Origin of the sequence: Mesorhizobium sp. M5C.F.Ca.ET.164.01.1.1 (assembly GCF_004792125.1) — a bacterium.
Classification (GTDB): domain Bacteria; phylum Pseudomonadota; class Alphaproteobacteria; order Rhizobiales; family Rhizobiaceae; genus Mesorhizobium; species Mesorhizobium wenxiniae.
In genome coordinates, this window is sequence record NZ_SRTG01000001.1 from 2,392,952 (window position 1) to 2,623,637 (window position 230,686).

Below are 230,686 nucleotides of genomic sequence, written 5' to 3' on the forward strand. Positions count from 1 at the left end.
ACCGACCAGCCGCCATCGACCAGTATGTTGGCGCCGGTGATCAACGACGCTGCCGGCGAGGCGAGGAACACCACGGTTCCCGCGACATCGATAGGATCACCGATGCGGCCGAGCGGGATGTGGCCGAGCACATGGGAATGAAAGTCCGGATCGGCGAGCGAGGGCCGTGTTCCGTCGGTCCAGATGAAGGTCGGGGCGACGCTGTTGACGGTGATCTTGTGCTGCGCCCATTCGGCCGCGAGGCAGCGGGTGAGGTGGTTTATCGCCGCCTTGGACATGCAGTAGATCGCTTCGCCCTTCAGCGTCACCGTGCCGGCTTGCGAGCTGATGTTGATGATGCGCCCGGATTTTGCCGCGATCATCAGCCGTCCGACCGCCTGGGTGGTGAAGAAGGTCCCCTTGAGGTTGACGTTCACGGTGAGGTCAAAATCCGCTTCGGTCACGTTCTCCGCAAGGTTTTCCGGCCCAAGCCCGACATTGTTGACCAGCACGTCGATGCGACCGAAGGCGGCGTGGGCGTCTGCGACAGCTTTTCGCACCGTCGTCAGATCGGTGAGGTCCATCTGTACCGCCAGCGCGCGCCGGCCGATGCGCTCGATCTCGGCAGTGATATCCGCGCCGTCGGCAGCGCTGCGCACGCCAACGATCATGTCGGCGCCGGAGCCGGCGCAGGCGAGCGCGCAAGCGCGCCCGATGCCGCGCGACGCGCCGGTGACCAGCACCACCCTGTCAGCCAGATCGAATTTCGGCGTGAACTCGTTTGTCACCTCAACCTCCCCTGAAAATCCCGTCGGCACGCGCCGCCCCGACAGGAGGGTCTCTTCATCGCTAGATACCATCTGGGCGGAAGATTATCCGCTCGCAGTGCGAAAGCCAGCCACAAGAAATTGCCGACGGCGGCCGGTTTCGTTGGCAAAAGGTTACCATTCCCTGCTATTCCCCCTTCAAATCAAAAGCAGTGGACTTGCGCATGACCAATGTCGCCCTGACTGGGCTTGCCAGCGATCTCGCCAAGCGCGCCGCGGAAGGCCGTCCGGTGCGCATCGGCGTCATCGGCTCCGGCGAGATGGGCACCGACCTGGTGACGCAAGGCATGCTGATGCCGGGCATTTCGGTGTGCGCCGTTTCGACCCGCCGCCCCCACACGGCGCGTGATGCCGTCCGCATCGCCTATCGCGACGAGGCGATGGCACGGGAGGCCGATACGCCGTCGAAGGTCAGCGAGGCGATCGAGAGCGGAAAAATTGCCATCACCTCGAACGAGATGCTGGTCACCAATCCGCTGATCGACGTGGTCATCGACGCCACCGGCAAGCCCGGCGTCGCCGCCGATTTCGATCTGATGGCGATGGAGCACGGCAAGCATCTGGTGATGATGAATGTCGAGGCCGACGTCACCATCGGCTGCTATCTGAAGCAGCAGGCCGACCGGCTCGGCGTCGTCTATTCGGTCGGCGCCGGCGACGAGCCGTCGAGCTGCATGGAGCTGATCGAGTTCGCCTCCGCGCTCGGCTACACCATCGTCTCGGCCGGCAAGGGCAAGAACAACCCGCTCAACCATGACGCCGTCCCCGACGACTATCGCGCGGAAGCGTTGCGCCGCAACATGAACCCGCGCATGCTGGTCGAGTTCGTCGACGGCTCGAAAACCATGGTCGAGATGTGCGCCATCGCCAACGCCACCGGGCTGGTGCCCGACATTGCCGGCATGCACGGCCCCAAGGCCAATCGCGATGAATTGGCGAAGGTGCTCATCCCGCGCGCCGATGGCGGCATCCTGTCGAGGAAGGGCGTCGTCGACTACACCATCGGCAAGGGCGTGGCGCCCGGCGTCTTCGTCATCGTCGAGGCGACGCATCCGCGCATCATCGAGCGCATGGACGACCTGCATATCGGCCACGGCCCCTATTACAGCTTCTTCCGGCCGTATCATCTGACCTCGCTGGAAGTGCCGTTGACCGCCGCGCGCATCGCGCTCTATGGCAAGCCGGACATGGTGCCGCTGCCGAGGCCCGTCGCCGAGGTCTGCGCCGTGGCCAAGCGCGATCTCGCCGCCGGCGAGATTTTCGATGCCATCGGCGAGACCTGCTACCGCTCCTGGACCATGACTGTCGAAGAGGCTCGCGCCAACCGCGCCGTGCCGGTCGGCCTGCTCGAAAGCGGCAAGGTGCTGAGACCGGTCAGGAAGGGCGAGCTGCTGACATCAGACAATGCCGCACCCGACCCGACGACCAAGCTTTTCGCCTTGCGCCGGCTGCAGGACGAGATGCTGTACGGGGGCTGACAGGGTTCGATGTGTCGGCGAAGGCAATTGCCGACGCTGGCGCTGCCCCTCATTGTCCTGCCGGACATTTCTCCCCGTAAAACGGGGAGAAAGAAGCTGGCCGCAATGCCGGCACCATTGCCGCAACGTCTGCGATTGGCGAAACCGCCGATGAGAGCGTCTTTCTCCCCGTCACTATACGGGGAGAAATGTCCGGCAGGACAATGAGGGGCAGCGCTGCCCTTTCAGGCAAAGCCGCAGGGCTGGGTGGGGCGGTACTACGAGCCCCAGGCGGGCTTTGTCATCCGGATCAACTCGGTTTGCCGATTGATGTTTCGCCTGAGCGGGCCGCCGCCTACTTCCCCAACTCGATCGACCGCAACCGCGCTGCTTCCACCGCTTCGGTGAGCAGATGGATCAGCCGGTCCCCGCCCATCAGCACGGCAAGTGCGGCGGCCGTGGTGCCGTTGGGGCTGGTCACCTGCTGACGCAGCACGCCCGGCGCCTCGCCGCTTTCGGCGGCGAGCGAGGCGGCGCCATAGACCGTCTGCATGGCGAGCAGCCTGGCGGTCCTTGTTGGCAGGCCAGCCTTCTCGGCAGCCACAGTCAGCGCTTCGATGAAATGGAAGATATAGGCGGGGCCAGACCCTGACACCGCCGTCACCGCGTCCATCAGGCTTTCGTCGTCGATATCAGTCACTTCCCCGCTCGCCGAAAGCAGATCGGCAACGAAACGCTTAGTGTCGTTGGAAACCAGTCGGTTGGAAAACACCACCATCATGCCCTTGCCAATGGCCGCCGGGGTGTTGGGCATGCAGCGCACGATCGGCGCGCGATTGCCCAAAATGGCCTCGAACGTGGCCACCGGCGTTCCGGCGGCGATGCTGAGGAAGGCCGTGCGGCCATCATTGAAGCGCTTGTACGCGGCGGTCACGTCGCGGATCACTTGCGGCTTCACCGCAATGACCACGAGGGCCGGAACGGCATCTGCCGGAATGCCGCCGGCCTCCGCGGCAGCACTGCAGCCGAGCGCTTCGGCACGCTTGCGCAGATCGGCATTCGGCTCGACCACGAAGATCGCCGCCGGGGGGAGCTTGCCCGATTTCAGCCAGCCCGAGAGCATGGCGTAGCCCATATTGCCGCAACCGGCGAGAACAAGCCTGATCGTCATAGAAAACCTCCGCTAGAGCATCGGACGCAAAAGTGGCTACCGGCTTTGAGAAAACCCGATGCTCAAACAAAAAGATGGCTTCCCATAGACGCTCGCGACCAGGCGGGGAAGCCCTGTGAGAACGGAGGATCAGGACGGACCACGAACCGCCATCGGCCGCAGCGACACCTGCCTGAGGCCGAACATGCCGAACACGAAGAACAGCCAGACCGGATCGGCGCGATGGAAAAAGAAGCTTTCGAGGAAGGCGTTCAGCGCTGCGAACAGCACCACCATCATGAAGAAGTCGCCGAGATAGATGTTTTCCTTGCGCAAGGGGATGCGCAAGTAATCGCGCAGTGGCGCGATCAGGAATGTGTAGACCGCCACGCAGAGCGCCGGGATGCCCATCAGCACGGCGATGTCGAGATAGCCGTTGTGGCCGTGCACGATGGTTCTGATGTCCCAGGCCCGGTCGAAGGGCTGATCCTGATTCAACAGCAGCGGCGTGCCCCAGAAGCTCTCGAAGCCGTAGCCGGTCCATGGCCGCTTCGCCAGCATCTCGCCGGCGAACTCCCACAGCGTCGTGCGTCCGGTGTAGGTCAGGTCGGGAAAATAGAGTGCCGCCAGATGCTTCACCGGCGGCAGGAAGACGATGCCCAGCGTGCCGATCGCCGCGGCGATGATGGCCAGCGCGAACAGGATCGGCGTCCCGAGCCGCATGCCGATCAGGCTCGGCAGCACGACGATCAGGATCGAAAACGGCACCAATCCGGCCGTCGTCTTGGAACCGGTGTGCAGCATGAAGATCATCGCCGCGCAAAAGATCGACGCGCCCCAGAGCCGCTGTCCGCGCCGGTAGAGGTACAGCCCGGCGAAGCTGAAGCAGGCCATGACAGGACCGGCGATGTTCTTGTGGGTGAACACGCCGCGCCACAGGCCGGCATGTTCCGGCTCCAGCGAATCGGTGGTGTGCAGCGCCTCGTGCGGAAAGACGATGAGCCCGATATAGGACAGGCCGATGACGACGACGATGGTGAAGATGATGACTTTCGAGAAAGCCTCGGCGTCGCGCGGAAGCGCCAGGATCGTCGCCATCGTCAAGATGCCGATCAGCGTGAAGGAAGCGGCGCGCATGGCCGACGGCGGGTCGGTTGCCATCACCACCGACAGCACGAAGAAGCCCAGCATCAGCAGCCAGGACGGGCTGAGCAGCGAGCGCACCACGCGCGGGTCGGCGAAAGCCAGCAGCGAAAAGATCGAGATCGCGCCGAGCGAGCCGAAGCCGAGCTGGTTGACGATGTCGCCGCCGTCGCCGGTCATTTCGGCGCCGGCCGGCTGGAAGGGACGAAACGACACCAGGATGACGGTGAACAGCAGCGCCGCGATCGCGGTCGCGACGCCGTCGCGTGTGAAGGCCGCGCTGAGCGGCGCGCGTTCAGTTCTTCTCAGGCTGCCGGTATTGCTCATTGGCGTATCCGAATTCGGCAAGCACGCGGCCGACAGCTACATGGATTGGGTATAAGGCCGTCGCCAATGACCCTGTCCGCGCCAGCCTGGCCGCGCCGCGAAACGGCGACGCGGCAAGCAGCGCCAGGCTCTTCAAGAAAACCTTGGTGCCGGCGAACGGCGTGCCGGCCCGTTTCTTCTTCTCGACCAGTGTCGAGATGACACCGTTGCGCAGGCTGCGGGCACGGATCCAGTCGGCTTCGACGCGCCGGGCCGGGACGCTTTCCCGCACTGGCGCCTCGGCGCACCAGCCAAGCACAAAGCCTCTCTGTGCGGCCCGGCTCAGGAAATCGGAATCGCCGCCGCCCATGAAGTTGAATTTCAGGTCGAGGAAGGGCGGCCCCATGGCGGTGAGCACGTAACGCGCAACCAGCAGATTGCCGGAGGAATAGAGCGCGGGCACACGCCCGGTCTCCCGGTAGGGTGGCGCAAAGACCGGATGATCGGCCCATCTGGCATGGGCCGCGTCGGCAAACACAGGCCTTTGCGGGCCGCCAACGATGTCGGCACCGAGCGTCTCGGCCGTCTTGCACATGCGCTCGAGCCATTGCGGATCGGCGATCTCGTCATCGTCGATGACCAGCAAGTGCCTGAAATTTGGAAAATGCAGGATCGCCATCTGCCAGCCGGCATTATAGGCGCTGCAATTGCCGCGCTCATGTGCAATCATGACCATGCCTGATACCTCGCCGCGCTCGAACAGCGGCAGCGCCGCTTTGGCGCCGGCGCGCGCCTCGGCCTCGTTCTCAATGACGATGATTGCGAAGCGTCTGCAGGTGTCCTGGCCCTTGAGCGACGCCAGCGTCGCCAGCAGCTGCTCGGGCCGTTTGAAGGTCGGCAGCGTCACGATCGCCTCGACGGCCGTCGTGACAAGTCTCGGAGAGCGCCCCGCGATCGATACCGAATCGTCCGATGGCAATGGGATCATCCGTGTTCAGCCCGGGATGGTGAGTTTGGTTCTCGATAGCATCGCGACGATAACGTTTCGTTAATCACCTTTCGCGGACGAGCCTGCAAATCCGCAACGCCGGGCCACCAAATACCTTCACTTAATCAACGCTTCACCGCGCTTTGCTAGCTGGGTCAGCACTGGATAGGTGAGATGCATCTGCTGTTCGCCACATCGATCGTGCCCGACGGCGCTCTTGCCTCGGGTTATGAGATCGCCAATGCCGCGATCATCGCCGCGTTGCGGCGGGCCGGTGTGCGCGTCACAGTGATCGGCTTCACCTGGCCGGGCAAGCCTGCGAGCGATCCGCAAAACACCATCGTGCTCGGTGCCGTCGATGTGCGCACCGAAAGCGCGTCATCGCTGCAGAAGCTCGCTTGGGTTGCAAAGGCGATGCTCTCCGGCCTCACTTTCGCGTCGGTCAAGCTGCGCGTGGTCACCGACAGCGAGGTCCGCGCCGCCGTCGAACGCGCCGGCCCTTTCGACGGCTATGTCTTGAATTCCGTGCAGTTCGCCGGCGCCTTCGAAAGGCTGTTCGCCGACCGGCCGTCGATCTTCGTCGCCCACAATGTCGAGCATCGTTCGGCGCAGGAGAACGCCGCTGCCACGGGCGGCCTTTTCCAGCGCCTGTTGTTTCGCCGTGAGGCCAGGCTGCTCAAGGCCATGGAAGAACGACTCTGCAGCCGGGCACGCTTCGTCTTCACGCTGGCCGAGGAAGATCGCTCGGCACTCGGCGTCGCCTCCGATCACCGTTCGGCGGCGCTGCCGCTGGTGACTTGCGCCGAAGCGCCCGTGCAAAACGAACCGCGCCGTATCGATTGCGACGCGGCGCTGATCGGTACTTGGACCTGGCAGCCGAACCGCATCGGCCTCGACTGGTTCCTGAAAAAAGTGGTGCCGCATCTCAGGCCCGATTTCCGGGTCAGGATTGCCGGCGGCGTGCCATCGGGCCTCACGTCCGCGCATCCCGGCGTCGAGTTCGTCGGGCGCGTGCCGGACGCGCAGGCTTTCGTGCGGGGTGCCGCCGTCATCCCGCTGATCAGCACCTCCGGCAGCGGCGTGCAGCTCAAGACGGTCGAAACCTTCGAACTCGGCCTGCCTTCCGTCGCCACCAGCCATTCGTTGCGCGGCATCGACCATCGCCCGGTCAATTGCGTGGTGACCGATGATCCGGTCGCCTTCGCCGGCGCCCTGGAATCAGCAGTGGCCGATGTCAGGGACGTCGACGGCAGCGCTTTCCACCGCCGGCAGGTGAAGGCGCTCGATGCCGCAATCAGGCTCGGCCTGGAAAAGCTCGGGGCCGTCAGCCAGGAGGTGTTTGCATGAATATGCACACCGCCCGCGCCGCTTTCGGGGTCGACACTTTGAAATCGATCCTGGGCATCTCGGTCCTTGCCATCCGCTGGGATGACGCGGTCGCCCTGCTGACCCAGTTGATTGCAGAGCGGCGCTTCACCAAGGTCACCTTTCTCAACGCTCACAACGCCAATGTCGCCTATACGGACCCGGTCGTTGCCGAGGCGCTCGACGATTTTCTCATCCTGCCGGACGGTGTCGGCGTCGATCTGGCGGCGAAACTGCTTTACGGGGCGTCGTTTCCGGACAATCTCAACGGCACCGATTTCATCCCTGCCTTTCTGCAGGCGTCCAGCAGGCCGCTGACCGTGGGGCTGCTCGGCGCCACGCAGGTGAACGCCGAAGCGGCGTCGAAGAAGCTGGCGACGCTCGTGTTGCAGCACCGATTCGTGGTCATCCATGACGGTTATTTCTCCCCCGCCGAGGAGCCGGCGATTGTCGATCACATAGCCAGATTGCGACCGGACGTGCTGCTTGTCGCCATGGGCGTGCCGCGCCAGGAATTGTGGATCGCGCGCCACATCGATGCGCGCCACTGCACACTGCCGATCGCCGTCGGCGCGCTGCTCGACTTCATGAGCGGCACGGTGCCGCGGGCGCCGCTGTGGATGCGCCGGCTCAGGCTCGAATGGCTGTTTCGGCTGTGGATCGAACCGGGTCGCCTCTGGCGCCGCTATGTGGTCGGCAATCCCCTGTTCCTGTGGCGCGTCATCGGCCAGAAATTTTTGGGCCACCCCGCGCTTGCCAGGACTCGCCCTGGAGCAGGCCCCGGAGCAAGCCGTTGAACAGCCGGTTCGTGCCGAGCCCTGAGACCGATGTCCTTCGCCAGACGCCGACGGCCGCGATCGTGACGGCAAGCTATGCGCCGGATTTGGAGCGTTGCCGCCTGCTGTGCGACACCCTCGACCGCTACGTTTCCGGCGTGGCGCACCACTATATTCTTGTCGAGCATCGCGACGTGGTGCTGTTTCGCCAGCTGGAGAACAATCGCCGCACGATCGTTGACGAGCGGGACCTGTTGCCGCGCTGGCTGCATGCCTTCGACGATCCGCTCAGCCTGTTCCGCAGGCGCATCTGGCTCAGCCTGAAGACCATGCCGCTGCGCGGCTGGCATGTGCAGCAGCTTCGCCGCATCGCGATATCAGCGCACGCTGGGGAAGACGTGCTGATCTTCTGCGATTCCGACGTGGCCTTCCTCAAACCTTTCGACTGCAGCGCCTTCTGGTGCGATGGCAAGGTGCGGCTGTTCCGCCGCGACGGCGTGCTGTCCGGTGAAGGCCATGAGGAACATCGCATCTGGTCGCGCAATGCGGGCTTGGCGCTCGGCATCGAACCATCGGAGGTTTCGACCCATGATTACATTTCGACGCTGATTGCCTGGCGCCGCGAAACCGTGGCGGCGATGTGCGCCCGGATCGAGAAGATCCATGGCCGCAACTGGGTCGAAGTCGTCGGCGCGGCGCGCAAATTCTCCGAATGCATGATCTACGGCCGCTATGTCGACGACGTGCTCGACGGTGCCGGCCATTTTCACGGCCCGGAGGAGTTCTGCCGCGTCCATTGGACGGGCGAAGCGCTGTCGGATGACGAGTTCCGCCGCTTCGTCGCCGCCATGGCGCCGGAACAGGTGGCCATCGGCATGCAGTCCTTCATCGGCACGGATATCGGCCGCATTCGCCGTCTGATCGGGCTGGACTAGTCGTAGGGCAAAAGGTCGATCACTCTGAACGACCGGGTTCAATCCGGTTGCCGTTGTCGGCCATCAGCTCGATGAAGGGCTCGATTTGGCCCTAGGACGACCTTTGTCTTTCGCACGGCGAGTGGCCGCTTTGCGCCTCATATCGGCCGTGGAGGGCGCCTTTGCCACTGGCTGAAAGCAGATCTCGCCGCTGGGGAAGCTGTAGGTTTGCGCTGAAATGCTCGCCGATGGTTCCCGATCTCGAAGCGGCACGTGCCATTCTCGGCCCGAATATTTGAACCTTTGTTGATGTAGCTGACTGTTTCCCGAACGGCTGCTTATTGACAGCATCATCCCGGAAACCGACTGACTGCTGTCGGCGGACTGAAGCAACGCAGCATTTTCCACTTTGAGGCGGAGTAATTCTCAACTATGGTCCGCCAGGCTTTTGGCATGGGGGGGAATATTGCCGATGGTTTTATCACGCAGGGGTGTCGTGCTCGGCGGCCTGGCGCTGGTCGCGGTGGGTGCAACCAGCAATATTGCTCAAGCCGCGGCGGCAAAATCCTTTTTCGCCGGTACCGCCAGCGACAACAATTTTGTCTATCGCAAGACCAACTTCGCCAAGATCGACAAGAGATGGCATCGCCAGATCGTCAAGTATTTCAGCAGCGAGCCGGTCGGCACCGTCGTGGTCGACACCCGCCACCACTTCCTCTACGTCATCATGGAAAACAAGACCGCCATCCGCTACGGCGTCGGCGTCGGCAAGGACGGCTTCAAATGGTACGGCCGCGCGACGATCGACCGCCGCGCGCTGTGGCCGCAATGGGTCCCGCCCCCCGAAATGCGTAAGCGCAGGCCGGACCTACCGCACATGGTCGCAGGCGGCGCGTCCAACAATCCGCTCGGGCCGCGCGCGCTCTATCTGCACCGCAACGGCGCCGACACCGGCTACCGCCTGCATGGCACGCTGGAGCCATGGAGCATCGGCACCGACGCTTCCAGCGGCTGCATCCGCATGTTCCCGGAAGACGTCATCGACCTCTACCAGCGCTGCCCGATCGGCACCGCGGTGCAGGTCCTGCCGCACATCGCCGACCAGGCGCCCGCTTCCACCACTGTCGAATGATTGGCGCCTCATGAACCGCATGATTGAAAACACGCGCCGGCTGCTCGCCGCCGGCCTGCTTTTGCTGGCCGCATCCTGCTCGACCAGTAACACGCTGGCCCCTTCCACGCCCGACATCACCAACACCGAGGTTGCCGGCTTCCAGAACGTGCAGCCGGGCAGCGAGGAGGATTTTATCCTCAATGTCGGCCGCCGGACCTATTTCACCCAAGGTTCGGCCGCGCTCGATTCTGTCGCCAAGGCCACCCTCGACACCCAGATCGCCTGGTTAGCAAAGCATCCGCGCTGGCTGCTCAAGCTGCAGGGTTTTGCCGACGATCCCGGCGCAAGTGAAACGGCGCTGTCGCAGCAGCGCGCCGATGCGGTGATGGATTACCTCGCCGCCGGCGGCATAGACCGCAACCGCATGTGGGCCAAGGGCTACGGCAAGGACAGGCTCGTCCGCGACTGCCCCGACACCGCCTGCAGGTCGCAGAACCGTCGCGTTGTGTCTAATTTGCGCGATGAGAGGGACGAGCCGTAGGGGGCTGCTGTTCTGCTTGTGACCCGAAGCAGAGCTCACACGCGACGGCGGCATGGCTGCTTTGCGCCTGATATCGGCCGTTGACGTGACCGTTGCTACTGCCTGAAAGCAGACATTGTTGCAACCATTCTGGACGTCGCGGTTGCGGCATAACCGATGATTCCCGCCACCCCTCGATATCGGACGTTCGCGCGAGAACTGGAGCCGGAGTCTCAAGCAGTCAATACGTTGGGATTCAGTTCGCCGCGCCGACCCGCTTGCGCTTCCGGGTTTCCAGCAGCTTCGTCAGCCAGTCTGGATCCATCTCCGGCACCGAGGAGAGAAGCAGTTCGGTATACGGAGCATGCGGCGGCGTCAGGATTTCGGTCTTGAGCCCCTGCTCGACGACTTTGCCTTGGTGCATGACGACAATTTCGTCGGCGATTGCCCGCACCGTCGCGATGTCGTGCGTGATGAAAATGTAGCTGACTCCGAATTCTTGTTGCAGCCGCATAAGGAGCTTCAGGATCTCTTCCTGTACGATCTGGTCGAGGGCCGAGGTCACCTCGTCGCAGATGATGAGCTCCGGATTAGCAGCTAGGGCCCGGGCAATGCAGATGCGCTGCTTCTGACCGCCCGAAAGTTCGCCCGGCAGACGGTCGAGGAAGCTTTCGTCCATCTCGATCATGTGCATGAGTTCGCCAACGCGGCGGTCGCACGCCGCCCCTTTGAGGCCGAGATAGAACTCGAGTGGCCGGGAGATGACTTCCTCGACGGTCTGACGCGGATTGAGCGCGTTGTCAGGCATCTGGTAGATCATCTGAATGCGGCGCAGAATGTCTTTAGGCCTCTCCTTCAGTGTTTTTGGCAGACGTTGTCCCGCAAACGAGATCGAGCCCGAGACCGGCGGCAGCAGTCCGGTTATGACGCGGGCGAGCGTCGATTTACCGGAACCAGATTCACCGACGACCGCTACCGTCCGTCCGCGCGGCACCTTGATCGATACATCCTGCAGAATCTTGACTGCCCCGGCATAGGCGGCGGTGATGTTATCGATCGTGAGCAGATGGTCCGCGGCCGGCACTTCTGGTTTGGCTAGCTTTCGCACCGCCCAGAGCGTCCTCGTATAGTCTTCAGTCGGCGCCGCAAGCATCTGGCGTGTTTCGGCCTCCTCCACAGTACGGCCATGGCGCAGAACCATGATCCGGTCCGCCATCTGCGCGACGACGGCCAGATCATGCGTGACGTAGATCGCGGCAGTGTTGAACTCTTCGACAATCTTGCGGATCGAGGCGAGGACCTCGACCTGTGTGGTTACGTCAAGCGCCGTCGTCGGCTCGTCGAAGATGATGAGGTCGGGCCGGCAGGCCATCGCCATCGCCGTCATTGCCCGCTGCAACTGCCCTCCGGAGACTTGGTGAGGATAGCGGAAGCCGATGGTGTCCGGATCCGGCAGGTGAAGACGCCGGTAAAGCTCGATGGCATCCCGATTCGCTGCCTCGCGACTGGCGATCCCGTGAGCCACGACTGTTTCGACGGTCTGATCGAGGAGCCGATGCGCCGGGTTGAAGGAAGCGGCCGCGCTTTGTGCGACATAGGCGATGCGCGAGCCTCGGAGCCGCCGCCGTGCGGTTTCGCTCATGGCGAGGAGGTCGATCCCGTCGAACAGGATCGACCCTTGCGTGATTCGGCAACCTGGCTTGGCATATCCCATCGCGGCAAGCCCAATAGTGGACTTTCCGGCGCCGGACTCGCCTATGAGGCCGAGGACCTCACCGCGCCTTAGCGAGAGATTCACACCGCGAACGATCGGGTGCCAGCGCTCGTCGGAAAACCCTTCGACGTGAAGGTCGCGAATGCTGAGGAGTTTCGTCCCCTTTTCGCGTAGGCCAGAATCCTTACTTTTCATCGCGCAACCCGCTTGTCGCGTGCAGGAACCAGTCGACAACGAAATTCACAGAGACCGTGAGAAGGGCGATCGCGCCTGCCGGCAAGAGCGGAGTGATGTCGCCATAGGTGATGAGAGTGGCGTTTTCCCGCACCATCGAACCCCAGTCGGCTGTCGGCGGCTGGATGCCGACGCCGAGAAAGGAGAGCGCGGCGATAGTGAGGAAAACGAAACAGAAGCGCAGGCCGAATTCCGCGATCAGCGGCGGCAGCACGTTGGGCAGGATCTCCTTGGTCAGAATCCATCTCGGCCCTTCGCCACGCAGTTGCGCGGCTTCGACGTATTCCATGACGGCAACATTCAGCCCGACCGCACGCGCCAGCCGGAATACGCGGGTCGAATCGAGCAGGGCGATGATGAGGATCAGGCTGGTGATCGAGGAACCGAAAATGGACAGCAACATCAGCGCGAAGATGAGACTTGGGATCGACATCAGCACGTCTACCGCGCGCGACAGAATCTGGTCGAGCCACCCCCGGTACATCGCGGCCAGCAAACCGAGCGTGACGCCGACCGCGAAGGACAGAAGCGTAGTCGCGAAGGCGATGCCGATTGTATTGCGCGCGCCATAGATCAGCCGGGTGAGCACGTCGCGACCGAGTTGGTCAGTCCCGAGGATGAACTCCTGGCTCCAAGGCGCAAAAGCCTCGGTGAAAACCTGCGTTTCTCCGTATGGCGCTATCCAGGGCGCTAACAGCGCGACGAAGACATAGCCAAGGATGACCACGATGCCGAACCAGGCGCTGAATGGAGCCTTTTTGAGTGCGGTTTTTACCCGGGAGGCGCGCGTGCGCCTCTGTCTCGGAACCGCCACGACATGTTCGGTGCTGGTCATCGCGGGTGCAAAAGCCTCGGATTGGTGGCGATGGAAATGATGTCGGCGGTCAGGTTAAGCAGGATGTAGGTTGCCGCGAAGATCAAGGCGCAGGCTTGCACGACCGGAACATCCCTGGACTTCACCGCATCGACCATCAATTGGCCGATGCCGGGATAGACGAACACCACCTCGACGACGACCACGCCTACGATGAGATAAGCGAGGTTGAACGCAATTACCGTGACGATAGGCGCCCAGGCATTGGGCAGGGCGTGTCTGAGAACGATTGCCATCGGCGACATTCCCTTGAGCCGCGCCATGTCGATATAGGGGCTTGCCAGCATGTTGATAATCGCAGCGCGCGTCATACGCATCATATGGGCAACAATCACCAGCGTGAGGGTGATGGACGGCAGCGCCGCGCGCCAGACGTGCTCCCAGAACGGCGTTCGGTCGCTGATGTTCGCCAGTGTCGGAAATTTGGGAACCAGGTTCAGGACCCAGTTGATCGAAGCCGCAAGCCACTCGGGCAGGGATTGTGCGAATTCGGTTCCAATGAATGTGTCGCGCGAGATGATGAGATAGGCCAGCATATAGGCAACGAAGAATTCGGGGAATGAAATCGTCGTCAGCGTCACCGTGTTCACCACACGGTCGAACCAGCTGTTGCGGTAGAGAGCAGCGAGAATGCCGAGTCCCAGCGCGAGTGGAACCGCTATAAGGGCAGTCATCACGGCGAGGAACATCGTGTTGTAGAGCCGGGGCGCAATGATCTCGGCGACCGTGCGGCGGTAGCCGGTGCGGCTTGCGAACGAAGAGCCGAAATCCCCCTGCACGATCTGTCCGACCCAGGCGAAATAGCGCTCAACCGGCGGACGATCGATGCCGATCTCGCGCTGGAAGGCCGCGACCGTCTCGGGCGTCGCGGATTGCCCGAGCATCGCCCTGGCGAAATCGCCCGGAAGCATGGCAATCGCCGAAAAGATGATGATGGAGACGATGAACAGCGTGATCAGGCCGAGACCCAGGCGCTGCAGAACCGTCCTAACGACCGGGTTCATGGGCGGTGCCTTCGAGCGTTTCCCCTGAAAAGAGCGAACCGCCCGCGCCGCCGGCGGTTCGCCTGGCGAACGTCACGCGTTGGCTTCCCACCAGCGCTCGGCCATCTTCAGTCCGTCATTTTCCCAGTTCGGCGCCACCTCGCCATGCGCCAGTTTCTTGGACTTGGCGCTGACAAAATTGTTGAAGACCAGGACGATGGCGCCGCCGTCGTCATGCGTCAACTGCTGCATTTCGGCATACATCGCGGAGCGCTTGGCCTCGTCGGTCTCCGCGCGTGCCTGAAGCAGCAGTTCGTTGAAGCGGGGATTTTTCCAGAACGTCTCGTTCCAGCTGGAATCGGCCGAGTAGGCCTGCGTGAACATCCAGTCGGCCGTTGCACGACCGCTCCAATAGGAGGCGCACCACGGTTTTTTGAGCCAGATATTGTCCCAATAGGCGTCCTCGGCCTCGCGCACCACATTGACATCGATGCCGCATTGGGCCGCCGTCTCGCGGATCAGGGCGGCCGCGTCCACGGCGCCGGCGAAAGCAGCGTCGGCGACGGAAAGGTCGACCTTGAGATTTTCCATTCCCGCTTTTTTCAGATGGAAGCGCGCCTTTTCAGGATCGAACTTGTGCTGCGGCTCCGGATTGATGGCGAACTTGATAGCCGGTGCGATCGGGTTGTCATTCCCGACGGTTGCATGGCCAAGGAAGATCTTCTGCGCGATTTCCTCGCGGTCGATCGCCCATTTCAGGGCCATCCGCACATCGGGGTTGTCGAATGGGGCGACCGTCACGTTCATAGGCAGCGTGTAGTGGCCGTAGCCGGTGACCTCGAGGATATCGATATTCGGCTTGCGCTTCAGCATGCCGAGCGTTTTCAGGTCGGCGCGGCCGATATAATCAACCTCGCCGGTCGACAGCGCGGCCATACGCGCGGCGAGGTCCGTGATGGCGATAAACTCCACCTCGTCAAAATAGGGTTTGCCGTTCTTGAAGTAATTGGGATTGCGCTTGAGCTTCGCCGAGACGCCTGGCTGGAAGTTCTCAAGCACGAAGGCGCCGGTCCGGACACCCGATTCCCAGTCCGCCTTTCCGTCCTTGGCAGGCATGACGACAAGGTGATAGTCGCTCATGATGTAGGGAAAGTCTGCATTCCCGCTGTTTAGCGTGAAAACGATCGTTTCCGGGCCGTCTGCCTTGATGTTGGTCACCGATTCGAGCAGCGACTTCGCCGCCGATTTGGTGTCGGCTCCCATGTGATACTGCATAGAGGCGACCACGTCGTCCGCGGTGATGGTCTTGCCGTTGTGGAAGGTCGCACCTTTGCGCAGCTTGAAGACCCACGTCGTCGCGTCGTCCGAGGTCTCGAAGCTTTCGGCAAGGTCCGGCTGGATGCTGCCTTTCGCGTCGACCTCGGTCAGGCTGTTGGACATGGCACCCGAAAAGGCGGTTTGCGTGAAGGTATCGGGATAGCCGGCCGGATCGATCGAATCCGTCGTCGCGCCATGCGCCATGCCGAGCTTGGCGAAGCCGCCCTGCTTGGGTGCGGCCCGCGCCACGCTCACGAAGAGCATATTGGCGGCGGCGACCGTCAGGCCTGCCGCCAGCCCTAGATGGATGAAATCACGGCGCGAAACCTTGCCGCGCCCGATCAGGTCTTGCGCCAAGCGCAGTTTATATTCAGATTCCGACACTGCTTCCTCCCATTGCGGATTTCCCGCATTCTTGTTGTTGCCATTTACCGAGCAGATCTGGCGGATTCAGCCGATTTGCCTCCTTTCGATTTTTCCGCGGTTTGACGCAAATCCTACGCCGTTACATAGATTTCACCAGCTTCCACCGTGACAGGGAATGTTCGGGCACGCACGCCCGGATCGACCAGGGCGGCACCGGTCTTTATGTCGAATTCCCAGCCGTGCCAGGCGCAGCGCACGATTTCGTTCTCGCGGTGGTAGATGAATTGCGCTTGGTCGACCGGTGCCGTGGTTCCGCATTGCGGTCCCTCGCAAAGCGGAGCGCCGCGGTGCGGGCAAACGTTCAGCAAGGCATGGAATGAATCTCCGATACGGAAAACCCCGACTGAAAGGCTGCGGATCTTGGCGATGTATGGAGTTCCGGTCTCGATTTCGTCGACGCGGCAAATGTATGTCTTCTCAGCCATGGTTTGCTCCCGTCACGCGGCATTCGCCGCTTGCGTGCGGGGAATGCGTTTATAGACCTCGAGCGCATTCATTCCCATGATCTTGCTTTTCCAGGCGGGCGGGATGTGCAGCGTGTTGGCATCGTCATAATCCCAATGCGGGTAGTCGGAGGCAAACATCAGTGTGTTCTCCCCGTCCATTGCTTCGAGAGTGGACCAGAGATGCTGTATGTTCGCGGGCTGCTCCAGCGGCTGCGTGGAAAAGCGGATGTTGCGCCGGCAATACTCTGAGGGCAGCATCTTCAGCCACGGTGTTTCCTTGCGCAGCGCTTTGTAGTCTGCGTCCAGGCGCCACAATACCGACGGAACCCAGGCCACGCCGCACTCGATGATCACGAAATACAAATCCGGCCATTTCTCGAAAACGCCATGCGCGATCATGCTCGCCACATGCGACAAGGCCGACATGTGAAGAATAGCGTGCGTCTCCCAGAAAAAGGTAGTCGGAGCCGGCGCAACCGCGTTCCAGTTGATGCCGCCATGGCCGCCCAGGTGGATCGCGAATGGCAGCCCGACTTCGGCGCAAGCCTCGAAAATGGGATGATAGAACGGATCGCCGTAGGGTTTGACCGAGCCTTGGGAGGCCAGAACCTGTACCATACGGGGATGATTGCCGAGGCGGCGGATCTCGGCTGCTGCGAGCTTCGGATCCTGCGGCGCGATGATGATGGAACCCATAAAGCGACTGTCTTTGGGAAGCCACTCGGCGATCTGGTAGTCGTTATAGGCGCTGACCAGCGCACTGGCGTAATAGGGGTTTGCCAGCGTGGATGCCTCTATCGGCTCGTCGCCGGTGAGGATAGCGGCCCCGACATTATATTTGTCGAGGTGCTTTTCCTTCATGATGAGATAATTGTCGGCTTCGGTCTCTGGCCTGACATCCTTGCGGGAGAAGTCCTGCGGGTGGAACCACGGACGGTGCCCGTGCGGGAAGGCGCCTCTCGGACCGGTTTTCTCGCCTTCCACGAACATGTCTTTCCAGACGCCAGAAAGGTAGGGCTCGAGCACCGTCGCGCTCGACCAGTAATTGTGACAATCGCAATCGACTATGAACACCCTATCCAACTCCCTGGCGTAGCAGGCCGGCTAACCTAGCCGGCTCCTTCAACCGCAGCTTCCGCCTTGGGGATTATTTGATCAAGCTTGTAACTTGGGGTAATACGATCGGATTTTCCGATTGCGAGGTGACATGCAGCTGGATCACATCGAGACCTTTCTCGACATCATGGAGTCGCGAAATTTTAACCGCACTGCGGATCGTTTGGGCGTAACGCAGTCGACAGTCAGCACCCGCATCAAGAACCTGGAGCAGGCCATCGGTTCGGAGCTCTTCCTGCGAGGACGAGCCGGCGCCGAACCGACCGCGGCGGGGCGGCGTTTCGAAGCCTATGCGCGCGCCGTGCTGTCGACATGGTCACAGGCCCGCCATGACGTGCGGGCATTTAACCGGTTCGAAGGCACCTTGCGTGTCGCTGCCCAGGTCGGGATGACGCGCTCGATATTGCCAGGTTGGGTGGAGACGTTGTTCCAAGTGCTGCCAAAATCGTCAATTCACGTGGAATCCGACTATTCGCCGCAGATGATTTCCGATTTGAGCTTGGGAAATCTGGATATTGCTGTGGTCTACGCGCCCCGATACCTGCCTGAAATCTCCTACGATCCTCTTATGGTCGAAGAATACGTGATGGTATCTACGTCTGCCAGGATCCTGTCGGAGGTCAACCCGGATACGTATATCCGGCCAGGCTACACGGTCGCGCTTGAAAAAGCCCACGCCGTGGCGCTACCGGAATTGGCGATAGGCCGCCTTTCGATGGGCTCGGAAACGCTCGCCGAAGCGATGCTGCGGCGCATGGGTGGCACTTGCTATATGCGCAGTGACGACGCTCGGCGATATACCGCCGAGCGGCCGTCTTTTGTGGTCGAGGGTGCGCCCGCGCTTCAGCAGCCCGTTCACACCGCTATTTTGGCGCGCCGCAAGCACGAGCCGATCATCCGTAGAGGGATTCGCGCGCTCCATCTGGCCGTTATGTCCATGGAAAGTTAGATCGAAATACCCGATTGAAAAGAGGACATCTGCCGCTTTTTTTAAAGCATCCCGGCTGCCATCCTGGCCAAGTCAAGCAGAGTCAAATGATGAACGCGCACGCTTCCTTTTCGACCACCGATTTCGTTCCGGCGATGCGTCAACGGCAATGGGCGGAGGGCGCAAGACAGTTCGTGCGCTGCCGACGCGTCATCGATGACACGTCCGATGTCAGGACATTCGTGTTTTCGGCCGCTTCTGGCCACATGTTCAGCTTCAGTGCAGGCCAGTATTTAGTCCTGCACCTGACGATCGACGGCACCCGAGTAACAAGATCGTACTCGGTGTCGTCTCCGCCGACTCGACCGCTCGACCTGCAGATCACGGTGAAGCGGGTGAAGGGCGGGCTTGTTTCCAACTGGCTTCACGACAATCTCCGGCCGGGCCACGACATTGAAATCGAAGGGCCGGTCGGGCGTTTCAACTTCGACGATCTGCCATCCGAGAAGCCGCTTTTCCTTTCGGGCGGCAGCGGCATCACTCCCGTTATGTCGATGCTGCGGGCGCTAACCGACCGGGCATCTGGTCATGACATCCGTTTCATTCACTGCGCTCGGACGGCGAACGACATCGCTTTCCGCTCCGAGTTGGAGGCGCTCGCCGCGCGGTTCTCCAATGTCGATGTAAGCTTCATCTGCACTCAGGAAGGTTCGGCGTGGCAGGGCCCTAGGGGTCGGATCGACGGACCCATGCTCTTGCGGCTGGCCCCCGACCTTCGCCGGCGCACGTCTTACGTTTGCGGCCCCGAGCCGTTTATGCAGACGGTTCGGGCCTGTGTCGCGGAGATCGGCATCGCACCCTCGCAGTACCACGAGGAAAGTTTCGGCGGCGCGGTGGGCAATTCCATGCCTCCGCAATCGGCTGTCGCTGGCCAAACGCGCGTCCGCTTCGCCCGGTCTGGCGTGGAGCATCTTTGTGCGCCCGGAGAGACCCTGCTCGATGCGGCGCGCAATTGCGGGCTGTACATTCCCACCGCATGCCAGCAAGGCATTTGTGGTACCTGCCGGATGGTCAAGCTGTCGGGTGAAGTCGCGATGGACGACCTCGGAGGGCTCAGCCTTGAAGAAAAGGCTGCTGGTTACGTGCTGGCTTGCTGCAGCCGGCCGCAAGGCACCGTTTGCCTCGATCTCTGACCTCATTGCGAATTGATGGCCAAGCCCGGCGCTGCGGGCATGCCGGTGGCTCACATGATTGGATAAACGGCGCGCGCACTTATGAGTTGGTTCCGGCAACCTGCACTTGGCCGCTGGATCCTTTGAATGTCGGCTTTCGGGCGCATCGTGCGGCGGGAATGGTCGGATTGGGTCAGATCACGTCGGTACCCGCGGCGGCCTGAAGGGCCGCTTCTTATAATCCGAGCCTCAACGCCGCCCGCATTGCCGCTCTCCACCCGTCTCGGCGATCGGCGGCAGCCAGCCAGTTCTGGCCCTAGACTGGCTTCGCCGGTTGGCGTATCGCCGAATAGGTGAGCAGCGCCGAGGCGAGATAGAGCAGCAGGAAGACGACGTTGAGCGACAGCACCAGATCGGGCGTGTCCAGGATCGTGGTCAGCACATAGGTCAGCAGGACCGCCTTCAGCCCGGCAAGCAGGGCCAGGTTGATCGCCCGCACCAGTGTCTGGCCGCGCGCGAACAGAAGCTCGGCCTGGTATTCGACCAGGTTGCGTAAGGCGGGCACGCAGATCGCCAGCGCCACCAGAGGGGCGGCCTCCGCAACATTCCTGCCGAGCGCGTTGGGGAAGAAATGCAGCACGATGCCGAGTGCCGCCAGCGCCAGCGTCGAGACCAGGAACACGCCGCCTTCGATGCCGCTCTTGACCGCGAGGCGCGACAGAAGTTCCGGCGCCCGCATCATGCGCTGCACCAGCATCATCGAGAAGGTGCGGATCGGGATCGCCGTCAGGTCGACCAGCCGCATGATGATGGCATAGATGCCGGCGAGGTGCGGCCCGCCGATCGCCAGCACCAGCAGCTTGTCGAATTCCATCTGCAGGTAGAACAGCACCTCTGCGCCGGCCACGTAGACGGAATCGGCGAGCCGCCTCAGATAGAGCTCCAGCCGCAGCCGCAGCCTCTGGCGCGGATAGAAAAATCCGAAGGCGATGAGCAGCGAGGCGGCGTTGGCGCCGATATAATACCAGGACCAGACACCTATGGTCGGCTGCGCCGCGAACATGAACAGCACGGCGCCGAGCGCCCGCAGGGCCGTCGCCATGATCGTCAGCAGGGCGGCGCGGCCGAATTTGCCGAAACCGTTGTTGACGATCAGCGCCACCTCGACCGGCCGCCACAACAGCGCCTCGGCAAACACGATCGCCGCAAAGACCGACAGCGGCACGGTGCCGGCAAAGAAGATAAGGTAGACGCCGTACGAGGCGGCAGCCAGCAGCGGAAGCGAGATCACGCCGAGCAGCAGGAAGCCGGCAGTGAAGGTGCCGATCAGATTGGGGCGGATGGTGGCGGTTCGGTAAAGCGCCGAGATGAAGCCGAAGGCCAGGATGCGTGACAGCATCACGCCGGCCGCCGAAGCGGTGGCGAACATGCCGAACTCGGCGATGGACAGCGTGTTGGCCAGCGCGATGAAATAGGCGAGCGAAAACACCAGCCGCCCGCCCGCGCCGCTGATCGCCGAAAGATAGTCGCGAACCAGCCCCCGTCGCTCGGCCACGAAAGCGCCGATCCGGGCGAGGGGCCGCCTTTGCGGGATGTTGCCAGCCTGAGTCATGCGTGGAGACAGCATAGGCTGGAAAGTTTAACGCGCGGTTCTAGACATTTCCGTTGGCTCAAGAAGGGCACAACCGAAGAGGGAAACCTCGTCTTCAAGGCGGGGAAATTAACCTTTTGTTTCCTATGCTTGTTTAGCGTGGCTTAACGAATGGCTGACCGCGCGCGTCCAAGCCGCCAAGGGCAAGCTCCACGACAATGGTCGACAGGCAAAACCGTGAAGATTGGAAGCGCGAGCGGTCCTTGCTGGCGCTCGGCCAGGCGATGCGCGGCGAAGAAGAACCATCGCTGGTTTCGATCGGGGATCGGGCGGACCCGTCATGGCGCGAAGACGCCGCAACGCGCCATCGTCTCGCGCGCTCACGGCGCGAGGGGCGAGCGCATCCGGAATTTTCGGCAATCCCGGAGCCCTCTGCGATCCCGGAACGCCCGGTAACCCCGGAATTCTCGGCAAGCGATGAAACAAGCCAGTTTCAAGCCGATCATGCATCCGCTTCGACCGCCCGGATACCGCCTGAGACCGACGATGCCGTTGAAGCGGGCTATGCGGACGCCAGGCTGCGGGAGGAGCCGTTTGCTGCCGGTGCCTCCGAGGACCACCGTTCCGATGCCGATCCTCGACATGCCGCATTCGATCCGCGATACGCATTCGAACCTCGGTATCCCGCGTCCGATCCACGATATGCAACGTTCGAGCCTCAATACGCCGGCGACGAGCAGCGGTCTTCCCATGAGGACGACGGCGGATGGAAGCCGTTGATCGATCCGATGCAGGTGGTCCGCGGCGTTGCCCGGTCGAAGCTGCTGATTGTCGCCATGACGATCCTGGGCGCCACGCTTGGCGTCGCGATCGCGCTGTCGACGCCGAAGAAATACGAAGCCACCGCAGAGCTGATCGTCGACCCGCGCGACCTGAAGCTCACCGATCGCGACCTCACCCAATCGGTGGTTGCGTCCGACGCCACGCTGGCCATCGTCGAAAACCAGGTTCGCGTGCTCACCTCCGGTACTGTTCTCAACAAGGTCGTGGACAAGCTCAATCTCGTCAACGATCCGGAGTTCAACGGGCAAGGTTCCGACGGCCTGGGCGTGATGACGCTCATCCGATCGATCCTGTCGCGCAATGACGGGCCGGGTGCCGACGAGGGCCGCCGCCTTGCGCTGGCCGTCGCCAATCTGGCGGAGAGCCTTTCGGTCGAGCGCGGCGGCAAGACCTTCGTCATCTCCGTCAGCGCCACCACGCAAAATGGCGAGAAGTCGGCGCTCATCGCCAACACGATGACGGACGTTTTCCTGCAGACCTTCGGTCAGATCCAGTCCGATACCGCTGGCCGCGCGACCAACGAACTGACGGGCAGGCTCGACGAGCTGCGCAAGGGAGTGGAAGTGGCCGAGCGCAAGGTCGAGGATTTCAGGGCCGCGCACGATCTCGTCGACGCACAAGGCCATCTGATCAGCGACGACGAGATGCTCAAGCTCAACCAGCAGCTCGCCATCGCCCGCGCGCGCACGCTGGAGCTCAACGCCCGCGCTGCGTCGGCGCGCTCGATCGACGTGAATACGGTTCTGAGCGGCACCTTGCCGGAGGAGATCAACGCCAACACCATGAGCGAATTGCGCTCGCAATATGCGACGCTCAAGCAGGAGGCCGACCGCGCTGCTATCCGGTTCGGGCCGCGCCATCCCGAGCTCCAGGCGCTGAATGCCCAGCTTGCCGGCTCGCGCGAGCGTATCGCCGGGGAACTGCGCCGCATCGCCTCGTCGCTGCAGGTCGACCTGAGGCGCGCCGTGCAGCTCGAACAGGATCTGGCCTCCCGACTGGCGCAGTTGAAGGTCCGCAGCGGCGACGTCAACAGCGACCTGGTCACCCTGCGCGAACTGGAGCGCGAGGCCGCCGCCAAGCGCTCCGTCTATGAACAGTACCTTCTGCGCGCAAAGGAGACCGGCGAGCAGAAGGACATCAACACCGCCAACATCAATGTGATCTCCAAGGCGTTCGCCCCGCTTGAGCCGAACGGACCGTCGCGCGCCGTGACGGTGCTTGCCGGCCTGCTGGCAGGCCTCGCCTCTGGTGTCGGTCTGGGCGCCATGCGCGGCGCCCATGCGAGCCTGCGCGAAACCGCCAATTCGCGGCCGCGCCGCAGGGAACGCCGGTTTGAAGACCAGGCATACCAGGCGGCGCCACCGCGCGTTCCGCCAGTCGAGGCCACCAGGCGTTCAGGTCCGATCAGTGCGCTGCTGTCGGCGGTGAGCAAGATCGTGCCGCGCAAGGCGCGCAGGGAAGACTCTGCCACTACGCGGTCCAGTGGCTCACTGGCCAGTGGCGCATCGGCAGTCGCCGGAGGCGCAAAGCGGGATCCGGAAACCACCGGCTACAGGCAGCCGCAAGTCCAGCAAGGCGCCTATGCACCGCAGCAGGCGATGTACCCGGCCCCGCCTATGCAGGCGCATGCGCAACCGCCGATGGGCTATCCCTGGCAGATGCAGCCGCCGCCGGCCGGCTACCCCTATCCGCCGGCCATGACGCCCCATGCCGGGCCTTACCCGCAGCAGCAGCCGGTCTATCCCCGAGCCTCGTCGGACGAGGCAAATCAGGCCTCGGAAGCCGCTGAACAGCAAGCCTCCATCGAGGAGATCCGAGCCAGCCTGCGCGAATTCCGCGAAGCGGTTCGCGAACTCACCGAAAGCCGATCGCGGCGCTATTTCTGAGCGCCGAATAGAATAAAAGCCACCGGTTTCGAGTTAGCGGCATAAGACGGCGCTTTGACGGGATTGCCCGGTCGCGTTTTCGTGAAAATGCCGCCCGAAGTAGAACGATGTTGAGGGTGGTTCATGGCCGAGTTGATTGACGGAAAGAGCGTCGCCGAAGACGTGGTGCGGCGCGTCAAGGCCTTGACGATCGAACTGATGGAAAAGCGCGCGCACAAGCCCGGTCTTGCCGTGGTCATCGTCGGCGAGGATCCGGCGAGCCAGGTTTATGTCGCCTCCAAATCCCGCACCGCCAAGGAATGCGGCTTTCATTCGGTCCAGCACACGCTGCCGGCCGAGACCTCCGAACAGGAACTGCTTGATATCATCGGCGAACTCAACGCCGATCCGGCCGTCAACGGCATCCTGGTGCAGCTTCCCCTGCCTGGCCATGTCGATGCGGGCAAGGTCATCCAGGCAATAGCGCCGCAAAAGGATGTCGACGGCTTCCACTTCATCAATGTCGGCAAGCTCGGCACCGGCGAACTGGAGACGGCTTTCGTGCCTTGTACGCCGGCCGGCTCGATGCTGCTGATCGAGCGTGTGCGCGGCAAGGATCTTTCCGGGCTCAATGCGGTGGTCGTCGGCCGCTCCAACATTGTCGGCAAACCGATGGCCAATCTTCTCCTTGCCGCCAACTGCACTGTCACCATCGCGCATAGCCGCACGAAGGACTTGGCTGCACTGGCGCGCACCGCCGACATTCTCGTTGCCGCTGTCGGCAGACCCGAAATGGTCAGGGGTGACTGGGTCAAATCAGGCGCCACCGTCATCGACGTCGGCATCAACCGCATCGCGGCGCCCGAAAAGGGCGAAGGCAAGACCCGTCTCGTCGGTGACGTTGCCTATGCGGAAGCGGCGAAGACGGCCGGCGCCATTACGCCGGTGCCTGGCGGTGTCGGACCGATGACCATTGCCATGCTGATGGCCAACACGCTAGCTTCCGCCTATCTCGCGGCCGGATTGAAACGGCCGTCTTTCTGAACCTGGAAAGCCTCAGCTTTGCCGAACCTCACTGTTCCCCGAGCATTTTGCAGCCAAGTGGGACCACTTGGCGTTGCATAAATGCGGCTGAAATAAAGAGATAGAGCGGGATGCCCCACTCGACCCAAATGCATCCCGCTCTAGAGCGGCTGGTCACGAACGATCCCGTTCAAGGCGGCCGGCAGTTCGGGTTCCTGCTGGTCGACAAGTTTTCCATGTTCTCGCTGGCCGCCGCAATCGACACGTTCCGGTCGGCGAACCGGCTGCTCGGCCACGACTTCTATGGCTGGACGACGGTGTCGGCCGACGGCGATGCCGTCATGGCCTCCAACGGCCTGCCGCTCAAGATCGACTACGCTGTCGCCGATCTGCCGCCGGTCGATATCCTTTTCGTCTCGGTCGGGCTGACGACGGAGTTTCCCGGCAAGAGCAAGGTGCTGGCGGCGCTGCGCAGCTGGGGCCGGCGCGGCAACGCGCTCGGCGCACTGTCGGTCGGCTCCTATCTGCTCGCCGAGGCAGGCCAGCTCGAAGGCTATCGCTGCACCATCCACTGGGAAAACCGCGCCGGCTTCGTCGAGCGGTTTCCCGACATCAACTGCACCGGCAATGTCTTCGAGATCGACCGCAAACGCTACACCTGCGCCGGCGGCACCACCTCGATCGACCTGATGCTGGAGATCGTGCGCGGCGATTTCGGCTCGGGCCTCGCCAACGGCGTCGCCAACCAGTTCCAGCACGAGCGCATCCGCTCTGCCGGAGACCGCCAGCGCGTCGGTCCTGAGCGCGACCTGACCGGCAAATCGGAAAAGCTGCGCCGCATCGTCGAGCTGATGGCCGATCATCTCGACGAGCCGCTGTCGGCGGTGCAGCTCGCCAAGTCGGCCGGCCTGTCGGTGCGCCAGGTCGAGCGCCTGTTCCTGCGTCACCTCACGGTGACGCCCGGCCGCTATTACATGCGGCTCAGGCTCGAGCGGGCGCGCGAATTGCTGCGCCAGACCAACATGCCGATCCTCGACGTGGCGATCGCCACCGGCTTCACCTCACACTCCTATTTTGCCCAGAGCTATCGGCTGCAGTTCGGCCGGCCGCCTTCCGAAGAGCGTCGCACGACGTACTGAGTGGTTTGGCTCAAGGGTTGTGGCCAACCCTCCCACGCCCGGCGTCCGGGCTTGTATCCTGACGCGGCGTCAAATAGCTTCGCCCCCCTGACTGGCAGAGACTGCCTGGCAGAGACTGACTGGGGGAGATTTTCATGGCGGGACTTGCACGGAGCGTCGCTGCGGCGATCCTCCTGTTGGGGATGACGACGCTCGGCCTTGCTGCCGACCGAGTCATCCTCATTCTCGATGCTTCCGGTTCGATGTGGGCGCAGATCAACGGCAAGCCCAAGCTCGAAATCGCCCGCGAATCGCTGCGAACGGTGTTGCAATCGGTCCCCGCCGATAGGGAAATCGGCTTCATGGCCTATGGCCATCGCGAGAAGGGCAGTTGCGAGGATATCGAGCTCATTGTGCCGCCGCAGGCAGGCTCGGCAGCTGCTGTTTCCGCTGCCGCCGACAGCCTGAAATTCCTCGGCAAGACGCCGCTGACATCAGCCGTAACCCAAGCGGCCGAGGCGCTGAAATACACCGAGGACAAGGCCACTGTCATCCTGATCACCGACGGGCTCGAGACCTGCAAAGGTGACCCTTGCGCGCTCGGCAAGGAACTGAGGGCTGCCGGTGTCGACTTCACCGTAAACGTCGTCGGCTTCGGCCTGACCGCGGACGAGGGCAGGCAGGTCGCTTGCCTCGCCGACAACACCGGCGGCAAATACATCCAGGCGTCCGACGAGCAAGCCCTACAGGACGCGCTGGTCGAAACCATCGCCGCCGCACCCGCACCGGCGCTCGAACCAGCGCCTGCGCCGCAACCGGCCCCCGAGCCGGAAAAGCCGGAGTTCAACTTCATGCCGGCCGTGGTGCTCGCCGAGGGCGGCAATCCCGTCACCGACGGCAATTCCTGGGAGATCTACAAGGCAAGGTCCGACGGCACGCGCGGCGATTACGTCACCACCGAGTACGGCGCCTACAAGGGCAATCTGGAGCCGGGCGACTATATCGTCGTTGCGAGCTATGGCGAGGCCAGGACCGAACAGAAGGCCAAGGTCGAGGCGGGCCAGGTCTACAACCCCCTCTTCATCCTGAATGCCGGCACGCTCATCCTTCATCCCCGGCCAAGTGAGGGAGCGGATGTGGCCGATGGCGCGGCTGTCGTGATCGCCTATCCGGGCGTCGATATGCCCGCGACCTATTATGGCGACACGAAAGTCGTGTTGCCGGCCGGCGACCAGAAAGTGACGGTCACGATCGGGAAGGGCGAGGTTACCGAAACCATCCAGCTCGCTGCCGGCAGGGTCATCGACAAGGACATCATCGTCGGCGTCGGACATGTCGTCGCCAACGCCTACTATACGGCCGGCGGCGACAAGGCCGACGGTTCGGGCATCGGCTTCAAGGTGTTCAAGGCAAGGAAGAAGATCGACGGAACGAGGCAAGAAGTGACTCATGCCTATGGCCCCGACAGCAAGTTCGATCTGCCGCCCGACGACTATGTGTTGATTGCCGAGGTCGACCTTGCCGTCGTCGAGCAGCCGTTCAGCGTCAAGGTCGGCGAGTTTCAGGATGTGAAAGTCGCCTTGAACGCCGGCGTGCTGGCGGTCACCGCGCCAGGGGCTTCGAAGATCGAGATTTTCGATCCGAAGAAGGACATCAACGGCAACCGCAAATCGCTCGGTTACGCCTATGACGAGAAATATCAGGCGGCGCTGCCGGCCGGCGACTACGCGGTCGTCTCGGAGAAGTTGGACAACAGCTCAAAGGAAAGCACGGTGACCATCAAGGCCGGCGAGCGAGCCGAGCTGACGGTACAGTAGCGACGCAATTCGATGCCGATGTCGATTGCTCGCGACGGAAACGGCCTTGAAGGCGAAAGGTATCGAGGCGATCGACCGATCGTTGGATAAGCATACGCTCCACAATTGCCGAGCTTGGCCTTGGATTGCGGCCGGCGCTGTGGTCGTACAGATCGGACTGGCATTCGCATTTCTACCTCGCAGGCAGTGTCGACGCCGAACTAGTCGGCTGAACGTCCGAAATGGTGGAATGTGCCATTCGTCTCGTCGATCGGAACGAGTAGGCAACGCCAAAGAACGGCCATCCCCGTTATGTCTGTCGAATGACCGGAGTTGGCCGCAGGCGGATGGTCAGCTTTCAAGTTGGATCGGCTTGAAAGGAGACCAGCGCGTTCGATGTGGTAAAGTCAGCTTCGCGCCTCTTCTCCATCCAATGTCACTTTGTAAAATGCACGCTTTCATAAGGGGTCGCAATTCCGCATGTCAGGGTCGGCTCCAATCGGAGACCGCACGCCTCAACCATTCGTCGGGAAGGAATGTTGCTCGCCGATACGAGCTCATAGATATGGCTCGCTCCGAGTTGACGCCGGACAAGCGAACGCTCTCGGCGCTGAAGTTGCAAGGCTGCCCGGATAGTGTCAGGGCGCCTCGGAGATCCTTGCGTCCGAAACCAACCATTCAGCCACGGTCAGCCCGTGAGGCGCGCACGAAACAACGTGGAGCCGTCCGTCAGGCGCGATCTGGAGATATCCCGGAATCCAGCCTCGGTCATCCACGCGCGATACTGACCTTCAGTGTACGATTCGCCGTGGCGATAGAGGTTCAAGAAGGTGAGATTCAGAAAGACACCCTCAGGCGGGCCGAGGCGGTCGTCATCGACGACACCTGACCCCGCAATTGCGATCTCGCCTCCGGGCGTCAGGCAACGCGCCGCGTTCAGGATCGAACTGCGCGCCTGGTCCGGCGGAAGGACCTGGACGACGGCCTTCAGGATCGCCAGATCGTGCCGACCGATCGATGGCGCGACAGTTATGTCCCCCTCTTCGACAACCACGTCGTTGGCACCGTATTCTGACAGGATAGCTGGCGCGACCGCTGCGACCGTTGGGAGTTCCATCAGCGTCGCCGCAATCTGCGGCCGCTGCTCGCGAAGTCCGACGAGAATGGTCCCGGGGCCCCCGCCGATGTCGATCACCGAACCGATCGCCGAGAGGTCCATCTCTCGGGCCAGATGTCGGCCGAAAATCACCCCGCCCGGTGCGAGCATGCGGCTGAAGGCCGCCGCGGCCTCAGGCCCCGCTGCGGAAAAGTCGTGCAGCGCAGCCGGCCGGTCCTGTCGCAGCGACTCTGCGGTCAGCAGGTCGGCTCCCCAAAGTTCGCGCAGGAGCGCATGATCGCCGCCGCGATAGGTCGGCTTGGACGCGTCGAGGAAGGCCGACGCTTCGGCTCCGTTGCGAAATTGACCATCCTTGACTTCAAGGAGACCGATGCTGGCGAGTGCGTAGAGGAGCCGCGACAGACGATCGGGCTCGACTTTGAGCGCGGCCCCAAGGCTGTCAGCAGTCACCGCCCTGCCACCGATCCGGGTGAAGATGCCAAGGTCCAGCCCGGCGCGAAGCGCCAAGGCGGGGGGCACCGCTGCGATCAGGTTGTCGATCCGATCAGAGTCCACCATGTCACATCCCCTTCCGCGATACAGATGGAGCCCGGCTTGGCTGTAACAGATAGCTCCGCAGCGCCTCTGTATCACATGAGATGGTCTTGCGCTGTGGCTGTGCGGGGGCTGGCCCGTGCACCGTGGCCGCGCTGCGTGGCGCCAGGTGATCGGGTCCATCGCTGCCGCTCTGAATATTTAACAGTTCGAAACGTCCGCTTTCGGAGGTAGTCGACGGCCTCAGCAACGACCGAATTGGGGCGCCTTCCTGCCCGGCCGCTCTACGGCTCAAGCGGGGCCGAAAGCGGACTGGCAGCTTCTAGTGTGAGATGTCAGCGAGTGGAGGTTCAGCACGGGGACGCGTGTCGTGACTCGGTGCAGACCTTCGCCGACCCTTTCCTTGCCTAACAGAGGACGTCCGATCACGACGCATCCATGAATCTTCATGGTGGTCACTTCGCTGTGATCGCGTCTGGCGGGAGCCGACTAGGCCGCTAGCTACCGTGCGACAGAGCGGCAGCGCAACAGCACGATCATCGCGGCATGGCGATCGCCATGATAGATCCGGAGGTGAAGCATGACGGAACCGAGGCGCGGTCACGATTCGACCGGAGCGACAAGATCGGGCATCTCTCGTCGGACGTTTCTCAAGCACGGTGGGACTACAGCGGTCGGGGCGGCGTTGCTGGAAGCAGGGTCAGCGCGGGCAGCCGTCGACCGCTCCATGCAGGACAACGAAGTGCTTGGCCCCGGTCCGATCCCGATCGATCTCACGATTAACGGACAACGCGTCCCGGTGCAGGCGGAGCCGGCCACCACGCTGGTTGACATCCTTCGCAATCAGCTCGGCCTGACCGGCGCCAAGATCGGCTGTGACCGCGGCGCCTGTTCTGCCTGCACGGTCTGGCTCGACGGACAGCCCGCCAGCAGCTGCATGACGCTGGCGCTCGATGCCCGGGGCAGGAGCATCACCACGATCGAGGGACTTGCCGACGGCGACCGGCTGCATCCGGTGCAGCAGGCGTTCGTTGAGCACGACGCTCTTCAATGCGGCTTCTGCACGCCCGGCATGGTCATGAGCTGCGCGGCGCTCATAAATCGCAAGCCCGACGCCGGCCTCGATGACGTGAAGGCCGCTATCAGCGGCCATCTCTGCCGATGCGGCACCTACCCGAACATCTTTGCGGCGGTGCTCGACGTCGCCGACCAGAATCGGAGGAGGGGCACCTGATGGCCAGCGAAAATAAGCCAGCAGCCGACCAGACTGCGTTGCGTCCGCAATCCTTGCTCTACGGCATCGTCGGGCAGGAGATGGAGCAGGTGACGCGGCAGGTGCCGGCCGACGAGCCGCCGCAATTGCCGGTGAACGCCGAGCTGCGCTCCATCGGCAAGTCGATCCCGCGGCTCGATGCCAAACAGAAGGTAACGGGCGCAGCGAAATACACGTTCGACGTGCAGCTGCCGGGGATGCTCTACGCGCGGCAGGTCGTCTGCCCCTGGCCGCATGCCAGGGTGATTTCGATCGATACCTCCGCGGCAGAGCGTTACCCCGGCGTGCGCGCCGTGCATGTGCTGGAGAAGCTGCTGCAATCAGCACAGCCGCGCGATCCCGGAGCCGAGGCCGGCAACAAATACCCGACCGTCCGCTTCGCCGGCCAGACCGTTGCCGCCATTGCCGCCGAGACGCAGCGGATCGCCGACGAGGCCGCCAAGCTGGTCAAGGTCGAGTACGAGCGCTTGCCGCATGTGACCGACCTCGACGCGGCAATGGACGGCGAGGCTCCGCTCGTCTTTCCCGGGCCGGTCGAGCAACCGTCGACAGCCGGCGGCGGCGGCGCGCCGGAAGGCTTGCCGCAGAAGGGCAACATGCGAGGTCCCAATTTCGGCATGCCGGGCATGACGCCCACGGGCGATATCGACAAGGGGCTGGCGGAAGCGGACGTGACCGTCGAGGCCGAATACCGCACGCAGGTTCAGACGCACGTGCCGATGGAGACGCACGGTGTCGTCGCCGACTGGCGCGACGACGGGCTGACCATCTATGCCTCCACGCAACACACGCACAGCGTGCGCGATGAGGCGGCCGAATATTTCGATCTGCCCAAGAGCAAGATCCGGGTGATCAGCGACTTCACCGGCGGCGGGTTCGGCGCCAAATACGGCATCAACAATTTTGGTCTCGTCGCCATCCATCTGTCGCAAAAAGCCGGCGCGCCGGTGCGCCTGATGCTGGACCGTCGCGAAGAGCATATTTCGGCGGGCAATCGCCCGAACAGCCTGCAGAGGGTACGGATCGGAGCCAAGCAGGACGGCACCCTGACGGCAATTGACGTCATAAGCTGGGGCACCGGCGGCATCGCCGGAGGCGCCGGCATCGGCTTCTGCTACAATGCGCTCTATCCGTGCCCGAACATGCGCACCGAGCAGTATGACGTGTTCACCAATGCCGGTCCGTGCGCGGCTTTCCGGGCGCCTGGCCAAGTGCAGGGCATCTTCTCGCTTGAGCAGACTATGGACGAACTGGCCGATCGGCTGCAGCTCGATCCGCTGATCCTGCGCGAGCGCATCGACACGAAGCCCACCGACGACATGCTTGCCCGGGCGCATGAGCGCAGAATAGGGGCCGAGCGGTTCGGCTGGGGCCGACGGCGTCCGCCGAATTCCGACGCCGGGCCGGTGAAGCGCGGAATGGGAATGGCGCAGGCGCAGTGGGTGTATGTCGTCAGTCCGCCGACGACGGTGGAGGTGCGGGTCGCCGACGACGGGTCGGTCTCTGTCTACAACAGCACGCAGGACATCGGCACCGGCACGCGAACGGTGCTCGCCCAGGTCGTCGCCGAGGAGTTCGGCCTCAACGCCGAGGACATCGGCGTATATATCGGCGACACCCGCTTTCCGTGGGGGCCGCCATCCGGCGGCAGCCGCGTAACCGCCTCGGTGACCGCGCCTGCCCGTAATGCTGCCTATGCGGCGGCGCGCGAGATGGCCGCGCGCCTCGCACCGATCTTCGACAATGCCAGCCCCGACGACATATTCTTTGCCGACGGCAAGGTGGGTGTCCGCGGCAAGGAGGCAGCGGCAAGGCCGCTCAAGGAAGCAGCCAAGGAAGCCAAGTTCGGCGAAATCTCGAAACTCGCCAAGCGGCACGACGACTATGAGGGTTTTGCCATGTCCGGTGAGACCTCCATCAGCCGCCATATGCTGGGTGGCGTCCAGTTCGCCGAGGTGGCGGTCGACGTCGAGACCGGCGTGGTCAAGGTCGAGCGCGTCGTCGCCGCCAGCGATTGCGGCAGGCCGATCAATCCGAAGCTCGTCGAGAGCCAGGTGATCGGCGGTATCATCCAGGGCGTCAGCTTCGCAATCTACGAGGACCGCATCCTGGACGCGGCGAGCGGCCATCAGCTCAATGCCAACGTTGATCAATACAAGATGGTCGGATCACGCGAGACGCCGGAGATCGAGGTGCTGCTCATCGAGCAGATAGGGGCGCAGTCCTCGACCGATGCGCGAGGCATTGCGGAAGCCAGCAATGTCGCGACCAGCGCAGCGATCGCCAACGCATTCTACAACGCCACCGGGAAGCGGATCCGCACGTTGCCAATGAATCCGGCGAACGTGCTGGCGGCGCTGAGAGCCTGAAATCGGCCACAAGGAGTCGAGCATTGCCATGAACAGCTTCGAATGGACCGATGCCACCACCGTCGAGCAGGCAGCCGGGTTGCTTGCCGAAAGCACAGAGCAGCGTCCGGTCGTCGCAAAGGCAGGCGGGATCGACCTTCTGGACTTGATGAAGGAAGGGATTTTAGCGCCGGCGCGCCTCGTCAACCTGAAGACCATCCGCGGCCTCGACGAGATCGAAACGGAAAACGGGCTGGTGCTCGGCGCGCTGGTGACGCTCGACCGCATCGACAAGGATCCGCGCATCCGCTCGCGCTATGTGGCGCTGTCGGACGCTGCCGCCCATGCGGCGACGCCGCAGGTCCGCAACGCCGCGACCATCGGCGGCAATCTGCTGCAGCGGCCGCGCTGCTGGTATTTTCGGCACGATCATTTCCACGGCGAAGGCGCCGGTGAGATGGCGAGCGACGGCGTCGGGGAGAACCAGTACCACGCGATTTTCGACAATGGTGGAAATGCGATGGTGCACGCCTCCACGCCGGCGACGGCGCTGGTCGCCTACGACGCAAGCGTCGAACTTGCCGGCGGCGCCGACGGCCCGCGCGCGGTGAAGCTCGCGGACTTCCTCCTGCCGCCCGAAATGCGCCGCGCCCGTGACGCCGGCATCGAGGCCGGCGAGGTTTTGACGCGCGTGACCATCCCGCCGGCAAATGCCGGCGCGAAGGCCGCCTATCACAAGCAGACCGAGCGCGACAGCTACGACTGGCCGATCTGCGACGTAGCGGTCGTTCTGATGATGGATGGGCAGATGGTGCAAAGTGCCTCGATTGTCATGGGCTGGGTGGCGCCAACACCTCGCCGCGCGACCGAAAGCGAACGGCTTCTTGTCGGAAAACAGGTTACGAATGATTTGGCGCGGCAGGCAGCCCGCGCTGCCGTGGCGGATGCTACTCCGCTGTCGAAGAACGGCTATAAGGTGCCCGTCCTGGAGACCGTGGTCCGCCGCACGATTCTGGCGGCTGGGGCTGCTTGACCAGCAGGTCGCCTCAGATGAGCACGGCAACGTCGCAGCCCACGTACACGGCGCCCTTGGTCTGTCGGCGCCTGCGCTCGAAAGGCGCGCCCGGAATGGGGTATGAGAATGGCATGAGCTTCGACGCCGGCTATGTCTCGACCGCCAATTTCTGGTGCACGGCAACGGCAGGCACTGTCGGCCCTGACGACTCCTTCGTCCATCCGCATGTATGCGTTGCCAACCGGATCTGCTTTCTTAGTCCATCCGGGCAGGTCAAGGTTGGTGACTGAAACGGAAGGCAAGGCGAATGCCTGTCAGGCAACAGGTCATCTTTGTTCGAGAGCGGATATTGGGGATCAAGCTGGGTGGGTAATGGCGGATTGCATAGAAAAAGTTCGGCACATCCCGAAGCACATGTCGTCGGTAGAATTGCGCACCGCGACTCCAGCGTCGTCGCCGGCAATGTCTGGTTTTGGGCAGTGGCAATGGTACCCGGAATGACCAAGATGCGGCGCTAAGCGGCCATTCGCGGTGGGTCATGGGCGTGAATTCGGCCGGGGGCGAACGAGCTTCCGCTTGGGGGTCGGACTTTGCCGTTTCTGGAAGACGCAGAAGCGCTCGATCCCTGGGCTACGAATGACCGGTCACGAGAGCTAGGTCAATAATGGCTCAAAGGTAACATCGTGGCCAAAAGCCAAAATTGCGTGGCAATCGACAGCCGGTGTCAGACGGTCGCGAGCCGCTCCTTTCACTGCAGCGCCAACTCCGCCACGTTGTTTCCGAAGGCGCTGGCGCCATGATCGGCGCGGCCCACCATTTGCCGGAACCCAGCGAAAAGCTCGCGGCCGAAGCCGAATTCATTGGCGATAAGATCGTTGTCCGCCGCCCGTCGCAGCGCGAAATCGCCGGCCGGCACCAGCACTTCCAGCGTTCCGGCCTCGGCATCGAGCCTGATGATGTCGCCGTCATGGATCCTGGCGATCGGCCCGTCCTCGACCGCCTCCGGCGTCACATGGATCGCCGCCGGCACCTTCCCGCTCGCGCCCGACATGCGTCCGTCGGTGACCAGCGCCACATGCTGGCCACGATCCTGCAGGACGCCGAGCACGGTGGTCAGCTTGTGCAGCTCCGGCATGCCGTTGGCTTTCGGCCCCTGGAAGCGGATGACGGCAATGAAATCGCCGGTCAGCGAGCCGGCCTTGAATGCTTCGTTGAGCCCTTGCTGGCTGTCGAACACCTTGGCCGGCGCCTCGATGATGCGCCGCTCCGGTTTCACCGCCGATGTCTTGATGACGGCATGGCCGAGATTGCCTGAAAGCATTTTCAATCCGCCGGTCGGCTGGAACGCCTTCCTGAACGGCGCCAGCACCTTCTCGTCGCCGCTTTCGCGCGGCGAGGCCTCGCGCATCACGCCGCCATCGGCGCCGAGCTTGGCTTCGACCGCATAGGGCCTCAAGCCGTCGCCCCAAACCGTCTGGACATCCTCGTGCAGGATGCCTTCGTCGAGCAGTTCGCGGATCAGGAAGCCGAGCCCGCCGGCCGCATGGAAATGGTTCACGTCGGCAAGGCCGTTCGGATAGACCCGCGCCAGCAGCGGTACGGCTTCCGAAAGGTCCGAAATATCCTGCCAGGTAATGGCGATGCCGGCCGCGGCCGCCATGGCGATCAGATGGATGGTGTGATTGGTCGATCCGCCGGTGGCGTGCAGGCCGACGATGCCGTTGACGATCGAGCGCTCGTCGATCATCCGGCCGACCGGCGTGTAGGCGTTGCCGAGCGCGGTGATCGCCAGCGCCCGCTTCGTCGCCTCGCGGGTCAACGCGTCGCGCAACGGCGTGCCGGGGTTGACGAAGGAGGCGCCTGGCGTGTGCAGGCCCATGATCTCCATCAGCATCTGGTTGGAGTTCGCCGTGCCGTAGAAGGTGCAGGTTCCCGGCCCGTGATAGGATTTGGACTCGGCCTCGAGCAGTTCGGCCCTTCCTGCCTTGCCTTCGGCATAGAGCTGGCGGACCTTGGCCTTCTCGTCATTCGGCAGGCCCGTCGTCATCGGCCCGGCCGGGATGAACACCGCCGGCAGATGGCCGAAGGTCAGCGCCGCGATCACCAGCCCCGGCACGATCTTGTCGCAGACGCCGAGATAGACGGCCGCGTCGAACATGTTGTGCGACAGGCCGATCGCCGCGGCCATGGCGATCACGTCGCGCGAGAACAGCGACAGCTCCATGCCGGGCTGGCCCTGCGTGACGCCGTCGCACATCGCCGGCACGCCGCCGGCGACCTGGGCAATGCCGCCGGCCTCGCGCGCCGCGTCCTTGATCAGCGCCGGAAACGTCTCGAAAGGCTGATGCGCCGACAGCATGTCGTTATAGGAGGTGATGATGCCGAGGTTCGGCACCCGATCGCCGCCAAGCGCCACCTTTTCCGAAGGGCTGCAGACGGCAAAGCCATGGGCGAGGTTGCCGCAGGACAGCACGGCCCGGTTGGCGGTGCGGCTCGATGCCTCGGCGATACGGCCGAGATAGGCTTCGCGCCCCGGTCTGGAGCGTTGGCGGACGCGCTCGGTGATGGTTTCGATGTCGCGTCTCGCGGTCATGGCGTCGGTCCTTTCAGGCGAGGTCCCGCAAACACCGTCCGGCTGTCTGCCGGGGACCTCGGCAAGTTGAAATCAGGGTGCCCAGAAAACCTCTACGGGCCTCTCGGCTGTGTCGAGCACGGCACGAATGGGTTTTCGCGTTTCCGATCCCATCGCGCTCTCGAATGCCTTGCGCTTGTCTTCGCCTTCGATGTGCAGTGCGACGAAGCCGGCCCTGACGATCCGCGCCAGCGACAGCGTCAGGCGCGGTTCGCCGGCGCTTGCCGCGTGGACCGGGAACACGATCCTTTCCGAGGACGGGTCGAGCAGTTTTTCCAGATTGTCGGCGTCCGGAAAGAACGATGCGGTATGGCCATCGGTTCCCATGCCAAGCACGACCACATCGAGCGGCCAAGGCAGCGACCGCAACATCCTGCTGTCGGCCTCCCACGTATCCTCGATGCTTGCTGCCTCGTGGTAGAGCGGCACGAAACGTGCGGCTGCGGCCGCGTTTTGCAAAAGATTGGCGGCGACCAGCCCGGCGTTGGAGCGCGGCGACGAGGCCGGCACGCAACGCTCGTCGACCAGCGTCACAGTGACCTTGTTCCAGGCGATCGGGATATTCGAAAGCGATGCGAAAAATTTCGCCGGCGTCGTGCCGCCGGAAACGGCGAGCAGTGCCGTGCCGCGCTCTGCGATTGCATTGGTCAGGCGGCCTGCGACGTGGCCGGCAAGTGCTGCCGCCAGGTCCTGGCGTTCGGCAAACGCGTGCCAGCTGTAGGCGGTGCCGTTCAATTGCTCTCGTGCCATGTCCGCCCGTCGCGTTCGATCAGCGCAATTGAGGCCGAGGGACCCCATGTGCCGGCCGTATAGCCCTGCGCCTCTTGCCTTGCGCTTTCCCATGCGTCCTGGATCGGGTCGATCCATTTCCACGCCGCCTCGACCTCGTCGCGGCGCATGAACAGCGTCTGGTTGCCACGGATGACGTCCATGATCAGCCGCTCATAGGCATCGGGGGCGCGGCCGTCGAACGATTGCGCAAAGCTCATATCGAGCGGAATCTGGCGCAGCCGCATGCCGCCGGGCCCCGGATCCTTGATCATGATGAACTGCTTGACGCCTTCGTCGGGCTGCAGCCGGATGACCAGCTGGTTGGCGGAGATCGGCCCGGCGCTGTCGCCGAAGATCGAATGCGGAATCGGCCTGAATTCGATGACGATCTCCGAGACGCGGGTCGCCAGCCGCTTGCCTGTCCTGAGGTAGAACGGCACGCCCGCCCAGCGCCAGTTGCCGATTTCAGCCTTGAGCGCAACGAAAGTTTCGGTGTTGCTGTTCTTGCCGAGCTCCTCGACATAGCCTTTCACCGGCCCGCCGGCCGAGGCCCCGGCACGGTACTGGCCGCGCACCGTGTGCTTGGGGGCTTCGTTGCCGTTGATGCGTTTCAGCGCCCGCAGAACCTTCAGCTTTTCGTCGCGCACCGCATCGGCGTCCATCGATGACGGCGCCTCCATGGCGACGAGGCAGAGGAGCTGCAGCATGTGGTTCTGCACCATGTCGCGCAGAGCGCCGGCCTTGTCGTAATACGTGACGCGGTCTTCGAGGCCGACGGTCTCGGCCACGGTGATCTGCACATGATCGACATTGGCGGAATTCCACAGCGGCTCGTAGAGCGCGTTGGCAAAGCGCAACGCCATCAGGTTCTGCACCGTCTCCTTGCCGAGATAGTGGTCGATGCGGAAAATCTGGCTTTCATGGAAATCATCGCCGACCAGATCGTTGAGCTCGCGTGCCGAGGCGAGATCGCGCCCGATCGGCTTCTCCAGCACGATGCGCGAGTTCGGCGTGATCAAACCGTTCTCTTTCAGCTTGTGCGAGATGTCGCCGAACAGCGCCGGCGCCACCGCCAGATAGAAAGCGCGGATGCGTTCGCTGTCGCCGATCACCGTCTTCAATTTGTCGAAGCCCGTGCCATTGGTCGCGTCGGCCGAGACATAGGAAAGCCGAGCAAGAAACGTCTTCAGCTCCGTGGCATCGATATCGGCCGGTTTCACATGGTCGGAAATCGCCTGCCTGGCGAACGCCTGGAATTCCTCGTCGGTCATTTTCGAGCGCGACGTGCCGATGATGCGCGTCGGTTCGGAAAATTGATGGCCGCGCTGGCGATGATAGAGCGACGGCAAAAGCTTGCGTTCCGACAGATCGCCGGTGCCGCCGAAAATGATGAAGTCGAAAGGCTCGACGGGAATGATCTGGCTGGTCATGGTCTGTCCGCTTTAACGCCGGTCGCTGTGACGCGGTCGATATAATCTAATCGATTTAGATTTTCCAGTGCCACGACGTCACATCCCAAGGTCAATGAGTCTTTGCCGGTTGGCCTTGAGGTATGCCTTGACACTGGCGCAACCCGGCGGCTTGTCGGCGAGGTGTTCCGGGTGGCCTTCGCAGATGCAGCATAGAGCGGGATCGAAGCGAAAGCCAAAGGAGAAATCGAGCGTGTATACTGATCTTTCGGCGGCCATCGCCGGCGACTGCCCGAGCGATCGTCTTCAATCATGAGTGAGAAAGTCATGCGCCTGGAAAACAAAGTTGCCATCATTACCGGTGCCGCGTCAGGTTTCGGCGAGGGTATCGCCAAGCGCTTTGCCGAGGAGGGCGCCAAGGTCGTTGTCGCCGACCTCAACGCCAAGGGCGCCGAACGCGTCGCCAACGAGATCGGCCGGGCGGCGATCTGGACCCAGACGGACGTCTCGTTGCGTTCCGAGTTCGACGAGATGGTCGATGCCGCAAAGAGCGCCTTCGGCCGCATCGACATCATGGTCAACAATGCCGGCTACACCCATCGCAACGGCGATATGCTCGAGGTCGACGAGACGACCTTCGACCTGATCACGGCCGTCAATATGAAGGCGATCTACCACGCCGCTCTGGCGGTTGTGCCGGTCATGGATGGGCAAGGCGGCGGCATTATCCTGACCACGGCCTCGACGGCCGGCATCAGGCCGCGGCCCGGCCTCACCTGGTACAATGCGTCGAAGGGCTGGGCGATCACCGCGACCAAGTCCATGGCGGTGGAACTCGCGCCGAAGAACATCCGCGTCAACTGCCTCTGCCCGGTCGCCGGCGAGACCGGCATGCTGGAAAAATTCATGGGCGCCGACACACCCGAAATCCGCGAGAAATTCCGCGCGTCGATCCCGCTTGGCCGGCTTTCGACGCCGCTCGACATAGCCAACGCGGCGCTCTGGCTCGCTTCGGACGAGGCGGCTTTCATCACTGGCGTGGCGCTGGAAGTCGACGGTGGACGTTGCATCTGAGCCGTCCGGCCCTGGCGGTTTCAAGTTTGACTTGACGGTCATCGCCCTCGCTGGACGCGGCGGCCGACTGTATTACAGAAGCCATCCAAGCCGTGGTGCAACGTCGGGGGATCGCCTGACCAGCCCTAGGCGCCGGTCTTGACGAAGCTCTTGTAGATCCAGCCGCGTTTGCCGTTGTAGACGATCTGGCACCATTTCTTGCAGCCCATCACCTGAACCGAGGTCTTGGCGGGAATGGTGACGATGGCGGCCGCACTGTTCTTCGGACCGGTGCGCATGGTGACGCCCCTGAGGATGCGTCCGATATCTGCCGTGCTTGCTTGCTTGGCCTCGACTTTGGCCTGGGCGCCATCCGTCTGTGTCGCGGCCGGCAGCGGCTTCGGGGTGGGGATGGCGGCGGTTGGCGCACCGTCCGTCGCCGTCTTGGTGGGAGCAGCGACTTTGGCAATCAATGCTGCCACTTTGGTTTTCGCTGTCGGATCGGCGAATGCCGCCGCAGTGGACGGCTTGTCTGCCGTTTGTTCAGCCTTGCCTGCCATCTGGCCGGATGTGGATCCCGATCCTGTCCAGCGAGGATCATTGGGCGACAGCGCCGGTATCTCGGCCTTCGCCGCAACCATCGCCGGCGAAACCGCATCGGCCTTGCTCGCAGCCTGTTGCACCGCGGCGACCTTCGAGGCCGCGGCCGGCACGATCCTTGTTGTTTTTACTGGAATGCTTGAAACGATCTGCTCGGGACTCGCGACCGCTTGTCTCTCGTTGGCCGGCAATGCCAGCCATAGCGCCAGCGCGGCCACGCCAAGCAGCGCTGCTGTGCCAAACGCGGCGATTACCAGATGCAAGTTCGACCGGATTTGCTGCCAGAACCTGGGTCGCACGTCGTAGCCAAACTGCATCGCAAAGCGCCGTCGTTCCGGCGTGCCGAAACTGAAGGGCTCTCTCACTCTTGCAACCTCCATTTGCGGGCCGACGTTCTTACGACCTGTGCCGGGAAAACCGGCATTCGGTCGGCATCGGTCCCAAACCAACGCGGGCAGGCCCGCAAAGTCCCCGTTCAACTGCCCTGAGCAGGCATCCTTTGCCGGCGATTGTGGCATCACTGCGCCCTTGCCGGGCGGATTCTGCACCTTTGCGCTCGATTCTGCAACTTGGAAGGGATTTTGCAATCTATGGTTATATCCTGTCCCTCAAGGCATACCAGTTGAGCGCAAGAAAGAGCAGAGGCGCGCGGAAGCGTCGACCACCGGGAAAGGCCGGGATTTTGAGGTCCTCGATCAGCCTCAGCCGGTCCCGGTTGCCGGCAACGGTTTCGGCATAGAGCTTGCCGAAAAAGTTCGACAGCATGACGCCGTGACCGGAATAGCCGCCGACAGAGATCACATTGGCCATCACCTCGCGCACGAAAGGTTTTCTCGGCATCGTGATGCCGACATAGCCGCCCCAGCCGTGAGTGATCTCGACGGCCTTCAGCGCTGGGTAAAGCTCGGCGATCTGCCGGCGGATGTGGACATGGATGTCTTTCGGATCGTTGACGGCATAGATCTCGCGCCCGCCGAACAGCAGCCGCCCATCCGTCGATTTGCGGAAGTAGCGCACGACGAAGCGGGAATCATCGACCGCCTCACCGCCCGGCAGCACGTTTGTGTCAGCCGCCAGCGGCACCGTCGCGCCGATGAAGGAGCCGATCGGCATGATGTGCGCGGCACTGATCGGCTCGAGCGTGCCGCCATGGGCGTTGACGCCGATCAGACATTTCTCGGCTGATATCGTGCCTTTCGCCGTCGTAACCCTGACCTTGCCGCCAAGCGACGCGATGCCGGTCGCCGGCGTCTGCTCGAACAGCTGCGCGCCAGCCTGCGCCGCCACCTTTGCCGTGCCGATCACCAGCTTCAGCGGATGGATGTGCCCCGTGCCGGTGTCGCGGGTGCCGCCGAAATAACGCGTCGAGCCCAACCGCTCAGCCGTCTCCTTGGCGTCCATGAAGGCGATGTGCGGATAGCCGAAACGGTTCGCCATGATCTCGGCATGCGCCTTGTAATCGTCGACATAGCGCTGCTTATGCGCCACCGAGATCTGGCCGGGCATGTAGTCGATCTCGATCTTGTTGACGGCGGCGAATTCGAGGAGATGCGACTTGGCCTCTTCGGCGAGGTCGAACAGCGCCTTGGCGCGGGAAAAGCCGTATTCCGCTTCGAGCTCCTCGGCCCAGGCGCGCTGACCGGTGCCGAGCTGGCCGCCATTGCGGCCCGATGCGCCGTCGCCGAAACGATGCGCTTCGATCAGCACGACATTGCTGCCGGCCTTGGCAAGGTGCGCCGCCGCCGACAGGCCGGTGAAGCCGCCGCCGACGATGACGACGTCGCATGTCCGGTCGCCGTCGAGCGCCTTGTATTCGGGCCGTGGGCCGGCCGTGTCCTCGTACCAGGAGCGGCCGGGGGAGATTGGGGATTGGTAGGGCATGATGATCGACAGGGAGTAGGGAGTAGGGGAGTAGGGCAGTAGGGCAGTAGGGCAGTAGGGCAGTAGGGCAGTAGGGCAGTAGGGCAGTAGGGCAGTAGGGCAGTAGGGGCTATTCAGGTGACAATTTGCGGATCAGAAGGCGCAATAGCGTCCCCACGCTTTCGCTGCGGTTCATCAAAGGTTCGACCGCCTCGTGCGAGGCGATTCCGACACGGTGCGCAATCTCCAGTTCCTTGAGTGATCCTTGGGCGATCCTGAGAAATTGCTGATAGGAAGCTCGGCTCTCTCGGCCGTAACCCTCAGCGATGTTGGCAGGCACTGAGGTAGCTGCCCGACGCACCTGACCTGTCATTCCATAGATCTCGTCTTTCGGCCAAGCTCGTGTCACTTCATAGATTGATACTGCCAGGTCCATTGCCTGCTGCCAGACGATCAGATCCCTGTAGGACTCGATTTTCGCCATTACGTGCCGCTCCCTACTGCCCTACTGCCGTACTGCCCTACTAGACATTCAACAACAGATACTCCCGCTCCCACGGGCTGATCACTTCCATGAAGGTCTCGAATTCCGCCCGCTTGATCGCCGCATAGGTCGCGGCAAACGACTTGCCGAGCAGCGCGCAGAGTTCCTCGTCGGCTTCGAACAGGTCGACAGCCTCGAGCAGGCTCCGCGGCAGGTCGATCTCTGCCTCGTTGGCGGTGGTGAGAACCGGCGGTTCGGCCTTGATCTTGTTGGTCATGCCGATCAGCCCGCAGGCGAGCGATGCGGCCAGCGCCAGATAGGGATTGGCGTCGGAGGAAGGGATGCGGTTCTCGACTCGCCTGGCTGCCGGGTCGGATCGCGGGACGCGGAAGGCGGTGGTGCGGTTGTCGTAGCCCCATTTGTTGTTGACCGGCGCCGAAGCCGACTGCGTCAGCCGGCGGTAGGAATTGACATAGGGCGCAAACATCACCAGCGCGTTCGGCACATGTTTCTGCATGCCGCCGAGGAAATGGAAGAAGGCTTCGGTTTCCGAGCCGTCCTCGGCAGAAAAGACGTTCCTGCCGGTCTTCTTGTCGATGATCGACTGGTGGATATGCATGGCCGACCCGGGCTGCCCCTGGATCGGCTTGGCCATGAAGGTGGCATAGATCTCGTGCTTCAGCGCCGCCTCGCGGATGGTGCGCTTGAACATGAACACCTGATCGGCGAGTTCGATCGGATCGCCATGGCGCAGATTGATCTCGAGCTGGCCGGCGCCTTCCTCGTGGATCAGCGTATCGATCTCCAGGCCCTGGCTTTCGGAGAAATGGTAGATGTCGTCGATCAGCTCGTCGAACTCGTTGACGCCGGCGATCGAATAGCCGGCGCCACCGCCGATCGCCCGTCCCGAACGCCCGACCGGCGGCGTCAGCGGGTAGTCCGGATCGGGATTCTTGCGCACGAGGTAGAACTCGATCTCGGGCGCCACCACCGGCTTCAGCCCGCGCTTGTCGTAAGCGGCAAGCACACGCTTCAGCACGTTGCGCGGCGTGAACTCGACCGAGCGGCCGTCCTGGTGGACGAGGTCGCAGATGACCGCCGCCGTCGGGTCCTCCTCCCACGGCACCACCGTCAGCGTGGAAAGGTCCGGCATCAGCTTGAGGTCGCCGTCGTCTTCCGGATAATGGAAGCCGTTGCCGTCCTCCGGATAGCCGCCGGAGATCGTCGTCATGAACACCGCCGAAGGCAGCGCCAGCGAAGTGTTGGAGGTAAACTTCTTCGACGGCATCATCTTGCCGCGCGCAACACCGGCCTGGTCGGGCGTGATGCATTCGATATCCTCGATGCCGCGCCACTCCAGCCAGGCGCCGACTTCCTTCCAGTTTTTCACACCACGTTGATTTTTCAAGAAGGCAGGCGTGCGGATACGTCCTCCGCGGCTCGACGGACGGACTTCCTTTTTTGCAGGCGGCATCATTCACCAGATTGGGTTGCGGATTTGGGATTATAGCCGGGGCCGGCGAGGGAAGGGAAGGGGAGCGCGGTTGCGTTCGCCTGCGCAGTTGAAAACTGCTCTGGGCGGCTTAGGTTCGACGCAAGTTCAATGACCTCGGTTGAAGACGTCGAATGCAGAACAATCATGAATTGACCACGATCGGCTTCGATGCCGACGACACGCTCTGGCAGAACGAGCAGTTCTTCCGCATGACCGAAAAGCGCTTTGCCGCGCTGCTCGCCGATCATGCCGAGCAGGAGCACATCTCGGCAAGATTGCTGGAGGCCGAGAAGCGCAACCTCGCCGTCTACGGCTTCGGCATCAAGGGGTTTACCCTGTCGATGATCGAAACGGCAATCGAAATTACCGAGGGCCGCGCGCCGGCCTCGGTCATCGCCGAGATTCTTGCCGCGGGCCGCGAGATGCTTGGCCATCCGATCGAGGCGCTGCCTCATGCGCGCGAAACCGTGGAAAAGCTGGCAGATGCGTATCGCCTGGTGTTGATCACCAAGGGCGACCTCTTCGATCAGGAACGCAAGCTGGCGCAATCGGGCCTGGGTGACCTTTTCGATGCCGTCGAGATCGTCAGCGACAAGAGCCCGGCCACTTATATCAATATCTTCAGCCGCCACGGTGATGGCGCCGAAAGAAGCATGATGGTCGGCAATTCGCTCAAGTCGGACGTGGTGCCGGCGATCGAGGCCGGCAGTTGGGGTATCCACGTGCCGCATGAGCTGACCTGGGCGCTGGAACATGTCGAGCCGCCGGTCACCGCGCCTCGCTTCCGCCAGATAGCCGATCTCTCGGAATTGCCCCGGCTGATCGAAAGCATCGGGAAAGCCGGCTGATCGCGTGTTTCGGTGTCGGACCGAACGTGCGCTGCAGGCGCATCGACGCCGGACATCGGCGTGTCGCAGTCCTTGTCGTCCGCTCCGTCACAGGGCCGCGCTGTCGCCGACGCCAAATCGCGCGGCCGCACACAATCCACGACGATAAGCCGTTTTCTACTTGCAAATCAGTCGCAATTGCAGAATATGCGAAAAGCGCGCCGCAGTCGCACAATGGCGGCCCGCGGCGAGACATTAAGAATCGCGACAGGAGAAATTGATGTTCGAGAGATACGGACGACGGGCTGTCGTTGGCTTGATGGCTGCGGTTTTCGCTGCGGCGGTGGCTTCAAGCCCAGCGAAAGCCCAAGAAAAATTCAAGGCCGTGACGACCTTCACCGTCATCGCCGACATGGCGAAGAACGTGGCGGGCGATGCAGCAATCGTGGAATCGATCACCAAGCCTGGAGCGGAGATCCACAATTACGCGCCGACGCCGGGCGATATTCAGCGGGCGCAAGGTGCACAGCTAATTCTGTGGAACGGGCTCAACCTCGAACTCTGGTTCGAAAAGTTCTTCCAGAACCTCAGCGACGTGCCCGGCGCTATTGTCTCCGAGGGCGTCCAGCCGATGAGCATCGCCGAGGGACCCTATACGGGCAAACCGAACCCGCATGCCTGGATGTCGCCGACAAACGCGCTGATCTACGTCGACAACATCCGCGACGCCTTCGTCGCGCACGATCCGGCGCATGCCGAGACCTACAAGGCCAATGCCGAAGCCTACAAGGCAAAGATAGAGGCGGCCGTCGCGCCGATCCGCGATAAGCTTGCCTCGATCCCGCAGGACAGGCGCTGGCTGGTGTCGAGCGAAGGCGCTTTCTCCTACCTCGCACGCGATTTCGAGCTGAAGGAGCTTTATTTGTGGCCGATCAACGCTGACCAGCAAGGCACCCCGCAGCAGGTTCGCAAGGTGATCGACGCCGTCAGGGAAAACAAGATCGTCGCCGTCTTCAGCGAAAGCACCGTGTCGGACAAGCCGGCCCGGCAGGTCGCGCGCGAGACAGGGGTGCATTACGGCGGCGTACTCTACGTCGATTCTCTCAGCGAGGCGGACGGCCCGGTGCCGACCTATATCGACCTGCTGCGGGTGACATCGGATACGGTTCAGAAAGGCCTCGCCGCAGGGCTGTCGCAATGAACGAAGCCGTTCCGCCTCTTGCCCCCGCGTTTGAGGATGCGGGAGGCGGTCTCGCCGTCCGCGGCGCGACCGTCACCTACCGCAACGGCCACACGGCGCTGCGGGATGCGAGCTTTGAAATTCCGACAGGCACGATCACGGCACTTGTCGGTGTCAACGGCTCGGGCAAGTCGACGCTGTTCAAAGCCATCATGGGCTTCTTGCGGCTGGCAAAGGGAGAGATTCTTGTTCTCGGACAGCCGGCCGCGGCCGCGCTGAGGAAGAACGTCGTCGCCTATGTGCCGCAGGCCGAGGAGGTCGACTGGAACTTTCCAGTACTGGTCGAGGACGTCGTCATGATGGGTCGCTACGGCCATATGGGCATGATGCGCCTTCCGAAGGCGGCTGATCGCGAGGCGGTTACAGCCGCGCTTGCGCGTGTCGGCATGAGCGATTTCCGCAAGCGCCAGATCGGCGAGCTTTCGGGCGGGCAGAAAAAGCGCGTCTTTCTTGCTCGGGCGCTGGCGCAGGACGGGCGCGTCATCCTGCTCGACGAGCCCTTCACCGGCGTCGACGTCAGGACCGAGGACGCTATCATCGAACTGCTGCGCGCGCTCCGGCACGAAGGCCGAGTGATGCTGGTCTCGACGCATAATCTGGGTAGCGTGCCGGAGTTCTGCGACCGTGCCGTGCTGCTCCGGAATACGGTCCTTGCCTACGGGCCGACAGGCCAGACTTTCACGCAGGCGAACCTGGAAAAGGCTTTCGGCGGCGTCTTGCGTCATTTCGTGCTGGGCGGCGCCGGGCTGCATGAGGACGACGACAGGCGCCGCCTTGCCGTCATCACCGACGACGAACGGCCACTGGTCTTCTACGGAGAGAACGGAGCCATGCAGCACAAGATGCGGGAACCGGACGAATGAGTGTCCTGCTCGAGCCGTTCGGCTACGAATATATGCTCAATGCCATGTGGGTGTCCGCCTTGGTCGGCGGTGTCTGCGCCTTCCTGTCCTGCTATCTGATGCTAAAAGGCTGGTCGCTGATCGGTGACGCGCTCTCGCATTCGATCGTGCCGGGCGTCGCCGGCGCCTTTATGCTGGGCCTTCCCTTCTCGATCGGCGCCTTCTTCTCCGGCGGGCTAGCCGCTGCGGCGATGCTCTTCCTCAACCAGCGCACCAAGCTGAAGGAAGACGCCATCATCGGTCTGATCTTCTCCTCCTTCTTCGGCCTCGGCTTGTTCATGGTGTCGCTGTCACCGACCTCCGTGAATATTCAGACGATCGTGCTTGGCAACATCTTGGCCATCACCCCGGAAGACACGCTTCAGCTCGCCATCATAGGCTTCGTCTCGCTCGCCATCCTGCTGGTGAAATGGAAGGATCTGATGGTGGTTTTCTTCGACGAGAGCCATGCCCGCTCGATCGGCCTCAACCCGAGCGCGCTCAAGATCATGTTCTTCATGCTGCTATCGGCCTCCACGGTCGCCGCGCTTCAGACCGTCGGCGCCTTCCTCGTCATCTGCATGGTGGTGACCCCCGGCGCGACCGCCTATCTTCTGACGGACCGCTTTCCGCGCCTGCTCGTCATCGCGGTTGTCATCGGCGCGGCCACGAGTATCAGCGGCGCCTATGCCAGCTATTTCCTCGACGGCGCCACCGGCGGCATTATCGTCGTCCTGCAGACGCTGATCTTTCTCGCCGCCTTCTTCTTCGCCCCCAAGCATGGAATGCTGGCAGCCCGCCGCCGCGCGGCGCGGGTGTTGGAGGCCAGCCTATGAGCATCCTCGATACGCTGCTTGCCCCCTTCCAGTTCGGCTTCATGGTCAATGCCCTGATTGTTTCGGTTCTGGTCGCTGTGCCGACTGCGCTGCTCTCCTGCTTCCTCGTTCTCAAGGGCTGGTCACTGATGGGCGACGCTATCAGCCACGCCGTCTTTCCCGGCGTGGTCATCGCTTACATCGTTGGATTTCCCTATTCGGTCGGTGCCTTCGCCGCCGGGATGATCTGCGCTCTCGCCACCGGCTTCCTCAAGGACAACAGCCGCATCAAGCAGGACACGGTAATGGGCATCGTCTTCTCCGGCATGTTCGGCCTCGGCCTGGTGCTCTACGTAAAGATCCAGTCCGACGTGCATCTCGACCACATATTGTTCGGCGACGTGCTGGGCATCGGCCTGCGCGACATCGTCGAAACGGGGCTCATTGCTGCGATCACGGCCGGCATCATCGGGATCAAGTGGCGCGACTTCCTGCTGCACGCCTTCGACCCGGCTCAGGCTCGCGCGGTTGGTCTTCGGGTCAATCTGCTCCACTACGGCCTGCTTTGCCTGATCTCGCTCACCATCGTCGGCGCGCTGAAGGCGGTCGGCATCATCATGGCCATCGCCATGCTGATCGCGCCTGGCGCCATCGCCTTCCTGCTGACAAGGAAGTTCAGCGCCATGCTGATCCTGTCGGTGGCGATCGCGGGCGCCGCGTCGTTTCTTGGCGTCTATCTGTCCTTCTTCATCGACAGCGCACCGGCGCCGACCATCGTTCTCATGCTGTCCGCCGCCTTCGTCGCGGCCTTCGCCGTTACCACACTCAAAGTGGGCCGAATGGAGATTGGCGAGGAACGCTAGAAACGGGCGGTCATTCTCCGGATTGACGAGAGCGTCGCGTTTTCTGGATCGGCTTCACGTAGATCTCCAGTCTGTGGCTGATGATCGTGAATCCGTGCTGTCGAGCGATTTCCTCTTGGAGCCGCTCGATCTCCGACGACTGGAATTCGACGACGTCTCCCGTCTCAATATTGATGAGATGATCGTGATGCTCACGGGGGACGGTTTCGTATCTGGCGCGCCGATCGCCAAAGGTGTGCCGCTCCAGAATGCCCTTTTCGCGCAGAAGGCTGACGGTGCGATAGACAGTGGCGAGCGCGATCGTCGGCTCGATGGCGACAACACGGCGATGGAGTTCCACCACATCCGGATGGTCGCTGGATTCGGATAGAACGCGCATGATGACGCGGCGCGGACCGGTGATGCGCAGTCCGAGTTTCCTGCAAAGCGCGGCGATGGTCTGTTCTGAGGACATGTCATTATCCGCCGATATCGACAGCCATGTCGCGAAGTCGGAACATGCCTGCGGATTTGTTCGAAGGTGCTATCCCAGATGCGTCGCAATTGCAAAAGGAGACGTAGCGGGGCTCATTGTCAGGCGGTACCGAGCGCTCGCGTACTGACATAAATACCCAGATTCGATCGCAAGAAGCGAGGAAAGGCGTGTAAGCCGGATCGGACGTCGGCTAGCTGCGTGCGAGCCCGATCAAATGGTCGATCACTGGCTGCAGCCGTTCGGTCGTGATCGGTTTGACGACAACTGCATCGACGACGCTCGACAGGCCGAGGCTCTCCGGTGTGCCGTTCTTGGTCGAAAGCAGGATCACCGAGGGAAGCGACCTGCCCGAGGTGCGTCGCAGCGCGTCGATACCGGACATCAGCGCGTCGCAGTCCTTGTTGTCAGCTCCGCCATCGAGGACGACAGCTCCGGGAATGAGCGATCGCAATGTCGTTGCTGCCGCCTCGGGCGATTCCGAAGTCGGTTTGAGTCCGGATCGTTCGACGATTTTCGAAACCACCACCCTGTTGACCGGCGATTTCCCGACGACGAGCACGCGGGTGAAGTCCGTGAGCATCTCGGGGTCCACATTCCGGCTCACCAAAGTCAGAGGGTTTACAGCCTTGGTATCGCGATTCACGGGGCGCATGAGCGGGCGGGCACTCGTCTGGTTTCAATGCAGGGTTGAAACTTTAGAAACAATTGCAGTGAGCTCGCTGCCTATGTCAAGCTGAAATGCGGACATCCAGAATATCGCAAGAAACGTTAAAATTTAAAGCAAGGTCTGTTTTGGGCCCGTATGCAACTGGTCATGCAAACGCAGATCACCTGCGCAGACTGCGCAGGTGATGCCGTAACCACCGACCGGCTTTGGTCGGATTTCGGTCAGCCGAGGCTCCGCTGCGTGACGATAACCGGGATCAGCAGATCGCCCCAGTTGCCGTCGCCGCCATGGTGCCGTGCCGAGCGCACGAGCTCCACCGACACACCGGCCTCGACCGCCTTCATCACCGACTGGTTGAGCCTGTGCAGGTCATTCGCCAGCATGCGGATGGTCGCTTGCTGGTCGACGTTCATGGTGGTGGCCTGTTCTTCGGCCCGTTCCTTGACGCGGCTTATCGATGCCATTGGTCTTCTCCTTCAGCGTATTTTATACCCCCTTTGGGGGCGTTCCTCTATTCTGTTGCCTTGCTGCTATTCCGCCGCCGGTTTGAACTGGGCGTGCTCGGTCGATTCGTGCATGGCCGTAGTCGAAGACCGGCCACCGGTGATCGCCATCGACACGGCGTCGAAATAGCCGGTGCCGACTTCGCGCTGGTGCTTGGTCGCGGTGTAGCCGTGGGCTTCCGCCGCGAACTCCGCTTCCTGCAACTCGGAATAGGCCGCCATCTGCCGCGCCTTGTAGCCGCGGGCGAGTTCGAACATGCCGAAATTGAGCTGGTGAAAACCGGCTAGCGTGATGAACTGGAACTTGTAGCCCATGGCGCCGAGTTCCTTCTGGAACCTGGCGATCGTGGCATCGTCGAGGTTCTTCTTCCAGTTGAACGACGGCGAGCAATTATAGGCGAGAAGCTTGCCGGGATGGTCCCTGTGCACGCCCTCGGCGAACTTCTTGGCCTGCGCCAGATCGGGCTTGGAGGTTTCGCACCAGATCAGGTCGGCGTGGGGCGCGTAGGCGACAGCCCGCGCGATGCAAGGCTCGATGCCGTTCCTGACGTGGTAGAAGCCTTCCACCGTGCGGCCGGCGCCATAGTCGACGAACGGCTGGTCGCGCTCGTCGATGTCGGAGGTGAGCAGCTTTGCCGCTTCCGCGTCGGTGCGCGCGACGACCAGCGTCGGCGTGCCCATGACGTCGGCAGCAAGTCGCGCGGCGTTGAGGTTGCGGATGTGTGCGGCGGTCGGGATCAGCACCTTACCGCCGAGATGGCCGCATTTCTTCTCCGACGCCAACTGGTCCTCGTAATGGACGCCGGCGGCACCCGCCTCGATGAAGGCCTTCATGATCTCGAAGGCATTGAGCGGTCCGCCGAATCCGGCTTCCGCATCGGCGACGATCGGCGCGAACCAGGTGTCGACCGAAAGCCCTTTGCCTTCGGAGGTCTCGATCTGGTCGGCGCGCTGCAGGGTGCGGTTGATGCGCTTGACCAGTTCGGGCGCCGCATTGGCGGGATAAAGCGACTGGTCCGGATACATGGCGGACGCGGTATTTGCGTCGGCTGCGACCTGCCACCCGGACAGATAGATTGCCTTCAGGCCGGCCCGGACCTGCTGCATTGCCTGGTTGCCCGACATGGCGCCGAGCGCGTTGACGAAATCCTCCTCGTGGATGAGCTGCCAGAGCCGGTTGGCGCCCATTTCGGCGAGGCTCTGCCGGATCTGGACCGAACCGCGCAGCCGCTTCACGTCCTCTGGCGAGTAGGGCCGCTCGATACCGTCGAAGCGGCCTTCCGGCGCCGAGGGGACGAGGTTGTAAAAATCGGTCATTTGGTCACTCCGGGTAAATCGCTGCTGGGATGGAGGCGCCGCCTCATGGAGAATTCCGCGCCGCTTTGGTGTGACAGCATTTACATTTCAGCGCGAAACAGGCGAGGAAAACCAGAAGATCGGCAGGAAAATAAGAGAAAACCTGTGTTGTGTTTGACAGCTAGGCGCTGTAAATTTGTCACGATTGTAAAACGCCGGCATGCCATCGCCGTGCAGAAGTCATGTAACTTTCTGTCAAGGACAGTCGAGTGGCCGATCAGAAGATCTTCGCCGGGCCGCGTATCCGCCGCATCCGCAGCGCCAAGGGCCTGACGCAGACGGCGATGGCCGAAGGGCTCGGCATCTCGCCGTCCTATCTCAATCTCATCGAGCGCAACCAGAGGCCGCTGACGGTCCAGCTGATCCTGAGGCTGGCGTCTGTCTACAAGGTCGACCCGCATGAATTGCAGGGCGAGGCGAGAGGGTCGGTCGCCGCCTTGAAGGAGGTGTTTTCGGACCCGCTGCTGGTCGGCGAATTGCCTGGTGACCAGGAGCTGATCGAGCTTGCCGAGGCGGCGCCCAACGCTTCCGCCGCGGTGATAAAGCTGTTTCGCGCCTATCGCGAGCAGGCCGAGCGCCTTTCCGACCTCAACGAGCTTCTCGCGCGTGAGGGCAAAGCGACGGCACTCTCCGGCGCCCGCTTGCCGATCGACGAGGTGCACGAGATTTTCGAGCGCCGGCCGAACCATTTTGCCGCGCTCGAAGCGGAAGCCGAGGCATTCACGTCGGTGCTCGATCCCGGCGACGATCTGTTCAGTGCGCTGAAGGCCTGGCTGAAGCGCGAATACGGCATCGTCGTCAAGGTGCTGCCGGTCGCCACCATGCCGAACTGGCGCCGTCGCTACGACCGCCACTCGCAGCGTCTGTTTCTGTCCGAGCGCCTGTCGCCATTCGACCAATTGCGCGAGGTGGCGATGGAGGCCTGTCTGATCCGCATGACGGTCGCGGTGGCAGGCGAGATCCAGGTGCTGAAGCTGAGCTCGGATGAAGCCCGCCGGCTCGCCCGCTTCGAGCTTGGCCGCTACGCCGCCCACGCGCTGATGATGCCCTATCAATCTTTTCACGCGGCAGCACACCGCGCGCGTTACGACATCGACGTGCTGCGCTCGCGCTTCGGCGTCTCCTTCGAGCAGGCGGCGAACCGCCTGACCATGCTGCAGCGGCCGGGCACGCCGGGCGTGCCGTTCTTCATGCTCGAGGTCGATAATGCCGGCAACCGCTTCCGCAAAGCGGGCAGCCAGGGCTTCCCGCAAGGCCGCTTCGGCGGCGGTTGTCCGAAGCTTCCCGTGCATGCCGCCTTTACCCAGCCCGGCCAGATCTTCGTCGAGGCGGTGGAAATGCCCGACGGCGCCGAATTCCTCTGCGTCGCCCGCACGCTCGAAGGACCGCAAGGCTCGTTTTCGGAGCGCCCGCGCCGTACCGCACTTCTGCTGGGCTGCGACATCGGCTTTCGTGACGAGATCGTCTATGGCGCGGCACTGCCGGGGCCGGCTGCCGCAGCGACCGGAAAAGCCGGACAGGGCACCAATCCGGCCACGCCGATAGGCCCCGCCTGCCGGCTGTGCGAACGGATCGGCTGCCTGGCCCGCGCCGAGCCGCCGGTGACGCGCCCGCTTGGCCTCGACGAAATGGTGACCGGACTAAGCGCCTTCGATTTCCAGTGAGGCCGTGGCAGGCGACCTGCCGTCCTTGCCATAACCGTCGCCGTCCGCTGGATCACGCCTGGCAATCGTCTTTGCGTTACGCCAATGAGGCACGTTCTTGTCGTCCGTTGCGCATCGTGCCGCCCCGAAATCGTCGACAGCCGTGCCCATGACCGACACCGCATCATCACCGATCGCCGTTTCGCCTGCCGTCTCGCCGCGTGAGGAGCGTATCGGCTTCCTGTTGATATTCCTGTCGGCGCTGATGTGGAGTTTCGGCGGCGCCATCGCCCGCTTCATCGACGCCGGCGACAGCTGGACGGTGGTGTTCTGGCGCTCGGTCTGGGCCGCCGCCTTCCTGATCTGCTTCATGGTCTGGCGCGACGGCTGGCACGGCACGGTGAGGTTGTTCCGCGGCATGGGCCTGCCCGGCCTTGCCGTGGCGTTCTGCTTCGCCACCGCATCGACCTCTTTCGTCGTGGCGCTGGCCTACACCACCGTCGCCAACATCCTTCTGATGCAGGCCGGCGTGCCGCTCCTGGCGGCGCTGTTTGCCTGGGTGCTGTTTCGCGAACGGGTCGCGGTGGCGACCTGGGTGGCGATTGCAGCCGTCATTGCCGGCGTTGGCATCATGGTATCGGAATCGCTCGATGGCGCCGTTTCGCCTATCGGCGACGGCTTGGCGTTGCTCATCGCCGTGATGTTCTCGATCGCCACCGTCATCACGCGGCGCTTTGCCCATGTGCGCATGACGCCGGCGACCTGCCTCGGCACGATGCTTGCCGGCGCATTCGCGGCGTCGCAGGCATCGCAATTCGGCGTCTCCAGCAGCGACATGGGCTTCCTCTTTGCATTCGGCGTGGTCAACCTGGGTCTCGGCCTTGCCTTTTTCGCCACCGGCGCCCGGCTTGTTCCGGCGGCGGTCGCAGCACTGCTCGGCACTTTCGAGCCGATCCTCGGCCCGATCTGGGTCTGGCTCATCCATTCCGAAGTGCCGTCGGGACGCACCATCCTTGGCGGCGCCGTCGTGGTCACGGCGCTGCTCGTCCATATCGGGCTCGAATTCAAGCGTCAGGCGCGGCCCGTGCGGCCGGGTGTCACCGGCATGCCGTCGCCTAATTGATGCAGCGCACGCGCCAAAGCGAGATGAGCCATTGACAATGGCGCAGCCGCGCGGGCAGGCTGCCAATACGGCAACAACAAGACAGGCTCATCTTGCCAAGTCTCCCCTCCGGGCCGACCGAGACCGGACAACATCGTCGTATCCCTGCCCGCGCCGTGGCGAGAGCCTTTGACGGCGCCGGAATGCCACCTGGATCACGACATCGGAACGGGGGGCTCGGCCGCTGCACATCGAAGCACCAAGGTGTCGGCGGTTCGCGCTTGTCGCTTGTCGGAAAGCCCAATAATCTGAAGCAAACGCCCAGCCGCGCAGCCCCGCGACGAGCTGGCGATGGAACACTCATCAAAGGAGAGACGCATGACCCGCAAAGCATTCTGGCTTTCGGCGACCTCGGCATTTCTGACGCTTTTCACCCTCGGCGCTCAAGCCCAGGACCGCGTCGTCAATGTCTATAACTGGTCGGATTACATCGACAGCTCGATCATCGAGGATTTCACCAAGGAAACCGGCATCAAGGTCACCTACGACACCTTCGATTCCAACGAGCTCCTGGAGACTAAACTGCTTGCCGGCGGCAGCGGCTACGATGTCGTCGTGCCGACCGCCAATTTCCTCGCACGCCAGATCCAGGCAGGTGTGTTCCAGAAGCTCGACAAGTCGAAGCTGCCCAACATTTCCAACATGTGGGACATCGTTTCGGAGCGCACAGCCAAGTACGATCCCGGCAACGAATATTCGATCAACTACATGTGGGGCACGGTCGGCCTCGGCTATAACGTCAAGAAAGTGCAGGAAGCGCTCGGCACCGACAAGATCGATAGCTGGGACGTGTTCTTCAACCCGGAAAAGCTGGCCAAGCTGAAGGATTGCGGCGTCTATGTCCTCGATTCCCCGAGCGACATCCTCCCGAACGCCTTCAAATTTCTAGGCATCGATCCCGAGACCACGTCGCCGGAGGATTTCGCCAAGGCGGAAGAACTGATGCTGAAGATCAGGCCTTACATCCGCAAGTTCCACTCGTCGGAATATATCAACGCGCTGGCCAATGGCGACATCTGCCTGGCGGTCGGCTGGTCGGGCGACGTGTTCCAGGCGCGCGACCGTGCGACGGAGGCCAACCGTGGCGTCGAGATCAGCTATTCCGTGCCGAAGGAAGGTGCCGAAATGTGGTTCGACCAGATGGCGATCCCCGCCGACGCGCCGCACGTCGCCGAGGCCCATGAATTCCTGAATTACATGATGAAGCCGGAAGTGATCGCCAAGTCGAGCAACTACGTCTTCTACGCCAACGGCAACAAGGCATCGCAGCAGTTCATCGACAAGGAGATACTCGAGGATCCGGCGATCTACCCGGACGAGGCGACGCTGGCGAAGCTGTTCACCATCGCCCCCTACGATTCCAAGACCCAGCGCGTCGTCACCCGCACCTGGACCAAGATCGTCACCGGGCAGTAGGCGACAATCAACGACCCCGGCAGGTGCTGCCGGGGTCAAGTCTTCCGGGGATAGAACGCAGGACGGAGTGGGATATGAAATCGCTGGGCAGCATCCGCAGGGATTTCGCGCCGTGGAACGATCCGAACGCCAAGCCATACATCCAGTTCGACAAGGTCACCAAGAAGTTTGGTGACTTCACCGCCGTCAACAATCTGTCGCTGACCATATTCGAGCGCGAGTTCTTTGCCCTGCTCGGAGCGTCGGGCTGTGGAAAATCGACGCTTTTGCGGATGCTCGCCGGCTTCGAGGAGCCGACCGCCGGCCGCATCCTGCTCGACGGCCAGGATCTGCGCGGCATCCCGCCATACCGGCGGCCGGTCAACATGATGTTCCAGTCCTACGCGCTGTTCCCGCATATGACGGTCGAGAACAACATCGCTTTCGGCCTCAAGCAGGACGGCATGCCGAAGCCTGAGATCGCGGCACGCGTTGGAGAGATGCTGAAGCTGGTCAAGCTCGAGCAGTTCGCCAAGCGCAAGCCGCACCAATTGTCCGGTGGCCAGCGCCAGCGCGTCGCGCTTGCCCGCTCGGTCGCCAAGCGGCCGAAGGTCCTGCTGCTCGACGAGCCGTTGGGTGCGCTGGACAAGAAGCTGCGCGAGGAAACACAATTCGAGCTGATGGACCTGCAGCAGTCACTCGGCCTTACCTTCGTCGTCGTCACCCACGACCAGGAAGAGGCGATGACCATGGCCGACCGTATCGCCATCATCGACAAGGGCGAGGTAATGCAAGTGGCGACGCCGGCGGAAGTCTACGAGGCGCCGGGCTCCCGTTTCGTCGCCGGCTTTGTCGGCAACGTCAACATGTTCGAAGGCAAGATTGCTTATGGCGAGGCCGGCGCGGCAAGCATCGACGCGGGCAACGGCATCACCATTCGGACGGAGAATGCCGGCGATGCGGCCACCGGCGCGGCCGTCGCCTTCGCCATCAGGCCGGAGAAGATCAAGGTGTCGTCGATGAGACCGGCCGGTGCCGTCAACGCCATCGAGGGCGAGGTCTATGATATCGCCTATCTCGGCGACATGACCGTCTATCACGTCAGACTGGATGACGGCCACGTGGTGCGGGCGAGCACGATGAACGCCGCTCGCGTCACCGAGGATCCGCTGAACTGGAACGACCGTGCCTGGGTGTCGTTCAGGCCGGACGCCGGCATCGTGCTGACGCGATAGGGGCAGTCATGTCGAATGCCGCTGTCGCCGCTGCAACAAGCTCTCGGGCCGCCGATGCGGGCAAATCCGCCCTGGCCAGACTGGGAGAGGCCGTCGTTGGCCGCCTTGTCGTCATCATCCCCTATCTGTGGCTGGTGTTCTTCTTCCTGATTCCGTTCGTCATCGTCTTCAAGATTTCGCTGTCGCAGACGGCGATCGCCATACCGCCCTACACGCCGGTACTCGGCTTGGGCGATGGGCTTTCCGGTTTTTTCGCTCAGCTGAAACAGCTCAGCATCGACAACTACGTGTGGCTGACGCAAGATGCGCTCTACGTCAACGCCTACGTGACGAGCGTCATCGTCGCCGCCATTTCGACGGTGCTGACATTGCTTGTCGGCTACCCGATCGCCTATGGCATGGCGCGCGCGCCGGCGATGCTGCGCCCGACTTTGCTGATGCTGGTGATCCTGCCGTTCTGGACCTCGTTCCTGATCCGCGTCTACGCCTGGATCGGCATCCTCAAGCCCGAGGGGCTGCTCAACCAGCTGCTGCTCGCCACCGGCGTCATCGGCCAGCCGCTGATCATCCTCAACACCTATACGGCAATCTTCATCGGCATCGTCTATTCCTATCTGCCGTTCATGGTGCTGCCGCTTTACTCCGCTCTCGAGAAAATGGATTATTCGCTGATCGAGGCGGCCAAGGATCTCGGTTGCCCGCCGATCAGCGCCTTCTGGAAGATCACCTTTCCGCTGTCGCTGCCCGGCGTCATCGCCGGTTGCCTTCTGGTGTTCATTCCGGCGGTCGGCGAGTTCGTCATTCCCGACCTGCTCGGCGGCTCGCAGACGCTGATGATCGGCAAGACGCTGTGGAACGAGTTCTTCGCCAATCGCGACTGGCCGGTGTCGTCGGCCGTCGCCGTCATCCTGCTGTTGCTGCTGATCGTGCCGATCATGCTCTTTCAGCGGGCTCAGGCCCGCGCCCAGGAGCAGGACAAATGAACGCGACCTGGAGCCGCTTCAACATCACTTCGATCGTGCTGGGCTTTGCCTTTCTTTACCTGCCGATCGTCCTGCTCGTCGTCTTCTCCTTCAACGAGTCGAAATTGGTCACCGTCTGGGGCGGCTTCTCGACCAAATGGTACGTCTCGCTGTTCCACAACCAGGGCCTCATGGACGCCACCTGGGTAACGGCCCGCGTCGCCGTCATCTCGGCGACCGTGGCGACCGTGCTCGGCACGCTGGCGGCCCTCGCCTTGACGCGCTACACGCGCTTCAAGGGCCGGATGCTGTTTTCCGGCATGGTCTTTGCGCCGTTGGTCATGCCGGAAGTCATCACCGGCCTGTCGCTGCTGCTGCTCTTCGTCGCCGTCGGTCTCGACCGCGGCTTTCTCACCGTCACGCTTGCCCACATCACCCTGACCATGTGCTTCGTCGCCGTCGTCGTGCAGTCGCGCCTGATGACGTTCGACCGCTCGCTGGAAGAGGCCGCGATGGATCTTGGCGCGCCGCCGGTGAAGACCTTCTTCCAGATCACGCTGCCGGTCATCATGCCGGCGGTCGTGTCTGGCTGGATGCTGGCGTTCACATTGTCGCTCGACGATCTGGTCATCGCCAGCTTCACCTCAGGGCCCGGCGCAACCACGCTGCCGATGAAGATCTACAGCCAGGTTCGTCTCGGTGTGACGCCGGAGATCAACGCCGCCTGCACCATCCTGATCGCGGTCGTGGCGGTCGGCGTCATCATCGCTTCGCTCGCCAACAAGCGGCGCGAGGTGCAGCGCCAGCGCGATGAGCAGGCCGCGCAGCGTGGGTGACGAAAGGGGGCGGCAATACCCTCGTTGCTACTCTCCGGAAACCCCGCGGCTTATCGGCGAAATGAACGGCGTGCTCCACGTTCCGCCGACGAAGAACGAAGACTGGTTGGGACCCTGGTTATTTGTCTGCGTGGCTGGCTGGTCCGCCTGAATGATGCCGCCGGACAGCGCCAGCCCGCGCCCGGCATAGGAGGCGATGCCGGAAAGCCAGATCTTGTACTTCGCCGAATTCGCTTCGGCCTTGTCGATTTTCGCCACACCGTTCGAAATGCTCGCCTTGAGTTCGGCCCCGTCGATCGGCAGCGTTCCGTCGGAGACATCGGCGAGCGCGAAGAACCCGCCCTGTTCGTTGTGTTTGAGAAACGCCGGCAAATTGAACCGGCTCAACGCGCCCTGGCCGAATTTCGCCGAAACCGAGCCGTCGGCGTTCTCGAAAATGGAATCCCAGGTTCTGCCCGGCCCCTTGAGGATGACCGAAACGGTTCCCGTGCCGATCGGCACCAGTCGCGTCATTCCGGCTGCGGTGCCAAAAGCCCCACCATCGATGTCGGAGGCGAGCAGCCTGATCTCGACCTGTGTGCCTCCCGGCTTGCGGTCGAAACGAAGACTGCTCTGGATGTTGCCGCCAAAGGCCGATGCATCGGAAATATCGAAGACGGCAAGACCGTTCTTGACCTGGGCGGCGGCGGCGACGTCGGCAAGCTGGATGGCGCCTGCGGTGGCCTGCGCTGCCGACAGTCTGAGATCGAGATCGATCCGGTCGGCCACGCTTATGTCGATTTCGCCTGGGCCGGCGCCGTCCGTAGGCGCCAGGGGTGTGAAGGCGGAGAGAAACGACCGCAAGTCGAGCGTCTCGAAGGCGAGCGTACCGGCGATCACCGGCCGCGCCTCGCCAAAGGAGAAGTCCAGCGCACCCATTCCCGGATTGTCGTCCAGGGCGATCTCGGTGTTTTCGAATTTAATGCGGCCGGAGGTCGCCGTGACCTTGCTGGAAACAGAAACCGAGCCGATTGCCGCGCCCGGCGCGATGCCGGCCCGCGACCATTCGAGCACGCGCCTGAGCGAGGGTGCGGCAAATTTCGCCTGGCCGTCGAAATAGGCGTTCTCGGACATGCTGGCCACGCCGTCGAAGGAAAAATTGGCAGGGGCCGCCTTGAAGGAAAGCGTCATCGGCGCCGCACCGCCCCCAAACAGCACCAGCGGGTTCGACGATGCGGCATCCACGGCGACGCTTTCGCCACGCCAGATTCCGGTCGCCGACAGCGTCGCATTGCTGTTCATTGCGGCCCAGTTCGCCTGTCCGCTCAGGCTGCTCAGTATCTCAGCGTCCTTACCATCGACGGAGGTCACCACGCGGCCGTTCCTGAACTCTACTGTGCCGAACGGATCAGCCGGCAGCTTGCTCAGGTCCGGCTTGGCTGGATTGGCGCTGACCACGGCGCGGGCGATGTCGATGGAACGCGTGATGCGCCCGCCTGAAGGCAGGGCGGGCAGGAAAAACCCATGTGCTGCGCGTTGAACCCTGATCGTCGGCCGGATCAGCCGCGCCGTCGAGAACACCACATCGCCGCGCAATGCCGCCATGGCCGAGAGATTGACCTCGACCCGTTCGGCCTCGATCACAGGCGGCGCGTCGCCCTCTGTCCATTGCGAAAGCGTCACGTCGGTCAGGATGGCCCGGAAATTCGGCCACACCTCGATCCGCGGGGCGCCGTCAATGGTGACCCTGAAACCGCTCCACGCACTCATTTCCCAGGCGATGCGGTCGCGCACGATGCGCGTCGAGGCGACGAGCGGCAGGGCGGCAACGGCCAGCGCAATGACGAGCACGGCAACGCCGATCGCCCATATTCCGCGCCGGATCAAAGGTGATGACATGTCGCCCGTATGCTTCCGTTCCGACCAAATCGCCCGACGGGTGTAACCCCAGTCGTCACTACGACTTAGGGCTGACGCATTTCAAGTCTTTATGGCCCGGCGATGGCATTTGCGCACATCCGCGTCGCTTGGCCGAACAAAATCTTGCTCTGCTGCGCCGCGATATGCATAAGCGATCCGTCGCCAAAATGCGCAACCTTTTGGGATAACGACATACATAAAAACAAAAGTCTAAGGCGCGTCGCGTGAACTCTTCAAACGTGACGTGCTTTAAGGAGGAACGATGATGGCTGGCGACGCACCGCTCTGGGCACCTGCGAAAGACCAGGTCGAGGCCGCGCCGATGACTGCCTTCATGCAGGCCGCCGCGGCCGGAACCGGCAAGGATTTCTCCTCCTACGCGGATCTACATCGTTGGTCGATCGACGATCGCGAGGCATTTTGGAGCCTGGTCTGGGAGTTTTGCGGGATCGTGGGCGACAAGGGCGCCAGTAGCGGCGAGCGCGTGCTTGTCGATGGCGAAAAAATGCCGGGCGCCGCGTTTTTTCCCGACGCGAAGCTGAACTTCGCCGAGAACCTGTTGAAGAAAACCGGGCTCGGTGATGCCATCGTCTTTCGCGGCGAGGACAAGGTCGAGCGCCGGCTTTCCTGGAACGAGCTGCATGCGCTGACCTCGCGGCTGCAGCAGCTTTTCCTGTCGCTTGGGGTGAAACAGGGCGACCGCATCGCCGCCATGATGCCCAACATGCCGGAAACCGTCGCGGCAATGCTGGCGACAGCCTCGATCGGCGCCGTCTGGTCGTCCTGCTCTCCCGATTTCGGCGAACAGGGCGTGCTGGACCGGTTCGGCCAGATCGAGCCTGTCGTCTTCATCGTGCCCGACGGTTACTGGTACAATGGCAAGGCGATCGAAGTCGCCGACAAGATCGCGGCCGTTGCGGCAAAGCTCGTCACCGTCCGCAAGATCCTGATCGTCGACTATCTCGGCACGTCGACCGATGTGGCGGCGACCATCGAGAAGGCGACTGCGCTGGACGAGGCGCTCTCATCCTTTGCCGCCAAGCCCGTCACCTTCGAACGGTTGCCGTTCGCGCATCCGCTCTACATCCTGTTTTCTTCCGGAACGACCGGCATTCCCAAATGCATCGTCCATTCGGCCGGCGGAACGCTGATCCAGCATGTCAAGGAAGAACGGCTCCACGCCGGCCTGCTCGACGGCGACCGCTTCTTTTATTTCACCACTTGCGGCTGGATGATGTGGAACTGGCTGATGTCCGGCCTGGCGTCGGGCGCAACCCTTCTGCTTTATGACGGGTCGCCCTTCTATCCCGACGGCAACGTGCTGTTCGACTTCGCCGACGCCGAGAAGATGACCTATTTCGGCACCTCGGCCAAATTCATCGATTCCGTGCGCAAGGCCGGCCTCAGACCGATCAAAACGCATGATCTTTCGAGCGTGCGCACGATCTCCTCCACCGGTTCGCCTCTGTCGCCCGAGGACTTCCGCTTCGTCTATGACGGCATCAAGAAGGACGTGCATCTCGCCTCGATTTCCGGCGGCACCGACATCGTCTCCTGCTTCGTGCTCGGCGTGCCGACCGAAAAGGTATGGACCGGAGAGATACAGGGGCCTGGCCTCGGCCTCGCCGTCGATGTCTGGGACGACGACGGCCACCCGCTCAGGCAGGAAAAGGGTGAGCTTGTCTGCACCAAGGCGTTTCCGGCGATGCCGATCGGCTTCTGGAACGATCCCGAAGGCAAGAAATACCACGCAGCCTATTTCGAGCGCTTCGACAATGTCTGGTGCCACGGGGACTTCGCCGAATGGACCGCTCATGGCGGCCTGATTATCCATGGCCGCTCCGACGCGACGCTCAACCCGGGCGGGGTGCGGATCGGCACGGCGGAGATCTACAACCAGGTCGAGCAGATGCCGGAAATCTTGGAAGCACTGTGCATCGGCCAGGATTTCGACAACGACGTGCGGGTTGTGCTGTTCGTGCGGCTGGCTGAGGGGATGCAACTCGGCGCGGAGCTGGAAAAACGCATCCGCGCGAAAATCCGCAGCGGCGCGAGCCCCCGCCACGTGCCGGCTAAAATCGTCGCCGTCGCCGACATTCCACGCACCAAATCGGGCAAGATCACCGAGCTGGCGGTGCGCGACGTGGTGCATGGCCGCGCTGTCAAGAACAAGGAGGCGCTGGCCAATCCCGAAGCGCTCGAGCTGTTCCGCGACCTGCCGGAACTGGCCGACTGAGCAAACAAGCCGGCGGTGCCATGCGACTTAATAGGCCCGGCCGAGCATGGTTAACGAAATATCTCGCTTGAATTTACCTAGAATTGATGAGTGGTACACATTGGTAAATTTTTCGCGGCGCCGGTAAGGTTTTGTTAAGGGCCGGCATCGATAGTCGTGCGTAACTTGAGGGAGAAATCCCGTTCCTCTAAATCCCCAGAGGATCTGAATTCGCTCAAGCCCCGTTGTAACAGCAATCCAATCATTCAAGGCGTCCTGGTGGACGCCTTTTCTTTTGGAGCATCGGACCCAAAAGTGGGCACCGGTTTGGGAAAATCCGATGCTCAAACAAAAGGATAGAGCGGCGACACGGACGACTGCAAGTCCGCCGCTCTAATCTGCGAGCACGCGGGTCGACGGGAAAGCGACTTCGACCAGCGTGCCCTCGCCGGGCGTCGAGTTGATGGTGAACCGGGCCCGGTTCGCCTCGACCATGGCCTTGGTCAGCGGCAGCCCGAGACCGGTGCCGTCGCCGCGCCCGCGCTTCAACGCGTTGATCTGCTTGAACGGCTTGAGCGCCTGCTCGATCTCGGACTGGCTCATGCCGATACCGGTGTCGCGCACGCGCATGACGACGTCGCCGGAGATCTCGTAAGCTGTCGATACGATCACCTGGCCGCCGGCCTGCGTGTAACGGATGGCATTCGACAGGATGTTCAGTGCGATCTGGCGCACGCTGCGCAGATCAGCCACCACCTCCGGCAGCCGAGAGGCGAAGCTGGAGCGGATGATGACACGTTCGCGGTTGGCTTGCGGCTGCATCATTGCCACCGTCTCGGACAGCGTGTCGTTAAGCGACACCGCCTCATAGGCCATCTCCTGCTGGCCGGCCTCGATTTTCGAAATGTCGAGCAGATCGTTGACCAGGTCGAGCACATGATTACCCGACCGGTTGATGTCGCGCAGATAGTCGCGGTAACGGTCATTGGCGACCGGCCCGAATTTCTCGTCGACCATCAGCTCGGAAAACCCGATGATGGCATTGAGCGGCGTGCGGATCTCGTGGCTGATGCGGGCGAGGAAGTCGGTCTTTTGCGAGGAGGCGCGCTCGGCCACGGCGCGCGCCTGGGTCAGATCCTCTTCGGCCCGCTTCCATTGGGTGATGTCGCGCACCACCGCGCAGAAGCCGCTATCGTTGGGCAGGCTGCCGATGGTCATGAACAGCGGAATGAAGCGCCCCTGCGCCTCGCGTCCAATCACCTCGCGGCCGTCGTTGAGCACGCTCGCCACGCCGGGCTCGGACAATCCGTCGAGATAGTCTCGCGCGGCGCGCTGGCTTTCGATCGCGAACAGCGAGACGAAGGGCTTGCCGTTCACCTCGTCGCTGTCGAAACCGAACAGCGCTTCGGCCGGGCGGCTGATCGAGCGGATCGTTCCGTCTCGGCTGATCAGCACGACGCCGTCGGTCGCGGTGTCGATGATGGTGCGCATCTCGGCGATGCGTGCCTTGAGCTCGGAAGTGTCCGGCTGCGTCTGGTCCTCGGCGGCGGCATGCGGAATGGCTGCTGCCTCGTCGTCGCCGGAACGGCGCACGACCAGCATCAGCGCCTTGCCGCCACGCCACGGAACCGAACGCAGAATGGCCTCGATCGGGAACTCCTGACCGTCATGCGTCTTCAACCGGAGCGCGTGATCGGTTCCGTCGGAGGCGCTGTCGTCGTAAGGATCGGCAAACAGCGCGCCGAGGCCACCGGCATCCTCCAGATCGTCGAGCGTGTCATAGCCGGTCAGGCTGAGGAATTCCTCATTCGCATAGTGGAGATCGTCGCCGGAATGGATGAGCAGGGGCACCGGCAGTTTGCCGAGGATCGAAGTGTCCGGAGCCTTGCTGCCATCTACGGTCGAAAAAGCCGATGGCACGAAACCTTCGAGCTTGAGCGGCGGCACCTGCAGGCGTGGCCGCTCGATCGGCGCTGGCACCACGTCGCCAACATCGCCGATGTGATCGGTTGACGAACGGGTTTCGACGTCATCGGACGGCGCCCAATCCTCGCTGTCTTCTGCGTCACGGAAATCGGCAGCCGTCATGCTGTCGTCGTCTTCGGCGGCGGTCGATCGACTGCCCGTGTCGGTGGGCTCGACTACCTCTTGCGCCGCCTTGTCCGGCTCCGAAACCGGCGCACCATCGCTATTGTCGGCGACATAGTCCCGGTCGGCGTAGTCGAGCAGCGAGCCTGAGATGCCGGACACGGTTGCTTCCGGCTGCTCGCCGTCGAGCCTCGCGACATCCTTCTCGTCTTCGACATCGGTTTCGGACGGTTCTGCCGCAGCCGGTTCCGCCGACATTGCAGCATCGGGCTGTTCGGTCGGGGGATTGTCCTTCTTGAGCCGCTCGCCGATCTCACGGAATGCACTGCGTTCCAGCGTCGACAGGCCTTTGTCGTTGGCCGGCTGCCTGTGCTCAGCCAACCGGATCACCTTGTCGGCAAAGCGCCGCTCCGGCTTCGGCACGATGGTCAGCGCCGGCACCTCGCCCTGGAACGGGTCGGTTTCGTCAGGCGTTTCGGCTACTTCCGGCTCGACGGCTGCGGGAGCCTCGGCATTAGGGACAAGCGCCATACCGATCGCTTCCGGATCGACCACTGCATCGCCGGTGCGGGCAACGCCGAAGCCGCGAAAACCTTCGAAGGCACGGCTGCGGCCGTAGACAGGCAGCGCCGCCAGGTCGACGGGAATCTTGAAATCGGTGCCGGCAACCGGCCACAGCACCGAGCGGCCGGACCAGGTGTCGCGTCGGTCGAGCAGGTCGGCGATCTCGCCGGACGCATCGAGGTCGAAGGTGGCCGCGACGTCCCTGAAACGCCGGCCGATCACATCGGCGGCAGGCTTGCCGACGAGTTCTGCGAATTCCGGCGACAGCGCACTGAACCTGCCTTCGGCGTCGGTGCGCCAGACGAAACGCAGGGGCGGCGCCGCGCGGTCGATCGGGGAGATGGCACGCTCAGTCGGGGAGGCGGCCCTGATGGCATCCTGTGCGGACCTTTCCGCCGAAGCATCCGCCTCGACATGTCCGGACGCATCCGGTCCCGGATTTTGCGCCTCATCCTCGCTGGCGCTGAAATACCAATGGTCATGCTGTGGAGGCATTCCGCCGGCCGCTTCCGGACCCTGCTCGGTCGAATCGGGCGCGGTTGAATCAGGTCTGGTCGAATCAGGTCTGGTTGAAGCTGGCCCGGTCGAATCGGGAAGGTCGTGCTCCGCCGACACCGAAGTGTCTTCGCCGGCTGCCGGGACTGTCTGTGCTGCCGTATCCAACTTCGCGACTGTTGCGGGCGCTTTGTCCTGTTCTGCTTTTGGCGGGACTGCGGCATCGGCCGCCGCCGCACCGATTTCTCCTCCCGCGCTGCGCTCGCCAGCAGAGCCTGCTTCGGAGTCAAGCCGGTTCTCGTCGATCACCACCAGCAGGTGCCGCTCGTCCGTCAGCCGGGCGAGGCCGGCCGGATAGGAAGTGGTGCCGCCTGGAACGAGGCGTTTGACGATGCGGTCGTTCTCGTTCGCCACATCGGTCACAAGCGCTGCCAGCGTTTCGGGCAAGATGCCGAGCGCCGAAAAACCGTCGGAAGCGGCCTCGATGTTGCCCTTGGCATCGACGAAGGCGATGAAATGACCGTCTTCGGTAAAGCCGCTGATGGCCTGAGCGGCGATCTCAGCGCTGCGCGAGCCAGTCTGTGCCGCCGGCACCGCCAGCATGATCGCTTTTTCGCCGTCAGGCATTGTCACCGCGCTGGCCAGAAAGCCAACCGCGCGGCTGGTCAGTCCGGTTGCCAGCCGCACCGTGATGGCGCGGTCGCGGCCGATCTGTGGAAAACCGCTTGTCGCCATGATCTGGCGCCTGGCGATCAGCGGCAAGCCTGTCGAGGCGCCGATGATGGCCTCGATGTCGGTGTAGCCGAACACCGCTGCCCCTGGTCCGTTGGCCCAGATCACCTGTTCGAGGTCTGCCGACAGAAGGGCGATCGCGTCGCCGGCGGCAAAGCGCTGGCGGACCGCGTCGAGCACGGCGACGTCGAGGAAGGAGTAGTTTTCGGACGGCATGCGCTTTGGGAACCCTCACAGAGCGGCAGTTTGCGGTTAACGCTTTGTTAATAAAAGCCGACGGCGCGAAGGTCCACAAGCCATAGCGTGCAACCGCCGGAATCTCTGGGCTCGTGGTTAACGTTGGGAGCGAAATTGTATGGTGCGCTGCAACAAAGATATTGCAATGCACAAAATTTGCCTTTATATTGCCATCATACATGAACGAGACGGCTTTCTGTCGAAGCCGCTGCCGCTGCAAAGGATGGAATATGTCCAGGACCAAGACCGCTGAAAATGTCGAATTCCCTAGCTTCGACGCTTCCAAAGCCACCGACCAGATCCGCGCTTTCGCCGAAAAGGGCGTCGAGCAGTCGAAAGAGGCCTATGCCAAGCTGAAGACCGGCGCCGAAGAGACCCAGAAGGCTCTGGAGTCGACCTTTGAGACCGCCAAGACCGTTTCCAACGACCTGTCGCTCAAGACCATCGCCGCTCTGCGCGCCAATACCGAAGCCGGCTTTTCGCATTTCGAAGCGCTGATCGGCGCCAAGTCGCTGTCGGAGGTCGTTGAACTGCAGACCGCGTTCCTGCGTAAGCGCGTCGAGATGACGGTCGAGCAGGCAAAGGATTTCCAGTCCGTCGCCTCCAAGGCGGCCGAGGACGTCTCCAAGCCGATCAAGACCGCCTTCGAGAAGGCGATGAGCGAAATCAAGGCCGCCTAATATTTGCGCATATTTCGAAGATGCAACAAAAGGTCGCATTTCTTCGAACAGGATTATGTGAGATATAGTGGTCATGCGAATACCCGGCGGGTGGAACCTCCTCCCTCTGCTCTCCGGGGTGACCAGCCAGCACCTCCTCCCGCTGGCTCGTAACAGGAAAAGGCCGGCACCTCCTCCCGCCGGCCTTTTTCTTTGCCCGGCGAAATACGATGTCGATGCCGGAGCACTCTTTGCCGACAGCGCTGCGCGTCCTCTTGGACGCGCAAAGCACGCTGTAGAACTTTGGATTTTGCGCATGATCCTTTCCGAAAATCGATTCTGATTTTCGGGGCCATGCGCGGCCAAAAGCCTTGAATTAAACTCCGATAGCCCGTATTGACGCATCGCCGAACGACAGAGCGGGTTCCGGAGAATGAACGTTCCACCCGCTCCCGCTCAGGCAAACGTGCCGTTGTAGCTCAGATGGTTAGAGCGCCGGATTGTGGATCCGGAGGTCGCTGGTTCGATCCCAGCCAACGGTACCACTACTGTCCTCAATAAATTCAACCTGCTGGCGGATGGGGTAGGGGCCGCCACGCCTCGACGGAGCCATCGTCGGAAAATGGCTGACCCATTGCAGGGCATTCTACACAGCGGAATTACCGCCACGTACTTCGTTTGCATGTTTCGATTCCATTAGCTTGAGCGCATGGATTCGCCAGCCAGGCGACGACTCCCCAGTGCTCGCTGGTCAGGCCCAGCGGCCTCTAGCTGCCAGTCCCCCCACGCAACCAAGCCGCTGGGCCGTCCCGCCGGAGCGAAGTGCGTTGTCTCGCACATTAGCAACCTTCGGAACTGCCGGGCGCTATGCCGCGTTAATCTTCTGAATCGGAAGATAACTGTGCACAAAAAAGACTATAGAACGAACAGAGCCGATTATGCGATTGCCGCGAAGCATGGCGGAGCAACCGCTAATGGCGATGAGTTGCCGGCGAGAACAAAGAAATCGCTGTTGGTAAGGGATCGGCGATCCGCCAAATTGGCCGCTAATCCGTCGAAAAGCGCGCTAGACCCGAACCCGAAAACGCGCGGTTAGCGCGTCCGGCGCTGGCCTTCGTTCCAAACAAAAAGCCCGCCGCGCACTTCGGCACGGCGGGCGTCTGTCCGAAGAGTTCGTGTCAGTCGTAGACCTTCACAATCTTGCGGGTGGATGGGTCGACCAGGACGGTTCGGCCATCTACGACGACGTAGCGGTATTGAACGTCCGGCACCTCGTAAAGCTCGACTGTATCGGGCAGAGCTGTGCCGATGTTGAGCTCCACGCCGAGAAGGCTGATGGATGCCATCGGTTTCTTTTTCACGTATTCCCGAATCACAGTATCCTGCTCGGGTTGAATGATGACGTCCTGAGCGGCGGCGGCGCTGACGCCAACAAGAAGAAGGATGCCTGCCGCGGCCGAGGAAAGTTGCTTTCTCATATTACCTCCAAGCAAACTCCGCTGTGGCGCTTCATTGCTGCCGCGACGGATTGCTTAGCTTGAACGGTGTGGAGCAATTCTTGTTCCACTGGCAGTGCGCGAATCCGCTTACACAAACGCGCGCCCGCTCAAGGCAGCAAGCCATCCTGACAGGTATTTCGGGAACGATTGTCGAGACAGGGCGGGCAGGCACCGGGGTAACATAATGGCAAAAAAAGCCAATCAACGGCTGCACTCGGATTGTGGATCCGGAGGTACGCGGCCGCTCTGCCTATGTGTCAGCCGCTATCGTCGCCTGCAACCATTGTGTGATGGCATCGAAAGCGATCGGTTTGGTCGTGTCGACGTCAAACAGCGGTCCGCGCCGCAGCGGCTCGGCGCGCTTGGCCAGTTCTATCAGTTCGGGGATGTAGGCCGCTCCCGGATGGCCGGCGGGACGCTGGTCGAGCCGTGCGCGATAGCGCTCGGCAAGAACCTCGCCGGGAGCATGACACCAGATTTCGGCGGTCTGCTCGACGCCGGCCCTTCGCAGGTGATCCTCGAGCACCTGGCGCGGCTGGAAGCCGAACCAGGCGTCGACGACAAATATGGTGCCCGCCGGAGCCTCGCCGACGACCGACCAGATGGCTTGGTAACTGGCGCGGCCGAGCGTCCGGTTGAATTCGCGATCACCGCCGCCGAGCACTTCGAGGAACGGGTTCTTGATGGTATCGAGCGCGAGCAACGGCCAACCCATGCGCTCGGCGATACCGCACGAGACCGTGCTTTTGCCGCTGGCGGGGATGCCGTTGACGAGCACGGCGCGCCGGCTGGGCACGGCGCGCCTGGCGGGCACGGCACGCCGGCCGGGGTTGAGCCGGGCAGATGGCAAGGACACGGGCGCGACTGCCTTCGTCGCGAGCGCTTGCAGACCGGCGCCGATGACGCCTGCGTCGTCGCCCAGTTGCGCCGGTTCCACCGGGCATTGGTACCACGGAGCCAAGGCGGGAGCCCTGGCAAGCGCCCGGTGGGCCGCCAGGCCAAGTCCGCCGCCGAGCAGCACCAGGTCGGGGGCGAACATGGCGACGGTCGTATCGATTGCCGCACGCAGCGGCCCGGCCCAGGCTTCCAGTATGCCGCGCGCCAGCGCGTCGCCGCCCGCATCGCGGGCAAAAAGCTGATCGACCGAAACATCCCGTCCGAGGCCTGCCCGCGCGATGTGACGGCCAAGCGCCGTGCCTGAGCTGGCGGTTTCAACGCAGCCGCGCCGGCCGCACACGCACGCTTCGCCTGACATGTCGACGGTGATGTGGCCGAGCTGCCCCGCCGTCCCCTTGCCGCGGACCATCCGCCGGTCGTGGACCACGGCACCGCCAATGCCGGTCCCGATCGTGAACATGACGATGCTTTCATGGCCTCTGGCGGCGCCGAGAGCCATCTCCGCGATCAGTGCCATGTTGCAGTCATTGTCAATCACCACGGGCTTGTCCGCCAGGCTTTCCAGTCGTTGCGCCAGGGAGACAGAGGCGAGGTTGACATAGCCTCCGGACAAGACTGCGCCAAGCTGCGCATCGACGCGTCCGGGGACGCCGATGCCGATGGCCGCAACTTCGGGAGCATCGAGCCGGCGCACCATTTCGCCAATCCGGGACAGCACAAGCTCCGGGTCCGGCGCGCTTTTCTCGGAAATGCGGTCGAGGATTTCGCCCGTGCCGGAAATACGGGCGGCGCGCAGATTGGTGCCGCCGATATCGATTCCTATGGCCATCGAACTGGAGCCTGTTCCATTTCGACTAAACCGAAATAGGGCTCTATCTTGCTGTTTGACCATGATCTTCTCCGAAAACCGGTCCCCACTTTTCGGGATCATGGCTGGAGGCATGACGTCCTGTGCGTGCCTGGTGTGAACGCCGGATAGCTACAGCGCCGCGCATCCCGGTGCACAAAGGACGCTGTAGTATTTTGGTTTGTGCATGATCCATTCCGAAATCGATTACGATTTTTGTTTTCGCTGACCTTCGGTTCGGGGTCGTGCGCTAAGCGGCTTTCTGCCTGTAGTTTCCGATCACCGCCTGAAGCTCGCGCAATCTCGACACTGAGATGGTCTTAAGCCTTTCCCGCTGAATGTCACGGTCAAGCGAGATGCAATCCTTCCACAGCGACCGGCCGGCGATGACGCCTGACGCGCCGTTCCTCATCGCGATCTCGACCTGGCCCAGGAAGGTTGCATGGTTGACGCCGGCGGAGAGGACCGCCCATGGCACCTCGCCAGCCATGCTGCTGATCCTGGCACAGGCTTCCGGCGTTCCGGGATAAGGAAGCTTGAGCACCTTCGCCCCGCATTCCAGCGAAATCCGGGTGCCCTCTTCGACAAGCCAGGGGATCTTGGCTGTATAGTCTTCAAGGCTTTCCCCTTCGACCTGATAGGTCAGGAACTCGACGACGAGCAGGAGGTCCTCTTGCGCGAAGTCGGCGATGCATTGGCGCAGAATGGCGACATTGTGCTCATTCGCCTCAGGCCTGTCAGCCCTGAGATAGATCATGATCTTGCCGCCGGTGCCGCCGAGCTCCCGGACGCGGCGCGCGCCGATGCCGGGAACGAGGCGCGACAGGCGGTAGCCGGCGGGCGAGACGTCGAAGCCCGAGGCATCGAGGCCGATGAGCAGAGCCGTATCGCGGTTCAGCACCCCTTCATCGACCACCCGCGGCACTGCGCAGAGCGGGTCGAGCAGCACGCAGGATGCTTGGCTGGCGAGGTATCGCGTGATGTCCGACTTGGTGTCGCCGAGCATGTCGTTGGTGATCTTGGCCTGTTCTGCAGGGTCCACCGCAAGCAAGGTCCGCATGCCACCGCGCTGGTCACAGGCGATGGCCATGATGGCCCCGTCTTGGCCGCATATCTGCTGGTAGCCGCGCAACTCTGCGGTCGTCATCTTTGTCATGGTCTTCTGTCCGATGTTGGCGCCCATTCAGCAGGGCGCAGATCCGTGGAACAAGAAAGGTTTAGTTTTTACCTGCCCGTCGGCAGGAGGTTTGCCGCTTTGATGCACTATCGAACCGAGAAATTTGGCCTTAGCCCGCAATTCATCGTGGAAACGAGCCCACGTTGCGAGTCAGCCGATTTTGCGCGATAACTCCATCGTTGTTGGGTCTGTAACACATTGCTGAAAGGAATTGCAACTGCCTGTCCCTCCCGCACAAGATGCAGCCGCATCGCGGACGATGCTGCATACGGTCGCCAAACTGCACTACGAGGCTGAGATGTCGCAGGTCGATATCGCGCGGCGGCTTGGTGTCTCAACCGCGACCATATCGCGCCTCCTGCAGCGGGCGAGAGCAGAGGGCATCGTGAGGATCGAGGTTCTCGACCTTGCAACCCCCGAAGGCATCACCACGCAACTGATCGAGGGACTCGGACTTCGCGACGCGGCGGTCATCGAAACCCCGGCAGCCGGTGCGCTGACGGCCCTCGCTGCGCCGCTCGGCGCCTTGATCAAGCAAGCGGAGTTGACGGCCGGCTCGGTGGTCGCCATTGGCTGGGGGCGAGCCATTCGCGAGGTGATCCAGGCAGGCCTGCCGCGCATTCCCGGCGTTCTGACCGTCGCTGCCACCGGCGGCATGCAGCAGCAGGCGCCGCATTTTCAGATCAACGAGTTTGTGCGGCTCGCCGCCGAAGAGTTCGGCGGGACGCCGCATTTCATCCATGCGCCCTATCTGCCGTCCTCCGAATTGCGTGGGGTCTTCCTCGGCGATGCGACCATCCGCGACAGCGTCGCGCTTTGGGACCGGACCGACGTTGCGATCGTCGGTATCGGCCTGCCCCATGCCATCAATCCGCCTGAGGCGAGCGCGGCCACGCTGAGCGAACAGGCCCTGTTTCATGCGGCTGGAGACGTCATTCGCCATTATTTCGACGCCGAAGGTAACCTTATCCCGTGGGAAGGGGAGAGCCGAATGATCGCGATGTCGCCGGCCCAGCTTCGAGCCGTCCCCCTGGTGATCGGCGTTGCCGCCTCGCCGGAGAAAGCGACGGCCATCATCGGTGCCGTCCGCGCCAGGCTTATCAACGCTCTGGTAACGGACACGAAGACGGCCCAGGCCATCCTCGAGGCCCTCTTGCCCCGATAGTTGCGGGCACGCCGATGCGTGACCTCGGCACACCTGATCGATCCAAACTGATTGACACCAAACGCGGCTCGCGAGCCCGCCGCCGCGAAATGATCAGTTGTGTCCCCAAAGAGTTGGGGCAATAGTCTACGTGAGGGCCCGGCGGGGCAGACAGATGGTGACCGGTTCGAAAGCGTTTCGATACCGGAAATACCCAGTTGCAATTTATTTCAGCAAAGTGTTACAACCTTGCGGCTAGGCACGCATGCGCGTCGAGCGGCGCTGTTCCCTGCATCTTGCGGAGGCTAGGAACGGGACTGCGCATCAGGCTGGTCGGTTTCGACTGGCTGATCTAATTTGGGGGCGCTCGGGAGGAAAGCTGCCCATAACAGCAAGCAGGCGAAACCCGCCTCTCGCCGCCAGCACTTCACATAGCCGGAACGAATTGACAGCCATTCCAATGTCGATCGCAACGGCAAATCTGCCCACACATGAGGAGGATGTTAATGAAGAAGATTGTTGCCGCCCTGGCGGCTCTCGCCATCTGCGCAACGGCGCTGATCACGCCCGCTTTGGCGCAGGACAAGAAGTTCACCGTTGCGCTCGTTCCGGGTCTCACCACCGACGGCTTCTACATCACCATGCGCAAGGGAGCCCAGGCGGCAGCCGATGCCCTTGGTGTGACCCTGGTTTTCCAGGGCGCCCCGGATTTCAATCCGGTAACGCAAGTCCCCGTGCTTGACGCGGTCATCGCCAAGAAGCCCGACGCGATCCTGATCGCGCCGACCGACAAGGTGCAATTGGTCGAGCCGCTGCGCAAGGCCAATGATGCCGGCATTCCGGTGATCACTGTGGACACTTTCATTGGCAGCGGCGTCTACCAGACCGGCGCCGGCGAGGCGGATTTCCCACTGTCCTATATTGCCTCAGACAACATTCTGGGCGGCGAGATCGCCGCGCGGGCATTGGCCAAGGCCATAGGCGACAAGGGCAAGGTTTACGTTTCGAACGTCAAACCTGGCATTTCGACCACCGACCAGCGTGAAGAGGGTTTCAAGAAGGAGATGGCGGCCAACCATCCCGGCATCACCGTGCTCGAGACCCAGTTCAACGACAACGACGCCAACAAGGCCGCCTCGCAGCTGCAGGCTGTGTTCGCGCGCAATCCCGATCTCGTTGGCGTGTTCGGTGCAAATCTGTTCTCGGCGCTCGGCGCGGCGAATGGCGTCCAGCAGGCCGGGCAGACCGGCACAGTCAAGGTCGTGGCGTTCGACGCGCCGACCAGCATTGTCGACAATATCAATACTGGCCTTGTCGACGTAGCGATTGCTCAGCATCCCGCGGAGATCGGCTATTTCGGCGTCGTGTCGGCCTATGCCCATCTGACCGGTCAGTCGATCCCGGTTGCGATCGGCACCGGCTTTACGATCATGGACAAGGCCAACATCGCCGACCCCAACATCTCGAAGTACCTCTATTCCGAATAAGTCCAGCAGGTCTCCTTCCGGCCTGCCGGAAGGAGACCTGCGCCGGGTCCATTTGACCCTGTTTGACAGAGGCCGCGCTGCGGATCGGAACCATTCATGACTTCAACATCACCAACCGAAACGCATGTCGCTCCTCAGGCGGATCACGGTGACCCGGCCAGGAGCTGGCTCGCACGCATCGCCGAGGGACGCGCCTGGCTGTTCCTCGCCGGCCTGATCATCTGTTTCGAGGTTTGGTCGAGGCTCTCCTTCGGCGCGACCTTCGTGCTCAACCCGTTCAACGTACAGTCCATTGCGATATTTGCCGTGGCGCCGTTGCTGCTGGCGACCGGGCAGACCTTCGTCATCATTTCGGGAGGCATCGACCTCTCGCTGGGCTTCATCATGGGTCTCGCGGCCGTCGTCGCGGCCCACGCCACGAATATGGCTGGCGACGCCATGCCGGTGCCTCTGGCCATGATGTTGGGCATTCTGGCGGCCGTGCTTGTCGCCGGCGTGCCTGGCCTAATCAACGGCTTGCTGATCTCGCGCCTCAGAATTCCACCCTTCATCGGGACGCTTGGCATGTTCGGCGTGGCGCGCGGCGCTGCGTTCCTGCTGGCCGGCGGCACGACAGTGCCGGTCCAGAATTCCTGGTTCGCGCTGCTTGGCAACGGCAGGCTCTACGGTGTCCCCTATCTCGTCATCATCGCCGCCGTCTTCGTCGTCGTGATGCACTACATCCTGAGTCAGACCCGGTTCGGCCAGCACAACTACGCTATCGGCGCCAATGTGCAGGCGGCGCGTCGCGCCGGCATCGACATCAGGGGCCACATCCTACGCCTCTACGTGCTTTCGGCGATGTGCGCCGGCCTCGGGGGCGCGCTCTATGCAGCGCGCTTTACCGCGGGCGCCGCCCAGGCCGGCGAACCCTTGCTGCTCGACAGCGTCGCAGCCGTGGTGATCGGCGGCGCCAGCCTGTTCGGTGGCTCCGGCACCATCTTCGGGACGGTCGCCGGCGCCCTGGTGATCGCGGTCATTCAATACGGGCTGGTTTTCGTCAATGTCGAGCCGTTCTGGCAGTTCATCGCCGTCGGCCTCGTCATCATTATCTCCGTCCTTATCGACCAGGCGCAGCGCCGGTTCAGTGGAGCTCGCCAGGATGAATAGTTCCGAACAAACCACCCCCCTTCTCGAAGTCCGACACCTTTCCAAGCATTTCGGTGCGGTGCAGGCGCTGAACGATTTCTCCATGGCCGTGCGGCCGGGCGAAGTGGTGGCACTGGCGGGCGACAACGGCGCCGGCAAGACGACGCTGATCAAGGCGATATCGGGCGTCTTTCAGCCGACCGGCGGTGAAATTCTGCTGAGAGGGCAGCCGGTGACGTTCGCGACGCCGCAGGAGGCGCGCGAAAAAGGAATCGAGACCATTTACCAGGATCTCGCTCTCGCCGACAATTTGTCCATCGGCGCCAATATCTTCCTCGGCCGGGAACCCATGCGCAAGGCCTTCGGTTTCTTGCCGGTGCTCGACCGCAAGGCCATGGCCGTCGCCGCCAAGCAGACCATGGGACGGCTGGATTTCCATGTCAGCCGGCTCGACGCCCCGGTCAGCAATTTCTCCGGCGGTCAACGCCAGGCCGTCGCCATCGGCCGGGCCGTCTATTGGGACGCGCAGATCCTGATCATGGACGAACCGACCGCAGCTCTTGGCGTCCCGGAGCAGCGCAAGGTCATTTCGCTCATCCACCAACTCAAGGCGCAAGGGCGGGGCGTGATCTTCATCTCGCACAATCTGCAGGATATTTTCGCCGTTTCCGACCGCATCGTCGTGCTGCGCCGCGGCGTTCAGGCTGGCGAGCGCAAGATCTCGGAAACCAACCATGACGAAGTCGTCAAGCTCATGGTTGGCGGATAAGCCGAACTTTTCGATTATTGAAACAGCTCACTTGCCGAGGGACTCAGCTTCCTGGGCCGCCAGCAGGCAACTCTTTGGCGAGAAGCGACCCGCGGCAAGATCGCCGGCATAGGCTATCGCGCCTAGCTGCTCAGCACCTCGATGCGCTCGGTCGATTCCCGGTGAAGTATGCTCGCCCCGATGATGATGATACGCCATACAGATGCGCTCGGCGGAGCGGAAACAAGCAGGATGGCGAGCAGAGTCGACATTGCCTGAGGATGTCACTATATAGCGGCGGCTTTGGCCGCGTGCCCTAGGGGTGCGCAGCGAATGGCACCGCAAACGTGCCACGTATTGTGACACCAATTGTCATACAAATTGACTGGAATTCCGGAAAAAAGCAAGTAGAAACAATGGTGCGATCCGGGACATGATCCCAGCCAACGGTGCCAGTCTCCTCAAGAAAATAGAATCTCCTCAAGAATTAGAATGTGCTCCTTGAACCTTCGATTCACGTCAGCTCTGTGGAGCTTGGGCAAGATCGGCTTGCCGGACGACGACGACTCGGTTGGAATGGGACCGTGCATCTTTTCGGGGATACCGGCGTTTATGATTACCAACCGGCGCAGCCGCCAGGGAACAGCAGCATGAGCGAACACGCGATCGAGTTCTTGCAAGGGTGGATCGGCGAAAAGGTCCACTGCCAGCCCTCGCTGGACAGGATCGAGGAGCAGGCCGAGACCCTCGCCAGGGAATGCGCCGCCAAAGCGGCTGAAGCCGGCATACCGCTGGAGGATATCCAGGAAGAGGTCGGCGACATTCAGGAGCTTATAGCGTCGAAGCTGGAAGAGGCGGCTGAGGCCGACCAGGACGAAAAGAATTCGGACAAGCCTGCCGAGTGACATGCCGACCCGGCGAAAGCTATTTACCAGGCTCAACCATTTCCACGACTTGTGCGACGCATGACACGCCACAGTCCTACTTCCCCTGACTCGCCCCGAATTTGCCCTTGAGCCATGCCTTCGGCAGCGCCGGCACGAAATTGCCGTCGCGCCCGGTCATGTCGTCATTGGCGACCAGCGCATTGAGGATCGCTTCCTCCACACTTTCGATCACGGCGTCGAAGAACGGATCGATGTCGGTATCCGGGATAAAATCGGCGCTGGCGATGCGGCCTGACGGCGCCAGCGCCGCCTCGCGGTTGGCGGTCGAGAAGGCCAGGAAAATGTCGCCCGAGCTGTGATAGCCGAACCCGCCGGTTATGGCGACGCCGAGCGGCACCCGGCGCGCCAGCCGCTTCATCTGATGCGGCAGCAGCGGCGCATCGGTGGCGACGACCCCGATGATCGAACCTTTCTCGGCCCGCGGCGTGCTCTCGCGGATCGCCGGTTCTACGAGATCGGGCCCGGCACGCAGGCCGCGAATGGTGAAATTGCTCCGCTTGCCGAAATTCGCCTGCACCAACGCGCCGACCGTGTAGCGCCCGCCGTGCCATTCGACGAGGCGCGATGCCGTGCCGGAGCCCGCCTTGAAACCGAAGGCGATCATGCCGGTGCCGCCGCCGACGCTGCCTTCCTCGATCGATCCGCTGGTCGCGCCATCGAGCGCCGCGGCAACATGTTCGAACCTGAGATGGTGGCCGTTGATGTCGTTCAGGAAACCGTCATAGGTTTCGGCCGCCACCGGCAGGCCCCAGCCGCTGTCGAGCGCGGCCGGCAGCACGCGCTGCATCCAGCGCAGCGTTGCGTCGCGTGAAACGCCGCAGGAATGCGTGTTGGTGATGGTGATCGGGAAATTGAACGCACCTGTCTCCTCGATGATGTGCGAGCCGGTCAATTCGCCATTGCCGTTCTGGCTGAAGATGCCGGCAAAGACCGGCGTGGCGAGATCGGCGCGCGGTCTCGGCAGGATAGCGGTCACGCCGGTGCGCACCGGTCCCTTGCCGACCACCAGCGCACCTTCGCCCGAAATCAGCGTCGAATAACCGACCGCAACGCCAGCCACATCGGTGATGGCGTTGAACGGCCCGGGCGTCCCGTCAAAACTTATGCCGAAGGCTCGCGCCCGCAGCCTGCCGGAAGGCGTCGTCTGGTGATGATTGTCGGTCATGCGGGCTCAGAAATCATAGGTACTCAGAAACCATTGCACTCAGAACAGGGAGCCTTGATTGCCAGGCTCCTTGGCTTTGGCGGCCGGCTTAGCAGTTGTTTTCGGCCGTGCGGCACCGCTGGTCGCAACCGCATCGGCAGTCCCGTCGGCAAACTCTAGCGAAAGTGCCATACCCGGCACCACTTCCGCAGCTTGCTTGATCACCGCGCCGTCGGCGTCTTTCACCAAGGCGAAGCCCCGCGCCAGCACCGCCTTGTGCGATAGCGTCGCCAGCAGCCGGTCGGCCTGGGTCAGTTTCCCGCGCAGGCGGTCGAGCCGTACGGAAATCACCCGGTCCTGTCGCCGCGACAGCGCCGCCAGCGCATCTGCCTGCAATTTCTGCCGTCTTGCGATCGGCGCCGGCGACAGCCGCGCCGCGGTTCGCGAAAACTGCGTTCGCCGCTCGCGCACGATGGCGAAGAACGCCGCTTGCGCGCGGGCGAGGTCGCGGCCGGCCAGCGTGCGGGCCTCGTTCATGCGTCGCGACAGGGTAGCCGGCGTAAGCCGCTGTGCCTGAAGCCGTGCTCGCTTGCGTTGGACGCTGACGGACAGCGCCCGGCCAAGCCGGCTCGTCGCCTCGTCGAAACGCCGGCGCGGCAGCGCCAGCAACTGGTCGGGCGAGGGCAGCGCCCTGGCGGCGGCACGGACCGCCTGGCGCTTGCGCTCGAAATTGCGCGATGCCGCGGTCTTGAGCCGCGCACCAAGGCCGGCAAGCGTCGCTTCGAGGTCGACTTTGACCGGCACGGCGATCTCAGCGGCACCCGTCGGTGTCGGCGCCCGCACATCCGCCGCCAGGTCGATCAGCGTCCAGTCCGTTTCATGGCCGACAGCGGAGATCACCGGAATGCGCGAGGCGGCGACGGCGCGGGCCAGCCCCTCGTCATTGAACCCCCAAAGGTCCTCCAGGCTGCCGCCGCCGCGCGCCACGATCAACAGGTCGGGGTGCGGAATAATGCCATCCTGCGTCAGTGCGTTGAAGCCCTTGACGGCGGCTGTCACTTCGGCGCCTGCCGTCTCGCCCTGCACCCGCACCGGCCAGACAAGCACGTGCAGCGGAAACCGGTCCTTGATCCGGTGGATGATGTCACGAATGACGGAGCCTGTCGGCGAGGTGACGACGCCGATGACGCGCGGCATGAATGGCAGCAAGCGCTTGCGGCCGGCATCGAACAGGCCTTCGGCCTGCAGCCGGCGCTTGCGCTCGTCCAGCAGCGCCATCAGCGCCCCGGCGCCGGCCGGCTCCAGATTGTCAATGACGATCTGGTAGTTGGACTTTCCAGGATAGGTGGTGAGCCGGCCGGTGGCGATCACCTCCATGCCCTCTTCGGGGCGGAACTTCAGCCGGTTCATTGTGGTCTTCCAGACCACGGCGTCGAGCCGTGCACGGTCGTCCTTCAGGCAGAAATAGGCATGGCCGGAGGAGTGCGGCCCGCGATAGCCTGATATTTCGCCACGCACCCGCACATTGCCGAAGACGTCCTCGACCGTGCGCTTCAGCGCGCCGGAAATCTCGCTCACCGTGTATTCAGTGGCGTTGGTGCGTGATTCGGATGCTGCGTCGCTCATTGGCCGATTGGGGGGCGGTTGTGCGTCCGCGTCAAGACGTGCTCGGTGCCGACCCAAATTGCGGGGTCTTTCACCAGCCCGGCAAGATCTGGTTCGGCTTGGTCCGCTTTATCTTCGAAAAAGCGAGTGCTGCGAAGTCGAAGCTCCCCGTCTCTTCGCCGAGCGGCACGGAAATATTATCGAGGCTTTCCGAAATGTGGCGGGCCAGCGCGTCGACGATCTCCGGCCGCGACGTCTGGCCGCGCATGATGCCGATGCGGCAATCGGGCAGCGCGCCGAACCCGTCGGCGTCGCCCAGAACCCGCATGCCGGGCCGCAGCGCACATTCCGGCAGCACCGAGATGGCCAGGCCGGAAAGCACCGCGGCGGTGATGACGGTTGCCGAGAAGCTGGTGAACAGGATGCGGTAGTCGCGGTTCTGCCGGTCGAGCACGTCGACGGCAGCCCGCCGCCAGATGCAGTTCGGGCGGCCGAAAGCCATCGGCAATGTGTCCTGCTCATGTGTCGCGTGGTTGGCCGAAGTGACCCACAGCAGCGGTTCGCGCCGCACCACTTCCGACTGGCCGTGCGCGTCATTATGCGTCACCAGCGCCAGATCGAGATTGCCGCGCTTGATATGCTCGACCAGCCCCGGCGTCGGCTCGCAGATGACGGTCAGCTCGACACGTGGATTGGAACGGGCGAAGCGGGCCATGATCTCGGGCAGGAAGCGATCGGCATAGTCGTCCGGCGTGCCGATGCGGATCGTGCCTTCGAGCCGCCGGTCGTCGAAGGCGGCCAGCGTTTCCCGATTGAGGAACAGCAGCCGTCTTGCGTAGGAGAGCAGCCTGTCGCCGTCCTCGGTCAGCCTGTTGGTACGCCCGTCCTTTTCGAACAGCGGTTTGCCGATCCGCTCCTCCAGCCGGCGCATCTGCATGGACACCGCCGACTGAGTCCGATGCACCTCTTCTGCCGCGCGGGTAAAGCTGCCGGTGTCGACAATCGTGACGAAGGTCTGCAACTGATCGAGATCGAGTGGCGCTTTCATCGGTCCAATCCATCACTGCTGTTGATGCTAAAGATTAGAAACATTCGTTGGATTAATCAATCGAACGATGGCAAATTTACGATTGTCCACATCAAGGCAATGCATGTCGCCTAAGAGTGGTGACCGGTTTTAGGACGACGACATGCATCTTGTAAGTGAATCGGGACCGGAACGGCCGCTGTTGCCAGCGCCGATCACCTGTCTTCGTCCGTTCGAATGAAGGAGACTGACATGGCTACGTTTGACTTCGCCACCGAGACCTCGCGCATCACGTCGCGTCCGGCTATTGCGACGCGCGTGGTCAACACCATCTCCAACGTCTATCGCGCCTGGAAAAACCGCCGCGCCTTCTATCGCCTTGGCGAGATGTCGGACGCCGAACTCGCCGACATCGGCTTGACGCGCGCCGATCTCCACGTCGCCATCGAGGTGCCGTTCGGCCGCGATCCAACCGAGAGGCTTCGCATCATCGCGGCCGATCGCACAGACACGATAGAGGATATTGCCCGCAAGGTGGCCTGATCGCGTTGTTGCGTGCCCTTTCGCGTGCTTTGCGCGTCTAAAGGGCGCACGGCGCCAGGATTTTGCAGGCTCCCACTCCCTGCCGGTTCCCCCCGCCGGCCCGCCTGCACACTGCCCGGTTCGCACAAGGACCGGGCATTTTCTTTGGTCAACGCTGAAGATCAGATCTCGGCAGCCTCGTCGGGTTACCGCCGATCCATTCCCCGCTTGAACTGGTCGAAGATCGATTCAACGCCCTTCTGGTAATCGTCGCGCTGCTGCGCGCCCGTCTCGAACATCTTGCCGAACAAATCGTCGAACGGATTCCTTGGCCTGCCGCTCGGATTGGCCTGCGGCTGTGGTGCCGGGCGCTGCTGCGGCGCCTGCCGTGGCTGCGGCTGAGACTGCTGCGGCTGTTGCGCCCCGCCGCCGAACATATCCTGCAGCACCTTGCCGAGCGGATTGTCACCATAGGGGTTCTGCGTTTGTTGGGGTTGCGGCTGCTGCGCGCCGCCGCCGAACATGTCCTGCAGCACCTTGCCGAGAGGGTTGTCCATCGGGCCGGGCGCCTGGCGCTGCTGTGGCGCTTGCGCGCCGCCGGCCTGCCGCATCATCTGCTCGATAATCTCGCCGAGCGGATTGCTGCCGCCGCCGAATCCGCCTGCTGCCTGCATCTGATTTGTGGTCTGCTTGAACAGTCCGCCCATCATCATCGAAGCCACGGCCGGCAGCATCTGCTGCAAAACCTGCTGGCTGACACCGCTCGCCTGCGCAGCCTGGCTGGCAACGGCGCGGGACAGCTCTTTCGAGCCGAACAGATGGCCAAGAATGCCGTTGCCTTCATCGACGCCCTGCGGCGAGAAAGCCCGGCTTGCGTCCTCGAAATATTTGGCGTGCTGGCCACTGGCCATTGCCGTCATGAATGCGCCGAGCCCGTAAGGATCGGACGTGTTGCGCTTGAGCCCCTGTGAAAAGGCCGGCAGCAGCGCCTCGACCGCCGATAGCGTCTGCTGCTGCGAAAGCCCGAACTGTTGGGCCAGGGCCTGCATGCCGTTGCCGTTCTGAGCCTGCGCCAGAATGTCGAACAAGGAAGGCATTGGTTTTCTCCTCCGGGAAAATCCTCGCAGGAAAGCCTACCGCATTGGCCCGAAAATCGGAATCGATTTCGGAAGGCATGATGCGTAGCTTAAAGTGAGTTAGAGCGTGCTTTGCGCGTCCAATAGGGCGCGCGGCCTTCAATTCGTCGGCCAAGCGGATAGCAAGCGGCTAATACGCATATTCCATGAACACCGGCTCGATCGAGCCGCCCCAGCGCGTATGATAGGCGGACAGCAGCTCTTCGGCGCTTGTCGTGCCGCGTGCGACGACTTCGTCCAGCGTGCTGAGGAACGACGTTTCGTCGTAGCCGTCGCGGTTCTTGCGGCCGCGGTTCTTCAGCCCCATGCGCGAGATGACGAGCACGTCGCGCGCGATCTCGCGCAGTGTCGTGTTGCGGAACGGCGCCGAAATGCCCTGTTCCGGCACGGCGTTGCGCATCGCCAGCACCTCTTCATAGCTCCAGCTCGAGGTCAGCGCCTCGGCCGCGTCGAGCGCCGCCGCGTCATAGAGCAGCCCGACCCAGAAGGCCGGCAGCGCGCAGATGCGCCGCCACGGTCCGCCATCGGCGCCGCGCATTTCAAGGAAACGCTTCAATCGCACGTCAGGGAACAGCGTCGACAGATGGTTCGCCCAATCGCCCATCGTCGGCAGCCCGTCGGGTATCTCGTTGCGGGCCGCGCCTGCCATGAACTGGCGGAAGGTGACGTGTGTCATGTCGTGGTACTGGCCGTCGCGGATGACGAAATACATCGGCACGTCGAGCGCCCATTCGACATAGTCGGCGAAGCCGAAATCGGGCGAGAAGCAGAATTCGAGCAGGCCCGAGCGCTGGTTGTCGGTGTCGCGCCAGATATCGCCGCGCCAGCTCTGAAATCCGTTAGAGCGCCCCTCGGTGAACGGCGAGTTGGCGAACAGCGCCGTCGACAGCGGCTGCAGCTTCAGCGACACCTGCATCTTGCGGCGCATGTCGGCCTCGCTCTCGAAGTCGAGATTCACCTGGATGGTGCAGGTGCGGTACATCATGTCGAGGCCCTTGGTGCCGACCTTGGGCATGTAGCGCGTCATGATCTCGTAGCGCGATTTCGGCATTTTCGGCGTCTCGGCCAGCGACCATTTCGGGCTGCCGCCGAGGCCGAGGAAGCGGATGCCCATCGGCTCGGCGATCTCGCGCACCTGCGCCAGATGCGCATTGCCTTCGCGGCAGGTCTGGTGGATCGTCTCCAGCGGCGCGCCGGACAGTTCGAACTGGCCGCCGGGCTCCAGCGAGATCGCGCCCTGGCCGGTCGGTTCGACCAGGCCGATGATGCGACCGGCATCCATGATCGGATCCCAGCCGAGTTTTTCCTGCATGCCTTCGAGAATGGCGCGGATACCGTGCTCGCCGCCATAGGGCACCGGCGCGTTGCCGTCGACATAGAACGGGAATTTCTCGTGTTCGGTGCCGATGCGCCATTTGTCGCGCGGCTTGTTGCCTTCAGCCAGATGCGCGACAAGCTCGTCGACGCCTTCGATCGGCCGGAAATCGGTTGTGTCGCGCGCCATCACAAGTCCTCTGTAGCGGTCGGACGACCGCCGGCGCTAGATGGACGAAATGTCAGTAGGCGATCAAGCGAAAAATCCTGAGCCACAGGGTAACTGGAATTGATTGACGCTGCTTCTTTCCTTCTCCCCTTGTGGGAGAAGCTGGATTGGCGCGCAGCGCCGAGACGGATGAGGGGTGCTCCAGCTTGGCATCGCCGCGTTCGGTCCAGTACTCCTCATCCGACCGAGCTTCGCTCGGCCACCTTCTCCCACAAGGGGAGAAGGGAAGTGCCTCACCAGTCCCCGATTGTTGCCTGCATCACCGCCAGTGCCGCCACCGCAGCCGTATCGGCGCGCAGGATGCGCGGACCGAGCGGAATGGCGGTTACGAAAGGCAGCACCCTCAGCATCCTTCGTTCCTCGTCGGAAAACCCGCCCTCGGGCCCGACCAGCAGCCCGAACTTCTTCTCCCGCACCGCTTGCAGCGCGGGCAGGGGATTGTTGGTCGAGGCATCCTCGTCGCAGAAGATCAACCGCCGCTCCTTGTCCCAGCCGGCCAGCAGGCGCTCGAACTTTTCCGCTTCGCGCACCTCCGGAACCGCCAGGATGCCGCATTGTTCGGCGGCCTCGACGACATTGGCGCGCAGGCGTTCGATGCCGGGCTTCGCCACTTGCGTGTGCTGTGTGATGACAGGCTGCAGGACGCCGGCGCCCATCTCGGCCGCCTTCTGCACCAGATAATCGAGCCGACCCTGCTTCAATGGCGCAAAGCAGTAGATGAGATTGGGCAGCGGCGGCTGCGGCCGCTGCAAGGCCAGCACCTTCAGCCGCACCGCTTTTTTGGATTTCGCGGCGATTGCCGCCGACCATTCGCCGTCGCGGCCGTTGAACAACAGGATTTCGGCGCCTTCGCCGAGCCGCAGCACATGCATCAGGTAATGGCCCTGCTGCGGGCTCGCCTCGAACTCGATACCCGGTCCGAGGTCGTTCGGCACGAACAGCCGCTGCATCTTGTAATTGGCGCGCATCGCCGAGGAATGGGCGAGCCAAACCTTGGCGTCAAGCCTCAGCGCTCGCGTGCCACACCGGTTCGTAGCCTTGCCGCAGCACGGAAACGGCGGTTGCCGGCGTGAGCAGGCGGATTGGACGGTCGGCAAAACCGCCGAACCTCACCGGATCGCCATAGCCTGCGAACGACCAGCGCAGTGGCTTGCCGCCGCGCATCGCATAGGCGTTGCCCCCTTCCGCAATCATGGCGCCGTCCGGCAACGCGGCAAGCTCTTCAGCGGATACGACCGGTGCCCGCCCACCTGCCGCCAGCCGCTCCTTATGCAGCCGCTTATCAACCTGCGGTGCGCGCGGCTCGGCAATGCCGTAGGCCACGCCGAAGCGCTGGACGAAGTCGCTCGCCCGCTCGCGCCGGCAGAAGAAGCAAGGCCGATGTCCGGCCGAGAGCGCGGTGACCTCGTCCAGGAAAAACAGCTCGGTCCAGCCGGTCTTGCCACCGTCCCTGTTTCGGCCCATCGGCTCGCGCCGTACATCGCGGAATTCACAGACGCAGATGATCCAGGCCTGCAGTGCCCAGCGCTTCTTCAGCAGCGTCTTCGTTTCGGGGTCATGGATGATACCGCGATTGCCCATCAACAGGCCGCGCTCCGGCACTGCACGGAGAACGCCGAACGGGTCTACGCGGTTCTGCAGTGGCATAGCTTTCTCCCCGAATACGCATCTTGGCCGGAATGACGGCGGCATGATATCGCTCGACGAATCATTTCATGCCAGCAGGTTTTCAATGCGGGTGCTGGTGGTCCAGAATTTCGACAGTGAGGGCCTTGGCCAGATCGGCGCAGCGCTTGTCGAGGCGGGCGCCGATATCGACCTGCGCCGGCCCTATTGTGGCGAGACGCTGCCGCAGGACAGCGATGCGCACGACGCCATGGTCGTGCTCGGCGGCGCCCAGAATGCGCTGGACGACGAGATTTGCCCGTATTTCCCTGAACTGCTCGACCTGACGCGCGATTTTGCGAACAAGGATCGCGCCGTGCTCGGTATCTGCCTTGGCAGCCAACTGGTCGCGCGCGCCTTAGGCGGCGAGAACCGGATCGGCGGCGCCTCGGAATTCGGCTGGCACAAGGTCTCGCTCACTCCGGCGGCGAAGGCCGATCCGGTGCTCGCAGCGCTGCCCGAAAATTTCCCCATCTTCGAATGGCACGACGACACTTTTGCCTTGCCTGAAGGTGCCGTGCGGCTCGCCGGCAACGAAGTCGCCGAGAACCAGGCGTTTCGCATCGGCCGCGCCGTCTATGGCTTTCAGTTCCATTTCGAGGCGGACCGGCCGATGGTCCGCGACTGGAGCTCATCCTTCGCATCGCTCATTGCCGAACGGCACCCGGACTGGAGCGATCGGCTCGACGACGAAATGGCCCATCACGGACCGGATGCCGATGCCGCCGGGCTGGCCATCGCCCGCGCCTGGGTGGCGACGATCTGACGGCTGTCGGTCCCTAAGTTGCATATTTGGCACGCCGGCAAATATCCGCTGTGGACAGCTTGTTTCGTCCTTGGCTTGTGGCCGCCCGCCACCCTAGAAGGCACGCGCTCTGCATCTTCCGTGCAACGCGATGAACCCTTTGTCTCGCTCGCGCGACACATCGCCGATACAGAACATGCCTAGAAGCGCGAAATCGTCGAAATTTTGAGACGTATTTCCGTTTCAACCCATTGGTAACCCGCCTCGTGCACAGATGCAGAGAGCTCAACAAGAGATGACATCCGTGAAAGCAGCGCTTCTGTCCTTTGTCATGTTGTCGGCCATAGTGTTGTGCGGCTTCGGCACTTATGCCGGCGACGCAGCCAACAACCACAACGCCGTCGACGGCTACGGCGTCACCGCCGCGCTTCGCTAAAACACAGACTTGAAGCGCGACGCGCTTTAGGCCCTCTCACCTGACACCACCAGGATACGCTTGTCGGCGCCGTCAACGACGAGCGCGCTGAGATTTCCCGTCTGGTAGGCGAGCGTGTCGATATTGACGCGGTTGACCATCACCTCCGCCTCCGGCACCGGCGTGTGGCCATGCACCACGATCTTCGGATGCAGGCCGGAATGATTGTGGAAGACATCGCGGATCCAGATCAGGTCCTGCGTGCTCTGACTTTCCAGCGCAATGCCTGGCCGGATGCCGGCATGGCAAAAGAAGAAGTCGCCAAAGGTCAGTGAAAACGCTAGCGACTGCAGGAAGTCGACATGGCTTTTCGGCACGGCCTCGACCAGCGCCGCATGGCCTTGCCGCAGTGCCGCCTCGGACCTGCCAAACCACGCACCGCCGCCTTCATTGAGCACCACGCCATAGGACTGCGCGGTCTGGATGCCGCCATAGCGCATGAAAAGCCCGTCCGCATCGGGTGCATCGAGGAAGTCGAGGAAGCCGATGTCGTGGTTGCCGGCGAGCATCAGGTGGCGCGGGTCGCGTTTTCGCACTTCGATCAGGAAATCGAGAACGCCCTTGGAGTTCGGGCCGCGGTCGACATAGTCGCCGAGATGGATGACACGCCAGTCGGCCGGCCGCGCCTCCCGGATCTCGGCCGCAATCCGGCGGTACATGGCGACGAGCAGGTCGAGCCGGCCATGCACGTCGCCGACCGCATAGATGCGCATGCCTCCCGGTCCGCGCGCGTCGAGAAAGTGGATGCCGGGGGCAATCAATGCGTCCATCTCCGTGATCATGCCATCACGGGAGTCTAACGCCGAAGCTGATCCTTGCCCATGTCGGTTACCAGACGCTTTCCGCACAGTGCCAGCGTTATGTCCATCTCCTTGCGGATGATTTCCAAGGCTTTGGTGACCCCATCCTTGCCGAGCGCGCCAAGGCCGTAAAGGAAAGGCCGGCCGATATAGGTGCCCTTGGCGCCAAGACACAGCGCCTTTAGCACGTCCTGGCCAGAGCGGATGCCGCCATCCATATGCACCTCGATCGTGTCACCGACAGCGTCGGCGATCTCTTCCAGCACCTCGATCGACGACGGCGCACCGTCGAGCTGGCGCCCGCCATGATTGGAGACGATGATCGCGTCGGCGCCGGTCTTGGCCGCCATCAGCGCGTCTTCCTTGTCGAGGATGCCTTTCAGGATCAGCTTGCCGCCCCAGCGTTCCTTGATCCAGGCGACGTCCTTCCACGACAGATGCGGATCGAATTGCTCCGTCGTCCACGACGACAGCGAGGTGAGGTCGCCGACGCCCTTGGCGTGGCCGACGATGTTGCGGAAGGTCCGGCGCTGGGTACCTGCCATGCCGATGCACCAGCCCGGCCTGGTCGCCATCTGCCAGATGTGTTTCGGCGTGAAGCGCGGCGGCGCCGACAGCCCGTTGCGGATATCCTTATGGCGCTGGCCGAGGATCTGCAGGTCGAGCGTCAGCATCAGCGCCGAGCATTTCGCCGCCTTCGCCCTGTCGATGAGATTGAGAACGAAATCCTTGTCGCGCAGCACATAGAGCTGGAACCAGAACGGCTTCCTGGTCACCGATGCGACATCCTCGATCGAGCAGATGCTCATCGTCGAAAGCGTGAACGGCACGCCGAATTCCTCCGCCGCCTGCGCCGCCAGCATCTCGCCATCGGGGTGCTGCATGCCGGTCATACCGGTCGGCGCCAGCGCCACCGGCATCGCCACCTTCTCGCCGATCATGGTCGATTCCAGCGAGCGGTTGCTCATGTCGACCAGCACGCGCTGGCGGAACTTGATCTTTTGGAAATCCTCCTCGTTGGCGCGGTAGGTGCTTTCGGTCCATCCACCTGAATCGGCATAGTCGAAGAACATCTTCGGCACGCGGCGGCGCGCCAGGTCCTTGAGATCGGCGATGGTGAGGATCATGCTCATGAGTTTTCCGCTGGTTGTTCGCTAATTCGTCGTTGTTGATTTTTCTTAGCCGGCGCTCATGAGCGTTTTCTTGCCGGCTCGCTGTCGCCGGCCTCTGAGCGCTGCATCAGCCTCAGCCGCGACACACGTTGCCAGTCGCCGCTGCGCTCGGCCTCGGCCATGGTGCGTTCGACATGGGTGATGTGGTCCATCGCCGCCTGCCGTGCGGCCGCCGGATCGCCGGCCTTGACCGCCGCGTAGATCGCCCGGTGCTGCGAAAGCAGCGCTTCGCGCGCGCCCGGCACGTTGAACACCAAGAGCCGGTTCTGGAAGACGCCCTCCGACAGCAGCCGGTAGCACGAGCGCAGCGTGTGCAGGAGGATGATGTTGTGCGCGCATTCGCAGATCGCGTGGTGGAACTCGACGTCGATTTCCGCCTCGTCGTCGAAGTTGCCGGTCCGGTGCGCCTCGTCCATGCGTGCCATGATGCGGTCGAGCAGCGCCAGGTCGTCCGATGTGGCGCGCCGCGCCGCATACTCGGCCGCCACCGCCTCGATCTCTCGGCGGTATTCCAGATAGTCGGTCGCCGCCTTGCGATGCATCGAGATCAGGTCCGTCACCGGCTTGGTGAACAGCTGGCCGATGACATCGGCGACATGGGTGCCGCCGCCGGGCCGCGTCGTCAAAAGTCCGCGTCCTTCCAGCGCCTTCAGCGCGTCGCGCAGGATCGGCCGCGACACCTCGAACCGGCGTGCCAGCTCGCGCTCGCCCGGCAACCTGTCGCCGGTGCGCAGAACGCCTTCGAGGATCAGGCTCTCGATCTGCTGCACCACCTCGTCGGCGGTGCGAGAATGCTCGATCCTGGAGAAAATATCGCTCAACGGGGATGGCCTGGGGATTGAACCGGTGTCGCGCAGGATAAAGCCAGTGTCGCCAACTGGTCAAATTATTTATCCAATTCGTCGGTTGGCCGGATCCAACGTCGTCGCGGCATATCGATTTCGGCTAACTTGTCATTTGCGTCCCCCGGCAATTGGCTCTAGAGGGACGCGATTGCACTAGGCCCGGGGGACCAGCCGTGGCAGATGACCCGTCCAATCTCAAATTTCAGCCGCGCGTCGAGGGCAGCGTCATGGGCTTTCCCGCGCATCAGGGACGGCCTGGCGCGCTCGGCGAAGTTCACGCCCGTCCGCATCCGCTGGTCGAGAAACCGCGCGTGCTGGTGCAGCTTTCCTTCATGACCGAAGCTGGGTCCGGCGTCGACCAGGCCGTGCTTTCCGAACTGTCGCGGCGGCTCGGCATCGCCGCGCCCGACCCTCATGCACGCCACCACGCGATGAAGTGGGGCAAGGGCTCGCTGCGCTGGGAACGGCACACGGAATTCTCCACCTATCTGTGGGAAGGACCGCTATCCGAGAGCGGCCAGCGCCAGGAAGATTCGCCTTTCGGCCACGGGTTTTCGCCGCCGGGAACGGTGATTTCCGGCATCAGGCTCGAAATCCGCAAATGGACGCAGGCGAGCGAAAAGCTGATCGCCAGCTTCGACCCGACCAGCCTGTCCTATTCGCTGGTCGAGCGCGGCAACGCCGCCATCGTCACCGATTTCCGCCAGGACGGTGACGGCATGACCCGCATGCTGGTGCTCGACCGCGGCCTGACGCCGGCACGCACCGGCGCGCTGGCGCAGCGGCTGATCGATATCGAAACCTACCGCACGCTGGCCATGCTTGGCCTGCCGCTGGCGCTGATGCAGTCCGGTCGCGCGCGCCGCATCGAAGACAGGCTGGCGCAGACCACACTGGAAATGAAAGTCGCCGAAACCCGCGACAGCCAGACGCTGCTTGCCGACCTGACCGAGCTTGCCGCCGAGCTGGAGGCCGATGCAGCCTCCAGCCTCTATCGCTTCGGCGCCAGCCGCGCCTATGACGGCATCGTCCGCGAACGGCTGGAGGCGCTGGAGGAGGAGGCGGTGCCCGGCTACGACACCTGGGGCGGGTTCCTGCAGCGTCGCGTCGCCCCCGCCATGCGCACCTGCCGTTCGGTCGAGGAGCGTCAGGCCAATCTTTCGACGAAGCTCACCCGCGCCACCACGCTGCTGCGCACCTGGGTCGACGTCGAAGTCGAGAAGCAGAACCGCGATCTGCTGGCGTCGATGAACAACCGCGCCCGCCTGCAACTGCGCCTGCAGCAGACGGTGGAAGGGCTCTCGGTCGCCGCCGTCTCCTACTACGTCGTCGGCCTCATCGGCTACGTCGCCAAGGGCGCCTCGATATTCGGCCATGCCTTCGCGCCCGAGCTCGTCACCGCCGCCTCGGTGCCGCTCGCCATCCTGCTGGTCTGGTGGGGCGTGCGCCGTGTGCGCCGCTTGCACTCCGAACCCGCCAAGCAAGCGGGCGAGTAGGACCGGGTCACCCTCCCGGTCCAAACAACCCACAAGGGGAGGATGAAATCTCAGCGGCGGATTGCCGCTGCGGAAGGCCGTCCCGGTGTCGGCGCTCGATTTCGGCCAAAGCAGGATTTGCAACAGGCGCCTGCCGCTGGTAAAAGATTTTTACCAGTCGATCGAAGGAGACTGTCGATGTCCGGCCTGCTGATGCCGAAGCCAGACGACGCCACTATGCGCCGGCGCGACGAGATCGTCGCCGATATGCGCATCATCGTGCCGGGCGAAGGCGTCGTCGACGCTGCCAATTCGATGCGTGCGTTCGAGAGCGACGGCCTCACCGCCTATCGGCAATTGCCGCTGGTCGTGGTGCTGCCCGAAACGGTGGCGCAAGTCTCGCGCGTGCTGAAATATTGCAATGACCGCAACATACGCGTCGTGCCGCGCGGTTCCGGCACATCTTTGTCCGGCGGGGCGCTGCCGCTCGAAGACGCCGTGCTGCTGGTCATGAGCCGCTTCAATCGCATTCTCGAGATCGATTTTCCCAACCGCATCGTCGTCGCCCAGCCGGGCGTCACCAATCTCGGCATCACCACCGCCGTCGAGCAGGAGGGCTTCTACTATGCCCCCGATCCATCCTCCCAGATCGCCTGCTCGATCGGCGGCAATGTCGCGGAGAATTCCGGCGGCGTGCATTGCTTGAAATACGGCCTCACCGCCAATAATGTGCTCGGTATCGAGATGGTGCTGATGAACGGCGAGGTGGTGCGGCTCGGCGGCAAGCATCTCGACGCGGAAGGCTATGACCTGCTCGGGGTGATGACCGGTTCCGAAGGGCTTCTCGGCGTCGTCACCGAGGTCACTGTGCGCATCCTGAAGAAGCCGGAGACGGCGCGCGCGCTGCTGATCGGCTTCCCGACCAGCGAGCAGGGTGGCCAATGCGTCGCCGACATCATCGGCGCCGGCATCATCCCGGGCGGCATGGAGATGATGGACCGCCCGGCGATCCACGCGGCCGAGGATTTCGTCCATGCCGGCTATCCCTTGGATGTCGAGGCGCTGCTGATCGTCGAGCTCGACGGGCCGGGCGTCGAGGTCGATCATTTGATCGGCCTTGTCGAAGCCATCGCCTATAGGAACGGCTCGACCACATGCCGCACCTCGCAGTCGGAGCAGGAGAGGCTGAGCTTCTGGGCCGGCCGCAAAGCTGCCTTTCCGGCGGTCGGCCGCATCTCGCCCGACTACTACTGCATGGACGGCACCATCCCGCGCAAGGAACTGCCGCGCGTGCTGCACGGGATGCGCGAACTGTCGGAGAAATACGGGCTCGGCGTCGCCAATGTCTTTCACGCCGGCGACGGCAACCTGCATCCGCTGATCCTATATGACGCCAATGTGCCGGGCGAGCTCGACAAGGCGGAAAGTTTCGGCGCCGACATCCTGCGGCTCTGCGTCAAAGTCGGCGGCGTGCTGACCGGCGAGCACGGGGTGGGGGTGGAGAAGCGCGACCTGATGCCGGAAATGTTCAACCAGATCGACCTCGACCAGCAGATGCGGGTCAAATGCGCTTTCGATCCCAGCCATCTGCTCAACCCAGGCAAGGTGTTTCCGCAGTTGCGCCGCTGCGCCGAGCTCGGACGCATGCACGTGCATCGCGGGCAGACAGCGTTTCCGGACATTCCGAGGTTTTAAGTGGAAGCGTTGGCGCTTGAACACCCGCCTCTGTCCTGCCGGACATCTCCCCCTCAAGGGGGGAGATTGGCAGCTTGCACGTCTCACCCTTCTTTCAACGTTCGAGATTGGCGAAGCCAGAGGCGACGTCCGATCTCCCCCCTTGAGGGGGAGATGTCCGGCAGGACAGAGGGGGGCGCGAAGGATCGCGGCGTATCGCCATGACCACCTTCACCCCCGCCACCGCAGCCGAAACCCTCGCCACCGTCCAATGGGCCGCCGCCGAAGACTCGCCGCTCGAAATCCTCGGCCATGGTTCCAAGCGCGGTATCGGCCGACCGCTGCAGACCGAGCATACGCTCGACCTGTCGAAGCTGTCCGGCGTGACGCTCTACGAGCCGGCCGAACTGGTGCTGTCGGCCAAAGCCGGCACGCCGCTCGCCGACATCGAAAGCCTGCTTGCCGAAAACGGCCAGCAGCTGGCCTTCGAGCCGCTGGATTACGGCCCGCTGCTCGGCGGTGAGTTAGGGCGAGGCACGATCGGCGGCGTGCTGGCCGCGAACCTTTGCGGCCCGCGCCGGCTGAAGGCGGGGGCGGCGCGCGACCATATTCTCGGCGTAGCGGCGGTTTCCGGTCGCGGCGAGGCCTTCAAGTCCGGCGGCCGCGTCGTCAAGAACGTCACCGGCTACGACCTGTCGAAACTCATGGCCAACAGCTGGGGCACGCTTGCCGTCCTCACCGATGTCACCTTCAAGGTGCTGCCATCAGCCGAGACCGAAGTCACGCTCGCTCTGCGCGGCCTGCTCGACGATCATGCCGCCGCCGCCATGGCGCTGGCGCTCGGCTCCAGCGCCGAAGTGTCGAGTGCTGCCCATCTTCCCGAACGCGTCGCCGCGCGGGTCGCCGGCGGCAGCCTCGGCAATGCCGCGGCGACATTGCTGCGCGTCGAGGGATTCGGGCCGTCGGTCGCCTACCGCATCGCCGCGCTGAAAGACCTGCTCGGAAATGCCGGCCCGCTCGAGGAGATTTCGGGCGATATCTCGCATTCCGTCTGGCGCGCCATCAGAGATTGCGCGCCGTTTGCCGACGGCCTGGAAAAGCCGGTGTGGCGCGTGTCGATGGCGCCGGCGCAAGGTCACCAGATGGTGCTGGCGCTGCGCATGCAGGCGGCGGCCGATGCGTTCTATGACTGGCAGGGCGGACTGATCTGGCTGCGCATGGAGCATGGCGATCCCGAGGCCGATCTTCTGCGCGGCCTGGTGAGACAGTATGGCGGCGGCCATGCGACGCTGGTGCGCGCCGCGCCTTCGCATCGCGCCGCTGTGCCGGTGTTTGAGCCGCAGGCGCCGCAACTGGCAGCGTTGTCGGCGCGGCTCAAAGCCGAATTCGATCCTAAGAATATCCTCAATCCCGGCCGTATGGCGCCGGCTGCAAGCTCTGCTACTCTTAGCACCGCAACCGAGGGAGCAGCATTATGAGCGACATCGATCCAGGCCCGACCGATTCAGGTAAACCCGCGCCGCGCCAGACCGACCGCTGGCTGGAGCCGGGTTCGACCAACGCGCTGGTCATCTACATCCTCTATCTCGCCAGCCTCGTCATCGGCGTCACCGGTATTGTCGGCATCGTGCTGGCCTATATCAACCGCGGCAAAGCAGGCGGCTTCGTCGAGAGCCACTATACATTCCTGATCCGCACCTTCTGGATCGGCCTGCTTTATGCGTTGATCTCGGTTGTGCTGATGATGGTGGCGATAGGCGTCGTGCTGATGTTCGCCGTCGCCGTCTGGTTCATTGCCCGCTGCATTCTCGGCCTGCAGGCGCTGCAGCGCGGCGAGCCGGTCAGAGACCCGGAAAGCTGGTTCTTGGGATTATAGGATTTTTGCGTGCAGACCAATTTTTCGCTTGCCCAGCTTGCCGATCCGCATGTCGCGGAATCGGAGAAGATCCTGCGCAAATGCGTGCATTGCGGCTTCTGCACGGCCACCTGCCCGACCTATGTGACGCTTGGCAATGAGCTGGATTCGCCGCGCGGGCGGATCTACCTGATCAAGGACATGCTGGAGAACGGTCGCCCCGCTGACAAGCAGATCGTCACCCATATCGACCGCTGCCTGTCCTGCCTCGCCTGCATGACCACCTGCCCGTCGGGCGTCAACTACATGCATCTGGTCGACCACGCCCGTGCCCATATCGAGGAAACCTACAAGCGCCCGCTGCTCGATCGGCTGACGCGCACCATGCTGGCCTTTGTGCTGCCTTATCCCTCGCGCTTTCGTGCCGCGCTCAGGCTGGCGAGGCTAGCGCAGCCATTCGCCGGTCTGTTCGAAAAGATCCCGGCGCTGAAACCGCTGGGCGCAATGCTCAAGCTTGCCCCGGCGTCGGTTCCTGCGGCCTCGCCAATGGCTTCGCCGGGCGTCCATGCCGGGCAGGGCGCAGCAAAAAACGGCCGCGTCGCCATTCTCACCGGCTGCGCACAATCCGTGCTCGATCCCGGCATCAACGACACGACGATCGCGCTGCTGACGCGGTTGGGCGTCGAGGTCGTGGTTCCCGAGGGTGAGGCCTGCTGCGGCGCGCTGGTGCATCACATGGGCCACGAGGAGGCAGCCCTTGCCTCGGCAAGGCGCAATGTCGACGCCTGGACGCGCGCCATCGAGCAGGGCGGCCTGGATGCCATCGTCATCACCGCGTCCGGCTGCGGCACCACCATCAAGGACTACGGCTTCATGCTGCGCCTCGACCCGGCGTATGCCGACAAGGCGGCGCGGGTGTCGGCGCTGGCCAGGGACATCACCGAATATCTGGTAAGCCTCGACCTGCCCGAGCCGGTGCGCAAGCCCGGTACCATCGTCGCCTATCACTCCGCCTGCTCGATGCAGCACGGCCAGAAGATCACCCGCCAGCCCAAGGAGCTTTTGGCCAAGGCCGGCTTCGTCGTGCGCGAGCCGCGCGAGGGGCATCTGTGCTGCGGCTCGGCCGGCACTTACAACATCCTGCAATCCGAGATTTCGGTTCAGCTGCGTGATCGCAAGGTCAGGAATATCGAAGCGACAGGTGCTGAAATCGTCGCCACCGGCAACATTGGCTGCATCACCCAGATTGCGTCAGCGGCGAAGCTGCCGGTGGTGCACACGGTAAAACTGCTCGACTGGGCCTATGGCGGACCGAGGCCGGAAGGCGTTCCGGACAACAGGGCAGTCGTGGCAGCGGAGTGACGGGACAGTTCTGAAGGCGAGCCCCCTCATCCGGCCGCGGAGCCTGTCCTCGGGCTTGCCGGAGGCAAGACCCGTGGGCGGCCACCTTCTCCCCGTTGGGGAGAAGAGACTGGTGCCGGCCTTGAAAGCCTCCTCTCCCCTCGGGGAGAGGTCAGCCGAGCGAAGCGGAGGCTGGGCGAGGGGGCCTGCCGCTACGTGCCTATTCCGCCGCGAGCTTGTCCACCACGCCGTAGGTCGCCTGATAGAGCGCGCGCTGGCGGTTGAGCGCTACCATCGTGTTGCGCAGCAGGATCGCCACAGTGATCGGCCCGACGCCGCCCGGCACCGGCGTGATCCAGGACGCGACATGCTTGACGCTCTCGGCGTCGACGTCGCCAACGATGCGGGTCTCGCCGTCCGGTCCTGTCTCGGCATTGATGCCGATGTCGATGACGGCTGCACCCGGCTTGACCATGTCGGCCTTGATCAGCCGCGGCTTGCCGACGGCGACGAACAGCGCATCGGCACGGCGCGCGTGCGCTGCCACCGAGCGCGTCATGTGATGGCAGACCGTCACCGTCGCGCCCTCGCTCATCAAGAGGAAGGCGATCGGCTTGCCGACGATCTCGGAGTGGCCGACGATGACGACCTCGAGCCCCTTCAGATCGAGGCCGGTCTCCTTGAGCAGTTCGACCGAAGCGGCCGCCGTGCACGGTGCAAGGTCGAGCTGGTTGTAGACGATGTTGCCGATCGAGGCCGGGTGCATGCCCTCGACGTCCTTGAGCGGATGCACCGCCGCCTGAAGCGTCTTGATCGGGATATGCACCGGCACCGGCCGCTGGATGATGATACCGGTGACGCGCGGATCGGCATTAAGGCCGTGGATCGCTGCTTCGAGTTCGCCGGCGGTGATGTCGGCGGCAAACCGTCTTTCCTCGAAACCGATACCGGCCAATGCCGCCTTGGCGCGCTGGTTGCGCACATAAACGTCGACCGCAGCGGTGTCGCCGACGGTGATCGATATCAGTTTGGGCGGAAAACCTTCTGCGGTGGCGATCGCTGCATCCTCGCGCACCGAGGCGATGATGCGTTGGGCGACCGGGCCGCCGCGGAGATAGCGGCTGTCATCGGACAGGGACATGTAGATTGGCCTTTGTCTGGGAACGTTGCAGCCGACATAGCAAAATAACGAGAAGAATGGCAGCGAGAATGCGAACCGCCATACCCCGGGCGCGACCTACCGGTCAAAGCTGACCCTGCCAGACATGATCCTGTCGCGTCCTAGAAACAGAAAGGGCAGCGCGGTTTGCCGCGCTGCCCTTTCTTGACTGGCCGCATCCCCACACGGCCCGTCCCCCGTATCCGACGATCCAGAGTCTTCTGGACAGAATCGGCAACAAAATCAACTGCAGATTACATCACCACAACCGTCGTGCCAACATCGACCCGCTCATAGAGGTCGACGACGTCCTCGTTGCGCATGCGAATGCAGCCCGACGACACGGCGCCGCCGATCGTCCAGGGCTGGTTGGTGCCGTGGATGCGGTAGAGCGTCGAGCCGAGATAGAGCGCGCGCGCGCCGAGCGGGTTCTCGACGCCGCCGGCGACATAGGTCGGCAGATAACGGCCGTTGGCGGCCTCGCGCGAGATCATCTGCGCCGGCGGTCGCCATTCGGGCCAGACCTTCTTCTGCGAGATCTTGTGCTTGCCGGCCCATTCGAATCCCGGCTTGCCGGTGCCGACGCCATAGCGCCGCGCCTTGCCGTTGTTCTCGACCAGATAGAGGAAATTCTCCCTCGTATCGATGACGATCGTGCCCGGCTTCTCCGGACCGTCATAGGCCACCTCCTGCGGCAGGTAGATCGGGTTGATCTGCGGCCGCGCGAGCAGGCGCTTCTTGGCCGGCGCCTGCATCGCCGCCGTGTGCAGCTGAGCCGGTTGCGCCTGCCGTTGAGAACGGCGCTGCGGCATTTGCATCTCTTGCCGGTTCTGGCGGACGATGCCCGGCGCGCGGCCGAGCTGCAGCACCCAGGGCGCCGAAAGGTCGGGGCTCACCATCACCGGCGGCCTGTCCGCATAGCGGTCATTGGCGCTGGAGGATGTAGCGGCAGCGGCCAGTACGGCCGCGGCGCCGAGCAGCGGGAACAAAAGTGTCTTCATCGGAACGCACCTTGATCATCGAACACGCCGGGGCCCAAAAGCGTCCCCGATTTCGCGGACATTGGGCGCGGAGCGGCAACCGAAACGTGAATCGGAATGTGTAAAATGCTCCATTGTCAGTAAACCTTTCGGTGTGGTTACCGGCCGGTTCAGGAATCTGGTAAAGCCGGAGTAAAAGGCAGCGCTGAGGCGCATTAACGAATGGAAATCCGCCATGGATGAGAAGACAGGCCTGCTCGCCGGCCCAGATGGTATCGCGCGCTGCTTCTGGCACGGCAATCTGCCGGATTATTTGCACTACCACGATCATGAATGGGGCCGGCCGGTCACCGACGACCGCAGGCTGTTCGAAAAAATCTGCCTCGAAGGCTTTCAGTCGGGCCTGTCCTGGCTGACCATATTGCGCAAGCGCGAGAATTTCCGCGAGGCGTTCGCCGGCTTCGATATCGACAAGATCGCCGCCTTCACCGACGAGGATGTCGAGAGCCTGCTCGGCAATGCCGGCATCATCCGCCACCGCGGCAAGATCGTCTCGACCATCAACAACGCCAAGCGCGCCCGTGAAATGGCCGACGAGGCCGGCTCGCTGGCTGCCTGGTTCTGGAAGTTCGAACCCGGCCCGGATCAGCGGCCCGAAATCGTCGATCTCGCCCATCTGCGCGCCAACCCGACCACGACAATCTCTGTGCGGATGTCAAAGGAGCTGAAAAAACGCGGCTGGAGCTTTGTCGGCCCGACCACCGTCTACGCCTTCATGCAGGCCATGGGGCTGGTCAACGACCATCTCGAGGGCTGTGTCTGCCGCGAGCAGGTCGAGGCGGAGCGCAAGGCGTTCAAGCGGCCGAAGTGAGCTTCTTTTTGCCTTCTCCCACAAAGGGGAGAAGGCAGGCCGCTCAAAAACTTAAGCGCCGCTGGCGCCGGCCAGAAAAAGCCCGGCGACGATGGCCGCAACCGTGGCAAGGGCTGGGTAGATCACCAGCAGGCCAGTCACCAGCGCATCGCGCATGGTCGGTCCTGTACGATCGCCCGCGGCAACCTCGAACGGTCCCGCCATTTGGGTTGCAGGCCTCGGTGCATGATGATCGGCCGGCCGCAGCCGGGGCCGCTCGCGGGCGCCGCTGTCGATGATGTCGAATTGCCGTGCCGTGGTCATGGCTCGAACCCCTTGTTTCGGCGCGCTTTATCGGCTGCGATTGTGTCGGCACGATGCCGCGCTCATGGCGGAATTGTTTCGTTTTGGCCCGGTGTGTTTCAGGAAAGGTGCAAACCCTTGCCGCTCCCGGCTGCATCGGTTAGGACACCCGCGCTGTGGAAATTCAGTAATTTTGCCGATCCACGGAACGCTAGGAAACACCGAGTACCCATACGATGGCCGACAAATCGGAAAAGATGAAAGCGCGGCTGCCGCGCGGGCTTGTCGACCGCGGCGCCGACGATATCCGCGCCGTCGAGAAGATGATGGCGACGATCCGCTCGGTCTATGAGCTTTACGGCTTCGAGCCGGTCGACCAGCCGATGATCGAATACACCGATGCGCTGGGCAAATTCCTGCCCGACCAGGACCGGCCGAACGAGGGCGTATTCTCCTTCCAGGACGATGATGACCAGTGGCTGTCGCTGCGCTACGATTTGACCGCGCCGATGGCCCGCTTCGTCGCCGAGAACTTTGAGCGTCTGCCGAAACCCTATCGCAGCTACCGCTCCGGCTGGGTGTTCCGCAACGAGAAGCCCGGCCCCGGCCGCTTCCGCCAGTTCATGCAGTTCGACGCCGACACGGTCGGCACGCCGGGTGTGGCGGCGGACGCCGAAATGGCGATGATGATGGCCGACGTGATGGAGGCGCTGGGCATCAAACGCGGCGACTACGTCATTAGGGTCAACAATCGCAAGGTGCTCGACGGCGTGCTCGAGGCGATCGGCCTCGGTGGCGACGAGAACGTCGGCCGCCGGCTGACGGTGCTGCGGGCGATCGACAAGCTGGACAAGCTTGGTCCGGAAGGCGTGCGGTTGCTGTTGGGACAGGGCCGCTGGGATGGGGGCAGGGAAGGCGAGGGAGATTTTACCAAGGGTGCGGGGCTGACCGGTCCTCAAATTGATAGGTTGGAAGCGACGGTGCTGTTCTTCGCTACCGGAGCTCGATTCACAAAGTCAAAAGGGATCGCTGCTGAGGACGATTTCATTTTGGACGGAAGGGAAGCGAACGATCCAGAGGCGCTGTGTCTCAGTAACAAACATCTCGTGCAGATGATCCGAAACCGTGGAGCCGACAATCAGACAGGTCAGGAGGCGGCGAATGAACTCGATACGCTGGCTTCAATTTTTCAATCTAGCGGTTATGGAACAAAACGAATTCTGATCGACCCTTCCGTCGTTCGTGGTCTCGAATATTATACCGGTCCGGTCTACGAAGCCGAGCTCCTGGCCGAGATCCCCAACGAAGAGGGAAAAATCGTGCGCTTCGGCTCGGTTGGCGGTGGCGGGCGTTATGACGGCCTCGTCTCGCGCTTTCGTGGCGAGCCGGTGCCGGCGACCGGCTTTTCCATCGGCGTCTCCAGGCTGATGACGGCGCTCAAAAACCTCGGCAAGCTCGACACGTCGGATGTCATCGCGCCGGTCGTCGTGCTCACCATGGACAAGGACACAGAAAGTCTCGGACGCTACCAGAAGATGGTGGCCGAGCTGCGTGCCGCCGGCATCCGCTCCGAAATGTATCTTGGCGGCGCCGGCATGAAGGCGCAGCTCAAATATGCCGACCGTCGCGGCAGCCCCGTCGCCATCATCCAGGGCGGCGACGAGCGCGCCAAGGGTGAGGTGCAGATCAAGGACCTGATCGAGGGCGCCCGCATGTCGGCGGAGATTGCGGACAACGCCGAATGGCGCGCCGCACGCCCGGCGCAGGTGACGGTGGCGGAAAGCGAGCTGGTCGCCGAGGTGAGGAAGATACTGGCGGCGCAGTCCGAGGAGCGAGCGCGTGGCAAGTAGGGCGCCGCTCCCTTCTCCCCTTGTGGGAGAAGTGGCCTCGCGAAGCGAGGTCGGATGAGGGGTGTTGGAAGAAACTCGACGCCGGTGCTCCGTCCAGCACCCCTCATCCGTCTCGGCGCTACGCGCCGATCCACCTTCTCCCACAGGGGGAGAAGGGAAGGGCGCCTGCCATGACCTCCCGCTACCCCGCCATCGCATCAGACATCGCCAAGCTCTTCGCCGCGCGCAACACCCATGCGGTGGAAGTCGCGGTGCTGCAGCCGGCCGACCCATTCCTCGACATGGCAGGAGAGGATCTGCGCCGCCGCATCTTTCTCACCGAAAGCGAGACCGGCCTCACACTTTGCTTGCGGCCCGAATTCACCATTCCGGTATGCCTTGATCACATCAGCTCGCAGGCCGGCACGCCGCGCCGTTATTCCTATCTCGGCGAGGTGTTTCGCCAGCGCCGCGAGGGCGGCAATGAATTCTTCCAGGCCGGCATCGAGGATCTCGGCGACCGCGACACGGCGCAAGCCGATGCCCGTTCGCTGGCCGATGCCCATGCGCTGCTTTCGCTGGTGCTGCCGGACCAGGCACTGGCGGTCACGCTCGGCGACCAGACCATATTCGAGGCGGTGCTCGCCGCGCTCGGCCTGCCGCGCGGCTGGCGCATGCGGCTGGCGCGGGCTTTCGGTTCGGCGGCGATGCTGGAGGCAGCGCTTGCCGACCTCGCCAACCCGCCACGCAACGGCCAGCTCGCCGGCCCGGTCGCCGCCCTTGTCCTCGATGGCGACCTGGAAGGGCTTTCGTCGCACATCGCCGGCGGCATGGAGCAGGCGGGTCTGTCCGCGTCGGCCGGGCGGTCGCCGGCCGACATTGCTAGGCGACTCATCGAAAAGGCCGAACTGCGCAGCGTGCGGCTGTCGAACGAGGCGTTTTCGGCGCTGAAGGATTTTCTGGCGATCGACGTGGCGCTTGACGGCGCCGCACTGGCGCTCGAAACCTTTGCGGCCGGCGCCGGTCTTTCGCTTGGCGCGGCGCTGGACAATTTTTCTGCACGCGCAAAATCGATCGAATCTCTTGGCCTGCCCGCGGCAAAAATCCGCTACGATGCCGCCTTCGGCCGTCCGCTCGACTACTACACCGGCCTGGTCTTCGAGATCGCGGCGGAAAACGGCGACCGGCCGCTGGCCGGCGGCGGCCGCTATGACCACTTGCTGACGCTGCTCGGCGCGAAAACGCCGATCCCCGGCGTCGGCTTTTCCGTTTGGCTCGACCGCATCGAAGCGTTGCGGGAGAAGGCGCAATGATCACGCTGGCGATCCCGTCGAAGGGCCGGCTCAAGGAGCAGGCGCTGGAGGTGCTGGCCAACGCCGGGCTTGCCGTCAGCCTGCCCGGCGACGAGCGTAAATACCGCGCCCGCATCGAAGGTGTGGAGAGCGTCGAGGTGGCGTTTCTGTCAGCGTCCGAAATATCAGGCGAGATCGGCCAGGGCTCGGTCGACCTCGGCATCACCGGCGAGGATCTGTTGCGCGAAAGCTTCGCCGATTGGGAGGCGCGTGCGGAGATCGTCGCCCGCCTCGGTTTCGGCAACGCCGATGTCGTGGTGGCGGTGCCCGACATATGGCTCGACGTCGATACGATGGCCGATCTCGACGATGTCGCCGCCGATTTCCGACAGCGCCACGGCAGGCGGCTCAGGATCGCCACAAAATACTGGCGGCTGACGCAGCAATTCTTTTCGCAAAAGCACGGCATCCAGGTTTATCGCATCGTCGAGAGCCTGGGCGCCACCGAAGGCGCGCCGGCGGCAGGATTGGCCGATGTCGTCGTCGACATCACCACGTCAGGCTCGACGCTGCGCGCCAATCATCTGAAGGTGCTCGCCGACGGTGTCATCCTGCGCTCGCAGGCCTGCCTTGTCGCGTCGCGGAAGCTGCGTACGGCGGCGGACGAAGCAATCTTGCGCGACATCGCGGCGAAGATGGCAGGCGCAATCCCTCCCCCTTGAGGGTGGGCAGCCGACGAAGGCGGATGGACGGGTTGGGTCGTTGTCGCGCGGCATGAACCGACCCTACCCGCCTCGCTTCGCTCCGAACTCTCCACTCAACGGGGAGGGATCGCCGCGCTCCAGTACCATCAACGGGATTTCCACCACCCCGGCAGGCTGATAGACTCGGCCCGCCTGCGGAGGAGACGGCGATGCCGATCAGTCTCGACGAGTTGAAGAATGCCACGAACCTGCGCGGCCGCCGCCCGCGCAATGGCGCCACGTTTGTCGCGCCGGTCGACGGCCGGGCGCATGTGTCGGGCGAGCGCACCGTTCCGCTGCTGCAGCAGACCATCCCGGCGCTGCTTTCGGACACCGTCAGCAAATACGGCACGCTCGATGCCGCCGTCTTCGTCGAACAGGACAAGCGCTTCACCTGGAGCGAACTTTCAGACACGGTGGATGCCCTGGCCGCAGGCTTCCTGGCGCTCGGCCTCGAAAAGGGCGACCGCGTCGGCATCTGGTCGCCGAACCGCTGGGAATGGCTGGTGACGCAATTCGCCACCGCGCGCATCGGCCTGATCCTGGTCAATATCAATCCGGCCTACCGGCTGACCGAGCTGGATTATGCGTTGAACAAGGTCGCTTGCCGAGCGCTCGTCACGGCCGCCAAATTCAAGACGTCCGACTATCTCGGCATGATCGAGACGCTCGCGCCGGAGATCGCGACTGCGACTCCCGGCAAACTTGAGGCGAAAAAATTGCCGGCGCTGAAGATCGTCATCCGCATGGGCGAGGAGAATTCGCCCGGCATGTTCAATTTCGCCGACGTGCTGGCGATGGCAGGACGCGACGAGCATGACAGCCTCGACCGGATCTCCGAGGGGCTGAAGCCCGGCGACGCCATCAATATCCAGTTCACCTCAGGCACGACAGGCGCGCCAAAGGGCGCGACGCTGACCCACAACAACATCGTCAACAACGGCAATTTCGTCACCTCGGCGATCAGGCTGACCGTTGACGACTGCTTGTGCATCCCGGTGCCGCTCTATCACTGCTTCGGCATGTCGATGGGCACGATCGGCTGCGTCACCAAGGGCGCAACCATGGTCTTCCCGGGCGAGGGCTTCGATGCCGGCGCCACGCTGAAGGCGGTGGCGGGCGAGCACTGCACCGGCCTCTACGGCGTGCCGACCATGTTCGTCGGCCTGCTCGACCATCCGGATTTTGAAACCTTCGATCTCACCAGCCTGCGCACCGGCATCATGGCCGGATCGCCGTGCCCGATCGAGGTGATGAAGAAGGTGGTGTCGCTGATGCACATGGCAGAGGTGACCATCGCCTATGGCATGACCGAGACCAGCCCGGTGTCGTTCCAGAGCAGCGTCGACGACCCGCTGGAAAAGCGCGTCTCGACGGTCGGCCGTGTCCATCCCCATGTCGAGGTCAAGGCGATCGATGCCGATGGCGCCACCGTTGCGGTCGGCGCGCCGGGCGAACTCTGCACACGCGGCTATTCGGTGATGAAGGGCTATTGGGACGACGAGGAAAAAACCCGCGAGGCGATCGATCCCGACGGCTGGATGCACACCGGCGACCTCGCCACCATCGACGCCGAGGGCTATTGCAACATCGTCGGCCGGGTCAAGGACATGGTCATTCGCGGCGGCGAGAACGTCTATCCGCGCGAGGTCGAGGAGTTCCTCTATCGCCATCCCAAGGTCAGGGAAGTGCAGGTGTTCGGCATTCCCGACCCGAAATATGGCGAGGAGCTTTGCGCGTGGATTGTGCTCAAGCCGGGCCAGATCGCCACCGAGCAGGAGATCAAGGCCTTTTGCGCCGGCCAGATCGCCCATTACAAGATCCCGCGCCACATCCGCTTTCGCACCGAACTGCCGATGACCGTGACCGGCAAGCCGCAGAAGTTTCTCATGCGCGAGGCGATGGTTGGCGAACTGGGGCTGGTGACGCCGAAGACCGCCTGAGGGGCGGACGCTCCCGGCGGAGCATCGTAGTCATGTTGTCGTCTGGTTAGGCGTCGCAATGTTGGTCCGCCTTGCGGACGCTCCGAACATTCCCGACGCATTTCAGGGGTGGGCCTTCGCTTATCGTCCGGAACCCGGGCCAAAGCGACAGCGACGTTGGGGTAGCTGCTCTTTGCGATCGCCCGTGCGAGACGGACTCTTCCGGGGTGGAGAAAAGCGGTTGGCTACCTATTTCGGAAGAGAGCGGATGGGGAGACAAGGCCGAAATCTCGGCCCCAAAGCGAAAGGAACCCGCAATGGCGAAGAATACGATTTGCCTCTGGTACGATAAGGACGCCGAGGCTGCCGCCCGCTTCTACTCCGAGATATTTCCTGACAGCGTGGTGAGTGCCGTGCACCGTGCACCCAGTGACTACCCGGCCGGCAAAGAGGGCGACGTGTTGACGGTCGAATTCACAGTTGCGGGCCTTCCTTGTATCGGCCTCAACGGGGGTCCCGAGTTCAAGCACAACGAAGCGTTCTCTTTCCAGATCGCCACCGATGATCAGGAGGAGACCGACCGCTATTGGAATGCCATCGTCGGCAACGGCGGCCAGGAGAGCGTGTGCGGCTGGTGCAAAGACAAATGGGGGATTTCCTGGCAAATCACGCCGCGCGTGCTGACTGACGCGATGGCGGCTGGCGGCGACGAGGCAAAGCGCGCGTTTGATGCCATGATGACCATGGTGAAAATCGACGTCGCCGCGATCGAGACGGCGCGGCGCGGTTGACGCTCCCATCGCGTCTTGCGGCCAAATTGTTGCCAGAGCGTGTCGCTCGCCACCCAAGTGCGGCCGTCCAGCCGCCAGCTTTGCGTTGCTGCGATCATCAGTCACTTGCGACTAAAAACGGTCTGATTTCCCGGTTCGAGTCTCAAGCGGGACCACTATCCTGCTACTGTAAGTCGCGTATGCTGCATCTTCGGTATGCCTTCGATGATTTGGCGAGCGCGAACCGTGCCACTCAAAACCCGACTGACCGAACGTTTTGCGATCACGCATCCCATCCTCCTCGCTCCTATGGGCGTGATGGCAGGCGGACGGCTTGCAGCAGCGGTGTCGCATGCCGGCGGGCTCGGTTTGATCGGCGGCGGCTATGGCGATGAAGCTTGGCTGGACAATGAATTTGCCGCCGCGGGCAGTGCGCGCGTCGGATGCGGCTTTATCACATGGTCGCTGGCAACCAGGCCGCATCTGCTCGACCGCGTGTTGGAGCGGCAGCCCGCGGCGCTCATGCTTTCATTCGGCTCGCCTGCACCCTTCGCCGCGCATATCAGAGAAGCGCGAGTGCCTATCATCTGCCAAGTCCAGTCGATGTTGCACGCCCGTGAGGCGCTCGACGTCGGCGCAGATGTAATTGTGGCGCAGGGCAAAGAAGCCGGCGGCCACAGCGGTCACCGCTCGACCTTCACGCTCGTTCCCGAGATTGCCGATCTTCTGGCGAAACAGGCGCCGCAGACGCTTCTCGTGGCGGCGGGTGGCGTTGGCGACGGTCGAGCGCTTGCCGCGGCATTGATGCTCGGCGCCGACGGCGTGCTTGTCGGCACGCGGTTCCTTGCGACTGCAGAGTCCGCTGCGCCGCGCGGATTCCAGGAGGCTATCATCGCCGCCGATGGCGATAAGACGATCAAGACCACAACCGTCGACATCGCCCGGAACTATCGTTGGCCGACAGACGAATTCGTCGCGCGCGTGCTGAGGACTCGATTTGTCGCCGCCTGGCATGGCCGCGAATGTCAGCTGGCTGAAGCGCCGACGCTGGCCATCCAGAGCAGCGACTATTGGGACGCTTTTTACGCTGGCGATGTTGAGAACACCGGAGTTTTGATGGGGGAAGTGGCCGGAGTGATCCGAAGCGTGGAGTCGGCTGGACGCGTGATCGAGGACATGGTTGGACAAGCCGAGCGTCTGCTCGCGGCCGGGCCGCGACGTATGGTCGATTGACTGCTCAGTTTCTCTTCTACCCTACCTGATTAATTGCACACCACCTCGGCCATTGCGCGGATGTTCTTGCCAGTTCGACGCATTCGTCGTGCCGCATCTTTCTTGCGCCGCCAGGCGAGGTAGATGGCGCGCTGCGGCATCGGTTCGTGGAGTGGGCAAGATCTCCAGATCGCGCAATGGCGCTGGCTGGCCCTGCCGCTATTCCCGGGATGAGCGTGACGCCGAGCCCGTGCGCCACCATCTGCAGCAGCGTCGGGGCGCGGACGATCAAAGCGACCTTCGCACTCTCGTGCGAAGCGCACGCCCGCCGCCAGCAGAAGCGCCGGTGATCACCGCTGACTCTTCCGCTTCAATCCGACGGCGTCAGGCTGGCAAGGCTAAACCGCCGGTCCTTCGAGCCCGCTTCTCTCGTGCGATTTCCACAGGTACCAGCCGAGGACGGTACCGAAGAAGAATGTGTGGGCAATGAACTGCACGACCGGGCTTGCTTGCAGGAACCAGGGGAATGCGATCGGCGCGATCACATAGAAATTGACGAGCCACAAGGCGAGGCCAAAGACGCTGCCGAGACCAATGAAGGCTGCTCGCCCTCGCAGCATTGCGGCAATCTCCCCGAACACGATCCCATAGGCGATGGCCAGGATCAAATGCACGATCACGCCAGCGATGCTGGCCGTCAAGAGCGGGTAGCCGGGATCGAGAGCTTCCGGTCCAAGCGCGATGGCGCCGATCATGCGCAGGGGCATGAAGAACGCTTCCGCCCCCATCATGAACGCACTCGCCGTCATTTCAAACGCCGCAAAGACGAGGCCTGCGACAATGCCCGCAACGGCCCCCTGCTGGAGACCCCATCGGATGTCGCGCGGCGTCACCGGCGTGTGGATGTAATCACGGTAAGCCATAACACTGCTCCTTGTTCTGGACGCAGACTCATCCGCAAATCAATGCCGGGCACGCGTCGGCGGTTCCGGGCGTCCGGTACGATTCACGAGGATTTGATTGAAGTTGATGTTTCTCAAGCCTAGCGGACGATTCGGCCCTTCGCCCGCATCGACGCTGCAGCCATGCAGCTTCCCCGCGACCGCCCCAATCCAGCTGTTACCTCGCGCGAGACCTCAGCTGGCTCCATAGATCGTAGCCCGCAAGGAGGACGCCGATGCCGACCGCAACGCCTAGATCGGGATGCGGGACGAACCGGATTACGACGCCGAAAAACCCCAGAAAGACAACAAACGCCAAGACGGCCAGGAAGCGGCTCAAATTCATCTATTGTCCTCCACTCGCCGCGGCATCCTCGTCTCAGCCTCCGTAGATCAGGTTGGGCAGCCCGTACACGATCTGCGGGAAGATGTAGATGATGACCATGCACAGGATAACGATCAGCATATAGGGCATCATTCCGCGGAAAATATCCGAAAGCTGAACATGCGGCGGCGAAATGCCCTTGAGGTAGTAGGCCGACATCGCCATGGGCGGCGACAGAAAGGCCGTCTGAAGGTTGACCGCGACGAGCACGCCGAAAAACAGCGGATCGATCTCGAAATGCGCCAACAGCGGCAGGAAGATCGGAACGAAGATCACGATAATCTCGGTCCATTCCAGCGGCCAGCCCAGGATGAAGATGATGATCTGGGCGACGATCAGAAACATCAACGGCGACATGTCGAGGCCGGTGACGAAATCGCTGATCAGTTGCTGGCCTCCCAGATAGGCAAAGACAGAGGCGAAGGTCGCGGAGCCGACGAACAGCCAGCACACCATCGCGGTCGTGCGCGCCGTCAAATAGACGGACTCCTTCAGGCGTTGCCACGTCAGGGCCCGGTAGGCGGCGGCCAGCACCACGCCGCCGAGCGCGCCAACGGCGGCAGCCTCGGAAGGCGTGGCGAGACCGAAGAGAATAGCGCCGAGCACCGCGAGGATCAGGACCGCCAGAGGGACGAAGGACGTCAGCAGCATCCAGCTGATTTGCAGGACCGAATAATGCCCTACCTCGTCTCGGGTCGGCTTCGGCGCCGCCTGCGGCTGCAGCATCGCCTTCGCCACCACATAGATCAGATAGAGGCCGGCAAGCAGCAGTCCTGGAAGCAGGGCTGCAGCATACATACGGACCACCGAAACTCCCGCCGTCGCGCCATAGACGATGAGCAGAATGGACGGCGGAATGAGGATGCCCAGGGTTCCGCCCGCGCAGATCACTCCCGAGGCATAGCTGACGTCGTACCGCGCCTTCAGCATGGCGGGAAACGCCAGCAGGCCCATGAGTGTCACGACCGCGCCGACAATGCCAGTAGCCGTTGCGAAAAGGGTACAGGTGATGAGGGCGGCGACCGCCATGGAGCCAGGAATGTGCCGGGTGGCGATATAGAGGGTGCCGAAAAGGCGCTCGATGATGTTGGCCCGCTCGACGATGTAGCCCATGAACAGGAACAGCGGGATAGCGGTCAGCACGTCGTTCGAGATCACTGAATAGGTCTGATTCACGAACAGATCGAAAATGCGGTTGTTGAAGAAGCCGCCGATCCAATGCTCCGTAAGCGTCCAGGCGTCGGCACCATCCTCAACCGCCCGTTCGTAGGCGCGCCACATGCGTCCCGGATTTAAATAAGCGTAGTAGCCAAAGGCGACCCCGAGCGCCATCAAAGTGAACGCAACCGGGAAGCCAAGGAAGATCGCCAGAAGCAGAATGAGCAGCATCGCGACGGCGACCTGAGGATCGCTCACCTGTCTTCTCCGTCGCGGTCGGGTTCATTGTCGGGGTGGAGGAATGGAAGGTCGACTGCTTCCGACCCGTGATGCAGAACATCGAGCGTCTTGGCTTCCATCAGCACCTTCTCGGTCTCTTCCACGTCTTCAGCCGCGCGCGGCCATGTTCCGGTTCGTAGACAGACGACGCAGCGGAACACCTGAGCAATCCCCTGCACGAAGAGCAGAATGCCTGCCGCCACGATGACGGTCTTGAACTGGAAGATCGGAATCCCGGCCGGACTGTTCGAGCTTACCTCGAGATAGCGGAAGCTGCGTGCGGCATACTTCCATCCGGCCAGAACCAACGCCGTCACGCCTGGGAAGAAGAAGATGAAGTACAGGACAAGTTCGACCGCCGCTTGCACGCGCGGCCTCCACAGACGGTAGACGAAATCGCCGCGCACATGCCCGTCTCGCGACAAGGTGTAGGCGCCGGCCATCATGAACATAGTGCCGTAGAGCATGTAGCTGAGGTCGAATGCCCACGCGGTCGGCGCGCTGAACAGGTATCGCACGACAACTTCATAGCTCACGCCGAGCGTCATGATAACGACGCTCCACGCGAACACCTTTCCAAACCAGGCCGAAAGTTCATCGGCGAATGCAATGTAACGGAGCATGTCTCGGGTTCCGTCAGATACAATCCGGCGATCCGCAAGACCGCCGGATTTGCCGAAGCGGAGGCGCGAATTAGAGCTTCAGCTTGCCGGGGAAGTAATGTTCGTATGCCAGTGTCAGGTCGGCTGAATTCATAAGCTCGTAGTAGACAACGCGTTCGACCCATTGGCGCTGGCTATCGAGCACCCGCTTCATGAACTCATCCGCCTCCAGCGTCGGGATGATCTTGTCCCAAGCCTGGAGTTGTGCGTCGAGAATCTCCTTGGAGGTGCGGTGCACGGTGACACCGTGCTCGGTCTGCAGTTTCTGCAGGTCGGCCGAATAGTTGTCGAGGGCGACTGCGGTGGTCGCGGTGCTGGCCGCCTCCACGCCATATTCGAGGATGGCCTTCAAATCGTCGTCGAGGTCGTCGAATACGTCCTTGTTGAACAGGAATTCGAACGACTCGCTCGCCTGATGGTAGGACGACAAAATGTAGTTCTTGGCGACGTCCTGCGAACCGAAGCGAAGGTCGGATGACGGATTGTTGAATTCGAAGGCGTCGATAACCCCGCGTTCCATTGCCGGCACGATTTCACCGCCGGGCAGCTGCGCCACGCTAAAGCCGAGGTTCTGCATGAGATCGGCGGCAAGACCCACCGTCCGGTACTTGAATCCCTGCAGTTCGGCGGTGGTGGTGACAGGCTTCTTGAACCAGCCGAACGGCTGCGCCGGCATTGGGAAGCCATAGAAGCCGACCACGTTGAGGCCCATGATGTCCTGCGTCAGCTCGCGGTAGAGATCCTTGCCGCCGCCCTGGTGGAACCAGGCGAGCATTGTGGTGGCGCTGCCGCCAAACACAGGGCCAGTTCCGAAAAGCGACGCGGCCTTGTGCTTGCCGTACCAGTAGACGGGGACGGTATGCGCCGCGTCGATGACGCCGTCATTGACGCCATCCAGCACCTGGAACGCGCCCACGACCGCACCCGCGGGCAGGAGCTCGAACTTCAGCCGGCCGCCCGACATCTTTTCGACGCGCTCTATGTATAGCCGCGCGAAATCCATCCAGATGTCCGACGCAGGCCAGGAGGTCTGCATCTTGATGGTCACCGGCGCCTGCGCCAGTACGGCCGGGGCCGAGAGCGTCGTCGCTGCAGCCGCACCGGCCGTGATGGCGGTGGACTTTTCCAGGAACCCGCGACGCGAGATTTTCTTGTCGGACATTTACTCCTCCCACTGTTGTAAACTCTTCTGCCACAACCAGAATATGCAAACTCGCCCTTCACGCAACCAATTTCGCTGCCGGTGACATCGGACCTCGGGCATCTGGTCCGGCACAAGCGCCACTGTGTTTCCGCATCCGACTTTTTAGTAGTCGGCGCGTATCCTCCATCTGGTTCCCATAACGAATGTAGGACTGCGGCGCAGGCTGCCAAGGCGGTCGTAACGATCCCCAGTGTTGGCCGTCCGCGAAAGGACCCTGTTTATGGAAGCATGGGCCCCTTGCTCGCAGCTTGGAAACGAGATTGAGGTCAATCGGACCCTCTGATCCTCCACCTCACGCCGCCAGCATTGCCTGATCCAGCCCGCGGATAATCTTGACCAGTTCGAGACATTCGTCGTGCCGGACCTTGTTGCGCCGCCAGGCGAGGCAGATCGTGCGCTGCGGCATCGGTTCCTGGAACGGCACGATCTTCAAATCGCGCATGGCGCTGGCCGGCCCTGCGGCCATTTCCGGGATGAGTGTGACGCCGAGCCCGTGCGCCACCATCTGCAGCAGCGTCGTCAGGCTGGTTGCGCCATAGCTCGCCATTGCCACCGGCCGCACGCTGCCGCAGACGGCAAGCGCCTGTTCGCGCAGGCAGTGGCCTTCCTCCAGCAGCATCAGCCTTTCCAAGGCCGGGCTTTCCGGCGGCACCGGCGGCGAGGCGAATGCGGGATCGCCGGCCGGCACGGCAAGGAAGAATCGGTCGGAGAAAAGCGGCTCGGTGATCAGCCAAGGCTGATCGAGGGGAACGGCCGCGACGAAGGCGTCGAGCTTTCCCAGGGCGGTGTCCTCGACCAGCGACGCAGTCACCGCTTCGCGCAATTCGAGCTGCAAGGCCGGAAAATGCCGTTTCAGCTCCGGCAGCACATGCGGCAGGAGATAGGGCGCCACCGTCGGGATGATGCCGAGCCGGAAGCGCCCTTCCATGGCGGGGCGGCCACGCCGGGCCGTGGTCTCGATCTCGCGGATATCGGCAAGAATGCGCTCGATGCGCGGCAGCATGGCCAGTGCCTCGTCGGTCATCCGAACCGATTTGCCGCCGCGCTCGAACAGCCGGCAATTCAGCCGCAGCTCCATCTCCGCGATCTGCGAGGACAGCGCCGGCTGACTGACGCCGGCCAGCTTCGCCGCGCGGCCGAAATGCAGCGTCTGTGCCAGCGCCTCGAAATACTGCATCTGCCGGACGGTGAGACCTATCATAAGGAAAGCCTATCGCAACAAACAGGAAAGGCAATTTGTTTTTATCGGCAATGCGGCCTAGTCTGGAACCATTCCAGAATGGCGTGGCTCAGACCTGCCCGGAAACCCTGCAAAATCGGAGAGAAAGATGGACGCGAAAAACGACGACAATAGCGCGGGCAAATGCCCCGTCGCGCATGGATCCGCCAGCAGGACCAACCGTGACTGGTGGCCGAACCAGCTTGACCTCGGCGTTCTCCACCAGCAGTCGAGCCTCTCGGACCCTATGGGCGAGGACTTCGACTACGCCAAGGAGTTCAACAGCCTCGATCTCGATGCGGTGATCGAGGACCTGCATCATGTGATGACGGATTCGCAGGACTGGTGGCCGGCCGATTTTGGCCATTACGGGCCGTTGTTCATCCGCATGGCCTGGCACAGCGCGGGCACTTATCGCATAGGCGACGGCCGCGGCGGCGCCGGCGCCGGCCAGCAGCGGTTCGCGCCGCTCAACAGCTGGCCGGACAACGCCAATCTCGACAAGGCACGGCGGCTCTTGTGGCCGGTCAAGCAGAAATACGGCAGGAAAATTTCCTGGGCCGACCTGTTGATCCTCACCGGCAATGTCGCGCTGGAATCGATGGGCTTCAAGACGTTCGGCTTTGCCGGCGGCCGCGCCGACGTCTGGGAGCCCGAGCAGGATGTGGACTGGGGTTCCGAGACCAAGTGGCTCGGCGACGAGCGTTATTCGGGCGACCGCGAGCTGCACGGCCAACTCGGCGCCGTGCAGATGGGCCTGATCTACGTCAATCCGGAAGGGCCGAACGGCAAGCCGGATCCACTGGCCTCGGCACGTGATATTCGCGAGACCTTCCGCCGCATGGCGATGAACGACGAAGAGACCGTGGCGCTGATCGCCGGCGGCCACACGTTCGGCAAGACCCATGGCGCCGGAGATGCCGCTCTGGTGGGGGCGGAGCCGGAAGGCGCCGGCATCGAGGCGCAGGGCCTCGGCTGGTCGAGCAAGCATGCCACCGGCATTGCCGGTGACGCCATCACCTCGGGGCTCGAGGTCACTTGGACCACGACGCCGACCAAGTGGAGCAACAACTTCTTCGATAATCTGTTCAACTACGAATGGGAACTGACGAAGAGCCCGGCCGGCGCCCATCAGTGGACGCCGAAGGGCGGCGCCGGCGCGGCCACGGTGCCGGACGCGCACAATCCGTCAAAGCGTCACGCGCCAGCCATGTTGACCACCGACCTCGCTTTGCGCTTCGATCCCGCCTACGAGAAGATCTCGCGGCGTTTCCACCAGAATCCGGATCAGTTCGCCGACGCCTTCGCCCGCGCCTGGTTCAAGCTGACCCACCGCGACATGGGCCCGATTGTCCGCTATCTCGGCCCGCTGGTGCCGAAGGAAGAGCTGATCTGGCAGGATCCTGTCCCGGCGGTCGACCACGAGCTGGTCGGCGAGCAGGATATTGCGTCGCTGAAGGCGAAGATCCGGGCGTCGGGCCTGTCGGTTTCCGAACTGGTTTCGACCGCCTGGGCGTCGGCCTCGACGTTCCGCGGCTCCGACAAGCGCGGCGGCGCCAACGGCGCACGCATCCGCCTTGCGCCGCAGAAGGACTGGGACGTCAACCAGCCGGCCGAACTGTCGAAGGTGCTTTCGAAGCTCGAAGGCATCCAGAACGAGTTCAATGCCGCGCAGACGGGTGACAAGAAGGTCTCGCTTGCCGACCTGATCGTGCTCGGCGGCGTCGCCGCGGTCGAGAAGGCCGCCAAGGACGGTGGCCAAGACGTCAAGGTGCCGTTCACGCCGGGTCGCATGGACGCCTCGCAGGAGCAGACGGACGTCCAGTCCTTCGCCGCGCTTGAGCCGACCGCTGATGGCTTCCGCAATTATGTCCGCGGCAAGCAGCCGATGTCGATCGAAGCACTGCTGGTCGACCGGGCGCAGTTGCTGACGCTGACGGCGCCGGAGATGACGGTGCTCGTCGGCGGCCTGCGGGTGCTCGGCGCCAACGCCGGCAAGGCGAAGCATGGAGTGTTCACCGACAGGCCGGGCACGCTGACCAACGACTTCTTCGTCAACCTGCTCAGCATGAACACGATCTGGGATCCGGCCGCAGGCTCCGAGGAGGTGTACGAAGCCCGCGACCGCAAGACCAGGGAGGTCAAATGGACCGGCACCCGTGCCGACCTGATCTTTGGCTCGCACGCGCAGCTGCGAGGACTTGCCGAAGTCTATGGGTCAGCGGATGCCGGACAGAAATTCGTCAGGGATTTCGTCGCGGCCTGGACCAAGGTGATGAACCTCGACCGCTTTGAGCTTGCCTGATCCCAGCGAAACGTTCTTTCCTCCCAAGAAAAAGGCGCGGGCGATGCCCGCGCCTTTTTTGATTGGCCAAGAGGGTGTCAGTCCTTCTCGAAGATGCGGGTCTTGGCGACCACGCCGGCAATGGCGCCGCCGATCAGCGGTGCGACGATGAACAGCCAGAGCTGGCCGATCGCGGCACTAGCCGAAAACAGCGCCGGGCCGATCGAGCGGGCCGGATTGAGCGACGTGCCGGTCACCGGAATGATGGCGAAATGCAGTCCCGCCAGCGTCAGGCCGATGACAAGGCCGGCAAAGGCCGTCGTGTGGCTGCCGCTGGTGACGCCGAGGATCACCGTGACGAAGGTGAAGGTTCCGATCAGCTCCCACAGGAACGCCGAGCTGACGGCCCATTTCGTCGTGTCCCAGCCATTGGCGCCGAAGCCGCCGGTATGGCCGCCGACCTGTCCGGAGACGATGATCCACAGCGCCAGCGACGCAATGATGGCGCCGATGATCTGTGCGATCCAATAGGGGATGACGTCCTTGGCCTGCATTCGGCCGGCAAGGAACACGCCGAGCGTCACCGCCGGGTTGAGATGCGCGCCCGAGATCGGGCCGATCGCATAGGCCGCCGCAATCAGGCCGATGCCGAATGCAAGACCGATGCCTTCCTGGCCGAGTGGCAGCGCGCCGCCGAAGCCGCCCGTTACCACCGAAGCCGTGCCGATGAACACCAGTAGAAATGTGCCTAGAACTTCCGCCAGATAAGTCTTCATTGCCCTCTCCTCGTAATTTCCCGCCGATCCGCTTGCAGTTCTTCGCGAATCACGCAGCGGAAGATTACCGCAACTTCAAAAGTTTGAAAGTACAAGCAACGCGTCGGTTGAAGTCTTGGATGCCGACAAAGTTGTTCGATCTGGCGCTCCGCCGCTTGTGTGCGCCTGTCGCGCGCTTTAGAGCGACGTGCGTCCACTTGGACGCACAAAGTACGCGTCTCAAGACTCTGAATCTTCGCATCGTGCTTACCGAAAATCGATTCCGATTTTCGGGCCGATGCGATAGAGCAGGACCCCGGAATTGATTTGCTGAGTAACGGAATAACAAGATGCGACTGGGCGGACGGCTGGCAGCGGCCATCGAAGTGCTGGAGGATATCGGCCGGCGGCACCGGCCGGTGGCCGATGCGCTGAAGGATTGGGGCCTGTCGCACCGCTTCGCCGGCGGCGGCGATCGCGCCGCGATCGGCAACATCGTCTACGACGCGCTGCGCCGGAAGCGCTCAGCCGGCTTTTTGCTGGGCGAAGATACGCCGCGCGCCATCGGTTTTGGCGCGCTGCTGCTTGAATGGAACCAGACGGCGCAGTCGCTGAACGAAGCGCTCGACGGCGACAAGTTTGCGCCGCCGCTGTTGAACGATGGTGAACTGAGGGCCGTCACCGAGCGCCGGCTCGACGCTGCGCCGTCGGCGGTACGGGCTGATATTCCGGATTGGTGCGAACCGCTTTTCGAGCAGGCCTTCGGCGCCAGCTGGGTCGACGAAGGTGCGGCGTTAGCGACCCGCCCACCGCTGGACCTCAGGGTCAACACGCTGCGAGCCGACCGCGGCAAGGTGCTCGCCGAGCTGGCCGAGACTGGCGCCGGGCCAGCACGGATCGCACCGCACGGCATCCGCATCCCGCCGATCGCGGGCGACGGCAGGCACCCGAACGTGCAGGCGGAATCGGCCTTCCAGAAAGGCTGGTTCGAGGTTCAGGACGAAGGGTCGCAGATCGCCGCCACGCTGACTGGCGCGGAGGCCGGGATGCAGGTCCTCGACTTTTGCGCCGGAGCCGGCGGCAAGACGCTGGCACTGTCGGCGGCGATGGACAATCGTGGCCAGGTGTTTGCCCATGATGCCGAAAAGGCGCGGTTGGCGCCGATCTTCGACCGCATCCGGCGCTCGGAAAACCGCAACGTGCAAATCGTCACTAAGCCGGCCGAGCTCAGCACCCTTTCGGGCCACATGGATATCGTCCTGGTCGACGCGCCCTGCACCGGCAGCGGCACATGGCGGCGCCGGCCCGATGCCAAATGGCGGCTGACGCAGAAGCAGCTCGATGCACGCAAGGGCGAGCAATCGGCGATCCTCGATGCGGCCAAAGCCTTCGTCAAACCCGGCGGGCTGCTGGTCTACATCACCTGCTCGGTGTTCGACGAGGAGAATGGCGAACAGGTCGCTGCCTTCCGAGATCGTAACCGCGGCTTTGTTCCTGTCGATCACCGCCAGCTCTGGGACAGCCGCTTTCCGGGCCACGAGGCGGCTGTGCGTATCGGCGCCGCTGGCGGCATTTCGCTGTCGCCGGCGCTGAGCGGTACCGATGGGTTTTATGTCTGTGCGCTGCGCAAGGACGGCTGAACCTTGCCGGCGGACCTGATTGCTGCGGTGCAGCAATAGCGATTGCCTGTCGCTCCTGCCTCTGCAATAAGCTTTTCTGACAGGAGCGTGACAAGCCCATGGCAGCAAAGATCGTACCCGCCCCCGACTATGAGGATCGCGTCAGGACGTCCTTCGCGCGCCAGAACGCCATGACGACCATTGGCGCCGAGCTGACGCTGGTGACGCCCGGCATCATCGAGATCGAGATGCCCTATTCGACGGCGCTGACCCAGCAGCATGGCTTCCTTCATGCCGGGGTCATTTCGACGGCGCTGGACTCGGCCTGCGGCTATGCGGCTTTCTCGCTGATGCCCGAGAATTCGGGCGTGCTCACTATTGAGTTCAAGGTCAATCTGCTGGCGCCGGGCCGGGGCGAACGCTTCCTGTTCCGCGGCTCGGTGACGAAGCCCGGCCGCACCATCATCGTCGCAGACGGCCAGGCCTATGCCTTCGCCGTCGACGGCGAGGCCAAGCTGATCGCCACCATGACCGGAACGATGATGACCGTGGTGGGTCGCGATGGCATTGAAGGCTGATCCGATGCGCAAGGCCGTCAGAATTGCGGGTAGGGACGTGCTCTTCGCGATGGCGGCGCAGGCCGAATACGGTCCGCATCTGCAGCGGCTGTTCACGCCTGTCATGACCGGCGTTGGACCGGTCGAGGCGGGCGTCAGGCTGGGCGCGGAACTGTCATGGCTGAAGTCTGAAAAGGCGCTGCCGGACCTCGTCGTGTCGCTCGGTTCGGCGGGCAGCCGGACACTGGAACAGACGGAAATCTACCAGGCCGTTTCGGTCGCCTACCGCGACATCGACGCCTCGCCATTGGGTTTCGAGAAGGGCGCGACGCCGTTTCTCGACCTGCCGGTGACCGTGCCGCTGCCGTTCAGAATTCCAGGCATTAGGGAGGCGACGCTGTCGACCGGCGCAGCCATCATTTCCGGCAGCGCTTATGATGCGATTGCCGAGGATATGGTCGACATGGAGACCTTCGCCTGCCTGCGAGCCTGCCAATTGTTCGGCGTGCCGCTCGTCGGCCTGCGCGGCATTTCCGACGGGGCTGCCGATCTCCGGCATGTCGGCGACTGGAAGGAGTATCTCCACATCATCGACGAGAAGCTGGCGGAAGCGGTCACGCGGCTGGAACAGGCGATCGGGTCCGGCGCGCTGCAATTTGGACCGTCGCATGAAGACGCGCAATCGGATTGAGGGAGGCACCTCGCAACCCATTGCGCCGACTCGTTTCTTTCTCTAAACGCTCGCCATGAAGATAGCCAATCATCCCGACACCGTCCTGATTGTCGATTTCGGCAGCCAGTTCACGCAGCTCATCGCCAGGCGCATCCGCGAGGCCGGCGTCTTTTCCGAGATCGTGCCGTTCCAGTCGGCCGAAGCGGCGTTCAAGCGCATCAGTCCGAAGGCGGTGATCCTGTCAGGCGGCCCGGCCTCGACCGGCGACATCGGCAGCCCGCGCGCGCCGCAGATCGTCTTCGACGCCGGCGTGCCGGTGCTCGGCATCTGCTATGGCCAGATGGCCATGTGCGTGCAGATGGGCGGCGTCGCCGAAAGCTCAGACCATCGCGAATTCGGCCGTGCCTTCGTCGAGATCCAGAAGGACAGCCCGCTGTTCGAGGGCCTGTGGGCGCCCGGCCAGCGCCACCAGGTGTGGATGAGCCATGGCGATCGCGTCATCTCCTTGCCCAAGGGATTTGAGGTGTTCGGAAAATCGGAAGGCTCGCCCTTCGCCATTTTCGGCAATGTCGAGCGCAAGATGTACGGCATCATGTTCCACCCCGAAGTGGTGCACACGCCGGACGGCGCCCGGCTGCTGCAAAACTTTGTCCACAAGATCGCCGGCATCGAGGGCGACTGGACGATGCGCGCCTATCGCGAGCACGCGGTCGAGACGATCCGCAAGCAGGTCGGCAAGGGCAAGGTCATCTGTGCGCTTTCGGGCGGCGTCGATTCCTCGGTCGCCGCACTGCTGATCCATGAGGCGGTCGGCGACCAGCTCACCTGCATCCTTGTCGACCACGGGCTGATGCGCAAGGACGAGGCATCAGGCGTGGTGGAGATGTTTCGCCAGCACTACAATCTGCCGCTCATCCTGGTCGACGCCTCCGACCGTTTTATCGGCGCGCTCGAGGGCGAGTCGGACCCGGAAAAGAAGCGCAAGACCATCGGCGGGCTGTTCATCGAGGTGTTCGAGGAAGAGGCCGAGAAACTTGGCGGCGCCGATTTCCTGGCGCAGGGCACGCTCTATCCCGACGTCATCGAAAGCGTTTCCTTCACCGGCGGCCCGTCGGTGACGATCAAGTCGCACCACAATGTCGGCGGCCTGCCCGAGCGCATGAATATGCAACTGGTCGAGCCGCTGCGCGAACTGTTCAAGGACGAGGTGAGGGCGCTCGGCAAGGAACTCGGCCTGCCCGACAGCTTCATCGGCCGGCATCCGTTTCCCGGCCCTGGTCTTGCCATCCGCTGCCCGGGCGGCATCAGCCGCGAAAAGCTGGAGATCCTGCGCGAGGCCGACGCCATCTATCTCGACGAGATCCGCAAGGCCGGCCTCTACGACGCCATCTGGCAGGCCTTCGCCGTGCTGCTGCCGGTGCAGACCGTTGGTGTGATGGGCGATGGCCGCACCTATGAATTCGTCTGCGCGCTACGCGCCGTCACCTCGGTCGACGGCATGACGGCGGATTTCTACCACTACGACATGGCGTTCCTCGGTGCCGCCGCCACCCGCATCATCAACGAAGTGCGCGGCATCAACCGCGTCGTCTACGACGTGACGAGCAAGCCGCCCGGCACGATCGAGTGGGAATAAAGCTCGGTCGTTCGCCAGCATTTGGTGGCTATCGGCGGCATACATTTAACTCGTTGAACTTTAACTGTTTTCCTCTCTTTTCCTATCGCTGACTATCGCCCACAAGCGGAATCATTTGGCGGTAGACGTGACGGCATCCCTTCCCTCATCATCCCCCCTTGAAGATAGTGCCGTCACGAACTTGCTTCCTAGTACGTTAGCTAATCTCTAGGTAAGCCGTTGAATTTTCGATGATACGGTCGGGCCTTGACGGTAAATTCGATGACGGTAAAATCTGGCGCTGGATATGTGGCCACGCACTTAGATTGTCCTCGCCATGCTCACTGACATTGCACTTAAGAAGCTGAAACCAAAAGACAAAATATACAAGGTCGCTGATCGTGACGGTATGTACGCCACGGTGTCCCCCGCAGGGCAGATCTCGTTCCGATACGACTACCGAATGAATGGTCGGCGAGAGACAGTCACGCTAGGCCGCTATGGTGAGGGTGGCCTCTCGCTAGCAGAGGCGCGCGACCGCTGCATTGCAGCTCGAAAAATGGTGGCAGCCGGACAATCGCCGGCGCATGAAAAGCAGCGTGAAAAGCGGCGCCTGTCTGCAATGGCCACCTTAGGCGATGCCGGCGGGGGGTGGTTTAAGGAGGCCAAGATGGCGGATAGCACGCGCTCAATGCGCAAAGCCATCTTCGATCGAGACATCTTGCCGATTTGGGACAAAAGGCTCCTCACAGAAATAACAGCTGACGACTTGCGGGCGCTCTGCGCAAAGGTGCGCGACCGCGGCGCGCCGGCAACAGCCATTCATGTCCGGGATATTGTTAAGCAGATCTATGGTCATGCCATTCTGCACGGCGAGAAGATTCCCAATCCAGCGGACGAGGTAGGACCGGCCTCGATTGCCACGTTCGAGGCAAAAGACCGAGCATTGTCCCCCGCAGAAATCCGAATCATGCTGAACGAGTTGGAAAGTGTTCCAACGTTGCCGACGATACGGCTCGGGCTAAAGCTGATCCTGCTCACGATGGTTCGGAAGGGTGAGCTGCTGGACGCGACGTGGGACGAGGTCGATTTTGAGAATGCTGTTTGGAGCATTCCCAAAGAGCGAATGAAACGGAAAAAGCCGCATAACGTTTACCTGTCCCGCCAATCCCTCGATATCCTGATTGCGCTCAAGACTTGCGCAGCGAACTCGCGATACGTGCTGCCATCTCGCTATGACGCCGACGAACCCATGTCGCGCGCCACCTTCAATCGGGTCACCATGGCCATTGTCGAACGCGCAAAAAAACAAGAATTGCCGCTTGCGCCCTTTACAGTGCACGACCTACGGCGGACCGGCTCGACACTCCTAAACGAGATCGGATTCAATCGCGACTGGATCGAAAAATGCCTTGCCCACGAAGACAGCCGTACCTCTCGCGGTGTTTATAACAAGGCTGAATATGAGCCGCAGCGTCGTCATATGCTGCAGGAATGGGCGGACATGGTTGAGGCATGGGCGGCGGGCAAGAAGCACACGCCCGTACTCCAGCCGGCTGCCGGGGCGGCGATCATCCTCGATCCGATTTGACAGGTCTCGTCTTCCGCGACCGCACATCTGGACCTGGGGCAATTTCGATCGCGCCGGCAGACGATGCGTTTCGCCTTGCCTGAACCCAGGCTTCGACCTCCGCCAGATCCCAAACAACACAGCGGGGGGTCAGATTGAAGCGTCGTGGGAACTCGCCACGCTGTTCCATCTCATAAATGGTCGTGTCCGATAAGGGGACGATTTCTCGCAATTGTGACCGGCGGACAGTTCGCACGACTTGTCGCGCCTGAATGTGCGGCAAAATGGGGAGGGACCGGTCTTCTGGTATGCTTTGGCAGCTTTCGGGTTGAATAGGCTTCTGCCATTTGACCATGTGTATGACCGGGAAGACTCCTTGGGAGCGAATGATCGCGCGTCTGCCCCAATTCCGATATAGCTCTCAATTACGACCACATCGTCGTCTTTGACCAGCAGGCGGACCTCATTAAAGGGGAGCATTCCCTAGCGGAACCTCGGCCTGGTTCTCAAGCATCTGATTTTGGGAACGTCGGAAATTTCCGGTCAGTGGGTTAGGGTCCGTCGGCACGCAGACATTTGAGTCTCGTGCTCCTCCGGCAAATGCTGGAGTGTTCGACCTAGAGAGCGTCTTTCGACTCCCGAGCCATCGCATCGAAAATATTTGTGTTTTTTCGTTCCCTGTTACTCAGTTTGTTACACAGCAACATAAGCTCCGTTTTTGACGCCCGAAAAAGGGCGGAGGGAAGCGGGTGGATGGCCGCTTTGCGCCGCATGCACGAACCCGCTTCGCGGGAGGGGCGCCTGATTCTGAGATGGCGCGGTACGCGCGCCCGACACCGCGGCGCCCGAGGACATCCGGCGCTTCCAGCTGTATCAGCACGCGAACGGCGTGGGCCCTGCGACGATCAACGGCGCGGTTTCGGCGCTGCGGTTCCTGTTCACGGTGACGCTGAAGCGGCGCGATCTGGCACGCGCGCTGGTGGTCACGCGATATCCGCGCAAGCTGCCCGATGTGCTGAGCGTCGAGGAAGCGGCGCGGCTGCTCGAGGCGGCGCCAGGCATCAAGTACAAGGCCGCGCTCGGTGTCGCCTATGGCGCGGGCCTGCGCGTGTCCGAGGTCGCGCACCTCAAGGTCTACGACATCGACTCGACACGCATGCTGATCCGCGTCGAGCAGGGCAAGGGACGCAGGGACCGCAACGCAATGCTCTCGCCGCAACTCTTGGAACTGCCGCGGCTGTGGTGGCGCGAAGGCAAGCGGCGCGGGGTGATGCTTCCACATGGGTGGCTGTTCCCGGGGCGTAGTTGCATCGCGCCGATCTCGTCGCGGCAACTGCATCGCGCGGTCCAGGAAGCAGCCGAAGTCGCCGGCATCCGCAAGCGCGTCAGCCCGCACACGCTGCGTCACAGCTTCGCCACCCACCTACTTGAGCAGGATGTCGACATCCGCGTCATCCAGGTGCTGCTCGGGCACAGCAAGCTTGAGACCACCGCGCTCTACACCAAGGTTTCGACCCGGACGATCCACGCGGTCGCAGGGCCGCTCGACCGGCTGATGGCGCTGATGGAAGGCAAGCCGCCTCCCGGCTGAACGGGTGCGCGCTGACCTGGAGGTCGCCAATATCTTCCGTGCTGCCGGCCCCGGATACCGGGTCGCCTACGCCCGGCATTTGAGCCTGCAGCAGCTCAAAGTCATGTCGGCGATCGAACACTGCCGCACCGCTGCATTGGGTGGCCATGTCGAAGCCTGTGAGGACTGCGGCCAATGGCGGATCGCCTATAACAGCTGCCGCAAACCGGCACTGTCCCAGGTGCCAGGGCGCGGCCGCGCGTACATGGCTCGCCGAGCGTGAAGCCGACCTGCTGCCGGTGGGATACTTCCACGTCGTGTTCACGCTGCCGGCCGAGGTCGCCGTCATCGCCTTCCACAACAAGGCGCTGGTCTATGACCTGCTATTCAAGGCGGCATCGGAGACGATGCTGACGATCGCGGCGGATCCCAAGCACCTCGGCGCGCGCATAGGCATCACCGCCGTGCTCCACACGTGGGGCTCGGCAATGACCCACCATCCCCATGTCCACATGATCGTGCCGGGCGGCGGCATCGCGCCGGACGGGTCACGCTGGGTATCGTCGCGGCCGGCCTTCCTTCTCCCAGTCAGAGTACTGGGCAAGCTGTTCCGCCGCCTGTTCCTGACCCGGCTGGTCGCGCTCCACGACGCCGGTCGGCTCGCCTTCTTCGGATCGGCGGCGCACCTGGCCGACCATCGGGCCTTCCTGCGTCATCTGAAGCCTGTTCGCAGCAAACGCTGGGCGGTCTATGCCAAGCCGCCCTTCGCCGGACCCCAAGCGGTGCTTGCCTACCTATCGCGCTACACTCACCGGGTCGCCATCTCGAACCGCCGCCTGATCGCCTTCGACGAGAAGGGAGTCACCTTCCGATACAAGGACTACCGCCGCGATGGTGTCGAGCGCCAGCGCGCCATGACGCTTACCGCCGACGAGTTCATCCGCCGCTTCCTGCTCCATGTCCTGCCGCGTGGGTTCCACCGCATCCGTCACTATGGGCTGCTTGCCGGCACCGCCCGCAAGGCCAGCCTCGCACTCGCGCGCGAACTGCTGAACGTCGCTCCGCCGCCCGAAGACGATGCTCCGGAAGGACCGGCTGACGTCCGCCCGCCTTGCCCTTGCTGCGGTGGACGCATGGTCGTCATCGAGAGGTTCGAACGGTGGTGCCAGCCTCGTGCGCCGCCTGCCTCACGAGCGCCGAACCGGGAGAACGCGCCATGACCCGGCATGACCAAGTTGCTCGTACGACCGCGCCACGCCGGCGCCGGTCAACGGGACGCTATGTGCACGTTGCCGTGAAGCCGGTCATCACGCGCATCAATCCCGCCGGAATCAACGCTCCAGGTTCTGCGACCTGGCCCGGAAGCTTCTTCCACGACCTCCCAGGCACGTCATATGCGGAAGTCCGCGACAGGCGCTGGCACATCCCGAGGCACAAATCCCCATAGGCAATCGTCTGCGGCCCGCGGGTTCCTGCATGAGAGACTTTCGTACGCCTGACGGCACCCGAAACCCTTCAGCATATCGGCCATAGAGACAAACTTTGCCTCGCCCGGAAGCAGACGTCGCGGGTGGCCATGCTGAAGGTCGCGGTCGCGCCCATTTCCAGTCATTCCCGACGGTCAGGTGAAGCGGGCTTTCGCTGGTCGCTCCTAAAGCGCGCCGGTCGTCTCCTTTCCGGCACGCAATCGGCAAAGTCGAACCACTAGGTGTCAACGCGTTGGGCGAAGATTATCAGGCGTTCCCTGACTCCTCCGGCCCAGGAAGAGTCGGTGATCTCCGAGGGAACGAAGGCAGCATTGCTCAGGCAAAACGCCGAGGAAAGAGTACCAGAGCGCAATGGGAAGGTCTTGGCCGCCAAAAATCGAGCCAGCGAGTGACCGCTCGCCCGAACAGATCAAAACAACCCCCGCCATCCATGATGGCACCTTATGTCGTTCGAAAATAGCCAGAGATGTTTATGGCAACGCGTCGAGCCTACAACGGCGGCGCGTTCCATCCGCAGACCGTCACGACGTCATTTCCAAGCCTGACTCGTGAGTTGGTCACCGCGATTTGGCCCAATTGACCCTGCCCAATCAAGACGAAGGCCTCGGGATAATTGCCATCAAAGTCTACCCTTGCAGTAGCCTTTCTAAACGACTATCCGGGCTCAATCGCTGTTCCTCCGTATTGAGGTTTGCTGATAGTTCACATACAAAATCAAGGAAATCTAAAGAGGAATGAAAAATGAAAAGAGCTTGGGTTATTGGATCGCCGTGCTGGATACCTGCAGTCACCCACGCTTTCGCCCAAGCCCCTTTGGCACCGGCACAGCTGACAAATAGCGACTTTATATCGTCGCTCGGAGCCTACCTGGGTTACGGGGTCATAGGGCTGGGTTTAGCGGTCGCGGTCCTGGCAGTAGTGGTGTTAATATCTGGCGCGGAAAGCGCACTAACAGCCGGAACACGTTTTATGCTGTTTGCGTTGACTTTAGTATTTACAGGAGTTTGCATAGAAGTAGTGAAGGTGCTGGCTGCAAATGCGGAGGCAGAAAGAAAGGAAGTGGCGCTTCGCATACTGCCGGATGAATTTATGAAAAGTTTTTTGGATGCGACAAAAAGAGAACTATTCCGCGACGCTCCGCAAACAAGGCATGACGACACCTTCCCCATGCGAAAGGATGAGAGTGTTGTCCAACATATAACCCTGCCACCGGGGGAATGTAGGTTCTATTTCGTTGTGACAAGGCCGCCCGGTATCGTCGCGGTGAATGTCGACAAGAAGTGGATACACGAGCGTCATGTAGGAAAAGGGTTCTATCAAACAGGCTTGATCTGTGCGCCAACAGACATCTCGTCAACCGACGCGCCAATTGAGGCGAAGCTTACCGTAATTGACAGTAAGGTGGACATGCTTTCCTTTATCGCCCCACCTCTCAAAGTCCAGCCATTTTCAAAAGCCGACCCGGTGTCGCCCTCAGAGAGGGAGCAGGACCTGAGCAAGGTCGTTTGTACCGGTGAACACGAGCCAAATTGCGCCGGGCCTCACGACTTATTTGTAGCATGTGGTTCACAATCCGACAAAGAAATAGCGGGAGAAGTCTGTCGCGCACTCGGCAAGGTGAACGCAAGCGCACTACGCACACACACCAAAGGGGGCAATCGGTGTGGGTACGCGATGATACAGGTAACGTGTAGCTGAAGGAAAGAACCAGTGATGTTTGCTGGGCGGATTGCGAAGATTGAAACGAAAAAAAAACCTGAACAACCGAAGCGAGGTAGCGGACGCCACAAAATATCAATACGGATGATACGAGGTTCTGCATCTGCACGATTTAGTATCTTTACGACTACAATTAGCTGTGCTTTTAATAATATACGGGTTCGTTTCCCATACGGAGGGGGTCATGGCAGTCGTAAAGCACTTCGCGGTTTTAGTAGTTCTTTTGCCGATATGCACGTCGGCACTGGCAGAACCAGTTCCGATTGAAGCCATGACCAACCCAAGTAAGCATGCTTGGGACTTGTTTCTAGCGCTCAACTACCCCGCAAAAAATCCAGCGGTCGAACGAGGCGTGCCCGATCCGCAGAAAGCTTTGGGCGACGATGGGCTAACGGTGTGGGAGACATGGAAGCATGGAGAGGAGGTGTTCCTTGCGAACGGAGCGCCGCCACCGAAGTGGGAGGATATGAGCCTCGACCCAAGCTTGGTTCCCAATGGGAAGAAGCTTTTTGAAATTCCGAAGACTCTAGTGCTGGAGGGGGTGCGTAGTGGCATGTCTCCAGACCAAGCAGTTCGCGCCGATCAAGTGTCCAAGGTTCTAAAGGTCGCGCCCGATGGTATTTTCCGCCGCGGCGGCGGCGAAACGCGGATGAATAGGTCCACCTTTGATTTCATTGTAGAAAAGGAACTTTACAACATCGAAGGACAGGAAGCGCTTTATGCGAAAATTGTCTCGCGCACCGAGCAAGCGGTCTCTTTTCCGGTCGATTCAATTGAAGTTAAGGCAATGTGGACGCCTCTCGAACCTTCCGACGACCGGTCGCACTTCCATTTGTCAGTCGGTGCAGATGCGAAAAGCTACAAACTCGTCGCTCTTCACATTATTACGAAGGATGTTCCGAACTGGTTCTGGACCTCGTTTCGACAGACTGACGGGCCTGAGCCAGAGATACCGAGCGTTGATACCTACGGACAGCCGGGATTACTGCAGGGTACGAAGTGGCAGTTCTATGAACTCAGCGGAACACAGACGGATTTTACGGACGGTATGGGAAGGCCCACGTATCTCTCAGATCCGCACGTCGAAGAGGGCTTCCAGAACTCCTCTTGCATTTCGTGCCACGCGCTCTCCACGATCGGGAGAAAAGGCCCGAAAGGTGCCGATGGATCCTCAGAGCCCGAAGCCAACCGCATAGCGTTTTTTAATGTGATGGGTAGTCCAACGGGAGCACCCGTGGGCGTTCCCAACCCAGGTTGGTTCTTCGAACCGGTGCGCTTCGGGCAAGATGTACAGGACCAGGATTACATACAACTTGACTTCTTGTTCTCCCCCGCATTTCGGGCGAACAGGAAGTCTCCATGATGCGGAGTCGTTATGTCGAATACCGTCACTGTAGAGATCCGAAATTTTGCATTCCACCCGGCAAGAGTAGAGATCAATCCGGGAGATAAAGTCATCTGGCGAAATCACGACCATATGGGACATTCGGCGCTACGCCAGAGGGAGCCACTCTTCGACACCGGAGTGCTTTTAAGTGGGGAATCCTCTCTGCCAATAACTTTCGACGCGGAAAGCGATAATGAGGGGTTTGAATATTTTTGTGAACCTCATCCCCAAATGAAGGGAACTGTCGTATCCAAAAGCGACAAGTAGCCACGACGCTTTTCCAGCATAGGTGGCCTCCTAAGCGCAGCCGCGCACATTCGAGCCCCGATGCTTGAAAAGCCAGCTGGACACCTCGATTTACCGCCCTTTCGGCCTGAACGAGTAGGCGATGACCGGAGCGGCTTTATGAGTGCTGCGTTCGAGGGGCAATTTACCGCTGTGGGGCCGATCAATTCGGCCGGTGGCTGCCGATTTCACCGCTTTCGCCTTCACGCAGGCACACTTCGGCCCTGGTGCCAGACATAGCGCGTGAGCTTGTAGGCCAGATTGGCCATGCCGATCTTCGTCCTGGCCCGCGCGATACCGATGGTCCGCACGAACAGGCCCATGCGGGCTTTCTGCTGTGCGAAGACGTGCTCGACGAAGGCGCGGATTTTTGAGCGCCGGCCATTGGCTCGTGCCATCGCCTCGCTCATCGGCCGGCCTTTCGGCTTCTTGTGATGAATGTCGGAGAAGTAGCCGTGCTTCTCCAGCCACGCCTCATTCTTCTTCGAGCGATAGGCCGTGTCAGCCCACACCGTCGAGCCGGTGTTGTTCTTGTCCAGCACGTTTCGAAGCTGCGCCCCGTCATAGGCCGAAGCGTTGGTGACGTTCCAGCCGCGAATGAAGCCGTGCCGGCGATCAATCGAGGCATGGTTCTTGTAGCCGAAGGCGGGAACGGCGATATCGCGCTGCTTCGTCTTTCCCTCCTCGTCGGCCTTGGCCTTTGAGAACTTCACCGTCCAGCGCGCATCCCGGTCCTTCTGACGCAATTTGCCTGGTCTGTTCTTCCATTCGTCCGGCACCTTGCCAGCCTTGATGTCGGCCTTCTCGGCGTCCGTGTTGCGCTGCTTGGGCGCCGCCACAATCGTGGCGTCGACGATCTGCCCGCCCATCGCCAGATAGCCGGCCTTGCTGAGGTGCTTGTCAAACCGGGCAAACAGGTTCTCCACTGCCCGGGCCTGCGTGAGGTGCTCCCGAAACAACCAGATCGTTTTGGCGTCGGGAACCCTGTCGCCGAGCCCCAGCCTGAGGAAGCGCATGAAGGAAAGCCGGTCCTGGATCTGAAACTCGGCCTGATCGTCCGAGAGACTGTAGAGCGCCTGCAGCACCATTATCTTGAACATCATCACCGCATCAAAGGGCGGCCGGCCGCTTTGGCGCCATCGGAACGCTTCAGCGCCTTGGCCAGCGGCTTGCAAAACACCTCCCAAGGCACCACCGCGTTCAGCTTCTCCAGTGGATCGCCGGCCTCGCTCAGCCGCACAAATCGCTCATCAATGTCCCAGAACCCCGCCTGTCCCCTCCAACGCCTCCGAGCAAATCACCAGGCGAAGTGAATCAAAATGCGTTCCCGATTGCGAGGTTTTTCGAGGTGTCCAGCTGGCTATTGCTATCGCAGATCAAGGTAGTATTCGGTGTTCCTTGAATCTCTGCTCGAAAGTCGTCCCATAACCCTTACCTGGAAAGAGTAATTCAGCCTTTTAGACAGTGTTGGCAGCAAGGCTTCGCATGGTAAAATTTCGTCCGATGTCAAACATCCCTTCCAGGACTATTTTGTCCACCGTTTCAACCTCTACACCCTGGGCTTTTAGGTCTTGGAGCGCTTGAACGAGCGGCGTTGACCACAGCTCGTCTGATACAAAACTGCCAAAACTCTCGTGGTCATCATAGGTTTCCAGCGGGTCATACATTGCGTGCGCAACGTCAGCCCGGCGACCGCCCCAACACTCGGCAATGCCGTCCCACGGAAACACCTTGCCGGGATCGGGATCAGCACCATTGGGAAGTTTAGCACGATAACTTACTGCCCAATAATCGCCAAATCCTTCTCCGATGGCACCTGAATCCCCACCGAACCATTCGGGATTAATGTGGTGATGAATCGCGTGGCCGAGCTCATGGAGAATGACGTCAGTATCCTCGTTGTCATCGACGCAACCATGTCCGAAGGCCAACACATCAGAGCCGGGCACGTAGTGAGAGTTATCAGCTCCGTTGGCCCCATCCGAATCGATCGCGATACCGCTCGGGAAAAGCTCGAGGTCTCCTTGATACCCCAGCTTTCTTAGATACTCGATGGAGGAGGAAATGAAATAGTAGGACATCACGTCGTTGAATGCATTGTCACCGCGGCGTGCAGTCCATTCCGACGTGGCCGTCGACGGAGGCATCGATCGCCCGCCTTCACCAGGCTCAAAATCTTCGATACGAACAGTTGAGCCGTTCAAGCTCAGAACGTTGCCGACCTGGCTGACGCCAGCCAGATTGACCTGCACATATGCGCCCTCGAATATTGCTCCATCAGCAGTATCTGACAGCGTGCTGTTGTTTAAAGTTGTGACCGGGTTTGGGTCGAACACCCAAGCTTTGCCAGAGACAACCTTGCCGCTTATCGTTTTTGACAAGCTTTTAGGAGAACCGGACCCCTTCAGGGCCCCCCTTAAATCCACTGCTGGCAACGTAGTTTCGCCGCCGTCTATCGGAAACGCGCGCTTGTTCTCTTGTGCGCGACGGTCAAATTTTTCGGCAATCCGGCCCGTTTCGGCATCAATATGGTATTCCCAATACCCAAACGGCTCCTGAACAGCTACCCGGACTATATACGTCAATGTCAGAACGTTGTCTTCGTTGAGGTAGGCTTTAGATACAGTTGGAGCCTCGATAATCCGGCCAGCGGGCTTCAAGTCGGCGCTAACGATGTCCAAGACGTCGGCCTCCGCTAGTTTGGCTGTGGTCGGTACCGATCCCGTCTTGCTGCTGGGCACTTCAATAAGATTCTTTGTTACCGACGTAACATCGCCGACCCGATCGATCGAAACGCCGATTTGGCTGTCAATGATGGGGAGACCATTGAGCCGCTGTTCGTATTCGACAACGGTGCCGCTTAGGCCAGTTCGAACACGCTTCAGAACCAAGTTCGCAGCATTGCCGTCCAAACCAAAAGCCGTTGAATTCTGACTAATGAAATCACGAGCGAGGGTCTTGAATTGATCGTCATTCTTCGGGACGCCCCCCGGAGAGTCATGTGGCATCACAAGATCTTGAAGCGACCGAATTATTACAGAACTGTCCGATAGCGGCTGTTGCGCATTACGCAAGTACAGCTCGGTGGGAAGCTTGGTGATCGGTGTGTCCGTCGTCTGGGATGATGCTGTTAATGTTGGTCCAAACATAGCGGCAACGAAAGCCGCCAAGCAAATTCGATTAGGCATGTCGCACTCCATAATTTCTTCAAGGCAGATAGTCTCAAGCCTCGGTGAGTTCACAAATTGAGATGACGGAGGCCGTCAGCAACTTTGCCACCGCAACCATCCGACCCTTATTGACGTTCTCTATGGTGTCTTTGCTTGTGTGATAGAACGCTTCGTCTCCACCCTTGTCGTAGAGCCCAACGCATGGAAAGCCCACAGCCTCAAATGGCATATAGTCGCTACTCCAGATATTTGTGTGCTCAACAGTAAGTTCCGTATAATCAGCAGCCATCTGTGCTACGCGCAGTGCAAAGCTTTTGGCTGAAGCGTCGTTGCGCGGATGAGCATTGCCTTGGTCAAATTCAACGACGATACTGAGAGGATTAGACGGCGAGGCAAATCCTATCATATCTAAGTTTATCACCAAATCGATTGGCCAATTCTCCTTAGCAGCCACTTCGGCGCATGCTTGAGAACCAATTAGCCCTTGCTCCTCACCGCAGAACGCAGCAAGCAAAACCCCGCGCTTTAAAGAAACACCACGCAGGATCGATGCCAATTCGAGAAGCATCGCGACGCCTGACCCGTTGTCGTCCGCGCCGGGTGCCGGTTGGTCAAATCGTTCCGGCAAATGAGCCCTACTATCATAGTGCGCGCACACCAATATAAAGCTCGGTTTTGCGGTGTCGGAATTGAACAATACGTTGTTAAGAACCGGTCCCTGCGGCATCTGAAACGGCTGCATTTTAACGGCGTCTTGGGAATCAGCGTATTCTCCAAATTTTCGGGCCAACCATGCAGAAGCCTGGCCGATCGAGGGGGCGAGGGAATGTCGCGTACCAAAATTCTGCAGTGTCTGGATGTTGCCCATCATTCTCGTGCTATCGATCCGAGCGAACATTTGCACAATGCGTTGGTCGAGCGTCTTGCTTTTGTTGAGTTGGCTCATATAGCGCCCTTTAGCGTCCTCACTCCTTTTGTGTTGCAGCGGATAAGGACGAATTTCTTTCGAAGAGGCAAGCGCTGGGAGTAACGCCGCCACAAAGGCAGGTGCGGACAGAAGGAGATCGCGCCTATTCATTGGAACCACAACTGGTATTACCATTAGAGGGGACGCACGTGTGACAATACCAAGGACCGGATCTATCTACAACAGAAGAACGTCAATGGCGGAGGTGGAGATCCATTTTACCCACCAAGAGCTGCTTAATTCGTCAGCTCGGATCGCGTGCTGCCCAAGTGGAGAAACTCGCAGAAGCGAGCTAACGAACCAAGAAAAACAGGGAAATTTCTTGCCGACCTGGCGATCCTGGCAATTGAATAATTGGATGTCGATTTGGCGGATCGGTCTCATCCATCGAATGAAATTTGGCAGCCAGATCACTGCCACTACAGCGCCACCGACGCTGTGAACGGCTCGTTTGAGCCCACAGCCGAAATTGCAACGGAAACACTGCCCGAGCCAACACAGCCACCGGCCGGTTAAGATGAAAACGGCAGGAGAGCTCGATGGCAGACGGACGAAGATTGGGAGACAGGACCGGGCCCGGGTGGCCGCTAACCAGGACAATGAGATCCGCGATCTTGCCAATAAATTTCGACATCTCCCCAGCGCAGGCAAGCCCAACCAGGGCTCTACCTTAGTCTGACCGCCGAAGCATTGAACAAGGCCGTGCCCGTCGACGAGCTCCGGACGAAGCGCGACGAGCTACAGACCAGCCTTCATGAGATCTTTCGCGGCGCGCCGTTCACAGATGGCAAGGCCTACAAGAAGGCTCAGGCCTCGTTGAAGGACAACGAGGAGCTTATGTTTTCCGACAAGGAGGTTGACGCCATGCTTCCCACCACGCTGCAGCGGTCCGAGCGGTCAGCTTAACCCCATCACAGCGGCATCAAGTCGGAAGCTGAATGGCAGCTATCGATGCCTCTGCTTCGATGGCGGAAGGTCGTTCTCCGGCCCCATTGTAGCCGTTTGGGGTACTTCGGTCGCCGCCAAAAACCTGCCGTTCGTTCAGTTCGCGCCGACGGAAAAGTCGGGGCCGAAAGCGACAAGTCTTAGGTTAGCTGACGCAGAGGGCGGACTTACGATCCGCATCGCGATGGTTGAACTGAAGCCATTCGGCGATGGCTTTGCCTGCATCGGGGTGGTCGTAAAGTGCATGCCGCAATGAATTTGAATGGTACGTCAATCTGGAAAGAGTAAGCGTTTTTGTCTCGCAGGCCGAGTCGGGGCTGGACTGCGCATCAAGATCTATCGCGAATGATCTCAAGGCCAACTCTCGCCCATAAACGGACTTGGCAAGCCCCAACGACGTAAAGAGCAGAACAACCAGTACTAACAATATGATCGACATCGGGAGATAGAAATACTCTTCAGATATTACAATTGCCCCGGCGAGCAAAAACTCCTGAGCGTACGCTTCCGAAAGCCCATTCTGCCAGCGGTTAGGACCGTAGTCTATTCCCAGGTGCTCAGTGACAATTTCTGTTGTCGTTGCATGGTAAATTGCATAGCCAAGAAACAGCATAAATGTTAGAAAGAGCAACAAAGAAAGCAGACCGGTTAGCGGTGATAGAACTCTAGAGAGTCTATTGGCAATCGAGCCTGCTGCTAGCGATAGTGCTGCTTCGTCATCAACTGCTCGCAGGACCAAGAGCCGGTCCTGGGGGATCCACCCATGCTGACTTGCATTTACAAGGCGGCTCGCTCGCTCAGAGCTATAAGTGAACCATCGAAGGACGAAACGTACCAACCAAAAAATCGTCCCCATTATTAGACCCATAAGCAACGCCCCTTTGACGAACTCTGAAGCGCCATCTGGCGAGACAACCATAAAGGCAAGCGCCCACGAAAGGGGAGTGTAGAAAAGCACAGCGCATAGCGCCGCTAAAGCGCCGTTTCTTACAATGGCCCGTTCTTGCCTATCAATATCCCGCGGAATCAGCGTCGTGAACGGCGTAGCAAGTGTTACCACTTCGGCAGCAGCACGATTCGGCAAATTGCGAAGCGCTATCGCCACGACGTTACCGCCATGACTGTGGCTTACCAAGACAACCCGTTCATTAGGCCAGTCCGCAAGTAGCTGCCTTAGTCTTTTGGCAAGAGCCAAGCCCGCCTCCTCACGCTCCAGTAAGGAGTTTGCACCCGACCAATGGAATGGCTCAAAGACCGGTTCGTGTGTATTCGCACCCATTGCCTGAAGTAAGTGAGTTCGAAAAGTGCTGCCTTCTTCGAACCATCTCGGCCTCGAAGTTCTTATAATACCGGGCAGCAGCCCTCGACCCCATGTGCCGTGAACTAATATGATTATCATATTTCACTCAGTTTTTGAAATCACTTTCCAATTTGGGCGTGAAAAGGAACAGTAACATTAGCACATGATAGAATATAAGTATAGACCTTTCCTCACCACACGCTCTGCTTGGGTTGCCTTGACACCCGCCGTGGCACTCAGATCCCGGGGGGCGGGAGCCATCCACATAGGGTAATCGCGGGAGCGAGTTGCCCTGGAAATAATCGTAGACTTGGAGGGTGGCTGTTCCCCGATAGGATGGAAATACGGGCTCACGACCTGACGCCGGGCCCAAGCATCGAATGGAGAACAGCCATGGAAGAATATATCGGTCTCGACGTGTAAGGTATCCTGGGAGCCGAAGCGGTCATCCGCGATGCGATGGGTGACCGCTTCAGTGTCAGATTTCAATCCGTTCAGCTAAGAGCAGCGCATCCTCGACATCGACGCCAAGATACCGAACAGTGTTCTCGATCTTGGAGTGGCCAAGCAGGATCTGGATGGCGCGGAGGTTTCCCGTCGCCTTATAGATCATGGATGCTTTCGTGCGACGAAGCGAGTGAGTGCCATACTCTTCGCGACGCAGGCCAATCGCGGTCACCCATTCGTCAACGAGCCGCGCGTACTGCCTCGTGCTCATGTGTTGGGCGTGATTGATCCGGCTCGGGAATGCGTAGTCTTCGACCGTGCCCCCGCGTCTTTCGAGCGAAGCCAGAAGGCTGGCTCTCACATCACCGGTTATCTCGAACTGAACTGGACGACCCGTCTTTTGCTGAACGACGATCGCGCGTGTTCGTATGTCCGGGCCCGCAACCAGATCACGAACCCTTATCTTGACCAGGTCGCAGCCTCGAAGCTTGCTGTCGATCGCAAGGTCAAACAGTGCACGGTCACGAATGCGTCGCTCACGATCGAGGAAGAAGCGAACAGCCCAAATCTGCTTCTGTGTGAGCGGCCGCTTGGTGCCGACCTTCTTTCCAGCGTTCCACGCGGCGCGCTCTCGGCGAGCATGATCAAAATGAGAATGGCCCATGTGAGTTCTCCCTGGCCTTGATTGGCCGAAGGAGAAACGGCGCGGGGCACTACTGCTCGCGGGCCGTGAACGGACCTTCGGCTCCAAACCGATTTGCGACGATAGCTGCCGTAAAACGGCGAGGATTACTGATGGGGATTGTGTATCCAACGCGTCGGCGGGCTGTTAAATTTCCGATCGTTTTCCGTCATCACGTGGTTGTTGTCTCATAGGCAGATGACAGCACAGGCCTAGATATCTATTTCATCTCAGATGACATCCACATCCTCCCCGCCGAACCTCGCTGCGACGACCACTGCCGCTCCCGCTTACGAACGCGGTTTTGAGCGGTGCGTTGTGACGTTTATCGACATCCTCGGCTACAGGCGTCTCCTCAAGACGCGCCATGCCGAGGATATCGCTAACGTCGTGAAGGCACTTAGGAACTTCACTGCGGGCGATAGCGACGGGGATGAGCAGCCGTCGCGCTCGGATGAAGATACGGCTCTACACGCAGGCATTTTCCGAATCAGTGTCGGACGCTGTCGTGCGCGTGCGGACAATCGACACGCAGTCACAGGATGGGCCGTGCGCCTATGAACTGATCGACCTCATGCATGCGATAGTCGAGTGCGTGAACCGTGGCATCTTACTCCGCGGAGGCATGACGATCGGACCCGTCTACATTGGTTCGAACGGCAAGGGGCCGATTTTCGGCGATGGGATGGTGCGCGCCTATGAGATCGAGGAAGAAGAGGCCGTTTACCCCCGGATAGTGATCGATGAGGAGGCACTAGCGGCATATCTCAGCGACGAAACGCTTTGGCGGGACGGCGCTTTCGACACCTATGAGGCGCGGATGGTGCGGCCCTTTATCGGAGTCGCTGACGATGGCTCCTACTTCGTCGATTACCTACGCTCCGCCGGTCCCGGCGAATTCGACTCGGGGCTAGCTGGGCATTTCGAGTTTTTGAAGCGACACCGCAAGCTGATCCTGGACAATCTTGCCACGGCGGACGCCAAAGCCAAGCGCAAGCTTGTCTGGCTGGCGAACTATCACGATCGGTTCGTCGAAAGAGTTGCGGAGCGGTTATGACATGGCGGATGCGTCGGGAGCATTCTACGCAGAACTCGCGGTGAGCCCTCGCGAGTTGTTCGACAGCTTGGTGATTGAGGGCAGTTGGACCGGGCTAGTTGATCGCCTCGTCGAAATCGGTGGCGGTGTTCAGGCCGCGGACTAGCTGACCTGGCTAGAACTCCGAGATCGGCTGCGCGCGGCCCGAGATGCCGAAGCCATAGGGCTTGGCGACAACCGCGGGGCCGGCTGCAGAACGGCAGCTTCTCGCGTCACCCAGCCGATACCGGACTGTCAGCAGTCGGCCCCGAAACAGTCATCCCGGATGCCAATCTGCGCGAAGCGGTCGCGCGGTGCAGGGTGGCGCAAGCAGGATGCGTCTCGCGCCGTGCTATACTGGCCAAGCGAACCTGCACTGCGCCGCAGTTAGGGAAATGCCTCTCCGCTGCGGAATGTCACGTTAAGAGGAAATACTGCGTTCTACTCATCAAGCAGAAAAATCTCATGGCAATGAAATCAGGTATTTAGCGGTTTGCGAAACGGCGTGGTGAACCGCCAAAAGCACTATTCTGAGTTAACGGTGACATCCCCCTTTTGGATACATCTCGCAGTCTCAAATGCGATATGACAACGGATTTGCTATCCGGTGGTTCCGATCTTGCTGACGGCGTTCGTCGATATGTTTACGAAGCGGTCAAGCAAGGTGAAGAACACGTCGATCGCAAAGCCAAAGACGAACGCAAGCGAGAACAGGCCGAAGCCGATGGTCTGAAACGCCTCGTTGTTGTTGAACGTTCCGTCCCAGAACCACGCTAGGACCATTCCGGCCAAAGCCCCTAGGGCCACACGGTAGATCATGCGCAGCAAGGGCGGGTTTGGTAAAAGCGGGTCCAGTATCCGTCGCATGAAGTACATCAGCGATCCGAGGGCGCCATACAGCGCTGGAAGCGCTAGGTATGAGTAAGTGGCGAGCCGCCCGGATATCTTGTTTTGTATGTCGAGGATATTTGGTATCGACTGCGAATAATAGCTCAGATTCATACGGCAATTCTGACGCATCAGGTCCATTGTCTTGATGCCGAGCCTGTCCTCGAAGAGATATGTGGACCTGCCGATGAACGCCAGTTTATCGGCAGGAAAGGTGGTGAGACCTGCTTTTTTCAGATCCCAGTCATTCGATTGTGCTGTCTCGATATGTCGAAGATCCTGGCAGAAATTCTGCACCGAACTGACATCGACCGAGGCATACTGCTTTTCATACTGTTGCGTGATCGCGGCACTTTGGATCTTGAGTTCCGTTTCGGATAGTGGTTTTCCGTCGGCGGTTGTGCATTCGATCCTTTTTAAAACACGCAATGAACAGACGGCAGCTTCTCTAAGGTTTACCCATAACCGTGCGCTGAAATTCCACAGCATTTGTGGAACCGCGAGCTGGGCGTCAGCAGCGAACAGGAAGGCATCGCTCTTCTCTTTGACCAGCCTCAACTCCTTATCAAGCGTAGTAAGATCGTGAGCGTACTGGAATGACGCATCCTGGGCGATGAGATCTCGTTGGATCTCCTCGGTTATGCCCACGCCGCCGCTTTCCTGCGCCGGGGCTGGCGCGGCCGCACTTACGTCTGGTGGCGTCGGTGTAGGCACAGTCCCGTTTGCGTTTGTTTGCGCATGATCTTTGCGAAGGATGTCTGCCGGCAATCGTTGCTGTGCGACTAGAAGTTGCCTTTCAAGCCTCCCGTATTGCAATCCCGGGCTCCTATCCCTGAGCAATGAGAGCTCACTGAAGAGATTTACGCCGTTTTTGTAGGTGAGCGTGAGATGCCCAACGGCAAACATCAGCAGTAACGCGACGACAACAAACCCAAAGTTCTTAGCTTTTTCGCGAAGTCGGTCTTGGTGCGGCCGCCATCCCGATTGAAGTGCGCAGACGGTTGCCAGCGGAATTTTTTCGCGGGTTGTGGCTATAGCGGCCTGCAGGTCACTCACTGCTGCATTCGTCAACTTCCGTTCCGGCTCCGGCAGGGCTTTCGCCGCCGCGACTTTCCTGAAGAATTCGCCATCAGCCAGCAAACCGGCGCGAACCGCATATTTTGATATTATTTCTGCTTCTTCGATCAGTTCATCAACGGCGGGTTTCGGTAGCGGGCCCTCCCTCCATTGTCCCCATGATGCAAAGCGATGCCAAAATCGTTGAGGCTGCGCCGCAGGTGGCGCGGGAGAAGCAATTGGTGGTACCGAAGGCGGTGGATCCGCGGACATGGTTCCCGATCCTTCCTAACCTAGAACGCCTGGAACGAAGCCGTACGGCCCCGGGCAGCCACATGGGGCACCAGGCGGTCCTGGAGGATTCGCCCAACACCAGAAAGAGGGGGTAAAGCATATTGCGCCGGGATAGTGTGGTGGCACTTGCGCCAGCGCCGCGCGCCCCAACAACATAATAGTGGTTGCACACAACAGCATAGCCAGCTTGAGTCTAAGCGGCATCGTCGCGCTCTAAGCAATGGTTGCAAATTAAATTAGCTCTGGAACATACAGCTACAAGCGACGCTTGAAAAGCGCTATTGTGCAAATAAGGAAAAGTGAAGCGTTTGAGGATATCCGCCTCCGTTAAGCAGTGTCTCTTGGCTCTTTATTGCCAGAATGCGGCTGTTTCGGCCCACTGGGCACTAAACGTGAGAATGTGTTCGCTCAGGCTTTCAAGTTAACTGGTCGACCGTGAACAATGAGCGGATTCTGGCGGCGATTGAAATCGGCCTGATCTGGAGCTCGGCGAGCAAAAGCCTAAAAAGCTGCCTGAGCCAGTTGAGCAGGAGCAAGAAGTTGTAGCCGGCCGCGGCCAGGATCGCGTTGTTGGCATCGCCCTGCTCGTGAGCGAGGTAGTTGCGGCCATCCGGCGTTCGGCCTTCATGTGGCCGACGACCGGTACGATCTCGGCGCGGCGTTTCTCTCGCGCTGCGCATCGTCCCAAACTGGAGCCTCGGCCCGACCATGCGAGCTACTCGCGCAGCGGATGGAGATGGGAGCCGACGAAATTCGGATTGAGGGGTCAAGGCAAAGCTCCCTCCAAGCGCTTGTGGCGTCTGGAGGAAGCTAAGGAGTAGAAACGGCGACGGCCAGCCAGGGAAGTACCGCCCCACTATTGTTGTGGAGCTGGCAAGGGGAAGCCGGGTGAGCATCTTCGCTGGAGCGACGCCCACGCTGGTTACAGCAGCGTTGAAGGCGCTCGGGTGATCCCGCCCGGCGCGCGGGTGTGGCTCTCGATGGGCCACACCGACATGAGGAAGGGTATGCGGGTCTTTGCTGGTGCAGCAGCACCTGGAGCGCGATCCCCACGGCGGCGATCTGTACGTTTTCCGCGGACCCTTAGATTCAAAAAATCTAGTTATGCTGTGCCAGCAGACAGAACTCCAAGGCTTGACATGCTGGGCACCAGCAGTACCGAAACGCCGCGAAAATTAATGAAACTTGAGAGTTTCAAGTTATCAGCTTCATGGTTCTCGCGCCGAATTGGAAATGAGGTGTCGGCCCCAGATTTTGATCTGTTGCCAAACAGGGCGTCTTGCATCAGTTCCGAGTATGGCTTTCGGTGGAAATGCTCGGCGAAGCCTGTGCGCTGCATCCAGCGAAGAACGGTGTAGAACTGCTCATTCACGCGAGCGCACAGAAATGTGCCGACAATACCGCGCTCTATGCCGTCGTCCGATATGCCCTCGAAGGGAGGGCCGTAGCTGAACCCGCGACGAATAAATTTTGGCGGGCCGTTGGGGAATCGGCTTCTGTTAGGAAATGTTAACTCGTCGTCGCGAGCGTTTACGATCCGAATATGTGCGGACAACGGGCAGCGAACCCCATTCGGATCATCAGCGAACCCAAAGTGGTCATCAAGGTCCGCGGTAGCCGGAGGCGCCGTTGGATGCCGCGCCAGCGGCGAGCCGTCCGGCCAGCGTCCCATCATCTTGGCCGCAAGCCAATCCCGGCGATGTTGTGGCGACACGATTCCGTCACTCGCCGCCGCATTATTGTCCAAGAACCGGTTAAAGGCCGCAACGTCCTGGTGGATCCAGGCCAAGCAGGCGAACGACCCGTCGCGGGCGAAGTCCTGCCAGGGCCCTGCACTCTGCGGCGAAACCTTGTAGCCGGGGCTGGGATATCCCATCACGAATTCCCGGAAGTTGGTGGTTCCCTGCACCTTCCCATCGTCCCAGTCCACCACGGGTGCCGTAACACCGTCGCGATAGCCGAAGTGAAGCACGCCACCGTCTGGACGCCGCCCGCTGAGCGCGCCGTTGCTGAAGGCGTTCAGCCTTAATTCTATGAGACCTGAAGTTTTTGCTGACTGGCGAAGATCAGACAGCGTCCTTGCCGCTTGGCCGTCATCATCGAATGCGGCATAGACCGCCATATGGATGGCGTCGCTCCCGAACCGGCCATCCCACCAAAGCTCCGGCGCGCTGGCGCCGATAAAGCCAAGCTGCTCCCGCACGGCCGGGTGATGTGGCGTCTGGTCAGTGAACCCGAAATCCAGCTCCAGCCGACCGGTCTCGGTATCAAGCGCTACGTGATCGGCCAGCAGCACGCGCAGTCCGAGCCAGGTAAAGCCGAAATTCAGCACTGGTCCAGCGAGCCTTAGCGGATCCTGAGCCCCGTGCGGCGTATGGGCGAGCCATCTTGCGACAAACCGCTGCGCGCGTCGTCCGTCCTCGATACCGAAAAGCAGCACTGCGTAGTGGGATTGGTGGTAGCGGTGGACGAGGAGGCCCTGCAGGTTTGATAGTCGGGGCTTCATCACGGACGTACACCGCTCAACATTCCAGCCTCCTTGCTCACTGGTTCGCGGCTTGACCCCTGACCAAAATTATCCGGCGTGAACGAGCGCGTCCTGCAGTGTTCGGACGGTTTTGTGGTCATAGGCAGAAAACAGCCATCCCGCGGGGCTGCCCGAGAAATCGAGCGCACCATCGGTCGCCATGCCCAGGCTGTGAACGTTATGCTTTTTTGCGTAGTCCCAGAACTTGTTAGTGTCGTTGACATCGGGCGCCTCTTCGGCGAGCGCAAAAATCGCGGCGAACACCGGGGTAAGCTTATCCCTAAAGAATTCGGTATATTCCTGATGATCGCCCTCGTATTCGGTGATCACCTGGATATACTTGTCATCGATAACTAGAACGCGAGCGAAGTGAACGATCCGGGATTCCTTGAGGGCCCTCTCAATTTCAGGCTGAACCGTATTTGCGAAGTTCTCCGCAAGTCCCCTCAACATGTCTTTCGAGGCGCGGTCCTGTTTCAACGGCAATGTGAGATTCAACGCATGCGTCATGCAAGCTCCTCCGGACTTCCTAGACCCCAGCTGACGATCATGCGCTTTACGGGATGATTTGGAAAGCCATACATTTGGCAATCTGAAGGTCAGATATCAGATTTATATGTCAGAGACATTTCTTCGCCGATTGCTGTCGATCTCATAGTATGATTATTTTTGCGATATCGAACAGCACGAGGTTTGGGGCGCGCGTTGTCGGCGTCACCTCGCAGTGTAGCCGCCTGACGTACGTTGGAGCTGTGAATGTCATTGAAGATTCTTGGATCCCCTAGTTAATACATGCCAGGCGGGACGACTTAGAGCTGCTTGAGACTGTGAGCTCGCCCTGATTGGACAGACCATCGACGCCGTTCGCGGGTATTTCGGCGTTGCAGATATAAACAGCCATAGCTCATGGCAAAGAACGAGGGCTGATCATGGCAAGGTCTCCATCCAAAAACAGAGCGGCAGTGCGCCGTCAGGGCGCCATCACGCCGCCCGAAACCGGGCACCCTCATCCTGATCCACTAACCACCGAGAAAGCGGAGGAGATGCTCGGCGGCGAACCCTCGCCATTGGACGCCGCGAACATCCCGGCCGATGCTGCGGCCAGCACGACGGAGACGCCCGGAGATTCGATCAAGATTGGCAATAGAACGTTCAGTGCCGCGCCGACGAAGCTCGGTGGTCGGACGCTCGACATTCTGCCTGACCTCCCGGACGTCCGCGACCGCATCTACCACCCGCGTCTGAGAGCGCTGAGCCCGAGCATCTATCCTCGCATTGCCTTCAAGGTGCGCGACCAGGGCGCTGCATCCAGCTGCACCGGCCATGCTCTGGCTCACGTGATAGACGGCCTGCTCCACCGGGAGAACCTGCTGACGACCCCGAAGCGGGTGAGTGCGCGCATGCTCTACGAAATGGCTAAGCGCAACGACGAATGGAATGGCACGACCTATTTTGGCTCAAGCGTCCGCGGCGCGGTCAAAGGTTTTTTTCGGAACGGCATCTGCAGTGAGGCGCTCGCCCCCGACGGCACCGAGGGCGAATGGACACTGACCTACGAGATGGCCAAAGAAGCGCGCGAAACCCGCCTCGGCGCATATTATCGCCTGCAGCCCGACCTTTCAGACTATCATGCCGCCCTTGAGGAGATAGGCGCGATCTATGCCTCCGCCCAAATACATACCAACTGGCAGAACCCGGGCGCTTGGCCGACGCAGGCTGGCGGTTCGTCAATAGAGCGCCAGATCAAGCCCGGCGGCGCCCCGGCGGGTGGCCACGCCTTCGTTATCGTCGGCTATGACGCGGAAGGGTTTTGGGTGCTGAATTCATGGGGGCCACAATGGGGCCGCAACGGCATGGCGCACTGGCTATACGAGGACTGGGCCGCCACAATGATGGACGGCTGGGTGTTACAGCTAGGTGTGCGCGCGCCCACGGCGTTCAGCGCCCTTCCGCGTGCGGTGCCGGCCGGTGCCACGACGCCGTACGTCGCCACCGGGCCAAACCGCGGTGACATCGTCGGGCACTTTATCAACATCGACGACGGCCGCTACATCACCAGCGGCCGCTACGCATCACCGAACGAACTTGAGATGAAAGAAACGGTCAAGCGGCTCGTGGATCCGAACTCCAACAAGGACCCCGGCGACGAAAATGGCAAGGGCTACGATCATCTCGTTATCTATGCGCATGGCGGCCTCAACACGCTCGACGACGAAGCGCACCGGATAGCCACCTGGAAGCGCAACGACATCTTCGCACGCAACAAAATTTATAACTTCCACCTAATGTGGGGTTCGGGCTTCGTCGACGAGGCTTTCGGGCGGCTTTCGCAAACCGAGACCGGGCGCGCGGGTGGCTTTCTCGGCGACCTGCTTTTTGAAACCATCGGCAAACCGTTCGGTAGCGCCGCGTGGCGCAACATGAAGCAGGATGCCAGCGCAGCGTTCACGCCGGACAGCGAGTATGACGGGGGCTTCCTCGGCCTTTCTCTGCTGCTGAAAGGCCTCGATAAGGCCGAGCGTCGCCCAAAGCTGCACCTCGTCGGGCACAGTGCAGGCGCGATCATGCTCGGCCAGTTCCTTGGCGCCTTGAAGCGTTTCAAACTGACGAACATGCAGCTAGGCAGTATCCATCTCATGGCACCCGCCTGCACAGTCGCTTTTTTTACAAAGTTTTACGGAAAGTACCTGACGGGTGACGGCGCGCTGCCGCTGGAGGACAAGATTTATCTCTATAACCTCAGCGGTCAGCTTGAACTGGAGGACAAGGTTGGCATCGGATCGCTGCCGGGCTACGGCCGGTCGCTGCTTTACCTAGTCTCACGTGCCTACGAGAATGAGGCGAATACCGCTCTAGCTGGAATGGAGCTATTTGCCAAGAAGATGCCCAAGTCGGAGCGGCTGTCCGTCAGCTATTCCAGAAGTGACGATACGAAATCGACAAGTCATGGCGGTTTCGACAATGACGCCTCAACGCTGACGACAATTATGTCGCGCGTGCTTGATGGTAAAGTCCCACGACCCCCCACGGCCAATGAACTGACGGGATACTGATCAGCACTCTTACGCTCAATCACCACTTTTGCCGGTTCAACAGCGGGCGCGAGCAGCCTGGAGGAATTGAAGGCGGGCTAGACGCTTGCTAGAAAGCGTGGGCAGGAGCTGTAGACCCGCGCCAGCAGGCGGAAGCGGTGACTGCGCCTCTCACTTGAGGCGTAGGATGATCAGGTCGCCATCTGCGCGATGATTGCCGCAGTACCAGCTTGTGCATGCGGGCCGGCGGGCTAAAAGTTAAGAGTGGTGCCTCCGACGCCTTATGGGATCGACGTAAGTCCCGTAGCGATTGTATCCACTTTGAACCCTGTACTAAACGAGCTTCTCTAACGGCGGGTCAACCGTCCAAGCTTCCATGGAGCGAATAACGATGTCGGCGCGTGCTCCAAGGCCATGGGTCGCCTCTATTTATAGAAATCGTGCGGCGCTAAGTCGTCTTTCCTGCCTGTTTACCAGATTTCCAATGTTATTTATACATCGAGCTTAAACACTTAGTATTGCTCCTGCGGAGCATGGCATGATTTGTTTGGCAAATGAGGACGGCGATTGATGTTGTTCAACTCGTCGCGCTATTCATAAGTGGTGGACGGCGCATGTTGGAAGAGAAAAGCTTCCGAAGAATAGCCTTGGTACACGATCCATCATTTGAATGTAACAGTAAGTAAGCTTTTTATAAATCCCGTTGATTGGATGTTCAGGTAGAGCGAAGTTCGATGTGAGGGAGGTCAGTCGGTTCGGGACTATGATGCCGAAGTGCTGAACTGGCCTCGTATGCAACTCGCCTGGCGCGCATTATGTTGCCTAACGGGCGATGATCCTCTGTCGCATGCCATGGGGAAAACGACAGGCGATCCACCTCCTCGCTTATTGCATGGGTGGGCGGATGATCCAGATCGCAATTTGGAATGCGGACTTTCGCAACTTTCACGAGTGGCGCGTCCCACGCGACAGAGGTGTCTTCGATCGGGGTGCGGGTATCGTCCACATAGAATTGGACCAGGAAGTCCAGCATAAGGTCCGCCCTGCGAAGTCTCTCGGCCAGTTCATCTCGAAGGAAGTTGGGTGTTAGGGGACAGCCTTCAGTCGGCTCAGTTCCCTCCGCGGGGCATACCGTGAATTTCACGGCGTAGGGCCCAAGCTTGATTGGCGCAGTGCTGGAGAACTGCTCTCTGGCCATGCTGCGTACCCGACTGAGGATAACCGTACTGATAAGGGCCCTTAGGATGCGGAGGGCTTCGCGAGCGCCCACCGCGCGAGCGAGCGTGACGAGCATGGTCAAGCGGTTCTGCGAAGCTCGGATGAAAGCCATAAACTGCTCGATGTTTCGGACGGTCGATGTGACCGAATGGCTCGTGGCAAGGAAGTCCTGAGTGATCGCATCCTCCTGACCCGGCAACAATTTCGGTCCGTGGACTCCAATCAGCTTAATGGCGACGCCTCGCGGCTCAGGGTGTTTGTCCGGCCGAGGCGCGGGCCCACCGTTTGAAAACCGCACCAGTGCCGGGAATACCCGGGGCTCGCTGAACACTCCGAAACGCGCATGGTCCGGTAGATCAGCCAGGACCTGAAACTCGGCCACAAACCCCGCGTGGAGCTTGGCATGAAAACCACGGCGGAGCGGTCCGCCCGTCTCCGCGGCCACTTCCCTCTGCGAGGCCATGATCTCACGTGCGAAGCCCTCGAACAACGTGTCCTCGGATGCCCCAACTACCTCCCTCCACGCTGTGCTGGGAGGCTGAGCGGCCGTCGGGACCGCAGCAAGGTCGGCGGTTTGTGCCATGGTCTACCAGCTCTCCAGAGGACCAATTCTGCGTAAGGTTAGGTCAGGCGCGTCACAACTACAACGGGCAAATCTGCCGCATCAAGTATAGAGAGCAATTTCCAATGCCGTTTTATCATACCTTCGATTGCGGCGGATTGCGAGCTTCTATGCTCACGCCAAGGAAGGGCTCGCGCAGCCGACGGGATTCGAGAAGCGCACTATGTTGCTCAATGGGGTAAGCGCTCATTTGGCCCCCCTCGCATTCTGATCTGCTCGGCCTGACCTGACCATGCGAGACGCCTCCGATATGGACGGGGTCTTGTGCATGGCAAGAGAAGACAAAATGGACGTCCAGTTGGACGTCCCAAGTAGAGGCTATAGCGGCCGGCTTGAAGTGATCGAAGGTCCGACAGGCCGGCGGCCGCGCACGAGCGTTTCGTTGATGAACTGACCGCGCAGATTTCGAGTCGACGTCCAACCGAATTCAGATGTGCCATCCGCTGACATTGTGCGGCCGAAAACCGTACTGCTCCGGCTGGCAGTCGGCAATATCTCTGCAACGGACACCTCTGTATTTAGCGGTATCTTCTTTAAGTCGCCGACGCCAGCTCCAGGAATAAGGACGTCACCGTCCTTCTTGCATATTCGATGAGATCGCCGGCATTGCGAATTCTTGCATCCGGATCCGACACGCGGAAAACCTTTCCACGGAAACTCTCAGAGCCTGAATCAAAAAGGATGTTTTGATATCAAGCTCTTGCGAGCCTGCGTGTGAGCAGGCGAATGTGGGCGACGTATATCCAGGCTTCTGCGAAGGCGATAGATTTCTCCCGGTCCTTGGCCAGCCTGCGGCATCGCCCCAGCCATGCGAATGTGCGCTCCACGACCCTGCGGCGCGGCAGGACCTCGAAGCCTTGGCTCCGTCCGTCCGCTTGACGATCTCCAGGGGGAACGTGCCGATCTTTTGCAGCGCGCCCTTGAGCTTCGGCCCGGCATAGCCGCCGTCGGCGAAGAGGTGTCGCAGCCACGGCCAGCGTTCGAGAATGGTCTTGAGGGCAGCCGGTGCGCCGTCCCGGTCCTGGAAATCGGCGGCGTGGACGACGAGACCGACCATCAGGCCGATGGTGTCGACAACGATGTGACGCTTGCGCCCGTTGATCTTCTTTCCCGCGTAGAAGCCACGAATTCCGCCGCTTTCCGTGGTCCTGACCGATTGGCTGTCGATCACGCCCGCCGTCGGGCTCGCTTCCCGACCCTCAGCCTCGCGCGCGGCCATGACGAGGCTGTTGCTGATGGTCGCAACAAGGCCCTCCTCCCGCCAGCGATAGAAGTACTTCTGCACCGTTGAAAAGGGTGGGAAGTCTTTCGGCAGCAATCGCCACGCGCCGCCCGACGAGGCGAGGTAAAGAAGTCCGTTCACGACCTCGCGCAGGTCCGTCTTGCGCGGCCGGCCGGTGCGGTTCGCCGACGGCATCATCGGCGCAATCAGCGCCCATTCCGCATCGGTCAGATCGCTTGCGTAGCGGCCGCAACGCCGCTCATAATGCGCACGGGTGATTTCAGTCCAGGCCATCGTGATCTCCATCGAATCTCGCAAATCCGACGGAATCACAACCTGCTGAAATCACTCAACTCTTTTTTGAGCGGACACTCAGCAAAAATCATGACCGTGACAATTCATACATTTCCCGCACACAATATTATGCTCTCTTAATCACTCAAACCCATCCTGATGCGATTGTTCAAGCAAGCAGGTTAATCCTTTTTGCCAAGTTGATACGCATCATCAAGAGCCCTGATAGTGTTATTTTATCTCGGCTGAGGCGAAAGGTGTCGCCAGTGAGGATGATTGGGGCTTCGTAATCAAAATGGGAAGCGACAGAACGTTCGATCTCAGCCACGTAGAGTCCCGCGAGTACAAGCTCATGCTTAGGGCTGATCGATTTCGCGGCGGCGCAGATCAGCGCAGGAATTCCGTCGAAGAATGTTGGCGGAGTCTTTCCCACTCCGCCAACATTGTCGATGTCCACACGAGCGGCTTACCGAAGCGTGGCCGCGCCAAAAAGCAGCGCCTCGTGCGCTTCTATGACACGGACGAGCACTCGCTCTATCGCCAAGCCGGATTCATCCTGCGGCACCGGCGACCGCTACGGTCGGATGGCAAGTGGAATGTCACGCTGAAATTTCGCAATAGCGATTGGGTGCGGGCGAGCGCGCAGGCTTTTGTATCAGACGGAGGGGCCAAGTTCGAGGAGGATGTGAAAGCGCGTCCCACTGAAAACGGCTTCCAGTTCGTCCCACTGTTCAGCCGTTCAGCTGACGCGGCGACTAACCGCCTGCCTACGACGCTCGGCGAAGCCCTCTCGCGCTACACAGACCTGCGAGAGCATGAATTGCCTGATGCGTCCGCCGACCTGAAGCTTGTCCGCGGCTTTGAGGCCCGTGAAGAGGTTTTCGAAGGAATGGAACTGCGGGTTTCCGGCAGGGTGGAAGCCGAATGCGCGTTAATCATTTGGTCCCGCTCGGGCGGCGATCCTGAGGAAACGGTCGCTACAGAGTTCAGTGCCCGGTACGAACTAAAACGAGAAAGCCGGTCGTCCAATGTCGCGACCCGAACCTGGAGCGCATTCACCGCGCTTTGCGCGAACCCAGACTGGGCTGAGCCGGGTGGTAAGACAAAAACATCTTTTGTGTACGACGAGGCCTGACGGGCTCGGGATTGTGTGTGAATGCGGATAATCGTGTGAAGGTGTCATTGAGGTACCCGTGTTGCCAAGCACTGCGACGTGACCACCGAAGAGAATCGTCGAGGCGGACCTTCACCGCATAGTCCTCGAACACGACGGACTGACCGATGCTTAAAACACGAAAGCGGGTGGCTTTCGGTACAGGGCACGTCCTCGCCGCCGCGCTGCACCACGACATTGCCGACAGGGCAAGAAAATCGGCGCGCGGACATCCGCCGTCATGGAACTGAGGTTTATCAAGGATCGCCAACGAGCAGGCATTGAGGCCGCCAAGGCCGAAGGCGTTTACAAGGGACGTGCCAAGACGTGGATGACGACGAGATCCGTCGCCGCATCGCCGCTGGCGCAAGCAAGGCCGGGGTCGCCCGTGACCTCAGGATATCCCGAATGACGGTTTATCACGCGCTTGATGCCATCCCGGACAAGACGGCACTACCGGAAAAGCCGCCATCCGCCACCATTGCCCTGCATCTGATTGTCGAGAATTTCAGCAAACGCGGGCGAGGCCGAAAGTCAGCCCGGGATCAGATTGAGGCGATGCTTGAGCGCGACTATGCCATGGTCAAGCTCGGCGATTGCGACTACCGGCTGACCGTGCCTTACGACACCGATCCGGACGGCGTTGGCCTCGACGAGGAAATCAATCATCTCCAGATGGGGATGTTCAATATAGCCGAGAGTTTCAGATGTTCCATCGAAACCGATATCCGTGAGATCGGTGGAAGACGCAGAGCCTGGTAGCAACGAACGTTCCCTGCCTGTTCTTCAACTTGGCCAAAATCGCAGCTTCGGGCCGACTGGGCCTGGTTAGAGGAGTAGATCCATGTTCGCCAACTGCCGGCTGGGTGCCGTACCATGTCAACGACGTCGCTGGTACCGAGACGTTTTACCGAGACGTGCTGGGCTTGGCGGTCCAGCGAATGGACGACGATGGCGGCGGCCGTCCATGGCTGACAGCTACGACGGTCAACGGCCTGGAATTGCTCTTCATCAAGCATGAGTCGCGGCCAGGCAACACGCCCATCGTCGTATTCGAGATCGCGGACGGCGGCCATCGACGACGTGGTCTCGGAGCTGGCGGGCAAGGGCGTCACGATCGTGACGCCGGTCAGTCATGCGCCGGGCGGCTGGTCGGCGGATATCCAGGACCCGGAGGGGCATGTCCTTTCGATGTACCAATCTGCGGACAAGCCGCGGAAACGGTCATCATCTGCGTTGGGAGCGCTCAGGGGTGTACCTCTATTACCTCGAGGGGATTGTTCAAACCGATAGCTCTAGCGCCCGCTTTAGGACGGAGTGAAAACGGTCAGCAACGCGGCTGAAGCCTTCGTCGGTCCCGTGGATTTCGTCCGCCCAGTCCGCCACCCGCGGCAGCGCGCCCCGGCAGTCAACAACGAATACCATCGTGCGGTCGCTGTCGCCGGCGATCGCCGCAAGGGTCGCGTAGAGCGCATCGATAAGGATGGTCAGCACCTCCCGCCGCAGCGTCTGGTCAGCGATGCCGCGCGCAGCCAAGGCGGAGCCGAGCCACTCGTCGCGCGCGGCCCAGCGCGGCCGGCGCGGGTCCAAGGCGCCGCCCTCGAGAAAGGGATGCGGGAACGGATAGTCGTAGCCGTGGATGATAATCGGCAGCCGCGCCATTCCCGCCTCGGCCCGGATCGTGCTGATCAGCTTGGTGTAGGCGTCGGCGAGATTGGCGAGCACGACGCGCAGTTTGTCGCGATCGATCAGCTCGCCCGCCCCGGCGCCTTGGCGGAATGGCCTGAGAATCCCGAGCAGCGAGGAGTTGCCGTTCTCGTCCTCGCCGATGACGTCGTTGCCTGCCGCGGAGAATAGGAACGCGCGCACCTCGTCCGGGAAACGCCTAAGCCCGTCGAGGTATTCCGGGCGCAAGTCGACCATGTTGCGGGCGGTGTCGCCGGCGGCGTCGAGGCTCCAGATCAGGTACGCACCGCCGAGATGGTCGACGACGTCAGTGATGAGGAACGGGAACTGAAACCAGGAGTCCCCCTCCGAGACGAGCACGGGCAGCGCCTCGCCGGCGAGGCGGCGCAGGTTGAACTGACGCTGCCTGCGCCAGCGGGCTAGGCCGTTGCCGATCCGGATCGCGCTGGCCGCGTCCATCTCGACTTCACTCACGACGACCGTCTCCGGGTTGGGCACCACGACCGGTCGAGCGGGTTGCCTTCGGGCGCAGCCATCAGGTACGGGCGCAGGTCGGCCTCGGGAATTGCCGGGTCATGCATCCGGCGCAGCAGCTCCTCGTAGGTGATCTTTTCGGGCATGAGCCTCACTCCTGTCGGTGCTATCACTTGGTTTAGGCGTCGAGCGCCGCGCTAACGACGCCAGTAAGGTTGAGCGCGGCGCGAATCACATCGGCCGGCCCGCGCACGGTGACGAACGGCACGTGCCGTCCCCCGCGCGGCGCGAGACCGAGGCGCTCAAGCTCCGCGCGCGTGCCTGCGGTATGGTGGGCGAGCGCCTCGGCGGCGTTCTCGCGCGCTGCGCTGCGCCGTTGGGTCGCCTCAATGGTGCCGCCGAGCGGGCTCCTCGCCGCACTCCACGGGGGCGCGTCGAGCTCGAGAATCGCGGCGACCGTCACCTCGGTGCAGGCATCGCCGGCGAGCAAGCTGCGCAGAGCCCCGTCCGCCTTTGCCAGCGGATTCGTCATGGCGCGTGCAGCCGCTGCGGCAGTTTGATCCGCCCGGTCGCCTGCAGCGGCTCCGCCAGGTTGAGTGCGTTGGTTGCTTCCATCAACTCGCCGATGAGCTGGGGCCGCGTGATGTCGGGCCACTTTTCGATCATCAGCGCGGCGATGCCGGAGACCACCGGCGTCGCCATCGAGGTGCCGGTGAGGCACTGATAGCCTCCGCGCGGATGACAGGACCAGATATCCACGCCCGGGGCCATGATGTCGGGCACCACCCTCGCCTGCACGCCCCACATTACGGTACCCATGCCGCCGCCGCCCCACACCTTGTCCGTACGGTCGGAGGCGGCGACGGAGAACACCTCGGGGTAGTTCCCGGGGCACCGACTCGTGTTCGGCCCCTCATTGCCGACGGCAACGACGAACAGCGTGTCCGTGCGCTGCGCAATCTGTGCGAGGTAACGCATCCGGTTCACCGTTTCGCGCTTGCCCGCCGACATATTGATGATCTGGATCTCGGGCCGCGTCTGCACGTGCTCCATCGCGAAAACAAAGTGGCTGAGCGAGCCGATCGTGTTAGGGATCATCGAGTAGCTGGCGAGCCGGGCACCCGGCGCGACGCCAACGTTTGTACCGGCGATGATCCCGCCGACGTGGGTGCCGTGCCCGGGCGTGATGAAATCGGTATCGGCCGGGGGGACCGAATTCGCGATCCACTGCTCCACGTCGAACACGATATTGTCGACGATCTTGCCCTGCAACTCGCGGTGCTCGGCGACACCCGTATCCATCACAGCAATCGTCGCCCCGGTGCCGGTGAGGCCGAACCGGGCCGCGCGCGCCTTGAGGAGCCCTATCGTCTCGAGATGCCAGTTGTCGAGGTCGGCGGCGTCGATTGCGATGTCCGCGGCTGCCGCGTCGCCGGCGAGCGCCTCGCCGTTGCCAGAGCGGACAGGCGAGATCAGGTCGAGCCGGAAGTCCTCGACCATCTCGGCGCCGGGCGCGGCCTCCTGGATTTTTTCAGCGTCTTCCGCGGTGCCCTCGAAGATGGTGACGCCCGTGATGGGGGTGTGCCGCTGCGGCGTCGCGATCACCTTGACGTTTGCGACCGCGCGTAGGCCGCGACCACTACTGAGGCGAGGATCGGCGTGCGCCCTGCGGAACGTCGTCAGGCTTTTGACCTTGGCGGCGCGGGCCTGCGGCGACAGGCTGAGATCGCCGCCCGCGAGCGCGTCGGGAACGTCGTCGTCCTTGGGAAGGAGAAGAAATCGCGCCATCGAAATGTCCTCAATCGAGTTCAGCGCGGGACCGGGTTAAGGCGGTTCCAGATCAACGCGGACACCGCCTCGAAGTCCTCGAACCGGGCCGGATCTCTGGCGGCGAGCAGAGCGCCCTCGGCAGCGCAAGCGGCGGCGTCGGCGCCAGCCGGTGGCAGTTCCGGATCGCCTGCCTCGTTGTCGGACGATGCCCGCACGGTGCTGGACGGGTCGGCGCCACGGGCGAGCAGAAAGCCGACCGCATCGGGCGCGCCGCCGAACGCAGCCGCGAGCAGCGGCGTGACGCCGGAGCGGTCGAAGGCGTCGATAGGCGCTCCCCGCTCGATGAGCGCTTCGAGCGCCGCCGTGTCGTTCCCGAGCGCCGCCGACGTCATCGCGCTGTGGTAGGCGGTGCCGTCATCGAGCGGGACGCCGGCCGCGGTAAGGGCCGTCGCGATCGCGTCAAGGCGGGCGAGCACCGCCTCTCGGCGCACGTCATCGAGCGCGGAGGCTGCCCCGATGCCGAGCGCGTATGCCGTCCACAGTGTTTCCCCGGTGACGCTCCTCACGTCGGCAAGGTTCACGCCCGAGGCGGCGACGTGGTCGATCGCACCGTCTTCCGGTTGGCCGAGCCGAGCCGCCGCCTCGATACCGGTCGCCAGCGCGTCGTAGAGGTCGGCCATGTCGGGCGCGGCGAGCGCGTCGCCGGCGAGCGTCGCCTGCGCTGCCGCGAGCTCGGCGCGAGCGTAGGCTTCTGCGTCGAGATCGTCGCCGGCGAGGACGTCACCGCTCGCCGGCGGAGGCTCTCCGATCACTTCTAAGGTGAGGCGCGGGATGGTCTGGTTGTTGGTCGTCGGGAAGCGGGATCCGAGCTCCCGCTTGAGCCCCTCGATCAGCCTGATCACGCGGGCGCGGCTGTGGACGTACTGAATGTCCGAGCGCGCGTCGGCGATGTCGTCCGCCGGGTTCATGCAGCCGACACTCCACAGCCAGCCGTTGCCGGGGTGGATCAGGATGCCCGCCCGATACCGGGTGTCGCCTACGCGCAGCGCCGGCATCGGCGGCCTGCGGACCTCGATGCTGCTGGTGAACCCGAAAGTCTTGAACGCGGTGATGCCGTCGATCTCGCGCGTGCCGGCGTGGGTCAACATCGGATAGATGCCAGCCTTGATGCGGGCGCCGCGCTGCCTGCCGGTCGCCGAGTTATCGCCGGGTCCGCGCGCTTCGCAGATCATGCCGGAGAGGCCTGCGACCGGCCTGCGGTCGTGGAAGACCCTGTAGGTGCTGACGGTGCGCTCCTTCATGCCCCGCCGTTTTTCGGCGCGGACGCGCTTGATCTGCAAGACGAGTCCTGTGAGTGTGGTGCTGCCATCGCCCCCGTGCGTGTCGTCGTCGTCGTTCTCGATGATCGGATCGCGGCCGCCGTCGTCTGAACCGATGCGGGCGAGGATGCCGGCGATCTTATCGGCATAGGTCGGGTCGTTCGGTCGCCACGTGCGGCCGAGAAAGGCGGCGAACCTGGCTCCGTCGTCGATGTTGTCGATCCAGCCCGCAAACGTCGGATCGTTGTCGAGCCGGCGCAGGAACGCCCGCACAAATGACGTCGGCGACAGAAAGCGGCAGAATTTTCCGCGCGTCGGATCGGTCGGATGCGGCACGGGCGCGGCGACCTCGGCGAGCATCTCCGTCCACGGAATGCCTGCGAAGTTGGCGTGCACGCGGGCAAGATCCGAACGGCCCCAGTCCGACTCCAGCCCACACTGTGCAACGACGACTGGGAATACCGGCGCAAGGCGCGGCGCGGCCTCGAGGGCGGCTGCGAGCTCCAGGAACTCGGCCGTCGCTCCTTCGTCCGCGATCCTTTCGCTAGACAACGCGCCCGTGATCAGCAGTGCCGGCCCGTCCTCCTCGCCTGGCTTTGTGAGGCCGCCGTCGGAGCGGACGACCCCGGCCGCGACGAGGCGTTGCTCGATGTTGATAACGCGGCTCGCGTAGCCGTCCCGCTGCGCCCAGGTACGGCCGATGAAGCGTATGAAGTCGTGCGGCGAGCGCATCGCCATCTCCTTCCAGCCGCGGTACGGCGAGCGCTCGAGAAATAGGAAGTAGCCGGTCACGAAGTCGCGGATGCCGGCGAACTTCAGATACGTGTCGACGCCGTCGTGGGCGCGGTACTCCACCTTCGTGGCCGGCGCCTCGCGCAGGATCCGGTCCACCTCCGAGATCCCCTTCATCCCTGCGAAGTTGAAGTGCTGCACCGCGAGTTGCGATCCTGCCCAACCCGACTCCTCGATCCACTGCGCCAGCGTGATGCCCTTCAGCCTCTCGACCACATCGGTGGCGAGCCCCTGCACCACCGGCGTCACGGAGCGATAGGTCGCGATCAGCTCGCGCAGGAGCGGGACGTCCGGAACGTCGCCCGCGACCGGCGGAGGGTCGCCGTCCTCCGCTCCCCCGCCGTCCGCCGGGATATTTACGTCGCGGCGCACGAAGGCGCCGAACGCCTCCAGGATAGCGCGGGCGAGCTCGGCCTTCTTTCGCACCGCGAGGCCCGCATCGGAGGCGTTGTCGCCGAAGAACGGCTCAATCAGCGCGGACGGATTCACCTTCGTCACGCTCTCGATGCCGCGATCGTAGCCGCGCGAGCCGCCGGGGATGAAGATGCCGCGATCCTCGCTGCGCCCCTGCCGGTCGAACGTCCTGACGATCGCCTTCTGCAGCGTCTCCGCCCAAGGGCGCGACTGCTCGGCGCCGTAGAGAACGAGCGACCCGCGTGCACGCCCGTCGGCGGCGTTGAAGTGGAGCTCGATAGTCGCCTCGGGGCCCCAACTGCGCACCGCCTCGTAGGCGCCTCTGATGCCGACGCCATCGCGGAAGAAGATCTCGCAGCGCACGCCGGCGGTCTCCGCGAGGGCTTTGATTTTCATCGCGAGGTCCGTGTTCCAGGCGTACTCGTTGTGCTCGGACACGCGAGTCGCCGGGCTGTCGGCAGGGAAAGGCGGCGACAGCGCCCGCGCGCCCTGCGCAACCGCAGTGTGGCCGACAACGATGGCAAGGCCGCGCGGCCCGGCGAGAGCGTCGCTCGGCGGGGGCGGCGCAATGGCGGCTTCGGGCCTGAGGACGTCGCGCAGGTCCTCGATCGCCTCGATAAGCGCTTCCCGACCCGCATGCGTTTCCGGCGAAGCGAGATCTGCGCTTTGCAACAGATGCGCGACATCAACGCTCAGGGCAGCGAGGCGCTCTCGCTCTAAGCGAAAATCAACAGACATGCGCCCATCACCAGTGTATTGAGAAGACCAATACTTTCACAATAAATGTTAAGATTGTCAACCGCGCCGCAACCGAGTGTCGTAAGCAGATGAGTTGTCCGGATTAGGTAGCACGTGAGTTGTCCGGTTTTATTACCAGCGGATGGAGGCTGGGGATGAAACGGACAGCATGGCTACAGGACCGGAGAATGCAGAAGTTGTAGGCGTTTTGCGCCGCTGGGAAGACGGCGATCTTTCGATGATGGAGGCAGGCGAGTTGCTGGGCATGTCGGAGCGGCAATTTCGCCGCTATCGCCACCGTTACGAAGAGGCTGGGGAAGCTGGGTTGCTCGACCGGCGTTTGGGCAAGATTTCGAAGCAACACCAACCGCAGCCAGTCAACACAAAGAAACTTCCTATTCCCGTGTGTACGGCACGCCCAGCATGGCCGGGGCGCTGGCCCGCGAGCGACGGATCATCAGCGCGACGATCGCTGCAACATAGGGCATCATCATCATATATTGGTAATGGCGATGCCGACGCCTTGGATTTGCAATTGCAGCGCGTCTAGGAAGGAAAACACTAGTGCCGCTACCAAAATCGGGTAGGGCCGCCACAGACCGGCGATGACGGTGATGATCGCAAGCCAGCCGCGTCCGTTCGTCATGTCAGGCACGAAACGCGCCGCCTGGCCGACAGAAAGAAACGCGCCGGCGAGGCCCGCCATCAGGCCACCGAAGACCACGGCAGCATACTGGACCGGGGCCATCCTCACCCCCTTTACGTCGAGGGCCTTAGGATTGTCGCCAGCGCAACGCACGATCAGCCCATAGCGCGTCCGGAACAGGAAGAGCCACACCGCCGGCACCAGGAGGAAGGCGATGTAGGTCAGCACCCGCTGGTCGAACAGGATGGGGCCGAGAACCGGGATATCGCTCAGGCCCGGTATCGGCACGTCGGCGAATAAGGGGATGGTCGGCGTCTGGCCGTGGCCAGCGAAAGCGGAACGCAGCCAATAGGTGGAAAGGCCGGCGCCGAGTAGGTTGACGGCAAGCCCGGTGACGATCTGTTCCACTTTCAACGTGATCACCAGCACGGCGAAGACGAGCGCCATCAGCGCGTCGGTGAAACCCGGCTGCAAGGACGCCCAGCCACAGCGAGCCGCTCTCATATGCGGCGAGATAGCCGGTGAGGGCGCCCATCAGCATCATGCCTTCGAGACCCATATTGTAAACGCCAGTGCGCTCGGCGACGAGTTCGCCAATTGCGGCGAGCAGGAGTGGGGTGGCGATGCGGATGGTGGCCGCCGCCACGCTGATCAGGATTGAGGCTTGAAAGAGAGCGTCAAGCACGGCCGACCCTCCGCAGGCGGAAATTGCACGCCGCCCAGCCGGCTAGGAAGAACAAAAGCAGGATCGCCTGGATGGCATAGATCAGCGCCGAGGGTACGCCGGTCTTGATCTGCATGAGCGTGGCGCCGTTGAGCAACGCACCGAACAGCACCGAGGCGACGACGACGCCAAGCGGATGCAACTGCCCCAGGATGGCGACGATGATGCCGCTGTAGCCGTAGCCTGCTATGACGCCCGCCTTCAGGCGGTAGTGCACGCCGTAGACTTCCGTGATGCCTGCGAGCCCCGCAAGCGCGCCGGAAACCAGAAGCACCACCAGGATCAGCCGTCGCGTATTGGTACCCTGTACGTCGAGCGCGCGCATGTTGGAGCCGGCAGCCTTGATCTCGTAGCCGAGCGGTGTGCGCCTCAACAGTATGTGAACCAAGGCAGCCGCTGCGATCGCCAGCAGGAAGCTGGCATGCAGTCGCAAACCGGAAAACAGCACGGGAATCACCGAGCCTGGATCGACCTTCGGCGTCTGCTCGAAGAAGGCGCCCGCCTCGCTCCACGTCCGCGCAGCAGCAGCAGCGAAATGACATAGACGATGATGTAGTTGAGCATAACGGTCGAAATCACCTCATCGACCGAGAAGCGGGTCTTGAGCACGCCCGCCAGGCCGGCATAGAGTGCGCCGCCGACAACGCCGCCGACTATGACCACAGGAATTTGGATGAAAGATGAAAAGCCAATGAGGTTGTGCTGCAGCCAGTAGGCGAACATGGCACCGGCAAAGATCTGGCCTTCGGCGCCGATGTTCCAAATGCGCGCGCGGAAGGCGACGCAGGCGGCAACGCCGGTGAAGATCAGAGGCGTGGCCTTGACCAGCGTTTCGCCGGCGGCGCGCGACGAGCCAAAGCTGCCCTTCAGGAGAGCCTCGAAGGCCGCCCGTGGACTGGCGCCTGCGGCGGCGAAAAGCAGGCTGCACACCAGAACCGCCGCTGCCGCTGCCGCGGCAAGCGCAACGACGCGCGCGGTCGGCCGCGTCTCCAGTCGGCGCTCGAGGCGCCATTCCACGAGGTTGAACTCGGTCATGCCGCCGCCTCGCTCTCGTGGCCCGCCATCAAGCTGCCGATTTCGTCATAGGTGGTTTTTTCCGTATCGAGCGCCGCAAGGATGCGGCCGCGAAACATCACGCATATGCGTCGACTTAGCGCGAACAGATCCTCTAGTTCCTCGCTCGCGAGCAGGATGGCGCAGCCTTCGTCGCGTTTGCGCTGGAGTTCGCAATGGACGAACTCGATGGCGCCGACGTCTAGCCCGCGCGTCGGCTGGTTGCACAGCAAAAGCCGGTTCGCATTGGCGAACTCGCGGGCGAGGATGACCTTCTGCGCGTTGCCGCCCGACAACTTACGGCAGGGTGCCGACGGGCCGGTTGCGGCAATGGAATGGGCGCCGATTGCCGTGCGCGCGTTGGCGTCGAGCGTCGATGAACGGCCCGTTGCACCAGCGCGCCTGCCATTGTTCGCTCAGCCCTTCAACGTCCTGATGCGCGTCATCGGATAACATGAAAGAACGTCGAATGTGTTACCGCTCACGGATCGAAACGCGGTCAATGCCGGCAGCGCCTACAAGATGGTGGACTAAGCCGGGCTCGCGATTGAGATCACGGGGCAGCTCAAGCCGTCCGACGCGATTACCTGTTTCGACCTATTGCAGACCTTCCCTAAAGGGGAGGTCAAGGGAAATTCATGACCCAAGAGCCACGTTCGACGGGCGACAGCTTTGCGCCCAATCCCGGACATAGGGATCAGCTTTGCTGCTTCCCGAAAGCGGAACACTCCGATGACAGCGGAGGTCGTGGTCGCGCCACATTTCTTAACATTCCGGGCGCTCCTCCGAAGCTGACCTTCGGCACAAGGGCTCGCGTTGACTGGAGCGGCCGCCTACACCGAAATATCCTAACGCCTTTGAAAGGCAGCGCAGTGGACGCACTAGTACGTCTTTCGAACTGCGCAGCGAGGGAGCCGTGTCGCGGCAACCATTGCCGGTGATGCGCAGAGGATATGACGAAGCGATCCATATCGGACGGCGGCCAGCTAAAGTCGGCGAAGCGCGATTCTGAAAGCGGCACGCGGTCCTCGATCAGATCGACGATCCGGTAAACCGGGTTCGATGCAAGTAACTTGCACACCGCCATCACAGTTGCCAGATTATATCGCTCTGCGGGAGGTGGCCAAGTGCTCACATTGGCGACCACAGCGACAACATGGCTGATCGATAAGGTTCTGATACCAATTGGGACGGAGATCGCCGTGAGCCGCGGCGAGAACTCCGAGCGGCGGGATTCGTTTCTTACCCGTTCTTGACTTCCGATTCATTTTCAGTTGCCGCTTTAGGCTTGGTGATCTTCTTAGCACCAGTCCTTCGCTTCACGGACGCGCTCTTTGTTTGCGCGCTTGCCTTTTTGGCGCCAGTAGTCTGCTTTGCGGACTCTGCCTTCTTGCCCTTAGGTGAAGCTCTAAAACGAACGTCCACAGTGACTATGCCATCGTGGCTGAAGCTGATGTTTTTCAGGCTGATACCCGATCTCGTGCCCGGGAATGAAGTGGACGCTACTCCCGTATCGGTCAATGATACCCTGTTCTCGCTGCCGGGAAACGGGTCGGCGGCATCGCCTTGGTTCCAATCGTCCGGGCTGTTCAGATCATTGCGTCCATCTGCTTGGATAAGCGAGAGGCCTGGCGCAACCGGGGCGAACTGCTCCTTGATTTCGTCCACTTGCCATACGAGCAAGCCTTCACCAGGTAGATCAAAGTCAAAGCCTACCCTCTTGCGACTCTCCAACAAGAGATACTGCGTTGGTTCAAACTTGGGACTAACGAGTTTATAGACATGTCCAGTCGTGGCCGTATAGGGTTTGATCTTCACGCTGCCGGACGAAGTGATGGTAGAGGCGCTGATCCAGCCATGCTGCAATTTGTGCAATGGGGCGGGGTGAGCTGGTCTAGCGCTGCTGCCGTTGTAGGAGCCTCCAGCCATGAGATCCCACACGCCTGAACCATCCCATTCCGCTCCGTCCTCGTCATAGTTCGGATCGTAAAAGTCCTGCCACTGGAAGGCGAGATGACCGAGCTCGTGAGCGCAAACTCCCACCTTGCAGTCGTGAGGGACGGTGAGATAGATGGTCGTCGAGAGATTCGGTGCCACTTCGACCGGGTTGCGGAGATTCCACTTGTGCGACCAGATCTCTCCGCCCTGTTGTGGCTTTAGCATAACTTCCGCCCCGCGCCCGGCGTGGATGATGAACAGCGCGGTCACGATCCCTCGCCCGAACTTATCCAGCGACTGAGCGAACTTCACGCCACCCGCAAGTGCTGCATTGACGGCATCCTCGGCAAGCCTGGGGGCGTTATGAGGATAGCTATTCCAATTGGTGCCCGATTCATTGTTGGTGTAGAAAGAATAAGGTTTCGGCATACGGATCCATCCGTCGACAGTCCCCACAACGTCGACTTTTCCGAGACTGACCTCCTTGAAGTAATCCCTCATGCTGCCGGTCGGGTAGATGCCCTGGGAGAACAGTAGGTCTTGATAATGGGACGGGGGCAAAACGCCAGGGCGATCGGAAAAGTCAACTAGAAGGGCCTTGACTTGAACCTCTCCAAGAACTGGTTGTGCAGGGATCGCCAGCATCTCCGGCCCACCAGGAGTAGGCACAAACTGAACCGCATCATCCATTCCGGCAACACCGATAGATGGGTCGATAAATCCGATGTCCACCAAGTATTGGCGGAACGAAAGCTTGCCCGATTTACCTGATCTTTGGTACTGCATAAAGGTGGCCGCCATCACATCAGGCGAGGGAGGAACCCGGCAGGGGAACATTCCATGCTTGCTGTTGCAACGGCATCGCCAGCCCGAAGCAGAAATGCGGAGTTTCATGGACGACGACTCCCTGACTTCGCACGTGATCGGCTCAAGGTGATGAACCGTATCTCGCTACATCGTACAGCAAAGCCTCTCGTCCGTCAGCGTCCAAACGAGAGCCATGGCCAGATCGAAATATTTAATCCGGCCGAAGCCAGATTTATCCAGATTTATTCAGCAAAGGCGGAATCGTTCGCAGCTATGGTTGAACTTGAGCATGACCTTCTCTGCAGGGAAATTCGAACAGCGAGAAGGCGTCGTCGCTCATAGCGGGTTGATCGGCTCGACCATTAAGAACTGTCGCTACGGTCCTTCGTGGAACTGACGGCGCGGCTCACCCGATGGAATTGCAGGTCGCCGTCGAGGTTCCGACGGAGCATGTCTTCGCCGTCAAGGCCAACCAGCCCACGCTGCGCACCGAGATCGAGCGCTACTTCGATGATGCCCCGCCGATTTGCCTCGACAGCTTCGTCGATCTCGACAAAGCCCATGGCCGCATTGAGGAACGCGCCATCACCGTCAGCCGCGAGGCCGGCTGGCTCGAAGGCCAAAGACGCTTCCCCGGTGAACTGCGCCTGCCAAATGCCACAACCATCGTAAGCGTCCGATCGCGCACTGGACTGAAGGACAAAAGGCAAAGCGCACGCACCCTACGAATTCGGGGTGAGGGTGTCCGTGGCTACGACGCTGAAGCGTTCAAAGTGCGGTCAGTTCGCCCTGCACGCCATGGCACTTCCCGGGAACCCCTACGACGGCACACGCTCAAAAAAATCATTCCTGCGATGGAAGACACTATCGGTGCCGAGATCGAGCGCATCCTCGCCGATGCCGGCTGCCGCGGCCACAACGCGCCGCAAAGCCACAAGTTCAGGGTCTTCACCGCCGGTCAGAAGCGACGCGTGACACCGGCCATCAAGCGCGAGATGCGGCGGCGATCGGCCGTCGAGCCGGTGATCGGCCACATCAAGAACGAACACAGAGTGGGCCGCAATTACCTCGCTCACACCCAAGGCGATGCGATCAATGCCATCCTGGCCGCAGCCGGCTACAACTTCTCCCTCCTGCTCGGTGGCTGAAGGCGTTTTTGTGGCTCTTGATCACCGCACTTCAGACCCCGCCGAAGCAGTTCGTCGCTTAGCCAATCAATTGTTCACGCTCGACAATAGAGCCCGCCGTGCCGGAAGGTGCGGCGGGCTGTTTGCGCTGGCAGTCAGCGCTGATCCCAAATAGGCGGCTTGCCGGCCCTGACCTAGTCTCCTGGGTACGCCGCGCGACCTCCATCGGTGACAGCCCAGAACGTAGATCCTCGACATCCCCTTGATGCTGCTTGCGCAGAGTTTCGACGTAACTCTCCTTCACATCAATCTTAAATCTGCTGCTCTCGCCCTTGGTGGCGAAGTCACCGGGCGTAACAGTATTCATTGCCCTGGCCCGGCCCATACCGGAGTGACCGGAGCCTCCAGGTGACATTCAAGCCGGACGGCAGTTTCATATGCCGTTCTTTTTCGGGTGACGACTGGAGAGAATGCCGCGACCATGTGAAGGCGCGCCTTGGCCCGTCCGACGACAGGCCCATTGCAGCATCTGAAGAACCCACCGTCGACGGTTCCGGCTTGGTGGACGAACAACGCCGCATCGACATTGCTGCTACCATCTGGGCCGAGACGGTACCGCTGCTTGGCACGCTTGGCGAACGCTATCTGGCGAGCCGTGGCCTTGCCTATTACGGCGAGGAAATCCGCTATCACGCTGGCCTCCGCATGATGGTCGCCATGATGACGGACGCCATCACGGGCGAACCGTGCGGTGTTCATCGTACCCTTTGCGCGCGTTGCGCATGCGGGCCCGCGCGAGGCAAAAAACTGAGTTAGCTATTGCGAAGCGGGGCGACCGGTACGACCGGCGATCAAATGCCCCCCGGGCATCAAGTCTTCGCAGCCTTTCATTCGGCTTACCGGTTCGCCCGCTTCGCGCGCATTTTTCCAATTGAAAATATGAGGGTCAGCCGTCCAGAGCCTTCCTGGCCACGATCTCCTCAAAGGCGGCGAAGCCGCTTCGTACTACCTTCGATTCAAAGTCGGTGTAGAAGGGAGCTATTAAACTAAGATTAGGACGCTTGCGGTTTCGAATATATGGTTCAAAGCGGCCATCGGCCTTTCTAGATCCTCTTTCGAACAATTCGCGGTATCTCCGCGGCGTTACACCGTGGAAATGCTCAAATTTGACGGACTCGTAAGCTTCGTATTTGCCACGGGACGCACCTTCTATTTGAATCGAATCCGAGTGCAAATCGCCTGCTAGGCTCTTCGGGTAAGGCTCCAAAAAGATCACCTTTTTGATGCCTGCTGACACAATGTGCTTGGCGCACATGTGGCACGGGAAAGTCGTGCAAAATAGTGTCGCATCAGCGACAGATAGCCCCAGCCTGGCCGCGTCAGAAATCGCTGACATTTCGGCATGGACTATCCGGCCATATTCGAGGGCATCCATAAATTGGGATTCCCTCACGGCTTCCTTGGCTGAGAATTCTTCAAAAGTAAGTGGAGAACCCGCCGCCGAGAAGATCTCAGCAAGGATTTCGCGTTTTCTGGAATCGTTTGAATCAACGGCGAGAGTGTATTCCCTTGCGTCGAAAGGCGGTTCATCGCACCAGTACGTGCCGCCCCGCGCCTTGGGCACTTCGTTTGAACCCATGCTTATGATTTCACCGGTGGGTCGAAATATGGCTGCTCCGACCTGGCGCGAAAGGTCGAGCGTTCTAAGCGCAGCGGCCTTCGCAGCAAACATTCCGTATTCGAGCTTCGTGGGAGAGAGTGCGTTGGACGAAAATAGTAGTTCCAGAAATCTATTGACCTGCCTGTCCGCTCCATCCTGTTCGACTGCATCGCTATTTACTATGAAGTCGGCATCGTGAAAGATTTTGGTCAGGCGCTGGCCATGAAGGTTCTTTTTCTCGTTTTCATCCCTCGAAACAAGCTCATGGGCCATGGTTCTTGATTCTGATTGGTCCGCAGTGCCGCGGTCATGGACTATTCTATGCGAAAGATAGTCTACCCTTGATTTCTTGCTAGAGTATACAGAAATTTGGAAGAACAGCCTCCCATATACAGACCGCAAAAGGTCTATTTCTTCCTTTCTCTTAAATTGATTAATGATATAGACACGGTTCTGGTATGATATCTGCTTGTTCTTTTTAAATTCCTGCTCTCTCGTTCTGGCTATTTTAAATACAGTGTACGCGGCGAGCACCGAGTCATCTTTGAACTCCTCTCTAATTCTGTTTCCAAAGTCTATATAGCTATTTATCCGCCTGTCTGTCGGTTTTTTATCAAGAGGCAGATCAATCGATAAAGATTTTTTTAGGACATCAAAATAGTCGGTTACTTTGATGTCGAATACCTCATAGCCTGACGCTGCGAAAAATCGCCCTATACTAGAAATTACACCCGCTGTATCCACCCCTACTGGAGAAACAACACCAATGAAGATTTCTGGGCATTCCAATTTTTCTAGTGCATTTTGCACGTTAACGGTCCCTTAAAATTCTGGTAGCATGATTCTGGAAACCGGAGGAACGACCATGCATGGCAAGCTTGGCGTGAAAATAAATAGCGTGACAGTGACATCACGATACGTCGATGGGCTGATAGAGCGCAGCGGAGCCTACTACTCTGCATGGCTGAAACAGGATGGTCGCACCGAGGCTGTCAATCTCCCCCCCAAGGCTTCTGCCCGGACAGTGGTTGTTTCTGCCGGAACCTACCCAGCTAAGGCAAAATAAAACGGAGGGCCGAAGCCCGCCGCCATTTCATTTGCCGTGCTTGGTCGGATCAACCAGCTTATAGGTTGATCCTTTTGACGGCGTCGGGGGCAGAGGCTCATTGCGAACCACTGTCCTTTCGGGTCCTTTGCCACCGCGGGGGCCAATGATCTCATATTGACCAGAGCGCGGAGCGAGTTGGCCAGGCCGAAGGGGAGGAGACTTAGCCATTAGTCGTTACTCCTGTGGCTTGCTAAGGAAGCCTCAGGGCGCTAGTTACCGACCTGCCAGGGAGCGGACTCGCGGTCTTGTTCGTCCACTCGGCGCCACATTTACCGCGAGTACGCATGAAGACAGAGGCAGACGGCACGAATCACCGTCTGCCTCTTTTCTAGGCAGAAGCTGTTTAGCAAGTAAACAGGGCGCGCTATTCTTCACACAGGAATTAGCATCCAAATAGGTCAGCTCTGCTGCCTCCTGTATTCTAATGGCCGTCCACCAGGCGCCTTTCTCCTTTCAAGCCCCCCACAACATGACCAAAACCACACAACGCGCCTCAGCGCTGCAAATCGATAGACACGCAGCGGCAGGCCAAAGGGTTTTGGCCGGGGTGGCAAAGCTATGTCCAAGCGAAAGCCAAAAGCTTGCCGGCGATCTCCAGTCGCCTCTCACCCCCGGCTGCCGGGCCTATCCGGCGCGGCCTGAGAGGCCAACCGGAGAGAATGAAATGAACGCTCATGCAACCGTCACGGAAAGATCGGCCGAAACCTGGCAGTTCAGGTTGGGGGAGTGGATCACCCACCGTGACCAAGACATGCCGCCGCTGTTCTGTAGTTGTGTGCGTCAAGTTCTGCAAAAAATGGCGTGGCATTCAGCGGTGACGTTGGCGTGTCCGCCGCGCAGCCCCCGTGTTTAGCGGAGCGGCGGACATGGCGGCCGCGTCTCAGGCGGCTAGTGCCCTCAGGTTCTCCTTCTTGTGCTCGCGCAGATGATCCATGTTGAGGTAGCGGGTCGCCTCGAGCCAGTTCTCGTGGATCTCCACCGCCAATGCCCGAACCAGCCGCAAACAGCTCTCTGCAGCGTCCTTTGCTTAGGCGCGGAACCATACGGAGCGATACGGGAAGATTTCTGATTTTAGCCCGCGAAAAAGACAATCAAATCAAACGTCTCAATACATCCTCCGGGCCCACCAAAATTATTTAATATCAATTACTTACATCTGCTTCTTTTCAAGCAGATGTAGATGGGAAAGGGTCAAAATCCAGTGCTTGGCCGCTGATGTCAGCTGACACCGAACAGCCCGCTGAGCCACGCCATCTGGTCGCGTTCCTGGTAGCCTTGCCCGCCTTCGTGGTTGTTGAATTCGTATTCTACCATGGTCTTTTCGCCCGCGTAGGCGTTGAATGCGCCATAAACTGTAGAGGGCGGGCAGACTTCGTCCATCAGGGCCACCGAAAACAGCGCCGCCGCCTTGGACTGCCGGGCGAAGTTGACGCAGTCGAAATAGTTGAGCGTTTCAAAGACTTTCGCCTTCTTTTCGCGATGCTGCGCCAGAAAACGAACGATTTCCAAATAGGGATCGCGCAGGGCAACCTGCACGGCGCGCGGAAAGTCGCACAGAAATGGCACGTCAGGCATTACGGCCTTGACGCGCGGATCGATGCCGCCAACCGCGAGCGAAATACCGCCGCCCTGGCTGTCGCCGCAAACCGCGATGCGTTCGGGATCGACGAAGTCCTGTCCTATCAGGGCATCGATCGCCCGCACACCGTCGGTGAACAGGCGCCGGTAATAGTAGTCATTCTTGTCAAATACGCCGCGGGTCATGAAGCCGGGAATGGACGAGGCTGAGCCGACCGGATCGGCGGTCTCACCGACGCTCCAGGTGCTTCCCTGCCCACGTATATCCATTCGGAAATAGGCAAACCCTGACGCCGCCCAATGCAGCTGCTCATGCGCCAAACCACGGCCGCCGCCATAGCCGATATACTGCACGACGAGGGGCAGCCGCGCCTTGCGGTGCGTCGGCAAGATTAGCCATCCTTTGATCGGATGACCGCCAAATCCCGGAAACGTGACGTCGAAGGACTGGATCGCCTTGAGCGTTGTCTGCGCCCGCACGATACTGACCTCGCCGCCGGCCTGGCGGCCCTCGGCGATGGTCGATGTCCAGAACTGGGCAAAGTCGCCCGGCATGGCGACACCGCTGACATAAGCGGCCAATTCGGGCTGGATCAAATCCAGGAACGGCATTGTTCCTCCAATGTTGAATCAGAAGCAAAGCCGGCGATCGACATGGATGGCTCCGCATTGGGATCCGCCCAGGGAATGGGTCTGCGTATCACCGGCCCACGAGGTCTCACCATGTCCCCTTCGCCATTCTTCTGTGCATTGCTATAGCGCGGCGGCAGATTTTCACCCCGAGGCACCGCTTGAAGGGGCGGTAGCCGCCCCATCCGTATCCCGTTCAGCTGCCCGTCTTGATCCGGGTCCAGAGGCGGGTGAGTACGCGCTGCTCCTGGTGCCCGTAGGGAGAAATCGTGAACAGCTTTTCGAGCGTTTCCTCGGTCGGATAGACGGAGGGGTTCTTGAACACCGCCTCGTCGAGGAATTTCTGGGAGGCCAGATTGCCGTTGGCCGTTTGCACATAGTTGGATGATTTGGCGATGACTTCCGGCTTCATCAGGTAATTGATGAACTCGTGCGCCTCCTCGACATTTTTGGCATCCGCCGGAATGGCAAGATTGTCGAACCACATATAGGTGCCTTCCTTCGGGATCAGATAGTTGATCTTGATCCCGTTCTTGGCCTCCTCGGCGCGGTTCTTCGCCTGCAGTATGTCGCCCGACCAGCCGATGGTGACGCAGATGTCGCCATTGGCGAGACCTTCGATATAAGCCGAGGAATTGAAAGTTCGGACATAGGGGCGGATCTTCGCGTAAACGTCGCCGCCAGCCTCGAGGTCTTCGGTTTTCTTGCTGTCGCCGTCCTTGCCGAGATAGTTCATGGCGATGGCGAGGGCTTCCTCGGGCGCATCGACGATATTGATGCCGCAGCTTTCCAGTTTCGCCGCATTTTCAGGCTTGAAGAGCACGTCCCAGCTGTCGATCGGCACATCGCCAAGCACTGCCTTCACCTTGTCGACATTATAGCCTATGCCGGTCGTGCCCCACATATAGTTGACGGCATGCTCGTTGCCGGGATCGCACTTCGCCAGCAGGTTCATGACTTCGGGCCACATGTTCTTGAGGTTCGGCAGCTTGGACTTGTCGAGCTTCTGGAACACGCCGGCTTGGACTTGGCGGGCCAGGAATGGTCCGGCGGGAACCACCACGTCATAGCCAGACCCGCCGGTAAGCAGCTTGGTCTCAAGAATTTCATTTGAATCGAAGACGTCGTAGACGACCTTGATACCGGTCTCCTTGGTGAAATCCTCGAGGATTGAAATCTCGATATAATCAGACCAGTTGTAGACGTTTAGGACCTTTGCCTGCGCCAACGAGACGCCTGCACAAAACAGGGCAGCCGCCATCGTGACAGCCAGTGCGAATAGCTGTTTCTTCATGAAGATTCTCCTGTTTGGTCCAGCCTGCTGTTCTTCCGGCAGGCCAGGTGTTCCACTCTCGAGAGATCCTTCCAGGTGAGTCCCTGGCAGGGTTCATTGGTGGCTTCTCAAGCTGCCGTCAAAAGCGCTGATGAAAGTGTCGACTTCGTCTCGCGACCAGATCAGTGGCGGGCGTAGCTTGAGGGTTTTAGGCGTCGCTTTCCCAATGAGGATGTTTCGGGCAAGCATGTGTTCAACAAGCCGGTCGGTTTGTGTCACAGCCGGTTCCTTTGTTAGACGATCCGTCACCAGTTCGACGCCGGTCATCATCCCACGTCCGCGTATGTCGCCGATGATGGCGTGCTGTTCAGCCAGATGCCCAAGCTCCTTCCGCAGATAATCTCCTGTGGCGGCGCTCCGCTTGATCAGGTCTTCTCGCTCAATGACATCCAGCACGGCCATGCCGGCCGCGCATGCGACGGTGTTGCCGCCAAAGGTGCTGAACAACAGCGGATAGGTGCCATTGAGGAACCGCTTCATGAGTTCAGAACTGAGGATAACAACGCCCAGAGGGTGGCCGTTTCCAACCGGCTTGCCCATTGTTATGAAGTCAATATTGTTGTCCTTGAGCCCATTCGCCCTGAACCCCCAAAAGGTTCCCATGCGGCCACAACCGGCCTGCACCTCGTCTGCAATGACGAAGGCGCCCGCCGAACGGACCTTTTCCGCGACGAGATTGAAATAGTTTTCTGGGGCCCGCAGCACTCCGCTTGAACATAAGGCGGTGTCGACCATGAACGCCGCCGGCCTGTGGCCTCTTTCGCGCAGGGCAGCTATCGCCCTGTCTGCGTCAGCAGCATATTTTGCTGCGGCTTGGGAATCGTTTGCGAAAGGGCCCCTGTACATGTCCGGGGCCATCAGAGTTTCAATCCAGTTGGGATGCTGATCAGCAGGAAGATGACGCCAGCTTTCATTTGAGAGCGCCGTCGTGAGGTCGGTGCAGCCATGGTAGGCCTGGTCGACGATCAAGCCGCCATCGTGCCGGCTGAGCGACATGGCTATCTGCATCGCCAAATCGTTGGCTTCGCTGCCTGAATTGACGAAGATGCAGGTGTCGAGGTGACCAGGCAGGTCGGCGGTCAGGCGCGCCGCGTATTCGATCGCCACGTCGCACATGTACCGCGTGTTGGTATTCAACGCGCTGGCCTGGCGGTAGATCGCCTTTACCACATGCGGATGGCAATGACCAATCTGAGGGACGTTGTTGTAAACATCCAGATAGGCGGTGCCGTCGGCGGCATACATCCAGGCTCCGCGAGCGCGCGCGATGTGCAGCGGCTCCTTGTAGAAATGCCATATCGATCCCAGGTGAGCTTCGCGCTCATGCCTGAGCACGTCATAGTCAGTTGCGAGAGGCTCGCCACCGCTGGTGGCGTCATACACCGGAAAGCGGCATGCCTGACGAAGCCTGCGGACCGCCTGTGCGCGGCCCTGACGGCTCAGCAACTCCATCATTCGAGGGTAGTGGCTGGCGTCTTCGATGTGGCGGATGCCGGATTCATCCGTAGCTTCTCTCGCTTCCACGATGACAGTGGCCATCGCGAGGCGCAGGAGCATCGCATCGAAAATGAGATCGATCTCATTTTCTTCGAGCGGGTACGTCGAATCGAAGCCTGACGTCACGTCGCAAAGGTAGGCAATCGGATCGTCATCGAATTTCGAGAATGTCTCGGAGGCCGTGACAATGTCGGCAACAATGGAATTGAAGCCCATATCGCCGAAATCGATGATTCCCACCGGCGAGGTACTATCTCTTGGATCGACAAGGATATTGCCGCCATGCGCGTCCTGATGCACGACTTGCCGGCGTGTCTTCAGCAACTGGGGAAGGGTAAAGCGCTCGGCGCGATCGAAAATCTCCTCGCACAATTGCCGAAGCCTGGCGTCGCCAATCTTTACTATCTGCGGGCGCAAGGTAAGGGCGCGTGAGATGTCCCAGAGGTGCACATTGCTGCCTGCGTATGGATGAAAAAAATCGCGTAGCGCGAAGGCAAGCCGTCCAACCATCGCCCCTATGTTGAACCGAGTCCGGGCGGAAAACGCTTCCTCGACTCGCTCCATTACTTCGCCCGAAAGGAACGTCAGCACACGGATCATATGCCGGGAGCCGTGCTCGTCCTCGATCCATTCGTAGGGGGCGTCCGCGAGGGAAGGAACGACGCGAGGCACCGGAAGGGCCGGATCGCGCTCGAAGATATGGTTCAGGGCTTTGACCTGCATGTCCACGACGCCTTCAGGCTCGCTTGCATTCGATATCTTGACGACGACGTCGCGACCATCGGTGCCCTCAATCCGCCAGGACAGATCGCGTTCGGAAGCCAGTTGCCTGTACGTCCCCTCAATCCCGTAACCGGTCGCGACCACGCGCCTTGTCGCTTCCAGCGAAAAATTGGGAAGGTTGCGAAGCAGCAGAGCGTCTGTGCTCATTTCATACCCTGGAACCAAGATCAAAACGCTCGACGCGGCGGCCAAGTCGCTGCTGCACATTTGGCGCCGCAGGCGGCATTGTTGCCCTGCGCATCGCCAGCCGTGCTAGAGGCTAGACCTCTGCCGGCGTCGCAAGAATATCATCCAGAGAACCGATACATTGATTTTTACAAATGTATCTGGTGTGCCTTGATGATCGTGTCGCGGACATAGGCGACGTTGGCAGCCTGTTCACCTGCGCGCGTGGCGACCTCGATGTCGGCGAAATAGGCCTCATCGGCTATGGGAAGTCGGCGCAGACGCCCCTGCTGTTCGAACAAGCTCGCAAAATGCATCGGCAGAACTCCGAGGTAGGCGCCTGACAGGACCATCAAAAGCTGCGCCTCAATATCAAACGTCACGCGGTTTGCGGCTGAGTTGTCAAAGCGGTGGCGCCGGATACCATACCAATAGCCTCTGAGTACCCAGGGATGGCCGTAGCATTCCGCACTCGTAATCGCCTCTTCCTTTCGGTGAAACAACGGATGCGTCGATCCGCAAAATACCGCATGTTCTTCACGGTATATGATCTGGTATTTCAAGCTTGCGACTTTGATGTCGGAACCACCTATTCCAATGTCTATGTCGCTTCCAGCCACCGCCTTTGTTATATCGTTGGGCCGCATGATCTTGAGATTTAACTCGATTTCCGGTGCGGTTTCGGAAAGCTCGGCAATCGCATCAGAAATCCGGAAACTCGGGTCGGTCGCCATGCAGTCGACGATACCGATGCCGACCTTTCCCGCCAAAACGCTTCTGAGGCACGAAAGCCGGGCCGAGTTGGCGTCCAGCATCCTGGTGATTTCCGTACTGATTTCGTAAACCCGGCGCCCCTCTTCTGTGAGCGAAAACCCGCGGCGCCCCCGTTCACACAACTTCACGCCAAGCCGTTGCTCAAGCGCGGTCAGATGGTTGGAGACCGTAGGTTGGCTAAGCGACAGTTCCATCTGTGCTGCAGATATGCCGCCATTGCGGACCACGCTTTCAAAGACACGAAACAGATGGAGATCGGACCCCGATATCTTCATGAATTCAGATTGCACCAAACGCACTGGATGGCAAATTCCTGGAGACGTCCGGGTGTAGCTGCTTACGGCATTTTCTGATCGCAGTCGCTGGGCGGGTTATTGACCTCGTGTCCAGACAATGATTGGATATGTGGATACAAAAATACTTTAGGGCCATATGCCAGCAGAATTTTCGACAGAGCCACGTATGTCCGCCACCGCAGAGGAGGAGGCGTACAGCCATGTTCAGCGGGCCCTCCGCCTCGGCCGCTACAAACCGGGCGACCGGCTCATTCCCGAGGAGATTGCGGCCGAAATCGGCATGAGCCGAATGCCGGTGCGGGAGGCCTTTCGGCGCCTGGCTTCCGACGGGCTGGTGGTTCTGCGCCCCAATCGGGGATGTGTCGTCGCCGGCCTAACCGTTGATGAGCTTTACGAGATTTTCGAGATACGTTCCGTTCTGGAAGGACTCGCGGTCAGGCTTGCGATGCCGCGGATCGACGAGGAGGAACTCGAAGAGCTCGAGCGCCTGCTCGATCGTATGGAACGCGCGGGCCAGAGCGGCAGCAGCGATTGGGTGGTCCGCCATCAGGAATTCCATGGCCGCATCTGTGCGCTCAGCCGGAGGCCCAAGCTCATACACCAGATTTCGGCGCTGCATGTGCTGATAGAGCCCTACATGCGCATCTGGTTCGATGATGCCGACAAGCCGCATTCTGCACGCGAGGAGCACGCCGCTGTGATCGCAGCATTGCGTTCGGGCGAACCTCACCATGCGGAACAGGTGATGCAGGAACATATTCTCGGCACGGCACCGATGCTGGCCGAGTTCGTGACTCCGAGCCGGTGATCGACGCCGGCCTGAGAGGAATGGCCCAAAACCGGCAACAAACCGGAACCGGCCACGGGAACAGCTGGATCAGCCTATGAAAGGGGAACGCACATGAAAATTCATCGCCTGGCCGCCGCCGCGGCCGTATTTGGCATGCTCAGCTTTGTCCAGACCACGTTCGCGCAGGATGCGCCAAAGGCCATAACCATCGCGAGCGAGGGTGCCTACGCTCCCTGGAACTTCACCACCGCCGACGGCAAGCTCGACGGTTTTGAGATCGAGCTCGCCAACGACCTGTGCGCCCGGATGAAGGTCGAGTGCACGATCATCGCCCAGGACTGGGAGGGCCTCATCCCTTCGCTGAAGGTGGGTAAGTTCGACGTGATCATGGCCGGCATGTTCATAACACCGAAGCGACTCGAGACCATTGACTTCACGCAGCCATATGCGGTCGATCCAGGCGGGTTCGCCGTCGCGAAGGACAGCGAGCTCGGCAAGCTCGGCCGTCTGGCGGAAAAATACAATCTGAACGACGAGGCGGCGTCGGCTGCAGCGATCGAGAAGCTGAAGCCACTTCTCAAGGGAAAGGTGGTCGGCGTCCAGGCCGCGACGACCATGCTCGAGTTCCTGAAAAAATACTTCGCCGACACAATCGAAATTCGCGAGTACAAGACGACCGAGCAGCATGACCTCGACCTGGCGGCCGGCCGGATCGATGCGCTGTTTGCACAGCAGACAGCCCTCGCCGCGACGCTCGCAAAGCCTGAATTCGCCGATTTCACAGTTGCCGGGCCAGGCTTCGTCGGCGGCCTGTTCGGCTTCGGAACCGGTGCGGGATTGCGCAAGGAAGACGCCAAGCTCAAGGAGATGCTGAACGCCGCGATCGACGGCGCAATCGCTGACGGCACCATCAAGCGCCTGTCGGAAAAATGGCTGAAGGCGGATGTGACGCCAGTCAAATAGGCGCGGGCGGAGCTGCCTGGCGGAACGGCGCGAGCCGTTTGCGCCGGGCAGCGCGCTGAAAGGCTCCGGTTCATATATGGACATCACGCATATTCTCGCACTGGCGGAGGGCGGCTGGGGGGCGGCCCTAGTCATCGCATCCGGTGTTACGCTATCGTTGTCGGTCCTCGGCTTTCTCCTCGGCGCCGTCTTCGGCGCGCTGGCGGCCGGTGGTCGGCTCTCCTCGCGCCGCATCCCGTCTTGGCTCGCGAACGCCTACGGCACGTTATTTCGGGGGGTGCCCGACCTCCTCACGATCTATCTGCTCTACTACGGTGGCAGCATTGCACTGACGCAGCTCGGCGAATTCTTCGGCAACGCCGGCTTTATCGGACTGCCGGCTTTTGCAACGGGTGTCCTGGCGCTCGGTATCATATCAGGTGCCTATCAGGCCGAGGTCTATCGCGGCGCCTACCAAGCCGTGGATAGCGGCCAGTTTGATGCGTCGAAGGCGCTTGGCCTGTCCCGATTTCAATCACTGCGCCTGGTCACCATGCCGCAATTGATGCGCCATGCTCTGCCCGGGCTCGGAAATGTCTGGCAGCTGGTGCTCAAGGATTCCGCACTGATTTCCGTGATCGGCCTCGTCGAGCTGATGCGACAAGCGCAGATCGGCGCCGGATCTACACGAGAACCCTTCATCTTCTACATAGCTGCGGGCTTGCTCTACTTCGTGATTGCGGCCATGACCGCCTCGGTCTTCCGCTACGGCGAGACTCGAGCATGGCGAGGCACAGTCCGCGCGTGATCGACTTCGCCTTCTTTCTCGAGATTGTTCCCACCCTTCTCTCCGGCTTGCCGCTGACTTTGCAGCTTGCGGGCTGGTCGATCAGCATCGGCTTCGTCGTGGCCCTGCTGCTCGCACTGGCGCAACAGGGAAACCACTGGATACTGGTCTGGCCGATTCGGTCCTTTGTCGCCGTCTTTCGCGGCACGCCCCTGCTCGTGCAGATTTTCCTCATCTATTACGGCCTCGGACAATTCCGTCCGTCGCTCCAGGCGGCCGGGCTCTGGTGGCTGTTCCGCGAGCCCTATTGGTGCGCGATCCTCGCGCTCAGCCTAAACACTGCGGCCTATGGCAGCGAGATCCTGCGCGGCGCGATACAGGGCGTGCCGCGCGGCCTTGTCGAGGCCGCCTCCGCCTTCGGCATGTCGCGGCTGCTGACGCTGCGCCTCGTCATCCTGCCCCTGGCCCTGCGCCAAGCGATCCCGAGCTACGGCAACGAAATCATCCTCATGATCAAGGGCACGTCGCTTGCATCGATCATCACGCTGCTGGAGGTCACCGGCATCGCGCAGGGGCTCATTTCCCAGACCTATCGCGCCGTCGAGGTCTTCGTCGCCGCCGGCGCGATCTATCTCACGCTCAATTTCACAATCATCTCGGCACTGAACGCGCTGGAAACCTGGCTCACACCTTACCGGGCGCGGGCGTGAGACCTGCGTTTGCGGTAATGACGAGGAGAACGAACGAAATGCGCAATTTCGAGAAGCCGACGCGATCCGTTGCCGTGTCGCGCCATGCGATGGCGGCGACCTCGCACCCTTCCGCTACCCTCACCGCGCTGCAGATCATGGATTTCGGCGGCAACGCCATGGATGCGGCCATTGCCGCCTGCGCGGTGCAGTGCGTCGTGGAGCCCGGTTCGACCGGCATCGGCGGCGACTGTTTTGCGCTCTACGCGCCCAACGGTTCCGACAAGGTCATCGCCTACAACGGGTCTGGCCGGACGCCGGCGGCCCTCACCGCCGACTGGTTCAATGAGCGAGGACTGACGGAGGTGCCCCGCCAGTCGCCCGCGGCGGTAACGATCCCCGGGGCAATCGACGCGTGGACACGCCTCCACGCCGATCACGGCCAACTCCCCTTTGCCGACGTGCTCGCGCCCGCGATCCGGCTTGCTGAAGAGGGTTACGCGATCACGCCGCGCGTTCATCGCGATTGGTCCATCGAAGAAAAACTGCTCGCCGCCGACGCGACGGCCGCGCGAATCTTCCTACCCGGCGGACGGGCTCCAGGGATCGGCGAGGTTCACCGTCAGCCGGAGCTGGCGGATACGCTAAGACGCATTGCCGCCGAGGGACGCGGCGCATTCTACGAGGGGCCTGTCGCCGAGGACATGGTGTCCTATCTGAATTCGCTCGGCGGACTCCACACGCTGGAAGACTTCACGAGTGCGCGCGGAGAATATGTCACACCGGTCACTACTGATTTTCGCGGCCACACGATCCATGAATGTCCACCGAACGGCCAGGGCATAATCGCTCTCCTGATCCTCAACATCCTGAGCCGCTTCGAAGCCAAGGGGGATCCGCAGTCGCCCGACCGGCTGCATGTCGAGATCGAAGCAACGCGCCTTGCCTATGCCGCCCGTGACGCCTGGATCGCCGACGCGGAAAAGGCCGACGTGCCTGTGGACGAACTGCTGTCGGAAGCGCTGGCCGACAGGCTTGCGGCAATGATCGACCTGAGAAAGGCACTGATCGATCTGCCCCCCTTCGAAATGCCGCTTCATCGCGACACCGTCTATATCTCGGTCGTCGACCGCGACCGCAATGCCGTGAGCTTCATCAACTCCATCTTCGACAGTTTCGGCACCGGGCTGGTCGCACCCCGCTCGGGCGTCATCCTGCACAATCGCGGCCAGAGTTTCTCGCTCAAGCCCGGCCATCCGAATCTGATCGGACCGTCGAAGCGCCCGCTTCACACGATCATTCCGGGCATGCTGACGCGCAACGGCAGGGTGGAAATGCCGTTCGGCGTCATGGGCGGCTACTATCAGGCGCTCGGCCATGCCCATCTGATCTCCAAGGTCCTCGACTACGGTATGGACCTGCAGGAGGCGATCGACCTGCCGCGCGTGATGCCGACCTCTAGCGGGACGAGAGTGGAGGCAGAGCACACAGTTCACGGCTTGACCAAAGCCGAGCTCGAACTGCGAGGCTTCACCTTCTGTCCAGCGGAAGATCCGATCGGCGGCGCTCAAGCGATTCGCATCGACTGGGAGAACGGCACTCTGACGGGCGCTTCGGAACCAAGGAAAGACGGCGTTGCGCTCGGAGTCTAAGGGTCTCCCGACCACCGCAAAGATGCAATTGCCTTAGGCTGCCAGGAGGGAAATCGAATGACGCGCAATCCTCGTGATCGATGTCCAGAAAGTCTATATCGATCCTGCCTCGCCCCTGCATTGCGTCGGGAATTCCGATCGCGTCGGCGGGGCACGCAGCCGGTGATCTCGTGGTTCATGTCCGCCACGTTCATCGTGCTGATGGCTCGGACGCTGGCCGTATGTTTGATTTCAGCGGCGAGCCAGGTGAACTCGGATTCGTCGCGGGCCCCGAGGAGGTCGAGGACGACCCGAGACTCAAGGTCCCAGCCGGCGCCCTGACGATTAGCAAACAGCGCTACTCCTGCTTCGCGGGCACCGGTCTGGAGCAGATGCTGCGGGAAATGTCGGTAAATCGTATCGTCGTGACCGGGTTCATGACCAATTTCTGCTGCGAGGCCGCGGCGAGGCATGGTCACGATCTCGTTTCTTCGTCGATTTCTTAGTCGATGCCACTGGATGCCCCGTGACCTGCCACTGAATTTTCATCCAGTCGCAATTAGAGCCTCGGCGGTTGGTGATACGCCGTAGGGCGCGGCCCGAGCAACCGGCGAAGACGCGGAGCCGCCAAATAGTGCAGCGTCTTCTTGCGGTGAGTGTCGCGGCGAAGGTCGCCGGCGTCCGATAGCCGAGCGACGAGTGCGGCCGCGTGCCGACAGGCCGATCGCGGCCTGCAGATGCGCGACCGCCTCGCGCCTGGCGGCGGGCCCTACCATTTTTTGAGAGCAGCTCGCGCAGCGCCGAGGAGCGTACCGGGCACAGCCGTCGCGGCGTAGGTTCATTCCCAAGCCCGACGGCCGACTACGCCCGCTCGGCCTGGCGGCGCTGGAGGACAAGATTGTCCAGCGCGCGGTGAGCGAGGTGCTGAACGCGATCTACGAGGAAGACTTCCTCGGGTTCTCGTACGGGTTCCGGCCGGAGCGCAGCCAGCATGATGTGCTGGACGCACTTGCGGTCGGGATCGAGCGGGCACGGGTGAACTGGGTGCTGGACGCCGACATCGCCGGGTTCTTCGATGCGGTCAGTCACGACTGGCTGATCCGCTTCGCCGAGCACCGCATCGGCGACCGGCGGGTGATCCGTCTGATCCGCAAATGGCTTAAGGCCGGGGTGATGGAGGATGGCGTGGAGACGCCGAGCGAGGCGGGCACACCGCAAGGCGCGGTGATTTCGCCGCTGCTGGCGAACATCTATCGCCCCTACGTCTTCGACCTGTGGGCACATCGGTGGCGACGCCGCCACGCCCGCGGTAAGGTCATCCTCGTGCGCTATGCCGACGACATCGTCGCCGGCTTCGAGCACAAGGCCGACGCCGAGCGGTTCCTGGCGGACCTGCACAAGAGGCTGGCGGGGTTTGCGCTGGCGCTGCATCCGGACAAGACGCGCCTGATCGAGTTCGGCCGCTTTGCGGCGACCAACCGCGAAAGGGCCGGCCTTGGCAAGCCGGAGACGTTCAATTTCCTGGGGTTCACGCATATCTGTGGCCGCTCGCGCAAGGGCCGCTTCCAGCTCCGGCGGAAGTCCCGGAGCGACCGGATGCAGGCCAAACTGCGTGCGCTCAAGGCAGAACTCACGCGGCGCCGGCACCAAGCGATCCCCGACCAGGGGCGATGGCTCAAAAGGGTCGTCATCGGCTGGTACAACTACCATGCCGTCCCGACCAACGGCCCCGCCCTCGGCGCCTTCCGCGACCGCGTGACCGAACTCTGGTTCCGGGCGTTGCGGCGACGCAGCCAGAAAGATCGGACCAAATGGGATCGCATCCGGCGGATCGCTGGCCAGTAGCTGCCGAAACCGCGCATCCTCCACCCATGGCCCAGCGCGCGCTTCGCCGTCACTCATCCAAGGTCCAAGGTGGGAGCCGGATGCCTTAATCGGGCCCGTCCGGTTCTGTGCGGGGGGCGCTCAGCAATGAACGTCCCTACCGCGATTGCACTATTTTTTTGCTGCTCACCGGCCGCCCGATTTCGACATCGGCGGCGCGGCAATGCAAGTCGAGCTGAGCAAAACTTGGCAAAATGTGCACTGTCACCGTAATTCCCTGTGTTCGGCTCCGGGAGCCACGCGGCCGACTACGGCGAGGCTGAGGCCGAGTATGAGCGGCTGATCGACGAGGACTTCGGCCCTCCATTTAGCCCGACGGGCGGCTGAAGCGGCGGTCCATGGAACGCTATGAGGCTGCAAACATTTATCCCCGAGATCCGCGCGTTCACCTCAGTCGGTTTCGAGACCTTCGCGAGCATAAAGGATCCAGGATCGATAAAGCTGATTGAGCCCAGGCGGCGAAGCCATTGATGGCTCGAGAGCAGTCCTTGCGCCTACGATTGGCGTTTTGCCGCCGCGCCAGTCCGCGAAAGGGCCAGCCATGGCGGCAAAGCAGCGCAGTAAAGCCCCGATCCCCAAATACCCGCTCTGGATCACTCTGCCCTATACGCTTTTTGTCGCCGTGCTCACGCCGGTATACTGGTTGCGATACGGCCCCGGCAATTTCCTGTGGTTCTCCGATATTGCGCTCTTTGCCGTGCTGATCGCGTTGTGGACCGGCAGCCGACTCCTCTATTCGATGATGGCAGTCGGCGTTCTGCCGCTCGAGTTCGCCTGGTTGGCGGACTTCGTGACCGGCGGCAAGCTGACCGGGCTCGCTGCCTACATGTTCGATCCAAGGGAGCCCGCATATGCGAGGGCGCTGTCCGGCTTTCATTTGTTCATGCCGGTCATCATTATTTTCATGCTGATCCGGCAAGGCTACGACCGCCGCGCGTTCAAAGCGCAGACCGCTCTCGCCTGGGTGGTACTGGCTGCAAGTTACTGGTTCACCCGGCCCGACGAGAACATCAACTGGGTGCACGGGTTTGGTCCGGAGCGGCAGAAGATCTTGCCGCCACGCATGTATCTCGGCCTGTACATGGTGCTCCTGCCCCTGGTCGCCTACTTGCCGGTCCATCTCGTATTGAAACGGCTGTTCCGGCCGTAGGCGGCCATGCGGAGACGACGGGCGAATTCCAATGCGCTGCGCGACCGGCCGAGGAGGTAGCGCCGATGCAAGCAGGCGAGGGAGCGCAGCGCCAGACACCAGATCTGCGGCCTTTCGGTTCGAGTTGGGGTAGCTCGGCGCCTCATCGGCTCGGCATCTTAGTCCAGCTATTTCGAGGCTGGAAAGACCCTTGGGGCGATGCGTGCGGCAAAAGGCGGTAACGACGTGCGAATGGAATGGTTGGCGCGACCGATCGAGCATGCCGCGACGGCAAGTAAACTGGTGCGAAACCAGCATCTGTGACTTCTGCTGAGCCGGAATTACGACCCGAGACGACTTAGGTGAGCTGCGGCGTGAACGACCGCTTTGCGCCGCGTGTCGGCCATAGAGGGTGCCCTGCCACTGCCCGAAAGCAGACATCACCGACGGCAAGGCTGTAGGTCCACGTTGCGCCATTTCAGGACATTCGTGGCGTTTCTCCAAACCTGCCGTTCGCGGTTCGGCAGGCTTATGTAGGAATGCGTTCGCTCTTCGTCCTTTGCCCGCCGCGACCAGTTCAATTTCGCGCAGCGAGCGTCCGCAAAGTCCAGCAAGGCAGTCAGTCATAGCATTGGCAGAAAATGACGGCTCCCCACCGATGCGGACGCCGGCTGAATTGGGTGGGGCTATTCAGCGTCTGTTCAGGTCGCGAATGAAACGATCGCCGTTACGAACCGCTTGTGGGGTACGCTGATGCTGAAAGGCCTTTTACTTGCTATTGCGGTTGCCTTGATCGCCTCGCCCGCGCACTATCCAATGGGCACACGGAGGCCTTATCCAGCTTGACCAAGCTGCAGTCGTGATGCTCTTGGCAAGCGGGAAAATCAAACGGGCTTGTTCAGTGAGTGCAGCAAAGTTCCCCTTAGCGCGTCTATCTGTGCGCGAAGATCACCGATGCAAAGCCGTGTATTACTGTGGTCCAGCTAGACCGACCCTCAGCGAATGCTTCTCGCGTCACACCGTCGACGGATCCGTTCTCAAGCTCAAGATTCGGCCTCTGGCCGTGTCGGCTTGACCATCTCGCCGAGGTCCGGCTCTCCACAGCGTGCCAAGATCGCTTGGCGTGCTGCGTCTCGAAGACGCAATGCCGATTCAAAATCGGTTCCTGAAGGCACGATGGGGGCGCCGATCTCGATTGTGACCGGCGTCCATCGGGGAAACCATTGGTCACCGCGCAGCATGGATCGCGTTCCACGGATGATGCCGGGCAATACCGGCAGGTCGGCGTCCACCGCAATCTTGAAAGCCCCAAGATAGAAGGCGGAGAGCCCTGGCCTGCGCGTGAACGTGCCCTCAGGGAAGAACACGAGAATGTGCCCCTGCCCGGCGATTTTGGTCAAGGCCTTAAGGTCGGAAAGGCTGCCGGTAACATCATAGCGCTCGACAAACAGTGTGCTTAACCGGCGCAGGAAGGGCCCGGCAAAGACCTGTCCCGCCAGCTCCTTCTTGGCCACGAAAGCTGGTTCCCTTGGCAGAACCGCAGCCAAGACCAAGGCGTCCATGTAGCTCGAATGGTTGAACGCGAGCACCGCGTTGCGGCGGGGAATGTGCTCGATGCCGCTCGCCGTGATGGTCACGCCGACGAGGGCGAGCGCAGCACGGGCGATCATCCTCACCGCGGCCCAGCGCCAGTCGAGTCGCGGAAGAAGCGTCACCGCCAGCCACGCCAACAGGAAGCTGCAGGCCACGACGATCCACCACCATCCGGCGTAGAGCACGTCGGCGAGAAGCCGGCGCAGCCGCTTCAGTTGCGGACCTGCTCCCGCAAGCGACAGCCGCAAGACTTGCCACCAGAGCGAGCGTTGCGGCGTTCCAATTGTCCCGCTCTCGTAAAGCTCCTTGGCCGCGCTGCGGCGAATTTTCCCGCTGGATGTCTTCGGCACGGCTCGCGGCGGCGCGAGGACCATATCGTCGGGAGGCGTCCCGGCGACATCCGTTGCAACCGCATGAGCGCGTTTTTGCAACTCCGCGCGGGCGGATTTGTCGGTCTCGCGCGTTTCCGCCACGACAACCACACGCTCCGTTCCGGTGGATTGATCGGTGGCGCCGAACACGACGACGCCTCCCTTGCGCACGCCGGGGATGCCCGCGACAGCCTCTTCGACCTCTTGCGGGTAGATGTGACGCCCGGCGCGGATGATGATGTCCTTTACCCGGCCGGTGATGTAGACATCGCCGCTCGCCACGTATGCCCTGTCTCCGCTGTCGAGCCAGCCATCGCGGAACAGCTCGCGCGTCTTGGCATCGTTTCGGAAATAGCCGGAGGTCGCCGATGGGCCGCGGAATTCGAGCCGGCCTTCCTGGCGGTCGCCAACTTCGCGGCCGGTCCTATCGACGATGCGGACTTCATGACCTGGCAGTGGATGTCCGCAAGCGACGATTTCAAGCGGTTTCGGATCGCCGGTGCCGGCGGGCGCGGCTGCGCCACGGCCGGTCAGCGCGGTACGATCCACGCGATCGATGATCGGCGGGCGGCCCGGCGGAGGAAAGGCCAGCCCCACCGTGTTCTCGGCCAGGCCGTAGACCGGCGCCATGGCTCCCGGCTTGAAGCCATGATGCTCAAATCTTTCAATGAACCGACGCAGCGTTTGGACGCTGACCGGCTCCGCCCCGTTTGCGACCATGCGGAGCGAGCTTAGATCAAGCCCTTCGAGATCGGCGTCGTCTATCTTGGCGAGACAGAACTCAAATCCGAAGTTCGGGGAAGCGGACAGGGTGGCGCGAAAACTGTGCATGGCCCAGAGCCAGCTCTCCGGGCGCACGAGAAAGCTCAATGGCGACATCGCATAAAGCGGAGCGCCAAAATGAAGGCACCCCAACCACGCGCCGATCAGCCCCATGTCGTGATAGAGCGGCAACCAGCTGATAAAGATGTCAGCCGAACTCGCCTCCATCACCGCGCCCATGGTCCGAATATTGGCAAGCAGATTGGCGTGGCTCAGCACGACGCCTTTCGGATCTCCAGTGCTGCCTGACGTATATTGTATCAGCGCGGTCGAGCGGTCGTCCGTGACCGGCGGCAGCGGCGTGGCTGCGGAATCGGTGCTGAGACTTGCGACGCTCTCGACGCTGTCCAGGGTTTCGACCTGTCCGCGTAGCAGCGCTGCAGGGCCCATTCCTTCCTGCATGGTGACGAGCATGCGGGCGCCGGCATTGCTCAAGATGCCGGCCTGGCGACGCAGATGGTCCTCGATCTGCGACAGCCGCATCGGCGGATAGATCGGCACCGGCACGGCTCCGGCGTAGAGAATGCCGAAGAATGCGGAGAAGAAATCGAGGCTCGTGGGCAGCATCAAAGCGACACGATCGCCCGGCTCGACATTGCGGCTGATCAATCCGGCCGCGACGGCGCGAGCCGATTGCGCCAGTTCCGCGTAAGTCATTGCCCCCAATGCCGTCGTGTCGTCCTGCAGGATAGTCAGGTGCAGGCGATCGGGATGCTGCGCTACGTGCCAGTCGAGAACCTCGACGAGCGTCCCGGCCTCGCTGGCAGCCGGAACGGGAGGAAGGTCGGAGGGCGCCTGTACGGTGCGGGCCGGGCCTGGTCGGGCGCCGGCATGTTCGAGAGCATTGACCAGATCGCCAATCGTGTCCGCCTCGCCGACTATTTGAGTAGGCAGTCGCACCCGGAACGCGCGCTCGATCCGCAGAATCAGCTCCGTCCGACCAAGGCTGTCGATACCGAGATCCCTTTCGATCCGGCTTGATGGCGAAATGTCGATCGCATTTGCACGTTGTGGCTGAAGCTCGTTCACGAACTCGCGCACAACGGCGATCAGGTCGCCCTCGCGTGATCTCCTGTCATCGGTAGTCGTGGCAACCATCTCCGTGCCCGTTTTCAAGCCATGCCAACGGCTTCAGGCAATTGGACGTTGATGCGATCAAGCGTACGGTCAGAGCAATCTGCGCATGGCATTGATGCGGATTGAAGCCGTTGGCGGCGGCAGCCATTGTGTTTTAACTATAGCGTTCCGGCGGCTCTGCAACGGCCGGGAGCTAGTAAACTAATCAGGTTCAGGCTGTTGCTCCGGCAACTCGCTCGGCGGAACGATGGGCGTCGTGCCTGTCTTAGGCGGGGGCCTTTCGATTTCTTTGGTCTTCGTGTGAAGGCAGTCTGACCACGCCGGTTGCACCGAATCCGTATCCGGAGTGAGGCACGTTCAGAACAATCTGCGGATACAGAGCAAGGCCGGTGTTCTCATGGGCGCCGGACGCAGCACTCATGACACGCCGGGAGGTTCGACCGGTGGTGGCAACACCCAACGATATTCTGATGCGGAGCGTGCAGGCGAGGGACGCCACCGGAACCCTATCGCGGTGCGCGGCATTCCATCTATGATGGAGGAACGGGAGGCGTTTTTTCATGAGCCTGCGTACTTTCCGCCGCGACACCATCACCAGGCCTATATTCAAGTGGGCCTCGCGCGCCACACCGCCAATCTCCGGGACCGAGCGGGACGCGATCGAGGCTGGCACAGTGTGGTGGGACGGCGAGCTCTTCACCGGCAATCCCGACTGGAACAAGCTTCTCGCCATGCCGCCCGCGAAACTGTCCGCGGAGGAGCAGGCCTTCATGGATGGGCCGGTGCGCGAACTCTGCGCCATGGTCGACGACTGGAAGGTCAACTGGGAGGACCGCGACCTGCCGCGTGAGGTCTGGGATTTCCTGCGCGAGAAGAAATTCTTCGGCATGATCATACCGAAGAAATATGGCGGCCTCGGCTTTTCCAATACCGCGCATTCGGAAGTCGTCCGCACCGTCTCCTCCTGCAGCGTGGTGGCGGGCGTGACGGTGATGGTGCCGAATTCGCTGGGTCCCGGCGAATTGCTGATGCATTTCGGCACCGACGAGCAACGGGATTACTGGTTGCCCAGGCTTGCCGACGGGCGCGAAATCCCCTGTTTCGCCCTGACTTCGCCGGATGCCGGCTCGGATGCGGCGGCGATGACCGACACCGGCATTGTCGAATATGGTGAGTGGGAGGGCGAGAAGATTCTGGGCATCAGGCTCAACTTCCATAAGCGCTACATCACGCTCGGACCGATCGCCACGGTCGTGGGCCTCGCGTTCAAGATGTACGACCCGGAAAATCGTCTGGGCCGTGGAGCGGAACTTGGCATCACGGTTGCGCTCCTACCGACTTCGACGCCGGGCGTGACCCATGGCGAGCGGCACATTCCGCAATTCACCCATTTCCAGAACGGTCCGCTCTACGGGAAGGACGTGTTTTTGCCGCTCGACCTGATCCTCGGCGGCGAGAAGCAGATCGGCGAAGGCTGGAAGATGCTGATGACCGCACTTGCCGCCGGCCGCGGCATTTCGCTGCCCTCCCAGTCGGCGGCCGCCGCCGCCATATGTGCGCGCGCCACGGGAGCCTATGCGCGGGTCAGGACCCAGTTCGATGTGCCGATCGGCATGTTCGAGGGCATCCGGAAGCCGCTCGCCGACCTCGCTGCGAATATCTACCTGATCGATGCCGCAAGGCGGCTCACCATCGCCGCCCTCGACGAGCGACACAGGCCATCGGTGATCTCGGCCATCATAAAATTCCACGCCACCGAACACATGCGCGAGTCCGTCGAGAAGGCGATGGACATTCACGGTGGCAAGTCGATCATCGACGGCCCGAGAAATTATCTTGGCAGCCAATACAGGTCGGCCCCGATCGGCATCACGGTCGAGGGCGCCAATATCCTCACGCGCAACCTGATGATCTTCGGGCAGGGCGCGGTCCGCTCGCATCCGTACATGCTGAAGGAGATGCTGGCGCTGGCCGACGAGGACGAGAAGAAGGGCCTGGACGCCTTCGACAAGGCAATCTGGCGCCATCTCGGTCATGCGTTCGCCACCGCCGGACGGGCCTTCGTGCGCGGCTGGTCGGGCGGGCGCATCGGGCCGGCCCCGGATGGCGCGGCGATGCCCGGCTACTGGAAACAGCTTTCGCGCCATGCCGCGGCCTTCGCACTGCTCGCCGATTTCGCGCTGCTGACGCTGGGCGGCGCGCTCAAGCGCAAGGAGATGATTTCGGCCAGGCTGGGCGACGTCCTGGCGGAACTCTATCTGCTCGGCGCGGTTCTGAAGCGCTTCGAGACGGAGGGGCGGCGGGAAGAAGACCGGCCGATCGTCGACTATGTGATGCGCCAGGGCCAGGGCCGCATGGCGGCCGCTTTTGCCGGCGTGCTCGACAATTTGCCGGCGCGCTGGGCGGCTTATCTTGTCAGGCTGCTCGCATTTCCCGTGGGCGTACCCGCTCCGATGCCGTCCGACGAACTGACGAACGCGGTGGCCGAAACGCTGATGAAGGATTCGCCGCAGCGCGACCGGCTGACGCTGGACATCTATCTGGGCGAAGGACACAAGGAGCACCCGCTGAAGGATCTCGAGCAGGCATTCAAGCTGGTCACCGCCGCGGCATCCATCGAGAAGAAGATGCGCGAGGAGCATGTGGACGATCCGCAGGTCGCCCGCGACAAGGGCATCATCAGCGCGGCGGAGTTCGAGCAGCTTGCCGAAGCCAAGGCGGCGGCGGATCGCGTGGTGGCCGTCGACGCTTTCCCCATGGAAGAGGTGTCGCCGATTGCAGCGCAGCACCGACGGAAAAAGGCGGCGCGCAACAAGCGCTCCACCCGCTCGGAGGCCGCCGAATAGAGGCAGGCGGCGGACGTCGAGATCGCTTTGGCATTAACGCAGTTGGCGCGCGCAGTGCCGGATCGCCCCGGACCAGGGCAAATTATTCAACGTGCCTGAGCGCCCAGAGAAGCAGTTTTGCATAAAATGTTTCGCGCAGGCTCGCGGGAGTTGAAAGCTGCATCCTTTCAAGCGCGGCGCGCTCCTCTCGGTCGGGCCGGCCTTCGGCCAGGGACGCAAGAGCCGCGCGCGCAAGCGATCGTCCGGACGCACTAATATCCTTCAGATGCCGCAGGGCCGGAATCAGACGCTGCTCCTCCTCGGTGAATTCCGTAGCGAATGGGAACCTGGTGCACCAGCCTTCCTTGCGCAACGGGAGAAGCGCTTCCGCTATCCGCTCCGGCGTATTTCGGCGAAAGGCCGGCGGAACGGCAAAATCCTTCTCGATCTTCCCGGCGGATTTCGCCGCGTCGAGCAGTTCGTCCTGAAAAGCCGAATCGGCGATTGCAAGCATGGCGGCAATGCAGTCGCGATCGGATTTTCCGCGCAAATCGGCAACGCCGTATTCGGTCACGACTATGTCGCGCAGGTGCCGCGGCAAGGTCGTGTGGCCGTAGGACCAGACGAGGCGCGATTCGCGGCGCCCGCGCGTCCGGCGCGCCGCATTGAGCGTGATGATGGAGTGCGCGCCTTCGAGCGCGAAAGCCTGGGCGACGAAATTGTACTGCCCGCCGACGCCGGAGACGACGCGGCCGTCGTCAAGCGCGTCGGAGACGGTTGCCCCCATGAGCGTGACCATCATCGCATTGTTGACGAAACGCGCATGCGCGCGATCGGCGCGCTTTCTTTCCTCCTCGCCGTAAAGCTCATTGACGAAGGAAATGCCGCGCATCTGGAAAAGCGCACGCTCCTCTTCGGGCAGGTCGCGAAGAAACGCGTAGAACTCATGGCTGCCGAGAAAGAAGCCGGAATGGAGGATGGCTCCATCGGAGACGCGGCGCTTTAGGATGCCTTCCCGGTAAAGATCCATGAAACCGTCGACGAACATCTCGCTGGCGGCGTAGAGGCCGGTCTCGAAGCTTCCCGTCTCCCGCCCTTCGGCCTGAGCGTGTGGCGACAGGCGATACAGCGTGCCGGCGAAAAGCTCGGGTTGCCGCTGCCGCAGGATCAGGCCGGCCGCCAGCGCATCGCCCAGCGAGCCGATCCCGATCTGCAGTGTTCCGCCGTCCTTCGCCAAACCTGCCGCATGGATGCCGATGGCGTGATCGGCTGCCGACACCGGTTCCCTCGGCACGACGAAGAGCGGCCGATCGCGGTCAGGTCCGTCGAGAATGAGATCGAATTCGCCGGCCGGCAGCACCGCCTCGCCGGGCATGAAGGGCAGTTGCGAGCTCACTTCGCCCACCAGCAGGACCGGCTCGCGCCTGGCCTTCAGTACCGGCAGGATATCGAGCGTGATGTCGGAATTGCAGGACAGGCTGTACTCGGCGTCCGCACCATCGCCACGCTTTGCGACAAGCTGAGCGACCACGTTGATGCCGCGGTCGAGCACGTAGCGGCCGGCATGCGTGTAATTGGCCGAGACATAGTTCTGCTGGGCATTCTCGACCGAGAGCCAGCGTCCCGCGACGAAGAAGAACTCGCTGACGCGGACATTTTCCGGCAGCGAGCCGTCGCGCAGCGCCTTGGCGAAGGCTAGACCCGGATAGCCCGAATATAGCCGTTCGTTCAGCGGCTCGATGAAGCGGCGTTCCATGTCGCTCGACCCGGAAGGCCTTTCCAGCGTCAGCGCGGTGAATATTTCGAGATCGATCGCCTTGTCGTCGACCGCCCGCTCGAATAGTGCATTAGCGACGAGATTGGCCTTCCCAAGTCCGAGCGGAAGCGCGAGCACGATGCGCCCGCCAAGGCGCTCGATGATACGGTCGGCGACGCTTTCGGCCTGTTGGTGCTGGTCCGGCTTGCCCGTCACGTTTCTCCGCTTATTGCGTCCCACCCGTTGTCGGGGGCAAATCGAGGCCCGTGCTGCTGTTCAAGCCGCTTCAGCGTTTCCGGAATGTCCGCCACACCGCGGCTGCGCGCATAATGCATCGGCCCGCCGCGGAAGGGCGCGAAGCCGGTGGCAAAGATCATCGCGCCGTCGAGCGTCTCTTCGTCCTCGACGATACCCTCGCGCAGGCAGCGCACGCAGGTGTTGAGCATGGGCAGAACGAGGCGGTCCGACATCTCCGGGCCGGGCGCCGGCGTGTCGGACGCCTTTTTCGGCTTGCCGTTGTCGTCATAGGCGTAAAGTCCCTTGCCGGCCTTTCGGCCGGTCTCGCCGCTTTCGATCTTCTTCTCCAGCCAAGCCGGAATCTCTGGGATAGGATCGTCGAGCTCATCCTTGAGCATCCGGACGACCTCCAGGCCGATGTCGAGCCCGACGCGATCGGCGAGTTCAATCGGTCCCATCGGCATGCCGAACTCCTCCGCCGCGCGGTCGATCGTCTCTTTGGACGTTCCCTCGTCGAGCATGGCGAAAGCCTCCGTCAGATACGGCGTCAGCGCCCGGTTGACGAGAAAGCCGGGCGCGCTCTTCACGGCGGCGGGCAACCGGTCTATCGCGCCGCAGAAGGCATGCGCCCTGTCGAGCGTCGCCTTACTCGCCTGGTCGTGAGCGACAACCTCGACAAGCTCCATTTTGGCAACCGGGTTGAAGAAATGCAGGCCGACCAGCCGATCGGGAGAAGCGAGGCCTTCGCGCAGCACCTCAAGCGGAATGCTCGATGTGTTTGTGGCGAGGATGGCGTCCTTCTTCATTTTCGGCGCGATCGCGTCAAACACCTTGCGTTTCACGTCCGCCTTCTCCACGACCGCCTCAATGACGAGATCCGCCTTGGCGCCGGAACCGTCGAAATCGGGCATCAGGCGGTCGAGCGCGTCGCGCCGTTCGATGCTTGAATGAAGCTTCTTGTCGTAGAATTCCGCGGCGCGGCCAATCGCCTTGGCGATGACGTTGCGGTCGAGGTCGGCAAGCGTGACACGCAGTCCCCGCGCCGCGCACCAGGCCGCGATATCGCCGCCCATCGTGCCCGCCCCGATGACATGGACGTGCCGGATGCCGCTTTCGCCCTTGGCGGCGCCCTTCAGCTTCTCGCGCAGGAAGAAGACACGGACGAGGTTTTGCGCGGTTTCGCTGGCGAGCAGTTCGGAAAATGACGTGATTTCGGCTCTTTGCATTGCGTTGGCGTCGCTACCGTGCCCCTCCCAGAGATCGATAAGGCGGTAGGGCGCAGGATAATGCTCCTTCGGCGCGTGTTTCTCCGCCTTGGTCCGCATCTGGCGGGCGGCGAGTTGGCGTGCCGGCGAGAGGGCGAATACACCTGATTTCCAGTTGCCGCGTTCTGTCTTCATCTTGCCGGCCACGGCCGCCCGCGCAGCGTTTTCGACATGGCGCTCTTCGACAACCGCGTCGACGAGACCGAGCGTCTTGGCTTTTTTTGCGTGCACGGTCTTTCCCGTCAGCATCATCGTCATCGCCTCGACGGGATCGATCAGCGCCGGCAGCCGGAACGTCCCGCCGAGCCCGGGGTGCAGGCCAAGCCTGATCTCGGGGAAACCCAACGTCGCGTCGCCGAGGGCGATGCGGTATTTGCAGGCGAGCGCGATTTCGAGCCCGCCGCCGAGGCAATGCCCGTGGATGATCGCCACGGTCGGTACCCTAAGCGCCGCCAGCCGGTCGACGATCTCATGCGCCCGCCTCATGCGCGTCTCGACCTCGCCCGCCTCGGACACGCCTTTGAAGTCGCGGATGTCAGCGCCGGCGATAAAGCCGCTCTTCTTGGCCGAGCGGATGACGAGGCCCTTGGCGCCCATTCCCTCGACGTCGCCAAATGCGGTGTCGAGTTCGGTGAGCACGGCTTCCGACAGCGTGTTGGTGCTTTCGTCGGCCCTGTCGAGCACAAGCCAGGCAATGTCGTCCGATCCCTTGCTCAGCCGCGAGTGCGTGAAAACCTTCGGAGCGTCCTGCGGTCCCAATTCCATGTTGCGGGGAGCGAGCGCCTTCCAGACGGAGGCCTTCGTGACCGGAATCATGCGACCTCCAGGAGCATCGCGCCGCCTTGTCCGCCGCCGATGCACTCGGTGGCTATGCCGCGCTTCAACCCGAGCCGGCGCATGGCATTGACAAGATGAAGCACGAGACGGTTTCCGCTCGTGCCGACGGGGTGGCCGAGGCTGATCGCCCCTCCGTCGACATTGAGCCGGTCGCGGTCGATGCGCCCGAAGACCCCGTCTAGGCCGAGCACGTCGCGGCAATATTCCTCATCCTCCCATGCGGCGAGACAGGCGAGCACCTGCGCGGCGAAGGCTTCGTTGAGTTCCCAGAGATCGATGTCCTCGCGCGAGAGTTCTCGCCGTTTCAGGATTTCAGTCGAACACAATGTCGGGGCAAGGCCCATGATCGAGGGATCGAGCGCCGACCATCCGCTGTCGATGATGCGGGCGAGCGGCGTGAGCTTGTGCCTTCTCATCGCCTCTTCAGATGCGAGCACGGTCCAGCATGCGCCGTCGGTGATCTGGGAGGAATTGCCGGCGGTGACATTGCCGTAGGGTTTTTCGAACACCGGGTCCAACTTCGCGAGCTTGTCCATCGACGTGTCCGGCCGCACGCCGTCGTCATGGTCATAGAGCTTGCCGTCGCGGGTGACCGCGGGGTTGACCTCGCCCTCGAGAAAGCCGTTATTCTGGGCGCGGGCCAGACTCTGATGGCTTTGCAGGGCGTAGGCGTCGGCAGCTTCGCGCGTGATGCCGAAGAGATGGCCTATCACCTCCGCCGTTTGGCCCATATTGAGTTCGGTAATCGGATCTGTGAGGCCGCGTTCGAGGCCGATCACGGGCTTCGTCATCTCCGGCCGTAAGCCCGCCAGCGCGGTCGCTTTTTCCCAAGGCGTCTTCGCCGATGCAAAGCCGCCGAACCACTCGACCGCTTGCTGGCGAAGCACCAGGGGTGCATGAGACAGCGCTTCGGCTCCGCCGGCGAGGATGAGATCGGCCTTGCCGGCTTCGATTATCCGGAAAGCGGTATCGATCGACTGCATGCCGGAGCCGCAGTTGATCTGGACCGTGAAGGCCGTCATCGCCGCGCCCATGCCGAGCCTGAGCGCCGCCACGCGCGCAGGGTTCATCTCGTCGGCGATGACATTGACGCAGCCGAGAATGACGGTGTCGAATTCGTCCGGAGAGAAAGGCTGGCGCGCGAACAGCGGCCGTCCGCACTGGACCGCCAGATCCACCGGCGTGAACGGTCCCGGCTTGTTGCGAGCCCGAAGGAAAGGCGTCCGTGCGCCATCGACCAGATAGACGGGACGGCCGGAACTCGCCTCGGTCCGACTGGCGTTTCTCGATCTGCCGGTGGTTGGTTTCCTGGCTGCAGTCGCCTTCGCCGCACGGGCCGGGCTCTTCGCCTTCGCAGCGGATTTCGGCGCCTGGGCCATCACGTTGCTCCCCATATTCATCGGCGGGATGTCGAGCTGAATTTTCTTTCTTGGAGAACAGCGATCATGCCTCCGCAGCACAAAATCCCCTAAAATGCCCAACGTTCAAAGCTGCCGATCGGTTCCGGTTGCATCTGCGGCTGGCGGATGGGCTTGCGGCCGAGCGGCTCGTGGAATTCACCGACAATCCGAAGCACCGGCGCTCGAAGCTCGTGCGGCTGACGCCCAAAGGTGACGCGCGTTACCGCGAGCTCAACGCCCGGCTTCTTTTGATCGCATCCACTATGGGCGTCGCTCTCAGCGAAGCGGATACCTGGCCTATCGGTGGTTTGCCGGCTTGGCCTTGAGGGTGATGTGCCGGACCACGCAACCTTCTCCAAGACCCGCCGCGGACGCTTCCGCGATGCCGATCTGCTGCGCGAATTGTTCGAGACCGTCGTGCGGCGCTGCATGGTGGAAGGCCTGGTCGGCGGTGAAGGTTTTGCGGTCGATGCCAGCATGACACTGATCGCCAACGAGAGATCGAGACGGCCAAGGAACTCAATCCCAAGGCAAGCGAGCCGTGGCCAAGTATCTCGCCACGCTGGACGATGCCGCCTTCGGTGCCGCACGCCAGTCGAGCCCCAAGTTTGCCTCGCCTGTTGATCCCGCCGCCCGCTGGACCGCCTCATGGGGTGAACTGGCAGTCTATGCCTATTGCACCGCAGCCTGCCAGCGCGAAGCTGAACGAATGCCGACTTTCGGGAAAGCGCACGGCCGCTAACGGGCGCGAAGCGGCCATCCATTGTGCGGAAGTAGAGGTCGGCTTCGGGTCAGAATTGCTGGTTTTTGGGAACGTCCGCTTCCGAGCCGCCAGATAGGTCCCGCAAAGTCTCGAACGGGTCACGAAGCGCCGCTTCCGATAGCGACGCTTCGCTGGGTCTATAGTTCGACCTGTTCAGAGATCGCCAATACGTCGTCCACTTCGATCCCGAGATAGCGGACGGTGCTCTCCAGCTTGGCGTGCCCGAGGAGAAGTTAACGGCACGGATGTTGCCCGTCTTCTTTTAAATCTGTGCAGCCTTCGTGCGTCTGATGGAGTGCGTTCCATATCGCTTCGGGTCAAACCCGATACTCAAAACCCATTTACCGACAATCCTTCCGTACTGTCTTGTCGACAAATGCGGCTTCGCTCGCACGCGACTCGGGAAAAGGTAATCTCTCTCAGTGAGGTGGCGACGGGCGATCCAAGCACCGACGGCAGCTCGATCTCGTGCGGCTTGAGAGGAGGCTTCTGACCAACGAAGTGGCCCTGTTCCAGCTAGGCATAGTTCTCTCCCATGCCGCCCTCCGCAGCCGCAGCACTTCCAGCGAGCCAATGGATTGTAACGCGTGATTGTCGATCACCTACAACCATTCAAGCCAAGTGGTTACTAGCGGGCGTTGCCACGCAAGCGGCGCACTCGCGCCAGTTCAAGACGTCCACTGCTATGCGCCGGAGTGTCCGCGTTGGTCCGCCACCCGACATTCCATGCGTAGCTGGCGCCGCCCAGGGGACGACGCCAGCAGGAGTCAGTTCTTGACCGTATCTTCCAGAAAGAAGCGGCCAAGTGGGTTCTGGTCGAAGTTCTGGATGTTTTTGCGCGAAACGTTGATGTAGGGGCTATAGTAGAGATCGATCCAGTGGACGTCCTCCTTGGCCATCTTCTGGATGTCGATATACATTTGTTCACGCTTGGCCGGGTCCATCTCGACGCGGGCGGCAGCCACCAGTTCCTTTACTGTCTCGTTGTTGTAGCGGGTCATGTAGTTCATGTTTGCGTCGTGCCCGACCACAAAGGTGGTCTTCTGATCCGGGTCCAGAATGTCGTTTGTCCAATAGTTGACGCCAACATCGTAGTCACCGGCCACCAGCATGTCCCACTCCTGGCTGGGGTCGACTTTCTGGATATTGACAGTGACGCCTGCGCTTGCGAGCTGCTGTTGCAACAGCACGGCGGTCTGTTCGACGATTTCGTCACCGGCGCGAACGACATAGTTCAGGGAAAGGTCCGAGGCGCCGGCCTCTGCCAACATCTGCTTGGCCTTTTCCGGATTGTAGGGCCGCTGCAGATTGTCCGCGTAGTGGTATAGCGCGCCCTTCGGGATGAAGGAGTTGGCGACCTCGCCGAGGCCGAAGGTCACGGTATCGACGACGGCTTGCTTGTCGATGGCCATGTCGAGCGCCTGCCGCACCTCCTTCTTGCCCAGCGCGCCCTTCTCGTGATTGATGAGCAGATGGTCCTCGCGGGTCGACGGATCGGCGTGGACGACGAGGTTCGGGTCCTTTTTCAGTTCCTCGACGCGCGAAAACGGCACAAAGATGGCGGCGTCGAGCTGGCCTGCCTGCACGTTGAGCATGCGCGTGTTGTCGTCGGGCACGGAAATCCACTCGACCCCGTCGAGCTGGACGCGGTCCGCCTCCCAAAAGTTGGGGTTCTTTTCGAGGATGACGCGGTCGCCGCGCCGCCATTCCTTGAGCGTGAACGCGCCCGAGGCGATCGGGTTTTCCGCATAGGCCTCGGCGCCGAGCGCCTCCATCCCGGCTTTAGAGAGAACGGAGGCGCCGGGCATGGCAAGCGTCGACAGGAACGGCGCCGACGGCGTCTTCAGCTTAACGACAAGGGTGCGGTCGTCCGTCGCTTCGGCCTTGTCGATCACCTTATAGGAGTCGCTCCACAGCGATCCGGGATCGTCGCGGATGCGCAGCAGACTGAAGGCCGCGTCCTGCGCCGTCAGCGGCGATCCGTCCGAGAATTTGGCGTCGCGGATCTTCAGCGTATAGGTCAGCCCGTCCTCCGACACCGTCCAGCTTTCGGCGAGCCCCGGCTCCAGTTTGGCGCCACCCTTGTCGACGCGGATGAGCACGTCGTAGACGTTCGAAAAGACCCAGAAATCGATGTTCTGTGCGGTCTTGATCGGATCGAACGTGGTGGAGTCCTCGCGCCGGCCGATGGTGAGCACGCCGGCCGCCTCGGCGAGGCCGGCGCCGAGCGACGCACTGGCCATGACGGTGACCAGACCGATCTTCATCCATTTCTTCAACATGAGTGTTCCCTTTCTTGTTTACCAGTTGAATGCTGTTGACGGTTGTGCCGAGGCGCGTTCGGGCACCGAAAGCCGCGACGCAGACGGCTCGGCGCGCAGCGGCTTGTCCGGGTCGATGTCCGGAATGGCGCGGATCAATGCGGCGGTGTAGGCATGCCGCGGCTGCGCGAAGACGGCGGCGCAGGGACCTTCCTCGACGATCTCGCCGCGATACATCACCACCACGCGCTCGCACAGATTGCGCACGAGAGCGAGATCGTGGGCGATAAAGAGCAGCGTCAGTGACATTTTGCGGGTAAGCGCTCGGAACAGGTCGATGATTTGAGCCTGGATGGTAACGTCGAGCGCGGCGACGCATTCGTCGGCGATGATCAAACGTGGTTCGACGGCGAGAGCGCGGGCGATGCCCGCGCGCTGGCACTGGCCGCCGCTCATGCTACGCGGCTTGCGGTCAACGAAATCGCGCCCGAGCCCGACAAGATCGAGCAGCACGCCGACGCGCGCGGCGCTGTTTGCCGATCTTCCATGCACCCGCAGCACCTCGGCGAGCATTTCGCCGATAGTGAGCCGCGGATTCAGCGCGTTGTAGGGATCTTGGAACACCATCGCCGCCTCGCTGCGCAGCTTGCGCAGGGCGGCGGCCCGGCTCTGCGCAAGATCGACGCCGTCGAAGGTGATGTGCCCGGAAGACGACGACGTCAGGCCAAGGATGGCGCGGGCGAGCGTGCTCTTGCCGCTGCCGGATTCGCCGACGATTCCGACGGTCTCGCCGGGCATGATCGTCAGGCTCACGCCGTTGATCGCCGAAACCGTGCGACGGCGCGCGAACAGGCCGCCGCCGCTGGCGAAGCGGACGTGGAGGTTGTTGATCTCCAGCAGCGGCCTTGACCCACCACCTTCAGGCGTCGGGGCTCGCGGCGCGGCGCCTGCGGCGGCGTGCTCGTCCGGCATCGACGGGTGGCTGCGAATCAGCGCCCGCGTATAGGGATGCCGCGGCGCCGAAAGCAGCGCGCGCTTCTCGCCCTGCTCGACCAGCCTGCCCTCGCGCATCACTGCGATGCGGTCGCAGGTCTGCGCGACGACGCCGAGGTCGTGGCTGATCAGGATGATGGAGAGGCCGCGGCGGTCGCGGATGTCGAGCAGAAGCCGCAGAATCTGCGCCTGGATGGTTACGTCGAGCGCGGTGGTCGGCTCGTCGGCGACGAGGATCTTCGGATTGCTCGACAGTGCCACGCCGATCATCGCCCGCTGGCGCATGCCGCCGGAGAATTCGTGCGGATAGCCGTCGTACTGGCGGCGGGGGTCGGGGAAGCCGACCTGCTCTAGGATGTCCACCGCCGCCGCGCGAACCTCGCGCGGGCCAAGACCCTGGTGGTAGCGGATGCCTTCGGCGATCTGCTCGCCGACACGCATGACCGGATCGAGATGGCTGGTCGGATTCTGGAAGATCATGCCGATGGCGCCGCCGCGCACCTTCAGCATGGTTGGTTCGTCGGCGGTAACCAGGTCGCGGCCCTCGAGGAAGACGGCGCCGCCGCTGATGCTGAGCTTTGGCGACGGCAGCAGGCGCACCAGCGCGCGGCAGAACAGACTTTTGCCCGAGCCGCTCTCGCCGACTAGGCCGAGGATCTCGCCGGCGGCAAGGTCGAGCGAGACACGGTCGAGAAGTGTCCGGCCGCCGGCGCCGTCATCGGCGGCGACGCTCAGATCCCGGGCGCTGAGCAGCGGCGCGCTCATCCATTCACGCTCATGAGATCGGCCAGTGCGTCGCCCATGAGGCTGAAGCCGAAGGCGAGCAGCACGATGGACAGGCCGGGAAACAAAGTGATCCACCAGGCGGTGGTGATGAAGGACTGGCCCTCGGCGACCATGATGCCCCATTCGGCAAGCGGCGGTTGCACGCCGAGTCCGAGATAGCTGATCGCCGCGCCGTTGAGCAGCACGAGCACGGCGTCGGACATAACGAAGACGAACGAGCCGGCAACGGCGTTCGGGAGCAGATGCCGGAACATGATGCGCATGCGTCCAAAGCCGAGGCTGGCGGCAGCGGCGGCATAGTCGCTGTTCTTGATCACCAGGATCTGCGCCCGGATCAGCCGCGCATAAGAGACCCAGCCGACCAGCGCCATGGCTATGTAGAAGCTGCCGAGGCCGGGTCCCAGGATGGCAATGATCGACAGCATCAGGACGAGGAAGGGAAAAGCAAGGACAACGTCGACGACACGCATGAACAGCACGTCGATGATGCCGCCGAAGAAGCCAGCGATGGTGCCGAGCGTCGTACCGATGATGAAGGGAAAGACGACGCCGATCACGGCGATCTGCAGGTCGATGCGTGCGCCCCAGATGACCCGGGAGAGAACATCGCGGCCGAAATTGTCGGTGCCGAACGGGTGGAGCAGCGACGGAGCCTGCAGGCGCACCGCGGCATCCTGGAAGATTGGGTCGGAGGGCGCGATCATCGGCGCGAACACCGCCAGCAGGACGAACAGGCCGAGCACGGCCGCACCCGCCGAGAGGGTCGCGCGGCCGCCGATCAGCCTGCGAAGGGAGAAAGGACGCGACAGCGTCGGCAACCTCATCACAGCGTCACCCTCGGATCGACCGTTACGGTGACGATGTCGGCGGCGAAGTTCACCAGGACCGTGGCGCAGGCAAACACCATCGCCACGCCCTGCACGACCATGTAGTCCCGCGAAAAGATCGCCCGTACCAGCAACTGCCCCATGCCCGGGAGCGCGAACACGCTCTCCACCACGACGGTACCGCCGATGAGCCAGCCGATGTTGACGGCCAGCAGATTGACCGTCGGCACCACCGAATTGGGCAGCACATGCCGCCAGAACACGATGCTCTCCGGCATGCCGCGCGCCCTCGCCGCCGTGGCCACGTCGGATTCCAAGGCCTGCACCATCGCCGCCCGCAGGCTGCGGGTCAGGACCGCCGAGAGCGACAGGGCGACCGTGAGGCTGGGCAGGGCGAGATGATAGAGCTTGTCGCCCAGGCTGTCGCCGTACCCCGACACGGGAAAGATGCCTAACCGCACGCTGAACAGGATGATCAGCATCAGACCCAGCCAGAACGGGGGAAAGCCGATGCCGAGCGTGGAAACGATGCGCACCGCGTGGTCGGGCGTTCGGGCCCGATTGCGCGCGGCAATGGCCGACAGCGGCATCGCGATCAAGATCGACAGCACCACGCTTGACAGGACCAGCGCCAGGGTCGGCTCCAGCCGCGTCGCGATCAGCTTGAGCACGTCGATCTTGTAGAGGATCGACTTTCCCATCTCGCCCTGGCCGAGATTGCCGATGAAATAGAAATACTGCACCCAGAGCGGCTCATCGAGTCCGTATTGCGCGCGGATGTTGGCAATCGCGGTGGGCGTCGCGCGCGTGCCGAGGAGAACGCGGGCGGGATCCCCAGGAATCAGGCGGACAAGCACGAAGGTGATGGCACTGATGCCGAACAGCACCGGCAGGAACTGCAGGGGGCGGTAGAGGACGAATCTATAGCGATGCATGGCTGCTCGTGCCTCTTGTCGGCCAGTCGAGCAGCGGTTTCGGCTGCATCAACCGGCCCCGTGCCTCGACAGGAAGTCGATTAGGATCGGATAATACACCGCCGGGTTCTCGTAGAAAGGCATATGGCTGGCGTTCGAGATTATCCGGAGTTCGGCATCGCGAAGGGCGAGCTTGATGCGCAGCCCGCACGCCGGCGTCAGCTCGTCATGCTCGCCATGCGTGATCAGCACCGGGACGGTGATCTTCGGCAAGTCCGGTACCCGGTTCCAGTCCTTGAGGTTGCCGACATAAAGGAATTCGTTGGGCCCTTGCATCGTCATGTAGGGACCCGTGTTCCAGTCGTCGAGCGACCGGCGCACTGGTGCCGGCCATTCGGAAAGCCGGCAGACATGGCGGTAGTTGAGGATGGTCACGGCCGCCGCATATTCGGGGTGGTCAAAGGTACCCTGTGCCTCGTGCTTCTGCATCATCGCCACCGTCTCCGGCCCGAGCGCCGCGCGCAGCCGCTCCAGCTCGACGATCAGATGCGGCATGTCGGCGACGGTGTCCTCAAGGATCAGCGTATGCAGGTTCTCCTGATAGGCTAGCGCATAGTCGATGGCGAGCCAGCCGCCCCAGGAATGGCCGAGCAGGTGCACCTTGCCGAGCCCCAGCGCCTTTCGCACCGTCTCCGTCTCCTCGACATAGCGGCCGATGGTCCACAGCGCGGGATCATCGGGCCGGTCGGACGCACCGGTGCCGAGCTGGTCGAAGGCCACCACACGATAGCCCTGGTCGACCAGGCAGGAATGCGCTTCGCGCAGATAGTCGCAGGGCAGGCCTGGCCCGCCGTTCAGGCAGAACACGGTCTCGCTGCCGCTGCCGAAGCTGTAGGCGACGACCCGGTAGCCGTCGACGGTCATCTCGATGCGGTCGTCCGGCGTCATCTCGCGCCACATACCTGCCACCCCAGCTCTGCCTAACATTCGAGCACGGCTCAATTTTAGCGCAATACCGGGTCCCCGAAAGCTATAAGAAGTGATAGGTTCGATGGCGTTCCGATCGCTGGGGTGGACATGCTGGACGAAATTCTGCCTTTGCGTCGGCGCTTCACAAGGCAGGAAACCTTGGACGGCCGCATCGATGAGATCTATGCGGGGGTTCGGGCGTTCGGCTTCGACGGCCTGATTTACGATTACACGCCGGTGCCTTTCGATCTCGACGGCAGCATCATGATCCCATCGCTACTGAAGCTGCGCAACATGGCCGACGACATGCACGACTACTGGTGTGCGCGCGGCTACTTCCGTATTGATCCAGTTCAGATCTTGGCGACGCGAACCACCACGCCGTTCTTCTGGAGCTACGATGCCGCAGCGGAAACTCGCATCAGGGGCTTTCTGACTGAGGAGACCGCGCCCGTCGCCCGGTACCTACGCGAGCGGGAGGTTTCGAGCGGCGTTACAGTGCCGATCCACATGCCGCGCGGCGACTATGCCACGGTGACCGCCGTGCGCTTCGGCGGCCGCGCCAAGGAGGAGAACGACACGCTGCGGCATATTGCCGATTTCAGCCTGCTGGCCCACGTCTTCCACGAGGCCGCATTCGCGTTGTTCGACGATGGCGTGCGCTCGGCCGGCGCAGCGCGGCTGACTGAGCGTGAACGCGAATGCCTGCGCTATTCGGCGCAGGGGCTGTCGGCCAAGGAAATCTCGCGCATCATCGACCGCGCGGTGCCGACCGTGGTGCTGCACCTCAACAGCGCCGCAAGGAAGCTAAATGCCAGGAACCGCACTCAGGCAGTGGTGCGGGCGGCACACTACCGGCTGCTGGAACACTGAACCCGCCCCGCGACCCTATAAGTTCTGATAGCTGCCGGCGGCCCTGCCGTCGCGCTAGAGTCGGGCCGGCAAGCGACGGAGGCGCAGGACGGAGGCGCAGGGTGACGGCGACAATATCGACAGAGGCCTATGCGCCGTTCGGCGCCTTTCGCACCTGGTACCGTATCACCGGTTCGCTGGACTCGCCCCGGCTGCCGCTCGTGGTGGCGCATGGCGGGCCTGGCTGCACCCATGACTATGTCGATTCCTTCAAGGAGATCGCTGCGCTCGACGGCCGTGCCGTCATCCACTACGACCAGGTCGGCAACGGCAATTCCACCCGGCTGCCGGACAACGGCCCGGAGTTCTGGACGGTGTCGCTGTTCCTCGAAGAACTCGACAATCTGCTTGACCATCTCGGCATTCGTGAGCGCTACGCGCTGCTCGGCCAGTCCTGGGGCGGCATGCTCGGCGCCGAGCATGCGGTGCGCAGGCCGCCTGGTCTCAAGGCTCTGGTGATCGCCAACTCGCCGGCCAGCATGAGGACGTGGGTAGCGGAGGCGAACCGGCTGCGCCGAAGCCTGCCGCAGGATGTGCAGGACACGCTGCAGCGGCACGAGGGGGCCGGCACGATCACCGATCCGGACTACATCGCCGCCTCGCGAGTCTTCTACGACCGGCATGTCTGCAGCGTGGTGCCGTGGCCGCCGGAGGTGGCGCGGACCTTTGCGCTGATGGATGAGGATAACACGGTCTACCGCAACATGAACGGCCCGACCGAGTTCCACGTCATTGGCACACTCAAGGACTGGACCATCGAGGACCGGCTGCCGCTGATCGCGGCGCCGACCCTGCTGATCTCCGGCCGCCACGACGAGGCGACGCCGGAGGTCGTTCGTCCCTACGCCGAGCGCGTGCAGGGATGTCGCGCGGTGGTATTCGAGAACTCGAGCCACATGCCGCATGTCGAGGAGAAGGATCTCTGTATGGCAGTGGTGTCGGGGTTCCTGTGCGAGGTGGAAGATTAGTCGTCGTCACGGACGATCGAAACCCCGCTCAGGCTGCTGGATGGGATCGCAGATGGAGTCATCCATATGATGGCTCTCTTTCAAGAGGGCCGCGCTTACTGGGCGGCCAGCCCGCGCGTATTTCTAGGCACATGACTCGATGGTAGCCAGATTTTCGAGCTCGAGCTAGCGAGCCATGCTGCCTCTCCGCGCATGCTGCTCACCGCCTATCATCGACCTTCGTCCTGCGGATGGGAATGGTCTGCATCGGGTGGGTGCGGAAGTTCCCACAACCACCGTCTACAGCAGGTTTGCGCCAGAAGCGGACAATCGAGTGCGATTTATGAAATGACCGCAATCGGCCGAGAACGGACGGGCAGCTTACGGGATGATGTTGTTGAGAAGCGGCCGTTCCGTCGTCGACCTCAAGTAAGCCATTCCGGGTTGGCCGTGCCAGTTCCAGAAGCGGTCATTCACAGACTCGAGGTGATGGCGGCTACGCGCCTCTTGCCTGCCTATCGTCCGGAGCGCGCAGCTTCCCCAGGCCCTCCCATTTCGACAATCTAGTTGACGGGAAAGCAGCGAGAGATCGGGATCATGCTTAGCCATGATGCTAACTATCGCGCGATCTATCGGCGGCGCAAGAGAAAACTTCGTCAAGTTGCTAAGTTTTCTCTACCTAAGCTCGTCGAGCAGAGTAGGACCGCACAGGGGTTAGTGGTTCGACGTCGCTGCGGGCGAACATAGTAGAACGGGGTCGCAAGATCATTATCAAAAGATCTGACGTCATCGAGCTTTCCTGAAAGGCAAAGGTCGCTTGGACGTGGGTGCGAAATTGGCATTTTCCAGTGTCGCTCGCGATGCCGTCCGCACAGGTCCAACATTATTTTTCGTTCTTGAAGATCGATCTGATCATCGACAGCGGTCCGGTGAAACTCATCAAAAGCGTCGCCATTCCCGGCTGCGGCCGGTGAAGCGCCGCGCCCTGGACATATTCTCGACGGAAAAACGCCTCGAAGCGCCGGGAACCGACCGATTGGGAACAATCTTACCTGTTTCAAGGTTGGGGATGCGCAAGGGACTGCTCTACGGGATCATTGTCCAGATGAAACGCCATTTTCGGATTGTTGTGGGTGCCGCGGTCGGCCTCACATTGACACCTGCTCCGCTTCCCGCACTTTCGCGCGGCGCCCAGCCGCTCGCCGCACCCCTCATTCTGGCCCAAGCCCAGTTGCCCGAAGAGGAAGAGCTGCTACGCAGGAAGAAGAGAAAGGGGGCCAAACGCGACGAGCAGCGGACTCCGCGGGCAGAAAGGCCGGCGCAGCGCGAGCGGGCCGAGCGGCCTGCGGCGCGGGAGCGCGAAGCCGTCAAACGGCGTGCCGCCGAACCCGAGCCCGCGATCACCGAGGAACGCCAGAAGAGGCGCAAGGACCGCGAGGCCGTCAAACGGCGTGCCGCCGGACCCGACGCGCCCACGATCGCCGAGGAACGCCAGAAGAGGCGCAAGGACCGCGAGGCCGTCAAACGGCGTGCCGCCGAACCCGACGCGCCCGCGATCGCCGAGGAACGCCAGAAGAGGCGCAAGGACCGCGAGGCCGCCAGACAGCGCGCCGCCGAACCCGAGCCCGCGATCACAGAGGAACGTCAGAAGAAGCGCAAGGAGCGCGAAGCCGTCAAACGGCGTGCCGCCGAACCCGAGCCCGCGATCACCGAGGAGCGCGTGAAGCGGCGCAAGGAGCGCGAGGCCGCCAGACAGCGTGCCGCCGAACCCGAGCCCGCGATCACCGAGGAACGCCTGAAGCGGCGCAAGGAGCGCGAAGCGGCGATGCGTCGTCCCGAAAACGCCGCTAGGCTCTTCGACAGCGCCAAGGAAAAGCCGGTGAGGCGCAAGCCGGGCGGCGCCGGGCCGGACCAGCCCGCTGCTCGGGCCAGGGCCGAGCGGCTGCCCGAAAGCGACGCCGCGGCGCAGGCGCGAGCCTCGACAGATCCAGTGCAAATCGGCTCCGTCATCTCCGAGGAAGGCCGCCGCATCGAACGCCCGCGCAGGGAGCGTCCCGAGGTTCCGGAGGGCGCGGAACTTGTGCGCGAGGTCAACAACCGCTTCATTTTCCGGACCAACAATACCTATTTCATCGAGCGGCCCCGCGAGGAGCGCTTCATCATCGACGCGCGCGAGGTCTACTACGAGGAACTGCCGCGCAGCCGGCAGCGCGAGGTTGTGGTCCGTCCCGACGGGACGCGGATCGTCACGATCCGCAACCGCTGGGGAGACGTCGTCCGCCGCGTGAAGATCCTGCCCGACGATCGCGAGATCGTCCTCGTCTATGTCGAAGACGACTATTACGACGAGGTGCTGGAATGGCGCGATCCCGGCCTCGACCTACCGCCGCTCGACCTCGACATTCCGGTTCGCGACTACATACTGGACGCGGAATGGGTTGAGGACCCCGAGGACTACTATACGTTCCTCGACCAGCCGCCGGTCGAGCAAGTGGAGCGCACCTACTCGCTTGACGAGGTCCGGCGTTCGGCGCGCATCCGCGACAAGGTCAGGCGCATCGATCTCGACATCATCAATTTCGAGTTCGGCTCGGCCCAGATCCCGGAGAGCGAGATCGGCAAGCTCGAAGGCGTCGCCGAGGCCATGCAGCGCCTGCTCAAGGAGAACCCGGGCGAGACCTTCCTGATCGAGGGCCACACCGATGCGGTCGGGGCGGAGGTGGCGAACCTGGCGCTGTCGGACCAGCGGGCCGAAGCGGTGGCGACCGCGCTGACCAACGTCTTCGACATCGCGCCCGAGAATATGGAGACGCAGGGCTATGGCGAGCAGTATTTGAAGGTTGAAACCCAGGAGCCCGAACGCGAGAACCGGCGCGTCGCGATCCGCCGCATTACGCCACTGGTCGCACCCGTGGCGAGCTCCGAATAGGCCTCATCCTTGTTTTAAGCCTGCCGGGAAGCTAGCGCCAGGCTCACCATTGCAACGTCGAGCGGGCCAAATAGACGACACGCATCTAGTCCGGTCACCGGATTAATTGACGCCAAGGAAATGGGCGGCGCTCGAGCGTATTAGAGCTGGCGAAGACCTTGCCGGGCGGGCCGATCTCGTGGATGCGGCCTTCATGTATGAAGACGGCGCGGCTCGCGAAACGCATTGCATTGGGTGACCAGCGTTATGCCGTCGGCGGCAAGTTCCCGGGACGAGGGCGAGCACCTCGGCAACCAATTCAGGGTCAAGGTGATCTGGTCAATGGCGCCCCGGCTAGCAGTGATGAACTTCACGACCGGAAAGGGATCATGGTTCGGATCGTGAGCCGATTTGCAAGCAAGGCTGGGGCGACAAGATAAAGGACCACAGCGATCATCACGACGCCAGAGAACCCTACATGCATTGCAAGCAGCGTGGCGAGAATCGCGCTCAGCACGGACGCACAGCCGTTGATTCCCCACGCCCAGGGAATGAATGTCTCCGAACGCGCGCCGACATACCCGAGGCCGAGGGGAAACGGCATGCCCATAAAAAGAGCGAGAGGCGCTATGAGAAGGAGCGCGATCGCGATCTTCGCGGCGTCCGGGAACGCCAGCAGCGTTTCGAATACTGAGGGCAGCGCGAGAAGGTAGGTGGCAGCCAGGACCGCGATAACCCCGACAGCGAGGGCAATGCCGCGCACCGCCGACCCGCGCCCAACCGCCGCGGCCCAGCGTGCGGCAACGGCGCTACCGAGACCGGCGAATGCGAGGAAGCCCGCAAGCACGACTGCGACAGCGTAGAACGGATGACCGAGGAACAGCACAAAGCGCTGGATGAAGGCGATTTCGATGAAGAGGAAGGCTAGCCCCAAGGCAAGGAAGTAGAGCCCGAAGCGCAGCCGGTGCAAAGCTTTCCCGAGCGCGTCTCTGCGAACCCATAGCGGCAGGAGGATCAGGACGGCGCTGAGGATGGCAGCCTGGACCAGAGTCGTCACGAGGATCAGGTAGCTCCAGTCGAGCATCGCTGCCCCGCCCTGGGTGCGAAGGGCTAGGAGTTCGGGCAGGGCGCGCCAGCGGAAGAAGTCGAAGAAATAGGGCCGATTGTCAGTGGCCGGTGCGATGGCGAACTTGTAGCGCTCGATGAAGTCGGCGCGCTCAGGGCCGAGGAGCGCGAGGGCTCCCTCGTAGAGATATTCCTGATCGAGCTGGTTGAAGTGGTTCACGTCGCTCGCGGAGATGCCTGGCACCCAAGAGATGTCGAAGAAGTTCTCGGCCGCGAAGCTGCGAATGGCCGCAATGTCCTCGCCTTTGAACGGCGACTTGGCGACGAGCAAAGTTGCAGTATTCCAGCTCCGGATCAGCGCCAGGTGCCGGTCCGGCTCGGCCACGCCTTCCGCCTCGAGCGCTGCTATGGCGGTGGCGAACAGCTTAAGGCTATCACGCGGCGGCACTCGCAGCCATCGTGTGATAGCGACGACACCATCTGGTCCGAGAATCGCGAGGTAATCCCGCATTGCCTCCACGGTATAGGTGTAATTTTCATGCAAGCTCTGCACGCCGGCCGCGGCCGCGCTGAAGGAATCGAGGAGCGGCATCTGGATCAGGTCGTAGCGCTCGCCAGCAGTCGCAGCGAAGGCGCGCGCCTCGGCCAAATGCAAGCGCAGGTTCGGTCGGCTGAAGATACCGCCAGCGAAGTCGGCGAAGCGATTCCGAGCCAAGTCGATCATTTGCGGGTTGACCTCTACCGCATTCACGGTATCGGCCCCGGCGCGCAGCGCCAGCAGCACCTGCTCGCCGCCCCCGGCGCCGAGGATTAGCACCCGCGGCCGCTCGAGGATGCGGTACGGCAGCGCCGCCGTTGTCCGATCGAGATAGGCGACCTTCGCCGGATCGCCTCCATAGGCGGTGATCGCCGCAATACTGTCGCCATCGGTGAAGACGGCGAGTTGCGCAGGCGGCTCTTGGGTATTGGCAAGGCTGAGGCCAGGCGCGTAACGGAAGGGGACGGTCGGACTCTCGACAACCGTCAGCAACCCGAGCGGGCTCGACCGCTCCTCGATCACCCGTGCGTTCGGAACCTCCAGGGCTATGCGGAGGCCCTTATACTGCGACATATGCGGCTCGGGGGCCACCCAGGACGGCGGTAGCGATATTGCAACGAACGCCGCTGCCAGCCCAAGGCCGCCCGCTGCGAGCCACCGATGGCGGACCATGCCGAACGCGGCAAAGCCAGCCGCCGCGAATGCCAGTGCTGCAACGAAACGCAGCGCCGTAGATGGAAAGACCAGGAACAGGAGCCCGACGATACCCAGCGCACCGATCCCTGCGCCGGCCAAGTCGAAGGCGTAGACGCGTCCGATCTGTCCGGGATGGCGGCAGAAAGCAAGGCCGACGCAGGTCGCGCCAAAGAAGAACGGCAGGATCAGAAGCGCATAGCTGGCCGCGAGCCAACCGAGCTGTCGCGGATCCCAGATGATCTCGAGCGCGTTGAACGGCAGACGTTCGGCGATGGCGAAGCTGGCGACCGCGGTCATGCCGAACAGCGTTGCCGACGCCGCGAAAGCAGCCGGGTACCGCTCCACTAGCCAGCGCTGGGCAAGCGCAATGAACGTACCGCTCGCGCCGAAGCCCAAGAGCGCGATGCTGATGATCATGTAGGCAAAATGGTGCCATTGAACGATCGAAAACAATCGCATCAGCAGCAATTCGTAACCGAGAACCGCTGCCGAAACGAGACCGACTGGTAGCATGCGGCCCGCTCTCACCGGGAGGGACCTCCCCGCAGCGGAACGAAGCTCACCGGCAGCAGCTGCCGGGTCGTGATGCCTCCGTCTCGTCGCTTCTCGACGAGCATGAGAAACTGGGTTGCAAAGGGGCCTCCCACGGGGATGACCATCCGACCTCCTTCAGCGAGCTGCTCGACAAGCGGCGGCGGGATATGGCTGGCAGCCGCGGTCACGACGATGCCGTCGAAGGGCGCGTGCTCAGGCCAGCCGTAGTAGCCGTCGTCCACCTTCACCTCGACGTTGTCGAAGCGGGGCACCGCAAGTCGTGCCGCTGCCCTCTTGCCCAGTTCCGGGATAATTTCGATCGAGTAAACCTTGGCGGCGAGCGGCGACAGGACGGCTGCCTGATAGCCCGAGCCGGTGCCGATCTCGAGGACGGTGTCGCCAGGCCGGACATTGATCAGGTCGGTCATAAGCGCGACGATAAAGGGCTGCGAGATCGTCTGACCGTGCCCGATCGGCAGGGGCCGGTCATGATAGGCCGCGCCGCGCTGCGCCTCGGGTACGAAACGGTCGCGCGGCACCGTGCCCATCGTCTTGAGCACCGCCGGATCGATACCGTGTGCCCCGGAGCGGGCGTGTCCCTTTATCGTCTCGATCATGGCCGCACGCTCGGCTGCGCGGTCCTGGGCGGGCGCCGATGTCGAAACGAAGGCGGCGACACTCGCGAGAAACGCGGCCAGCAACGCTCGGCACTGGGCTAGAGCACTCATGAACCTCTCCTGGCCCACGACGTCGAGAACAAAGGCGGCGGCCTTTTGAAGCAAACGCCGCTCCGATCTCACACCAAACATGTCGCGGCACCAGGTCCGGATCAACCCCGTTGGAGGTTGGTGGTGCGTCAGAAGGCGTCTTCCGCCTCAGGCGGCGACCGCAAATGGGACGGCAAGCAGCCTGACCGCATTACGCATCCTTCACGGGTACCAAGGACCTCGCGGTTACCTGCTGCAAGTCCACTATCCATTTTATTGCAGCCCCTCCGACGAAACGACAAGAAGGTCCGGAGCGGGTCAGACCGAGACATTCGCGCTTCACCAAGGTTTGATTCCAGGACCGGTCGGTCGCCGGGGCGTGACTGCGAAATGGTACACAGCTCGTGGCACACTAAACTACTGAAATTGTTGAGTGCGAAAGCTGTGAACTAAATCCGGTCAGTTGACAGGTTCGGTGAATAACCGCCCAAAGAGAGCGGCGAGGCCATTGTGGCCAAGGCGGTAAGTTCACAGCTTTGCGCGGAAACCCCGCGGAACGTGGGCATTCTTGCGGCTGCGCTGAGGTCGGAGAACGTTTTGCGCGGTGGCGCTGGTGGAGGGGAGGGAACTGCAATCCAACATTCTCCGTGCGCCGGCAAAACCGGCGGGCGGTAGCACTTCCACTCGGTGCGCCAGCACACCGCATCGCCGACACCATCGCTCTTGGAGCGAATTTCTTCATCCCCCTGCCAGCCGTGGCGCGCGGATCATTTCGGCTTCGCCGGAGAGCGTGGTGACCCACGCCGTCAGCTAACCACTTCTCGCGACGCGATAGAGGGGCAAAGAAAGCTTTGCGACAGAGCCCGTTTGGGTCCCAAGCGACACACACCGTGGCCAGCAACGGTAAGACTGTGATACCATTGCACAAGTTGCGTCGCCGCCGGCAGACTGCCGTTCCCGCGAAGCCGGACAAGCGCAAGTGCTCAGTGTCGTAAGTCTCAACCCGTTGAACAAGTAGCTGCGGATTATGGAACTTGTCTTCGCCCTTGGCCTGATCGCCTTCAAGGTCGCGTTGCTGATTGCGATCCTGCTGCTGCTGCCCTTGCCGCTGACGTGGCTCGAACGCAAGATCGCCGGGCACATCCAGCAGCGGATGGGGCCGATGCGCGTGGGGTGGCACGGGCTGCTGCAGCCGGTGGCGGACGGCATCAAGCTCTTGACCAAAGAGGACCACATCCCGGCCGAAGCCGACCGCTTCCTGTTCAAACTGGCGCCGATCCTGGCGCTCGCCCCGCCTTTCGTGGTGTTCGTCGCGATCCCCTTCGGCGAAAGCGTCTCGGTCCTCGGCGCCGAGATCACGCTCTACGTCTCCAACTTGAACGTGGCGCTCCTTTTCGTCTTCGCGGTGATCGGGATCGAGGTCTATGGCGTCATCTTCGGCGGCTGGGCCGCGAACAGCAAATACGCGGTCCTGGGCAGCCTCAGGACTTGCGCGCAGATGATCAGCTACGAGATCCCGATGGGGTTCGCGGTCATCGGCGTGGTAATGCTGGCGCAATCCATGAGCCTGCTCGAGATCGTGCGGGCGCAGGCCGATGTCTGGAACATCGTCTACCAACCGGTCGGGTTTTTCGTATTCTTCGTCGCCGGGCTGGCCGAAGCGCAGCGCATTCCATTCGACCTGGCGGAGGCGGAAGGCGATCTGGGGGCCGGGTTCCATACCGAATACAGCGGCATCCGCTTTGCGTTCTTCATGGTCAGCGAATACGCCGTCATGCTGCTGGTGTCGGTCCTGTCGGTCATCCTGTTCTTCGGCGGCTGGAACGGCGTGCTGATTCCGTTGCCGCCGCTCCTCTGGTTCGCGCTCAAGGTCGCGTTCTTTCTCTATGTGTTTATGTGGTTCCGCTTCACCTTCCCGCGCTATCGATACGACCAACTGATGGCGATCGGGTGGAAAGTCTTGCTTCCACTGTCACTGGCGAACATAATAGTAACAGGTGTTGCTTTCCTTTGAGGGCCACTCCAAGCGAGGCGGCGATGTCGCGCGCACTGCACATAAGTGGAACATGGATCGGCTGGGCATTCTTCGCCGATCTAGCGGGCGCCTTGGCGCTGACCTTCGGCTACATGTTCTCCAGATCCGTGACCATGCAGTATCCTGACAAGGAAAAATGGTTGCCCTATTCGCGTTACCGCGGGCATCACTTCCTGACGCGCGACGAAGAGGGCGAGATCAAGTGCGTGGCCTGCGAGCTCTGCGCGCGGATTTGTCCCTGCGACTGTATCGAAGTCATTCCCTACGAGGACGAGAAGGGCAACCGGCATCCAGCAAAATTCGAGATCGACATGGCCCGCTGCCTGTTCTGCGGGCTGTGCGAGGACGCCTGCCCGGCCGACGCGATCGCGCTTGGCCAAGAGTACGAATTCTCGAGTTTTTCCTCGCGTGACCTGGTGGTCGGACGTGACGATCTGCTCGGCAGACCGGGCAAGGCGACGACCGGCGGCGGTGTGGTCGCGGCGCGCCTGAACACCGAACAGGACGTCCTGGTCGAGACGAGTGAGCCGCAGGGATACAACTGGTGGCGGAATATCCGCCGAACGTGAACGCGCGGTAGCCGTCAAGCCGGAGCACAGGAGGCTCAGATGCTTGTCTGCCAAATCTTGAAGACCAAATCTCCCGAGCTCATCTCGGTCACACCAGATCAGACGGTCGTAGAAGTCCTGCGGCTGTTTCGGGACAACAACATCGGATTCGTGGTCGTCAGCCGTTCGCCCGGGGAATGCCTGGGCACGCTGTCGGAGCGGGACTGCTGCTATGCGGTGGCTGAATACGGAATCGAGGCGCCCACAATGCGGGTCGCCGACATCATGAACCGCAGTGTGGTGACCTGTTCGACACAGGATTTGCTGCCCTTTGTGATGTCGCTCATGACCGACCGACGCACGCGCCATGTGTTGGTCATGGACGGCGACGCTTCTGTCGGCGTGGTGAGCATCGGCGACGTGGTCAAGCACCGGCTCGACGAATTGCTCCGTACCGAGCAAGCATTGAGCGATTACATTGCCGGGACCCCTTATCACTGAGGATACAAGCCCGGGGGAGCCGATTAGGGTGAACTGCCCGGAAGCTCGGCAATGCCTCGGCCGCGACTTTCAGGGCGCGCCTCGACTCCGGTGGCGAAGGCAGCGTGCGCCTTTTGAACCTCCACCGGACAAGGGTATTCGCCCCGCCGCATAAGGCTGTTGAGACGCAGGTCTCTATAGTTTTCCGGCACGAACACGAGCCCCCCGGGAAAATGCCTATTGACCTTGAGCTGCGCCCTCAGTTCGCCCTGGGTGGATCGTACGATCACCTGATCGCGATCCGAAAGGCCAAGCTGCGCGGCGTCCCACGCGCTCATCTCAACATATGGGTCATCCGCCACCGTAACTAGGATCTCCGAGCGTTCGGAAAGATATCCATTGTGGAACAGGCAGTTGCCGGTGACCAACATGAGCCGGTCGGCCGCATTCGGGTTAGGAGGAGGGGCGAAGAACTCGCCAGCCGGCGGCGTCGGGTCCGCCGTGGTGAATGCTCCGTCGGCGCCAAGCCCGTCCTGCGTCAGCCCTTGGTAGGCCGGAACCAGCCGGGCAATCTCGCGGAAGATTTCGCCTTGCATCGACGGTTGCATTGCCTGGTTGCGGAGCGCTGCTACGAAGTGCAAGATCGCCAGATTGCCCCGCGCCTCGAAGGCGGGTTCGCGGAACTTGCGGACCGCCTGGATCCGGCCCTCGTTGTTGGTGAAGGTGCCGGATTCCTCTCCATAACCCGCCGCAGGCAGGACGACATCGGCCAGACCCACGGTATCGGTGAGGAAGGTGTCCTGCACGATCAGGAGATCGGTGGCATCAAGCGCCCGCTTCACGAATCCCCGGTCGGGATAGGCCATCAGGGGGTCGCTTCCGGCGATATAAAGCGCGCCTACCCGTCCCTCGTTACAAAGCGCCAGCATGGCGTCGAGATCCGCGCCCGGCTCAGGTGGAATTTCGGCGCCCCACGCCCGTATGAGAACTGTGCGCGCCGCATCATCATTGACCGGGCGCAGCCCCGGCAGCGCCGCCGACAGAACCCCCATGTCCCAGGCGCCCAACTGGTTGGCACGGTCGAAGAGGAACTGCATCGCCAGGTCCTTGCCGAGTATGCGGAGAAGCTGCAACAGGTTTCTGAGTTGCTGCAGCGTCGCGCGCGCTTCGGGTGATCTCAGGAGATCGGCGCTGACAAGAACGGTGACGCCGCGGCCTTCCAGCAGCGCGGCGACCAGACGGTCCGGCCCGTTACTCTCTGCGGTCCCTTCCGGCCCACCGCTTGTCGCGCCCCTGTCGGCAAAAACGTCACGCGGCAAGGCCTGACCAGCCGCCGCCACCAGCCCGGCCACTACCGCGGCAAGGCTCGCTGCCTCACCGCCCGGCCGAACGCGAACGACCACCCGGGCATCGGCGTCCAGACGGGATGGCCGCGCCGAGAGCATGAGCAACCCGGTCTGCCGCCGCCGGGCGCTGTCTCGCAGCAGGTATTCAGTGACTGGGTTCTCGTCAGTCACGTTGCCACCGACGACAAGCACGCAGTCGTTGCCGATCACCTCCTCCAGCGGCGCGCGGGTGTAGAAGCCCGCCACCAACGGGCCGAGCGTCTCGAACGGCGTGGACCAGCGCGACGAGCAGTCGATGTTGTTGGTCCGGAATACCGTCCGCATCAACTTCTGGAACTGGTACAGCACCTCGTTGGGCAGGCGCGGCGAGGCCAGCCCGCCCGCAGCCTTGCTCTCGACGGCCGACAGGCGCCGGCGCAGGTAGTCCCCGGCTTCGTCCCAGGAAACCGGAACCAGTGCGCCGTCACGACGGATCATCGGCCGCTTGATCCGGTCCCGGCTCCCGACGAAGTCGAGGCCGAAGCGCCCCCGAACGCAGAGCGTTTCGCGGTTGACGCCATGCTCCCACTTCGAACGGACCCGCATGAACTCGCCCTTGCGCGCGCCGACGGTGAGCTGGCAGCCGGTGCCGCAGTGCGGGCAGACCGTGTCGGTCTCGACCAGATCCCAGGGCCGTGCCTTGTAGCGATAGGGGAAGCTCATCAGTGCGCCGACCGGGCAGACCTCGACGCAATTGCCGCACTGGTCGCAACTCGCGAGACTGCCCTCGAAGCCGGTGACGGCGGTGTCCATGCCTTTTTCGATGGTGCCCAAGGCGACCGCGCCGACCACGTCCTCGCACATCCGGACGCAGCGCTGGCACTGGATGCAGCGGTTGACGTTCATGATGATGACCGGGCTGAGACGGATGTCCTCGGAGTGGAACACACGTTTGGCATCGCGGAACCGGCTTTCCCGGGGCCCGTATGCCATCACCATGTCCTGAAGCTCGCACTCGCCGCCCTTGTCGCAGATCGGGCAGTCGAGGGGGTGGTTGGCGAGCAGCATGTCGAGCATGGAAGAGCGCGTTTCGTCGATCAGCGGCGTGTTCGTCCGCACTACCATGCCGTCGGTGACCGCGGCGGCGCAGGAAGGCTGCAGCCGCCGCTGCCCTTCGATCTCTACCAGGCACATGCGGCAGGAGGCCAGCGCCGGCAGCCGCTTGAGATAGCAGAAGGTCGGGATTTCGATGCCCAAACGCTCGGCGGCCTGCAGCACCGTAGAGCCTGCCTCCACTTCCAGCGTTTGTTCATCGATCGTGACGCTAACCATGACTTCTTGCGGCCTTCTCCCTGCGCGCTCCTTAGTGAAACGAGCACCTCCGCTCCTCGATATGGGCGACGAATTCATGCTCGAAATGCGCCAGTGCCGCCCGCAGCCCCATAGCCGCGCCGTCGCCAAGAGCGCAGAACGTGTTGCCGAAAATGCCCTTGCAGAGCGCCTCCAGCTGTTCCAAATCGTCCGGCGCGCCCTGTCCCGCCTCGACCCGGCGCAGCACTTTCACCACCCAGTTCAGCCCTTCGCGGCAAGGCGTGCATTTGCCGCAGGACTCGTGATGGAAGAACTCGATGATCCGGGTGGCGACCTTGACCATGCAGGTCGAGTCGTCGATCACGATCACCCCGGCCGAGCCAAGCATCGAGCCGGCCGCAGCCAGCGAGTCGAAGTCCATCCCGACATCCAGCCCGCGCTCCGGGATCAGCGGCGCCGAGACCCCACCGGGGATCACCGCCTTGATCCTGCGCCCCGGTGGCGGCCCGCCGGCGCGGTCCTCGACCAGTTCACGCAGCGATATGCCCATCGGCAGTTCGAAAAGGCCCGGTTGCCGCACCTGCCCGCTAAGGCAATAAAGCTTCGGACCGGGGCTCTTGTCGGGGCCGATGCCACGAAACCAGTCCGGCCCCCGCGCCACGATATGCGGCACGCAGACCAGCGTCTCGACATTGTTGATCACGGTCGGGCTGGCGTAGAGCCCCGCGACCGCCGGAAATGGCGGTTTCAGACGGGGCTGCGCCCGCTTGCCTTCGAGCGAGTCGAGCATCGCGGTCTCCTCGCCGCAGATATAGGCGCCGGCGCCGCAATGGATGTGCATGATGAAATTAAAATCCGAGCCCAGAATCCGCTTTCCCAGATAGCCCTTCGCATGGGCCTCGCCGATCGCCTGTTCCAGCCGCCGGATCGCCAGCACGTACTCCCCGCGGATGTAGAGATAGGCGGTGTCCGCCCCGATCGCGTAAGCGCTGATCGCCATGCCCTCGATCAGCTGGTGCGGATCACGCTCCATGATGATCCGGTCCTTGAAGGTGCCCGGCTCGCCCTCATCGGCGTTGCAGCACAGGTATTTCGGCTTGTCGGCCCGTTTCGGCACGAAGCTCCATTTCAACCCGGTCGGGAATCCGGCTCCGCCGCGACCGCGCAGGTTCGATTGCTTGACGAGGTCAATGATCTCGTCGGGCGTGTACTGGCGCAGCGCCTTCGCCAGCGCCTGGTAGCCGCCGCCGGCCTCATAGCTCGAAAGCAGATGGCCATCCGGCACGTCCATGTTTCTGAGAAGGACCGGTTCAAACATGGCGGCTACTCTCCCGGCGGTTCTGCGGCGGCGAGTTCGGCGCCGGTCGCTTGCCCCGCCGCCGCGCGCAGCCTGTCCACGAGCGCGTCGATCCGCGCGATGTCGAGGTCGCCGTGATAGTCGTCGCCGACCTGCATCACCGGGGCCATCTCGCAAGCGCCGAGGCATTCGACGGTCGAAAGCGTGAACAGCCCGTCCGGGGTCGTGCCGCCCTTTTCGATCCCCAGCACCGTCTCCAGATGCCTCAGCAGGTCGTCGGATCGGCGCAGCATGCAGGAGAGGTTGTCGCAGAGTTGCAGGTGGAACAGACCTACCGGCTCGGTATGGAAGAGGGTGTAGAAGGTCGCCAATTCGTAGACCCAGACCCGCTCGACACCGAGGATGTCGGCGACCTCTTCCAACACCGGGCCGGGCAGATGGCCATGTTCCTTTTGCGCGATCAGAAGCGCGGGCATGATCGCCGAGCGCTGGTCGGGATACCGCGCCGCCGCCGCCTCGATCTGTTCGCGCATGTTCATCGCGTCCAAAATCCCCTGCTACTTGTCCACCTCGGCCATCACTGGGTCGAGGCTGCCGAGCACGGCGATCATGTCCGCCAGGTAGCGCGCATTGCTGACCCCGAACAGTCCCTGAAGGTTGACGAACGACGGTGCCCGCACCTTCATACGGAACGGCTTTTCCGACCCATCGCTGATGATATAAAACCCGAGCTCGCCCTTTGGCGCCTCGATCGCCGAATAGACCTCGCCCTTCGGCACCTTGAAGCCATAGGCCGATAGGTCGAAATGCTGGATCAGCGCCTCCATCGAGCAGTGCACTTTGTCCTTGTTCACCGGGAAAGCGATTGTCGGCATATCGATCTGGAACGGCCCCTCGGGCATCTGGTCGAGGCATTGTTCGATGATCCGGACGCTCTCGCGCATCTCCTCGACCCGGCATCGCCAGCGCGCGTAGCAATCGCCCTCGTCGCGGGTGATGACGTTGAAGTCGAGCCGGTCGTAAATCTCGTAAGGCTCGTCGCGGCGGATGTCCCAGTCGACGCCTGAAGCGCGCAGGTTCGGGCCGCTCAGGCCGAGATCGACACCGTCCTCGCCCGAGATCACGCCGATCCCCTGCGTGCGCTTCAGGAACACTCGGTTGTTCTCGACCAGCCGTTCATAGTCGCGGATCCGATTCGGGAAGATGTCGCAGAACTCCCTGATCTTGGGGAAGAACCCGTCGGGCAGGTCCTCGCGCACACCGCCGACCCGGCAGAAGGAGGTGTGCATCCGCGCCCCGCTGATCATCTCCAACAGGTCCATGATCATTTCACGCTCGCGCATAGCGTAAACCAACGCGGTCATGGCGCCCAGGTCCATCGGCAGCGCGCCGGTGATCAGGAGATGACCAGAGACCCGCGCCAGTTCGGCCATCAGCACGCGGATATATTGCGCCCGGATCGGCGCTTCGATGCCCAGGAGCTTCTCCACGGCCAGCGCGAAAGCGAGGTTGTTCGAGGGCGGGCAGAGGTAGTCGAGCCGGTCGGTCAGCGGAAAAATCTGGGTGTAAGTGAAGCTCTCGGCCAGTTTTTCGGTGCCGCGGTGGAGGTAGCCGATATGCGGGTCCAAGCGCGCGACATATTCGCCCTCCAACTCAAGGACGAGCCGCAGCACCCCATGCGTGCTGGGATGCTGCGGTCCGAGGTTGAGAAGTACTTCCCTGGTGTCGGGCGCTTCGCCTTCCAGCCTGCTCAGTTGCGTGACTTCGGTCATCTCAGCTTCCTGTCGTGGAATGATCTCCTTTACGGTATGTTCCTGGTGGCAAGGTCAGGCTTCGTCGGCGGAGGGCCTTCGGCACCAAACGGGTTCAGCTTGTCCTTGTAACCGCGTAGCGGAAAGTCCTTGCGCTGCGGGAAGCCCTCGAATTCTTCCCACATGTAGATCCGGCGCAGGTCCGGATGGCCCTCGAACCTGATCCCGTACATGTCCCAGGCTTCACGCTCATGCCAGTTGGCAGTACGCCAGACCCCCGTCACTGACGGAACCCGCGGCGGATCGCCGAGACGGCACTTGATCCGAACGCGCCATTTGTTCGGCAGCGAATAGAGGTGGTACACCGCCTCGTAGCGCGGCGCCTCGGGGTGATGATCGACCCCGCAAATGTCGGACAGGAAGTTGAACCGCAGCGCCGGGTGTTCCTTCAGAAACCGGCAAAGCTCGACGATCAATTCAGGCGGAGCGGCAAAGGCGTGCACGCCATGCGCGAAGCCAAGATCTTCGATTGCCGCCCCGAAACGCTCCGCTATCGGGGCGCGGTTGAGGGGCGTCTTCGCGCTCATGGCGCCGCGACCCGGTCCAGAGGCGTCCCGGCCAGCGCCCGGGATTTTTTGATCTTCTCCTGAAGCAGAAGGATGCCATGCATCAGCGCCTCGGGCCGCGGCGGGCAGCCGGGCACATGCACGTCCACTGGCACGAAAGTCTCCGCCCCCTGCACCACGGCGTAGGTGTTGTAGACCCCGCCCGAGATCGCGCAGGTCCCCATCGCGATGACCCAGCGCGGCTCCGGCATCTGGTCATAGAGCCGACGCACGACTGGCGCGAATTTCCGCGTCACGGTGCCGGCGATGATCATCACGTCGGACTGGCGCGGCGAAGGCCGGAACACCACGCCGAACCGGTCGAGATCGTAGCGCGCACAACCCGCCGAGATCATCTCGATGGCGCAGCAGGCGATGCCGAAGGTCTCGGGCCAAAGCGCCGACCTTCGGCTCCAGCTGATCACGCTGTCGGCCGTGGTGAACAGCACGCTGTCGCGGATCGCGTTGTTTACTCCTCCCATTCTAACGCCCCCTTCAGCCAGGCGTAGGCGAAGCCCACAAGAAGCAGCAACATGAAGACAAACATCTCGACATAGCCGACCAGTCCGATCTCTTTCAGGACGACAGCCCAGGGAAAGAGGAACATCGCCTCGACATCGAAGACGACCAGCAGGATCGCGAGGATGAAGAACTGCACCCTGAAGCGGCCCCCGGCGGCCTCGCCCGCCGGGTCCATGCCGCATTCATAGGGCATGTTCTTCGCCGGATAGGGATTGGATGGGCGCAGTAGCGAGGAGACAAAGAGCGTCGCCATTGCCACCAGAACAATTCCGGCGACCATGAAAAGAACCGGCAGGAAATCCATTCCAGTCATGTCGCGCTACCCCGGTCACCTACCGAGGGCTTTGCTCAGGCCGCGACCGGCCACCTTCGGGCCGGTGATGCGGACCCCCGGGAAGCGACTTGGCGTTCCTTTCTTGCTCTACCAGAGTATAAGGTCGGCCGCATCATTGCAAATCCAATCGATCAGCCGCCAAACGCGGAATGTTGGGCAAGCCTCAGAAACCAAGCCGGAAATAGGCCGATGCCGACGGTGCCGGCGGCGGTGATGGCGAGTGTGGCGCGGAGCGAGGGCGACAGCGCCGGGTCGAACGTGCGCTCCGGCTCGCGCATGTAGATCACCATAACGATGCGGATATAGAAATAGGCGGCGACGGCGCTCAACAGCACTGCAATCACCGCCAGTAAGACGAAACCCCGCTCGATGAGCGCAACCAGCACGTAGAACTTCGCGAAGAACCCGGCCGTCGGCGGAATGCCGGCCAGCGAGAACAGATAGAGCAGCATCAGAAGCGCCAGCCCGGGATGCAACTTGGCGAAACCCGCGTACTCCTCGATGACCTCGCCTGAGAAATCGCCGTTCCGCATCATGATGACGGTGCCGAAGATGCCGAGGTTCATGAACGCATAGATCAGCAGGTACAGCATTACGCTGGCAATCCCGTCCGCACCGCCGGCCACCACGCCGAACATGGCGAACCCGGCATGGGCAATGCTGGAATAGGCCAAGAGGCGCTTGAAATTGTCTTGGACCAGCGCCACGAAACTGCCGAGCGCCATCGTCACCACAGCAATGACCGCGACGATGATCCAGGCGTCCGAGGCTGCGACAAGCGGGTTGAGGAACACCCGCAGGATCACCGCGAACGCCGCCGCCTTGGGGCCTACTGACATGAAGGCGGTGATCGTCGTCGGGGCGCCTTCATAGACGTCCGGCACCCACATATGGAACGGCACCGCGCCGACCTTGAAGACCAGTCCCGCGACGATGAAGACCACCGCCAGCAGCAATCCGGGATCGAGCGGATCGCCGGTCACCGCCGCAGCCATCCCGTCCAACTGCGTCGTGCCGGTGAGCCCGTAGACCAGAGAAACGCCGTAAAGGAAAATCCCGGTCGAGACCCCGCCAAGGATCACGTATTTCAGCGACGCTTCGTTCGACCGCCGCTGCTGCCGCAGGAAGCCGGTCAGCACATAGGTGGAGAGCGCCATCAGTTCGAGGCCCACATAGATCGACAGGAGGTCGGTCGCCGAGGCCAAGATCATCATTCCCGAAAGCGCGAAGAGCAGCAGGACATAGTATTCGCTGCTCCCGATCTTTTCGATCTCTGTATATTTTCGCGAAAGGAGGAATGTCAGAACGGTGGCTAAGTAGAACAGGCCCTTGAAGAAGACCGCGAAGGGGTCGGCGATGAACATGCCCGTGTAGGCCGGCCGCACCTCTCCCGCCAGCATGAGTGTCGCCAAGCCGGCAATCAACACGACCGCGACGGAAGCCCAGACAAGGAAATGTCCCTGCCCCTTCCGCACAAGCTGTCCTAGGATCAGCAATATGCAGGCCCCAGCGACCACCACGATCTCGGGCAGGCTCGCGAGGATCGACTGGAAAAGCGCGGCGGCGGTCATTGACCGCCCCCGTCACCGTGCACCTGTGCCAGCAGATGCCTCATCGAAGCGTCGATGATGTCGAGAAAGGGTTTCGGATAAAGCCCGACCCACAGCACGAAGACGGCCAGTGGCAGGATCGCCACCAGTTCGCGAGCGTTCACGTCGCGTATCTTGAACCGCGCGCCGACGCTGGCCGGACCGAGCGCGACGTTCCTATACATGCCAAGCAGGTAGGCCGCGCCCAGCAGAGCCCCCAGAACGGCGGCGGCGCCGACAGCCAGATTGGCCGCAAACGCGCCTGACAGCACCAGCAACTCGCCCACGAACGAATTCGTTCCCGGCAGCGCCATCGACGACAGGGTGAACAGCGCAAGAAACGCGGTATAGACCGGCGCAGCCTTCATCAGCCCGCCATAATCCGCGATGCTGCGGGTATGGGTCCGCTCGTAGATCAGGCCGACGAACAGGAACAACGCGCCCGTCGTTACGCCATGATTGAACATTTGCAGGATGCCGCCCTCGAGCCCGCGGAGGTTCAACGTGAAAATCCCCAGCGTCACGAAGCCCATGTGGCTGATGCTGGAATAGGCCACCAGCTTCTTGAGGTCATCCTGCGCCAAGGCAAGCAACCCGCCATAGACGATCGCAAGCGCCGAAAGGGCCAGCATCAGCGTCGAATAATGCACCGACGCCTCCGGCAGCATCGGCAGCGAGAACCGCAGGAACCCGTAGGCGCCCATCTTCAGGAGCACTCCGGCGAGGATGATGCTGCCCGCCGTCGGCGCTTGCACATGGGCGTCCGGCAGCCATGTATGGACCGGGACCATCGGCACCTTGACTGCGAAAGCGATCAGGAAAGCAAAGAAGAGCCAGGACTGAACCCGGAACGGCAAATCCTGCGCCGTCAGGGCGAGGATGTCGAAGGTCTCGCCGCCGTGGAGATAGAGCACGATGACCCCGATCAGGAACAGAAGGCTGCCCGCCAGCGTGTAGAGGAAGAATTTGAACGCCGCATAGACCCGGCCGTCGCCGCCCCAGACGCCGATGATCACGTACATCGGGATCAGCATCGCCTCCCAGAAGACGTAGAACAGGAACAGGTCGAGCGCGCAGAACACCCCCAGCATCAGCGCCTGCATGGCCAGCAGGCTGACCATGAACTCCTTCACCTTGCGGTCGATCGCGACCCACGAGGCGAGCACGCAGATCCAGCCCAATAGCGCAGTCAGGAATACAAAGAGCGCGCTGATTCCGTCGATGCCAAGCGCGTAAGTGATTCCGAGTGCGGGCACCCACGGGCGCGTCTCGGTGAACTGCATCTCGTGGGTAGTGGTGTCAAAGCCGGCCAGCATCACGATGCAGAAAGCAAAGTCGAGGACGGTGACGCCCAGCGCCGTCCACCGCACCGCATCGTCGTTGCGGAGAAACATCACAACCGCTGCCCCGGCGGCGGGCATGAACACGATGAGGCTAAGCAGCGGGAACGCCATCGCCCTACTGCCACGCCACGGCAAAGACGGCGATGGCTGCGATCACACCCACGATCATCGCCAGCGCGTAATGGGTCACGACGCCGGTCTGCAGCTTGCGCAGCGCGCCGCCACCGCGCAGGATCGAGCGGGCGACGCCGCTCACGACGGCGTCCACACCGTTGAGATCGGTCCGCAGTCCGGCCCGTGCGGTCCCGTGCAGGAAGGGCAGCACCGCGGTCTCGGACACGTCGCTCACCGCCTGCTCGTAGCGCGCCAACGGTTTTTCGGCGAGCCACATGAAATGCCGCGCGCCTTTGCGGTAGAACCAGTCGGTGTCGAGGCTGATCGTGTTCTCGGGGTCGAGCGCCCTGAGGAACAGCACGAATCCCAGTGCGGTGAACATCAGCACACCGAGGCTCTCGGTGACATGGACGCCGGTGTAGGGTTCGAAGTCGACCCGATAGGGCAGAAGCGCGTAAAGCGGCTGGGGGAAAACCCCGATCGCAATGCAGAGCACCGCCGCCATGCCCATCGCAACGAGCATGTTGCGGGGCGGCTCGCGCGCCTGAAGCCCTCGGTCGGTGCCGAAGAACATGTAGTAGGGCAGCTTCAGCCCAGTGTGCAGGAAGGTTCCCGACGACGCCATGGTGAGCGCTAACACCACCAGCGCGCGGTGGTCCTGCCCGGCGGCGGCGACCACCATCGACTTGGTGACGAAGCCCGAGAAGAACGGAAATGCCGAGATCGCGAAGGCGCCGACCATGTAGAGCGCCACGGTCAGCGGCATGGTCCTGTAGAGCCCGCCGAGCTCGGTGAGCTTGCGCAGCCCAGTGACATGGATCACCGCCCCCGCGCCCATGAACAGGAGCGCCTTGTAGAGGATATGCGCGAAGGCATGGCTAGTGGCACCGTTTACCGCCATCTCGGTGCCGATGCCGACGCCCGCCACCATGTAGCCCACCTGGCTGACGATGTGATAGGCCAAGAGCCTCCGGCAGTCGTTCTCCAACACCGCGTAAATGACGCCGTAAAGCGCCATCACCGTGCCGAGCCAGACCAGAAGCTCGGTCCCCGGAAACGTCCGCGCCAGCACGTAGACGGCGGTCTTGGTGGTGAAGGCGCTCATGAACACCGCTCCGGTGACGGTCGCCTCCGGGTAGGCGTCGGTCAGCCAGGCGTTGAGCGGCGGCACCGCGGCGTTGAGCATGAACCCGGCAAGGATCAGGTAGGCGGCGACGCCCATCCCCCCCTCGATCGGGCCGAAGAGCAGCGAGCCGGTGGCGAGCCCGTGGAGAATGACGCCGCCGAGCAGGGCGACGCCGCCGGTGATATGGACCATGAGATACCGAAACCCGGCACGGACCGCCGGCCCGCCGCGCTGGGCAAAGACCAGATAGGCAGAGGCAAACGCCATACCTTCCCAGAACAGGAACAGGGTCAGGTAGTCGCCGGCAAACACCACGCCGAGCGCGCTGCCGACGTAGACGAACGCCGCCACATGCTCTCCGGCGCGCGTCAGGTGCAGCGCGTAGACCATGCCGATCAGCGCCATGATAGTGAAAACAGTGGCGAAGACGATGCTCAACTTGTCGACCTTCGCAATCAGGAGTTCCTGCCCGATGAACTGCGCCTCACCGTAGCTGCCAGGCTGCATCGTGAAAACGGCGAGGATCGCCAGCGCCGGGATCAGCAGCAGATAAGCCTTGCGGATTGACCCTTTCAGGAAGGGGATCGGCAGGGCGCCGAGAATGAATAGGACGGCGGGATGGACGAAGTCAGTCATAATAGTCCTCGCGCCGCATCAGCCCACCCTGATGGCCGAGGAACTTGGAAAATAGGATCAGCAGCACGCAGGAGCCGAAGCCGTAGACGGCCGACCAGCCGGGCAGGCGGTCCCACAGGTATTCGGCGTGTTCGCGAAAGACCAGAAAGTCTGCGATGACGATCAGAACGAGCACGAGAAAGAACAGCCAGCGGCGCTGCTTCGCATATCGCCCGTCACCAAAGAAATCGACGACGCGGTTGATCATCTGACCACTCCTTCCGCCAGGGCGAGGAAATAGCCGGGGAAGATGCCCATCGACACCGACAAAATGGCGGTCGCGACCAGTGGGATCGTCACCATCGGAATTTCATGGACCGTTGCCGGCCACTCCTGCGCATCCGTCCCGAAAAAGGCGACATAGCTGACCGGCAGGAAATAGGCGGCGTTCAGGACCGAACTCACCAAGAGAACGATCAGGAACGCGATCTCCCCCGCCTCCACCGAGCCCAGCGCCAGATACCACTTGCTGACGAAGCCCGCAGTCGGTGGTACCCCGATCATGCTGAGCGAGCCGACGAAGAACGCCCCCATCGTCCAGGGCAGCCTGCGGCCGATGCCGGCCATGTCGCTGATGTTCCGCTTACCAGAGGCGCAATAGATCGAACCGGCGCAGAAAAAGAGCGTGATCTTGGCGAACGCATGCGCCGCAATGTGGATGATCCCGCCGACCATCGCGACCGGCGACAGTAGGACAGCTCCAAGCACGATGTAGGACAGCTGGCTGACCGTCGAATAGGCGAGCCGCGCCTTCAGGTCGTCCCGCGTCAGGGCGTAGATGGACGCCATCAGGATCGTGAACGAGACCAGATAGGCCGTGGCGAGGCCGAGCCCCAGCCCGTCAAGAAGCCCTGCGCCGAAGACATGGAACACCACCCGCAGCACGCAGAACACACCCATCTTGACCACTGCAACCGCATGCAATAGCGCGCTGACCGGTGTCGGCGCCACCATCGCGGCAGGCAGCCAGGCGTGCATTGGCATCACCGCGGCCTTGGCGAAGCCGAAGAGATAGCAGAAATAGATGACCGTCAGCAGAGACGCTGAGGCATCGACCCCCGCCAGCAGCCCCCCCGCCACAAAGTCGAGCGACCCGGCAATGTGGTAGGTCAGGGCCAGCGCGGCAAGAAGCAGGCTTTTCGACGCGCCCATCAAATAGACGAGGTACTTGCGGCTGCCCGCCCATCCCTCTTCGTCCTCGTGGTGGTAGACGAGCGGATAGGTAACGAGGCTGAGCACCTCGTAGAAGATCACCAGCGTGAATAGATTGGCTGCGAAGGCGCCCCCGACGGCCGCCGCGAGGCTGGTGGCAAAGCAGGCGAAGAACCGGGTCTGCGCGTGCTCGTTCAAGTGCCGCATGTAGCCTATGGAATAGATCGCCGCCACAATCCACAGCAGCGACGAGACGGTGGCAAACACCATGCCGAGCGCATCGACCCGGAAAGCGAAGTCGATCCCCGGCAGAATCTCGAACAGGCGAAAATCCACCGTGCCGCCCGCCAGCACCGTGGGCGCCATTGAGGCGACAATTGCAAACATGGCGATCGCGGCCAACGGCGAAACGACATCGCGGAGTTTTTCGCGGTTGTTCAGAAGGAGAACTGCAAGTGCCGCCAGACCTGCGACGGCGACGGCAAGCAGCGGCCGGATCGATATCACCGGGTCCAAGCCGCTATCCCTTCATCATGGTCACGTCGTCGACCTTGAGGGTGGGCTTGTTCCTCACGAGGGCGACCAAGATGCCGAGAGCGACGGCAACCTCCGCCGCGGTGATTGCGATGACGAAGATCGCGAAGATCTGCCCGCGGAAGTCGTCGTAGTAGTGCCCGAAAGCGATGAAATTGATGTTGACCGAGTTGAGCAGCAGCTCCAGCGACATCAGCACGACCAGGATGTTGCGCCTGAGCAGTACGCCCGCCGCTCCGATCACGAACAGGACCACTCCTAGCACGATATACCACCAGAGCGGCACCATCACCTCGGCTCTTTCCGCGCCAGCATGATGGCGCCGACCAGGGCCGCCAGCAGGATGACGGAGGCGGTTTCAAATGGCAGGAGATAGTCGGCGAAAAGCGTCGTGCTGAGCTGCCTGATCTCGCCACCGGTGCGCATAGCGACGGGCTCCGTGACCGAAAAGCGGTCGCTCCAGAGCACCAGCGCAAGCATCTCGAACCCAAGCACGACGAGCAGCACCAGAGCCGGCAGGTTGCCGCCCGGCAAGAACCGCTGCAACACCGCTTCGCGCACATCGATCATCATGATCACGAAAAGGAATAGGACCATGATCGCGCCGACATAGACGAAGATCTGGATGACCGCGAGCAACGGCGCCTCGAGCAAGACGAAGATCGCCGAGATCTGCAGGAAACACGCCATCAGCGCCAATGCGCTGTGAACCGGATTCCGCGCCAGGACCACGGTCAGTGCCGTGATCACGGACGCCGCAGCGAACAAAAGAAAGAAGGCCTGATCCATCGACGCCGACCCTCCGCCGCGATCTGTCACTCGGCGCAAGACGGCCGGATTTGAAGATAGCTGCGCTGCGCACTTCAGATGCGTCCACAAATTGTGCCCTAGTATCGGATTTTTCTCAAGATTGTATGGTTTGGCCCTACGTTAGGCCCAAGTCTCAGCATCTGATTCTGTGTGCGATTCCCGCAGCCTGCTTATCCGTGATTCAGGCTGCCGAAGGAGGTTCGGCACGGGATCAGAAACCCTGAAAAAGGACGTCGCGCCCGGGGCGGTGGGCCTTCGGCGAGCTTACCCCGCCCAGATGTAGTGAATAATCTCTTCGGCCTCGCGCTCGACCTCCTCGATTCGCTTCTTCACCACGTCGCCGATCGAGACGATGCCGTCGAGTTGGCCGTTCTTCACCACGGGCAGGTGGCGGAAGCGGCCTGTGGTCATGATCTCCATGACCTGGTTGATCGTGTGGTTCTCGGTGCAGAGGTTGACCTTGGCGGTCATTGCGTGACGGACACTCTGCTGCAGGGCCGCAGCCCCATGCTTATCCATGGCGCAGACGATATCGCGTTCGGACACGATGCCGACCACCTTGCGATCGCCATTGGTAACGACCAGTGCGCCGATCCTGTGCTCGGCGAGCCTGTTGATCGCCACGGCGAGCGTCTCGTTCGGGCCGATCGTCTCGACGGCTCGACCCTTGTCCTCGAGAATCGCTTTGACGTTCATGGCTTCCTCCAAGCGCTGCTACGCTCCAGCCCTCCCCCCTGTCTCCCTCTCGGTGCATGTCTGCCCCATCGTGCGCCGCGCGCCTTCATATTTCAAGTCCGACTTGCGCGCTCAGGCACCAGCGCTTCCTGGCGGTAGGCCTTCATGATTGGCTCACACAAACCGCCGCCTGCTACAGGGGTCGCCTTGCCGGCGCCGATGCTCATCGATCAGCCGAGAGCGCCGTCGCAAGCGTCCCTGAAACTTCAGGCGGCTTGCAGGTGCCGTTCAGCGTCGCGTGCGGCGATTTTGGCAAGCGGCGCGAGGATCGAACTTTCGCCTTCTCGGGCAAGTCGACCTTGCTGCGTTGCCTCAACCGCCTCGTCGAGTGTCGAGCCGGAGACATCCGGCTCGATGGCGAAAGCATCTACAAGCAGACCCCTGACCAGCTCCGGCGGCGGCTCGGCATGTTTTTCCAGCAGTTCAACTTGTTCCCCGACCGCAGTGCGCTCGCCAACATCACCCTGGCGCTGCGCAAGGTAAAAGGCATGTCGCGCCAGCTGGCTGAGCGCGCGGCCTTAGCGAGGCTGCATGAAGTCGGACTCTTGGAGCGCAAAGACCATCGGCCGGCAAATCTTTCGGGCGGACAGCAGCAGCGGGTGGCCATCGCGCGCGCCCTAGCCCTCGAACCCGAGGTTATGCTGTTCGACGAAGTCACCAGTGCCCTCGATCCGGAATTGGTGAAGGGTGTCCTGAACTTGATGGCCGAACTCGGACGGGGCGGGATGATGAACTGGCGATGCCGAGGGAAATAATCTATCGAAACGCTTCGCGAGATGCGATCCCCGCGGTCGCCCCAGCCATGCCCTGGCCGTAACGCGGCTAACGGTGCAAACGCTGCTCCGATCTCACACCAAACATGTCGCGGCACCGGGTCCGGATCAACCCCGTTGGAGGTTGGTGGTGCGTCAAAAGGCGTCTTCCGCCTCAGGCGGCGACCGCAAATGGGACGGCAAGCAGCCTGACCGCATTACGCATCCTTCACGGGTACCAAGGACCTCGCGGTTACCTGCCTGCAAGTCCGCTATCCCACTTATTGCAGCCCCTCCGACGAATCGATACGACGTTCCGGAGCGGGTCACGTCAGGACGAAACTTGCACCGACCTAAAGGTCCGCTATTAAGGATCCGAGGCCCGAAGCTGCCAGTCCGCTGTCGGCCTAATCGAGACGCTCCTTGCTCGTCGCAGCGCGTCGTCAATGGCGCTACCGCGACCTTCCAATGTGAGACTGAAACACCGTCACGATCCTTCTTGTCACCGCGCGTTTATGAGCGAGGCGTTCATTGGGTGAAATGCAGCGCGTGGGTGGGACAAAAACATCGAAAAACATTGGAACAGATTTGAATGCTTCGCGATCCCACTGATCCCTAACCATTTGATTTACTTTCTTTTCCAAACATCCTCCGGGCCCAGCATAACCTTTGATTTTATTGAGAAAAATACGGCTTTGCCCACACCTGCCCACGCTTTGTCCACGCCCTGGAAACTCGAGCCAAGATTGCCTTGGTCATCGCACGACGCGCCCCCCGCCGCTCATCCGGTCCCGCTTTTCCTCCCGCTAGTTGATCGCTCTTGCGATGTCGACGGCAATTCGTTTCTTGTTAGCCTCGCGTACGTAATCATCCGTCACCGTCATCGAGGAATGCCCCATCGCCTCCATTATCGCGCGCGCTTGCATGCACCGCGAATAGGCATTTCTGCTCAGACCTCTTCCCGCCAGAATTGTTGTGCTTTCCCATTGAGCGTCTGGTGTCGGCGCAAGCCTCGGTGTGACATCGGCGGCGTCAAGGCCGAGCGCCTGCATGGGAGAAAGGTGTCGGTAGACGTAGTGGGAGCCGCCCTGGCCATAGTGTGCGGCAAAGACATTTGCCGGCTGGCTCTCCCAGAATTTCATCGGTCTATCGGTTGGGTCGAAGCCAACCCGCATCGGCGCGCCGACCGATCGGTGCACTATCCGGGATGTTTTGGAGTCACTCAGATCGATAGTAAGGTCAAACCGTTGGCGGAGATCCAAAACCACGCTGAGGTACTCCGCCAGCCGCTGGAAGAGGCTCTTTCCTTTGTCGCGGCGATCGAACGCGATTGCCTCATCGGCGATGTTCTGGCTGATGACGAAATCCCGAAGGTTGGGCGTGCAGAGCATCGCTATTTTGGCATCTGGGTAGGCGAGACGCAGATTGCGCACCAGCACCGATGTCAGGACCATATCGCCAATGTACTTTGTCTGAATGACGAGAATGGATCTGGGGGCCGGCCGGCCCTTCGCGGAAAGCGCCGATCCCGATGCGCGCCTGCCGTTTCCGAACAGGCTGAAAGCGCGACGGTTCGCCACCCCGGCTGGAGTGCGGTGGATCATCGGTTTCAATCCCCACGTGCTTGCTGTTTGACCGCGGGAAGAGAACGTCCGTCGGTCGGCGAGACAGTCCAGCTCGATGCCGCAACTGGTTCACGGAGGCCGGAGCCTGGGGGAGGGGCCTCCCGGGGTGGTTCCGCCTGAAGCTGCGCCTCGAATCGTCCCCTGTCTTCAGATGCGGAAGCTGGTGAAGGTTTCGGCTGTCTCTCGCCGAAAAGTCGTTTGAGAAGCTCGAGAAAATCATCGACAAAGGTGAAGATGACGGGAATGGCGACGAGGCTAAGCACGGTAGAGGTCATCAGGCCACCGATGACGACAATTGCCATCGGTTGACGG

183 protein-coding genes, 1 tRNA gene and 14 pseudogenes (2 of these 198 cut by a window edge) are annotated in these 230,686 nt (G+C 62.0%); 88 read left to right on the forward strand and 110 right to left on the reverse strand.

Translation table 11 applies throughout. From position 1 onward, the window contains the following. A protein-coding gene (locus tag EN807_RS11920; protein ID WP_135935055.1) for a glucose 1-dehydrogenase crosses the window boundary here: on the reverse strand, positions 1-767 show its 5' portion. The gene continues 7 nt to the left of window position 1, outside the view; only the first 767 of its 774 coding nucleotides appear in the window; its start codon is at positions 765-767; the stop codon falls past the left edge of the window. A gap of 203 nt (positions 768-970) precedes the next feature. Between EN807_RS11920 and EN807_RS11925 the strand changes: the two genes are divergently transcribed. Further along, positions 971-2,284: an NAD(P)H-dependent oxidoreductase gene (locus EN807_RS11925; RefSeq protein ID WP_135935056.1), complete on the forward strand. Its 1,314-nt coding sequence runs from the start codon at positions 971-973 to the stop codon at positions 2,282-2,284. Between the two features lie 334 nt (positions 2,285-2,618). Here the strand turns inward: EN807_RS11925 and proC are convergent, their stop codons facing one another. From proC to EN807_RS11945, 3 genes are all read right to left on the reverse strand, one after another. After that, the gene (gene proC, locus EN807_RS11935; RefSeq protein WP_135935057.1) at positions 2,619-3,434 is read right to left on the reverse strand and encodes a pyrroline-5-carboxylate reductase; all 816 of its coding nucleotides are present in this window, start codon (positions 3,432-3,434) and stop codon (positions 2,619-2,621) included. Between the two features lie 129 nt (positions 3,435-3,563). After that, entirely contained in the window at positions 3,564-4,883 is a 1,320-nt protein-coding gene (locus EN807_RS11940) for an O-antigen ligase (protein WP_135935058.1), read from the reverse strand. Further along, positions 4,852-5,850: a glycosyltransferase gene (locus EN807_RS11945; protein WP_135935059.1), complete on the reverse strand. Its 999-nt coding sequence runs from the start codon at positions 5,848-5,850 to the stop codon at positions 4,852-4,854. The genes EN807_RS11940 and EN807_RS11945 overlap by 32 nt, the downstream gene beginning before the upstream one ends. Before the next feature lie 174 nt (positions 5,851-6,024). On the opposite strand from EN807_RS11945, the gene EN807_RS11950 reads away from it, so the two are divergent. The 5 genes from EN807_RS11950 to EN807_RS11970 all read left to right on the forward strand — a co-directional run bounded on the left by EN807_RS11950 (position 6,025) and on the right by EN807_RS11970 (position 10,560). Next, the gene (locus tag EN807_RS11950) at positions 6,025-7,197 is read left to right on the forward strand and encodes a glycosyltransferase family 4 protein (protein WP_135935060.1); all 1,173 of its coding nucleotides are present in this window, start codon (positions 6,025-6,027) and stop codon (positions 7,195-7,197) included. Next, on the forward strand, positions 7,194-8,012 hold the full coding sequence (locus tag EN807_RS11955) for a WecB/TagA/CpsF family glycosyltransferase (RefSeq protein ID WP_135935061.1): 819 nt from the start codon (positions 7,194-7,196) through the stop codon (positions 8,010-8,012). Before EN807_RS11950 ends, EN807_RS11955 begins: the two co-directional genes overlap by 4 nt. Further along, a complete protein-coding gene (locus tag EN807_RS11960; protein ID WP_135935062.1) occupies positions 8,009-8,926 on the forward strand; it encodes a DUF6492 family protein in 918 nt (305 codons plus the stop codon). Before EN807_RS11955 ends, EN807_RS11960 begins: the two co-directional genes overlap by 4 nt. A gap of 451 nt (positions 8,927-9,377) precedes the next feature. Further along, the gene (locus EN807_RS11965; protein WP_135935063.1) at positions 9,378-10,037 is read left to right on the forward strand and encodes a L,D-transpeptidase; all 660 of its coding nucleotides are present in this window, start codon (positions 9,378-9,380) and stop codon (positions 10,035-10,037) included. A 10-nt stretch (positions 10,038-10,047) separates the two neighbouring features. Next, positions 10,048-10,560, forward strand: coding sequence for an OmpA family protein (locus EN807_RS11970; RefSeq protein ID WP_128187260.1), 513 nt, complete (start codon positions 10,048-10,050; stop codon positions 10,558-10,560). A gap of 235 nt (positions 10,561-10,795) precedes the next feature. Here the strand turns inward: EN807_RS11970 and EN807_RS11975 are convergent, their stop codons facing one another. The 6 genes from EN807_RS11975 to EN807_RS12000 form a co-directional block, all read right to left on the reverse strand. After that, the gene (locus EN807_RS11975; protein WP_135935064.1) at positions 10,796-12,448 is read right to left on the reverse strand and encodes an ABC transporter ATP-binding protein; all 1,653 of its coding nucleotides are present in this window, start codon (positions 12,446-12,448) and stop codon (positions 10,796-10,798) included. After that, entirely contained in the window at positions 12,438-13,322 is an 885-nt protein-coding gene (locus EN807_RS11980) for an ABC transporter permease (RefSeq protein WP_135935065.1), read from the reverse strand. Before EN807_RS11980 ends, EN807_RS11975 begins: the two co-directional genes overlap by 11 nt. After that, entirely contained in the window at positions 13,319-14,365 is a 1,047-nt protein-coding gene (locus tag EN807_RS11985) for an ABC transporter permease (protein WP_127315246.1), read from the reverse strand. The genes EN807_RS11980 and EN807_RS11985 overlap by 4 nt, the downstream gene beginning before the upstream one ends. A gap of 72 nt (positions 14,366-14,437) precedes the next feature. Continuing rightward, the gene (locus EN807_RS11990) at positions 14,438-16,045 is read right to left on the reverse strand and encodes an ABC transporter substrate-binding protein (RefSeq protein ID WP_246684067.1); all 1,608 of its coding nucleotides are present in this window, start codon (positions 16,043-16,045) and stop codon (positions 14,438-14,440) included. 113 nt (positions 16,046-16,158) lie between these two features. Further along, positions 16,159-16,512 carry a Rieske (2Fe-2S) protein gene (locus EN807_RS11995; RefSeq protein ID WP_023797723.1) on the reverse strand — a complete coding sequence of 118 codons (354 nt, stop codon included), beginning with the start codon at positions 16,510-16,512 and terminating at the stop codon, positions 16,159-16,161. Positions 16,513-16,524: 12 nt separating this feature from the next. Further along, positions 16,525-17,607 carry an amidohydrolase family protein gene (locus EN807_RS12000; RefSeq protein WP_127315245.1) on the reverse strand — a complete coding sequence of 361 codons (1,083 nt, stop codon included), beginning with the start codon at positions 17,605-17,607 and terminating at the stop codon, positions 16,525-16,527. A 133-nt stretch (positions 17,608-17,740) separates the two neighbouring features. Here EN807_RS12000 and EN807_RS12005 point away from each other — a divergent pair, with 133 nt between their 5' ends. Next, positions 17,741-18,598, forward strand: coding sequence for a LysR family transcriptional regulator (locus tag EN807_RS12005; RefSeq protein ID WP_127315244.1), 858 nt, complete (start codon positions 17,741-17,743; stop codon positions 18,596-18,598). Between the two features lie 134 nt (positions 18,599-18,732). Continuing rightward, a complete protein-coding gene (locus EN807_RS12010; protein WP_281405203.1) occupies positions 18,733-19,770 on the forward strand; it encodes a hybrid-cluster NAD(P)-dependent oxidoreductase in 1,038 nt (345 codons plus the stop codon). A gap of 295 nt (positions 19,771-20,065) precedes the next feature. Here the strand turns inward: EN807_RS12010 and EN807_RS12015 are convergent, their stop codons facing one another. Continuing rightward, a complete protein-coding gene (locus tag EN807_RS12015) occupies positions 20,066-21,361 on the reverse strand; it encodes a lipopolysaccharide biosynthesis protein (protein ID WP_135935067.1) in 1,296 nt (431 codons plus the stop codon). Between the two features lie 197 nt (positions 21,362-21,558). On the opposite strand from EN807_RS12015, the gene EN807_RS12020 reads away from it, so the two are divergent. From EN807_RS12020 to EN807_RS12035, 4 genes are all read left to right on the forward strand, one after another. Then, positions 21,559-24,069 carry a GNVR domain-containing protein gene (locus EN807_RS12020; RefSeq protein WP_135935068.1) on the forward strand — a complete coding sequence of 837 codons (2,511 nt, stop codon included), beginning with the start codon at positions 21,559-21,561 and terminating at the stop codon, positions 24,067-24,069. 123 nt (positions 24,070-24,192) lie between these two features. Further along, entirely contained in the window at positions 24,193-25,092 is a 900-nt protein-coding gene (folD, locus tag EN807_RS12025) for a bifunctional methylenetetrahydrofolate dehydrogenase/methenyltetrahydrofolate cyclohydrolase FolD (protein ID WP_135935069.1), read from the forward strand. A gap of 128 nt (positions 25,093-25,220) precedes the next feature. After that, positions 25,221-26,210 (forward strand): GlxA family transcriptional regulator, encoded by a 990-nt coding sequence (locus EN807_RS12030; RefSeq protein WP_135935846.1) that lies wholly within the window; start codon positions 25,221-25,223, stop codon positions 26,208-26,210. Between the two features lie 134 nt (positions 26,211-26,344). Continuing rightward, positions 26,345-28,006, forward strand: coding sequence for a VWA domain-containing protein (locus tag EN807_RS12035; RefSeq protein ID WP_135935070.1), 1,662 nt, complete (start codon positions 26,345-26,347; stop codon positions 28,004-28,006). A 667-nt stretch (positions 28,007-28,673) separates the two neighbouring features. On the opposite strand, the gene EN807_RS12040 is transcribed toward EN807_RS12035, so the two are convergent. Next, a complete protein-coding gene (locus EN807_RS12040) occupies positions 28,674-29,609 on the reverse strand; it encodes an acetylserotonin O-methyltransferase (RefSeq protein WP_246684068.1) in 936 nt (311 codons plus the stop codon). Positions 29,610-30,216: 607 nt separating this feature from the next. Here EN807_RS12040 and EN807_RS12045 point away from each other — a divergent pair. The 4 genes from EN807_RS12045 to EN807_RS35495 all read left to right on the forward strand — a co-directional run bounded on the left by EN807_RS12045 (position 30,217) and on the right by EN807_RS35495 (position 34,562). Continuing rightward, on the forward strand, positions 30,217-30,870 hold the full coding sequence (locus EN807_RS12045; RefSeq protein WP_082982616.1) for a (2Fe-2S)-binding protein: 654 nt from the start codon (positions 30,217-30,219) through the stop codon (positions 30,868-30,870). Then, positions 30,870-33,278, forward strand: coding sequence for a xanthine dehydrogenase family protein molybdopterin-binding subunit (locus tag EN807_RS12050; RefSeq protein WP_065010761.1), 2,409 nt, complete (start codon positions 30,870-30,872; stop codon positions 33,276-33,278). The genes EN807_RS12045 and EN807_RS12050 overlap by 1 nt, the downstream gene beginning before the upstream one ends. Positions 33,279-33,306: 28 nt before the next feature. Continuing rightward, entirely contained in the window at positions 33,307-34,290 is a 984-nt protein-coding gene (locus EN807_RS12055; RefSeq protein ID WP_135935071.1) for an FAD binding domain-containing protein, read from the forward strand. 113 nt (positions 34,291-34,403) lie between these two features. After that, positions 34,404-34,562, forward strand: a complete 159-nt coding sequence (locus EN807_RS35495; protein WP_156768488.1) for a hypothetical protein — start codon at positions 34,404-34,406, stop codon at positions 34,560-34,562. Between the two features lie 458 nt (positions 34,563-35,020). On the opposite strand, the gene edd is transcribed toward EN807_RS35495, so the two are convergent. The 3 genes from edd to zwf all read right to left on the reverse strand — a co-directional run bounded on the left by edd (position 35,021) and on the right by zwf (position 39,105). Then, positions 35,021-36,865, reverse strand: coding sequence for a phosphogluconate dehydratase (edd, locus tag EN807_RS12060; protein ID WP_135935072.1), 1,845 nt, complete (start codon positions 36,863-36,865; stop codon positions 35,021-35,023). Between the two features lie 72 nt (positions 36,866-36,937). Further along, positions 36,938-37,654 carry a 6-phosphogluconolactonase gene (gene pgl / locus EN807_RS12065; protein ID WP_135935073.1) on the reverse strand — a complete coding sequence of 239 codons (717 nt, stop codon included), beginning with the start codon at positions 37,652-37,654 and terminating at the stop codon, positions 36,938-36,940. After that, entirely contained in the window at positions 37,636-39,105 is a 1,470-nt protein-coding gene (zwf, locus tag EN807_RS12070; RefSeq protein ID WP_135935074.1) for a glucose-6-phosphate dehydrogenase, read from the reverse strand. Before zwf ends, pgl begins: the two co-directional genes overlap by 19 nt. 306 nt (positions 39,106-39,411) lie before the next feature. On the opposite strand from zwf, the gene EN807_RS12075 reads away from it, so the two are divergent. Further along, positions 39,412-40,158: an SDR family oxidoreductase gene (locus tag EN807_RS12075; RefSeq protein WP_135935075.1), complete on the forward strand. Its 747-nt coding sequence runs from the start codon at positions 39,412-39,414 to the stop codon at positions 40,156-40,158. Between the two features lie 125 nt (positions 40,159-40,283). Here the strand turns inward: EN807_RS12075 and EN807_RS12080 are convergent, their stop codons facing one another. From EN807_RS12080 to EN807_RS12095, 4 genes are all read right to left on the reverse strand, one after another. After that, on the reverse strand, positions 40,284-41,102 hold the full coding sequence (locus EN807_RS12080) for an SH3 domain-containing protein (protein WP_189522394.1): 819 nt from the start codon (positions 41,100-41,102) through the stop codon (positions 40,284-40,286). Between the two features lie 229 nt (positions 41,103-41,331). Continuing rightward, the gene (locus tag EN807_RS12085) at positions 41,332-42,618 is read right to left on the reverse strand and encodes an FAD-binding oxidoreductase (protein WP_135935077.1); all 1,287 of its coding nucleotides are present in this window, start codon (positions 42,616-42,618) and stop codon (positions 41,332-41,334) included. 109 nt (positions 42,619-42,727) lie between these two features. After that, complete coding sequence (locus EN807_RS12090) at positions 42,728-43,081, reverse strand: four helix bundle protein (protein WP_135935078.1); 354 nt, start codon at positions 43,079-43,081, stop codon at positions 42,728-42,730. 40 nt (positions 43,082-43,121) lie between these two features. Then, entirely contained in the window at positions 43,122-44,558 is a 1,437-nt protein-coding gene (locus EN807_RS12095; RefSeq protein WP_189522395.1) for a glutamine synthetase family protein, read from the reverse strand. Positions 44,559-44,707: 149 nt separating this feature from the next. On the opposite strand from EN807_RS12095, the gene EN807_RS12100 reads away from it, so the two are divergent. From EN807_RS12100 to EN807_RS12120, 5 genes are all read left to right on the forward strand, one after another. Beyond that, positions 44,708-45,424, forward strand: coding sequence for an HAD family hydrolase (locus tag EN807_RS12100; protein ID WP_135935080.1), 717 nt, complete (start codon positions 44,708-44,710; stop codon positions 45,422-45,424). A gap of 259 nt (positions 45,425-45,683) precedes the next feature. Then, positions 45,684-46,604: a metal ABC transporter substrate-binding protein gene (locus tag EN807_RS12105; RefSeq protein ID WP_135935081.1), complete on the forward strand. Its 921-nt coding sequence runs from the start codon at positions 45,684-45,686 to the stop codon at positions 46,602-46,604. Beyond that, positions 46,601-47,506, forward strand: coding sequence for a manganese/iron ABC transporter ATP-binding protein (locus EN807_RS12110; protein WP_135935082.1), 906 nt, complete (start codon positions 46,601-46,603; stop codon positions 47,504-47,506). The genes EN807_RS12105 and EN807_RS12110 overlap by 4 nt, the downstream gene beginning before the upstream one ends. Continuing rightward, positions 47,503-48,360, forward strand: coding sequence for an iron/manganese ABC transporter permease subunit SitC (sitC, locus tag EN807_RS12115; RefSeq protein ID WP_135935083.1), 858 nt, complete (start codon positions 47,503-47,505; stop codon positions 48,358-48,360). The genes EN807_RS12110 and sitC overlap by 4 nt, the downstream gene beginning before the upstream one ends. Further along, positions 48,357-49,202 (forward strand): metal ABC transporter permease, encoded by an 846-nt coding sequence (locus EN807_RS12120; RefSeq protein ID WP_135935084.1) that lies wholly within the window; start codon positions 48,357-48,359, stop codon positions 49,200-49,202. Before sitC ends, EN807_RS12120 begins: the two co-directional genes overlap by 4 nt. A gap of 10 nt (positions 49,203-49,212) precedes the next feature. On the opposite strand, the gene EN807_RS12125 is transcribed toward EN807_RS12120, so the two are convergent. From EN807_RS12125 to aceA, 4 genes are all read right to left on the reverse strand, one after another. Continuing rightward, positions 49,213-49,656: a Fur family transcriptional regulator gene (locus EN807_RS12125; protein ID WP_029348428.1), complete on the reverse strand. Its 444-nt coding sequence runs from the start codon at positions 49,654-49,656 to the stop codon at positions 49,213-49,215. A 211-nt stretch (positions 49,657-49,867) separates the two neighbouring features. Next, a complete protein-coding gene (locus EN807_RS12130) occupies positions 49,868-50,257 on the reverse strand; it encodes a response regulator (protein ID WP_246684069.1) in 390 nt (129 codons plus the stop codon). Positions 50,258-50,565: 308 nt separating this feature from the next. Beyond that, positions 50,566-50,808 (reverse strand): hypothetical protein, encoded by a 243-nt coding sequence (locus EN807_RS12135; protein ID WP_126043653.1) that lies wholly within the window; start codon positions 50,806-50,808, stop codon positions 50,566-50,568. 66 nt (positions 50,809-50,874) lie between these two features. Further along, positions 50,875-52,164, reverse strand: a complete 1,290-nt coding sequence (gene aceA / locus EN807_RS12140) for an isocitrate lyase (RefSeq protein ID WP_135935086.1) — start codon at positions 52,162-52,164, stop codon at positions 50,875-50,877. 248 nt (positions 52,165-52,412) lie between these two features. Here aceA and EN807_RS12145 point away from each other — a divergent pair, with 248 nt between their 5' ends. From EN807_RS12145 to EN807_RS12170, 6 genes are all read left to right on the forward strand, one after another. Further along, positions 52,413-53,867 carry a helix-turn-helix domain-containing protein gene (locus EN807_RS12145; RefSeq protein WP_135935087.1) on the forward strand — a complete coding sequence of 485 codons (1,455 nt, stop codon included), beginning with the start codon at positions 52,413-52,415 and terminating at the stop codon, positions 53,865-53,867. A gap of 148 nt (positions 53,868-54,015) precedes the next feature. Next, the gene (locus EN807_RS12150; protein ID WP_135935088.1) at positions 54,016-54,969 is read left to right on the forward strand and encodes a DMT family transporter; all 954 of its coding nucleotides are present in this window, start codon (positions 54,016-54,018) and stop codon (positions 54,967-54,969) included. Between the two features lie 357 nt (positions 54,970-55,326). Next, positions 55,327-56,424: a polyamine ABC transporter substrate-binding protein gene (locus EN807_RS12155; protein ID WP_135935089.1), complete on the forward strand. Its 1,098-nt coding sequence runs from the start codon at positions 55,327-55,329 to the stop codon at positions 56,422-56,424. A 74-nt stretch (positions 56,425-56,498) separates the two neighbouring features. Next, a complete protein-coding gene (locus EN807_RS12160; protein WP_135935090.1) occupies positions 56,499-57,638 on the forward strand; it encodes an ABC transporter ATP-binding protein in 1,140 nt (379 codons plus the stop codon). Between the two features lie 8 nt (positions 57,639-57,646). Beyond that, entirely contained in the window at positions 57,647-58,621 is a 975-nt protein-coding gene (locus EN807_RS12165; RefSeq protein WP_135935091.1) for an ABC transporter permease subunit, read from the forward strand. Beyond that, positions 58,618-59,436 carry an ABC transporter permease subunit gene (locus tag EN807_RS12170; RefSeq protein WP_135935092.1) on the forward strand — a complete coding sequence of 273 codons (819 nt, stop codon included), beginning with the start codon at positions 58,618-58,620 and terminating at the stop codon, positions 59,434-59,436. Before EN807_RS12165 ends, EN807_RS12170 begins: the two co-directional genes overlap by 4 nt. Before the next feature lie 27 nt (positions 59,437-59,463). On the opposite strand, the gene EN807_RS12175 is transcribed toward EN807_RS12170, so the two are convergent. Next, a complete protein-coding gene (locus tag EN807_RS12175) occupies positions 59,464-61,314 on the reverse strand; it encodes an AsmA family protein (RefSeq protein ID WP_135935093.1) in 1,851 nt (616 codons plus the stop codon). 286 nt (positions 61,315-61,600) lie between these two features. Between EN807_RS12175 and EN807_RS12180 the strand changes: the two genes are divergently transcribed. Continuing rightward, positions 61,601-63,571, forward strand: coding sequence for an acetoacetate--CoA ligase (locus EN807_RS12180; protein WP_135935094.1), 1,971 nt, complete (start codon positions 61,601-61,603; stop codon positions 63,569-63,571). Positions 63,572-63,943: 372 nt separating this feature from the next. Here EN807_RS12180 and EN807_RS12185 read toward each other — a convergent pair whose 3' ends face one another. After that, a complete protein-coding gene (locus tag EN807_RS12185; RefSeq protein WP_135935095.1) occupies positions 63,944-67,645 on the reverse strand; it encodes a PAS domain S-box protein in 3,702 nt (1,233 codons plus the stop codon). A 251-nt stretch (positions 67,646-67,896) separates the two neighbouring features. On the opposite strand from EN807_RS12185, the gene EN807_RS12190 reads away from it, so the two are divergent. Continuing rightward, positions 67,897-68,346, forward strand: coding sequence for a phasin (locus EN807_RS12190; protein WP_135935096.1), 450 nt, complete (start codon positions 67,897-67,899; stop codon positions 68,344-68,346). A 447-nt stretch (positions 68,347-68,793) separates the two neighbouring features. Continuing rightward, positions 68,794-68,870, forward strand: a tRNA-His gene (locus EN807_RS12195). Positions 68,871-69,503: 633 nt separating this feature from the next. Here EN807_RS12195 and EN807_RS12205 read toward each other — a convergent pair. The 3 genes from EN807_RS12205 to EN807_RS12215 form a co-directional block, all read right to left on the reverse strand. Further along, entirely contained in the window at positions 69,504-69,803 is a 300-nt protein-coding gene (locus EN807_RS12205; RefSeq protein WP_065010784.1) for a DUF1236 domain-containing protein, read from the reverse strand. 271 nt (positions 69,804-70,074) lie between these two features. Further along, positions 70,075-71,550 (reverse strand): ROK family protein, encoded by a 1,476-nt coding sequence (locus EN807_RS12210; RefSeq protein WP_135935097.1) that lies wholly within the window; start codon positions 71,548-71,550, stop codon positions 70,075-70,077. A gap of 268 nt (positions 71,551-71,818) precedes the next feature. Next, the gene (locus EN807_RS12215; protein WP_135935098.1) at positions 71,819-72,724 is read right to left on the reverse strand and encodes a tagatose-bisphosphate aldolase; all 906 of its coding nucleotides are present in this window, start codon (positions 72,722-72,724) and stop codon (positions 71,819-71,821) included. A gap of 280 nt (positions 72,725-73,004) precedes the next feature. Between EN807_RS12215 and EN807_RS12220 the strand changes: the two genes are divergently transcribed. The 5 genes from EN807_RS12220 to EN807_RS12240 all read left to right on the forward strand — a co-directional run bounded on the left by EN807_RS12220 (position 73,005) and on the right by EN807_RS12240 (position 78,157). Further along, complete coding sequence (locus tag EN807_RS12220) at positions 73,005-73,910, forward strand: sugar-binding domain-containing protein (protein ID WP_135935099.1); 906 nt, start codon at positions 73,005-73,007, stop codon at positions 73,908-73,910. Between the two features lie 485 nt (positions 73,911-74,395). Further along, positions 74,396-75,376, forward strand: a complete 981-nt coding sequence (locus EN807_RS12225) for an ABC transporter substrate-binding protein (protein WP_127316391.1) — start codon at positions 74,396-74,398, stop codon at positions 75,374-75,376. Between the two features lie 96 nt (positions 75,377-75,472). Continuing rightward, positions 75,473-76,525, forward strand: a complete 1,053-nt coding sequence (locus tag EN807_RS12230; protein WP_135935100.1) for a ribose ABC transporter — start codon at positions 75,473-75,475, stop codon at positions 76,523-76,525. Beyond that, positions 76,518-77,273 (forward strand): ATP-binding cassette domain-containing protein, encoded by a 756-nt coding sequence (locus EN807_RS12235; protein ID WP_095519375.1) that lies wholly within the window; start codon positions 76,518-76,520, stop codon positions 77,271-77,273. Before EN807_RS12230 ends, EN807_RS12235 begins: the two co-directional genes overlap by 8 nt. A 629-nt stretch (positions 77,274-77,902) precedes the next feature. Then, positions 77,903-78,157, forward strand: coding sequence for a DUF768 domain-containing protein (locus EN807_RS12240; RefSeq protein WP_095519374.1), 255 nt, complete (start codon positions 77,903-77,905; stop codon positions 78,155-78,157). Positions 78,158-78,233: 76 nt separating this feature from the next. Here EN807_RS12240 and EN807_RS12245 read toward each other — a convergent pair whose 3' ends face one another. The 3 genes from EN807_RS12245 to EN807_RS12255 all read right to left on the reverse strand — a co-directional run bounded on the left by EN807_RS12245 (position 78,234) and on the right by EN807_RS12255 (position 81,996). Further along, a complete protein-coding gene (locus EN807_RS12245; RefSeq protein WP_127316394.1) occupies positions 78,234-79,364 on the reverse strand; it encodes a P1 family peptidase in 1,131 nt (376 codons plus the stop codon). A gap of 39 nt (positions 79,365-79,403) precedes the next feature. Beyond that, the gene (gene xseA / locus EN807_RS12250; RefSeq protein WP_135935101.1) at positions 79,404-80,969 is read right to left on the reverse strand and encodes an exodeoxyribonuclease VII large subunit; all 1,566 of its coding nucleotides are present in this window, start codon (positions 80,967-80,969) and stop codon (positions 79,404-79,406) included. Positions 80,970-81,039: 70 nt separating this feature from the next. Next, on the reverse strand, positions 81,040-81,996 hold the full coding sequence (locus EN807_RS12255; protein WP_127316396.1) for a LysR substrate-binding domain-containing protein: 957 nt from the start codon (positions 81,994-81,996) through the stop codon (positions 81,040-81,042). Positions 81,997-82,227: 231 nt separating this feature from the next. On the opposite strand from EN807_RS12255, the gene EN807_RS12260 reads away from it, so the two are divergent. Then, positions 82,228-82,518: a DUF1127 domain-containing protein gene (locus tag EN807_RS12260; protein WP_135935102.1), complete on the forward strand. Its 291-nt coding sequence runs from the start codon at positions 82,228-82,230 to the stop codon at positions 82,516-82,518. 185 nt (positions 82,519-82,703) lie between these two features. Here the strand turns inward: EN807_RS12260 and EN807_RS12265 are convergent, their stop codons facing one another. From EN807_RS12265 to EN807_RS12280, 4 genes are all read right to left on the reverse strand, one after another. Further along, a complete protein-coding gene (locus EN807_RS12265) occupies positions 82,704-83,594 on the reverse strand; it encodes a DUF937 domain-containing protein (RefSeq protein ID WP_135935103.1) in 891 nt (296 codons plus the stop codon). A gap of 169 nt (positions 83,595-83,763) precedes the next feature. Next, positions 83,764-85,137, reverse strand: a complete 1,374-nt coding sequence (locus tag EN807_RS12270; RefSeq protein WP_135935104.1) for a glutamate--cysteine ligase — start codon at positions 85,135-85,137, stop codon at positions 83,764-83,766. A 272-nt stretch (positions 85,138-85,409) separates the two neighbouring features. Continuing rightward, positions 85,410-86,144, reverse strand: coding sequence for a 16S rRNA (uracil(1498)-N(3))-methyltransferase (locus EN807_RS12275; RefSeq protein WP_135935105.1), 735 nt, complete (start codon positions 86,142-86,144; stop codon positions 85,410-85,412). A gap of 31 nt (positions 86,145-86,175) precedes the next feature. Beyond that, on the reverse strand, positions 86,176-86,823 hold the full coding sequence (locus tag EN807_RS12280) for a hypothetical protein (RefSeq protein WP_135935106.1): 648 nt from the start codon (positions 86,821-86,823) through the stop codon (positions 86,176-86,178). 85 nt (positions 86,824-86,908) lie between these two features. On the opposite strand from EN807_RS12280, the gene EN807_RS12285 reads away from it, so the two are divergent. Continuing rightward, positions 86,909-87,607, forward strand: coding sequence for a type 1 glutamine amidotransferase (locus tag EN807_RS12285; RefSeq protein WP_135935107.1), 699 nt, complete (start codon positions 86,909-86,911; stop codon positions 87,605-87,607). 283 nt (positions 87,608-87,890) lie between these two features. Further along, the gene (locus EN807_RS37385; protein WP_258124092.1) at positions 87,891-88,022 is read left to right on the forward strand and encodes a hypothetical protein; all 132 of its coding nucleotides are present in this window, start codon (positions 87,891-87,893) and stop codon (positions 88,020-88,022) included. 26 nt (positions 88,023-88,048) lie between these two features. Here EN807_RS37385 and EN807_RS12295 read toward each other — a convergent pair whose 3' ends face one another. The 3 genes from EN807_RS12295 to EN807_RS12305 are packed head-to-tail and all read right to left on the reverse strand — an operon-like array spanning position 88,049 to position 90,854. Beyond that, positions 88,049-88,822, reverse strand: coding sequence for a metallophosphoesterase (locus tag EN807_RS12295; RefSeq protein ID WP_135935847.1), 774 nt, complete (start codon positions 88,820-88,822; stop codon positions 88,049-88,051). 35 nt (positions 88,823-88,857) lie between these two features. Further along, positions 88,858-89,994: an alpha-hydroxy acid oxidase gene (locus EN807_RS12300; RefSeq protein WP_135935108.1), complete on the reverse strand. Its 1,137-nt coding sequence runs from the start codon at positions 89,992-89,994 to the stop codon at positions 88,858-88,860. Between the two features lie 56 nt (positions 89,995-90,050). Next, positions 90,051-90,854 carry an FCD domain-containing protein gene (locus EN807_RS12305; protein ID WP_127318954.1) on the reverse strand — a complete coding sequence of 268 codons (804 nt, stop codon included), beginning with the start codon at positions 90,852-90,854 and terminating at the stop codon, positions 90,051-90,053. Between the two features lie 197 nt (positions 90,855-91,051). Between EN807_RS12305 and EN807_RS12310 the strand changes: the two genes are divergently transcribed. The 5 genes from EN807_RS12310 to glcF all read left to right on the forward strand — a co-directional run bounded on the left by EN807_RS12310 (position 91,052) and on the right by glcF (position 97,244). After that, positions 91,052-92,374, forward strand: a complete 1,323-nt coding sequence (locus EN807_RS12310) for a DUF3422 family protein (RefSeq protein ID WP_135935109.1) — start codon at positions 91,052-91,054, stop codon at positions 92,372-92,374. Positions 92,375-92,551: 177 nt separating this feature from the next. Further along, entirely contained in the window at positions 92,552-94,048 is a 1,497-nt protein-coding gene (locus EN807_RS12315) for an FAD-linked oxidase C-terminal domain-containing protein (protein ID WP_135935110.1), read from the forward strand. Positions 94,049-94,248: 200 nt separating this feature from the next. Then, the gene (locus EN807_RS12325) at positions 94,249-95,505 is read left to right on the forward strand and encodes an FAD-binding protein (protein ID WP_135935112.1); all 1,257 of its coding nucleotides are present in this window, start codon (positions 94,249-94,251) and stop codon (positions 95,503-95,505) included. Next, positions 95,502-95,903, forward strand: a complete 402-nt coding sequence (locus tag EN807_RS12330) for a DUF4870 domain-containing protein (protein ID WP_135935113.1) — start codon at positions 95,502-95,504, stop codon at positions 95,901-95,903. The genes EN807_RS12325 and EN807_RS12330 overlap by 4 nt, the downstream gene beginning before the upstream one ends. Positions 95,904-95,912: 9 nt before the next feature. Next, positions 95,913-97,244 (forward strand): glycolate oxidase subunit GlcF, encoded by a 1,332-nt coding sequence (glcF, locus tag EN807_RS12335; protein ID WP_135935114.1) that lies wholly within the window; start codon positions 95,913-95,915, stop codon positions 97,242-97,244. A 199-nt stretch (positions 97,245-97,443) separates the two neighbouring features. Here the strand turns inward: glcF and EN807_RS12340 are convergent, their stop codons facing one another. Continuing rightward, positions 97,444-98,364 carry a bifunctional 5,10-methylenetetrahydrofolate dehydrogenase/5,10-methenyltetrahydrofolate cyclohydrolase gene (locus EN807_RS12340; protein WP_135935115.1) on the reverse strand — a complete coding sequence of 307 codons (921 nt, stop codon included), beginning with the start codon at positions 98,362-98,364 and terminating at the stop codon, positions 97,444-97,446. A gap of 272 nt (positions 98,365-98,636) precedes the next feature. Then, a complete protein-coding gene (locus tag EN807_RS12345; RefSeq protein WP_135935116.1) occupies positions 98,637-99,383 on the reverse strand; it encodes a L,D-transpeptidase in 747 nt (248 codons plus the stop codon). A 214-nt stretch (positions 99,384-99,597) separates the two neighbouring features. On the opposite strand from EN807_RS12345, the gene EN807_RS12350 reads away from it, so the two are divergent. After that, a complete protein-coding gene (locus EN807_RS12350) occupies positions 99,598-100,233 on the forward strand; it encodes a DNA-3-methyladenine glycosylase I (protein WP_135935117.1) in 636 nt (211 codons plus the stop codon). Between the two features lie 51 nt (positions 100,234-100,284). Here EN807_RS12350 and EN807_RS12355 read toward each other — a convergent pair whose 3' ends face one another. After that, positions 100,285-100,536 (reverse strand): hypothetical protein, encoded by a 252-nt coding sequence (locus EN807_RS12355; RefSeq protein ID WP_135935118.1) that lies wholly within the window; start codon positions 100,534-100,536, stop codon positions 100,285-100,287. A gap of 215 nt (positions 100,537-100,751) precedes the next feature. Here EN807_RS12355 and hisS point away from each other — a divergent pair, with 215 nt between their 5' ends. From hisS to EN807_RS12385, 6 genes are all read left to right on the forward strand, one after another. After that, positions 100,752-102,365: a histidine--tRNA ligase gene (gene hisS / locus EN807_RS12360; RefSeq protein ID WP_135935119.1), complete on the forward strand. Its 1,614-nt coding sequence runs from the start codon at positions 100,752-100,754 to the stop codon at positions 102,363-102,365. Positions 102,366-102,535: 170 nt separating this feature from the next. Continuing rightward, on the forward strand, positions 102,536-103,657 hold the full coding sequence (locus EN807_RS12365) for an ATP phosphoribosyltransferase regulatory subunit (protein WP_135935120.1): 1,122 nt from the start codon (positions 102,536-102,538) through the stop codon (positions 103,655-103,657). Next, on the forward strand, positions 103,654-104,358 hold the full coding sequence (gene hisG, locus EN807_RS12370; protein WP_135935121.1) for an ATP phosphoribosyltransferase: 705 nt from the start codon (positions 103,654-103,656) through the stop codon (positions 104,356-104,358). Before EN807_RS12365 ends, hisG begins: the two co-directional genes overlap by 4 nt. A 191-nt stretch (positions 104,359-104,549) precedes the next feature. Beyond that, a complete protein-coding gene (locus tag EN807_RS12375) occupies positions 104,550-106,322 on the forward strand; it encodes an AMP-binding protein (RefSeq protein ID WP_135935122.1) in 1,773 nt (590 codons plus the stop codon). A gap of 296 nt (positions 106,323-106,618) precedes the next feature. After that, positions 106,619-107,092: a VOC family protein gene (locus EN807_RS12380; RefSeq protein WP_127320097.1), complete on the forward strand. Its 474-nt coding sequence runs from the start codon at positions 106,619-106,621 to the stop codon at positions 107,090-107,092. Between the two features lie 225 nt (positions 107,093-107,317). Further along, positions 107,318-108,304 (forward strand): nitronate monooxygenase, encoded by a 987-nt coding sequence (locus tag EN807_RS12385; protein WP_210239974.1) that lies wholly within the window; start codon positions 107,318-107,320, stop codon positions 108,302-108,304. A 16-nt stretch (positions 108,305-108,320) separates the two neighbouring features. Here EN807_RS12385 and EN807_RS37630 read toward each other — a convergent pair. The 6 genes and pseudogenes from EN807_RS37630 to EN807_RS12415 form a co-directional block, all read right to left on the reverse strand. After that, a pseudogene (locus EN807_RS37630) lies at positions 108,321-108,557 on the reverse strand (LysR substrate-binding domain-containing protein); the annotation flags it as partial. A 124-nt stretch (positions 108,558-108,681) separates the two neighbouring features. Next, positions 108,682-109,206 (reverse strand): hypothetical protein, encoded by a 525-nt coding sequence (locus EN807_RS12395; RefSeq protein ID WP_135935123.1) that lies wholly within the window; start codon positions 109,204-109,206, stop codon positions 108,682-108,684. A 397-nt stretch (positions 109,207-109,603) separates the two neighbouring features. Next, positions 109,604-111,025, reverse strand: coding sequence for a TRAP transporter large permease subunit (locus EN807_RS12400; protein ID WP_135935124.1), 1,422 nt, complete (start codon positions 111,023-111,025; stop codon positions 109,604-109,606). Next, entirely contained in the window at positions 111,022-111,669 is a 648-nt protein-coding gene (locus tag EN807_RS12405; protein WP_135935125.1) for a TRAP transporter small permease subunit, read from the reverse strand. Before EN807_RS12405 ends, EN807_RS12400 begins: the two co-directional genes overlap by 4 nt. A 70-nt stretch (positions 111,670-111,739) precedes the next feature. Next, positions 111,740-112,870 (reverse strand): TRAP transporter substrate-binding protein, encoded by a 1,131-nt coding sequence (locus tag EN807_RS12410; protein ID WP_135935126.1) that lies wholly within the window; start codon positions 112,868-112,870, stop codon positions 111,740-111,742. Between the two features lie 334 nt (positions 112,871-113,204). Further along, on the reverse strand, positions 113,205-114,113 hold the full coding sequence (locus tag EN807_RS12415) for a hydrogen peroxide-inducible genes activator (protein ID WP_135935127.1): 909 nt from the start codon (positions 114,111-114,113) through the stop codon (positions 113,205-113,207). Between the two features lie 127 nt (positions 114,114-114,240). On the opposite strand from EN807_RS12415, the gene katG reads away from it, so the two are divergent. Beyond that, complete coding sequence (gene katG, locus EN807_RS12420; RefSeq protein WP_135935128.1) at positions 114,241-116,436, forward strand: catalase/peroxidase HPI; 2,196 nt, start codon at positions 114,241-114,243, stop codon at positions 116,434-116,436. Positions 116,437-116,513: 77 nt separating this feature from the next. On the opposite strand, the gene EN807_RS12425 is transcribed toward katG, so the two are convergent. Beyond that, entirely contained in the window at positions 116,514-117,191 is a 678-nt protein-coding gene (locus EN807_RS12425; RefSeq protein WP_135935129.1) for an aquaporin, read from the reverse strand. Positions 117,192-117,520: 329 nt separating this feature from the next. Between EN807_RS12425 and EN807_RS12430 the strand changes: the two genes are divergently transcribed. The 5 genes from EN807_RS12430 to EN807_RS12450 all read left to right on the forward strand — a co-directional run bounded on the left by EN807_RS12430 (position 117,521) and on the right by EN807_RS12450 (position 123,225). Next, positions 117,521-118,810: an RsmB/NOP family class I SAM-dependent RNA methyltransferase gene (locus tag EN807_RS12430; RefSeq protein ID WP_135935130.1), complete on the forward strand. Its 1,290-nt coding sequence runs from the start codon at positions 117,521-117,523 to the stop codon at positions 118,808-118,810. Between the two features lie 98 nt (positions 118,811-118,908). Beyond that, positions 118,909-119,367 (forward strand): PaaI family thioesterase, encoded by a 459-nt coding sequence (locus tag EN807_RS12435; RefSeq protein ID WP_029348345.1) that lies wholly within the window; start codon positions 118,909-118,911, stop codon positions 119,365-119,367. A gap of 4 nt (positions 119,368-119,371) precedes the next feature. Beyond that, positions 119,372-120,037, forward strand: a complete 666-nt coding sequence (locus EN807_RS12440) for a 5'-methylthioadenosine/S-adenosylhomocysteine nucleosidase (protein ID WP_135935848.1) — start codon at positions 119,372-119,374, stop codon at positions 120,035-120,037. Between the two features lie 55 nt (positions 120,038-120,092). Then, positions 120,093-121,655 carry a glutamine-hydrolyzing GMP synthase gene (gene guaA / locus EN807_RS12445; protein WP_135935131.1) on the forward strand — a complete coding sequence of 521 codons (1,563 nt, stop codon included), beginning with the start codon at positions 120,093-120,095 and terminating at the stop codon, positions 121,653-121,655. A 316-nt stretch (positions 121,656-121,971) separates the two neighbouring features. Then, on the forward strand, positions 121,972-123,225 hold the full coding sequence (locus EN807_RS12450; protein ID WP_127211327.1) for a site-specific integrase: 1,254 nt from the start codon (positions 121,972-121,974) through the stop codon (positions 123,223-123,225). Here the strand turns inward: EN807_RS12450 and EN807_RS12455 are convergent. Beyond that, a complete protein-coding gene (locus EN807_RS12455) occupies positions 123,206-123,559 on the reverse strand; it encodes an AlpA family phage regulatory protein (protein WP_245485968.1) in 354 nt (117 codons plus the stop codon). The genes EN807_RS12450 and EN807_RS12455 overlap by 20 nt on opposite strands. Positions 123,560-124,057: 498 nt before the next feature. On the opposite strand from EN807_RS12455, the gene EN807_RS12460 reads away from it, so the two are divergent. The 5 genes and pseudogenes from EN807_RS12460 to EN807_RS12480 all read left to right on the forward strand — a co-directional run bounded on the left by EN807_RS12460 (position 124,058) and on the right by EN807_RS12480 (position 129,634). Further along, a complete protein-coding gene (locus tag EN807_RS12460; RefSeq protein WP_135935132.1) occupies positions 124,058-124,795 on the forward strand; it encodes a tyrosine-type recombinase/integrase in 738 nt (245 codons plus the stop codon). Positions 124,796-124,811: 16 nt separating this feature from the next. Then, a pseudogene (locus tag EN807_RS12465) lies at positions 124,812-125,994 on the forward strand (IS91 family transposase). Between the two features lie 1,008 nt (positions 125,995-127,002). After that, positions 127,003-127,959 (forward strand): hypothetical protein, encoded by a 957-nt coding sequence (locus tag EN807_RS12470; RefSeq protein WP_135935133.1) that lies wholly within the window; start codon positions 127,003-127,005, stop codon positions 127,957-127,959. A gap of 205 nt (positions 127,960-128,164) precedes the next feature. Continuing rightward, positions 128,165-129,343, forward strand: coding sequence for a hypothetical protein (locus EN807_RS12475; protein WP_127211823.1), 1,179 nt, complete (start codon positions 128,165-128,167; stop codon positions 129,341-129,343). A gap of 12 nt (positions 129,344-129,355) precedes the next feature. Beyond that, positions 129,356-129,634, forward strand: coding sequence for a plastocyanin/azurin family copper-binding protein (locus EN807_RS12480; RefSeq protein ID WP_127211822.1), 279 nt, complete (start codon positions 129,356-129,358; stop codon positions 129,632-129,634). Positions 129,635-129,855: 221 nt separating this feature from the next. Here the strand turns inward: EN807_RS12480 and EN807_RS12485 are convergent. From EN807_RS12485 to EN807_RS12495, 3 genes and pseudogenes are all read right to left on the reverse strand, one after another. Next, positions 129,856-130,907, reverse strand: a pseudogene (locus EN807_RS12485) (IS5 family transposase). Between the two features lie 202 nt (positions 130,908-131,109). Further along, positions 131,110-132,840, reverse strand: a complete 1,731-nt coding sequence (locus EN807_RS12490) for a hypothetical protein (protein ID WP_189522396.1) — start codon at positions 132,838-132,840, stop codon at positions 131,110-131,112. Positions 132,841-132,874: 34 nt separating this feature from the next. Beyond that, positions 132,875-133,900, reverse strand: coding sequence for a M28 family metallopeptidase (locus EN807_RS12495; protein WP_164759664.1), 1,026 nt, complete (start codon positions 133,898-133,900; stop codon positions 132,875-132,877). A gap of 564 nt (positions 133,901-134,464) precedes the next feature. On the opposite strand from EN807_RS12495, the gene EN807_RS12500 reads away from it, so the two are divergent. After that, the gene (locus EN807_RS12500; protein WP_281405204.1) at positions 134,465-134,695 is read left to right on the forward strand and encodes a hypothetical protein; all 231 of its coding nucleotides are present in this window, start codon (positions 134,465-134,467) and stop codon (positions 134,693-134,695) included. Positions 134,696-134,879: 184 nt separating this feature from the next. On the opposite strand, the gene EN807_RS12505 is transcribed toward EN807_RS12500, so the two are convergent. Together EN807_RS12505 and EN807_RS12515 are read right to left on the reverse strand one after the other, a co-directional pair. Then, complete coding sequence (locus EN807_RS12505) at positions 134,880-135,929, reverse strand: alpha/beta hydrolase (protein WP_164759665.1); 1,050 nt, start codon at positions 135,927-135,929, stop codon at positions 134,880-134,882. A 583-nt stretch (positions 135,930-136,512) separates the two neighbouring features. Further along, positions 136,513-137,145 carry a tyrosine-type recombinase/integrase gene (locus tag EN807_RS12515; protein ID WP_127209916.1) on the reverse strand — a complete coding sequence of 211 codons (633 nt, stop codon included), beginning with the start codon at positions 137,143-137,145 and terminating at the stop codon, positions 136,513-136,515. A gap of 472 nt (positions 137,146-137,617) precedes the next feature. Here EN807_RS12515 and EN807_RS12520 point away from each other — a divergent pair, with 472 nt between their 5' ends. Next, positions 137,618-138,220 carry a hypothetical protein gene (locus tag EN807_RS12520; protein WP_135935136.1) on the forward strand — a complete coding sequence of 201 codons (603 nt, stop codon included), beginning with the start codon at positions 137,618-137,620 and terminating at the stop codon, positions 138,218-138,220. 618 nt (positions 138,221-138,838) lie between these two features. On the opposite strand, the gene EN807_RS12525 is transcribed toward EN807_RS12520, so the two are convergent. The 4 genes and pseudogenes from EN807_RS12525 to EN807_RS12540 all read right to left on the reverse strand — a co-directional run bounded on the left by EN807_RS12525 (position 138,839) and on the right by EN807_RS12540 (position 143,513). Further along, complete coding sequence (locus EN807_RS12525) at positions 138,839-140,455, reverse strand: hypothetical protein (RefSeq protein WP_128175164.1); 1,617 nt, start codon at positions 140,453-140,455, stop codon at positions 138,839-138,841. A gap of 437 nt (positions 140,456-140,892) precedes the next feature. After that, positions 140,893-141,146: pseudogene (locus EN807_RS12530) on the reverse strand (hypothetical protein); the annotation flags it as partial. 432 nt (positions 141,147-141,578) lie between these two features. Further along, positions 141,579-142,808, reverse strand: a complete 1,230-nt coding sequence (locus tag EN807_RS12535) for a hypothetical protein (RefSeq protein WP_246684070.1) — start codon at positions 142,806-142,808, stop codon at positions 141,579-141,581. Positions 142,809-143,051: 243 nt separating this feature from the next. Beyond that, the gene (locus EN807_RS12540) at positions 143,052-143,513 is read right to left on the reverse strand and encodes a hypothetical protein (protein ID WP_127209895.1); all 462 of its coding nucleotides are present in this window, start codon (positions 143,511-143,513) and stop codon (positions 143,052-143,054) included. A 419-nt stretch (positions 143,514-143,932) separates the two neighbouring features. Here EN807_RS12540 and EN807_RS12545 point away from each other — a divergent pair, with 419 nt between their 5' ends. After that, entirely contained in the window at positions 143,933-146,056 is a 2,124-nt protein-coding gene (locus EN807_RS12545) for a C1 family peptidase (RefSeq protein WP_245485759.1), read from the forward strand. Between the two features lie 694 nt (positions 146,057-146,750). Here the strand turns inward: EN807_RS12545 and EN807_RS12550 are convergent. The 3 genes from EN807_RS12550 to EN807_RS12560 form a co-directional block, all read right to left on the reverse strand. Beyond that, positions 146,751-147,743 (reverse strand): hypothetical protein, encoded by a 993-nt coding sequence (locus EN807_RS12550; protein ID WP_135935137.1) that lies wholly within the window; start codon positions 147,741-147,743, stop codon positions 146,751-146,753. A gap of 824 nt (positions 147,744-148,567) precedes the next feature. Further along, a protein-coding gene (locus EN807_RS12555) for an IS5 family transposase (RefSeq protein WP_245485760.1) occupies positions 148,568-149,391 on the reverse strand; the annotation gives its coding sequence in 2 pieces (ribosomal slippage) (positions 148,568-148,740 and positions 148,740-149,391; 825 coding nt in all). A gap of 169 nt (positions 149,392-149,560) precedes the next feature. Next, on the reverse strand, positions 149,561-149,848 hold the full coding sequence (locus EN807_RS12560) for a hypothetical protein (protein WP_127209897.1): 288 nt from the start codon (positions 149,846-149,848) through the stop codon (positions 149,561-149,563). Between the two features lie 45 nt (positions 149,849-149,893). Between EN807_RS12560 and EN807_RS35500 the strand changes: the two genes are divergently transcribed. Continuing rightward, entirely contained in the window at positions 149,894-150,526 is a 633-nt protein-coding gene (locus EN807_RS35500; protein ID WP_189522397.1) for a hypothetical protein, read from the forward strand. A 426-nt stretch (positions 150,527-150,952) separates the two neighbouring features. Next, a complete protein-coding gene (locus EN807_RS12565) occupies positions 150,953-151,306 on the forward strand; it encodes a hypothetical protein (RefSeq protein WP_245485762.1) in 354 nt (117 codons plus the stop codon). 519 nt (positions 151,307-151,825) lie between these two features. Here the strand turns inward: EN807_RS12565 and EN807_RS12575 are convergent. From EN807_RS12575 to EN807_RS12625, 10 genes are all read right to left on the reverse strand, one after another. Beyond that, a complete protein-coding gene (locus EN807_RS12575) occupies positions 151,826-152,704 on the reverse strand; it encodes a hypothetical protein (protein ID WP_135935138.1) in 879 nt (292 codons plus the stop codon). After that, positions 152,701-152,850 carry a peptide-methionine (S)-S-oxide reductase gene (locus EN807_RS12580; protein WP_135935139.1) on the reverse strand — a complete coding sequence of 50 codons (150 nt, stop codon included), beginning with the start codon at positions 152,848-152,850 and terminating at the stop codon, positions 152,701-152,703. Before EN807_RS12580 ends, EN807_RS12575 begins: the two co-directional genes overlap by 4 nt. A gap of 32 nt (positions 152,851-152,882) precedes the next feature. After that, positions 152,883-153,236, reverse strand: coding sequence for a hypothetical protein (locus EN807_RS12585; protein ID WP_127211976.1), 354 nt, complete (start codon positions 153,234-153,236; stop codon positions 152,883-152,885). Continuing rightward, on the reverse strand, positions 153,233-154,492 hold the full coding sequence (locus EN807_RS12590) for a S8 family serine peptidase (protein ID WP_135935140.1): 1,260 nt from the start codon (positions 154,490-154,492) through the stop codon (positions 153,233-153,235). The genes EN807_RS12585 and EN807_RS12590 overlap by 4 nt, the downstream gene beginning before the upstream one ends. Before the next feature lie 20 nt (positions 154,493-154,512). Beyond that, positions 154,513-157,737, reverse strand: a complete 3,225-nt coding sequence (locus EN807_RS12595; protein ID WP_128175157.1) for a glucosaminidase domain-containing protein — start codon at positions 157,735-157,737, stop codon at positions 154,513-154,515. A 493-nt stretch (positions 157,738-158,230) separates the two neighbouring features. Continuing rightward, the gene (locus EN807_RS36085; protein ID WP_245486058.1) at positions 158,231-158,857 is read right to left on the reverse strand and encodes an ABC transporter permease; all 627 of its coding nucleotides are present in this window, start codon (positions 158,855-158,857) and stop codon (positions 158,231-158,233) included. 203 nt (positions 158,858-159,060) lie between these two features. Continuing rightward, positions 159,061-159,555, reverse strand: coding sequence for an ABC transporter permease (locus EN807_RS37390; protein ID WP_164759919.1), 495 nt, complete (start codon positions 159,553-159,555; stop codon positions 159,061-159,063). Positions 159,556-159,560: 5 nt separating this feature from the next. After that, the gene (locus EN807_RS37395) at positions 159,561-160,142 is read right to left on the reverse strand and encodes an ABC transporter permease (RefSeq protein WP_127211870.1); all 582 of its coding nucleotides are present in this window, start codon (positions 160,140-160,142) and stop codon (positions 159,561-159,563) included. After that, positions 160,139-160,456, reverse strand: coding sequence for a hypothetical protein (locus tag EN807_RS12620; protein ID WP_135935141.1), 318 nt, complete (start codon positions 160,454-160,456; stop codon positions 160,139-160,141). The genes EN807_RS37395 and EN807_RS12620 overlap by 4 nt, the downstream gene beginning before the upstream one ends. 946 nt (positions 160,457-161,402) lie before the next feature. Then, on the reverse strand, positions 161,403-162,992 hold the full coding sequence (locus tag EN807_RS12625; protein WP_135935142.1) for a M6 family metalloprotease domain-containing protein: 1,590 nt from the start codon (positions 162,990-162,992) through the stop codon (positions 161,403-161,405). 359 nt (positions 162,993-163,351) lie between these two features. On the opposite strand from EN807_RS12625, the pseudogene EN807_RS36470 reads away from it, so the two are divergent. Further along, a pseudogene (locus EN807_RS36470) lies at positions 163,352-163,609 on the forward strand (ISAs1 family transposase); the annotation flags it as partial. Beyond that, positions 163,608-164,115, forward strand: a pseudogene (locus tag EN807_RS12635) (IS5/IS1182 family transposase); the annotation flags it as partial. The pseudogenes EN807_RS36470 and EN807_RS12635, both read left to right, overlap by 2 nt. Here the strand turns inward: EN807_RS12635 and EN807_RS12640 are convergent. Further along, positions 164,112-164,399, reverse strand: a complete 288-nt coding sequence (locus EN807_RS12640) for a hypothetical protein (protein ID WP_127211097.1) — start codon at positions 164,397-164,399, stop codon at positions 164,112-164,114. The pseudogene EN807_RS12635 and the gene EN807_RS12640 overlap by 4 nt on opposite strands. Positions 164,400-164,440: 41 nt before the next feature. On the opposite strand from EN807_RS12640, the gene EN807_RS12645 reads away from it, so the two are divergent. Beyond that, positions 164,441-164,848 carry a hypothetical protein gene (locus EN807_RS12645; protein ID WP_128177240.1) on the forward strand — a complete coding sequence of 136 codons (408 nt, stop codon included), beginning with the start codon at positions 164,441-164,443 and terminating at the stop codon, positions 164,846-164,848. A 130-nt stretch (positions 164,849-164,978) separates the two neighbouring features. Here the strand turns inward: EN807_RS12645 and EN807_RS12650 are convergent, their stop codons facing one another. After that, positions 164,979-166,502, reverse strand: a complete 1,524-nt coding sequence (locus tag EN807_RS12650) for an anti-phage dCTP deaminase (protein ID WP_135935143.1) — start codon at positions 166,500-166,502, stop codon at positions 164,979-164,981. A gap of 55 nt (positions 166,503-166,557) precedes the next feature. Here EN807_RS12650 and EN807_RS12655 point away from each other — a divergent pair, with 55 nt between their 5' ends. After that, positions 166,558-166,758 (forward strand): hypothetical protein, encoded by a 201-nt coding sequence (locus tag EN807_RS12655; protein WP_128177242.1) that lies wholly within the window; start codon positions 166,558-166,560, stop codon positions 166,756-166,758. Between the two features lie 922 nt (positions 166,759-167,680). Here the strand turns inward: EN807_RS12655 and EN807_RS12665 are convergent. From EN807_RS12665 to EN807_RS12685, 5 genes and pseudogenes are all read right to left on the reverse strand, one after another. Then, positions 167,681-167,812: pseudogene (locus EN807_RS12665) on the reverse strand (IS256 family transposase); the annotation flags it as partial. A 206-nt stretch (positions 167,813-168,018) separates the two neighbouring features. Beyond that, positions 168,019-168,990: an acetylxylan esterase gene (locus tag EN807_RS12670; protein WP_135935144.1), complete on the reverse strand. Its 972-nt coding sequence runs from the start codon at positions 168,988-168,990 to the stop codon at positions 168,019-168,021. A gap of 214 nt (positions 168,991-169,204) precedes the next feature. Further along, positions 169,205-170,302 (reverse strand): polyamine ABC transporter substrate-binding protein, encoded by a 1,098-nt coding sequence (locus EN807_RS12675; protein ID WP_135935145.1) that lies wholly within the window; start codon positions 170,300-170,302, stop codon positions 169,205-169,207. 93 nt (positions 170,303-170,395) lie between these two features. After that, the gene (locus tag EN807_RS12680) at positions 170,396-172,768 is read right to left on the reverse strand and encodes an aminotransferase class III-fold pyridoxal phosphate-dependent enzyme (protein WP_189522398.1); all 2,373 of its coding nucleotides are present in this window, start codon (positions 172,766-172,768) and stop codon (positions 170,396-170,398) included. A gap of 167 nt (positions 172,769-172,935) precedes the next feature. Then, a complete protein-coding gene (locus EN807_RS12685; protein ID WP_135935147.1) occupies positions 172,936-173,859 on the reverse strand; it encodes a LysR family transcriptional regulator in 924 nt (307 codons plus the stop codon). Between the two features lie 163 nt (positions 173,860-174,022). Here EN807_RS12685 and EN807_RS12690 point away from each other — a divergent pair, with 163 nt between their 5' ends. From EN807_RS12690 to EN807_RS12715, 6 genes are all read left to right on the forward strand, one after another. Beyond that, entirely contained in the window at positions 174,023-174,664 is a 642-nt protein-coding gene (locus tag EN807_RS12690) for a GntR family transcriptional regulator (RefSeq protein WP_246684071.1), read from the forward strand. Positions 174,665-174,757: 93 nt separating this feature from the next. Next, a complete protein-coding gene (locus EN807_RS12695; RefSeq protein ID WP_065011376.1) occupies positions 174,758-175,609 on the forward strand; it encodes a transporter substrate-binding domain-containing protein in 852 nt (283 codons plus the stop codon). A gap of 76 nt (positions 175,610-175,685) precedes the next feature. Then, entirely contained in the window at positions 175,686-176,396 is a 711-nt protein-coding gene (locus tag EN807_RS12700) for an ABC transporter permease (protein WP_135935149.1), read from the forward strand. Further along, positions 176,393-177,085, forward strand: coding sequence for an ABC transporter permease (locus EN807_RS12705; RefSeq protein ID WP_135935850.1), 693 nt, complete (start codon positions 176,393-176,395; stop codon positions 177,083-177,085). The genes EN807_RS12700 and EN807_RS12705 overlap by 4 nt, the downstream gene beginning before the upstream one ends. Before the next feature lie 38 nt (positions 177,086-177,123). Further along, positions 177,124-178,716 carry a gamma-glutamyltransferase gene (ggt, locus tag EN807_RS12710; protein WP_135935150.1) on the forward strand — a complete coding sequence of 531 codons (1,593 nt, stop codon included), beginning with the start codon at positions 177,124-177,126 and terminating at the stop codon, positions 178,714-178,716. An 80-nt stretch (positions 178,717-178,796) separates the two neighbouring features. Next, positions 178,797-179,201: an isochorismatase family cysteine hydrolase gene (locus EN807_RS12715; RefSeq protein ID WP_135935151.1), complete on the forward strand. Its 405-nt coding sequence runs from the start codon at positions 178,797-178,799 to the stop codon at positions 179,199-179,201. 39 nt (positions 179,202-179,240) lie between these two features. Here EN807_RS12715 and EN807_RS36475 read toward each other — a convergent pair. Then, positions 179,241-179,403: pseudogene (locus EN807_RS36475) on the reverse strand (IS3 family transposase); the annotation flags it as partial. Between the two features lie 132 nt (positions 179,404-179,535). Here EN807_RS36475 and EN807_RS12720 point away from each other — a divergent pair. Together EN807_RS12720 and EN807_RS12725 are read left to right on the forward strand one after the other, a co-directional pair. Beyond that, positions 179,536-180,540 (forward strand): reverse transcriptase domain-containing protein, encoded by a 1,005-nt coding sequence (locus EN807_RS12720; protein WP_348640244.1) that lies wholly within the window; start codon positions 179,536-179,538, stop codon positions 180,538-180,540. Between the two features lie 580 nt (positions 180,541-181,120). Next, the gene (locus EN807_RS12725; RefSeq protein ID WP_210239976.1) at positions 181,121-181,729 is read left to right on the forward strand and encodes a hypothetical protein; all 609 of its coding nucleotides are present in this window, start codon (positions 181,121-181,123) and stop codon (positions 181,727-181,729) included. 1,022 nt (positions 181,730-182,751) lie between these two features. Here the strand turns inward: EN807_RS12725 and EN807_RS12730 are convergent. Then, positions 182,752-185,592: an AMP-binding protein gene (locus EN807_RS12730; RefSeq protein ID WP_135935152.1), complete on the reverse strand. Its 2,841-nt coding sequence runs from the start codon at positions 185,590-185,592 to the stop codon at positions 182,752-182,754. Positions 185,593-186,131: 539 nt separating this feature from the next. Here EN807_RS12730 and EN807_RS12735 point away from each other — a divergent pair. After that, positions 186,132-188,417, forward strand: a complete 2,286-nt coding sequence (locus tag EN807_RS12735; RefSeq protein ID WP_135935153.1) for an acyl-CoA dehydrogenase — start codon at positions 186,132-186,134, stop codon at positions 188,415-188,417. A gap of 82 nt (positions 188,418-188,499) precedes the next feature. Here the strand turns inward: EN807_RS12735 and EN807_RS12740 are convergent, their stop codons facing one another. Genes EN807_RS12740 through EN807_RS12750 form a run of 3 tightly spaced genes read right to left on the reverse strand, consistent with a single transcriptional unit; the run spans position 188,500 to position 193,870 of the window. Further along, entirely contained in the window at positions 188,500-190,368 is a 1,869-nt protein-coding gene (locus tag EN807_RS12740; RefSeq protein ID WP_135935154.1) for an acetyl-CoA hydrolase/transferase C-terminal domain-containing protein, read from the reverse strand. After that, the gene (locus EN807_RS12745; protein ID WP_189522401.1) at positions 190,365-192,470 is read right to left on the reverse strand and encodes a 3-hydroxyacyl-CoA dehydrogenase NAD-binding domain-containing protein; all 2,106 of its coding nucleotides are present in this window, start codon (positions 192,468-192,470) and stop codon (positions 190,365-190,367) included. The genes EN807_RS12740 and EN807_RS12745 overlap by 4 nt, the downstream gene beginning before the upstream one ends. Further along, on the reverse strand, positions 192,467-193,870 hold the full coding sequence (locus EN807_RS12750) for an acetyl-CoA C-acetyltransferase (RefSeq protein WP_135935155.1): 1,404 nt from the start codon (positions 193,868-193,870) through the stop codon (positions 192,467-192,469). The genes EN807_RS12745 and EN807_RS12750 overlap by 4 nt, the downstream gene beginning before the upstream one ends. Positions 193,871-194,183: 313 nt before the next feature. On the opposite strand from EN807_RS12750, the pseudogene EN807_RS12755 reads away from it, so the two are divergent. After that, a pseudogene (locus tag EN807_RS12755) lies at positions 194,184-194,546 on the forward strand (transposase); the annotation flags it as partial. A 245-nt stretch (positions 194,547-194,791) separates the two neighbouring features. On the opposite strand, the pseudogene EN807_RS36480 reads toward EN807_RS12755, so the two are convergent. The 6 genes and pseudogenes from EN807_RS36480 to EN807_RS12785 form a co-directional block, all read right to left on the reverse strand. After that, positions 194,792-195,117 (reverse strand): annotated as a pseudogene (locus EN807_RS36480) (tyrosine-type recombinase/integrase); the annotation flags it as partial. Between the two features lie 304 nt (positions 195,118-195,421). After that, positions 195,422-196,921, reverse strand: coding sequence for an ABC transporter substrate-binding protein (locus tag EN807_RS12765; protein WP_246684072.1), 1,500 nt, complete (start codon positions 196,919-196,921; stop codon positions 195,422-195,424). Positions 196,922-196,954: 33 nt separating this feature from the next. Further along, complete coding sequence (locus tag EN807_RS12770) at positions 196,955-198,673, reverse strand: ABC transporter ATP-binding protein (protein ID WP_135935157.1); 1,719 nt, start codon at positions 198,671-198,673, stop codon at positions 196,955-196,957. Continuing rightward, positions 198,670-199,518 (reverse strand): ABC transporter permease, encoded by an 849-nt coding sequence (locus EN807_RS12775; protein WP_135935158.1) that lies wholly within the window; start codon positions 199,516-199,518, stop codon positions 198,670-198,672. Before EN807_RS12775 ends, EN807_RS12770 begins: the two co-directional genes overlap by 4 nt. Further along, a complete protein-coding gene (locus EN807_RS12780; RefSeq protein WP_135935159.1) occupies positions 199,518-200,456 on the reverse strand; it encodes an ABC transporter permease in 939 nt (312 codons plus the stop codon). Before EN807_RS12780 ends, EN807_RS12775 begins: the two co-directional genes overlap by 1 nt. Positions 200,457-200,504: 48 nt before the next feature. Continuing rightward, positions 200,505-201,395, reverse strand: a complete 891-nt coding sequence (locus EN807_RS12785; RefSeq protein WP_127316765.1) for a proline iminopeptidase-family hydrolase — start codon at positions 201,393-201,395, stop codon at positions 200,505-200,507. 117 nt (positions 201,396-201,512) lie between these two features. On the opposite strand from EN807_RS12785, the gene EN807_RS12790 reads away from it, so the two are divergent. The 3 genes from EN807_RS12790 to EN807_RS12805 all read left to right on the forward strand — a co-directional run bounded on the left by EN807_RS12790 (position 201,513) and on the right by EN807_RS12805 (position 206,192). Next, positions 201,513-202,277 carry a LuxR family transcriptional regulator gene (locus tag EN807_RS12790; protein WP_135935853.1) on the forward strand — a complete coding sequence of 255 codons (765 nt, stop codon included), beginning with the start codon at positions 201,513-201,515 and terminating at the stop codon, positions 202,275-202,277. Positions 202,278-202,378: 101 nt separating this feature from the next. Next, the gene (locus EN807_RS12795; RefSeq protein ID WP_127316743.1) at positions 202,379-203,284 is read left to right on the forward strand and encodes a proline iminopeptidase-family hydrolase; all 906 of its coding nucleotides are present in this window, start codon (positions 202,379-202,381) and stop codon (positions 203,282-203,284) included. A gap of 1,084 nt (positions 203,285-204,368) precedes the next feature. Beyond that, on the forward strand, positions 204,369-206,192 hold the full coding sequence (locus tag EN807_RS12805) for an OmpA family protein (protein ID WP_135935160.1): 1,824 nt from the start codon (positions 204,369-204,371) through the stop codon (positions 206,190-206,192). Positions 206,193-206,286: 94 nt separating this feature from the next. On the opposite strand, the pseudogene EN807_RS36485 reads toward EN807_RS12805, so the two are convergent. From EN807_RS36485 to EN807_RS12820, 3 genes and pseudogenes are all read right to left on the reverse strand, one after another. After that, positions 206,287-206,501: pseudogene (locus EN807_RS36485) on the reverse strand (amino acid ABC transporter ATP-binding protein); the annotation flags it as partial. 40 nt (positions 206,502-206,541) lie between these two features. Next, positions 206,542-208,983, reverse strand: a complete 2,442-nt coding sequence (locus EN807_RS12815) for an SAM-dependent methyltransferase (RefSeq protein WP_189522402.1) — start codon at positions 208,981-208,983, stop codon at positions 206,542-206,544. Between the two features lie 11 nt (positions 208,984-208,994). Continuing rightward, entirely contained in the window at positions 208,995-209,732 is a 738-nt protein-coding gene (locus tag EN807_RS12820; RefSeq protein ID WP_135935162.1) for a protein-L-isoaspartate(D-aspartate) O-methyltransferase, read from the reverse strand. Positions 209,733-210,738: 1,006 nt separating this feature from the next. Between EN807_RS12820 and nuoH the strand changes: the two genes are divergently transcribed. From nuoH to EN807_RS12835, 3 genes are read left to right on the forward strand one after another with little or no spacing between them, the layout of a single operon-like run. After that, positions 210,739-211,725, forward strand: a complete 987-nt coding sequence (gene nuoH / locus EN807_RS12825; RefSeq protein ID WP_135935163.1) for an NADH-quinone oxidoreductase subunit NuoH — start codon at positions 210,739-210,741, stop codon at positions 211,723-211,725. A 23-nt stretch (positions 211,726-211,748) separates the two neighbouring features. Further along, positions 211,749-212,315 (forward strand): NADH-quinone oxidoreductase subunit I, encoded by a 567-nt coding sequence (locus EN807_RS12830; protein WP_135935164.1) that lies wholly within the window; start codon positions 211,749-211,751, stop codon positions 212,313-212,315. A 39-nt stretch (positions 212,316-212,354) separates the two neighbouring features. Continuing rightward, a complete protein-coding gene (locus tag EN807_RS12835; protein ID WP_127316750.1) occupies positions 212,355-212,795 on the forward strand; it encodes a CBS domain-containing protein in 441 nt (146 codons plus the stop codon). Positions 212,796-212,818: 23 nt separating this feature from the next. Here EN807_RS12835 and nuoG read toward each other — a convergent pair whose 3' ends face one another. The 16 genes and pseudogenes from nuoG to EN807_RS36490 all read right to left on the reverse strand — a co-directional run. Continuing rightward, positions 212,819-215,431: an NADH-quinone oxidoreductase subunit NuoG gene (gene nuoG / locus EN807_RS12840; protein WP_135935854.1), complete on the reverse strand. Its 2,613-nt coding sequence runs from the start codon at positions 215,429-215,431 to the stop codon at positions 212,819-212,821. 31 nt (positions 215,432-215,462) lie between these two features. Beyond that, a complete protein-coding gene (nuoF, locus tag EN807_RS12845) occupies positions 215,463-216,728 on the reverse strand; it encodes an NADH-quinone oxidoreductase subunit NuoF (RefSeq protein WP_135935165.1) in 1,266 nt (421 codons plus the stop codon). A 5-nt stretch (positions 216,729-216,733) separates the two neighbouring features. Further along, a complete protein-coding gene (gene nuoE / locus EN807_RS12850) occupies positions 216,734-217,246 on the reverse strand; it encodes an NADH-quinone oxidoreductase subunit NuoE (RefSeq protein ID WP_123151400.1) in 513 nt (170 codons plus the stop codon). Positions 217,247-217,264: 18 nt separating this feature from the next. After that, positions 217,265-218,479, reverse strand: a complete 1,215-nt coding sequence (gene nuoD / locus EN807_RS12855; RefSeq protein ID WP_135935166.1) for an NADH dehydrogenase (quinone) subunit D — start codon at positions 218,477-218,479, stop codon at positions 217,265-217,267. A 29-nt stretch (positions 218,480-218,508) separates the two neighbouring features. Next, a complete protein-coding gene (locus EN807_RS12860; protein WP_127316753.1) occupies positions 218,509-219,045 on the reverse strand; it encodes an NADH-quinone oxidoreductase subunit C in 537 nt (178 codons plus the stop codon). Further along, positions 219,042-219,545, reverse strand: coding sequence for an NADH-quinone oxidoreductase subunit B (locus EN807_RS12865; RefSeq protein ID WP_127316754.1), 504 nt, complete (start codon positions 219,543-219,545; stop codon positions 219,042-219,044). The genes EN807_RS12860 and EN807_RS12865 overlap by 4 nt, the downstream gene beginning before the upstream one ends. Next, positions 219,533-219,898 carry an NADH-quinone oxidoreductase subunit A gene (locus tag EN807_RS12870; protein ID WP_127316755.1) on the reverse strand — a complete coding sequence of 122 codons (366 nt, stop codon included), beginning with the start codon at positions 219,896-219,898 and terminating at the stop codon, positions 219,533-219,535. Before EN807_RS12870 ends, EN807_RS12865 begins: the two co-directional genes overlap by 13 nt. 152 nt (positions 219,899-220,050) lie before the next feature. Beyond that, positions 220,051-221,490 carry an NADH-quinone oxidoreductase subunit N gene (locus tag EN807_RS12875; RefSeq protein ID WP_135935167.1) on the reverse strand — a complete coding sequence of 480 codons (1,440 nt, stop codon included), beginning with the start codon at positions 221,488-221,490 and terminating at the stop codon, positions 220,051-220,053. After that, complete coding sequence (locus tag EN807_RS12880) at positions 221,487-222,962, reverse strand: NADH-quinone oxidoreductase subunit M (RefSeq protein ID WP_135935168.1); 1,476 nt, start codon at positions 222,960-222,962, stop codon at positions 221,487-221,489. The genes EN807_RS12875 and EN807_RS12880 overlap by 4 nt, the downstream gene beginning before the upstream one ends. Positions 222,963-222,966: 4 nt before the next feature. After that, positions 222,967-224,727, reverse strand: coding sequence for a Na(+)/H(+) antiporter subunit D (locus tag EN807_RS12885; RefSeq protein WP_135935169.1), 1,761 nt, complete (start codon positions 224,725-224,727; stop codon positions 222,967-222,969). Continuing rightward, positions 224,720-224,974 carry a hypothetical protein gene (locus EN807_RS12890; RefSeq protein ID WP_127316759.1) on the reverse strand — a complete coding sequence of 85 codons (255 nt, stop codon included), beginning with the start codon at positions 224,972-224,974 and terminating at the stop codon, positions 224,720-224,722. The genes EN807_RS12885 and EN807_RS12890 overlap by 8 nt, the downstream gene beginning before the upstream one ends. After that, on the reverse strand, positions 224,971-226,434 hold the full coding sequence (locus tag EN807_RS12895) for a monovalent cation/H+ antiporter subunit D family protein (protein WP_127316760.1): 1,464 nt from the start codon (positions 226,432-226,434) through the stop codon (positions 224,971-224,973). The genes EN807_RS12890 and EN807_RS12895 overlap by 4 nt, the downstream gene beginning before the upstream one ends. 4 nt (positions 226,435-226,438) lie before the next feature. Continuing rightward, positions 226,439-226,741: an NADH-quinone oxidoreductase subunit NuoK gene (gene nuoK / locus EN807_RS12900; RefSeq protein WP_095492104.1), complete on the reverse strand. Its 303-nt coding sequence runs from the start codon at positions 226,739-226,741 to the stop codon at positions 226,439-226,441. Next, a complete protein-coding gene (locus EN807_RS12905) occupies positions 226,741-227,241 on the reverse strand; it encodes an NADH-quinone oxidoreductase subunit J (protein WP_095492105.1) in 501 nt (166 codons plus the stop codon). Before EN807_RS12905 ends, nuoK begins: the two co-directional genes overlap by 1 nt. Positions 227,242-227,526: 285 nt before the next feature. Then, on the reverse strand, positions 227,527-227,958 hold the full coding sequence (locus tag EN807_RS12910) for a CBS domain-containing protein (protein ID WP_127316761.1): 432 nt from the start codon (positions 227,956-227,958) through the stop codon (positions 227,527-227,529). Between the two features lie 119 nt (positions 227,959-228,077). Continuing rightward, positions 228,078-228,186 (reverse strand): annotated as a pseudogene (locus EN807_RS36490) (DUF2161 family putative PD-(D/E)XK-type phosphodiesterase); the annotation flags it as partial. Between the two features lie 95 nt (positions 228,187-228,281). On the opposite strand from EN807_RS36490, the pseudogene EN807_RS12915 reads away from it, so the two are divergent. Further along, positions 228,282-228,725: pseudogene (locus EN807_RS12915) on the forward strand (ATP-binding cassette domain-containing protein); the annotation flags it as partial. A gap of 830 nt (positions 228,726-229,555) precedes the next feature. Here the strand turns inward: EN807_RS12915 and EN807_RS36495 are convergent. Beyond that, positions 229,556-230,353 (reverse strand): hypothetical protein, encoded by a 798-nt coding sequence (locus EN807_RS36495; RefSeq protein WP_246684073.1) that lies wholly within the window; start codon positions 230,351-230,353, stop codon positions 229,556-229,558. A 212-nt stretch (positions 230,354-230,565) separates the two neighbouring features. After that, positions 230,566-230,686 (reverse strand): annotated as a pseudogene (locus EN807_RS12925) (efflux RND transporter permease subunit) (its annotated part continues 2,915 nt past the right edge of the window); the annotation flags it as partial.

What these genes read in the sequence shown, in the direction of transcription:
- EN807_RS11975 (WP_135935064.1), bottom strand. Translation starts at nt 12,448, where the DNA reads ATGAAAAGTAAGGATTCTGGCCTACGCGAAAAGGGGACGAAACTCCTC.
- EN807_RS12675 (WP_135935145.1), bottom strand. Translation starts at nt 170,302, where the DNA reads ATGAAGAAACAGCTATTCGCACTGGCTGTCACGATGGCGGCTGCCCTG.
- EN807_RS12525 (WP_128175164.1), bottom strand. Translation starts at nt 140,455, where the DNA reads ATGTCCGCGGATCCACCGCCTTCGGTACCACCAATTGCTTCTCCCGCG.
- EN807_RS12875 (WP_135935167.1), bottom strand. Translation starts at nt 221,490, where the DNA reads ATGACCGCCGCCGCGCTTTTCCAGTCGATCCTCGCGAGCCTGCCCGAG.
- EN807_RS12030 (WP_135935846.1), top strand. Translation starts at nt 25,221, where the DNA reads ATGCATCCCGCTCTAGAGCGGCTGGTCACGAACGATCCCGTTCAAGGC.
- EN807_RS12235 (WP_095519375.1), top strand. Translation starts at nt 76,518, where the DNA reads ATGAATAGTTCCGAACAAACCACCCCCCTTCTCGAAGTCCGACACCTT.
- EN807_RS12045 (WP_082982616.1), top strand. Translation starts at nt 30,217, where the DNA reads ATGACGGAACCGAGGCGCGGTCACGATTCGACCGGAGCGACAAGATCG.
- EN807_RS12590 (WP_135935140.1), bottom strand. Translation starts at nt 154,492, where the DNA reads ATGGCGCGATTTCTTCTCCTTCCCAAGGACGACGACGTTCCCGACGCG.
- EN807_RS12005 (WP_127315244.1), top strand. Translation starts at nt 17,741, where the DNA reads ATGCAGCTGGATCACATCGAGACCTTTCTCGACATCATGGAGTCGCGA.
- EN807_RS11950 (WP_135935060.1), top strand. Translation starts at nt 6,025, where the DNA reads ATGCATCTGCTGTTCGCCACATCGATCGTGCCCGACGGCGCTCTTGCC.
- EN807_RS12020 (WP_135935068.1), top strand. Translation starts at nt 21,559, where the DNA reads ATGGTCGACAGGCAAAACCGTGAAGATTGGAAGCGCGAGCGGTCCTTG.
- EN807_RS12410 (WP_135935126.1), bottom strand. Translation starts at nt 112,870, where the DNA reads ATGTCCGACAAGAAAATCTCGCGTCGCGGGTTCCTGGAAAAGTCCACC.
- EN807_RS12110 (WP_135935082.1), top strand. Translation starts at nt 46,601, where the DNA reads ATGAACGAAGCCGTTCCGCCTCTTGCCCCCGCGTTTGAGGATGCGGGA.
- EN807_RS12185 (WP_135935095.1), bottom strand. Translation starts at nt 67,645, where the DNA reads ATGCCGTCCGAAAACTACTCCTTCCTCGACGTCGCCGTGCTCGACGCG.
- EN807_RS12860 (WP_127316753.1), bottom strand. Translation starts at nt 219,045, where the DNA reads ATGAGCGCGAAGACGCCCCTCAACCGCGCCCCGATAGCGGAGCGTTTC.
- EN807_RS12730 (WP_135935152.1), bottom strand. Translation starts at nt 185,592, where the DNA reads ATGGTTGCCACGACTACCGATGACAGGAGATCACGCGAGGGCGACCTG.
- EN807_RS11925 (WP_135935056.1), top strand. Translation starts at nt 971, where the DNA reads ATGACCAATGTCGCCCTGACTGGGCTTGCCAGCGATCTCGCCAAGCGC.
- EN807_RS12440 (WP_135935848.1), top strand. Translation starts at nt 119,372, where the DNA reads ATGCGCAAGGCCGTCAGAATTGCGGGTAGGGACGTGCTCTTCGCGATG.
- EN807_RS12280 (WP_135935106.1), bottom strand. Translation starts at nt 86,823, where the DNA reads ATGCCACTGCAGAACCGCGTAGACCCGTTCGGCGTTCTCCGTGCAGTG.
- EN807_RS12350 (WP_135935117.1), top strand. Translation starts at nt 99,598, where the DNA reads ATGGATGAGAAGACAGGCCTGCTCGCCGGCCCAGATGGTATCGCGCGC.
- EN807_RS12785 (WP_127316765.1), bottom strand. Translation starts at nt 201,395, where the DNA reads ATGTGGCGCGAGATGACGCCGGACGACCGCATCGAGATGACCGTCGAC.
- EN807_RS12865 (WP_127316754.1), bottom strand. Translation starts at nt 219,545, where the DNA reads ATGGGAGGAGTAAACAACGCGATCCGCGACAGCGTGCTGTTCACCACG.
- EN807_RS12425 (WP_135935129.1), bottom strand. Translation starts at nt 117,191, where the DNA reads ATGAAGACTTATCTGGCGGAAGTTCTAGGCACATTTCTACTGGTGTTC.
- EN807_RS12300 (WP_135935108.1), bottom strand. Translation starts at nt 89,994, where the DNA reads ATGAGCATGATCCTCACCATCGCCGATCTCAAGGACCTGGCGCGCCGC.
- EN807_RS12275 (WP_135935105.1), bottom strand. Translation starts at nt 86,144, where the DNA reads ATGCGCGCCAATTACAAGATGCAGCGGCTGTTCGTGCCGAACGACCTC.
- EN807_RS12910 (WP_127316761.1), bottom strand. Translation starts at nt 227,958, where the DNA reads ATGAACGTCAAAGCGATTCTCGAGGACAAGGGTCGAGCCGTCGAGACG.
- EN807_RS12815 (WP_189522402.1), bottom strand. Translation starts at nt 208,983, where the DNA reads ATGCTACCAGTCGGTCTCGTTTCGGCAGCGGTTCTCGGTTACGAATTG.
- nuoG (WP_135935854.1), bottom strand. Translation starts at nt 215,431, where the DNA reads ATGGTTAGCGTCACGATCGATGAACAAACGCTGGAAGTGGAGGCAGGC.
- nuoH (WP_135935163.1), top strand. Translation starts at nt 210,739, where the DNA reads ATGGAACTTGTCTTCGCCCTTGGCCTGATCGCCTTCAAGGTCGCGTTG.
- EN807_RS11965 (WP_135935063.1), top strand. Translation starts at nt 9,378, where the DNA reads ATGGTTTTATCACGCAGGGGTGTCGTGCTCGGCGGCCTGGCGCTGGTC.
- EN807_RS12495 (WP_164759664.1), bottom strand. Translation starts at nt 133,900, where the DNA reads ATGAATAGGCGCGATCTCCTTCTGTCCGCACCTGCCTTTGTGGCGGCG.
- EN807_RS11945 (WP_135935059.1), bottom strand. Translation starts at nt 5,850, where the DNA reads ATGATCCCATTGCCATCGGACGATTCGGTATCGATCGCGGGGCGCTCT.
- EN807_RS12230 (WP_135935100.1), top strand. Translation starts at nt 75,473, where the DNA reads ATGACTTCAACATCACCAACCGAAACGCATGTCGCTCCTCAGGCGGAT.
- EN807_RS12695 (WP_065011376.1), top strand. Translation starts at nt 174,758, where the DNA reads ATGAAAATTCATCGCCTGGCCGCCGCCGCGGCCGTATTTGGCATGCTC.
- zwf (WP_135935074.1), bottom strand. Translation starts at nt 39,105, where the DNA reads ATGACCAGCCAGATCATTCCCGTCGAGCCTTTCGACTTCATCATTTTC.
- EN807_RS12540 (WP_127209895.1), bottom strand. Translation starts at nt 143,513, where the DNA reads ATGACGCATGCGTTGAATCTCACATTGCCGTTGAAACAGGACCGCGCC.
- EN807_RS12130 (WP_246684069.1), bottom strand. Translation starts at nt 50,257, where the DNA reads ATGCTCACGGACTTCACCCGCGTGCTCGTCGTCGGGAAATCGCCGGTC.
- EN807_RS12775 (WP_135935158.1), bottom strand. Translation starts at nt 199,518, where the DNA reads ATGAGGTTGCCGACGCTGTCGCGTCCTTTCTCCCTTCGCAGGCTGATC.
- EN807_RS12160 (WP_135935090.1), top strand. Translation starts at nt 56,499, where the DNA reads ATGAAATCGCTGGGCAGCATCCGCAGGGATTTCGCGCCGTGGAACGAT.
- EN807_RS12035 (WP_135935070.1), top strand. Translation starts at nt 26,345, where the DNA reads ATGGCGGGACTTGCACGGAGCGTCGCTGCGGCGATCCTCCTGTTGGGG.
- EN807_RS12190 (WP_135935096.1), top strand. Translation starts at nt 67,897, where the DNA reads ATGTCCAGGACCAAGACCGCTGAAAATGTCGAATTCCCTAGCTTCGAC.
- EN807_RS12820 (WP_135935162.1), bottom strand. Translation starts at nt 209,732, where the DNA reads ATGAGTGCTCTAGCCCAGTGCCGAGCGTTGCTGGCCGCGTTTCTCGCG.
- folD (WP_135935069.1), top strand. Translation starts at nt 24,193, where the DNA reads ATGGCCGAGTTGATTGACGGAAAGAGCGTCGCCGAAGACGTGGTGCGG.
- EN807_RS12375 (WP_135935122.1), top strand. Translation starts at nt 104,550, where the DNA reads ATGCCGATCAGTCTCGACGAGTTGAAGAATGCCACGAACCTGCGCGGC.
- EN807_RS12890 (WP_127316759.1), bottom strand. Translation starts at nt 224,974, where the DNA reads ATGATCAACCGCGTCGTCGATTTCTTTGGTGACGGGCGATATGCGAAG.
- EN807_RS12225 (WP_127316391.1), top strand. Translation starts at nt 74,396, where the DNA reads ATGAAGAAGATTGTTGCCGCCCTGGCGGCTCTCGCCATCTGCGCAACG.
- EN807_RS12180 (WP_135935094.1), top strand. Translation starts at nt 61,601, where the DNA reads ATGGCTGGCGACGCACCGCTCTGGGCACCTGCGAAAGACCAGGTCGAG.
- EN807_RS12050 (WP_065010761.1), top strand. Translation starts at nt 30,870, where the DNA reads ATGGCCAGCGAAAATAAGCCAGCAGCCGACCAGACTGCGTTGCGTCCG.
- EN807_RS12655 (WP_128177242.1), top strand. Translation starts at nt 166,558, where the DNA reads ATGCATGGCAAGCTTGGCGTGAAAATAAATAGCGTGACAGTGACATCA.
- EN807_RS12015 (WP_135935067.1), bottom strand. Translation starts at nt 21,361, where the DNA reads ATGACTCAGGCTGGCAACATCCCGCAAAGGCGGCCCCTCGCCCGGATC.
- EN807_RS12120 (WP_135935084.1), top strand. Translation starts at nt 48,357, where the DNA reads ATGAGCATCCTCGATACGCTGCTTGCCCCCTTCCAGTTCGGCTTCATG.
- EN807_RS11940 (WP_135935058.1), bottom strand. Translation starts at nt 4,883, where the DNA reads ATGAGCAATACCGGCAGCCTGAGAAGAACTGAACGCGCGCCGCTCAGC.
- EN807_RS12725 (WP_210239976.1), top strand. Translation starts at nt 181,121, where the DNA reads ATGGCGGCAAAGCAGCGCAGTAAAGCCCCGATCCCCAAATACCCGCTC.
- EN807_RS12330 (WP_135935113.1), top strand. Translation starts at nt 95,502, where the DNA reads ATGAGCGACATCGATCCAGGCCCGACCGATTCAGGTAAACCCGCGCCG.
- EN807_RS12585 (WP_127211976.1), bottom strand. Translation starts at nt 153,236, where the DNA reads ATGACGAATCCGCTGGCAAAGGCGGACGGGGCTCTGCGCAGCTTGCTC.
- EN807_RS12355 (WP_135935118.1), bottom strand. Translation starts at nt 100,536, where the DNA reads ATGACCACGGCACGGCAATTCGACATCATCGACAGCGGCGCCCGCGAG.
- EN807_RS11970 (WP_128187260.1), top strand. Translation starts at nt 10,048, where the DNA reads ATGAACCGCATGATTGAAAACACGCGCCGGCTGCTCGCCGCCGGCCTG.
- EN807_RS12255 (WP_127316396.1), bottom strand. Translation starts at nt 81,996, where the DNA reads ATGAAAGCGCCACTCGATCTCGATCAGTTGCAGACCTTCGTCACGATT.
- EN807_RS12805 (WP_135935160.1), top strand. Translation starts at nt 204,369, where the DNA reads ATGAAACGCCATTTTCGGATTGTTGTGGGTGCCGCGGTCGGCCTCACA.
- EN807_RS12395 (WP_135935123.1), bottom strand. Translation starts at nt 109,206, where the DNA reads ATGGCTTACCGTGATTACATCCACACGCCGGTGACGCCGCGCGACATC.
- EN807_RS12595 (WP_128175157.1), bottom strand. Translation starts at nt 157,737, where the DNA reads ATGTCTGTTGATTTTCGCTTAGAGCGAGAGCGCCTCGCTGCCCTGAGC.
- EN807_RS12735 (WP_135935153.1), top strand. Translation starts at nt 186,132, where the DNA reads ATGAGCCTGCGTACTTTCCGCCGCGACACCATCACCAGGCCTATATTC.
- EN807_RS12135 (WP_126043653.1), bottom strand. Translation starts at nt 50,808, where the DNA reads ATGGCATCGATAAGCCGCGTCAAGGAACGGGCCGAAGAACAGGCCACC.
- EN807_RS12830 (WP_135935164.1), top strand. Translation starts at nt 211,749, where the DNA reads ATGTCGCGCGCACTGCACATAAGTGGAACATGGATCGGCTGGGCATTC.
- hisG (WP_135935121.1), top strand. Translation starts at nt 103,654, where the DNA reads ATGATCACGCTGGCGATCCCGTCGAAGGGCCGGCTCAAGGAGCAGGCG.
- EN807_RS12340 (WP_135935115.1), bottom strand. Translation starts at nt 98,364, where the DNA reads ATGTCCCTGTCCGATGACAGCCGCTATCTCCGCGGCGGCCCGGTCGCC.
- EN807_RS12215 (WP_135935098.1), bottom strand. Translation starts at nt 72,724, where the DNA reads ATGACAAAGATGACGACCGCAGAGTTGCGCGGCTACCAGCAGATATGC.
- EN807_RS12105 (WP_135935081.1), top strand. Translation starts at nt 45,684, where the DNA reads ATGTTCGAGAGATACGGACGACGGGCTGTCGTTGGCTTGATGGCTGCG.
- nuoF (WP_135935165.1), bottom strand. Translation starts at nt 216,728, where the DNA reads ATGTTTGAACCGGTCCTTCTCAGAAACATGGACGTGCCGGATGGCCAT.
- katG (WP_135935128.1), top strand. Translation starts at nt 114,241, where the DNA reads ATGGACGCGAAAAACGACGACAATAGCGCGGGCAAATGCCCCGTCGCG.
- EN807_RS12640 (WP_127211097.1), bottom strand. Translation starts at nt 164,399, where the DNA reads ATGAATACTGTTACGCCCGGTGACTTCGCCACCAAGGGCGAGAGCAGC.
- EN807_RS11985 (WP_127315246.1), bottom strand. Translation starts at nt 14,365, where the DNA reads ATGAACCCGGTCGTTAGGACGGTTCTGCAGCGCCTGGGTCTCGGCCTG.
- EN807_RS12325 (WP_135935112.1), top strand. Translation starts at nt 94,249, where the DNA reads ATGACCACCTTCACCCCCGCCACCGCAGCCGAAACCCTCGCCACCGTC.
- EN807_RS12880 (WP_135935168.1), bottom strand. Translation starts at nt 222,962, where the DNA reads ATGGCGTTCCCGCTGCTTAGCCTCATCGTGTTCATGCCCGCCGCCGGG.
- EN807_RS12520 (WP_135935136.1), top strand. Translation starts at nt 137,618, where the DNA reads ATGAAGATACGGCTCTACACGCAGGCATTTTCCGAATCAGTGTCGGAC.
- EN807_RS12270 (WP_135935104.1), bottom strand. Translation starts at nt 85,137, where the DNA reads ATGGCGCGCGACACAACCGATTTCCGGCCGATCGAAGGCGTCGACGAG.
- EN807_RS12405 (WP_135935125.1), bottom strand. Translation starts at nt 111,669, where the DNA reads ATGCTCCGTTACATTGCATTCGCCGATGAACTTTCGGCCTGGTTTGGA.
- EN807_RS12365 (WP_135935120.1), top strand. Translation starts at nt 102,536, where the DNA reads ATGACCTCCCGCTACCCCGCCATCGCATCAGACATCGCCAAGCTCTTC.
- EN807_RS12780 (WP_135935159.1), bottom strand. Translation starts at nt 200,456, where the DNA reads ATGCATCGCTATAGATTCGTCCTCTACCGCCCCCTGCAGTTCCTGCCG.
- ggt (WP_135935150.1), top strand. Translation starts at nt 177,124, where the DNA reads ATGCGCAATTTCGAGAAGCCGACGCGATCCGTTGCCGTGTCGCGCCAT.
- nuoE (WP_123151400.1), bottom strand. Translation starts at nt 217,246, where the DNA reads ATGAACATGCGCGAACAGATCGAGGCGGCGGCGGCGCGGTATCCCGAC.
- guaA (WP_135935131.1), top strand. Translation starts at nt 120,093, where the DNA reads ATGAAGATAGCCAATCATCCCGACACCGTCCTGATTGTCGATTTCGGC.
- EN807_RS12565 (WP_245485762.1), top strand. Translation starts at nt 150,953, where the DNA reads ATGACGGTTTATCACGCGCTTGATGCCATCCCGGACAAGACGGCACTA.
- EN807_RS12870 (WP_127316755.1), bottom strand. Translation starts at nt 219,898, where the DNA reads ATGACTGGAATGGATTTCCTGCCGGTTCTTTTCATGGTCGCCGGAATT.
- EN807_RS12055 (WP_135935071.1), top strand. Translation starts at nt 33,307, where the DNA reads ATGAACAGCTTCGAATGGACCGATGCCACCACCGTCGAGCAGGCAGCC.
- EN807_RS12715 (WP_135935151.1), top strand. Translation starts at nt 178,797, where the DNA reads ATGTCCAGAAAGTCTATATCGATCCTGCCTCGCCCCTGCATTGCGTCG.
- EN807_RS12790 (WP_135935853.1), top strand. Translation starts at nt 201,513, where the DNA reads ATGCTGGACGAAATTCTGCCTTTGCGTCGGCGCTTCACAAGGCAGGAA.
- EN807_RS12125 (WP_029348428.1), bottom strand. Translation starts at nt 49,656, where the DNA reads ATGTCCTCAGAACAGACCATCGCCGCGCTTTGCAGGAAACTCGGACTG.
- EN807_RS11955 (WP_135935061.1), top strand. Translation starts at nt 7,194, where the DNA reads ATGAATATGCACACCGCCCGCGCCGCTTTCGGGGTCGACACTTTGAAA.
- EN807_RS12515 (WP_127209916.1), bottom strand. Translation starts at nt 137,145, where the DNA reads ATGGGCCATTCTCATTTTGATCATGCTCGCCGAGAGCGCGCCGCGTGG.
- EN807_RS12100 (WP_135935080.1), top strand. Translation starts at nt 44,708, where the DNA reads ATGCAGAACAATCATGAATTGACCACGATCGGCTTCGATGCCGACGAC.
- EN807_RS12765 (WP_246684072.1), bottom strand. Translation starts at nt 196,921, where the DNA reads ATGAAGATCGGTCTGGTCACCGTCATGGCCAGTGCGTCGCTCGGCGCC.
- EN807_RS12670 (WP_135935144.1), bottom strand. Translation starts at nt 168,990, where the DNA reads ATGCCGTTCCTGGATTTGATCCAGCCCGAATTGGCCGCTTATGTCAGC.
- EN807_RS12220 (WP_135935099.1), top strand. Translation starts at nt 73,005, where the DNA reads ATGCTGCATACGGTCGCCAAACTGCACTACGAGGCTGAGATGTCGCAG.
- EN807_RS12285 (WP_135935107.1), top strand. Translation starts at nt 86,909, where the DNA reads ATGCGGGTGCTGGTGGTCCAGAATTTCGACAGTGAGGGCCTTGGCCAG.
- EN807_RS12175 (WP_135935093.1), bottom strand. Translation starts at nt 61,314, where the DNA reads ATGTCATCACCTTTGATCCGGCGCGGAATATGGGCGATCGGCGTTGCC.
- sitC (WP_135935083.1), top strand. Translation starts at nt 47,503, where the DNA reads ATGAGTGTCCTGCTCGAGCCGTTCGGCTACGAATATATGCTCAATGCC.
- EN807_RS12885 (WP_135935169.1), bottom strand. Translation starts at nt 224,727, where the DNA reads ATGACTGACTTCGTCCATCCCGCCGTCCTATTCATTCTCGGCGCCCTG.
- EN807_RS12580 (WP_135935139.1), bottom strand. Translation starts at nt 152,850, where the DNA reads ATGCCCGAAAAGATCACCTACGAGGAGCTGCTGCGCCGGATGCATGAC.
- proC (WP_135935057.1), bottom strand. Translation starts at nt 3,434, where the DNA reads ATGACGATCAGGCTTGTTCTCGCCGGTTGCGGCAATATGGGCTACGCC.
- pgl (WP_135935073.1), bottom strand. Translation starts at nt 37,654, where the DNA reads ATGGCACGAGAGCAATTGAACGGCACCGCCTACAGCTGGCACGCGTTT.
- EN807_RS12415 (WP_135935127.1), bottom strand. Translation starts at nt 114,113, where the DNA reads ATGATAGGTCTCACCGTCCGGCAGATGCAGTATTTCGAGGCGCTGGCA.
- EN807_RS12075 (WP_135935075.1), top strand. Translation starts at nt 39,412, where the DNA reads ATGCGCCTGGAAAACAAAGTTGCCATCATTACCGGTGCCGCGTCAGGT.
- EN807_RS12430 (WP_135935130.1), top strand. Translation starts at nt 117,521, where the DNA reads ATGCGACTGGGCGGACGGCTGGCAGCGGCCATCGAAGTGCTGGAGGAT.
- xseA (WP_135935101.1), bottom strand. Translation starts at nt 80,969, where the DNA reads ATGAGCGACGCAGCATCCGAATCACGCACCAACGCCACTGAATACACG.
- EN807_RS12625 (WP_135935142.1), bottom strand. Translation starts at nt 162,992, where the DNA reads ATGAAACTCCGCATTTCTGCTTCGGGCTGGCGATGCCGTTGCAACAGC.
- EN807_RS12545 (WP_245485759.1), top strand. Translation starts at nt 143,933, where the DNA reads ATGGCAAGGTCTCCATCCAAAAACAGAGCGGCAGTGCGCCGTCAGGGC.
- EN807_RS12770 (WP_135935157.1), bottom strand. Translation starts at nt 198,673, where the DNA reads ATGAGCGCGCCGCTGCTCAGCGCCCGGGATCTGAGCGTCGCCGCCGAT.
- hisS (WP_135935119.1), top strand. Translation starts at nt 100,752, where the DNA reads ATGGCCGACAAATCGGAAAAGATGAAAGCGCGGCTGCCGCGCGGGCTT.
- EN807_RS12380 (WP_127320097.1), top strand. Translation starts at nt 106,619, where the DNA reads ATGGCGAAGAATACGATTTGCCTCTGGTACGATAAGGACGCCGAGGCT.
- EN807_RS12435 (WP_029348345.1), top strand. Translation starts at nt 118,909, where the DNA reads ATGGCAGCAAAGATCGTACCCGCCCCCGACTATGAGGATCGCGTCAGG.
- nuoK (WP_095492104.1), bottom strand. Translation starts at nt 226,741, where the DNA reads ATGGTGCCGCTCTGGTGGTATATCGTGCTAGGAGTGGTCCTGTTCGTG.
- EN807_RS12245 (WP_127316394.1), bottom strand. Translation starts at nt 79,364, where the DNA reads ATGACCGACAATCATCACCAGACGACGCCTTCCGGCAGGCTGCGGGCG.
- EN807_RS12085 (WP_135935077.1), bottom strand. Translation starts at nt 42,618, where the DNA reads ATGCCCTACCAATCCCCAATCTCCCCCGGCCGCTCCTGGTACGAGGAC.
- EN807_RS12750 (WP_135935155.1), bottom strand. Translation starts at nt 193,870, where the DNA reads ATGGCCCAGGCGCCGAAATCCGCTGCGAAGGCGAAGAGCCCGGCCCGT.
- EN807_RS12745 (WP_189522401.1), bottom strand. Translation starts at nt 192,470, where the DNA reads ATGATTCCGGTCACGAAGGCCTCCGTCTGGAAGGCGCTCGCTCCCCGC.
- EN807_RS12905 (WP_095492105.1), bottom strand. Translation starts at nt 227,241, where the DNA reads ATGGATCAGGCCTTCTTTCTTTTGTTCGCTGCGGCGTCCGTGATCACG.
- EN807_RS37395 (WP_127211870.1), bottom strand. Translation starts at nt 160,142, where the DNA reads ATGACCGAGTTCAACCTCGTGGAATGGCGCCTCGAGCGCCGACTGGAG.
- EN807_RS12690 (WP_246684071.1), top strand. Translation starts at nt 174,023, where the DNA reads ATGTCCGCCACCGCAGAGGAGGAGGCGTACAGCCATGTTCAGCGGGCC.
- EN807_RS12455 (WP_245485968.1), bottom strand. Translation starts at nt 123,559, where the DNA reads ATGGTCAAATGGCAGAAGCCTATTCAACCCGAAAGCTGCCAAAGCATA.
- nuoD (WP_135935166.1), bottom strand. Translation starts at nt 218,479, where the DNA reads ATGACCGAAGTCACGCAACTGAGCAGGCTGGAAGGCGAAGCGCCCGAC.
- EN807_RS11995 (WP_023797723.1), bottom strand. Translation starts at nt 16,512, where the DNA reads ATGGCTGAGAAGACATACATTTGCCGCGTCGACGAAATCGAGACCGGA.
- EN807_RS11980 (WP_135935065.1), bottom strand. Translation starts at nt 13,322, where the DNA reads ATGACCAGCACCGAACATGTCGTGGCGGTTCCGAGACAGAGGCGCACG.
- EN807_RS12260 (WP_135935102.1), top strand. Translation starts at nt 82,228, where the DNA reads ATGGCTACGTTTGACTTCGCCACCGAGACCTCGCGCATCACGTCGCGT.
- EN807_RS12210 (WP_135935097.1), bottom strand. Translation starts at nt 71,550, where the DNA reads ATGGCCATAGGAATCGATATCGGCGGCACCAATCTGCGCGCCGCCCGT.
- EN807_RS12090 (WP_135935078.1), bottom strand. Translation starts at nt 43,081, where the DNA reads ATGGCGAAAATCGAGTCCTACAGGGATCTGATCGTCTGGCAGCAGGCA.
- EN807_RS12095 (WP_189522395.1), bottom strand. Translation starts at nt 44,558, where the DNA reads ATGATGCCGCCTGCAAAAAAGGAAGTCCGTCCGTCGAGCCGCGGAGGA.
- EN807_RS36495 (WP_246684073.1), bottom strand. Translation starts at nt 230,353, where the DNA reads ATGATCCACCGCACTCCAGCCGGGGTGGCGAACCGTCGCGCTTTCAGC.
- EN807_RS12490 (WP_189522396.1), bottom strand. Translation starts at nt 132,840, where the DNA reads ATGCCTAATCGAATTTGCTTGGCGGCTTTCGTTGCCGCTATGTTTGGA.
- EN807_RS12165 (WP_135935091.1), top strand. Translation starts at nt 57,647, where the DNA reads ATGTCGAATGCCGCTGTCGCCGCTGCAACAAGCTCTCGGGCCGCCGAT.
- EN807_RS12480 (WP_127211822.1), top strand. Translation starts at nt 129,356, where the DNA reads ATGTCGAATACCGTCACTGTAGAGATCCGAAATTTTGCATTCCACCCG.
- EN807_RS12170 (WP_135935092.1), top strand. Translation starts at nt 58,618, where the DNA reads ATGAACGCGACCTGGAGCCGCTTCAACATCACTTCGATCGTGCTGGGC.
- EN807_RS12450 (WP_127211327.1), top strand. Translation starts at nt 121,972, where the DNA reads ATGCTCACTGACATTGCACTTAAGAAGCTGAAACCAAAAGACAAAATA.
- EN807_RS12205 (WP_065010784.1), bottom strand. Translation starts at nt 69,803, where the DNA reads ATGAGAAAGCAACTTTCCTCGGCCGCGGCAGGCATCCTTCTTCTTGTT.
- EN807_RS12010 (WP_281405203.1), top strand. Translation starts at nt 18,733, where the DNA reads ATGCGTCAACGGCAATGGGCGGAGGGCGCAAGACAGTTCGTGCGCTGC.
- edd (WP_135935072.1), bottom strand. Translation starts at nt 36,865, where the DNA reads ATGACCGCGAGACGCGACATCGAAACCATCACCGAGCGCGTCCGCCAA.
- EN807_RS12240 (WP_095519374.1), top strand. Translation starts at nt 77,903, where the DNA reads ATGAGCGAACACGCGATCGAGTTCTTGCAAGGGTGGATCGGCGAAAAG.
- EN807_RS12155 (WP_135935089.1), top strand. Translation starts at nt 55,327, where the DNA reads ATGACCCGCAAAGCATTCTGGCTTTCGGCGACCTCGGCATTTCTGACG.
- EN807_RS12835 (WP_127316750.1), top strand. Translation starts at nt 212,355, where the DNA reads ATGCTTGTCTGCCAAATCTTGAAGACCAAATCTCCCGAGCTCATCTCG.
- aceA (WP_135935086.1), bottom strand. Translation starts at nt 52,164, where the DNA reads ATGACCGATTTTTACAACCTCGTCCCCTCGGCGCCGGAAGGCCGCTTC.
- EN807_RS12265 (WP_135935103.1), bottom strand. Translation starts at nt 83,594, where the DNA reads ATGCCTTCCTTGTTCGACATTCTGGCGCAGGCTCAGAACGGCAACGGC.
- EN807_RS12470 (WP_135935133.1), top strand. Translation starts at nt 127,003, where the DNA reads ATGAAAAGAGCTTGGGTTATTGGATCGCCGTGCTGGATACCTGCAGTC.
- EN807_RS12700 (WP_135935149.1), top strand. Translation starts at nt 175,686, where the DNA reads ATGGACATCACGCATATTCTCGCACTGGCGGAGGGCGGCTGGGGGGCG.
- EN807_RS35495 (WP_156768488.1), top strand. Translation starts at nt 34,404, where the DNA reads ATGAGCTTCGACGCCGGCTATGTCTCGACCGCCAATTTCTGGTGCACG.
- EN807_RS12475 (WP_127211823.1), top strand. Translation starts at nt 128,165, where the DNA reads ATGGCAGTCGTAAAGCACTTCGCGGTTTTAGTAGTTCTTTTGCCGATA.
- EN807_RS12345 (WP_135935116.1), bottom strand. Translation starts at nt 99,383, where the DNA reads ATGAAGACACTTTTGTTCCCGCTGCTCGGCGCCGCGGCCGTACTGGCC.
- EN807_RS12680 (WP_189522398.1), bottom strand. Translation starts at nt 172,768, where the DNA reads ATGAGCACAGACGCTCTGCTGCTTCGCAACCTTCCCAATTTTTCGCTG.
- EN807_RS12315 (WP_135935110.1), top strand. Translation starts at nt 92,552, where the DNA reads ATGTCCGGCCTGCTGATGCCGAAGCCAGACGACGCCACTATGCGCCGG.
- EN807_RS12150 (WP_135935088.1), top strand. Translation starts at nt 54,016, where the DNA reads ATGACCGACACCGCATCATCACCGATCGCCGTTTCGCCTGCCGTCTCG.